The following is a 230686-nucleotide window of genomic DNA, read 5'->3' as shown; positions in this document are numbered from 1 at the left end:
AACGAATGGGATAAAATTACCGCCTGCATCGACGAGATCATCGGCAAGGTCTCTTACGTGAGCGTGACGCCGTCCGACCTGCAGTTCGTTTATTTGCAGTATTTATCCTGCCTGTCGGATACCTGCTTCGAATTCTCGCTGCAGCTGCAGGATGTCTTCGGGGAACGGTTCAGCATGGACCGCAGCCTCGCGCGCTTGTCGACGATGAAGGATCTGCACGCGCAGATGAACACGCTCGCCCGCAGTCTGTTCGAGAAGCTGGAGGAGAAGAAATCGCATGTCCATCAGGAGATGATCGAGAAGATTCTCGTCCATATTCACGACCATATCGATCAGAATCTGACGATCGAATCGATCGCGGAGAAAGTGTTCATGCATCCCGCGTACTTGAGCCGAATTTGCAAAACGATTACGGGACTGAGCCTCGGCGAACAGATCGTGCAGGCGAAGATCGGCAAAGCGAAGGAGCTGCTCACCGGTACGCAGGTGACCGTCGGCGATATCGCCGAACGGCTAGGCTACACGACGCCGCGGGCGTTTTATCGCATCTTCAAGGATTATACCGGTTATACGCCAAGCGATTACCGCAAGCAGGAGGGTCTGCGCAAAATTATCGAATAGCGATTACTAGGCCGGAACATCGAATAGCCAGCTGAGAAAAGTGACTTTTTTATACTTTCATGCGCTTGCGCGCAGAAGTGTAAAAAGGTCACTTCTTTTCTGTCCATGCGCGGGTTACGCTTCAGTCAAGTACATGTAACGGCATCATGCGAAGCACTCTCATACTTATTGTTGCGTGTCCAACACCACGTAAGATACGAAGAGGAGGCTAATCATGCCAAGAAATGCGACTCGAGGCGCGGCGGCCCTGATGGCGCTGTTTCTCACGTTCGGCAGTCTGATTCCGGGTTCGCCCCGGGCGAAAGCGGAGGCGGATGCGCTAGCGGCGCCTGCCGCGTCAACGGTTTCCTTTGCCGGGTATGACAAGGCGGCCAAGGGAGCTTGGAACGGCAAGTACGGGGAAGACGGCTATATCCTATTCGGCTACAAAGCCGTGCCGGGCGAGAGCGAGACGGAGATCGGCAAATACGATTTCGATGCGGTCAAGATGCCGTCTTATATCGAGCCGATCGACGGACATGCCTACAAGCTGAACGACGGCTCCCGCGTTAAAGTAGCGCCAGGTGTGCAGAATGACAATCCGGCTGTTCTGGACGTGCCGGCCGGCAGCGATCTGACGGCGAAGGTCGAGGCCTCCGTGAAGATCGGCGACGATGCGCCCGGCGGAGGAGGACGGCGTTCGTTCACGTTCCATTTGTCGGACGACCAAGAGCATCTGTTTACGTTCTATACGTCGAAGAGTCTGATTTACAAGTACTTCTCCTTCGTGGATTCGGAAGGCAACGACCTGTTTCCGAAGAAGCAGGGACGTGAGCTGTTTGCAGGCGATGACGGCGGCGCGGCGACATACGTCTCGTTCAAGGTCAAGGGGAGCTTCACGTTCCATTACGATAATGAGTGGGAAGACGGCCTGCAGGGCATGTTCTTCGATAGCTATGCACCTTACGGTCTCACCGCGCAAGGGCTGTCAGACGGTACGGTCGGCCTGCAATGGAGCAACCGGGGCGGCGACGGCGATATTGTCGTAGAACGCAGCACGGACGGTACGAGCTTCGAGCGGATCGGTGTTCTGCCGGCTGGAGCTGCGTCGTATACCGACAACGATCCCGGATTGGTCGTCGGCCAGACGTACGCATACCGGCTCAGTTACGACTCGGACGAAGCGGCTCCTAGCTATTCGGCGACAGCGAGCGTTATTGTCCAGACGACGCTGCAGACGGACGAACCGAGGGTCATTCTCGGATCGGATTCGTCCACGAGCGGCCATTGGCATGGCAAATACGGCGGCGACGGCTATATTCTTGTCGGCTATGACGAGAGCGTCGTTCCGCAGACGAATAACTGGTCGTCGCTTCAACAAGTGCCGGGCAACGACCGCGCCAGCCTGCCTGCCTATGTCGACAGCTACGCGTACGAGCCGGAAGCTCAGCTGGTGCTGCCGCCTTTGTCCGACTCGGATCGTTATTACGATTACGTCATCGACATGCCGGCGGATAATCCTCCGGGGCTGCCGGACACCGTGACCGCGGGGCAGCCGCGGAATAAATACATCGCCTACGCGAAGCTGAACAAGCCGGTGGGCGTCTATACGTTCAACCTGAAGGACGACGGGCCGCATGTCTTCTCGCTCTATTCCAAGCAGCGGCAAGGGGTAACCGTCCAGCTGCAGGATCTGTCCGGCGGCGTGATCGCGGAGCGGCAGCTGCCGATCGAAACGTTCCAGCCGAACGGCGGCTACGTGTCGTTCATGGTGAAAGGCAGCTTCAAATTGTCCATTGCGACGGCCGATCAGGACTTCGGCGCGGCGGCGTTCTTCTTCGATGCGCCGCTGCCCGACCTTGCATCGGGTCTGACGGCCGTCATGCAGCCGAAGCGCAAGGCGCTAATCAGCTGGATGAATGAAGGCTCGCCCGATCATATCGTGCTGGAACGGCAGACGGGCAACGGCAAATTCGAGAAGCTTGCCGTCCTGGACGGCGGTGCAGCATCGTATACGGATGAGAATCTGGCATCGAAGCAGCGCTATTCGTACCGCGTTCGTAACGTTCAAGGAACGGGATACGGTCCGGCAACGGAAGCCGCGTCGGTGACGGTGCCGGAGATGACGCCGACGGCATTGACGCTGACGAGCACGGCGGCGATCTCGGTCCTTGCCGGCGCATCGGTCAACGTGGCCGCCAAATTCGAGTCCGTCGCGGATAACGGCGACCGGACGCCGCTGGCGGGCAAGGCCGTCAGCTTCAAGCTGAAGGGCGCCCATGTCGGCGACGGCGTCACGCTCGGCCAGGAAATTCCGGCGCTTCTCGGCACTGGCGTCACGGATGCAAACGGCCTAGCCAGCTTTACGTTTGCTGCCGTCTATACAGGCAATTATTCGCTTGTCGCCGCCAGCGATCCGGACGACGAGGCGAATTTGGACGGGACGGAGTCGGAAGCGGCCCCGCTGTCCGTCACGGCCGCGGATGCTTCATCGGCGCCGGTTATTCTTAAGGTATCCGATGCCATCCAAGGCGGTCAGTTGATCAGCATCAACGGTTCCGGCTTCGATCCGAACGCCGTCGATATTGCCATCGCGCGCAATACGGACGGCAGATCCAAGACGGCGCCGCCGGCAAACGCGATTCATCCGGCGATCGTTCAGAAGGACCGGGGCGGCTATTTCATCGTTGCCGAGATGCCGGACAAAGCGGCGGCGGGCGTGTATGACGTGTGGGTCAAGAACGCGTTCGGCTGGAGCTTGCCTTACAAGATGAATGCTCCGCGGCCGCTGTTCATGTCCGATTACGAGGGCTACAAAGGAATTGAAATTACCGTGGCCGGCCGCAACTTCGATCAAGACGAATTCGGCGGCAAGGGGAAAACCAAGGCGCGCCTCAATAACGGCAGCGGCACGGTGTCCGAGGCCGACGTAAAGGACCTGTCACCGTATGGCCTTACCTTGAAGGTCGGCAATACGAAGCCCGGCACTTACTTCGTCGAAGTGTCCAACGATAACGGAGTGAACTGGTCCAGGCTCGACAACGGGCAGCGGCTGACGATCGTGCAGGAAGGGAAGGATCCGCTCGATCTCGGCGTGGCCTGGGCGAAGGATTTTAATTGGAAGAACGAGCTGGACGTCACTCGTTACGGCGCCGATGCGAAGGATAAGGCAGACGATACGGCAGCGGTGCAGGCGGCGGTCGATGCCGCGGGGGCATCGGCGGGTGGAGGCGTCGTCTACTTCCCGAAGGGATCGTACTACATTAGCACCATTAATCTTCCTTCCGGGGTCGTGCTGCTCGGGCAGGACGAGATGAAGACGAAGCTGTATTACACCGGCACGAGCAAGAACTTCATCGATACGATCGACGACGCGCCTTCGTTCCAGGGCGTACCGGAGCGGCAGGGCGTATCCAATCTGAGCCTGCTACTGTCGGACCCGCATCAACGGCCGGATGCTTTCATCTGGCTCGGCGAGGGCTGGGGCGATTCCGTGGCGGACCAGTCGCTGCGGACGGCGAACCGCTTGTTCGTCACGAACGTGAATATCGACTACCCGACGGCCTACGACCGGGATGCCGGCAGCGGGCGGGGCATCGGCATCGAATTTATCGCCAAGGAGCGCGTGCTGGTGAAGGATAATCATTTCGTCGGATGGCATGCGCAGCCGTTTATCACCTATGTCAGCCAGTACTACACGCTAACGAATAATTACTTTGAGTACACGGAGGGCTTCGTTGTCGGCGTCAGCACGTATGCGTTCTATGTCGATAATCACGTGAAAGCGGTGAATCTCGACGCCCGCAAGGAGACGCACGGACTGTTTGCCAGAAGCAACGCTTATATCGTCGGCAATACGGTCGAGAACATGGGCGATACCTCCGACGGCTTCAACGACGGGGAGGCCATCGCGCTCGAGGTGCCGGCCGGGCTGTTCAATTACGGGCAAGTGCTGAAGGCGGACGCGGGCTCCGTCACCGTGGCGCCGATCAAGGCGCTCGTCAATCCGAAGCTCGAATACGGCGCGCTCTCCGTGCTTATTACGGACGGGAAGGGCATTGGTCAGCTGCGCAAGGTGACATCGATGGACGGCTACACGCTGCATGTCGACAAGCCGTTCACGATTACGCCGGACAGCACGAGCAAATTCACGCTGATCGCGCCGAACGACAATGCCACGATCGTGGACAACAAGATTGCCAATAATGCCAAAGGCATCTGGCTGTTCGGCAATTCGTTCGACGGTTTGGTAGCGAACAACAAGAGCATCGACTCCGAGGGGATCTTCATCTGGTCGAACCGAAACACCAACGAAGGCATCGCGCCCGATTATTACACGCGCGTCGCCGGCAACGACGTGAAGGGCATCTCGCGCCGCAGCCAGCACGGCGGCATCGGCTTCAATACGGGCCGTTCGGACTCGAGCCACTACTACTCCATCGACGTGTACGCGACCGAATTTCGGAACAATACCGTGTCGGGGGATAGCAGCGCCGTGCCGCAGCGAGGCAGAACCGAAGCGCCTCCGTACGGCGGCATCTATGCCATTACGGCGACGTACAGCTCGCAATACGACGGCCAGGGCTCTGGCGATTCGACGAATACGCTGATCGAGAACAATAAGTTGTCCGATCTGGCCACTGGCGTCGATTTGACGCATGCCGCCTACGGGCAGGTCGTCAAGGGCAACCGTTACGACGATACGGTGCTCCAATTCTTGAACGACACGGGCAGCGAGAATACCGTGCTGGACGATAACCGGTTGGAGAAGAAGCACGGGCACTAAGCGCGGGACTTGAACGACGCGCGCAACGACAAACAACTCCCTCCCGGCAAGATGCGTGAGGGAGTTGTTTGATTGGCGCGTTTACAGGATGATCAGACCCGATGCAGGAACGTCAAACGCCTTCAGCCCCTGCAGGCCGCCAATCTCGTACGCGGACACCTCGCGGCCGCGGCAGTCCAGCACGCGCACGGAACGCGGTCCGATCTCCTCGATCGCTTCGACGACCAGCCGGCTGCCGCGCGTGCCGTTGACGAGCATGATCGTCTTCGGCATATTCCGCTCGAGCCGGATGACGGTGTCTTGATAAGCGGCGGCGATGAAGGCCGCCTCGCTGCGCGCCGTCACGAGCGGATAGTTCAGCTCCGGATGGTGCGGCTCCAGATAACCGTGCATGAGTGTGTCTCGGTTCTCGCGCCAGAAGCTCAGCCAGAACGCCAGCATCTCTCTGTGGTCCTGCGGCAGCGAATCCAAACGGACCGAAATTTGCGGAACGGCGAACAGCACGTTGATCAGCTGCTGCGCCGCGGCGTCCGCCGGTTCGTCGGCATGCCACATCACCATGTCCGAGTGCGCGGCCGTATTGCCGCACAGCAGACGGACGTCGACGGTGCGGACGCGGTTCTGCAGCGCGTCGTTCGGAACGTCCGCGGCACGGAACATATTCCCGTATTTCCGCATGAGCGGACTGATGTAGGATTGGCGGAATTCGATCATGATATCGGGCTTGATCGCGCTCAGGCGCGCGATGACGCCGCTCAGCAGCACGTCGACGGCCAACGCGACGGAATCCATGTCGCGTCCGGGGTCGGCCGTCTCGCTTTCCGCGGCCGGCTGCTGGAAGATATCGACGAAATCGAGCTTGAAGCCGTCCAAGTCCCACTCCAGCAGCGCTTTCTCGTACGTGCCGATGAGATACTCCCGCACCTCGGGATACCTGGGATCGACGACGCCGGTATTCAGCCGATCGATGCGCTCGAGCATTTTGTTCTCGAAGCGGCTCCAGGCCTCGCTGTGGATGCCGACGAAAGGCACGGAATACCACAGCAGATATTTCATGCCAAGCGCATGAACGCGATCGACATGCGCTCTCATATCGGGAATTTTGTCCTCGCATACTTTCCAGTCGCCGCAGTAGGCATAGCCTCTGGCGTTGTCGGCCGTCTGCCAGCCGTCGTCGACGATGACCGAATCGCAGCCAAGCTCGCGGGCCAGGCGGCATTCTTCTTCGACCTCGTCCGGCGTCACGTATTGATGGAAGCTGTACCAGGTCGAATACATCGGCTCGAGCGCCGCCGCAGGCACGTTCGCAGGCGTATTGGACGCATCGGCGGCCCACCAGCGGCTGACATCGTTCAAGCAATCGTAATAAGGGATCGCGCGCGTATCGATGCGAAGCTGGGCCTCGTAGCGGTCCAGCGGCGTCGTCGGCGTATCGAACATGGCGACGATGCAGCTGAACGTGGCGGATTCCTCGCTGACGCCGGCGTCGAATTTGATGACGTTAAGCACGTCCGAGAACGCGAACGTCAGCCGGTTGGTGCCGGAGCCGCCGAACAAGCTGATGACCGGCGCGGAATAGGTCGACTTGGCATCGAAATGATGCGACCAGTCTGCCCGCAGCCCTTTATTGAACACGGCCGTCGGATGCCACATCGCCTGCGCGTCGATAATAGGGGGACTCCAGCGAAGCGTGAAAGCGGGCGGAACCGACGGGGCGTCGGCCTCGATCCGAACATGGACGATTTCGATCCCCTCCGCTTCGCGTTCGACTCGCAAGCATGCCCGAAAAGGGGATTTTTCGCTTTCCAACTGATAGTCGTATACTCCTGCCGCTTCGATGCGCATAGGGCATCCTCCTTGGGAATCGATAATTGGATTTATTCTAACTATAGCGCCGGCGGCAATCGGAGTCATAGAGAGAAATGTGTGAGATACTCGTTAATTTGTGTCAAGCTTCGCGAATAGGGCTAGTAAGTCGGCTTCGATATCCGTCATAATGTGTCTTGAGTGGCATAGCATTCGCCTGATCGGAGGGGCATTTCAGTGGATCAAAACGACATGGCGTCGAACGAGCGGTATGCGGAGCATTTCATGATCGGCCGCATGGATACGGGCATCCGTCTGTACTATTGCGGCATGGAACGGTGCGCGCCCGGACATCTGTACGGTCCGGCGATGCGCGACCATTATTTGCTTCATTTCGTCGTCAGCGGATCCGGCGTATTCACGACGGACGGCTGCGACTATACGCTGCAGGCGGGCGACTGCTTCTGCATGCACCCGAACCGGCCGGCCTCGTACCGTGCAAGCGATACGGATCCGTGGACCTACTATTGGGTCGGCGTCGGCGGAAAGCTCGCCCCGGATATGGTGCAGGCGGCGGGGCTGACGAGCCATTCCCCGACCTGCGCGCACGGCGACCCTCTGCTGGCGGAGCAGCTGCTGACCGAGATGCTGCGGCGCTCCGTCGTCGACGAGCTGGCTTCCGAATTGCATTGCGGCGGGCTGCTGCTGCAGTGGTTCGGAACGTTCATGAACGGGCGGCCAGAAGCCCGGACGCCGTCGCATCGCAGAGGAGCGGACGGAAGCGAGCCCTATATCGCCCGGGCGGTCAAATTCATGGAAGAGCAATATCAGAGCAAGCTTACGATTTCGCTCATCGCGCGGCATGTGGGATTGGAGCGCGCTTACTTCACCAAGCTGTTCCACGCGCAGATGGGCGTGGCGCCTTACGAGTTTCTGCTCCGTTACCGCATGGAGAAGGCGCGTCTCCTGCTCAGCCAGACGAGCCTGCCGGTGCAGGTCATCGCAGGCAGCGCCGGCTTTGGCGACGCGGCCTACTTCGGCAAAGCCTTTACCCGCCAGCAGGGCATGTCGCCGACCGCGTTCCGCAATCGGGTTTGATTGACTTGCCGGCGCTTTGCGCCTCCTTCTAGCCTCGGCTCCGCGCGTTTTGCTGAAGCTGCCTGCACTCCTTCCTGGAGATAACGACAAGTAACCGTATCGCGCACTTATTTGCAAAATAGTCACTTCAGCAAGCCGCCTAAAATCTGCTACTTTAATGGCAGGCAGCGCAGCATGCGGGAAAGGAAGCGTTCAACTATGGTTCATGTCGTTAATAATGGCGTCATTCAATGCGAAAGCGGAATTCCGGAGGCGCCGAGATGGTTTGTGGACGGCCGCTTGTCTTTTCAATTCGACGGAACGGCCGTGACGCAGGTCGATTACCGGAATCCGGCGCAGTCGAAGGGCAACGATACCGTGTTTCTGCAGCGGCTCTGGAGCGGCATTCGTTATTTCGCGGAACGAGGCGGAGTCGTGTACAAGCCCGAGCACCGCAATACGGCGGTGTGGCCTTTCGGCTTGGAGGCCGAATGGGCGCTCGGAGGCGCAGGCATCGCGCATCGTCTGCTCGCAGCTTCTCAATCCATCGTCATTCAGATCGATACGCCTGCGGATCTGCCGCCGGATTATCGGCTGCAGCTGGAGTTTTACCAGGATTTCGCGCTCACGCCCGCTGATCGCCAGGATTTCCGTTACAGCGATAGCGGCGTTGACCGCCATTGGCAGGACTGGAGGTTCGATGCCGAAGCGAATGCGCTGATCGGTTCGTTCACGGAGACGGTCATCGCCTATCGTGGCGAGCATGAAGATATGAATATCAACAGCCTGGAGATCGCGCACGAGGGCGATGCGGATTCCGTGTCGCTGCATATCGCGGTCGGCGCCGATTTCGCCCTGCAGTACCGGAAGCGTCCGTTGAACACCAAATATATTCTATCCTCCGAAGAAGCGTTGGAGCCCGGCCGTACCTACAGCTTCATCGTCGCGTTTGGCGAGACGCCCGAGGCTGCGGCGGAGACGCTGGCCGATCTTGCCCTCGAGGCCGGAGCAAAGGTTGCGGCGCAGTTCGAGCGCTATCTGCATGTCGCGAACGGCAGTCCGGTGTTGGACAGTCCGTTCAAGGAGCTGAATGATTTTATCCGCCTCGCCCCGCTGTATCATGAATCTTGCAAAGTGACGGACCGTCCGGGCGCGATCCGCGCGAAGAATACGACCTACTGGGTGTGGGGCTGGGACGGGCTGACGAGCAATTACGCCTCCCTGTATTGGGGGGACCACGACTTCATCCGCGACATGCTGCGGTTCTACGAAGAGACAGCCGACCCGGAATGGGGCATCGGGCACTGCTTCCGGAACGATATGGGCTTGCACAGCGCCGCCGCCCTGCCATCGCAAGGGATGTACATTACGCTGCTGCAGCAGTATGCGGCCGTGACCGGTGATTTTCAGGAAGCCAAGGACCGTTTTGCATTTGCCAAAAGGGTGTTCGAACGCATTCTGCAGGAGGAAGTAGGAGATACCGGGTTATGCGCGGGCGCCTCGCTGTTTCCCGATTTTCCGATATACATGCACGAGACGGGCAGCGATATCAGCAGCCTGAACAATACGATTCTATATAGCGCGGCCAGATCAATGGAGGCCTTGTCCGAGCTAGCAGGCGACCAGGCCATGAAAGCGAAGGCAAGCGCCGTCATTGCCGGCATCGAGGCCCGTTTCCTGCCGCTATTCTTCGATGAGGACCGCGGGTTCATCGTCAGTTCCATCGATTCGGTAACGTTGGAGCGGCGAAATTCGTTCAACGCCAACGCCGTGAAGCTGGAAAATTTCTATGGCGCCGAGTTGATGGAGCGGGTCAAGGCGCAGAACCTCGCTTTCTTCGAGCAGCACATCGTCTGCAATGCGGGGCTGCGCGAAATTCCCGTCTGGTCCGACGCCTACGATATGGACGCGAACCAGCTGCATTGCTGGTGGCCGGTTACCGGCGAATATTACATGCAGCTCATTAATGGCATGAACCGTCCCGATTTGATCCGGCAGTGGATCGGCTGGGTGAGTTATTGGACGAAGAAGCTCACTTGTCCGGAGGGGATCTCCTGTTACGTCGATACGGAGGAACCCGAGCTGGACCGTTGGAATTCGGCTATGGGCACTTGGCATGCCTATTCCATGCGCGGTTGGTACCAGGCGGCTATTCACGGCGTCGTCGGGGTCGGCATCGAAGCGGGCGGCATGACGTTCTATCCGTATGCGGGCGAAGAGATGACTTTATCGGGGCTGCGTTTTCGAGACCGACTGTACGACATTGCGATGAAAGGGAGCGGGCCCTATATCGCATCGATTGAGGTAAACGGGCGGCGGTATAGCGGCACGAACAAGCTGCCGATGGACGTGGTGGACGGTGAGTCTGCGGATCGCAGGGGCATAGAGAGCGGGGAGCAAACAGATGCGGCGTCGGCGCTTCGTGGTCGAGTTGCCGTTACGGTGCATCGGACGGCCGCGAACGAGCATCCCGTCTATATCCGGCATGCCTACGGCTTGGAGCTCTATGAATACGCGTGCGAGCAGGGGGTCATCCGCGCAGCAGCGGAGGGTGCGGGAACTTGCCGGTTGAAGCTTGGCGCTTCGCGGAAGCCACACGTCCGCGTGGACGGTATGGCGCTGGGCGTCGAGTACGACGCTGCGGCAGAGGAAGCGACGATTAGCCTCGACATGTCGGCGGGCAAGCGCGTGAGGCTGGAGATCGAGTAGGTTTTGTTGCATAGGGAAGGGCCTGAAAAGCTGACCTACATAGGCGGAAATCCGGCGGGTTCGAACAAAGAGGTGCACCCCGTGCACTACATCGGCTGGAGCCCGGCGAGAGTCGAGCAAAAAGCGCTTCGTCGGAGCTACCTACTCCGAGCGAAGCTTTCTGCCACCGCATACGGCGGGGCCTAGCTTCTGTGCCCTACCCAAGCTGTCATCTCAGCCGGCCCCGAGCCGCCATCAATAACGTCCCCCGAGCCTGCGCCTTCAATAACCAACAATCCAAAAAGCGGCATTCTCTTATGGAGAATGCCGCTTTCATTATATTGCCTGAAACAAACTCACTCTATTCAACAGTTACGTTCGTGTACTTATTCGTGATCAACACGTCTTCGAGCTTCGCTTTCAGCTCCGCCTTGTTCGCGCTATCCGGCGAGATGACGATGCGGCGCAGCTTGTCCGTATTGAACGCAAGCGGGTAATGCTTCTTCTGCTGGCCGAATTGCTTCTTGTTCTGCGGCAGCAGCAGCGCGCGCACTTCGTTCTTCTGGCTGGACGCGCTGTCCTTGATCAGCAAGCTTCTGAGGTCCATCCAAGTCGATTTGGCCATATCCGGATTTTGGCTCAGAATTTGCTTGATTTCGTTCTTGGTCGGCAGCTTTTGGCCGGTTTCCTTGCGGAACGTGGTCGTGAAATCCTCCACGATGAAGCTGTGGATGAAGTTGACCATATCGACCGTATCCTTCTGGCTGTACAGGTCAAGCGGCGTATAAGCGTCTTCGCGGCCGCGGTTGTCTTCCATCAAGCCCGAAATCACGTCGTGGATCTCGTTGGTGTACGCCAGCTGCTGTTTCTCCAGCTTGCTGATGTACGCCGCCAAAATGTTCGTGAACGTCGTGTTTTCCTGCGCGATGCCGTCCATGAACTGCGTCATGTCGTCGTCGTTGTCGGCTTTCAGCTTCTTCACTTGATCGGAATCGGTGTAGTGCACTTTATTGAACAGCAGTTGGAAACCGCGCGGCGCCGTCAGCGGATTCGATTCGAATTCGAACGCGATCTCGCCGTTCGCGGCGCTCGGCGCTGCGGCTTCTTCTTCGCTGAAGGTGGTCAGGAAGCTATGTTGCTTGATCAGGTCGGACAGCGATCCGCCGAGGGAAACGCCGTTCTGATAAGCGACTTTCCGCAGCTGAGCGGCCAGGAACGTATGCGTGAAAAACTGCTTTTGGTTTAGGTTCGGCGTCGTGACCATCAATTTAAGCGCTTGCTTGAAGGTAGCGATCAGGTCTTGCGTATAATGCAGGCGATTGAATTCATTCATGAAGAATAAAATGTCTTCCTGTTCGCTTATGCTGCCGACGCGTGTCAGCCACAGCTCCTTGGAGCTTAAAATGCTGGCGGCGCTGTTGATATCTCTTGAGTAATGTACGATCATGTCAGGTGCTCCCTTTTCCCATATGAAAATAATCTAGTACTTCTTACATTATGCAGTAACTTACCGATTCTGTCCCCTATGAATTCATTGGATGACACGTCAGTATTCGACAGTTGTGGAAAATATCCTGCCATGCTGGTAGGCCGTCCAAATAAACCCATTCCATTCTACCATAAGAATGGCCTTGAACCAGCAGGAATAAGACAAGTTTACCGAAGAAATCGAGGCGTCGCAACTTTTTGGGTAGCGACCGGCGCCGAACGCTCGACATCCGCGTCATTCCTGGGAATTGTCATCGAGGAACGCGGGCCGCGATTAGGAATAAAGGATCTGATTACCGATAGGGGCTGAAGTCGGCGGCGCAGGAACATTTACCTGTTTTTATTGTTCGTGGGTCTTTATTACTAGCAGGATTTTCCTGATTATATGTCGAATGAACTAGTTACAAAGGTTCCCATAAAGGAAGGTGACGATCATGCGCTTGAAAGCGAGCCGGGCGGCGGATGAGCGCGGATTTACTTTGGTTGAGATTTTGGCGTCGTTGATCGTGCTCTCCATTGCCGGGCTGACGATGACGGCCTTCTTCACGCATGCGATGTCGAATGCGAAAGGAAACCAGAACAAGACGGTCATGGTGAATTTGGCGCGCAATACGCTGTTCTATATTCAGAAGCAATCCAATTTCGACAATCTCAAAGCGTATTACCAAGTCGGGGAGATACTCGATCAGGACCATAAGCGCAAGGTCATCAGCTCGGATAATTGTGCGGCCGATCAACTTTCCTGTTACACGGCCGATGAAATCGTAAAGGATCCGCAAACGATCGTCTCGATTCTGAATCCCGTCATTAACGGCATTCACTACGGGGTTAGAATCAGCTATCAGGATAAGCTGTCCAAGGATCTGAACGATCGCGGGACGCAAGCCGGAGAGGAGCAGACGGCTGCGCTCGGCAACTATCTGCTCCCGGTCAAAATCGAGATATCCGCGGCGCCCAAGGATGAAGACGGAGACGGAGTCATAGACGAGCCGTCGCGCAAGCGGGATTGGACGGAAGTGGAGGGTTATGTCACGGATGAGAGAATTCGCTAAGTTAACGATCGGCCGCAACAGCGGGTCGTATGACCATCGGAACGGGGAACGAGGGCTGACGCTGATCGAGTTGATCGCGTCGCTTTCCATTTTATCGGTCGTGCTCGGCGTTATCTATGCCTCCATTACCTTCGGCGTCAGCTCGTATCATAAGGTGAGCATCGAGAATGACCTCAGGGACGAGGGGGATCTCATCATGTCCTCCATTATCGCGGAGCTGTATCAAATGGGACCGGAGCGCATTACGCAGTCCACGACGAGCGATCACGCGATTACGCTGGTGATGCCGCAGACGGCCAGCGGCGGGACCCAGCCTGACGAAGATATTGCGATCAAGCCGAATGCGGAGGGCAAGAGCGCGTTGTTTATCGGCAGCCGCGCGGATCTGGACCACTTGAAATCCGAGGTGGCAACGAAGTCGGAGATCGTCGTGTCAAGCACGCTGCATGATTCGGACGCCAGCTCCGTAAGGCTCGTCTGCTCCGGCAGCCGGGTCAATGAAGGCTGCGATAGCGGCCTGATCGAGATTCGGTTGAAGCTGAGGCAGTCGTACGGCGGCAAAAACTATGATTTGGACTTAGAAAGCAAATTCGGATTCTAATGAGGGAAGGCGGGAAACGATGAAGTGGCACAGTGAACGAGGCTCGGCCTTTCTCCTTGTCGTGTTTATGATTCTGTTGTTCGCCATACTCGGCGTCGCCGTGCTTGGCGCCTCGATCGGCGGCGCGCAGCGCTCCCAGAAGTCGGAGGATAACGTGCAGACGGTTCACCTGGCGGATAAAGCCCTGAGCGAGGCGGTCGCCCAGATCATGGCCCGTTTCGACAACAAGGCAACGGATCCCGAGACGTTGAAAGCCGAATTGGAGGATTTCGTCGGGCGGTTTCACGTCTTGGCTAGAGGAGACACGGAGATCGACGAGGGCAAGTCGCCTACGTATCAGCTCAAGGGTGCTCCTTGCCTGATTGGCGCGCCTTCGAATCCGTCCAAGAGCAATCTCTATTGCCCGGATAACAACGTTGCGGCGGCAGCTTCCGACACATACATTAACAAGCTGCGCATTACGGCCGAAGCAGAAGTAAATCATGTGAAACGCGACATGACGCAAGAAATTACGCTGGACATGTTTCCGGATTTTCTCCAGTATGCCATGGGATCCGAAGGGGATGTCGTCATCAATGGGGCTCCGGTCATTAAGGGCAACCTGTATTCGGGTCAGCAGTTGAAGCTCCAAAACGCGGCGAGCTATACGTACCATGGAAGTGCGAACATGGAAGCGACGCAGTATTTCTTTCTCCAGCCAAGCAGCGTCAACCCGGGGGAAGAGAGCGCGCTCGGCAATGGGAAAATCTTCGTGCACGCGTATGATAAAGTCGTATACAGCATGAACAATGGCGTGACATACCAACCGTTGTTCAACGAAGCGTATAAACCGACGCCGTTTCCGAATTTGCAGAAGGAAGAAGCGGTCAGCCTCACGGAAACGAAGAAATTCATCTCGATCGACGTGGCAGAGTCCTTCGTGGACAAGGCTTATGCCAGCCTTGGTTCCGGTGTGCCTTCGCAGTACCGCGATAATTTGTGGGCTGCATATTCCGCCCCGACCTCCGATCGTTCAGATAAACTGTTGAACTTAATTCATACCGACTTGGCCGGTATCTATTCGGATTTTGCGAGCCGCTACGTGACGATACCATTTGCACCGGCTGAACCGGGCGCCGCGGCCTCCGACGAAGAGTGGGCAACCTACCAGAACAGCAAGGCGGATTACGATAATACGATGACAGCTATTAATGCGAAGCTGAGCCATATGTCCGGACCCGTGTTCGTCGACGGCAACCTGACGATCGGCAAGGAGCTGACGAAGCTTAATTACGATCAGAAGGGGACTAGCGACTGGCTTATCGTGAACGGAGACTTGACGATTCAGAACGATAACGCCGGCACGGAGCTCCCGATCCGGGCGAATATACTGGTGAAAGGCAAAGTAACGCTGGGCGGCAATCTGGGGATGGACGCGACCATCTTCTCACTCGATGGCGCCAATGAGAATGAAATCGTCGACGCACAAATCAGAGGTCTGACGCTGAACGGCTTGAAGCGGGGCCTAGTGTTGATCGCGAACGGGCCGATCAGCATCTATCGGGTCGACTCCTTCCAGCCCCTCGGCGGGGGATACAAGCAAGACAGTACGTATACGCTCGATGCGTTTTTCTACACCGACAAGCAGGCAGAGCTGTACGGCGTAGGCTCGCTCTTCTGGATCCACGGCGGCTTCTTCGCGAAGAAGAGCCTGACGATCAACGCCGTCCTCGGCGATACGAGCGAAGGCGGAACGAATCAGCTGAGCTTCGATGGGCAGGATGCGCTGAACGCTGCGAAGGCGCGGTTCGTCATCGACTATGACCAAAGCGTGTTCAACAGCCAATATGTCGGTCTGCCCCGCGTCAATCTGATCAAAGTCATCATCGGTCAGAAGAAGCTGGTGCCGGTAAGCGGGTAACGGAAAGACAGGCGGCGAAGGAATTGTCCTACGGCGCCACTTCGATGGCGCAGACACGGAAGCAAGCAAGGGGCATCTCCTGCGCGGAGATGCCCTTTGCTTGCTTCTTACGGGATGAGCGGTTCTCGGCGAGCCGGCGGCAGCGGCTCGGAGCGGCTTAAGGCCTGCAGCCCATCGTGCTTCTCGCGGCTGCGAGAGTTCTCGAAGCCGCGGCAACCAAATAAAACGGGACGGAGCAATCGCTCCGTCCCGTTTTATTATATCGAGCTAATATTTATCGGAATTAACAATCGTCACGACCGATTTGGCCGTGATGCCGAGCAGCGGGTACGTCACCGAGATCGTCACGGATCCTTTTCTCTTCGCGGTCAGTATACCCGTACTGGATACGGTCGCGATATTCGTGTTATCCGACGACCATACGAGCTGGCCGAGCAGGTCGCTGCGCAGATCCAACGGTTTGATCGTCAGGAAGCCGCTGCCGCTCGAATCGACTCTGGTCAAGTCGATCGTATTGCCTTGGACGACATCATTCAGCTTGTCGGCGAGCGCTAGATTAACGATTATGACCGGCAGCTGCGCGGTGAGTTTGACGCCTGCCGGCGTATCGATATCCACAGCCAACGTAATGCGGCCAGCGTCGGTTCTGCCCGTCGTCAGCTTGCCGCCCGTACCGCTGCCATCGAGCTTCGTCGCCGCGGACCCGCTGTTATTCAAGGACCATTTCGGCGTGAAAGCGAACTTCGGACTTCCCGCGTCGCCATGCCAGCCAAGCGCTAGATCATTAATCGATCCTCCGGCACGGACGCTGCGTACGCCGTTAATCGTAGGCGCCGAACTTAGAATGTCAGGCACGCGGTTCAAAATCGTAATCGGCAGTTCGTCCGTAATCGGCAGCGGAAGCGTCAAGCCGGGCAGCTGTATCGTCACGCCCGCCGTCACGGTACCGGGCGCCTTTGCTTGGAGCTGGTTGGTCAGCGATTTGCCCGTATTGCTCGATAACGTAGCGATCGTGCCCGTACCCGTGCCCGGAGTCAGCTTCCAGAGCACGCTTTGGATCAGATTCAGATTCGTAATCGGCAAGTTCGTCAATGGCGATATCGCGCTTGCCGTCAGATCGGTGACATCCCCGACTCCGATCGTCCGCTCGCCCGCAAGGCCGAGCTTCGGCTGGGCGATACTGATGCTCTTGGGAGGAGCATCGTATGTCATCGTGACGACCGAATGATCGATTGTGGACGTGAATGTCGTTTCTACGTGAAGGGATACGGTAACCGTTCCTGCCTTCTCGCCGGTCAGCGTCGTAGTCGAGCCGTTCGTGCTGCCGAGCGAAGCTTGGCCCTGCGAACCGTTCGCTCCATTAAAGACGCTCCAGGTGATGCTGCTGATCGTCTCGCGGTCGGGCTTGATCAGCGTCGAGGACAAGTCGATTGCCGAGCCGATGGTGACGGCATCCGAGCCGTTGATCGTCAGGCCGGACTCTTGCACCGTCACGGTCGCCGAGGCGGATTTACCGGTAATGGCATCGGTCACGGTGACAATAGCCGTGCCTTTGCTTATGCCGGTGACATAGCCGTATCCCGAATTCAATGTAATTACAGTGGCGACGCCCGGCTTATCCGAGCGCCAGCTGAAACTCGGCGTGGCATCTGCCGGCGAATACACGGGAGTGATCGTCGTGGTGTCTTGGATAACATTGCCGCTGCTGTCCTTCTTATTCACGAGCGTGACGTTGGCAATGCTGAGGCTCAGGCTATCGATCGGTACGATGGATTTGATCGTATAGGCATCGAAAGGAAGAGCGGTTGCTGCCGATTGTCCGATGTCCTTGAAGGACAGCGATGCGTTATTAAGCGGTAGAATGCCGGTGACCTTGGGTTGTACCGTTATGTTGAACGTGAGAGGGGAAGCCGTGTAACTAGTTCCGTCCGCCGAAAGCTTATAGGTGATGTTGCTGAACGAACCGCTCAGCGTATATCCGGTCGTCGAGCTGCCGCTCTTCGAGATGCCCGATGGCAGCGAGCCCGAGATTTCCAGGCCGGCAGGCAGCTTCTCATTGAATGTGATGCCGCTGATCGTCAGGTTGGAGCCGTCTCCTGCCAGCGATTTGGCGATCGGCTTCGGCGTTGCCGTATACGTCATGACGGCGGTCTTGTCCCTCTCGAGCGTAAGCTCGTGGCTGCCCGTTTCGAGGCCGGAGAGGGTGCGCGTCACGGTCAGGTTGGAAGAAATTTGTTTCACTTTGACCAAAATCGTCTTCGTTACTTTCGCGCCTGCTTTATCCGAGACCGTGACTTCGATCGTCAGGTCGCCGCCGGCAGGAAGCGGGTTGGCGATGGTCTTATTGACGGTATCGCCGGATATGGCGGCAATCGTCGGGAGCTTGTCGGTCTTGGTCACGGAACCGTTCTTATACGAGTAGGAAACGTCGACGGTCAAATTGCGGTCCTTGAAATCGTAATCCTCCGGCATGAAACTCAGATTGATATCCTGATAGCTCGGAAGGAAATTATCCTTGGCCGCATCGTACGCGAGCGGATTGTATACCGTCAGCATCGGCGCATGGTTGGAGCCCATGAACGCTCGGAACATCGTGTTGACGAAGAGCTTCTGCTCCCAATCCGGGAAGCCGCTGTTCGTATGCCCGGTACCTGAGTAGGTCACGTTGCCTTTGGAATAGGTGTAGTAATGGTTCCAGCTATCGTCGGGGTCGCGGTTCGAGCCGATGATGTTGTACCACGGCACGACGGTCTCGTCCTCCAGGTCGAGCGTGAAATATTGGTTATGCGTCGTCGCCACTTGCGGGCTGTCGCTCAAGATGTAAGGAAACTGGGTCAGCAAGCCGTCATTGACCTTCTTAACGGTTGAAGACGTATTCGGCGCGCTCAGACCGAGATCGGTCCATGGTTCGATCTGTCCGGTCGTCGGCTGGAACTTGGAGATCCAGGTGTTCTTCGTGGCGCCGTCGCTCGCGAACACCGTATCGTGGGTGAACATGACGCTTTGGCCGGTTCGAATGTAGGTGTTGACCGCGTCGGCCGTTTTGTCGGTGATACTCGCGTTCGCGTTGTATGAATCGGCGAAGCCGAACAGGAGCATATCGTACTTCCCGTTCAGAGCGCTCTTCTCTTGATCGGACAAGGCGTTGAAATCGTTGAACTTCATCGTCGTGATCGCGATGCTGTACTCGTCCTTCGAGATCAGGTAGCTCTGATTCATGTTGTTGCTCTTGAGCAGACTGCTGACATCCGAGTCGTTCGGCATGATCTGAAGCACGCGGACGTTGGTCACTTGGTCGCGGAAGCGGATGACGCCGGTCTCGTAGCTGCTCAGCTTCGAGTTGGCATCGACGACCTCCAGCTTCCAATAATAGAGACCGGAATAACCTTTAGGCAGCGTGTAGGCTAGCGTTCCGGTTCCGCCCTCCGGCACGGCGGCGGAAGCGACGATTTGGTCCGCGCCGAATTTGACGGCTTGGTCGAGACCCAGGTAGAGATTCGCGGTCAGCCTGCCGGCTCCGAAGCTGCTCTGATTCGGCACGGTGTAGCCGAACGACAGCCTGTCTCCGGCTCGATAGAGATTCGCGGAATTCGCGAGGTAGGACGTTGGCGCGCTGCTGAGCGCAAGCGTCGGACGCTGGTCGAGCAGCGGTTTGTAGGTCGCGATGAGGGAAGCGAGATTGGTCAAGCCGGCGGCGTCCAGGAAGATGACGTTCTCCCGCGGAGCGGTTTTATAGGGCGCGAAGGTGCTGTTGAGAATGCCGGGCACCAGCGTCAGGACGCCTTTGTCGCTCGTCGTTCCCTGATAGAGAAGACCGGTCTTCTCCGTGCTGTCGCTGTAGATGAACACGGGCTGGCCTTGGTTAATGAACTGATTCACGATTTCATTGGCTTTCAGATGCGTGATGTCGTCCTCAAGGTTCTGGGTATCATGCATGGCAGCCCGGTTGTCGGAAGTGGTATGCGGAACTTTCGCGGGACTGTAGCGGCCCTTGCCGATATAGATGGCGTCGTAACGGCCATCCAGCTCGCCGCGCAGAGCGACGAAGCGCTTCATGCTCATCGTCTCGATCACGACATTCGGTTGGGTGACGAGGACGGCCTTCAGATCGGACGCGCCGCTGTCCGTGATCTCGAGAATCTTGGCCTTGGCGAGGATCGGTGTAATAAGGAAGGTGGCGGCGCTGCTCGACTTGCTTTTGGCGTAGAGGATGCTGCTTTGCAAGCTGACGTAACCGCTGCTTCTGCCCGAAGCTTGCATGGAAGTGCTGCTATTGAGCGTAAGCTTGAATTTCTGACTTCCTGATGAAGAGGCCGATGCGGTTAGCGCGCTGCTTACCAGAGTAACGTACTTATCCTGTGACTTGGAACGAATGGAATAAGTACCGGAGCTTTGGGATGCAAGTTCGAACAATTCGGCTGACGTTCCCGGGGTGGCGACGCTTGCGGACAGCTTGCCGTCCGAGCCGACGGTAACGAAATTCTTGCTGGCCGTCTCTTGAATGGAATAGTAGACGGTGTCGTCGGCATGCGCGTGCCATGGACGCAATCCCGGAGACGAGATCAGCACGGCAATAATGCAGAGCACGAGCAGCCTGGCAATTCGCGATCGCCATATTTTTGTCATAGTAGGTCCCCCTTCTTAATTGCAATGCGTGTTCAGAGACTCGGAATCTATGAAACAGTTCTTTTGGCCTAGTTATGATTTCCATATTATACTACTAATTTCGTTCGGAATATAGCGTAAAGTTTGTGTAAACAGCATCGAAAATAATCGAATAAAGTCGAGATATAGCAAGGGTTCATCGCATTACGATAAATCTATGAAATTTGCGATTTCTCGTTGTAGTCGCAAGGTAATATGTGGTAGGATGATAGTCAAATAGTCCTGAGTACTATGAATCAGGTACGTATCGTAGCATTTAGATGCATTTCCGGTGAGAGGAAGGTGAGCTGGCATGAGCACCGTGAGGAAGAAACGGCTTGGCGACCTGCTCGTCGAAAGTACGGTCATCTCGGAGGAGCAGCTCCACCAAGCGCTGCGCGAACAGGGGAAGACGAAGCAGAAGCTGGGCGATCTGCTGATCTCGCAAGGCTACATCACCGAGCAGCAGCTGTTCGAAGTGCTGGAGGTCCAGCTGGGCATTCCCCACGTCAGCTTGTTCAAGTACCAGATCGACCCTTCCATTACGCAAATCATTCCGGAAAGCCTCGCAAGACGCTATCACGCCATTCCTTTACATAAAGAAGGCGGCAAGCTGCTGGTTGCCATGGCCGATCCGCTGGATTATTTCGCCATTGAAGAACTTCGCATGTCGACGGGCTTCCGAATCGAGCCGGCCATTTCCGGCAAGGACGAGCTGCAGCGGGCGATCGCGCGGCACTACGGCTTGCAGGATTCCATGTCGCAGCTTATGGGCGATCTGCCGACCGTCGACGAGATCCGCGAGAGGGAAATCACGGACGAGGATTCGCCGGTCGTTCGGCTCGTCAATCAGATGATTCAGCAAGCCGTTCAGCTGCAGGTATCCGACATCCACGTCGATCCCGGCGAGTCGAACGTCGCCATCCGCTATCGGCTGGATGGCGTTCTGCGGACGGAGCGCGTCATTCCGAAGCAAATGCAGGGCTTCATTACCGCCCGGCTGAAAATCATGGCCAAGCTGAATATCGCAGAACGGCGACTCCCCCAGGATGGCCGGCTGAAGATGCAGATCGACTACAAGACCGTCGATATTCGCGTCTCCTCGCTGCCGACCATTCACGGCGAGAAAATCGTTCTTCGGATTCTCGACCTCAGCGTCGGCGTGAAGGCGATCGACCAATTGGGCTTCAGCTCCCGCAACCATCGCGTGTTCAGGGAAATGATCGAGGTGCCGTACGGCATCGTGCTCATTACGGGACCGACGGGAAGCGGCAAGACGACGACGCTGTACTCCGCGCTTCAGCATTTGAACAAGGAAGACACGAATATCATCACGGTAGAAGACCCCGTGGAGTATCAGCTCGAAGGCATCAACCAGGTCCATGTCAATCCGCAGATCGGGCTGACGTTCGCCGCGGGTCTTCGCTCGATTCTCCGGCAGGATCCCAACATCGTCATGGTCGGGGAGATCCGGGACGCGGAAACGGCGGAGATCGCCATTCGGGCTTCGCTGACGGGCCATCTCGTACTGTCGACGCTGCATACCAACGATTCGGTCAGCTCGATTACGCGTTTCCGGGACATGGGCATTGCGCCGTATTTGATCGCATCCTCGCTTATCGGCGTCGTCGCGCAGCGGCTTGTCCGCCGCGTTTGCAACGATTGCCGGACGGAGCATGCGCCGACGGAACAGGAAGCGATCTTCCTTCGCAGCCACGGGCTTCATGCGGACAAGCTTTACAAGGGCAGCGGCTGCGGCACCTGCAATCAGACGGGCTACCGCGGCAGGGTGGCGATTCACGAGGTCATGATCGTCGACGATCGGCTCCGCCAGTTGATGGGTACGGAGAGCACGCTTCAGGATCTGCGCAAGGCGGCCGAGGAGGCCGGTCTCGTGCAGCTCATGGACGACGGGCTGGATAAAGCGGTCAGAGGCATTACCTCCCTGCAAGAGGTGTTGCGCGAAACGGTATTTCATTAAGGAGCGGATGAACATGGAAGATGCTTTGCCGAGGATCATCGGTCTGCTGCGGCAGGCGCATGAGCACCTTGCATCCGATCTTCATATTTCGGTCGGTTCTCCGCCTGTACTGCGGGTGAACGGCATCCTTCGGCCGCTGGGCGAAGAGGCCGTGACGGGCGGCGACTCGCAAGCGATGGCCGCGGCGCTGCTGACGACCGGGCAGCGGGAGCGCCTCGAAGCGAACGGAGAGGTTGATTTCTCCTATGAGCTGGAGGGCTGCGCGCGGTACCGGATCAATGCATACCGTCAACGGGGCAAGGTCAGCATCGCGATCCGCACGATCAAGGCGGCCGTTCCATCGTTGCGGGAGCTGCAGCTGCCGGCTGTCATCGAACAGCTGACGGGCAAGCATCAAGGGCTTGTGCTCGTGACCGGCCCGACGGGCAGCGGCAAGTCGTCGACGCTCGCGGCGATGATCGATCATATCAATCGCACGCAGAAGCGCCATATCGTGACGCTGGAGGATCCGATCGAGTTCCTGCACGAGCATCTCTCGTCTGTCATAGACCAGCGTGAAGTAGGTAGCGATACGAGGAGCTTCAGCGATGGCCTGCGGGCAGCGCTTCGGCAGGACCCCGATGTCATACTGGTCGGGGAAATGAGGGATTTGGAGACGATATCCGCTGCCGTAACGGCCGCGGAGACGGGACATCTTGTGTTCGCGACGCTGCATACGACGGATGCGCCGCAGACGGTCGACCGCATTATCGATGCGTTTCCCGCGCATCAGCAGGGTCAGATTCGGATGCAGCTGGCGGCTGTACTGCTCGCCGTCGTCTCACAGCGGTTGCTACCGCGGCCAGGTGGGCAAGGCCGGGCTTGCGCGACGGAGATTCTGATCAACACGCCGGCCGTTGCGAACCTGATTCGTACGGAGAAGGTGCATCAGATCAAGAGCATCATGCAGACGGGCCGAGCCCACGGGATGCACACGCTCGACGCGGCGCTTCGCGAGCTGATGGCCCAAGGCCAGGTCGATCCGGCTGCGGCCAGGCCGTACTTAAGCGAGGTGGCCGGCTAATGGCGCAATTCGCGTATCACGTCAAGACAAGCGGAGGCAAGCAGCTGCGCGGCAAGATGTCCGCGATGGACAAGTCCATGGCTGTCGAAGAGCTGCGTAAGCGGGGTCTTGTCGTCCTCTCGCTCGATGAGCAGCGAAACACGATTCTGTCGATGGACATTTACATCGGTAACCCGGTGAAGATGCAGCATTTTATTATCTTCTGCCGGCAGTTCGCGACGCTAATCCGCGCGGGCGTAACGATTCTCGATGCTACGGGCATCCTGGCCCAGCAGACGGAGAGCAAGCCGTTGAAGAAAGCGCTCGTCGACGTGCATTCGAGCCTGCTGCGGGGCAGCGCGTTCTCGCAGGCAGTGCAGGAGCATAAGCGGATTTTTCCTTCCATGTTCACGAGCATGATCCGAGCAGGCGAAGAATCCGGTGACATCGAAGGCACGTTGGAACGGTTGGCGGTGTTCTTCGAGAAGCAGCATATGACGAGGGAGAAGATCAAGTCGGCGTTGACGTATCCGGCGGTCGTCGGGATCTTGGCGCTCTTGGCCGTGGTGTACTTGCTGAAAGCAGTCGTGCCGCAATTCGTCGATATGTTTAAGTCGATGGATGCTAAGCTACCGGCGATTACGAGGATTGTTATGGCGGCCAGCTCGAGCATTCAGAACCAGTGGTATGTTTGGTTGTTAGCGGTTATCGCGCTGCTTGTTACGATCTTCGTCATGCGGCGATCGGAGAAAGGCTCGTACGTATTGGCTTATGTGATGCTGCGACTGCCGATATTCGGCAAACTTCAACAGAAGGGCATTATCGCTCAGATGTCGAGGACGCTGTCTTCACTCTATGCCAGCTCCGTACCGATGCTTCAGTCGCTCGCGATCGTGGAAGAGGTAGTCGGCAATAAAGTCGTCGGGCGAGTCGTTCGGCGTGCCGGGGACTCCTTGCGGCAGGGTAATCCGCTGTCGGATCCCTTGAAGAAATCTTGGGTGTTTCCGCCGTTGGTGACTCAAATGATTTCTATTGGCGAAGAGACCGGATCGCTTGACGTCATGCTAGCGAAAATCGCCGATTTCTACGAGATGGACGTCGAGAATACGGTGGATCGGTTGAAGTCGCTCATTGAACCACTGCTGCTGGTGTTCCTGGCCGGCATGGTGGGGACGATCGTGGCGGCGATCATGCTGCCGATGTTCAGCTTGTACACGCAGCTGGGATAATCATGAAAGAAGACCATAAGCAGGCTAAGCCTGATTTGGTATAGATCGAAAATATATATAGAGGAGATGGGTGCAATGTTTGCAACTGCTATGAAACGTTATAGAAAGAATGAGAAGGGTTTTACGCTGATTGAGTTGCTTGCGGTTATCGTTATCTTGGGTATTATTGCTGCGATTGCAGTGCCGATGATTCTTGGGGCGATTAATAAGTCGAAGACGGATTCGGATATCGCTACCGAACGGCAAATTTATGAGGCGGCGCGTCTCTATGTAACGACTGAATTGAACGGTGATTTTTCAAAAGCAGGAGCATCAACTCCAATCCAAATCATAAGTGATACGGCTAGTGATGTTACTTTAGTTAGTAAAAATTATTTACAAGAGGATTTGAAAATTCAAGATAAGGCATACAAGGGTGCAATCATATCAGGAACAGTCACATTCGATGACAAAGGTTCATTGGTATCCATGACAATTTCCACAGGAACTAAGGCTTCCCCAGTGAATGTTCCTGTTGATGTATCCAAATTAAAATAACCCTCCAAGGAACCGGACCCTAGTTCCGGTTCCTTTCTCTATCACCCCACAGAAAGTAGACCTGCCCTATGACGCTGGCCATCTCGCTCTACCTGTTCGTCGTCGGACTCGTCTGCGGCTCGTTCTTTAACGTGGTCGGCCTGCGGGTGCCGGCCAAGAAGTCGATCGTGCATCCGCCGTCCAGCTGTACGAGCTGCGGCACGCGGCTGGCGAAGCGGGACCTCGTCCCGGTCTTCAGCTGGCTGCTGGCCCGGGGGCAGTGCCGCCATTGCGGCGCGGGCGTCTCGATTGTGTACCCGCTCGGCGAGCTAGTAACAGGGCTGCTGTTCGCGGCCGCCTACCTGCGCTTCGGGCTGAGCTTAGAGTTAATAGCTAGCCTATTGCTCGTCAGCCTGGCGGTGATCATCACCGTATCCGACCTGGCCTACATGCTCATTCCGAACCGCGTGCTGCTCTTCTTCCTGCCGCTCCTCGCGGTGGCGAGATTGCTCCATCATGAGCAGCCATTATGGCATTATGCGCTTGGCGCGATGCTTGGCGGCGGCGTGCTGCTGCTGGTGCATATCGTGTCGCGCGGCGGCATGGGCATCGGCGACATCAAGCTGTTCGCCGTCTGCGGACTTGCCGTCGGCACCCTCGACATCGGCGTGGCGCTCCTGCTCGCCTGCTTCGCGGGGACGCTGGTTGGCGGCGCGCTGCTGCTGCTGCGTCTCGTACAACGCAAACAACCGATTCCGTTCGGGCCGTTCCTCGTCTCCGGCACGCTTGCCGCCTACTTCTTCGGCGATGCGCTCGTCAACGGATATTTGACTCTATTACCTTAGTCGGGATGTGATTAGCCGTGTTAACCTTGGGCACCAAAACGATCGGCCTGACCATCGACGGCACCGGCATCCGTTATGCTTCGCTGCGCAAGCGCAAGACGTGGGAACTTGAACGGTCCGGCTTCCTGCCGCTGGCGGAAGGCCTAATCATCGATGACGGCATCGCGAACTCGGCGGCGGTCGAAGCGGCGCTGCGACAATGGGTGCGAAGCGAGAAGCTGACGGGCGCGTCCGTGAACCTGGCTGTGCCGACCTCGCAGATCATCGTCCGCAAGCTGCGGATTCCGACGACGAGCGCGAAGGAGCTGAAGCCGCTCATCGAGCTGGAGGTCGAGACGACGCTGCATCTGCCGTTCGAGGATCCCGTCTTCGATTACGTGACGATCGGCCGGGACGAAGAGACGACGCAAGTGCTGATCTTCGCCGCGCCGCGCAAATGGATACGCACCTCCGTTCACGCACTGGAGGACGCAGGGCTGAAGGTCAAGAGCATCAGCCTGCCTGCGGCGGCGCTGGCCAAGACGATGTTTCCGCAGACGGAAAAGGCGAGCGAGACGATGCTCGTCCATATCGGCGACGCTACGCTGGAAATCTTCATGTTCCACGAAGGCAGTCCGATCTTTATGCGCGCCATCAATCTCGCGGAGATGGGTGAGCATGAAGCGGGCAACCTGAGCGATGGCCAGACGAACGAGCTGATCGCCGAGATTTCGCGGATTTTGAACTTTTATCAATTCGGTCTGCACGAAGGAGCGTCCCGCATCGTTCGGGCGGTCGTCGCCGGCGCGCCTGCGCCGCGCCGGAAGCTGATCGCGGCGCTCAGCGAAGCGCAGCCGGATATTGCGTTCAGCGAAGCGGCGGGCCGGCTGTTCAGCAGCGGCCGAGGGCTGACCGACGGCAATATCGGCTACCTGGTCCCGACGGGATTGGCGATGCCGAACGATCGAGCGGCTTTTCAAATCAATTTGCTGCCTAGAATAGACCGGGAGGCGAAGGTGTTTCCGGTCATCATTCTCGGCGCAGCGGCGCTGCTGCTCCTGCTTATCGTGTTGTCCGGCTACTTGTTTGCGACGGACCGAATTACGTTCTCGGACAACAAGCAGGTGCTGCAGAAGCTCGATGACAGCCTTGCGTTATTGCAAAACGATCTAAGCTCTAGCAAAGGCGAAGCGGGTCCCTCTGATCCATTGAAGGAAATCGAGGCGATCAAAGCGCAGCAGACCGACGTCGTGAAGATTCTGAAGGAACTGGATGCCAAGCTGCCGAATAACGCTCAGATTATGTCGGTCGGTTACGCTTCGGGAAGCCGCATCGAGATCGGCGCGGGCTTCGTGGCGATGAAGGATGCCTCTCGCTACTTGTTCGATCTTCGTAAAATGTCGTTTGCGGAAACGACGAGCCTGCGAAGCCTCTCCAAAATGGAGGTCACGGCGAAGGTGCAGAACAACGGCAGCATGCTGGTCAACAAGCCGTACTCGGCGGCCTTCTCGATCAAGATCAAGCACGCGCAGGAAGGAGAAAGCGATGGAGCAGCTCAATAAAAACCGTTCGGTTACCCTGCTCGTGCTGGCCATCCTGTTCCTCGTGCTGTTCGCCGTCTACGTCTATGCGGTCAAGCCTGCGTCGAGCGACCTGAACGACCAGGAAGAGCGCATCTCGACGTTGAACCAGCAGCGCACGCTGCTGCAGAAGAAGCTGAACGAGAAGCAGACGCAGACGGCCTCCTATTCCGAGAACGACATGCAGACTGCGCTCCCGCTCTGGGACAATACGGAGCAGCTGCTGCTGGACGTGCAAGGGATCGAGGAGACGACGGGCGCGGAGACGATGTCGCTGGCTTTTAACGGAGGGGACGATGACGCTTCGTCAGCCGACGGTGCTGCCGCGGCGGATAGCGGAGACGATCAGTCCGATGCTGCCAAAGCGCTCGACCCCAGCATCAAGCGGTTGAAAACGTCGGCCGTCGTCAAAGGAACCTACAAGGAAGTGCTGGATTACGTGGATGCCCTGCAGAAGCTGAAGCGGCTCATTACGGTCGATAATTTGGACATTTCCAGATCGGGCACGGATGCCTCCGCCGAGATCCAGATCAACCTTGCTTTTACGGCGTATTTCGACCCGTCGTACAAGCCGCTCGTGCAGGAAACCTTGCAGCCGTACAACGACTAAACGAAGACGTATTACAGAGGCCGGCTTCCAGAAGCTGGCCTTTTTTGTTACCTATGAATTGCGCGACGTCTGAACTTTCCCCCGTCGACCCGGCGGCGGGATTTTTGTATCTCCGATCCCCGTCCTAAGCAATCGAAGAGGCGCGAGAATCCCGCAAGCCAGGCAAGACAGTTACAGTGTGCACATTTCCAGTCGCACAATGGACACTTGCGCAAGAGGATCATGTTAGAATGCAACTATAAGAGAAAGCGCTATCATCTTGGTTGATCCAGAAAGGAGGCAAGGCAGCATGCCCAAGGCAAAACAGAATCTACTGTCCAACGCGGCCGTGCCTGTGCACGAGCAGTTACCCCCGGTATATGGGAAGCAGATGATGGAGCCGTATAAGCCGAAGCATGGTTTGAGGCACAGAATCCTGCAGCACAAAACGCTCTATCTGCTGTTTATTCCCGTATTCGCCTATTTCGTCCTCTTCAAATACTGGCCGATCGCGATGGCCTGGATTGTGGCATTCAAGGAGCTGCAGCTCGGCTCGGGCATCTTCGACAGTCCCTGGGTCGGCCTGCAAAATTTCCGCGACATCTTCGGTTCTCCCGATATTCCGAACGTCATCCGAAATACGATAGAGATCAGTTTGCTCCGGCTCCTATTCGGTTTCTTCCCGCCAATCCTGCTGGCGATCATGTTCCACGACATGGTGACGCGAAGGCTGAAGAAGTGGCTGCAAACGTTCGTATACATCCCGCATTTCTTCTCCTGGGTCATCGTGTTCGGCGTCGTCTTCGGATTCTTCTCCGTCGGTGCCGGCTTCGTCAATAACATACTCGACGCGCTGGGCTTCGCCCGGCACGAGTTCTTGCTTGACGCGGATTGGTTCCGGCCGATTCTGATCGGCTCCGCGCTCTGGAAAGAGGTGGGTTGGAGCACGATCATCTATCTGGCCGCGCTCGCGACCGTCGATGCCCAGCTCTACGAGGCCGCGGTGCTGGACGGCGCAGGACCGCTGAAGCGGATTCGCTATATTACGCTGCCAAGCATCATGCCGGTCGTGACGTTCGTGCTGTGCATCAATCTCGGCTTCCTTCTGAATGCCGGAGGCGAGCAGGTGCTGCTGTTCTACAATGACGCGGTCATGGATCGGGCGGATATCATCGATACATGGGTGTACCGCGAAGGGCTGGCCCGTCTGCAGTTCAGCATTGCCGCAGCCGTGGGGCTGTTCCAGTCCGTCATCGGGCTTGCGCTCGTCGTTATCTGCAACGCCTTCGCGAAGAAGATATCCGGCCGAGGAATTTGGTAAGGGAGGCAAGGAGCGTCTATGATTCATTCGAAAGCAGATCGTATCTACCAGATCGTCATTCATATCATCGTGATCGCGATCGTCGTTTCGGCGATCTTCCCCTTAATTTACGTGCTCGGCATGTCGCTGACAGGCCAAAGCGAGATGATGGAACGCAACTATTTCGTCATTATCCCGCATGAGCCGACGTTGTCCTCCTATGAGCGGATCCTCTCATCGCCGCTGATCTGGAAGTCCTTCGTCGTCTCGGTATTCCGAAGCGCCGCGGGCACGCTGCTGATGCTGGTGCTTACCGTCGTCGGCGCCTATGTCCTGTCCGTTCGGACGCTGCCGGGAAGAAGCGTCATGCTGTTCCTGGTGCTCGGCACCATCCTGTTCAATGCAGGCCTCATCCCGACGTACCTGGTCGTCAAGAAGCTGGGCTTCGTCGATTCGATCTGGGTGTTGATTCTCTTGTACCTGGTCGACAGCTTCGGCTTGCTCGTCATCAAGATTTTCATCGAAAATTTGCCGGACGGCCTGATCGAGGCCGGTAAAATCGACGGAGCCGGCGATATCCAAATGCTGCTTCGCGTCGTCGTTCCGCTGGCGGCCCCCGCGCTCGCCGCAATCGGCCTGTTCAGCATCGTCTTCCATTGGAACAGCTGGTTCGACGCGATGGTCTATCTGAACAATGCGTCGCTCTTCCCGATGCAGCTTATCCTGAAGAACATGCTGACTGCCGCATCCGGCGACATGATGTCGACTTTCCTCAGCAATACGGCCGGCGTGACGCCGGAATCGATGAAGATGGCAACGGTTATCGTAGGTACGCTGCCGATCTTGCTCGTCTACCCGTTCCTGCAAAAGCATTTCGTGAAAGGCGTCTATCTGGGCGCGGTGAAAGGGTAAACGAGACTCGCAAGCAATTCTCGCGAGTTGTGCTATAAGTGATACTAGAAGTGATGCTATAAGTGATGCTGGCAAGCGATTCTCTCAAGCGACTCTCGTAAATCGCAGGGCTTAAATTCGTTGCATAGGAAGCACCGCGGGCTTCTTGGCATAGCATGATCCATTTCATGAATGTAAAGGGGATGCCACATGATTCGAAAGACTTCGACTGCGGCCTTATCGCTGCTGCTCTTGTTATCCGTCGGGCTCGCCGCCTGCAGCAACAACGGCGGCAACGACAACAATACGACGAATAATAAGACGGATAACGCTGCTTCCGGAACCAACAATGATGGAACTAACGCAGGCGGAAACAACGCCGCGACAAACGATGGCGCCAAGCCGGCCGACCTCGCCTATCCGGAGAAATTCCCGGACGTGCCGAAGGCCGTCGACTACGACGCCAGCTATGCGTACGACGACATGAGCAAGCACTATAACGTGGATATCATGCTGAACGGCTTCGTCAACCAGCCGGCTACGCAGGATTTGATCAAGGATTTCTACGAGAAGACGTTCAATATCACGCTGACCTTCACGCACTTGGTTCGCGACGATCTCGTCAACAAGACGAATGTGCGATTCGCTTCCGGCTCCGCGCCTGACGTTGTCGCCTTCGGCAGCTCGGACGACCGTTCCGTGGCGCAGGCGCTGTTCAAGCAGAAGCAGCTGCTCGACGCAACGGAAATGCTGCCGTACATGCCGCAGATGATGACGTACGTCACGCAGGAATACAAGAACTGGGCTACTGATAACGGCAGCATGGTAGGCATTCCGCGCCTGCCGACGTTCCCGGACGTATGGGGCAACTTCATTCGCCAGGATTGGCTGAAGAAGCTCGGGATGGAGACGCCGAAGACGCCGGATGAATTGTTCGCCTATGCCAAAGCGGTCACGACGCAGGATCCGGACGGCAACGGCAAAGCCGACACGTATTTCATGGGTGCGGCAGGCGGAGGTCAAGGCTGGGGCATGCTCGGCGGCCTGATGGATATGTTCGGCCATCGCAGCTGGAACGTGAAGGACGGCAAAATCAACAATCCGATGCTGGACGGAACGACGAAGAACTACCTGACCTTCCTGAAGAAGCTGAACGACGAGAAGCTGCTGGCACCGGACTGGTACACCATCCAATGGGAACCGTTCAAGGCGTACACGATGCAGAACAAAATCGGCATGGTCAACTACCCGGGCTGGAACCTGCTTCAGGAACAATTCTCCGCATCGAAGGGCGACGCGGCGACGATCGAGAACTGGGCGCCGGTGCCTCCGATGAGCGCGACCGGCGAAGAAGGCAAGCTGGGACCCGGCGGAGCGCCCGGCGGCATCTACATCTTCTCCAAGAAGCTGGAAGACGACCAAGGCAAGCTGAAGCGGATCGCGCACTTCCTCGATGCCGTGCAATACCCGAACAAATACTACTGGGTCGGCAATCAAGGCGGCGGTCCGGAAATTTGGCCGGACTATACGAAGGTCGTCAAGGACGAAGCGGCTGGTACGTACTACTACGATTCCGATATGGTGAAGCTGCAGAACGACATGAAGCCCGAGCTTAAGGGCATGATGGATTGGCAGTCGGTCGCGTACACGCTGATCTGGGAGAAGCACAAGTACGCTCCCGAAGTGCCTTATAATGAACCGGGAGATAAGTACCAAGATATCGTCAGAGCGTATCCGCGGCAAACGAATTACGATATGCTGCTGAATCTGCCCGGCGCAACCGTCAACAAGCTGAGCGACTTCACCAAGAAGAACGAGATCGCCTTCGTGCTCGGCAATCGCGATTTCGCGGATTGGGATAAGTACGTCGAGGAGTGGAAAAAAGCCGGCGGCCAAGAGCTGATCGACGCTGCTGCCGAGCAACTGAAGGTAGAGAAGCCTTAACCGGCAGAACCGCACTTGGCTCGACCCCGTATTCTCGAGTGAGCTTGGCCATTCGTTTCCCTATGCACCTCATTCTTCGTCGTGGCAGATGAAGGATGGGGTGTATAATGATGTCAGGCACTCGAGGAGACAAGGGGGGAGAACCGGAATGTTAAGCGAGCGCATCGGCGCGAGGACGAAGCTGCTGGTATGGTTGATTTTGCCGAGCATCGTGCTGCAGGCGGTCATGATCCTTCTGACCCAGCATAATACGGCCAATTACTTGCGCGACACCCAGGATACGGCGCTCAGAGGAATGGTCGCGCAGTCCGTCAAGCTGATGGAGAACCAGATGAACGATCTGGTGCTTAACGTTCTCGGCATCGAGGACGACATCAAGAGCGAGGACAGGACGCCGGCTAATCTGATCAACACGATGGAAGCCGTGGCGCATACGAGACCCGAGGTGATTCGCGGACTTGTGTACGTGCCGAATGACGAAGCGATCGTCGGCTACCCTGAATATTTCTGGAACAGCTTCGGGCAGAAGGAGCTGGCCATTATCAAGGCGCAAACGAATCGCTCCCAGAATGAGGTCGTCTGGTCGGAGCCGTTTCGCTCGACTCTGGCGTCGACGGGAACGAACAGCCTCGTCAGCATCGTCACGAAGCAGCTGTTCGACGATGACGGCAGGCCGCGCGGCGTATTGGCGTTCGTTACCGACGTCATGAACATCGTGGAGCGAAGCGCGGCGTTCGCCGGCAGCTACGATACGAGCACGCTGCTGTATGATCGGAAGGATGCCCTGATCTACTCCATGACGATCGTCGCGCAAAACAATATGGAAATGGTATCTTACCAGCAGCAAGAGTTGAAAACGCTGTCTTCGGCTGAAAAGCATTTCGAACGCAATCATCAATATTACGTCGTATCCGCCATGAGCCAGGTGCCGTATTGGCGCGTCGTCGTCGTCGGGGACGTGAAGAAGCTCGAGGATAATTATCGTCCTGTCGTCCGTTTCGCCATGATCGCGCTGATGATCGGGCTGATCGGCTTGATCGGGATTTACGTCGGCGTATCTTGGTGGTTCACGCGTCCGATCATGGCATTGACCCGAGGCATCCGCAAAGTGGCCCGCGGTCATCTGAACCACAGCTTCGAGGTTACCCGGAGGGACGAATTCGGCGAGATGGCCCGGGAAATCAACCGGATGCTGCGAACGATCCAGGAGCTGATCGCTTCGCTGGAAGAGAAGGAACAGCAGAAGCGGAAGGCCGATTTTCAGGCGCTGCTCTCGCAGATCAACCCGCACTTTCTGTACAATACGCTGAATACGATCGATATTATGGTGGATATCAGCAGCAAGCCGGATATTCATAGGGTCATGAGCGTGCTCATCAGGCTGCTCAAATACGGGCTCGACCGAACGATGGATTTACGGCCGCTCAAGCAGGAAATCAATTACGTGAACGATTATTTGACGATCCAATCCGTCCGCTACGAGGGTCAGTTCCTCTTCTCGGTCGACGTGCCCGCCGAAGAGCTCGGACGCATTCCCGTACTGAAGCTGGTGCTGCAGCCGTTGGTCGAGAATGCCGTCTTCCACGGCCTCCGTCCCTTGACCGACCGCCAAGGCATGCTCAGCGTCGCATCGAGGCGCGAAGGCGAAGATCTTCTTATCGCCATTACGGACAACGGCGTAGGCATGTCGGAAGAGCGAATCGCGCAGCTCATGAAAGGCAAGCTCGAGGAGAATGACACGGAGGATCAAGGCGCTTACCATATCGGATTCCGCAACGTACATGAGCGCATCCAGTTGTATTACGGGCCTGGATACGGCTTGCAGGTGCAAAGCCGCCCAGGATACGGGACGACGATTACGGTGAGATTGCGAATCGTGCAGGAGGAGGAAGCATATGTCGGAGGCACTTAAGCTGCTGCTGGTCGATGACGAGCCGCTTGCGCTTCGCAGGATCAAGAGCTTCAATCTTCGCAGCCACGGCTTCGAGATCGTGGGCGAGGCATCGAACGGCCAGCAGGCATTGGCTTGCTTGGAGCGGCAAAACGTCGATATCGTCATCACGGACATCGGCATGCCGGTCATGAACGGGCTGGAGCTGTTGAAATGCCTGCAGACGCAGGCGGCGCCGCCCAAGGTCGTGCTGCTTACCTGTTACGAGGATTTCGAGAAGGTGCAAACGGCGCTCCGCTACGGCGCGCAGGATTATGTCACCAAGGTGCTGCTCAGCGAGCAGGAGCTGGTCGACGTATTGATGCGCGCGGCCGACTCGCTGCGCGGCGACGAACCGCAATCGGAGGCGGCCGAAACGCCGGCGCCGCAGACGGATCCGCCGGTGGCGGCTGGCGTGAAGAGAAGCGAGATCAAGGAAGCGCTTCTTGTCATCGAACAGAACTTCGCGACGATCGACCTCGTCGAAACGGCCAGGCGCGTCAATCTCAGTCCGAGCTGGTTTGCGTCGTTGTTTCGCTGCGAGACCGGAGAGAGCTTCCACGGTTATGTCACGGCGACTCGTCTTCGGGAAGCCATGCGGCTGCTTCGGACGACCGACTACAAGGTGTATGAGGTGGCGGAGCATGTAGGGATTCCGAATTACCGCTATTTCTCCCGCTTGTTTGCGGAGCATACGGGCGTGACGCCGTTGGTTTATAGGAAGAACGGGCAGGAATAATGACGGAATTGGTTAGGCTGGAAAGGCGGCAAACGTGCGAGGAACAAGCCGGAACAGGTAGGGCAATCCTATCCGTTCCGGCTTGTTTTTATTTATATATAGATTGTATACATTGTGCATATTATCTTATAGACAGCGCTTTCTTGCCGTGCTATATTGCGGAGTGAAGCGAATGCCTTTGTCTGGCAAGATAAAATAATAGCGTCATAGCATCAATGTATTTTCGGATCAAAGCGTATGGGAATCATCGCTATTCGGCTTGCTACTATAATTCGTGCGGAGGGAATAACATGTCGATCAAGACTTCTTTGCCATGGCTGAGCGTCAGCGAGAATCGCCGTTATTTGGTGACGGAGGACGGGGCGCCGTTCTTCTGGCTTGGCGACACGGCCTGGGAATTGTTTCACCGTTCGACGCGGGAGGATGCGGACCACTATCTGGCCAATCGCGCGGAACGAGGCTATACGGTCATTCAGGCGGTCGGCCTTGCGGAATACGGCGGCTTGACGCTGCCGAATCCGTACGGCAGATGTCCGCTGCACAAGGTCCAAGGCGTCTATGATCCGGCATCTCCGGACGTCGATGCGGAACCGGGCGGGTATACCTACTGGGATCATGTCGATTATATCGTGGACAAAGCGGCCGAGATGGGTTTGTACATCGCGCTGCTGCCGACATGGGGCGACAAATACCATATTGCCTGGGGCGAGGGACCGGATATCTTCACCCCGGAGAATGCGAGAGCCTACGGCCGCTGGCTGGGCGAACGCTACCGCGACCGTTCCAATATCATTTGGGTGCTGGGCGGCGACCGGGCGCTCGTGGAGCACCGGCATTTTCAAATCGTCGGCGCGATGGCCGAGGGGCTTGCGGATGGGGATGGCGGACGCCATCTGCGCGGCTTCCATCCGCAGGGCGGACAGTCGTCCTCCAAGCATGTGCATGACGAGGCATGGCTGGATTTCAACATGATTCAATCCAGCCACGGCCATGCCGAGCGGGATAATTACAAGCTGGTCGCCGCCGATTACGCGCGCACGCCGATCAAGCCGACGCTGGAATCCGAGCCTTGTTACGAGGACCACCCGCGGGGGATGAATCCGGCCAACGGTTATTTCGACCAGGCGGACGTGCGCAAATCCGCGTATTACGGCGTGTTGTCCGGCGGCTTCGGCATTACGTACGGGCATCACTGCGTCTGGTCGATGAACGCGGAATCGAACCGCACGTTCATTATGTCGTGGCGCAATGCCATCTTGCGTCCCGGCGCGGCGCAAATGCAGCATGTCCGCGCGCTGGCGGAATCGCGTCCGATGCTGGAGCGCGTGCCGGATCAAGAACTCATCGCGTCCAACGAGGACGGCTCCAACTATGCGGTCGCGGCCAAGGGCGAGCGGCATGCGTTCCTCTATTCCCCGAACGGACTGGCGCTGTCGGTAGCCATGGGCCGTATCGCGGGCAGCGAAGTGGCGGCGTCCTGGTTCGATCCGCGGACAGGGGAGACGACGGCGATCGGTACGTTCCCGAACGAAGGCAAGACGACGTTCCTGCCTCCTATCGCCGGCAGGGGCAACGACTGGGTGCTCGTGCTGGATTCGATCTAGGGGCAGCCGAAGAACGAAGAACGAAGAACGAAGAACGAAGAACGAAGAACGAAGAACGAAGGTTGGGAAACGAAAGCATGCTGCGATCGCGCGAAGCGAGGATTGAACATGCGGCTTCGTTGAGTCAGGTCGACATAAAGGAGTCATGGAAACGATGAGGGTGCTCATTATCGGAGGAACCGGCACGATCAGCACGGCGATGACGGAGCAGCTGCTTGCGCGCGGAGATATGGACGTATGGCATTATAACCGCGGAAGCCGGCAGGCGCCGGAAGGGGTGCGGACCTTGACCGGGGACAGGCGGGATTTCGCGCGGTTCGAGGCGCAGATGGCGGAAGCGGGACGGTTCGACTGCGTCATCGACATGGTCGGCTTCCGGCCGGACGAAGCGGAAAGCGCGGTTCGCGCGTTCGCGGGACGTGCCGGTCAGTATATCTACTGCAGCACGGTTGACGTTTACACGAAGCGGGCGGAGCGTTATCCGGTCGCCGAGGACGGGGAACGTGACGCGCTGCCTTCGTTCCCGTATGCCTATAACAAGGTGCTGAGCGAAAATATTTTGCTGCAGGCTCATCATCCGCGGCATTTCCCGGTCACGATTTTCCGTCCGGCGCAAACCTACGGCGGAAGCGGGTCCGCCGTCGCTTCCCTTGGCGACGGCGTCAGCCATATGAAGCGGCTGCGGGAAGGACGTCCCGTCATCGTCCACGGCGACGGGATGTCGATCTGGTCGGCCTGCCACCGCGACGATGTCGCGCGGGCGTTCGTCCAGGCAATCGGCAACGAGGCGACGTTCGGTCAGGCGTATAACGTGACCGGCGAGGAATGGATGCGCTACGACTTCTATTGGGAGACGGTTGCCCGGGCGCTTGGGGCGCCTGCGCCTGTGCTCGTGCACATCCCGACGGACCTGCTGAGCGCGCTGCTGCCGAAGCGGGCGGAATGGTGCGCGGAGAACTTCCGGTATAACAATATCTTCGATAACTCCGCAGCCAGGCGCGATTTGGATTTTCGGTATACGGTCACGTGGGACCAGGGCATCCGCGGCGTCATCGCGGAGCTGGACCGTACCGGCGCGATCGAGGCGGCAGCCGAACAGCCGTGGTACGACGAGCTGCTGGCCGCATGGGCCGAGGCGGGACGGGGCATGGCCGAACGGATGGCCGGCTTGGACGGATAGGCGGAGAAATTCGGGATGGCCGGCAAAATAACGGGATGAACAACCGGCGAAATTCGAATGAACTTCGAACAATCTCGGATGGACAATCGAACAAGTTGGGATGAACAATCGAACAATCTCGGATGAACAATTGAACAAATTGGGATGAACAATCGAACAAGTTAGGATGAACAACCGAAGAAATCCCGGAAGCGGCGAACGCTTTCGGGTTTTTGTATGGGAAAACCATCTCAATTTGCCCCGGATGTCATGGTATAATTTAGGCAAAAAGTTGAGGGGTCTCTATGGCGAACTTTAATCGGCTGATCGTCCCGTTCCTGCTTATCCTCTTGTTGGCAGCATGCCGCGATTCGTCCGCGCCGCAGTCCGAGACGGAGCAGCCGTCGGCTTCTCGGAAGGTCATTGATGAGGGATCCGCGGCGTTACCGACTTCGATCGATCCACCACCTTCATCGAACGGAACGGGTCAGCAAGACATACCGGCCGATGCCATCGCTCCCGCAAATGCCGCCGCGCCGGATGAGCTTCAAGTGATTACCGACATCGCCGGCTGGGACCACCCGACCAAGGCAATGCTGCAGGACGAGCCGTTCTATCTTTCCCGAGTCGAGCTGTCGCAGGACGCGACCTACCCGGCTTTCTATGTTCAATATCCCGCCGCATCGGATTTAAAGGATCATGCGCTCTTGTGGCATGCGCTCTCGCAGCTTGCCGAGGCGAACGGGTATTGGGATTACAAGTTGGTCAACGACCGGGATGGCGTCACGGTCGAGGTCGCATGCGATCGAACAGCGAAAACCGTCTCCGCGGTGAAGGTCAACGGAGTTAATTATCCGCCGGACGGCTCATCCCCGGAACAGGCCGGACCGAAGGTGCCGCAGCCCTTCTTGGATTTCATGGCGGAGCAGCATCCGCTGTCCGGGTCGAGCATGATCGGATTTTTCCAGCAGGCCGACCTGAACGGGGATGGGGAGCAGGAAGCGGTACTGGGCGTTCGCACCGAAGAGGGGGAGTACGGCACGTATGACGGGATTTATTTTCTTAAGCAGGTTAAAAATCGCGTCGTTCAACTCGGCGAGCCGCTGTCCGGGTCCGGCTACGGCGTGTACGAGATTCAGCTGGTGCATCTGTCGGATCGGGAAGAGCCCGTCGTGGAGACGAAACTGACGAACGGCGTCTCGCTGGAAGGATTTGCGCTGACGGCGCTGAAGGGCAATGAACCCGTTCAACTGACCGACAGTGCTTCGCCAACCGGCGTCGGCGAGGATGCCTTGGTCGATGCGGATCAGGACGGGGCTTATGACGGGTACGTCCAGCATCGAACCAGCTACGATGTATTGTATTACGACGTGACGCGCATGTTCGCGCTCCACGAGGGAGTGTTCGTGCAGACGGCCGTGAAGGTGGAGATACCGGACTACCCTGCGGATGCCAAGGATGTGGTGACGGACTATTTCACGCTGAAGGCGCTCGTCCAGTACGATGATGCGCCGGAGGTGCGGCAGCGGCTCAAGGAGCTTTGTCCGGCGTGCACGGCGGAGCAGACGAAGCTGGTTAGCGGCGTTTGGAACGATGCCTTTCACGGGTCGAGCGGGATCGCGGAGGATCTGTTCGATATCGACGTAATGGAAACGGCGGCATCCAAGGAAGCAGCGGGCTCGGCGACTGTCCGCATGACCTATCAGGCGGACGGATCTCCGACGTACCGGCTGGACATTCACCTGACCAAGTCGGACGGCAAGTGGGTGATGGACAGCATCAAGAAGCCGGCGTCCAAGTGACGGCAGGCGGGCTGGCGCTTATGGTATAATGACGCAGAGAAAACAAGCAAAGGCGGTCATTCGCAATGTTAATTCCTATCGCATCCCGGCTGGACGAAGCCGAGATTCAAGAGCTGCTGGGCTGGTCGGTCTTTCCCGAGCCGGAGAAACTTCAACAGGCGGTCGACTTATACAAGAACGGCACGACGCATACGCTGCTCGGGTACGAATCCGAAGGCGAGATCATCGGCTTGATCGGCTATCATCGCCCCAGCGAAGCCGTAATCGAGATCGCGCATATTGCCGTTGCGCCCGAGGAACGGTTCAAAGGCTACGGCAGAGGGCTGATTCTCGAGCTGCTGGCGCTGGAAAATCCGAAGGTGCTCGTGGCGGAGACCGATGAAGACTCCGTTAATTTCTATCGGAGCAGCAGGTTTACGGTGGTAAGCCTTGGCGAGCTGTACCCGGGCGTGGAGCGGTACAAATGCACGTACGATCCGGAGGCATTCGAGGACGAGGAAGAGGACTAGGAACAAGACAGGGAAGCTTAGGAAGAGGACTCGGAACAGGACTCGGAATCGAAGAAGATAACCGGGAAGACGAAGGCGCCGCGCCGATGCGGCGCCTTTTTTGTGCGAGTGTGAGTACGGGTGCGGCTGCCGCGAGTTCTCACCCTTCTTGCTTGGACTGCTCCCGGTACGCGTTCGGCGGCATGCCGACCAGCTTCTTGAACGCCTTGGAAAACGTGAATATATCCGGATAGCCCACGGATTGGGCGATCTCGGCAACCTTGTAGCCCGTCTGCGCCAGCAGCAGTCGGGCTTCTTCCATGCGCAGCCGCTGCAGGAACTGCATCGGCGACACGCCGTATGCCTTGCGGAAGCGTTTGGTAAAATGCGTCCGGTCCACGCCGGCGTATTCCGCGACGCGTTCGACCGAAATCCCTTCCGCATAGTGGATTTCCATGTATTCCACGCTCTTCTGCAGCCAGCCCGCGGATTGCTCCTCGTCGGGCTGAGCCGGGATGCCGGAAGCTGCCAGCGCATCGAAGATCCGCAGGAACCAGCCCATTCGCGTCAGGTCGGACGATTCGCGCTCCGCGTCCTCCGCCGCTTGGACGCTGTCCATGAACGCCGCCATCAGTTCCGCGGCTTCCGTCGTAAGCGCGCCGGCGGCATGCGGGCAGTGCGGCCGGAGGCCGGCTCGTTCGAGCAGCTGCAGCGCGAGCTTGCCGTCGAAGGCGAAGAAGATTTTGCGAAGGAGACGATCTTCATCGGTGAAATATTCATGCGTTACCTGCGGAAAGAGGCAGAAGATGTCGTTCGGTCGAAGCGAGTAGGTTTTGCCGTTCTGGATGAACGTGCCTTCTCCTTCCAGCACGGCGATCAAATAATAATAGGGCGTCGTCCGCGGCCCGATATGGTAATTCGGTTTGGCGCGGTTGCGGCCAAGCCGGATCGGCCAGGCGGCGCTGGCTTTCTCGAACGGGGAAGGCGTAAAGAAGTGAATTTCCAAGTACTCATGGTGATCCTCGCGAATTCTTCTCTCCAATAGACCCACCTCATTTTGCCATAAGTAGGAAAGCTTCCGTTGCTGGTATTTCCAGTCTACATAAGAAGATCAGGCGTCGCAATAGCTCGGCCTGTTTCATGACGCCACAAAATGACAAAACGAACTGGCCACGAATTGACATTGACGATGTCAGCGCCGGATTGTTATGATTCAAAAGAAATTAAACCTAGTAGAATAATCGGATATCTACCGGACGACTGGGGATGCCATCCTGATGGATCTCGCGTTTGGGGGAGGACGATGAACATATACAACGAGCGAGGAGATTGAAGAACATGGAAAACAATCAGAACGAGATCAGCTTTGGATGGTTTTTACCGACGGCGGGGGACGGCAAATACGTGGGCGTTGCACCGGAGCGCGAGCCTTCGCTGCCCTACTTGATCGACGTCGCGCAGACGGCGGAACGGTCCGGCTTCGAATACGTGCTGATTCCGACGGGAGGCGCTTGCCTGGATGCTTGGGTCGTCGGTTCGGCCGTCATGAGCCATACGACGACGTTGCGGCCGCTGGTGGCCGTCAGACCGGGCCTTGTCGCTCCGGTGCTTGCCGCGAGAATGGGCGCCGCGCTCGACGTGCTCTCGAACGGACGGGCGATGATCAACGTCGTAACGGGCAGCTCGGTACAGGATCTGGAGGAGCTGGGCGATCCGTTGGCGCACGCTCATGATGAGCGTTATGTCCGGGCGCAGGAGTATCTGGAAGTAATGCAGCAGGCCTGGACGCAGTCGGACGGACCGGCAGCGACGGAATTCCGGGTGCGGGATGACGGCAATGCCGACGGAATGAAGGAACAGAAGCCGTTTCAAGGCACGTACTACAACTTCACTCGCGCGGCCAGCACGCCGAAGACGGTTCAGAAGCCGCATCCGCCGTTCTACCTCGGAGGAAGCTCGCCGATCGCCAAGCGCGTCGCGGTGGAATATGCCGATACGTATCTGATGTGGGGCGAACCGCATGACTGGATCGAGCAGCAGATCGAAGAGATCGAAGGCATCCGCGAGCAGGTAGAAGCGGAGAGAGGGTACAAGAAGACGATGAACTACGGGCTGCGTGCCCAAGTGCTCGTTCGCGATACGGAAGAAGAAGCATGGGCCGCGGCTTGGGAGATCATCAGCAAAGTGTCTCCGGAAGCGATCAAGCGTGCCGAAGAGGCGTTTGCCAAGACGGACGCGACGAACCAGCAGCGGCAAAACGAGCTTCGCCAGCAATCCAAGGAGCAGAATTTCGTCGTCGGCCCGAACCTGTGGACCGGACTGTCGCTCGTCCGCTCCGGCGGCGCTATCCTCATCGTCGGCACGGCGGAGCAAGTGGCGGATCGCTTGGTGGAATACGCGGAGCTCGGCATCTCGACCTTCATTCTATCCGGTTACCCGCATTTGGAAGAAGCCGAGATCTTCGGCACCAAGGCGCTGCCGGTATTCAGAGACAAATGGAAGCAGAAACAAGAGCAGCGGCAGGCTGCCTCTAACCCGATATAAATTGGAGGTTTTCTACTTATGAAACAGTTCAAATTCGGCGCAATACTGCTGATTCTCAGCATGATGATCGCGGTGCTGTCCGCTTGCGGCAGCTCGAACGGCAATAATAACGGCGCATCGAACGGCGCAGCCAACGGGAATGAACAGGTCGGCGCAGCGGACAACGGCGCATCGTCTTCCGATCCGGTGACGATCAGCTTCCTCCATTGGCGCGGCGAGGACGTGGAAGTGCTGAACGGCATCATCAAGAAATTCGAAGACGCCAATCCAGGCATCAAGGTCGAAATGCAGACAATGCCTTCCGACCAATATCAGTCCACCGCGCAGGCGAAGCTGGCGGACGGTTCCGTCGGCGACGTGTTTACCTCGTTCCCGGGCGCGCAGTTCGGCGCGCTGGCCAAGGCCGGTCTGTTCGCGGACTTGTCCGGGGAGTCGTTCTTGTCCGGCTACAATCCGGCGCTGATCGAAGCCGGCAAGCAGGACGGCAAACAGTTGGCGGTACCTTACCAGCTCGTATACAACGATCCGATCTATAACGTGAAGCTGTTCGAGAAATACGGCCTGACGCCGCCGAAGGATTGGGACGGGTTCCTCGCGCTTTGCGAGAAGCTGAAGTCCGAGGGCATCATTCCGATCGCATTCGCGGGCGCCGACATCGGTCCTGGTCAATTGATGAACAGCATGGTCATGAACAACGAGCCGAGCGAGGATATTTTCACGAAAGTGGAAGCCGGCGAAGCGAAGCTGACCGACGAATTTTGGGTGAAGACGCTGACCCAGTTCAAGGAACTGAACGACAAAGGCTACTTCCAGAAAGACGCGCTCGGCACGAAGGACGCGGCGGCAGGCGCGCTCTTCATTCAAGAGAAAGCCGCGATTCTCGCGAGCGGTTCCTTCCAATTGGCGCAGAACAAGAAGCAAAATCCGAACCTGGAGCAGCAGTTGCTGGCGCCGATCACGGTGGGGGCGGGCGAAGCGAAGTATGAGGGCATTCATACGACGACGTTCATGCTGGCGGTCAACAGCAAGTCCAAGCACCCGGAGGAAGCGAAGAAGTTCATCGCCTTCCTGAGCGGCAAAGACATTGCGGGCGAATATGCGAACGGAACCGGGCAAAACGTAACGGTAAAAGACGTGCAGTACACGTCCCCCGAGCTGCAGGTCGCGACGGCATGGGCAACGAAGAAGACGCTCTTCCAGCCTCGCTTTACGATCACGAACGCGGACAACCAGAAGGCCGTCACCAACTCCATCCAAGCCGTGCTGAGCGGCAAATCGCCGGAAGACGCCGCCAAAGAGGCGCAGGCGATCGTCGACCAGCACTTGACGAAATAAGCCATGCGCAACCGGAAACTGTTATGGATGTTCCTGCTGCCGGGTTTGCTGCTCTATCTCGCGCTCTTCGTCTATCCGACAGTCTCCGGATTATTCTACTCCTTCACCGATTGGGACGGCGTCTCGCCGTCCTATCATCTCGTTGGATGGGACAATTACGGGACGACGCTGGAGAGCATCGTGTTTCGCAAAGCCTTATTCAATAACGTAAAGTTCATGCTGGCCGTCGTGCTCGCCCAGACGTTCGTCGCGCTGGGGCTTGCGCTGCTGCTGGTCAAGAACCGCCGCATCCACGTGGTGCTGCGGGCATTGTATTTTTTCCCGACGGTCTTATCCTCGGTATCGGTCGGCTTGATCTGGGCGTTCGCCTTCGACCCTACCCTCGGAATCGTTAACGTCGGCCTGGACCGGCTCGGTGCCGGCGGACTGACGCAGAACTGGACGGGCAGCCCGCATCTGGCGCTGTACAGCATCGCGTTCGTGCAGGTTTGGGCGCATGCCGGGCAGATGATGATCATCTTCATCGCCGGCCTGCATACGATTCCCGAAGAGCTGAACGAAGCCGCCCGAATCGACGGAGCGGGCAAATGGCAGATTTTCCGCAAGGTCACTTGGCCGCTGCTGGCGCCATCTGCCACCATTGTGGTCGCGTACACGACGATCCAGTCGTTCAAGGCGTTCGATTTGATCTTCACGATGACCGACGGCGGTCCCAATTACGCGACCGAAATCCTGACGACGTACATTTACCATACGGCGTTCGCCAGCTATTCGTTCGGCCTTGCTTCGGCCGGATCCATGCTGTTCCTGGTCTTGCTTTCCGTGCTGACGGTGCTGCAGTTCAAGGCGCTGCGCGGAAACCGGATTTCTTATTAATCAGATGAAGGATGCCATCCCTATGCGAATGAAAATAATGAAATGGGCGGTGCTGGTCCTCTATGCCGGATTGATCGCGGCTCCGCTCTATATCGTGTTCATCTCGGTATTCAAGTCGACGCAGACGTTCTTCGCGCATCCGCTCGGCTGGCCGAAGCCTTTCACGCTGGATAATCCCATCTCGATGTTCCGGGACCAACCGATCCTGCGCTATTTTCTGAACAGCGTGAAAGTGACGCTCAGCACCGTGGCGCTGGAGCTGCTGCTGAGCACCTTGATTGCCTTTGCCATCTACCGATTCGGCGGGCGGATCAGCGCGGCCGTGTTCGGTCTGTTCACGGTCGGGCTCATCGTGCCATCGCAGGTGAACATGCTTCCGATCTATTCGCTCAGCCACAAGCTGGGCTGGACGGACCATCATTACGGTCTGATCCTCGTATCGGTCGCGATGCTCATGCCGGTGTCCGTATTCATGATCGCGGGCTTCATGAAACTGCTGAGCCACGAGATCCTGGAGGCGGCCAGCATCGACGGGGCGGGAGAGTGGTCGCTTTACACGCGATTCGCGCTTCCGCTGTCCGCGCCGTCCATCGCGGCGGCCGCGACGTTCCTGTTCGTCATGGTGTGGAATGACATGCTGATTCCGATGCTCATGCTGAACGGCAAGTCCAAGCTTACGCTGCCCCTTGCCATGCTGCAGTTCCGCGGCGAGTTCGTCACGAACTACCCGATGCTGCTGACCGGCGTCGTCGTCACGGCGCTGCCGATGGTCGTCATGTTCCTGGTGCTGCAGCGGTATTTTGTGGCGGGAATGATGGCGGGTTCGTTGAAGGGGTAACTGGTTTTTGGAGGCGGAGCGTGGGGCTGGGGCTGAAAAGCTGCCGTAGCGCAGCTTTTCAAGCTCTTCGCGGGCGTATACGCACTGAAAAGCTGCTAAAGCGCAGCTTTTCAAGCTCGCCGGAGTGTATACGCACCGAAAAGCTGCTGTAACGCAGCTTTTCAAACTCGTCGTGGCGTATACGCACTGAAAAGCTGCTAAAACGCAGCTTTCCAAACTTGCCGGGGCGCATACGCACCGAAAAGCTGCTAAAGCGCAGCTTTTCAAGCTCTTCGTGGCGTATTCGCACCGAAAAGCTGCTAAAGCGCAGCATTTCAAGCTCTTCGTGGCGTATACGCAACGAAAAGCTGATGCAGCGCAGCATTTCAAGCTCTTCGTGGCGTATACGCACCGAAAAGCTGCTGTAACGCAGCTTTCCAAACTTGCCGTGGCGTATACGCATCGAAAAGCTGCTAAAACGCAGCTTTTCAAGCTTGCCCGGGCATATACGCACCGAAAAGCTGCTGTAGCGCAGCTTTTCAAGCTCTTCGTGGCGTATACGCACTGAAAAGCTGCTGTAGAGCAGCTTTTCAAGCTCTTCGTGGCGCATACGCACTGAAAAGCTGCTGTAGAGCAGCTTTTCAAGCTCTTCGTGGCGCATACGCACTGAAAAGCTGCTAAAGCGCAGTATTTCAAGCTAGCCTGGGCGTATACGCACTTAAAAGCTGCTGTAACGCAGCAATTTACGCTCCACATGGCAGCGGCGGAAGAGCACCGGTTCTAAAAACATTGACTTCCCGACCAAAGAGGAGCTGCCGCGGCAGCTCCTCTTTGGCATTTTGCGGGTCGGAATTGCGACTGTTAATGCTGCTGATCAATCCGATCGTAATTGCACAGCGTCTTAAGCACGTCAATCGTTAAGATGCTTCTCCAATTCCGGAGGCTTTCTTCGGTGTCGGACCAGTGGGGGGAGAAGAATCCGTCCTCTGCTTGGTGCTGAATTTCATGGGTGAGGTTTCGGAAGACGTCCTGCTCGATAAGGTCGATAACGGGGCTGTCGGGAGACATGGCGAACCAATAAGGCTTGATGGACCAGTCGGACCACTTGGCGGGATCGGTCTCGATTACGCGCGGAACATCCTCTCGGAGCCTTTGCAGTATCGACGCCTGCAAGTCATCCGGTGCAAACTTCGCGAGCCGCATGTAACAGAGAAGCGCGAACGTATCCATCGGCCGTTTAACCTTCATCAGGTTGGCCGCCGCGAGTTCGAGCAGACGATTCGCGAAAGCGTCCGGGACAAGCTCGCGATAGTGCAGCAAGTACCCCAGAAGTTCCGCGCTCGGATTGCCCCAGCATTCGACGCGCCGAGCTTCCTCGAAATGCCAGTCTGGCGCGGGCTGCCACAGCTCCGAATCCCGGTCAAAGGTAGCGACGATATACTTCACGCCGTTTACGACCATGGGGTCGGTGATCGGTACGTTTAATTCCGTTAATAGATGGAAGGCGACGCTCGTTCCGATCGGGGAGGACATCTCCCGCGGGCCTTCGCCCATATTCTGAAATCCGCCATCGGCATTTTGATGCGTTCGCAGCACCTTTAGTAGTTCTTCTTTGTCGCCGTTATGAAAATAAAATTGAAATCGGGCCCGATCGAGCATCCGGCCGTGATTCATGATAAAGGATTCGGCTTTTGCGAAGCTTGCTTGGGATAACATCGTTGTCATTTCTTACCTCCATAAATGGAATCGTACAAGTCCGTGTCGATTACGCACCTAGTCTCGAGCGTTATTTAACCGACTTCACGATTAACGCCCCAGCATCCAGCTCCGCCCCGCCGTAGATCGTAATCGTGCGCTTCTCGCCCGGCAGCAGGTCGAAGTAATGGTCGCTCAGGCGGATGTCATCCGGCAGTTCGAAATGTATCGCATGCGCATAGACGTCTGATGTCAGCGTGAGATGCAGATCCCCGTCTTCGGCTGCACTGTGCGCGATCGTCACTTTCGCTTCGGGCAGCGCAAGCGTGCGGACATCTCCGGGACGCAGCACGCCAGGCTGCATGCGCTCCGGATCTACGGTCGGGATCGCCGCGAAGAAGCCGTCTTTGCGATCCGCACAAGCAAAACGATGGACGACGCCGCGGGAGCGAGCCGGGATGACCACGTCGACCGTTTCCGTCTGCCGCTCACTTCCGTTGAAGGCGAGGAAGCCGCATGCCAGCGTTTCGCGAATGGCCGCGCTCGTCTCGTTCACGGCCGTCACCTCGATCGTTCCGGCTTGCTCCCGAAGAATCAGCTTCGCGGGCGAAAAGGCGCGGCGGACGCCGTAGTAGGACAGCTTGCGTTTCAAATAGTAATCGACGATCGTCCAGCCGACCTCTCCCCAGCAGTCGTTGTACATCCAGAACAGCGCGCCGGAGCAGAAGCTTTTGCTGCGGATGGATTCGAGCGAATACTGGTACATCAGGCTCTGGCATAGTCCCGCGTAATGCAGGTATTCGTCCAGGCTGAAGTCTTCCTTGTCCGCGTAGTGCTTGCGTATGCCGGCTACGACGGTGTCCGCCTCGAACGTATTGGTGTGCAGCCGCCACACGTTGCTCGATGTATCGATCGCAGCCCCGTCGAAATACGTTTCGATGGACGACCGCCGGCAAGGCCCGATATAACCGTACTCCGACACGAACTTCGCCTGAACCTCGTCGTAAATTTCCGGCGTAATCCGCCTCGCCATCTCCGGATTCATCGTGCCGTCATGCCAATGATGCCGGTCGCCCATCGCGTTGCCGTTCGGGTGAACGCCGCCGTACGGCGAACTGTTCCAATACGGGATATGCGGGCTGTTGCGGCGGATCCACGCCGGCGCGATTTCGTTGTACAGCGCCGCCCCGCCGTAGAAGGCGGGATGCCGCGAGTCGTTCCACCATTCGTCGAAGCCCCAGTGGTTCTCGTTGTTGCCGCACCAGAGCGCCATGGCCGGATGGTTGCGCAGCCGCCGCGTCTGGTAGTCGATCTCCCGCGACACTTCTTCCTTGAACCAGTCCAGGTGGTCGGGATATTTGCCGCAGGAGAACATGAAATCATGCCAGATCAGGATGCCCCGCGCATTGCATGCCTCGTAGAAAATATCCCGTTCGTAGATGCCGCCGCCCCATATGCGCAGCATGTTGAAATTCGCCTCTGCCGCTTCGCGAATCAAAGCCGTATATTTCTCGTCGCTGACGCGCGCGATAATGGCGTCCGCGGGAATCCAGTTGCCGCCCTTGCAGAAGACGGGAACGCCGTTCACCTCCAGCGTGAATTGGCGCTCCGGCTCTTCTCCCGCCGCCGCGACGGGCTCCGTATTGATGCCCACCGTGCGAATGCCGATCCGAAACGGCGGATACGCCACGACATCGTCTCCGCAGGTTATCGAGGCTTCGACGGTGTACAGCGGCTGCGCGCCCATGCCGTTCGGCCACCACAGCTTCGCGTCCGGCACGTCGGCTTCGTAGGTGAGGAAGTTGAGGCCAGAACGCAGGCATAGCTGTTCGCGAATCGCCGCCGCTTCGCCGCCATCCGGGCGAAGCAGCCGGAGCGAGAGCTCGGCCTCCCGCGTCCGGAACGGATGCAGCTGCTCCGCTTCCACCTCGAAAGCGATGCGCGCCGCATTCGCCTGCGCAGCGGCAGGTGCGTCACCCGCGCTTCCGCTCCCTGCGCCATGCGCCGCGGCAGGCGCGTCATCCGCACTTCCGCTCCCGGCGCCATGCGTCGAGTCAGGCGCGGCGCCTGCGCTTCCGGCCCTCGCGCCATTCGCCGGGTCGGACGCACCGTCCGTCTGCGACGGCACGCGGACCGTCACCGCGCTGACGGCGCGGATGGCCACGGCGCGCTGCGCTTCCAGCCACACGCCGCCGACGATGCCGGTTGTGGCTATGCGCGGACCCCAGTCCCAGCCGTAGACGAACTGGGCCTTGCGCACATTGGCGCGGCGCTGGTCGCCGCGATGGCCGACGGCGTCGTTTTTCATCTCGGCGAGCGTACCGTCGGTCATGACGATATCGCCTTCCGAGACATGCTCCAAGCCGGAGGTCACCCGGACGAGCAGCTCGTTATTCCCTTCGGTCAGCAGGACACGCGCATCTCGGCGGAACGGATAGAAGGCGCTACTATGATGGCCCAGATGGATGCCGTTCAGCCAAATATCCGCTTCGGCGTCCAGCGCTTCCAGATGAAGTACGAGGCGGTCGCTCGCGAGCAGCTCCTGCGTGACCGGGAAGCTTTTGGCGAACCACCATGACCGTTTCTCCGTCCATTCGGCCGCGAAACAATAGTCGGCGAGCACGGGATCCTTGATCCTGCCCTCCGCGATGAGCGGCATATGAATATCGCACGGAAGCGAGGCCACGGGCAGCCAGCCGTCCGTTTTGCGCTGGATGCGGTAGGCTTCCTCCGGTCCGCAGGATAGATCCTCATCCGTTAAACGCCAGTCTTCGTTCAGTTGCAACCGCATGTGCAGCCCTCATTTCGCCAAATTACGTTATGCTGACAGCGTAGCATTGTAAACGGTTGATTTCTTCATTTCCACTGACGATTCATTGCTCTCTGCTGATATAATGGGAGGCAAAGGAGCGTGCCGAACATGCTGCATTTGAAAGCCGACGAGCTGATCGATCCCGAGCTGGAAACGATGTTCTACTATCACCGCAAGCTCAACTATTGGACGATCGTGCATGACCATGATTTCTTCGAATGTTTCCTGATCACGGACGGCCGGGTGCATCATATCGTGAACGGCGTCAAACAGCTGCTGACGGAAGGGATGCTGCTGTTCATTCGTCCGCATGACACGCACAGCTACGAGCGGGTGGGGGATGAAGAAGCGGAGCTGCTGAACATCAACTTTCGCGCCTCGATGATGGAGCAGGCGTTGGCGTACCTAGGCGAAGGCTTCGCGGCGGAGCGGCTGACCGGGGCAGAGCTGCCGCCGCAATGCGTGCTGTCGAGGGAGGACGCGGCTTGGCTGATTCGGCAGTACGAGCGCATTCAGGCGGGGGCGGCCGAGGGCAAAAGGCAGGTTCGGAGCGCGGCGCGGGGCATGCTGATCGAGCTGCTGGACCGATTCTTCGGACCGCCCGGGGCAAGCAGCCGGCCGGATGCGCCCGCTTGGTTGAACCAACTGCTGGAGCATATGAAGGACAAGTCCCTGCTCGCCGAAGGGGTGGAGGCGTTCTACCGACTTACCTCCTATTCCCCGGAGCATGCGTGCCGGGTGATGAAGAAGCACTACGGCGTCTCGCCGACCGAATGGATCAACGAACAGCGGCTCACCTATGCCGCGCTGCTGCTGACGCATGGCGAAGCGTCCATCCTGGCCATTTCCCTGGAATGCGGCTACGGCAGCCTTAGTTATTTCTACAAAATGTTCGCGGACCGCTTCAAGCAGACGCCGGCCCGCTATCGCAGCACGCACCGCAAAACGGCGATTCCCGTGCAGGCTTCTGCTTGGCAGTAACGGGCTGTTCTGGCGCCAGTTGCAAGCCACTTGCATGCCAGTTGCCAGCCCAGCCCTTGCTAGACAATATCTGTCGCTGCATGGTATAAGGGAATCGAATGATTTTTTGGAAGGATATGACTGGAGCTAGAGGTTGGGTCAGCCGCGGCAGGCACGAAGAAACTAGAGACTTCCAAGGTCAGGCCAACTGCTGCAACCTGTTTTTGCATCGTTTTCGACTGCTCCGCGGCAGTTATAAAATCGTCCTCGCCGTTGACGATCGCATGGCAGAGTGGCAGGTATATTACCGCGAGGGCTGCATTCTTTAGGCTTGCAATCTTCAGGTAAATTCATAGGGAGGCGATAGGCGATGATTTATTTTGAAACGGAGAGACTCCGATTTCGCGATTGGAAGGCGGAGGATCTCGCGCCGTTCCGGAAAATGAACGCGGACGAGACGGTCATGCGGTATTTTCTCAAAAGGCTGACCACGGAAGAGACGGACGCGTTCCACAAATCGATTTTGGACGAACATGAGGCCTGCGGCTTCGGGCTCTATGCCGTGGAAGCGAAGGCGACGGGCGAGTTTATCGGGTTCATCGGCTTCCATCGGGCGGCGTTCGAGTCGGATTTTACGCCGTGCATCGAGATCGGCTGGCGACTGCGGGAGGAGGCTTGGGGGCAGGGGTTTGCGACGGAAGGCGCGGCGGCGTGCTTGCGGTACGGCTTCGACTCGCTGGGCTTGACGGAGGTGTACAGCTTCACGGCCGAGCTGAACGCGCCTTCCCGCAGCGTCATGATCAAGACCGGCATGCAGTACGTGAAATCGTTCGATCACCCGAAGGTCGAGCCGGGTCATCCGCTAGTGCGACATGTACTCTACCGAATCACGAAGCCCTAATACGCGACGGCCTGACGACCAGGCTGCCCAACAAATCATCGATTACCTCTCCTGCGGTTCTTTAACGGTATCAGCACTGGTACCTGGATTGCCGGCCGGCTCCTAACGCTCACGGCGCTCCAGCCGCTCCAGCACTACCCGAACCCGCGGAACACCGTCCGCCGCAGCTCCGGCCATTCCGACTTGATGATGCTGAAATACGCATCGTCCCGGCACTCGCCCCGCGCGTTCTCGTAATTGCAGCGGAACAGCCCTTCCTGCTTGGCCCCGAGCTTGAGCACGGCTCGCAGGGAGCGGACGTTCTCGGCGTCCACGCTGAATTGCACGCGGTTGAAGCCAAGCGTCTCGAACGCGTAGCGAAGCAGCTCGAACTTGACGGCGCGGTTCAGGCCGGTGCCGCGGTAAGCTTTCCCATACCAGGTCCAGCCGATCTCCAAACGTTTGGCCCCGAACTGGATATGGCCGAATCGCGTCGCGCCCGCGACTTCGCCTGTTTGCCGGTCCATAACGATAAACGGGTAGTGCGTGCATGCATCCCGGCTGGCCAACGCCTCTGCGATATAGGCCTGCAAGTCATTCTCGCCCTGCACGACGATGCCGGCGAATGCATGCAGCTCCGGGTCCGTAATAATCCGGCGAAGCCCCTCCGCATGGACGTCGCTGAACGGCACCAGCTTGACGCGTTCATTCTCCAGTACGATCTCGCTTCCATACCAATCCTTCATGCCCATTCCCCTTCCCGATCCAACTCTGGCAGACTCGTTTGCGTACTGGCTTAAACATACAACAAATCCCCCATTCCCAAGAATGGAGGATTTGACGAGTCATTGGCACTATTGCGCAACTGGCGACGATTTCGCGGATGACGGTTTGTCAGCCGGTATCGGCAGCGTATAGGTTAACAGCTGGTCGTTCTTGGCCAGCGGGCTGTCATCGGCAAAATACAGCACCTCGCCGGCGCGCTTCACGAAATGCAGCCTGTCGCCGTAATAAGGCGTGTCGTTCGTCGTGGCGTATTCGGCGCCTTCCGCGTCCAGCAGCTTCTCGTACAGCTTGACGGTTCCGCCCGAATGGCGGTCGACGAGCGTGAGCAGCCCGGAGCTGTTGGGACGAATGAGCAGGAAATCGTCATCGATGCCTTCGACGAAATAGTCGTCGTCCTCGCCGCCAAGCTTGACGAGATCGATCGTTTGCTCCACTTTGCCCGTACCGTCCTCGATGATCCGCAGCGTTCGGCCGTCCGTGAGCAGCAGGTGATTGCCATAGGACTTCACGTTCTCTTCGTACCGCAGCCAGTAGCCGACGCTGGCCTTCCGGATGACGGCGCCATTCTTAAGAACGAGCGTGAAAACATGATTATTGATATGCGGTTCGCCATAGTTATCGAGAATGGTCAGATAAAGCAGTCCGCCCTTGGTGGGCTGAAACTTCATGGTTACGCCGTCGAACAGCTGCGAGCCGAGATCGGCAAGCTTCACCGGGGCGGCGTTCTTGCCGCTGTTCACGAACAATTCGCCCGTGCCCTTGATAATGCTGTACGTGCGGCCGTTGTACGTCTGGCTGACGCCCGCGTAGGTATGCAGGTTCTTGGCGCTGAAGACATGATTCTTCGCGTCCCAGGCGATCGAGTTCCCTTCGAGCGTCATGACCAGGTAGCGGGCGCTGATGTACAGCTTTCCTTGACTCATGAAGGGAGCCGGCATCCCTCGTACCGGGTCGCCGTCCAAGACGGCGGAGGTACTTCCGATCCGTACGGCCGTACTTCGGCCGTAACCGATAAAGTCGGCGCGTTGGTGCGTTTTGTCCCACTGCATCCGCATGCCTGCCATTTCGAAGGTATCGGCCGGGACGTAGATCGTTCCGTTCTTGTTGATGGCGCTCCCCGTCGAGACGCCCCCGCTATCCCAGGTCAGCCGGACATACGCCGGCGCGCTCGCGTGAGCCGCGGCGGGGGCCGCGACTATCGGAGCCGCGAGCGAGGCGGCGAGCACCGCCGTTGTCAGCCATTTGTTTCTCAATGAAACCATCGCCTCTCTTGTGCATCATTTCCAACATTTCTCTTGTCGTAGACGACGCGATTCGACAGAAAGTTGCGAGCCTCGGAAGCAGACCCTGTCGGAACTTCAGCCTCGGACAGCATGAAATCCGTGACTTTTAACGCAGTTGGCGTTATCGGTTTGTTCGTCTTCCTGTCCCTGCTGCCGCTATCGCTCTTCATATTTGACGCATTCGGCGCCGCATAGTTGCTTACACCGCGCTTCGGGTCCCCGAGGAGGCGTCCGAAGCAGCTTTTTTAACTATACAAAAGTAAGTAACTTATTGTATGATGAGCGTATACGAAAGCCGCCCGCGTCGGGTTAACGAACCGTACGGAGCTTATTACCCGCGCAGCTTTTGTTTACAATAGAAAATAGCACCGAACCATACAGAGGAGTTGGAACGAGCAATGTTGCCATCGTTGTTTATTTGCCACGGTTCGCCGATGATGGCCGTGGAAGAGTCGGCCTATACCGAATTTCTGAGGGAGACCGGGAAGCGGTTCCGGCCCAAAGCCATCGTGATTTTCAGCGCCCATTGGGAGGAGCGATCGGTAACGGTATCGTTCGCGGAGGGGCCGCTGCCGACGATCTACGATTTCGGCGGATTCCCGGATGAGCTGTACCGCATGACGTATCCGGCGCCGGGTTCGCCCGAGATTGCCGCCAAGGTGGAAGAAAAATTCCGCGCGCACGGCATCGAGACGCAGCGGGATAACGAGCGCGGCCTGGACCACGGGTCATGGGTGTTTCTCCGTCATATGTATCCGAACGCGGATATTCCGGTCGTGACGATTTCCGTCAATCCGTTCCTGCCGGCAGCGCAGCAGATCGTCATTGGCGAAGCGCTGCGAGGCCTGGGGGCAGAGGGCATTCTCGTCATCGGCAGCGGCACGACGGTGCACAATTTCAACGAAATCAAATGGAAGCAGGAGCATGCCGAGCCGTGGGCGGTCGAATTCGACCAGTGGATCACGGACAAGGTCGTGAACCGCGATGCCGAGGCGCTCGCGAATTACGAACGGCTCGCGCCGCATGCGAGACGCGCCGTGCCGCGGGCGGAGCATTTCATCCCGCTGCTGCTTGCTTACGGCAGTTCCTCGGGAGAGGCGAAACCGCGCGCGCTGTTCGAGGGGTTTCAAATGGGCACGTTCAGCCTGCTGTGCATGGAGATGTAACACGGACGCTCCGTGACAATAAAGTTTTGGCCTTAGCCGGTTTCCTCCGTCGTTATGGTGGGGACCGGTTTTTTTGCGCGGAAACGGGAGCGATGAACGAACGGGAGCGGCAGACAACGTTGTATCGCTGCGCGGCTGCCCAACTGCCTAGCCTTTCTCTGCTCGAATCCATCCGCCATGCAGGAAAAGGATACCGCTTCGCGAATCCTATAACCTATCAATATCGACAAAGGCCGACAATCGGCATGGGGAGGATTCGGATATGGCAGCGGCACTCGAATCATCGTATTTGAATGACATTACGGCAGCGCTCCAGCAGCATTGGCCGAACAATCGGGCGGTTAATATCGTGTGCCACGGGCACAGCGTGCCGTCGGGCTATTTTGCGACGCCGGTCGTGGATGCCATGAACGCGTATCCGCACTTGCTGCGGGCGAAGCTGGCGGAACGGTTTCCTTTTGCCGTCGTGAACGTGATCGTCACCGCCATCGGCGGCGAGCAAGCCGAGCAGGGAGCGGAACGCTTCGGCCGCGAAGTGCTGACGCACAGGCCCGACGTGCTGACGATCGATTATGCGCTGAACGATCGCGGACTCGGCCTCGAACGGGCCGGCGCGGCATGGCGCTCCATGATCGAGGCGGCGCTCGCGCAAGGGACGAAAGTGATTCTGATGACGCCGACCTGGGAGAGCAGCTACGCCGATCCGCAGTCCGAAGGCTGGCTGCAGCTGTGCGCGCATCGGGATCAAGTCGTGGCGCTGGCCGCGGAATACGGCGTCGGGCTGATGGACAGCTTCGGGCTGTTCGACGACTACGCCGCGCGCGGCGGAGAAGGCTCCGACCTGCTGTCGTGGGTGAATCACCCGAACCGCAAAGGGCATGAGCTGGTGGCGGAGGGCTTGCTGCGGTGGTTCAATTATTTGAACTGGCGGCCATGATGCGGATCTCAGAAAAAGGTGGAAAAAGTACAACGAACCCGCGGAGATAAGCTATTGAGCGAATCGCATGCATGGAGGAAAATGAAAGCGTGAAGCATTATCGCAAACGCCCCATGTTCCGCAGCTTCGTTCCGTTCGCGGTTCGGCATGGCAGGCGCTATCCACGGAGGAGAGATGAGCATGCTTAAGCTGACCGAAGAGCAATTGAAGCAGTATGACGAACTGGGGTATATCGTGTTTGATCGGTTGTTCAGCGAGGCGGAGATCGACGTCATCCGCGAGCCGATCGACCGGCTGGACGAAGAGTCCGCGCGCCGCTTGGCGTCGGGCCGGGATTTCATCAGCGCGGCGAATCAGATCAATTTCACCAGCCATTTGAATTACCAGCATCCCGATATTCAGAAGTTCATCGCGGATCAGCGTTTCGTGGATATTACGACAACGATTCTCGGCCCGGATACGCGGCTCTATTGGGACCAGTCCGTCTATAAGCGTCCCGAAGCGAACCGGGATTTTCCTTGGCATCAAGATAACGGCTACGTGCCGACGGAACCGATTCATTATTTGACCTGCTGGCTGGCGCTCGAGGACTCCACGATCGAGAACGGGTGTATTTACGTCCAGCCCGGCTCGCATAAGCAAGGCTTCGTCGAGCACGTGTACTCGGAAATCGGCTACGTCTGCTATCAAGGCGAGGATCCGGGCATTCCGGTCGAGCTGAAGAAAGGCAGCATGGTTGCCTTCCATTCCCTGCTCTTCCACCGCAGCACGCCGAACCAAAGCCAGACGAACCGCAAAGGCTACGTCATTCAGTACTCCGTCGTCGGTTCCTTCAATCCGGATACGGGCAAGGAATTTTTGAACGGACCGATTATCGCGCGTGACGGCAAGAGCGTATATACCGGCTTCGTCACGCAGGCGGAAGTCGAGCAGAGCACGGGTACTCGTGTCTAAGGCGATTCGCTGCTGCGCGAACAACCTCCGGCAGTTTCAATATGGCTCGGTGCTGCAGGCGCTTGCGGATGCCGGCGGGGACGTCGAGCTGGAGCGCTGCCTCAGCTTCTGCATCGGGTGCCGCCAGCAGCGGCAAGCCAGCATCGACGGGAAGCTCATGTACGCGGCGGACGAGGCGGAGTTTGAACGGAAGCTGCAGGGTGAATAATGGCTAGCAACTGATGACTGCGAACCGATAGCTGGAATCGTATCGCGTACGCCGGAGGCATGGCTTCCGGCGTATCTTGCGTATTCCGCCTATTCTTGGCTATCGGAAAATGAAAGGGGCGGCGGCATGACAGGAAACTTCTTCGAGGGCGGCTGGCGGGTTCGGCCGTCCGTGGTAGCCCATGCGTTCTACTCGTCGCTGGATCTCCAAAATATCGTGTATCCGCATTGGGTCGTGAGCTTCGTAACGGAAGGCGAGGTGGAATTGCAGGCCGGCAACGTGACGCGGTTGGCCTCCTCGGGACAAGTCATGCTGCATGCCCCGCATCTTCCGTTCTCGGAGCGATCTGATCGAGGCGGCAATCACCGCTGGTTCGTGGTCGAAGCGGCCAATGATCACGGGATGGAGCTGCTCCGGCTGTTTCCCGTCGGCGAAGTGACGACGATCATGGATACCGGGAAATATATAGAGGTATTCGATCAGATGCTCGCGGCATGGGGAGACAAGGAAGGGGCGTTCCGGGAAATGGAAATCGCCAGCCTGTGCCAGCTGCTTCTCTTCTATCTGCTGCAGAGCTGGGAACAAGGCGGCAGAACGCCGCGTTCGCTGCCGGCCTCGAAGAACGATAAGCGGTTTCAGGTGCTGATTACGCATATCAACGCCAAGCTGGACGAGAAAATAAGCCGCGAGCAGCTCGCCGAGCTCGTGCACATGAATCCGAACTATCTGGACCGCATCTTCGCCGAGAAGTTCCGGCTTACCCCCATGCAGCTGCTCCGCGAGCTTCGACTGCGCAAGGCAAGGCGGCTGCTGGAGCAGACGGAGCTGCCGCTCTCCCAAATCGCCGTCCAATGCGGGATGGGCGATGCGGCTTACCTCAGCCGCCAGTTCGCCAAGAGCTGCAGCGTGACGCCCGGTGCATACCGGGAGCGGGCGCGGCTCGCGAACCAGAATTATTACGGGGGATAGCCGGGGCGGCAGTGGTACGGCCGTTGCCAAACAGGAACGCAGAGGAAGCGCATGGCGCGGCTTTTGCGTTTTTTTTGCTTCGCATAATCATGATTGCCGCTCTTCGCTTGTATCACCTTCATGTCGAACGCCTTTACTTGCCCGGAACGTTGTCCAACCGGAATTGATTAATCTCGGGATTCAGCTTGTAGTTGTTTTCCTCGACGATTTGCATGAAAGCTTGAAGAAGACGCAGGTAAGCGCTGGATTTCGGATCGTTCCATTGTAACGACAAGTTGTAGCCTTTCTGCGCGTTCGGCTGCATAAGTTTGGTGCCAAAGTTGAACAAGGGCGTATTATCGGAGCCATAGAAGGTTAATGTACGGTAGCTTGCGTATAAAACTCCGATCTGGCTGGCGCGATTGGAATGGGGATACTTCGATAAGAATCGTCCTTGGTTTAATGTCCGGTTAACCAGCTGCTGATAACCGATCGCGAGCGACGCATCCTTGAGAGGAGGCTGTTCCGACTCTTCCGCCATGATGGCGATATAGGCCGCGATATCCGCGTTTACCCCGTCTTCAAACACCGTAAAGGCCGTATAATCGACGACCGGGAAGAACATTCCTTCGGCGGTTTGCAGTTTATAGCCGCTGTCGCGCGCCGACAGGAGCAAAGCCTTAAGTGCTTTGTCTTTCGTCCGGCTCATTACGTGGTCGAAGTTGTCCCCATGTTGATAAACGTTCCCGATCCCCTTCTGCACGGACGGCGCCTCGAAGCGCTTCTGCAGTGCCGGCAGTTGTTTCTGAACAGCATTTTCCAAGCGGAGGACCATCAGGGCAGCCTGCCATTTGTTGACTTCGGCGAGATGGGCCTTCAAGTAGGAGGACGCCCGAGATAGCTGGCCTTGTTTCAGAATAACCTCGAATTGATTGACGACCGGGGTTGGAGACACGGCAACGATTGTGCTCCCCTGGCTTGAATTGGAGGCAGGCAAGCTTGTGGCCGATACTTGAGCCGCTTGAAGGGCGAAAGCAAGAGCGGCGATCGCGGCAATCGTTCCGGTCTTCGTTCTGCGAGTCTGTCTGCGCATCATCATTCTCCTTTCGGGCGTTAGCGGTTATCGCTTATTAACGCTTATTAAGGAAGACGAAAACAAAAAGGGATTGTTGCACGAATCTGATCGCGTCAACAGTATAAAGGGCCTCGGCGAAACGCCAAGGCCCTTTATTGATTGGGGGAGAATAGTTCGCGTGCCTAATTGTTGACGAGCTTCAATATCGCCACGCCGTACGGCTCCAGCGCAAGCTTGCCGTCCACCGGTCCGTCGCCAAGCAGGTTGACGACCTCCTTGCGGACCGCGACCGTTGCCGGCGTGCTGCCGTAGTTCAGCAGGAAGGCGAGCAGCTCGCCGTTCTTGTCGCGCAGGCCGAGCTCCACTTGCCGCGGCGCATCGATCCAGTCGACGGGCGTTGCGATCGGCAGCTTCGCCAGCACCGCGTCCGCGGCTTCATCGTTGAACGCCGCGCCGTAGTACCAAACTTCGCCTTCGCCGTAAGGGCGCCGCGTCATAGCCGGCTTGCCGGCATAATAGTCGCCGGCGTACACGGCGACCGTCTCGACCGACGGATCTTCCGGGCGAAGGATTTCATTGAACAGGAGCGCCGTATATTGCGCGTCCGCTTGCCCGTAGCCTTCGGCGAACGCGATGTCGGGCGGCGTGCCGCTGTCCGCGATGACGGTGAAATCCTCCACCGTGATACCGCACAACGACGCGACCGGACCCGGGAACGGCATCATTCGGCATTGGCCCGTCTCGTCCTTGAAGCCGGTGCGGCTGCCGAGTATGAGCGTACCGCCTCCGGCGACGTAAGCTTCCAGCAGCGCGGCCGTGTCATCCGACAGGATCGCGGCATGCGGGTAGACCAGCACCTTGTACTTCGCCAAGTCGGCGAGCGTTGTTTTGCGGCGCATATACATAATGTCCACCGGGATATGGCGGAATTGGAAGGCTTTGAACCAGGCGTTGCCGCTTTGTCCGCTGAGCGGCCCTTGCCAGTGGTCGAATTCGCCGTCCCACTCGTTCTCGTAATCGCGAATAATGGCTGCTTCCGCAAGGAATGAGGCACCTGTCAGTTGGCGTCCGACCGCGGCAAGCTCATGGCCTACGCGCGTCGCTTCTGCCACGCGGCGGTTGTCTTGGTTGTGGTAATCATTGATGCCGTGCCAGTAAATCTCGGTGCCCATCGTCGCCGTCCGCCAGCGGAAGTAGAGGATCATATCCGCGCCATGAAGAATCGATTGGTACGTCCACAAGCGCATTTGACCCGGCTTCGGCGCAGGGAGCTTCATGCGGTTCACCCAGCCGCCGGGACCCGATTGCTGCTCCATGATGCAGAAGAGCGGGGAGATGGAGCGAATGGCGCTGAGGCTGGACGACCAGCGGCGATCGAGCAGCGGATTGTCCCCGCCGTCCGGATACGCCACCGCGAACAGCGGATACGAATCGTACGAGAAGAAATCGAGCAGCTCATCCGTCAGCTGGTGGCTGTCCAAATGGCCGAACAGGCCGTTCGTCGTCACCCAGTGGTTCGGGCACAGCTCGCGCAGCACGTCGGCCTGCACCTTCGCGAACGAAATCACGCTGTCGGAGATAAACCGCTTCTCGTCGAGCGCATGATGCGGGTTCGGCGAGTCGTTGACGGTCGCGCGCGGCAGATACACCTGGCTCCAGTCGGTATATGTCTGGCTCCAAACGACGGTTCCCCAAGCCTTGTTCAGGCGGTCGAGCGTCTCGTACTTGGCTTTCGCCCATTCCCGGAACGCGACATGATCGGCGTCGGAATAGAAGACGGACGTCTCGCAGTTGAACTCGTTGTCGAGCTGCCAGCCGATCACGGCCGGATGATCCGCGAAGCGCTCCGCCATTTTGCGGGTGATGCGTTCGCAGAGGGCGCGGTATACTTGGCTATTGTAGTTATAGTGTCTGCGCATGCCGTGCCGGTAGGTGACGCCCTTCTGCGAAACGTTCAGCACCTCGGGGTATTTCTCCGTCAGCCAAGCCGGGGGCGTTGCCGTCGGCGTACCCATGATGACCTGCAGTCCGTAACGATGAGCGGCGTCCAGCGCGCGTTCGAACAGGTCGAATCGGAACTCGCCTTCGACGGGCTCGAAGATCGTCCAAGCGAACTCCCCGATGCGGATGACGGACATATCCATCTCGCGCATCCGTCGAAAATCATCCTCCCACAGCGATTCTTCCCAGTGCTCCGGATAATAACAGACGCCGAGCATGTACTCGTCCGTACGGAAACTTTTGCTCATGGTTGCATGTACCTCCCGATATCCTATAAACTAGTTACTAAACTTAGTTTAGAACGAAAAGGAAACGATTTCAACCGTTAATTTTGACTGAATTCAGTCGGTGCCGGGTGTTGCTCTTCCTACAGGAACGGTTCACGCATTCTGATATAATGGACGAAAATAGAACCAAAGAGGGGCATGCGCGCATGAACGAGCAGACACGCAAAGCAACGATCAAGGACGTCGCGCGCCATGCCGGCGTATCTCCGACGACGGTGTCTTTTGTGCTGAACGGCAAAGAGGATCAGATCAGCGAGGAGACCCGGGAACGCGTGCAGGCGGCGATTCGAACGCTCGATTATACGCCGAACGCGCTCATCCGATCGCTGCAGGCGAGGGAGACGCGAACGATCGGGTATTATTTTGGCGCGAACGTGCTGGCCAATCCGTACATCAACGAGTTTTTCGTCGGCTTGCATGAGGCGGCATCGGACTTGGGTTACGACTTGCTCGTCTATCGCAGGCCGCGCGAGGAACTGGAACGGACGACGTTTGCGGACGGCCGGGTCGACGGCGTCGTATGCTGGCCGAACACGGAGGAGGAGCTGCGGCTGTTCGCGACGGACGGATTGCGGACGCCGGCCGTTTTGTTCGCGGATACGGATCAGGAGGAGCCGTGCAGCGTCGCGGCCGATGATGCGCAAGGCATTGCCGAGCTGGTGGAGCATCTGGTTGCGAGGAACTGCGGACGGTTCTTTTTCGTCGGCAATTATCATGCGGGCCTGCATCTGAGACGCCGGCTGGGCCGATTTCAAGAGGTGCTTGCCGATAAAGGGCTGCGATTCGAGGAATGCCTGACGACGCTGCTCGATTGGCAGGAAGGGATGCTGCGGGAATTCGCGCATCGGTTGAAGGAAATCGCGGAGACTTCAGAGACGCGAATTGCCGTGTGCTGCAGTCACGACCTTGCGGCTGAACAGTTGATGTCCGAGCTGCTGGCGGCCGGGCTGCGCGTTCCGGAGGACATCAGCCTGACCGGCTACGAAGCGACGAACCGCTTGGGCATCACGACGGTGAAGCAGCCGGTTCGGGAGCTCGGCCGTGCGGCGGCCGAGCTGGCCGTCGCTCGGATCGCTGGCGGGAAGACCGTAGGCAGCTTGCGTATGGGGACGATGTTTATCGCCGGGACGACGAGCTGATTAGCTACAGCAGGAAGGAATAGGTATAAGGAATTCAGGGCTGCGAAGCATCTTCGCGGCCTATTTTCGTTTCGGTTCCGTAGGCTGCATGCCGGAATCTGTGTCCCGCAAGCCGCAAGCCGCAAGCCGCAAGCCGCAAGCCGCAAGCCGCAAGCCGCAAGCCGCAAGCCGCAAGCCGCAAGCCGCAAGCCGCAAGCCGCAAGCCGCAAGCCGCAAACGTGTATTTCGGCAAAACGGCTGCTTACACGCCTCGGCTTAAGAAAACAGCGGGGTCAGCTCCGATTGGCGGCCGCGGGCGATATACTCCGCAGGAGTCATGGCGCTGTACTTTTTGAAAATCCGAAAGAAATAGGACGAGTCGTAATAGCCCAAATACTGCGAGATGCCGGCGATGGTCATGTCGGAGTCGAGCAGCAGGTTGCAGGCCTCGAGCACCCGAAGCTGGTGCATGTACCGGATCGGCGGCTGTCCGAAGACTTCCTTGAACAAGGCGGTCGTGTAATTCGGCGATCGTTGGATCAGTCTGGCCAGCTGCTCGATCTCGATCGGCTCGCGGTAATGCTCCAGCACGTAATGCCTCACGATCTGCGCATATTGCATCTTGATCGGCGTCATTTCCGGTTTCTCCAGCTCTCGCGAGAGAATGCCGATGAGCTCCTGCGCGATGCCGAGGCAGATGAAGGACCGGAAGCTCTCGCTGCCGCGCATCTCTTCGTAGAGGCGCTCGAACCGCCGCTGGGCGTATTGGAAGTTCGCGAGCCGGAAGCGGAGGAATCGCTTCTGGTCAAGGAACGGGATGCCCGTGCCGCTGCCGGGGTCAAGGGTGAACAGGAAGGTATACTTCTTATGCGGACAGCCGGGAAGCGTTTCGCCGCAGCGTAGCGTCGATTTGGGGATGAACAGAAAGTCCCCTCTCTCCGCGATAATCTCTTCCCCATTGATCCGATAACGCATTTTTCCTTCCGTGACGAGGACGAGAACGTTGTAACCGATCACTTCAAGCTGCGTCCGCCAATTGGGGATGTAATTATCGAAATGTACACTCATGATCTGAATCATCCTACCGCACCCCTTGTTCCGAAGTCGATAAAATCCTATCACGACATGGAGATGCGGACAATCTCTTTTTCTAATTCCGTCCAAAAAGATAGGAATAGAAATGTACAAGATAGAATCGAAATGTACGTGACTCCCCGCAAAAGCAAAATCTATAATACACCTAACCACGAAGACTCCAATCATGACCCAAAAAGGAGCAGATGACGAATGAGAGTATTATTGTTGGATTTGGATTCGACGCGGCCCGATCATTTGGGCTGCTACGGCTACGGCCGGAACACGTCCCCGAACATCGACCGGATCGCCGCCGAGGGCGTGCGCTTCGAAAACTATTACACGTCGGATGCGCCTTGTTTTCCGTCCCGTACGGCGATGATGACCGGCCATTTCGGCATCCATAATGGCGTTGTCGGCCATGGAGGTACGGCTGCGGACGTTCGGCACGAAGGGGAGGAGCGGCAGTTTCGCTCGCGTCTGGCGTCCGAGAGCTTCCCGTCGCTCTTCCGGCAGGCCGGCATGAAGACGGCGCTCGTCAGCCCGTTCGGCGAGCGGCACGCGGCGTGGACGTTCTACGCGGGCTTCAATGAAATCCACAACACGGGGCAGGGCGGCCAAGAATCGGCGGAGACGGTCACGCCCGTCGTGCTGGACTGGATCGAGCGCAACGCGGAGCAGGACAATTGGATGCTCTACGTGAACTATTGGGATCCGCATACGCCTTACCGGGCACCGGCTTCCTTCGGCAATCCGTTCGAGAAGGAGCCGCTGCCGGCTTGGATCACCGAGGACGTATTGGAGGGTCATATACGCAAGGTCGGACCGCACAGCGCGAGCGAAATCAACATGTACAACAGCGAGATATCGCCTGCTTTTCCGCGGCATCCCGGGGAAATTCGTTCCATGGATGGCTTGCGCGCCATGATTGACGGTTACGATTGCGGCATCCGTTACATGGACGAGAACATCGGCGCGATTTTCGACCTGCTGGAGCGCAAAGGGGTGATGGAGGAAATGATCATCATCATTACGGCGGATCACGGCGAGAATATGGGCGAGCTCGGCATCTATGGCGAGCATGCAACCGCGGATCAAGGCACGTGCCGCATTCCGATGATTATCCGCTGGCGGGGCTTGCAGCAGGGAACCGTCGACCGCAGCCTCCATTATCATCTCGATCTTCCGCCGACGGTCGCCGAGCTGCTCGGCCGGGCTCCGGCACCGAGCTGGGACGGAAGCAGCTACGCCAGCGTGCTGAAGACGGGCGAGGAGAGCGGGCGGGATTATCTCGTCGTCTCGCAATGCGCGCACGTCTGCCAGCGCAGCGTGCGGTTCGGGGATTGGTTGTATATCCGAACCTATCACGACGGCTATCATTTGTTCGATAAGGAAATGCTGTACAATCTGGCCGAGGATCCGCATGAGCAGCATAACGTGGCGAAGGATCGGCCGGACCTGTGCCGCGAGGCCGTCTATCTGCTGAACGAGTGGCATGACGACATGATGTCGACGATGCCGCATGACGTCGATCCGCTCTGGACGGTCATCAAGGAAGGCGGGCCGTATCATGCCAAAGGCTTCCTGCCGCAGTACGCCGAACGTCTCCGCCAGACCGGGCGCGGGGATGCGGTCGAGGAATTGATTCGCCGGCATCCGCGAGAGATGGAGAAGGCGCGTTCGTAGGGTGAGCGGATTGTGTGGAGCAGCATGTGGATAATGGGAAGTTAATATCGTTAATGGGGATGCCGTGGCGGCATCCCTGTTTGCTAATCACAGCTTTGGATGCTGTAATTAGTGTCTTATCCAACTTGCTGCTGGCCCTCGTAGTCCTCGGCAAGAATCCTCACAAAGGCCCAGGCTGTGGGGAATACCGGCTACCAGAGGAGCAGCGTTTCTGTAGGGCGGACGGAACTCATCCACAGTTATACACAGGGTTATCCCCATCATGCACAGGGTCCAAAATGGTTAATGGCATAAGTATTTAGAACTAATAAACATATCCACAGAACGAGTTATCCACAGTGGGATAGATGTGTGGGGCGAGATTTGAGCGACATTCGGGAAGCATTTCTCGGCTGCGGGACCGCAGCTTGAGTGCTCTCTCTGCTCGCTGCGGCCTGCGGATCCGCCACGAACCAAGCTTGCCGGCGGCACGATGCGCGGCTCCCATGTCTTGACAACCACGCCCGCTGTAGCTTTGAATTGCGCTGCTGTCCACGGCTCCCGTACAAACCAAAGTAACCAGTTTGATGCATGCCGCTGTGCAGAACCCAGTACAACCACACTCTATGCAGCTCAAATCGCGCCGCTGTGCATGATTCCCGTACAACCAAAGTAAGCAGTTCGTTGCACGCCGCTGTGCTCGCCCCCGTACAACCACGCTCTACGCAGCTCGAATCGTGCCGCTGCGCATGGCCCCATACAACCAAAGTAACCAGTTTAATGCCCGCCGCTGCGCTCGACCCCGTACAACCACGCTCTACGCAGCTCGAATCGCGCCGCTGTACATGGCCCCATACAACCAAAGTAACCAGTTTAATGCACGCCGCTGTGCTCGCCCCCGTACAACCACGCTCTACGCAGCTCGAATCGCGCCGCTGCGCATGGCCCCATACAACCAAAGTAACCAGTTTAATGCACGCCGCTGTGCTCGCCCCCGTACAACCACGCTCTACGCAGCTCGAATCGCGCCGCTGCGCATGGCCCCATTTAACCAAACTAACCAGTTTGCTGCCCGCCGTTTGCTCGTCGCCCCTAAACTTGAGGGCAGCTAACACATTATCACCATGCATACTCATGGCGCTACTTCTGCTATCGCTCGGAATAACTGCATATCTGCACTTATTTTGAATACATAACAGCATTGGAAGGAAATAACTGCATATCTGCACTTATTTTGAATACATAACAGCATTGGAAGGAAATAACTGCAATTATGCAGTTATTTCACCTGTTTATCGCCGAAAATGCCCGAAGTCGGCTAAATAGATGTAGATTTGCAGTTATTTCTGTTTTCAGGGGTTTTACTGGCGAAAATAGCTGCAGATTTGCAGTTATTTCTTAGCCTCGTCTCTATTTCAATCTATCAGACTCTATAGCTGCCCTATCAACTAACCTATCGGTCGGTCACTTCTCGGTCTATCAGCTAACCAAACCATTCACCTATCAACTAACCTATCTGCACTCGATCAACTAACCTATCGGCACTCGATCACCCGCCCTTTGGCACTGTGTTACTCGGTCACTAGGTTACTCGGTCTATCAGCTAACCAATCCATTCACCTATTTGCCAACCTATCGGCTGTCCCAACCCACCATCCGACCCTACTAACCATCCGACGCAACCCTGCCAATCATCCATCTACTCTATTCATCCTCTCAGCCAAACGATCAACGCTCCACCAACCGGCCCATCTATAGCAGCTTGACCGCATTGCGTTGAAGCTCATATCGAACGACGCGTCTACCGTCTGCCCCTTTAACAGGCAGGAGCATCCCGCGATCACACAGCTGTGTCAGCGAGTGAACGGCAGTACGATGGTTGAAGCGAAGGTGTTTGGTAACGTCGATCGGGCGCAGCGGTCTAGCGAGCGTGTAAGCGAGGCGGATGATCTCTTTCTCGTGCATGTCGGCAGCGTCAATCGGCAACGTTTGGGTCTGGTAACGTCCGAGCAGCATTCGCAGCAAAGTTACGCACAGTTCAGGTCTATGCGCGACATCGTCGTATGCGAAGGAAACGACTTGATACCCCATCGCGGTCAGAAAGGTCTCCCGGTTCAGCTCGTTGCAGTATTTTTGCCTATCCATGTCGCGCACGTGAGGCACGAAGCCTTTGATCTCGATAATGACTTTCGCCGCCGGAGTGAGCCACGCAAAATCGCAGAAATACGCCAGTCCGCGCCAATCCAGCACTTCGAACTCCGGATGCAAATCGTCGAAATGGCCGAACATCGGCCACCACACGTGACGGCAAAAGAGCTTCTCCGCTTCCCGATGTCCGCGTTCCAGCCTGCCTTTGCGCTCACCGCTGCGCCGCTCCAAATGATGTTCAACAAATGCGTCATGCGCCTGTTCGAATGCCATTTCCGCTTACCTCCCCCAAATAAAAAAACGCCCCGGCCCCATGCATGGCATGGAGCGGGACGTTCTTCGTCTCGTTGACGTAAGTATAGCGCAAGTGAAGAGGAGGCGGCTAGCCTTAACTTAATTCTGGTTCACTAAAACAGCATCTAAACTAAGGAGGGGGGGTCAGACATGGATTAAAGTGGTAGGCTGCCAAACCACGCCCCTAATCCGCGTACCTAATAAACGACAGCACCAAGTCCTGCCGATAATCCCCGAAGTCCGATCCGAACAGATTCAAACCGCGGCAGTTCTCCGCATCCTCGCTCACTTCCAGCCGCACCCGAATCGGCTTATTATACTGCAGTCCGAGCGAAGCGATGGTTGCTTCCGTCGACGCTTTCCCGTTGACGAGGCTGCCGTCCTTCGTCACGCGCCATTCCGTCAACTGGCCGTATTCCGTGCCGCTGCGCCATTTGTCAGGAGTCAGCTTGCCCTTGCGGTCGCCGAGATCCCCCGGGCTCGTAAACGTGCCGATCCGCACATCATTGATGTAGAGCGCGATGTCGGAGGGCCAGTCCATCTGGAAGGAGGACGCCTCGGCGCAAATCTCCGCGCTGAAGCCGAGCTCGTCGATCGTGACGCCGGGCGGCATCGGATTGGCAAAATAATATTCCACGTACCCCGCGCCGGAGAACCATAGCAGCGAGGCTTCGAACCGCTCCGGCATGTAGAAGGACCGCGGATCGTCGACGGAGCCGACATGCGCGCATTCCTTTGTGACGATGCCGCAGGTCGGCTGGACGGAGCAGTGAGAGAACATCCCGATCGGCATATGCAGCTCTTCCGTGCGGTGAAGTCCCTCCCCGGGCTTCGCCGGCAGGTCGAGCTGGATGGAACGGCAGGTAGCGGTGCAAATTTTCTCCCGGTTGGCCCCAAGCGTCGAGGAGACCAATTCCACGCCTTCGAGAATCTGCACGTTAATGGAAACGGTTGGCTGCGCCACGCCAAGCGCCTCGGCCAGCTGGCTGATGCTCATCGGTTTCTCTCCGAGCGCCTCCAGAATCCGTACTCTCACGTCGCCGGACAACGCTTTGGCCACGTCGACAATACGGGAAGAGGGGTAACGCATCAGATCTTGTTTCGGTTCGCTCATTGCTCGTAATCAGCCCTTCGTCGGTCGTTATCGTTACAAGTAGTGTACAAGAAAATTAGTATATTGTAAAAATATAATACATATTGATTTAAATATATACCGATGCTAGAATGAGGGAAAATCCACCCCATCCGAAAGGTTGTGCACAAATCATGGCAGCACAAGCATTGCAAACGGCGGCAGCGACTTTACCGCGTCCCGAATATCCGCGTCCGGACTGGCAGCGCCAAGACTGGCTGAATCTCAACGGAGCTTGGTCGTTCCGTCTTGAAACCGAAGCAAATGACAGCGGTTCCACGCAGTCCGCGAACGACTTCGACAGCGAAATCATCGTCCCTTTTTCTTGGGCCAGCCCATTGTCCGGCATCGGTCGCAGCGAAAGCGGGATCGGCTGGTACAAACGAGAAATCACGTGGTCGCCCGAGACGAGCGGCTCGCTCGTAATTCTGCGTTTCGGCGCGGTAGACTATCGCTGCGACGTATGGATCAACGGCGCGCATGTCGGTTCCCACAGCGGCGGCTATGGCACGTTCGAATTCGATGTCACGTCAGTATGGAAGCTGGGCGAGGCTAACCTGGTCGTGGTGCGGGCGGAGGATTTCGACGTCAAATCGCAAACTCGCGGCAAGCAGGGCTATGGCGAAATCCGTGGCATTTGGCAGCCGGTGTGGCTGGAAGCGCGTCCGCAGGCGCATATACAGTCGGCCAAATTCATCACGAAGATCGACGGCAGCATTCAAGTGGAAGCGGCCGTAAAGGCAAGCGCGCCAGGAGAGGCGGAATTGCGCTTTGATTTTGACGGAGGGGCTGTATCGCATACGGAGCGCGTCACCTTGGCGCCGGGCGTGAACAGCATCAGCGCTTCGTTCCAGGTCGAGGATCCACAGCTGTGGAGTCCGGAGACGCCTTTCCTGTACGAAGGCGAGATCACGCTGGCGAGCGGCGGAAGCACGGACCGCATCGCGACGTATTTCGGTATCCGCGAGATCGGCACGGCGCTGTTCGGCGACCGCAAGTACCGCTGGATTACGTTGAACGGCAAGCCGGTGTACCTGAACGGAACGCTGGATCAAGCTTTCCACGAGACGGGATTCTTCACGTATCCGACGGACGAGGAAATGCGGGACGAGATTTATTTGGCGAAGCGCCTCGGATTGAACTTCATCCGCATTCATATTAAGCCGGAAGAACCGCGCAAGCTGTACTGGGCGGATAAGCTCGGCATGATGGTCATGGAAGATATGCCTTGTTTCTGGGGCAACCCTGACGAGACGGCCCGCCCTGCATACGAGCGCGAAGCGAAAGAAATCATCGACCGGGACTTCAACCATCCGTCGATCTTCTCGTGGATCATGTTCAACGAGACTTGGGGTCTGCGCACCGATGCCGAGACGCTCAGCTTGACCAGCGGAAACAGCAAGGCCGAGGCAACGTATTTGCCTGAAACGCAGGAATGGGTCCGCTCCGTGTACCACTGGGCGAAGAGCGTCGATCCGACGCGGATCGTCGAAGAGAACTCGCCATGCAACTGGGATAAAGTGGAGTCGGACATCAACACGTGGCATTTCTACATTAACGGTTACGAAGAGGTTCGCGCCCACGTGACGGAGGTTGTCGAGAATACGTATCCGGGTTCGTCCTTCAACTGCATCGGGGGCAACGTACAATCCGACGCGCCGCTGATGAACAGCGAATGCGGCAACGTTTGGGGCTTCAAGAACGGAGCGGGCGACAGCGATCTCGCATGGCACTACCGCTACATGATGAACGAGTTCCGCCGCCATGACAAAATGTGCGGGTTCGTCTTCACCGAGCTGCGCGACGTCACCAATGAGTTCAACGGCTACTACCGCCTGGACGGCCGCGAGAAATTCTTCGGCTACGAAGGCTTCGTGCCGGGCATGTCGCTGGCGGACCTGCATGCGGCAGACTTTATCGTCATCGACGCACCGCCGTCCCAAACGGTTCAAGCTGGCGCAACGGTCTCGATTCCGCTGCTGGCATCGAGCTATTCCGACCGTTATCACGGCCAACAGCTGCAGCTGGGCTGGGAGCTGTGGCATGACAACCTCGGTACCCGCGTAACGGGCGACCGCGGTACGGTCGCGCTGGATTGGAACGGCTACGGCGTAACGCCGATCAGCGAACCGCTGACGTTCAGCCTGCCGAAGCAGGATGCGGTCGCGGTGCTGGCGCTGACGCTTCGCGCCGCGGACGGCACCGTCGTGACGCGCAATTTCATTACGTTCGACGTGCGCGGCGCAAGCGCGGACGGCACGCCGGTATATGACGCGGAAGGCCGATTCATCGCCGTGCCGGTAACGGATTTCGCGGAGCAAACGTTCGCGCATCAATGGAACGCCATTCAAGAGGGCAAGACGAACGGCGGCAAGTCGGGCCAATTCGTCTATGACATCGCATTGCCGAATGCAGGCGAGCAAGCGCTGATCGGACATGTCGAGCTGGCGTTCGAAGCGAGCTCGAAGCGGCTGCTGGCCCGCAATATCGAGGGAGCGCGCGACCGCAATCATACGATCAGCATGATGCACGGCGCGGATGCGGCGGTCGAGTACAATTCCAACACGTACTACATGACCGATAACGAGCGCCATGAATCGTTGATCCACGTTCTCGTGGACGGGGAGAAGGTCGCGTCGTTCCTGCTGCCGGACAATCCGGCCGACAGCCAAGGCGTATTGTCGTACCAGTACCAGCAGGTCCAAGACAAGCTGGACGAGGCAGGCTCCTACGGTTACCTGTGCAAAGTGACGCTGCCGAGCAGCATCACGGCGAAGCTCGACCGCAGCCGCGGCTTCAAGCTGACGCTCGAAGCCGGCGAAGGCGGACTCGCGCTGTACGGCCGGAATGCGGGACGTTATCCGATCGATCTGCTTGTTCAGGTAAAATAATGCTTCATGCGCCGAGGCCGCTTATGTAGAGCGAGCGAAAAAGAGAAACCCGCGTCACTGACGTCGGGTTTCTCTTTTTGTTGTTTACGGGGTTTAAATCTTCGGCTGCCGCCACCCCGAGCAACCGCCTAATTATTTCATATGCCATTCCCGCTTGAAACTAGGTTGACCGCGGGTAAACAGGAATAACAACGATCCGGCTGCGACGTAAAATCCTAAAGAGAAGTCGCCGCTGGATAAATGCGACGAAATCATGAATGGTTAGCTAACAGAGGGGTGCAAGTATGGAACGGAATACGCCAATACCAGAAGGAAAATCATATGAAACGCCATCCTTCGAATCCGCCTCTGCCGTGGCGGACAAACCGATCCGCGAAGCGCTTTTTCAGCTGCTGTTTCCCTTCTCGCTCAATGCGAACTGCCATCAGCCCATGAAAGAAACGCTGCTGCAGGCCGGGTTCGCGCCGTTTCGGCTCGGCGACAAGGAGGCGGAGAAGGCCTATTACGGCCCGCGGCACCGCGTCTCGCACCGGGATATGGAGCGCTACTATTTGCCGTTTACGAATCATGTGCTGTTCCCGGCAGAAGCCAACGAAGAGAGCTTCCAGCGCTACAGCAAACGGCTGGATCTGCGGGCCGTGCTGCATACGCGTTTCTTCGATGCGCCTTTCGTCATTCATTCGGTCGACGTGATTCTGTGTCCGTTCGATACGGGCTTCATCACTCTGCGGGTGGAGATGACCAAGCCGGATGCCACGTTCACCGAGGCGATCGAATTCGTGGAACGGCTGCGCGCGCTGCAGGATGCCCATGCGGAGGACCGGGCCTCTTGGGTGGAGCATGAAGGCGATCGCTATGAGGAAGTGCAGGATTTTATATTCCAGGCCATCGTGCCCCATACGGTGAACTACCTGGACCGCTCGCCGATGGATGGCGCTTATTTCGAGGAGCTGCCTTATCTGATCGATGAGCGGATGTATGTCATTGCGTTCTATTCTTTTCCCGAGGACGAGGAGATTACGTTGTCCGATCGTTACCGGGCCGCAAGGCTCGACGGCTTCGGGGAGAACGGCAAGCCGTTCATCAGCGCGACCCATTTGCCCTATATCGAGGCGTATTGCCAACATACCGGCCTCGACCGATGGGCGCCGTATGCGTATTATTTTACGGATGAGACCTGCTTCTGCAACTTGAATCGGCTGCCCTCGGCACATGCGGACGACATTGCCAACAAGCTGTACGGCGAGTATTATTACGGCCTGCTGCTGAATCTATTCCACCGCATCGTGCTCCTGAAGCTGTCGAATGCTTACTCCCGCGTGCAGTTGGAGCGTTCCCCCGAGCAGACCGAGGTGCTCATTCGCGACATAACGGCCTTCTCGGCCAAATACGATTTCCTGGAAGTCGTGTCCCAGTCGCAGGGCAGGGAGATCTTCATCCAGATCCGCCGCGTGTACGGCAACGACGAACTCTTCCAGGACGTGAAGCAGACGCTGAACGATCTTTACAAGTATCAGGAGAACTCCACCTCGAAACGCTCGAGCTACTTGCTGACCGTTCTGACCATCTATACGGTTATCAGCGGCATCTACGGCATGAACCAAGTCATCGAGGATCTGAAGGGGCCGATCAACTGGGATAGCATGAATGGATATTCGCCGTTCGAGTGGCTGGCGCTCGTCGTGACGGTTACGGGATTGATCGTCGCGTTCCTGCTGTCGGGCAATGTGCTGTGGAAATGGGGACGCGACCTCGTGAAGCGATTCTCGCGATAAAGGTAAAGAATAGGCTGTCTGACGTCGAAATTGACGGTCAGATAGCCTATTTGGTTTAACCGGCCATCGTCCGTGGCCATGCTGATCGTACTGGGTGCCGGCCGCAGTGATGGCCGCCGCCGAAACGAGGTGAATGCTCGCGTGCTGTTCACGCCGATCAAACCGATGATCGCCTCCATGGGGAAGGAGGCGTTCGATGACGAGCAGTATCTATTCGAGCCCAAATGGGACGGCTGGCGCCTATTGCTTCACAAACAGGGCAGCCGCCTTGAAGCGTACACGCGGAACGGGCTCCATGTCACCGAGAAGTTCCCGGAGCTGCGGGAAGCCGTCTCTGCCATCCGGCTCCCGGAAGCGATTTTGGACGGGGAGGGGGTCTGCCTGCGCGGGGACCGGACAGTGTTCGACGATTTCGCATACCGCGGGCGCCTTAGCGACTCGCAGCGCATCGCGTCTGCCGTGCGGACGCATCCGGCGACGTTCATCCTGTTCGACGTATTGCAGACGAACCAATCTCATCTGCGGGAACCTCTGATGACGCGGAAGGCGCGATTGCAGGAAGCCGTCGCTTCTACAGGCGTGCTGGCGCTCACGGCTTATGTCGAAGGACAAGGCAAGGCGCTGCAGAACTGGACCGTGGAGCGGAAGTTGGAGGGCACCGTAGCCAAGCGCCGGGATTCCGTCTATCGCCTGGGCGCCGTTTCGCGGGAGTGGATCAAAATCAAGAATGCCCAAACGATCGACGCCATCATTCTCGGGTACCGGTCGGAGCCGCGGTTCGGGCTCGTCTTGGGGCTGCATTTCCGGACGATCCGCAATAAGCCGGTCGGTCTTGTGGAGCTCGGTATCACGGACGAGGAGAGGCAGGCATTCCTCAAGACCGCGCAGCAGCTGCGGACGACGAACGACGGGAGGACGCAGTGGATCGAGCCGAGGCTCTGCTGCCGCATCGAATATCTCGATAGGACAGACCGCCACCAGCTGCTCGAGACGGTGTTCAAAGGGTTTCTTTTTGATAAGCGGGCGGAGGATTGTTACTGGACGTATTAGCGAATAGCGTGCCTTAGCTTACAAGTGCTAGGTGAAAGGCTTGCAGCGGAAGTTCGGCAAAACGGAAAAGACTCGGGCCTTGGTCGGAGTCTTTTCTCATTGTCGTTCGGGTACTATGCGAGCAGTTGAAATCAAATAGCTGAAAACGCAGCAACCGCTCTATGCGCAAAAGCATACCAAGGTGTACGGTTGATACTAGTCTGCAAATTGTATTATGGTAACATCAACCTTATCATGGCTAATTTTGAAGGAGACTACCCATGTCGAAGCAACTGTTGATTGTAGATGACGATTCGAATATCCGCTCGCTGCTGAAGCTCGTGCTGGTGCGCGAAGGCTATCAGGTGGCGGAAGCGCAGGATGGCGTGGAGGCCATAAAGCTTCTGAAGGAATCATCGATCGCGATGGCGATCATCGACGTGATGATGCCGAGACTCGATGGTTTAGCATTGTGCGAGCATATTCGCCAAAATTACGATATCCCCATTATTATGCTTACGGCCCGCGAGCAGCTGACCGATAAGGAACAAGCCTATTTGCGCGGTACCGACGATTATATGACGAAGCCCTTCGAGCCGATGGAGCTCATATTCCGCATCAAGGCGCTGTTCCGCAGATATTCGCGCATATCCACGGATCTGATTCGTCTCAACCGCATCACGATCGATAACAAAAACCACGAAATCGCCATCGGGGATGAAGTGCTGCTGCTCCCGCTCAAAGAATTCGAGCTGCTTGCCCAGCTGGCCCAGTATCCGGGTCGTTTATTCTCCCGCGAAGAGTTAATCACCCTCGTGTGGGCCGCGGATTACACCGGAGACAACCGTACCGTAGACGTTCATATTAAACGGCTGCGGGAACGGTTTGCCGGTTATCAGCAGGAGTTCACCATTCAGACCGTGCGCGGGATCGGATACAAGCTGGAGGTGACTTCGCCTTGAAGTCGCTGTATACCCGCGTCTTTATCATTACGATCATGGCGGTACTCGTCAGCAGTCTGCTTGGATTCTTGGCATCGAATTACTATTATCACCTCAAGCTGAAACCGTATAACGACGAGAAGCTCATCGGCATCGCTAACCAGATGAAGCTATTCACGGAGCAGCATCCGGAACTGATGGATTCCTATTTGAACAGCGTTGCCCAGACCGGTTATGAGCTCTATGTGACGGACAAGACGGGCGATGACCGCTATTATGGCCATGCCTTTCGTAAGCTGGATTTGAAGGCGGAAGACCGCAAGCGCGTGCTCGCAGGCGGCGAGTATCATGGCGTCGCGCAATTTCCTAACAAGCCGTTTATTACAGGTTTTTTTGAAAATCGCTCGAGCAATACGGTCGGCATTCCGCTGCGAATGCCGGACAAGCAATACGCCTTGTTCTTGAGGCCGGACGTCGAGCTGCAGTTCGGCGAGCTTCGCAGCTTCTTTGCGATGATCGCCCTTCTTGCGGTCCTGTTCAGCGTGTTGATTTTCTTGATCAGCACGCGATATTTGGTCAAGCCGATTGTCCGTTTAACGGATGCAACCAAGCGCATTGCCCTTGGGCAGTACGAGTTAACCCTGCCCGAGAAGCGGCGGGACGAGATCGGCCAGCTGGCTGCCCATTTCAGAAGCATGAGCCGGGAATTAGAGCGGGCCGAGCAAGCCCGCAAACAATTCGTATCCAATGTGTCGCATGAGATTCAGTCTCCGCTGACTTCGATTAAAGGCTTCGCCCAATCGCTCTCCGATCCGGATTTGGACGTTGACGAAAGAGTGCGCTACGCGACGATTATCGCGGAAGAGAGCGATCATTTGTCCCGGCTAAGCAAACAATTGCTGACGTTATCCGCATTGGAAGAATCGACGGTCGTCCTCCATAAGAAGCCGATCCAACTGCGCGCGCAGCTCCGGCAGATCGTCCAAGTGCTGGAATGGCAGCTAACGAACAAGGCGGTGGCTCTTTCTATCGCGGTATCGGACGAGGTGATCTTGCAAGGCGATGAACTGCTTCTCTCCCAAGTGTGGACGAATCTGCTCGTCAATGCCGTGAAACACACGCCTGCCGGCGGTACGATCGGCATTCGCGCGGAATCAGCCGGCGATGGAGTTGAAATCAAGTTTTCCGATTCGGGGTCCGGTATAGCGGAAGAAAATTTGCCGTTCCTGTTCGATCGTTTCTATCGGGTCGATTCGGCGCGGGGCCGCGACACCGGCGGGACCGGTTTGGGTTTGTCGATCGTGAAGAAGATCGTGAGCTTGCATGGCGGTTCGATCGAGGTCGCCAGTCGGATGGGGACCGGTTCCGTGTTCGTGGTCAAGCTGCCGCAATTGTAACGTGGTATTCATCCGCCGTTCATTTTCGAATCCTACATTGGTTGCAGAACCGAGGAGGGATGAACGATGTATCTGGCGCTAAGGGAAATGAGATTTGCAAAAACCCGCTATGCGATGATCATAACGATTATGCTGCTCGTCTCGTTTTTGGTCTTATTCGTGACGGGCTTGGCCAACGGATTGGCTTATGCGAATGCGTCATCGATCAAAAACATGCCCGCGAGCCATTTCGTGCTGGAAAAGCATTCGGATCAACGTTTTGGGCGGTCGCGGTTGACGGAGCGGGATTTAGCTGCAGCAAGCTCGGTTGTAGGAGAAAACAACGCAACCCCGTTAAGTATTCGTATGGCAACGATAACGGAGCAGGGGGTAAAGTCAAAATCGGACGTGACGCTGTTCGCCATCGATATGGCCAGCTGGCTTGCTCCGAAGGTGGTCGAAGGTCAGCGCGTCACGAACGATATGCAAGGCCAAGTGCTGGCGGACCGCAAGCTCAAAGACAGCGGAACGAAGCTCGGCAGCATCCTGATCGACCAGATGACCGGGATGAGTTGGACGGTAATCGGGTTCGTCGACAACGAGTCATATAGCCATACGCCAAGCGTATTTATGAACGAAACGGATTGGCTGAAGCTCCAGGCGGTTGCTTCCGTCGGAGGAAAAGCGGACCCGGTCCACGCTTATAATGCGATTGCCTTGAAGGCTGCAGGAAGTCAAGTGACCCAGCTAAGCAGCCAGCTGGCGGATGCGGAAATCATCACCAAGGGCGATGCCGTATCCGCCGTCCCAGGCTATAAAGAGGAGCAAAGCTCGCTGCTGATGATGATTGTCTTTCTGTACGTCATCTCCGCCATGGTGCTTGCCGTCTTTTTCTATGTGATCACCATACAGAAAACGAGCCAATTCGGTATTCTTAAAGCCATCGGCGCGAGAACGGGATATCTTGCGCGCAATGTCGTCGGTCAAGTGCTTCTATTAACTGCCGGAAGCTTAGCGATTAGTTTAATCCTGATTCGCGTCGTTTATTCGGCGCTTCCGTCATCGATGCCCTTTCAGCTTCATCCGTCGACGCTGATGCTTTCGTGCGGCTTGTTTATTCTTACGGCTTTGACAGGGTCGCTGTTATCGGTGGTCAAGGTCGCCCGGACGGATGCTTTGGATGCGATAGGGAGGGCTGCCGCATGAAGACGATGCTGGAGTTAAACGAAGTGTCGCATGCCTTTCATGACGGAGACTCCGAATTGACGGTGCTCAACCAACTCTCTCTTCGCGTGCAGGCAGGCGAGCTTATCGCCGTAATGGGGCCGTCGGGATCAGGGAAGAGCACGTTCCTCTCCATCGCCGGGGCCTTGCTGACTCCGACGAGCGGCGAAGTCATCATTGACGGGAAATCGCTCTCGGGGATGGAAGCGCCGGCGCTTGCGGAGCTCAGGCTCAAGCGGATCGGATTTATCTTCCAGAGCGCGAATCTGGTCCCCTACCTTAAAGTCGAGGAACAACTGCTGCTCGTTGCCAAGCTGGCGGGGACGGACGCGGGAGCTGCAGGCAAGCGTGCGGCCGGATTGCTTGCATCGATGGGAATGAAGCACCGGCAAAATTACTATCCGGATAAGCTGTCCGGCGGCGAGAAGCAGCGCGTCGCCATTGCGCGCGCGTGGATGAACAGCCCTTCCGTCTTGTTGGCGGACGAACCGACGGCAAGCTTGGATGCCAAGCGCGGGCAGGACGTGGTGCAAATGATAGCCGATGAAGTCAAGTCGGAGGGCAGGGCCGCCGTCATGGTCACGCATGACGAACGGGTGCTGCCGCTATGCGATCGCGTACTTTATTTGAACAACGGCTTTTTGGCGGAAGACGGATAAACAGTGTCCGCGAGATTGTCTCTGTTTCTGCGCCGTTAACTGCGAAACTGCGAACTGCACATAGAAAAAGCGAGTTAGGCTTGCAGGATAATTTAACCAATTATTGAATGCTTTAATAGGGTTATTCTCTCGGCCGGCAGTGGCCGTCTTCTTGAAGACGGCGAGGAAAAGAGCATTAGACAGAGAAGGAGAACACCTATGCATACAAGTATTCACATTCGACCCATGACCCATGATGATGTCAAGACGGTCTATCAAGCACTGGATGAATTCGAGATCAGGAAGCCGCTCGACTATATCGAATGGTGCTGGGAGGAGAACGTATCCGGCGGGCGGGTGACGCTGATCGCGGAGTACGAGAATCGGTTTGCCGGATGGCTGCATCTGCTGTTTCGATCGAACTATGCGTATTTCGCCGAGCAACGTATTCCCGAGATTAATAATTTGGACGTTCTCCCGCCTATGCGCCGTCTGGGGATTGCCAGTGCGTTAATGGAAGCCGTCGAACAAATCGCATTCGACCGATTCGGCATCGTCGGCGTAGGGGTGGGCCTCTATTCGGATTATGGAAATGCACAGCGGCTCTATGCGAAGCGCGGCTATATCCCGGACGGCAGAGGCTTATCGTATCTGGGGGAGCTGGCCAAGCCCGGCGATTATGTGCAAGTCGGTCACGACTTGGCCCTGCATTTGATTAAAGAGCGAGCATGACACGCTTAGAAAGCCGGAGCCAAGACTACATTCGATCAAGGAGTGAATCCGTCATGAGTGAACAAGCTGTGGAAAAGAACGGCGGCTCGCGCGTGAAGCTTGGAAAACCGATCCAGGTTCGTCTCGTATCCGATTTGCAGAAATCGCTGGCCTATTACCGCGATTGTCTGGGATGCCAAGTGGATGATTGGGGACATGCGGAGCGCGATGATCTGACTTTCATCCTTCAGCAGGCATCCGCAAGCGAAGATGTGAGGCCGAATGCCGTCTCGGCGAAACGCCCGACGTATCCGTCGGAGTGGGAAGGTCCGGATAACGGTTGGGATACGTTCGTGCATATCGGCTGGGAGGAGTTGGACCAATTCGTCGAAGAGGTGCGCGCAAACGGCGGCGTCATCGGTATCGAGCCTTTCATGGGCGTACATGGCGGTTGGGAGTTCAAGAATGCGCATCTGCTTGATCCGGACGGCTACAATATTGTTTTGGGTGCAATGCGCGCGCAAAATAGCTAGTAGCGAATCGGCAGGCTGCATGTATTCGTACCAGTCGTTTGTTCCAGTCGTTGATGCAGGTGCAATAGATAAGAAGCAAGGCAGTCGAGCTCTGTGCCCGGCTGCCTTATTTTGCGGACATCCGCCCAAATCGATCGGCCATCGGCAAGAGGAATTGCGCCTTCAATCGCGAAAAGGTTACTTTAGCAGGGAAGAGCGGGTTGAGCCATGTTCCGCCCCCGAGCACGTGATGTTCAGCATTGCCGTAAGCGCTCTCTTGCCTGCGGCCGCGCATGGCGGACGAGCCGGATACCCGGCATTCTCGGTTGCCTGATCCTTATCCATATGAACCATTCGGCGGCGCTTCGCCTGTATGCGGGGCCGTCATTCCGAACCACCATTAACGGGAAGAGGTGCTTGCAGATGGCAAAAATAACGGGCATCAAATGCATTCGCACGCGGAAGAACGGAACGTGGACCATCGTGAAAGTGCTGACGGACCAAGACGGCCTGTACGGTATCGGCTCGGCAAACGACTATTACAATCCGGAGGCGGTCGTGCAAGTCATCGAGCAATTGCTCGCACCGCAGCTGATCGGGCGCGAGACCGGAAACATCGAGGACATGTGGCAGACGATGCAGCTCAGCTCTTACTGGCGCAACGGATCGATCCTGCAAACGGCCATCGGCGGTATCGACGTGGCGTTGTGGGATATTAAAGGCAAAGAAGCGGGCCTGCCGATCTACCAATTGCTCGGCGGAGCTTGCCGCGCTGCGGTTCCCTGCTATGGACACGCCGGCGGCCGCGATGTATCAGAGCTGATCGAGGACGTTCACCGCTACAAGGAGCAGGGCTACACCGTCATTCGTGCGCAGCTCGGCGGCTATGGCGGCGGAGGCTTCATTCCGCGCGGCCAAGCCAACGTTCCCGCGAATTCGTGGGCGAAAGAAGCCGTCTTCGACGAGCAGGCGTACGTGCAGGCGATTCCCGCCATGTTCGAGCAGCTGCGCCTGGCCTTCGGCGCGGACACGCAGTTCACGCACGACGTTCACGAGCATCTCTCGCCGATCAACGCGGTCAAGCTGGCGAAGCGCCTCGAGCCGTACGACCTGTTCTTCCTCGAGGATGCGCTGCCTCCGGAGCAGCTGGGCTGGTACCGCCAGCTGCGGCAGCAGAGCGCGACGCCGCAGGCTGTCGGCGAGCTGTTCACGAATCCGCAGGAGTGGACGCCGCTCATCACGGAGCGTCTGATCGATTTTATCCGCGTGCGCGTATCCAAGGCCGGCGGCATCAGCGCCTGCCGCAAGCTCGCCGCGCTCGCGGAAGCGTTCGGCGTCCGCACCGCTTGGCAGGAGGGCGGGGAGAACGATCCGGTCAATCAGGCGGCAGCCGTTCATTTGGACATGGCCGTATGGAATTTCGGCATTCAGGAGATCAATCACTTCAGCGCCGCAGAAGAAGAAGTGTTCCCGGGACTCGTGGAACGAAGAGGCGGGTATCTGTACGTATCCGGCAAGCCGGGGCTCGGCATCGACTTCGACGAAGAGAAGGCCATGCTGCTGACGGGCGAGGATTGGGACCGCCGAAGCTACCATCAGCCCTATAAGCTGGACCGCAAGGCGGACGGCACGCTGGTTAGACCATAACGAATGGAACGAATGGAACGAATGGAACGAATGGAACGAACAACATGTTCACCACAAGGAGGAAGAACATCATGCAAACGATCGCCGTAACCGGAGGGTCCGGCAAGCTCGGGAAGTATGTCGTGCAAGAGCTCATTCGCCAAAATTATCGCGTCATCTCGCTCGACCAGAAGCGTTCCGCCGACTTGCGCTGTAAGCAATTAATCGTGGATCTGAACGATCTCGGCCAGGTTGCCAGCGCGCTGCAGGACGCGGACGCGGTCATTCATCTCGCGGCCATTCCGTCGCCGACGGGCTTTCCGATTCCGCTCATCTTCGCGAACAACGTCATGGGCAGCTACAACGTACTGGAGGCGGCGTCCATGCTTCGCATGAAGCGGGTCGTCATGGGTTCCAGCACGTCCTGCTATGGCTTCGCCTGGGCGGTAAAGCCGTTCTCGCCGCAGTATTTGCCGATCGACGAAGCGCATCCGCAGCTGTCGCAGGAGGGGTATGGACTCTCCAAGACGATAGGCGAGCTGACGGCGGAGATGTTCAACCGCCGGAACGGCTTGAACGTCATCAACCTGCGATTCTCGTTGATCGCGGCACCCGAGGAATACGAGCATATGCGGAAAAGCATCGGCAAGCCGGAAGACGGTGCGACGATTCTATGGAGCTACGTCGATATCCGCGATGCCGCCAAAGCGTGCGTTGCTTCGCTGCGTCCCAAGACGGACGGTGCCATCGCATTGAATATTACGGGCGACGATACGCTTTCCTCGATCGATACGTTGGAGCTGCTGCGCGAATGTTATCCGGACGTGACGGATTTGCGGAACGGCTTCGCGGGCAGGGAACCGTTGTTCAGCAACCAATTGGCGAAGGAAACGCTGGATTGGCAGCCGCAATATTGCTGGAGCGATGCGCTGTCTTAATGGTGCCCGGCACATGGCGCAGACACAACAAAAAAATCACCTTCTCCGCATAGCCGGGGAAGGTGATTTTTGCATTGGCAGAGGTGGATGGCAGGCAGCAATCTCGCGTTGGGCATGCTTTAGGGAATGCTATTGACCGCAGTATTTCCTCCGCCTATAATTGGGATAATTTATAAGAAAAGGCGAGTGGTCCTCATGCAAATACATTCCGCAAACCCATCCTTCAAGCAAGTGCAGAAGGGATAAGAATACCGTCCCTTCTGTGATATCCAACTCACGGAGGGAAGCCCTATATGTCTTTTAGTTATTATGGCGAACTATGTACGGAGGTCTACGACCTCACGAAGAAAGTCGGCCAATCCTTCGGCGGAGACGTCGAATATTATCGCGACAGGCTGCAAGGCTGCACGGGTCCGATCTTGGAAGCGATGGTCGGCTCCGGACGCGTCATCATTCCGCTGCTCGAATCCGGTCTGAAGGTGGACGGCGTCGATTATTCGCCCGACATGCTGGCTGCTTGCCGCAAGCGCTGCGACGAGCGGCACCTGGCCCCTCGATTGTACGTAGCCGATCTTCAGGAATTATCCTTGCCGCAGCAATATGAAGCGATTATTATTCCGGGCGGTTCATTCCTGCTGATTGAGCAGCGAGCGGAGTCGATTGCCGCGCTGAGACGGCTGTATGACCATTTACTTCCTGGCGGGCGGCTTATGCTCGACCTGTTCCTGCCGGATACCGATTTCGACACGGGGCCTTTCGGTGGCGGTTCCACGTTCCATTTGCCGAATGACGATATCATCACGATGGAAGGCAAGCTCGTGGAGGCGGATCTATTCCGCCAGTACAAAGTCTCTTATCTCAAGTACGAGAAATGGCGGAGGGGCGCGCTGATCCAAACCGAATTGCAGCGCATTGCCATCCGTTGGTACGGCATGGAAGAATTCAAGCTGGTTTTGGAAAGCGTCGGTTTTGCGGATGTCGTGGTTTCGGCGGATTTTGAACATGGCGTTGCGCCGACGAACGGCAAACAGAAACTGGTGTACGAAGCGGTGCGCGGCTAGCCGCTCGCTTGCGAAAGGAACAAAGGCATGCCGGATTTGTCCGGCATGCCTTTGTCTGTCCATTTGGTATTCCGAAGTTTTCGATCGATCCCGATTCCAATGAATGCCCGGCAGTTGCTGCCATCTCAAATATAAGTCAACAACTGATCGGCATTCCGTCTCATATCCTCCGTGCGTCCCCTAAAGGCGCAGTAGGCGATATGATCAAGCCCGATGTGGATGAGGCAGCAGAGAAGGCGTTCCTTCATCTGCGCGGGAGTGCCTCCGTGTTGGTCCCAATGCCTGTCCAGCAGTTCCTGCAGGTCTATCCCCTGCCATTGCGGATACCAGGACCACCAATACAGAAACCACGCTTGATCATAGAGAGGGTCGCCATAGAACGCATTTCCCCAATCGAATACGCCCGTCAGTTTCCCGTTGTCCACCAGCACGTTCCGGTTCAAGAGATCGTTATGGACGATTCCTCGGCATTCCGGTAGATGAGGCACGAGAAGGCGCAGCCTCGCTATTCCGGCATCGAAGATTCCCGCCTCTCTCGGCGAGGCGTCAAGCCGTTCGCGCCAGCCGGCGAGCCTGTCTCTGGGCTCGCTCACCGATAGAAGCTCTGCGCCCCAGCTCGGTCCCGTCCCCGCTGGACGCCAAATGCCCACTTCCTGCGTGTCCCTCAGATCGAGCTTCTGAAGCTCGTGGAGCGCGTCGAATAATTGCGGGAGGACCATCCTTAGCTCCGGCTCGTCAAGCTCGTCGAGATGCTTGGTTCCCCGAACGCGCTCGGATACGGCGAAGAATCCGTTCTCCGTCTCGCCAACCTCGATCACTTTCGGAATCGGCAGGACCGACATGGCGTGAGCTCCCATTGCGCGATCCTTCTCGAAGTCTGCCCGATGGGCGCCGAATCGAATGACCATCTCGCGTTCATCCAGCGTGAACGAATAGGCGCTCGACCAATCGCCGGATGCAAGGGGCGCAAGCTCCCGGGCACGATCGCCGAAGTGCTCCTTCACGAAACGGCTCGCTGTTTGATTGATATCTTCCATGGCAATCCCTCCCGATCTATTCGCTTCTATCCCGTTAAGGTGATTTTAATGCTTCGGTGATAAGATAACGACAGGAAGTTGATGAAGAAGGTGATGTTTTTTTTGAAAAGGCTGCTCAAACTAGCTCCGCTCCTGTGGCTGTTAGCCATTCCGCTAATCGGCACGTTGTACGCCCTGCAGGACCATGCCAGGCCAAGCATGCATATTCTGGCGACGGAGGCGGACCGCGCTACCCCGTTTATTCCGATTTTTTCACTGTTTTATATGGTGTGGTACCCGTTCTTATTCGTGACGCTCGTCTTGATTCTTCGAGAGCGCCGCGCCGCGTATTACCGGACGCTCTTTGCCGTATGCTTGGGTATTTTGGCAGCCAATTTGGCGTTCCTCTTATTCCCCACCTACGTCCCTCGTCCTCAGCTCGGAACCGGTTGGAACTTTCTCGTGCCGCTCACCTACAGGCTGGATGAACCTTATAATGGCTTCCCGAGCATTCATGTGCTGACGTGTTATTTAATGCTGCGCGGTTCGTGGGTTTTGTCGGGGAGGGCGCGCCGGGCGGTCATTGTCATGGCGGTGTTGATCATTTTGTCCACGCTGTTCATCAAGCAGCATGTCCTTGCGGATGCCGCCGGCGGCATCGCGGTAGGCGAAGTCATGTTCCGAATCGCCGGACGATTGTTCAAAACGAAGCCCCATGCTTTGCCGTATCGTGATGCCGCCGCGACGGAATCCGTATAACTGCACAGCGATGATGCTGAATTTCAAATCATGCGCCGGAAGGCTGCCGCTTACTGAAGCGGCAGCTTTATTCATTTTCTCTAGAGGATTGCGAAGGCGTTTCCCGAATATCCAATAACAGGAATTTTATGGAGGGGATAAGAAGTGACGATCGAGCAATTTCATGCACTTATGGCGTCTCTGTTCGGGGACCTCCTGCAGCAATTCGATGATGGCGAGGAGTTCGCGTTCTACGGCTACGGCCCTGACGAGATTAACCGAATCGGCTACGCGACCAATATAACGCCCGAGTTGATCGAGCAAGCAGCTCGCAAGCAAGCGGATCTGATCGTCACGCATCACGATGCATGGGATTTTGTCTTCGGGATGAAGGACGACTGCCATCGGCTACTGAAGAAATAAGGCATCCATCATTTCTTCGTGCATTTGCCGCTCGATTATGCGGAATTCGGCACCTGCTCTTCGCTCTTCCGGGCGCTTGGCATCCCTGACGTCACCCGATCATCGACGCATCATGAGGGCAGAAGTCTGCCGGGCATCGGGGAGCTGGAGCATCCGATCAGCTTCGAGGAGCTGCGGGGACGGGTTCGCCGTACGCTGAATGAAGAGATCAAGTCCTGGCAGCATGCGGACAAAACCATCCAACGCGTGGGGATCATTACCGGAGCCGGCGACGGGACAAGAAGCGTGCGCGATGCGCATCATGCAGGCTGCGATGTGTATATAACCGGGGAAAAGACGCTCTACACTATCCAGTATGCCCGCCACATCAAGATGAACTTGATCGTAGGCAGCCACACGTTCACTGAAATCTTCGGCGTGAGGGCGCTGGCTGAACGAATCGCGGAAGCGTTCAACGCCGTCGAGATCGTGGAGCTGGAAGAAGCGCATGTGGAGTAGCCGAGGATCGTGATTTGGGGGCGTTGAACATACAGCCATCGAGTAGCTGAAGAATACTGATGCGAGATCGTTGGTGCACACGGAAAATAGATGGCTGAAATGGGAGGCGCGAGATATGGAGAAATCGGTTTCCAGGGGAACGGCTATCGGTGCCGTGGATTGGTTCGAGAAGAAGGCAGCGCTGGATGATTTACTCGATCAAGCAGACGCGTTGTCCGTTCAACACATGGATCAGGGGTTCGAAGCCGAAGTGAGGATGATCCGTTCGGACAGGGGAAGCTTCGTCTTGAAGGTGTGGAACAGAAGCTCCAAGCCGGATGTTCGATTTCAATACCGCTTGCTGGATGTCCTTTCCGGAAGGGGCTTGTCCGTCTCCGCGCCGTTGGGCTGGGGAGTCGATGAAGACGGCAATCAGGTGCTGCTGACGACTTATGGCGGAACGCCGATCCGCAAGGCGAATGAGCAGAAGATGGATGACCTGGCCGGAATTCTATCAAGCATTCATCGCGTTCGGGCGGAAGAGCTGGAGGACCTTGGTCTTCAGCTTCCGAAGCACGATGCGATCGATTATTTCTTTCCCGGTATCAGCGAGCATCCGGATCTCGCTCATACAGCAGCGACGCTCGTGCAGCGAATTCCGATGCGGCAGGATCGAATCATTCATGGCGATTTTCATTTGCTCAACCTGCTGGAAGATAACGGCCGATATACCGTCATCGATTGGACGAACGGGCAGCTTGGGGATTCCCGCTATGATTTTGCCTGGGCGCTGACATTGCTGAGCATTTACGTCTCGGATCGCAATGCCAAACGGTTCCGTGCCGCCTATTTGCAAGGCAACGAGGTTTCGCGCGAAGAGCTTGAGGTTTTTGGCGCGCTGGCCTGCCTCAGATGGCTGCTATTGCATCGAGGCGGCGGCGTGCCTGTAGGGCCGACGACCATGAAACGCGTGAAAAGCATCCTAGCCGGAAATCCATATCTTACGGAGCTGGCATGATTAGATTCGGCATGCCTACATTGGTTGAATATACGACGCTGGATGAGAATGTGGAGCTATGCCTCGCGCTTGGCTTGGATTTTATCGAATTAAATATGAACCTTCCTAAATGTCTGCCGGAGCGGCTGAGCAGTGCGGCATTGAGAGGTTATACCGAACGATACGGCATCGGTTTCTCCGTGCATCTCCCGGAGGAGCTGGATTTGTCCTCGTACCATCCCTCGATGCGGAGAGGCCATGTGGAACGCTGCCGGCAAACGATGGAATGGGCGGCTTCGGCGGGGATCCGGAGATTGAATATGCACCTGAACAACGGGATTTATTTTACGCTGCCTGATCGCAAGGTGTGGATCAATGAACAGTATGAATCGCTGTTCTTAGAGCTGCTCCATGAATCCTGTTCCGAGTTGTACAGCTTGGCAGACGCCTGCGGAATTGATTTATGCATCGAGAACACAGGTAACTTTCACATGCCGTATATTCGGCGAGCGCTCGATCGGTTGGCGGGGTTCCGCAACTTCTGCCTCACTTGGGATGTGGGACATGATGCGAAGGCTGGTTTCGTGGAGGAGCCGATCTTCGTTCAATATCGGCAGCGGATGAAGCACATGCATCTGCATGATTATAATGAGAAGTCGGATCATCAGTCCCTGTATACGGGAATCGTACCGATCAACGAGAGGCTGGAAGTCGCGCGGCAGCTGGATGCAACGGTCGTCGTGGAGGTGAAGACGAGCGAGTCGTTGGCGCAATCGGTGGATGGGCTAAGGAGGAACGGGTTTTTGGGGTGAGGGGTAGGGAAGCGAGGCTTAGGCAGAAGGCGTGAGGAGCAGTCGTCGCCTCTTTTATACAGCAAACAGCCCCGGCTTCACAACGAAGCTGGGGCTGTGCGTTTAAACCAGGTCTGCGTATTCAACTAGCCTGCACGGATGAGGCGGGACTGTACTTGTTAAGCAAGCCGCTACGATTTGGAGGCGTATTTCCGATCTAGCAGCACGCAGGCAATACCGACAAGAAGTGCCGATCCGACGAGCGTGGCACCTACCGCGGGGAGGGCCTTCAAGGACAGATGCGTGATGATGGATCCGCCGATGAACGCGCCTACTGCATTGCCGAGGTTGCCGGCCGAATGACTCGTGGTGGAGGCGAGTGCGGGAGCCGACTTGGCAAGGCTCATAATCCGTACCTGCATCCCCGGGAATACGGCGAAGGTAGCGGTGCCCCACAGGATGATGGTTGCGACAGCCGCGATTTGATTGTGCACGGTGAACGCGAAGACCGTCAAAATGATGCAGATGACGAGGTATAAACCGAGTATCGTGGGCATCAGTTTCCAGTCAGCCAGCTTGCCGCCGACGATGTTGCCGACCGTAACGCCGCATCCGAAGAGGATGAGAATCCAGGTGACGCTATGCTCGGCAAACCCGGTCACCTGCACGAGCAGCGGCGTAATGTAGGTGAATACCGCAAACAAGCCGGCATTGCCCAGAACCGCGATGACCAGGAACAGCTGCAGCCGCGGATTGGCCAGGGCGGTAATTTGTTTCACGATGCTTACGGGCTTCTCCGGCTTGAGCTTGGGAATGAGGAGCATGATGCCGATAAGCGTGATAACGCCCATCAGCGCGATCGTCGCAAACGAGGCGCGCCAGCCCATATGCTGGCCAATAAAGGTACCGAGAGGTACCCCGATAATATTGGCGATCGTCAGTCCTGCCATCATCATCGACACGGCACCGGCTCTCTTGTCCGGCGTCACGAGGCTGGAGGCGATGACGGCTCCGACGCCGAAGAACGTGCCATGGGTCAGTGCCGTGAGCATCCGGGCACCCATGAGCACGGCGTAATTCGGCGCGATGACGGAGATCGCGTTGCCTAGAATGAAGAGTCCCATCAAGAAGCATAACAGCTGCTTTTGGGGGATTTTGTGAGTCAGCACCGTCAGTATCGGAGCGCCGACCGCAACGCCCAAGGCGTACATCGTAATGAGCTGTCCCGCAGCGGATATGCTGACATTCAAGTCTTCGGCGACGTTCGGCAAAATGCCCATAATGACGAATTCCGTCATGCCGATCGCGAAAGCGCCGACGGTTAAGGAGAGCAGCGGAAGCGAGGAAGATTGTTTCTTGACAGCTGCCTTCCTGCTGGCAGCATGCGATAACTCCATGTTGTTCGAATCACCTTTCACATTGTGGCATACATCTCCCTATTGTGTGACGTTCCGCGCGTGGAAGCAAGACTTTTCGGTGAAACGATCCGTAATTAATCGACGTGGAACGGCGTGCAAGCGAGTGGCCAGTTCACGCGGGGTTGACGAATGTATTTGGATGTAACTATAATAGTTACAACGAAAGGGTGTTGAGCATGCAGATCAGCAGCAGGTTTTCCATCGGGGTTCACATCTTGTCCTTGCTGGCCGTTAATTCGGGCGTACTCCAGACATCGGAATGGATCGCCGGCAGCGTCGGAACGAATCCGGTTGTCATCCGCCGCGTGACGGGACAGTTGAAGAAGGCAGGGTTTGTAGAGGTCCGTGCCGGCAGCGGCGGAGCAACGCTTGCGCGAGAGTTGGACTCCATCACCTTGCTGGACGTCTATCGCGCGGTCGATGCGGTGGAAGAAGGGAAACTGTTCCATATGCACGAGCAGCCGAATCCGAATTGCGAGGTCGGCGCCAATATCGAGAACGTGCTGCGATTGCTGATGCTCAAAGCGCAGGACGCGATGGAGGGCGTGCTGGCAGCAGTGACGATGCGGGAACTGGTTGACGTGTTGGCGGTTGAGATCAAGAGAAGCGCGGTGAAGTGAGGGCGCTTTTCTTTTTGGACGCGTTGTAACTGCGGTGGTTACATCTGCGGACAGGGAACAGAAGGATAGCAGCTGCAGGCCGCCCCTTTCGAAGGCAGACGTCATTATCAATCCAATTACAGGAGGGTATCAATTATGAAAATCGCAATCATTGGAGCAAACGGCAAAGCAGGCAGTCTCATGGCAAGAGAAGCGGCTGAGAGAGGGCATGAAGTAACGGCAATCGTCCGGAACGCGGCCAAGGCAGCGGGAACGGGACTGGCCGTCCTGGAGAAAGACCTGTTCGATCTTACCGCGCAGGACCTTGGCGCCTTCGACGTCGTCGTGAACGCCTTCAGCCCGGCTCCCGGTCAAGAGCATCTGCACGTGGAAGCGGGACGCGCGCTGATTGCCGCGCTGCAAGGCGCGCCGCATACCCGCCTGATCGTCGTCGGCGGAGCGGGCAGTCTCTACGCGGATGAAGCGAAGACGGTGCGCGTCGTCGATACGCCGGAGTTCCCGGAAATCTACAAGGCAACGGCGCTGAGCTCCGCCGCCAGCCTGGAAGATCTGAAGGTTTCGTCCGGTATCCGCTGGACTTTCGTGAGCCCGTCGGCGTTCTTCAATCCGGAAGGCAAGCGCACGGGCGCTTATCGATTGGGATTGGATCATCTGCTGGTTAACGCGAAGGGCGACAGCTACGTCAGCTACGCCGACTATGCAATCGCCATCGTCGACGAGATCGAGCAGCCGCGGCACGAGAATGCGCGGTTTACCGTTGTATCCGAGGCCGAGTAAGCCGGCTGCGGAGGAATGAAGAGGGGGTGTACCTAAGCCGTTGGCTTAGGTACACCCCCTCTTTTTATTATGAGTGCCATAAAAGTTAGCCAACTGGCGGAATTCCGGCAAAGAGGTGTACTGGGTGCACTACATTGTCCTGCGGGCTGGAATTCCGGCGAAGGGGTGCACTGGGTGCAATACATGCGGCCTGGAGATCCGTCTCGGCTAGCCCGCTCTGCCTCTGGGCCAGCGTAGCGACCGGTACGGGCCTTATCTCCCTACGCTTAGAGGAAGCTGCACCAAGAACGTCGTAGACTCCTGCGGCACGCTTTTCGCGCTGATCCGCCCTTTATGCTGCTCCACGATCGACTTGGCGATCGCGAGTCCGAGGCCGTAGCCGCCTTTCTTGCGGGAGCGGGACGCATCGATGCGGTAGAAGCGGTCGAAGATCCGCTCCAGATGCTCCGCCGCAATGCCTTCGCCGGTATTGGCGACGGCAAGCTGAACGTCGTGATGGCGCCTGCTCAGCACGAGCGAGATGGAGCCTCCCGCATTGGCGTATTTGATGGCGTTGTCCAAGAGAATCATGACAACCTGCTTGATTTGCTCGCTGCTGCCGCGCACGGTCAGGCCCGGTTCGATCTCGTAGCTAAGCGAAATCTGTTTCTCGAAGATGACGGCTTCCATCGTCAGAATGACGCTCTCGACCGCTTCGCTTGCATCGAACGGGGCGTAGATCATGCGCTCCCGGGAGTCGTCCATTTCGGTCAAATACAAAAGGTCGCCCGTCAGCGTCTTCATGCGCTCCGTCTCCGACTTGATATGGTGCAGCCATTTGGCTTGCTCGCGGATCGGATCGTCGCTGTTGGCCAAGAGGACGTCCGCGTTGGTATTAATGACGGCCAGCGGCGTCTTCAATTCATGGGAGGCGTCGGCGATGAACCGTTTCTGCTTATCGAAGGCATCCTTGACGGGCGCGATCGATCGGTTCGCGAAGTACCGGCTCGTGAAGAAAATGACGATGAGCATCGCGAGTCCGACGACGAGGAACGTATAGACGAGATTCCGCAAAATCGTCTGCTGCGCGGTGACGTCGAGGTAGACGATGAAATGACCGTTATCGTTGTTCAAGGTCATATACGCCCATCGATTCCCGTCGAGAGTGAAGCGGCCGGTGTTCGCGCTGCCGGAGGCGGCTTTCTTCGCGGCCAAAGCATAGAAATCCGCATCCATGTCGAACCGGGAGTTCGTCCCCGTGATCGTCCAATTCTCGTCGGTCTGCAGGGAAAACGAAACCGACCGCTCCGGCGGCGGATAACCGTTGCCTCCGACATCCATCGGCGGATGGTCTCCGTCGCCGCCCATGCCGGGATTGCCGCCCTTATGCGAATCGCCGGGACCGCCGCCGCCCGGCTTATGGTAGAATTCCGCCACCCGCTGCAGCTCCATGTCGGTATCGTGACGCACGTTCTGATAGGTGATCGTGTAGATGGCGGCGAACGCCACGAGCATCATGCAAGAGATAATGACCATGTTCAAGATCAGGAAGCGATTCCGAAGCTTGCTGAACATCAGTCGGTCGCCTCCAATACATAGCCGACGCTGCGGATCGTGTTGATGCGGACGGAAGCCTGCAGGAACGTTAGCTTTTTCCGCAAGAAAGAAATATACACTTCCACGTTATTATGCTCCACTTCCGTATCGTATCCCCACAGCTTCTCGATGATTTGTTCCTTCGACGTCACCGCGCTTTTGCGGGACAGCAGCAACTCCAGCAGCTCGCTTTCTTTGAGAATCAGCTTGAGCTCCTTGCCGCCGCAGGCCAGCTTGAGCGTCGATGTATTCAATTCGATATCCCCGAATTTAAGCGTATCGTCAGGCAGCACTTCGCCTTTGCGCCTCAGGGCTGCCCTGATTCTCGCGAGCAGCTCGCCCGTCGAGAACGGCTTGGCGACATAGTCGTCCGCGCCATGGTCAAGCCCCGTGATTTTATCGTCGGTTTCTCCCTTGGCGGTCAGCAGAATCACTGGCGTCGCGATGCCTTGAGCCCGCAGCGCCTTCAATACGGAGATGCCGTCCAGCTCCGGCAGCATGATGTCGAGCAGCAGCAGATCATAGATGCCGCTCAGCGCGTGATCGAGTCCGGATTGGCCGTCATGCGCGACGTCGACCGAATAATGATGTTTCTTCAGGATTTGGGTCAGCGCTTCCGCCAGATGTACCTCGTCCTCTACGATTAACAGTCTCATACGCTTGTTCCCCTTTGCGTCCTTCATCGTGAAGCTGATTACACGCTTCATTATAGGTACCGAACCTTTAATCAACCTTAATCGCTGCCGGGTCGGCGCGCAAATGAAAATTCGTCCGCCTTTACAAACATTTAAGATTCGTTAAAGGTTCGGGTTCTAAGATACAGTCATGGAACGGCGAACGGCGCCGGCATGAAAGGAGCGAAAGCATACGATGGCGATCGAAGTATTCAATCGTTACGAGAATAAATACCTGATGGATACGAACGCCTTCCATCATATCCATACCCGTTTGTTGGCGTATATGGAGCCGGATGAATACAACCGGGACGATAAATTTTATGCCATTAGCAATCTGTATTACGATACGGAGCATGATTCCTTGATTCGTACCAGCCTGGCCAAGCCGAAATATCGGGAGAAGCTGCGCATTCGGGCTTACGGCATCCCGGAGCAGGACGCGAAGGTGTACCTGGAGCTGAAGAAAAAGGTGTTCGGTTTGGTGAACAAACGCAGGACGGCGTTGAAGCTGCACGAGGCGTACGATTTTGTCTCATCCGGGCACGCGCCGGCATTTCGAACGGGCATGAACAAGCAGGTCATGCAGGAAATCGGTTACTTCCTGTCGCGTTACGAGCTGGAGCCGAAGCTTTATCTGGCCTATGACCGAATCGCGCTCTTCAGCAAGGAGAACCGGGATCTGCGCATCACGTTCGATACCAATATCCGGTCGAGGCGGTACGAGGTCCAGCTCGAGAACGGCGATTACGGCGAGCAGTTGATGGAGCCGGGGCAGTGGCTGATGGAAGTAAAGGCGGAGAAGACCGTTCCGGTCTGGCTGTCGCGGCTGCTGTCGGAGCTCGGCATGTTCCGGACGAGCTTCTCCAAATACGGCAACGAATATAAGAAACTGAAGCGGAACGAGAAGAACGGCATCCTCGTTGCCGGGACCGAAAACATCGAAAGGGAGAGCGTACTTATATGATCGATTCTATTCTAACGACGGCGGCGGAGGGCCAGGCGCTCACGCTGACCGATGCCTTATTGACGATCTTCATATCCATTGCGCTGGGTGCGCTAATCAGCTGGACGTATATGCGTACGCAGGCGACCTATACTCAAAATTTCGCGCTCACCATGATCGTCCTCCCCGCGATCGTAGCCATCATCATTCTGTTGATCGGAAGCAACATCGCAAGAGCGTTCAGCTTGGCAGGGGCCTTCTCCATTATCCGGTTCCGCAGCGCGCCGGGCGATCCGAAGGATATCGCATTCGTCCTGTTCACGATGGCGGCCGGTCTCGCCTGCGGCGTCGGCTCGCTCGACTATGGCATTTTGTTCACGATCGTGCTCTGCGCGCTGATGTTCGTTCTGCGTGCCATGAACTTCGGGGCCAAGCGGGCCGCGCAAAAGCTGCTCAAGGTGACGATTCCGGAAAACTTAGGCTACGAAGAAGCGTTCGACGAGGTATTTAACCAATTCGGCATCGCCTACGAGCTTCGCAAAGTGAGAACGACGGAGCTTGGCAGTCTGTATGAAGTGGTCTATGCGGTTACGATCGGCGAGCGCACGAACCAGAAGGATTTTCTCGACGCTATTCGGTGCAGGAACGGCAATTTGGATATTACCTTAACGATGAGTCCTACGACGGCTGAATATTGAATGTCATGCATGTATGTATTTAAGTATTTAGGTTGTTAAATGTTTAGCGAAAGATAGGCGCAGCGCAGCACCGGCAATTTCGAGCGAGAGTGACTTTGGTGCGAAGCACTACGGGAACGATCGCCGAAATAGACGGTACGAAGCGGAGCACTTACTGAGCAATCGGAGAGGAATGATGAATGATGAACCATTCGCACACGGCGAAGAAATTAAGCGCTCTTTTATTATGCGCCGTTCTATTGTCCGCATGCAGCGATAATAACTCCGCGACTACCAATGCTAATGCCGACGCGGCCAATACCGCCGATGCCGCGCAGACCGGCACTTCCGCTTCGACACCCGTGACGCTAGCAAGCCTCAATCTAGCGGAGGATGTCGAGTATGAGGAAGACGACGCGTATACCGACTGGACGACGGGAGAATCGACGAAAATCCAATTGAACGGTTCTGGGGCGGTCATCGACGGCTCCGGTGCCGCGGCCAAGGATGGAACGATTACGATCACGGCCGCCGGAACCTATGTGGTGAGCGGGAAGCTGGATAACGGCCAGATTGCCGTCGATGTGAAGGACAAAGGCACGGTGCGCCTTGTGCTGAACGGGGCAGAAATTCACAGCACGACCACATCTGCGATTTATGTCGCGGAAGCAGGCAAGCTGATCCTTTCGCTGCAGGAGGGAACGGAGAATTCGGTAGCGGACGGCACCAAGTATGTCAATCCGGATGCGTCTACGGACGAGCCGAATGCGGCGATCTTCAGCAAGGACGATATGACGATCAACGGCAGCGGGAAGCTGGTTGTTCAAGGCAATTACAATAACGGCATTACGAGCAAGGATAAGCTGAAAATCACGGGCGGCCGGCTTGAGGTTCATGCCGTCGACGACGCGGTCATGGGACGCGACCTGGTTGCCGTGCAAGCAGGCGAATTCAAGATCGAAGCCGGCGGTCACGGCATCAAATCGACGAATGACAACGAAGGCGAACAAGGCGTGATCGCCATCGGAGGCGGCAATTTCAACATCGCGTCGGGCGAGGATGCTTTGCACAGCAGCGGCGGCCTTCTCATCGGAGGCGGCAATATTCAGATCAACGCCGGGGATGACGGCGTTCATGCCGAGACCGGGCTTGCGGTGACGGGCGGCACGGTCAATGTCGCGAAGAGCAATGAAGGACTCGAAGCCCCGTCCATCCTGATTGCGGATGGCACGATCGCCGTCGTCGCCAGCGATGACGGCGTGAATGCGGCATCCGGCGACAGCGAGACGGCAGGCGAAGGCGGGCCTGGAGGCGGCGGATTTGGCGGAGGTGACGGATTCGACGGCAATCCGCCGGACGGTGCGGCACCTGGTGGAACAACTGGTGGCGCCGGCGACGGCGTGGATGCAACGGATGGCACGGCATCTGGCGCCGCGGCCGATGGTGCAGCGCCAAGCGGGGATGCCGCAGGCGGAACCGATGCCGGAGGAGCAGGTTCAGACGGGGCAGATGCTGGCATTCCGCCCGGCGGTTTTGACGGCGGCTCCCCGCCGGATGGAGAAAGACCGGGCAATCCGCCTAGCGGAGCCCCGGGCGGGATGCCGGGCAGCGGCGGCAGCAGCATGCTGACCATCAGCGGCGGTTCGTTGACCGTGAATGCCCAGGGCGATGGGCTGGACGCAAACGGTTCGATCTCGATGTCCGGCGGCACCGTCATCGTTAACGGTCCGACGATGAACGGCAACGGCGCGTTGGATTACGACGGCAGCTTCGTGATGACGGGCGGATTCCTCGTCGCCGCCGGAAGCTCCGGCATGGTGCAGGCGACGTCCGACCAATCGACGCAATCGGGCATTCTGATGACGTACTCGCAGGCGCAGCAAGCAGGGACGCTCGTTCGCCTGGCCGATAGCGCAGGAAGCGACATGCTTACATTCGCACCGCTTAAGGATTATCAGGCCGTGTTCGTGAGCTCGCCGAAGCTGAAGACCAATAGTTCGTACGTCCTCTACTCGGGAGGGAAGTCGAGTGGCAGCGCGGCGAACGGCCTCTATGAAGGCGGCACCTACGAAGGCGGAACGAAGGTCGTGGAGTTCAAGGCGGCCACGCTCATCACTTGGGTGAACGAATCGGGCGTCACCGAAGCGCAGATCGGGATGGGCGGTCCCGGTGGAGGCGGCGGTTTTGGCGGACGGGGCGGCGGAAGAGGCCAGCGGCAAGGCGGGAGCGGGACAACGACCGCGACCGACGGAGAATCGTCGTAAGAGAAGCAACGTAAGAGAATTGAAGAAGAAAAGCAACGTAAGAGAAGCAACATAAGAGAAGCAACGTAAGAGACGTAAACCGGCAAGCAAGGCGCAAGCGCCTGCTGCCGGTTTGTTTATTTCCTAGGCGGGTGTCACGGTCTGCGAGGCGGGAATAGGATAACTTAGGTGACATCCTATTATCGGAGGAACAGCTCATGACGATTGATTTCAAGCAGGTGCCCGCAACAAACGGGCAGCAGCGAGGCTTTCCGGGTGGTGGTGCCTTAGGCGGCATGCTTGGGGGCGGCGCTTTGGGCAGTATGCTGAAAGGCGGGTACCCCAAGGGCGGACTCTTCGGCAGCATGATGGGCGGCGGATCCAAAGGAGGCTTGCTCGGCAGCATGCTTGGGGGTGGCGACGCCAAAGGCGGATTATTAGGCAGCATGTTAAAAGGCGGCATGCCCGGGAAAGGGTTCCCCGGGGGCGGCTTTTCTGGAGTAGGCTTTTCTGGAGTGAGCTTTTCTGGAGGAGGCTTTCCGGGAGGCGGCTTCCCCGGAGGCGGCTTTCAAGGCGGTGGCTTCCAAGGTGGTGGTTTTCCTGGCGGGGGCTTTCCTGGTGGAGGCTTTCCGGGAGGCGGCTTTCAAGGCGGTGGCTTCCAAGGTGGTGGTTTTCCTGGCGGGGGCTTTCCTGGAGGAGGTTTCCCCGGAGGAGGCTTTCCGGGAGGCGGCTTCCCCGGCGGAGGTTTCCCTGGAGGAGGTTTCCCCGGAGGCGGCTTTCCTGGAGGTGGCTTCCCAAGCGGAGGTTTTCCTGGAGGTGGCTTCCCTGGAGGTGGCTTCCCCGGAGGCGGCTTCCCAGGCGGAGGTTTTCCTGGAGGTGGCTTCCCTGGAGGTGGCTTCCCCGGAGGCGGCTTCCCAGGCGGAGGTTTCCCTGGGGGAGGTTTCCCAGGTAGGGCCTTCCCCGGAGGAGGCTTCCCCGGAGGCGGCTTTCCCGGAGGAGGCTTTCCTGGAGGCGGCTTTCCCGGAGGCGGTTTCCCTGGAGGAGGCTTCCCCGGAGGAGGCTTTCCTGGAGGAGGCTTCCCCGGAGGCGGCTTCCCCGGAGGCGGCTTTCCCGGAGGAGGTTTCCCTGGAGGCGGCTTTCCCGGAGGCGGTTTCCCTGGAGGCGGCTTCCCCGGAGGCGGGTTTCCTGGAGGCGGCTTTCCCGGAGGCGGCTTTCCCGGAGGCGGGTTTCCTGGAGGCGGCTTCCCCGGAGGCGGGTTTCCTGGAGGCGGCTTTCCCGGAGGAGGTTTCCCGGGTGGAGGTTTTCCCGGAACAGGCTTCCCTAGAGTGGCTCTTCCTGAAGAGGCATCACTCCAAGCGGAGCTCTGAATGTCCGCAACGATTGCATCGTCAAAAAGGTCCGCCGATATGGCGGACCTCAGGGTCGCGAGAAAATCAAAATCGCAGAACGCTATCGGGTTGCTGAGCGCCGATGCATGCAAATAGTCATGCTTGCGAAAATGAACCTAGCCATCCTACGGCTAACGGTTGTGCGGATGGCTAATCACCTCAAATTGCTCTATTTAGTTAACCAAGGGTTGTCAGGAGGCTTATTGCGAGAATTTACCTTGCAAATCAGCTCTTCTACACCTAATAACGTCAGTCAGAACCGTTAGCATTTATTTAGCCGTATATTTGGTGAATTAGCAACGCTGAACACCGTTACGCGTCAGCACGTGTTCACGTTGTATGATCCGCAGCTTTTGTCGCTTACAGAACTCCCCTAATATGGAGCGGCTTTTCTCTGCAACCTGAAAGCTTGGAGAGTTGGTTGTAGAGTTAGTTGTAAAGAGGTTGCAGAGAAGCGATCGCTTACCCGAATCGAGCATAATTGTGCGATTTAGCAGCATTTTCGGCCTGCACTGCCGCATAATTACCGAAAAGCTGCTATGCAGCATCTTTTCAGCATGCACCACCGCACGTGATAACGAAAAAGCTGCCGATTGGCAGCTTTTGATCGTATGTTGGCGGAATCGGGCTTGGAAAGCTGCTATTTTGCAGCTTTTCGGTCCGCTTTTCGGTCTGTGCGAGCAAGCTGTCAATCGACAGCCTGGTCGGGCTGGTTTAGGACAACTCCCGCTGCTCGAACAGACGCGCGATCTCGACGATGACTTCGGTCGCTTTCTGCATCGTATCGAGGGAGACGTACTCGAATTTGCCGTGGAAATTCTCGCCGCCGGCGAAGATGTTCGGCGTCGGCAGTCCCATGTACGACAGCTGGGAGCCGTCCGTACCGCCGCGGATCGGCGCTACGATCGGCTCGATGCCGAGATTCGTCATTGCTTCGTGGGCGATGTCGACGATGTATTTGACCGGCTCGATCTTCTCGCCCATGTTGTAGTACTGGTCCTTCAGCTCGAGCACGATGCGATCGGCCCCGTACGTTTGGCGGAATTCTTCCACGATTGCCGTGATGGTCGCCTTGCGGTGCGCGAAGATTTCCTTGTCATGGTCGCGGATGATGTAGACGAGCTTCGTCTGCTCCGTGTTCCCCTGGATCGAGATCAGATGATAGAATCCCTCGTATTCCTCGGTAAACTCGGGCGCTTCGCCCGCGGGCAGGCGGTGATGCAGCGCCATGGCGATTTTGGAGGAATGGATCATTTTGTTCTTGGCGGTGCCGGGGTGAACGTTCACGCCCTTAACCGTAACGACCGCCTGGGCGGCGTTGAAGCTCTCGTACTGCAGCTCGCCGAGCGGTCCGCCGTCCATCGTGTAGGCGAAGTCCGCGCCGAAGGCCGGGACGTCGAACTTATGCGCGCCGCGTCCGATTTCTTCGTCCGGCGTGAAAGCGACGCGAATGCGTCCGTGCTTGATCTCGGGATGCTTCACGAGGTAAGCCATGGCGGTAACGATCTCCGTGATGCCGGCTTTGTCGTCGGCGCCGAGCAGCGTCGTGCCGTCCGTCGTGATCAGCGTGTGTCCTTTATAGCCGGACAGCTCCGGAAACTTGCGCGGCGAGAGCACAATGCCGAGCTCGCGGTTCAGCTCGATATCTCCGCCGTCGTAGTTCTCGACGACCTGGCGCTTAACGCCGTCGCCCGTGAAGTCCGTCGCGGTATCCATGTGCGAGATGAAGCCGATGGTCGGTACATCATCGCGGTCCGAATTGGCCGGCAGCGTCGCCATGACATAACCGTTCGCATCCAACGTGACCTCCGTAAGGCCGATCTCGCGGAGCTCGCGCTCCAGCAGGCGCGCCAAGGTCCATTGTCCTTCCGTGGAGGGGCAAGTGTCGCTTTCGTCGTCCGATTGCGTGTTGATCTCTATGTAGGAGGTAAAACGGTTCAACAATTCTTCTTTCATCGGGTCCATCGAGGCACGCTCCTTAACGCTGAAATTTCCAACTATTCATTCCTATCGTACCACAAGTTATAATGGGATGTATAAGGGCGGCACAGGGACGTTTTTCCAGGAGGGGGCCTGGCGAATCGGTGTAGACAACCTGCAGCGGCCGCTCAAGACGCGCCATCGTACCGACTATTCTATCTGGCAAGGGAGTCCTGTAATTGAATTACTTGAAGCCTTATTTTCGCCGCTTCGGCAAACCCTTCTTGGTGGCGATCCTGTTTCTGACGCTTGAAGCGATGTGCGATCTGCTCCAGCCGACGCTGATGTCGCGCATCATCGACGTGGGAGTCCAAAACAAGGACCTGGACTACGTCGTCCGCTTCGGCGGGTACATGCTGATGGTGACGGCGTTCGGCGCCGCCGCGGCGACCGCGCGCAACATTATCTCGAGCCATGTGTCGCTCAACTTCGGCACGAAGCTGCGCTCGGATTTGTTTCGCCAGATCCAGACGCTTGGAGCCGGCAGCATCGACAAGTTCGACCGCGCTTCGCTCGTTACCCGTCTTACCAACGACGTTACGCAGATGCAGAACTTCACGAACGGACTCATGCGTATTTTCGTCAAATCGCCGCTGGTCTGCATCGGGAGCCTGATCATGGCCGTTCGGCTCAATCCGCCGCTGTCCCTGGTGCTGGCCGTCGTCGTCCCGATGGTGGCCGTGCTCATCGTCATCAACATGCGCGTAGGCTTTCCGCTCTTCGGCAAGGTTCAGAAGGCGCTCGATCGACTCAACGGCGTATCGCGGGAATATCTCTCCGGCGTGCGCGTCGTCAAGGCGTTCAATCGCTTTCCGTACGAGACCGGCAAGTTCGCGGGCGTGAACGATTCGTACCAAGAGGTGTCGTCGCGCGCCATGCGGATGATGTCGATCTTCGGTCCCGGCATCATGCTGACGGTCAATTTCGGCATCGCGGCAGTCATCTGGATCGGCGGGCAGCGGGTCGATAACGGGCACATGCAAGTCGGGCATATTATCGCATTCATCAACTATATGACGCAGATTCTGTTCTCGCTGCTCATGATTTCCAACGTCTTCAACATGTTCGTCCGGGCCAAAGCTTCTTCGGATCGCATCGGCGAGGTGTTCGCGGAGCAGGACGCGATGACATGGAGCGACCGGGAGCCGCAGTTGTCTGAAGTGCCGGGAAGCATCGCGTTCAACAATGTATCGTTCGCGTATAACGGGACGGAATCCGTGCTGCGCGGCATCACGCTCGATTGCCGGCCGGGCGAGACGATCGGCATCATCGGATCTACAGGCTCGGGCAAAAGCACGCTGGTCAGCTTGATTCCGCGGTTCTACGATGCCGACTCGGGCAGCGTGGCCGTAGACGGCACGGATGTCCGCGAGGTCGATCCGAAGAGGCTGCGGGAGCGAATAGCCATCGTGCCGCAGAAGACGGTGCTGTTCACCGGCACGATTCGGGAAAATCTCCTCTGGGGCAAGGAAGACGCCACCGAGGAAGAGATGCGGCATGCGGCCAAAATGGCGCAGGCCGAAGAATTCATCGAAGCCTGTCCGGAAGGCTACGAGACGAAGCTCGGACAGGGCGGCGTGAATCTGTCGGGCGGCCAGAAGCAGCGTCTCTCGATCGCGCGGGCACTCGTGCGGCAGCCGTCCATCTTGATTTTGGACGACTGCACGAGCGCGGTCGACGCCGCCACGGAGTCGCGCATTAAGGCGGCGCTGCGCGAATACGCCAAAGGGCTGACCTGTCTGCTGATCGCCCAGCGCATTACGTCCGTCATGGACGCCGAACGGATCGTCGTGCTCGACAACGGAGAGATCGTCGGTTCGGGAACCCACGACGAGCTGCTGCGGGATTGCCGCGCGTATCAGGAAATCTACCGGTCGCAGACCGGCAAGGAGGCGAAGGCCAATGTCTGAGCGCGACGCGAATGCCGTGAATAAGACAGGCCGTTCATCCGCCGGGGCGACAGAAGCTCCGGTACCGCCGCCGATGAACATGCCGGGTCGGGGCGGACCGATGGGACGCGGCGGACCGGCTGCGAAGCCTAAGAACTTGAAGGCAACGCTCTTGCGGTTATGGTCGTATTTCGGCGGCGAGCGTAAACTGCTCACGATCATCTTCCTCATCGTGCTGGTGGACTCAATCATCATGCTCGCAGCGCCTTACCTGATCGGCGTGTCGATCGACGCCATGACGAAGGATGGCGGCAACGTGGATTTTGGCTCGCTTCAGGTTGCCTTGATCGCGCTCGTCGTCTCCTACATTGCGGACGGCGGCTTGACCTTCATGCAGGGCTGGCTGATGGCGGGAACGTCGCAGCGCATCGTGGGCCGGCTTCGGGCGGCTCTGTTCGAGAAGCTGCATCGGCTGCCGGTCCGCTTCTTCGACTCGCGGACGCACGGCGACCTCATGAGCCGCATGTCCAATGACATTGATAACGTGAGCAACACGGTTGCGCAATCGGCAGCGCAAGTGATGACCGGCTCGATCTCCATCGTGGGCGCGCTCGTCATGATGCTGATTCTGAGCCCAGTGCTGACCTTGGCGAGCCTTATTACCGTGCCTGCCGTCTATTGGCTTGCCCGGGCGATCGCGCGCTCGACGGCGCCGCTCTTCAAGCAGCAACAGAGCAAGCTCGGCAAGCTGAACGGCCACGTCGAGGAAACCATCTCCGGCATTCAGATCGTCAAAGCGTTCAACCGCGAGGAGAAGGCGATCGCCGAGTTCGACGCGGTCAACGCCGAGCTGTGCGAGGTCGGCATTAAGGCGCAGATCCGTTCGGGCTTCCTGATGCCGATCATGAACGTCATTAACAACCTCGGCTTCGCGGCCGTGGCCATCGTCGGCGGCCTGCTGGCGGTTAACGGCCATATTACGGTCGGCGTCATTGCGAGCTTCCTCAGCTATTCCCGGCAATTCGTACGGCCGCTCATCGACCTGGCCAATCTATTCAACGTGCTGCAGTCCGGCGTGGCCGGCGCGGAGCGGGTGTTCGAGGTGCTCGACGAGCAGGAAGAACCGGACGATCCGCCGGGTGCGGCGGCGCTCGTCAATCCGCGCGGCCGCGTCGTCTTCGACCATGTATCGTTCGGCTACCGGGCGGATGTGCCGATTCTGAATGACGTCAGCTTCGATTCGGCGGAAGGCACGATGACGGCCTTGATCGGCCCGACCGGGGCAGGCAAGACGACGATCGTCAACCTGCTGACGCGGTTTTACGACGTGACGGCCGGCTCGATCACCATTGACGGCCGGGATATCCGCAGCTATACGAAGGACAGCCTGCGCCAGGCGTTCGGCATCGTGCTGCAGGATACGTATTTGTTCGCCGGCTCGATCCGCGACAACATCAAGTACGGCAAGCCGGACGCCACGGACGAGGAAATGGAGCGCGCGGCCGCGCTCGCGAACGCGGCATCCTTCATTCGCCGCCTGCCGCAGCGGTACGATACCGCGCTGGCCGAGAACGGAAGCAACCTGAGCCAAGGGCAGCGGCAGCTGCTCGCCATCGCGCGGGTGATTCTGGCCGATCCGTCCATCCTCATCCTCGACGAGGCGACGAGCAGCATCGATACGCGGACGGAGCTGCACATTCAGGACGCGCTGAAAGGCGTGCTCCGCGGACGTACGAGCTTCGTCATCGCCCACCGACTGAACACGATCCGAGACGCCGATACGATTATGGTCATCGATCATGGCAGCATCGTGGAGCGCGGTTCGCATGAAGAGCTGATGGCCCGCAGGGGCGTCTACTACGAGATGTTCACGAACCAGTTTGGAGCGGTGCTGAGCGGGTAGCGCAGCGGAAGAATCGTAGGTGGAGTAGGAAGAAGCAGCAGAGAATGAATCGACGGAAGACATAGATGCGGCAGATCGGGAGGAACGACAATGGGCGTGAGACTGAAGCCAGTCACGATCGACAATTGGTACGCTTGTACGCAGCTTCAAGTCAAGGAAGAACAGCAGTCCGTCTTTCCGGCACCGGTCGTCTATTGGATCGCCGAATCGAAGTACATCGCCGATTTCGAATTGCGCGCGGTGTACGCGGACGATGACGGAGCGGAACGAGTCGTCGGATTTATCGTGTTTTGCGGGAAGCCGGACAAGGACGGGAACTGGTGGATACCAGCGTTGTTGATCGACGGCCGGCATCAGGGCAAAGGTTACGGGAGAGCGGCGATGGAGCAGCTGATTGCGTGCATGACGGAGCTGAAATGCAAGAGGCTCATGATCGGCCACAGGCCGAATAACGACATCGCCGGCAATTTGTATGCGTCGCTGGGCTTCGAGAAGGTCAGCGACGCCGAGATCGACGGTGAAATCGTGCGGCTGCTGCTAATTGGCTAGGCGTACACGACCGCAGGAATTCAGGGATCGCAAGCGGCCACAACAACGGGAGGGATTCATTTTGTTGAACGAAACCTCGAGCCTCGCACTCGATGCCGGGCTGTCGGCATTCATCGAACGCATGACGGCCGGTTCGATCGGCCGGATACAGCCAGCGACGGAAATAACGCGCCTGGACGCCAATCGGGTGAAAGTAACGCTTTCCTTTGTTTTGGACGAGACGGTACGGCAGGACGACTGGCAGCTCCATCTTACGCCTGCGTTTAGCCCGACCTTCCATTGGTCGCCGCATTTGACGCCGACAGACAATCATATCGTCGATCAGCATAGCTTCCGCTCGCCGGCGCTCATCGCGCATGACGCGGACCGGTGGCTGGCCGTCGTTCCCGATCTGGACATTCTGCAAGGCGGAACGCCCGTACGTTGGTACATGGACATGAATGCGCGGGACAATCGGCTGACGTTAGGCATGAGCCGTTATAAGGTGACCGAGCATGTGCTTTATGAGAAGGATGCAGGGGCGGCGTATCCGACAGGGACTGTCGTGGTCGGCTTTTACGTGCTTACGGGGGAAGGACCGGCCTATACGCAAAATCCTTGGCGTCCCGTGCTTGACCTGCTCTGGGACAAGTGGGGCAGCCATCGGTTTCAACGCGGAGAGCCGATCGGTCGGCCGCTTGAACCCTATGTCGACCATGCGTACGAGTGGGCGTTCCATTCGTGGAAGGACGCCGTGTGGCAGCAGTTCGAGCTGGACGGCAAGACGGTGGGCGCGCCGGTATTCATCGTGAACGTGACGCAGAGTCCGAACTATCCCGGCATAGTCGACGAGCGCGAATTCCGTTCCGTATGGAACCAAGCCTGGTTCAGCTCCCTCCGCTCGGCCCAGGGCTTGTACCGCTACGGTCAGGCAAAAGGCAGCCTGGAAGATCTCGAGCGCGCGCGGATGATGAAGGAACTGGCGCTGTCGGCACCGCAGCGCGAAGGCTTCTTCCCCGCCGTCATCGCGACCGAGATGGAGCAGGTCGTGATCGAAGGACAGACGGTGAATCGCTCCAAAGGCTGGGGCACCGCGTTCTGGGGCAACTCCAACCGCAACCCCGTCACCCGCTCTTCCCGCGAGGCGCCCTATCACGTGCTCGATATGAGCTTTACGGCGCTGCTTATGCTGAGCTGGTACGAGGAGCTGGAGCAGGACGAGCGATTGCTGGCATACGCGGTTCGCTATGGGGACGCGCTTCTCGGCTTGCAGGATGACAAGGGGTATTTCCCGGCCTGGCTGGATCAGGCGACGCTGCAGCCGCTGCGCGAGCTGGCGGACTCGCCCGAAACGTCCATGTCGGTTACCTTCCTGCTGAAGCTGCATGCACGAACCGGCAACGAGGCTTACAAGGAGGCCGCTTTGAAAGCGATGGACATCGTTGCCGAGGAGATCATCCCCGTCGGTCGGTGGGAGGACTTCGAAACGTATTGGTCCTGCAGCGGATACGGCAGCGGCCATCTGGTTCACGACAAGGTCGAGCGCAACAACATGTTTAAGCAGTGCAACTTCTCCATGTATTGGACCGCGGAAGCGCTTCTGGCCAGCTATAGGCAAACCGGAGATTCCCTCTACTTGCAGCTCGGGCAGCGCTGTCTGGACGAGCTGCTGATGACCCAAGCGTCCTGGCAGCCGCCTTATATTTACGTCCGCGCGCTCGGCGGCTTCGGCGTCATGAACGGCGACGGGGAATGGAACGATGCGCGGCAAAGCTTGTTCGCCGAGCTGATCATCGAATACGGGCAGCAGACGGGCAGCCGCGAATATATCGAACGGGGCCTTGCCGCGCTGCGATGCGCGTTCGTCATGATGTACTGTCCGGAAAATCCGACCACGCAGGCGCAGTGGGAGAAAGCGCATCCGTTCTTCAACGAGAAGGATTACGGGTTCATGATGGAAAATTACGGCCATGAAGGCGTCGTGAACGACAACGGGCTCGGTATCGGAGAGTTCACGATTTTCGATTGGGGCAACGGAGCGGCGGCCGAGAGCTTCCTGCGCATGCGGGATCATCACCGCGAGCTGCTGCAGCAGCACGGGATGATCGAATAGCCCTCGGAGCGGCATGCGGATTCGGTGCGCGGATTTACATTGGACCAGTTCATGACGATACGAAGGAAGCGGGACGGGGCGGATGCCTTGTCCCGTTTTTATTGGATGAACGCGCTGATTGAATGATCGCGAATTTGGGTTAATGAATAGTCTTGTGCGAAGGTCGGGCAGGAAATGCAACCATTTTTAGCCAACATTATGGTTTTTGGGAGGTATCGTGCATGAAGCCTATGTTTTCAAGCAGACCTGGAAGAATGAGATGGGTTTACGTGATGGTAGTCGCTATCCTCTGTACGGCTCTGAGCATGCCGATCACGGCAAGCGCAGCCTATTACAACACCTACAGCACCGCCGCCAAGCTCAACAATGCCAATGGCTGTTACGCCGCGCAGGGATTCGCCGTGGGATCCAGTTACGTCTATTCCGTCAAAGTAAACAGCAGCAATAATAAAGCCGTCATCTATCGGACGAAGATGAGCGACGGGACCACTGCCCTCATGAAAAACGGCGATAACGGGACAACGTACGCAACCTACCTCGGCCATGCGAACGACGTGGTGCTCAGCTCCATCGGGGGAAAATTTTATATGTTCGTCGTCACCATGAACGCCGGCAGCATGAGTCTCGTGAAGCTGCAATACGTAGGCACGACCTATTACAAAGTCGGACAATACACCATCAAATACAAGAATGCGAACAAAGCGATGTCGGGCGTGAAAATCACGAGCAAAGACCCTTCCCGCATCCATTTTCTCTTCAAATCCGGACTGAGCCTGTACAGAGGATCGCTTCCATTGACCGCCAACAGCGGTACCATTAATGTCACGAGCAGCTTTAACCTCAATACGAAAGACGCAAAGGTCAACGGCAGTACAATAGCGAACATTGCCTCGTATGCATCCCAGGGATTCGGTTACAGCAACGATACCCTCTATGTTCCGCTGACTTATAAAAACGTCAGTGTCGTCCTTGTGTACCGTCATCCCTCTACCGCTTCGGGTACCCTAAAGGCAGATGCCAATCTATCCTTCCGCATTACGTCCGCTGCATACGCTGACCTTTTCGAGATCGAGGGCGTAGGAATCGGCAGCGGGGGCAAACTGTGGTTCAGCACCAATCGCAGAACGAAAGCGGGCGATACCGCCCACGACGGCGTGCATTATTTCAACAATTTCAAGGCTTCCTAACTCATTAGCCGCCTCGGCATTCGCCGAGGCGGTTTTGCGAGATTCTTCGCCGCGTTGGTCCTCGATTGAAATCTTTCGTCTCCGCATGCACCGATCCTCCAAAAATGGCGCTCTCTCGAATAATTCAGCATCCTCACTCAGACGCGCATGCATTGCCGGTCTTATAATGATATAGCTTTTCATTTCAACGCTTCCCATACGGAAAAGAAACAACTAAGCATAAAGAATTATGTTAGTTTTTATTACATTTATTAAAGAAGAATGAATTGTTTCTACTAAATATTCATGATTCACTTAGTATTTTGCGTAATTATTAAAAACATATGATATATAAATTGACATATACAAATTATTTAAATAGGATATGTTATGTAATCTAACATTAAAGAGAGATCATACTGGAGGATTGGAAATGAACATCAAGAACAGAAGTGGCTGCAGAAACGACAAGATCAGAAGGCCGCGCATGAATCGACGAATCGTCCAAACGCTGCTCGCCGGAAGTCTGCTTTTGCAGCTCCCCGTTCTCGCAAATGCGCAATCCGCGCCTACCGGTACGGTAACAGGAAACGCGCTGCTCGCCATGCTGAAGCAAGCCGCGCCCAACGAGCCGACCATTACGATTCCGAACGGCGACGTTCCCGTCGCCAGGGAAACCGCGGCGCAAATCATCCAAACATTCATTCATCTAAACGATTATTCGGCTGCCTACTCCGATGTGTCGGCTGGCAGCCCGTACGCGGCTGCCGTCGGTGCCGTAACGAACGCCGGCATTATGAACGGCATCGGCAGCGGCAAGTTCGGACTAGGCGAGAAGCTGACCGAGGCGGGCGCGAAGCTGATCGGCGAGCGCGTTGCGGAATATTTGCGCCTTGCTGGCATCGATGCGAACACGGTCGAAGGGCTGACGATTTCGCAGATCGAACAGGGGATCAAGACGGGGGCTTTCTCCTGCGGGGAGCTGGTTTCCGCCTACGCGGCGCGTATCGAAGCCTATGATCAACAGGGACCGAAGCTGAATGCCATCATCAATATGAATAAGCAGGCCATGTCCCAAGCTCAGGCGCTCGACGAGAAGCAGCGGTCCGGTCAGCAGCTTGCCCCGGCGCATTGCGTTCCCGTCGTCGTGAAGGACGTCATCAATACAACCGATATGCCGACTACCAACGGCTCCGAGCTGTTCAAAGACTGGGTGCCGGACTCCGATGCCACCGTTATTAAACGTTTGGAAGCGCAAGGCGCTATCATTCTGGCTAAGACGAACCTGGATGATTTCGCGGCGGCCGTGTACGGCATTTCAAGCCTCCAAGGCGCAATGCGTAACCCATACGATCTCGAACGCACCGTCGGCGGCTCATCGGGCGGCAGCGCGGTGGCGGCTGCCGCGCAGTACGCGCCGCTTGCGATCGGTACGGATACCGGCGGCTCGCTGCGCATTCCGGCCGCGTTGACGGGCGTGGTCACGATTCGTCCGACGATGGGGCTCGTGAGCCAGCATGGCATTTTTCCGCGCGCAGCGTCGCAGGATGCGGCCGGTCCGCTTGCCGCGGACGTTCAGGATGCGGCTATCGGATTGGACCTTATCGCGGGCTATGATCCGGCGGATCCGCTTACCGCGCGCAGTTTAGGCATGGTACCGCAATCGGGCTATGCATCTTTCGCCAAAGGCGGCAACTTGAAAGGCGTCAAAATCGGCCTCGTAACGGGCGGCCTCGCTATTTGGGGCGACCAGCCGAACGGTCCGGTCGTCGCGCTGCTGCGCAAGGCTGCGCAAGACATTAAGGCGCTTGGCGGACAAGTCGTCGAAATCGGCGGACCGAACAAAGACCTGCTCGGCCCCTCGTCCGTCATTACGTTCGAGTCCCAACGGGACGTAAACAAGTTCCTCCTGGAACAGGGCAGCGGCGTTCCCGTCCGATCGTTCAAGGAGCTCTTCGACTCCGGGAAGTACAGCAAGTTTGCCAAGGAATCCTATGACCGCGAGATCAAGGTGGATCCGACGGGCTTGGACAAGAACCTCGACTACCAACGTGCGCTTTCCACGCGTACCGCATTGCAGGATTGGACGTTGAATGAGATGGCGAAGAACGGATTCGCGGCCATTGCCTACCCATCATCCGCTCAATTGGCGGATCTGATCGGCAACGAGCAGGCGGGGCTGTTCAGTCGCTGGAGCGAGAATACGGGCTTCCCGGCGATCAGCGTGCCGATGGGCTACGCTGCATCCAAGACGGGTACGTCCATGCCGGCAAACATCGAATTTCTCGGACGCGCATTCGACGAGTCCGGCCTCATCCGCATCGCCAGCGCGTATGAGCAGTCGACGAAGTTGCGGGTAGCCCCGCCATTGCCTAAGATTTCCGTCGCTGCAGCGAAATAGATTTACCCGAAGAGAGCGCAATGACGAAGGGGGATGCCCAAGCCAATCGGCTTAGGGGCATCCCTTTTTTTGGGCGAATGGCTTGGCAAGGAGAGTCGTTTGAGGAACGGCCGGCAGACGGCAAGCCATAGAGCGATCGACTCTTTAAAGTCGGTCTGCATGAGACGGTTGCGAGTTCCGAAGATGAAAAAGTTGGTTTGCAAAGAACCGCCCGGTGTAATACTAAGGACACTCTCTATCGAAAGGTGGAATACACGATGAATGCAACCTCCAACAAACAAGAAGCGGTCGAGAAGGTTCGGGAATTGATCAAGGACATTAAAACGGCGATGCTCACGACGGTGTCGGAAGAAGGATTGGTGTCGCGTCCCATGAAAACCCAAGACGTCGAGTTCGACGGCGACCTGTGGTTCCTGACGAAGAAGGATACGAGCAAGTTCCATGAGCTGCTTCGCAACCGGCAGGTCAACGTGGCGTACGCGGGCAAATCGTTCGTCTCGATCCGCGGCGAAGCGGAGCTCGTGGAGAGTCCCGAGAAGGTCAAGGAATTTTGGAATCCGCTCTACGAGGAATTGCTCGAAACGACCTATGACGATCCGAATCTCGTTCTCATCAAGGTCAATGCCGATACGGCCGAGTATTGGGATGCCGGAAACAAGTTCAAGATGGTGAAATACTTGTTCGGCAGGCTCATGGGGAAGGAATCGGAAGGAACGGAGATAAACCGGATCGTGGAATTGAATTAAGCCTTCGCTAAGCTAACGCATAACGCAAAAATTCCGCTCAGCGCGGAATTTTTGCGTTAGACGGGTAACGGGGCAAGTTACGTTCTTCCCCTTGTTTCGTCGACGGAATAGTAGCGGATGCAATACAAGCCGCTGAGTCCAACTAAAATATACACAATGCGGCTGGCCCAGGAGGATTCCCGGTGAATATCGCCCCCGAGAATCGCGGTGACCAGATCCCATTCAAACAGACCGACAAGCAGCCAATTCAGTGCCCCGATAATGACGAGCGTGAGCGCAACCTTGCCCATAGTTGACCATCCTTTTAGGTTCAAAGTGCTTACATCTGAAATATGCGTTATTTACGCAGAATTCATACGTGTGGCACGATTAGAATCGGTTGTGAACGGTTCCCTTTCGGGTCACTTCGCACTAATTCACTTGTTTGGTCTAGCTCTGCAGTCTGGCCGCGGCGTTGCCGTTAAGCCACCTCGTTCGCCGTCCTGGGCCGACGGGCTGCTACTCTGCTGCGGATGACGATGACGCTGAGCAGGCTGAGCCCGATCATGGCCGCGCCGGCGAACAAAGCCGGCACGATGTGATCGCCGAAGTCGGCGGGCGACTGGACGGCGGCTCCGGACTGGAACACGAGTCCGCCGATGGCGATGCCGAACACGCCGCCGAGCTCCCGCATCGCGTTGCTCATGCCGCTCGCCTCGCCTTCGGCCGATTCCGGCACGGAGGAGAGCAGGCCGTGCGAGATGGGCGTGAAGCTGAGTCCCATGCCTGCGCCGGCCATCATCATGAGAGGCATCATGTAGCCGAAGGAGAAATCGACGCCCATCGAGAGGATCTCGAAGGCGAAGCCGAGCAAGGCTCCGACCTGCAGCAGAAGTCCGGTCGTGAGGACGGCCCGGGTTCCGAACTTGCCGACCGCAAGACCCGCGAGAGGCGCGGCGATCATGGTGCAGCCGGTCCAAGCCATTTCGCGCACGCCGGCTTCAAGGGCGGAATAGCCTTGCGCTTGCTGCAGGAACAGCGTGAGCAGGAAGATGGCGCAGAAGATGCCGGCGTTCATCCAAAATCCGGCGAGCACCAAGCTGGTATAATTCGATTTGCGGAAGAGATCGAAGCGGATGAACGGCTGTTTGCGACGGCGTTCCCAGAGGTAGAATAGCGCGAGCAGCGCTGCGCCGCCGGCCAGCAGGCCGATGACGGTCGCGGAGCCCCATCCGTCCGTATTGCCGCGTTCCAATCCGAATACGATGCCGAACAGTCCGGAGCCGAGAAGCAGAATGCCCAGGAGATCGATCGGTTTGCGCACGCCGCGCGCTTCTTGGAGCCATTTCGTGCCGAGCGCGAAGGCGGCGATGCCTACAGGAACATTTACCCAGAAGATGAGCTGCCACGGTGCGCCGTTTACGATCAAGCCGCCGACAAGGGGGCCGATCGACAAGCCGAGCCCGGAGATGCCGGACCAAATGCCGAGCGCCGCCGCCCGTTTATCCGGGGGAAATGCGGAGTTGACGAGCGTTAGGCTGATCGGAACGATCGCGGCGCCGCCGACGCCCTGCAAGGCGCGGGACAGGATAAGCTGGATGGAACTTTCGCTGATACCCGAGAGGGCGGAGCCGATCGTGAAGATCACGATGCCGGCGAGGAACATGCGCTTGCGGCCGAATCGTTCCCCCAGCACGCTGAAGGGGATGAGCAGCACGGCGAACGCGAGCGTATAGGCGTTCATGAACCATTCCAGATCGGACATGCTGGCGTGGAAGGATTCCTGAATGGACGGAAGCGCGACGCCGATGACGAGATTGTCGAGCATGGCCATGAAGAGCGCGGCGCACGTGACGACGAGCAGTTTGACGCGGGATGCAGTAAACATGTGAACACTCCTTTTTAAAAATATTTAGTGGTGAATAAATAATAATCCGTGCATCTGGAGGAATATTATTTATTGATAAATAAATGAAAGTTCAAAAAAAGCGAAGTTTAAGCTAGATAACGGAAGTGGCTGCTAGTCGTAGGTGAGGTGAGCGCTGCTGGACCCTGCAAATGCAAATGGTTCATCGGAGCGAAAATGGCGGCGGGTATCGATAGATGACAGATAAGGTGGGGGACGCCTGTGTGTATGCTTTGTATAATCGCTCACTTAATTATTTATTAATAAATAAATGAGTGGGCCGATAAAAAGCAACGGGACCGTCGGTCGGCGCTGCCTTATCGTTAGGGTCGATTATTGCAGGGGTTCTGCCTTATCCGCACCGGATTTCGTTGGAGGCTTCTCCCGCCAGCGGCACAAATGCGGAAGATCGAGCGTCTCCGACATGGCGATCAGCAGGCCATGGCCGATGAAGACGCTGGCTTTGTCGTCCGCATCCGGAAGGCCGGCTTGCTCGAATCGATTCTTGACGCGTTCGTAGATGATATCGAATTCGCGGCGCGTATGCTCTCTGATCGCGGGCTCCGGCGTGGTGTAGGACATCATGACGAGCAGAATCTCATCGCGATGGCTCAGGAGCAGATCGACGAAAGCTTTGCCCATGAATTCCGCAAGATGCTCGGGCGGTGCCTGCACGGTGGTGAAAGCATGCAGGATGCGCAGATGCGCGCGCTCCAGTACGGCGAGATAGAGCGATTCCTTGGATTTGAAGAAATGAAACACGTAAGGCTGGGTTACGCCCACGCTGTGCGCTACTTCCGCGGTCGTCGTCTTGTAATAGCCTTTCTCCGCGAACAGCGTGGCAGCGGCATCGAGAATCTGTTCTTTACGATTAAGGGATGCGTCGTCTTTGGATGTCATGGGATGCGGCTCCTCACGCGTTATTTATTGACTAATAAATAAATATCATATTCGCCAAGCTGCTGTCAATCTTTTCTTTTTATCCGAACGGAAATTGGGCCGCCGTCCATTTGGCGTTTGAGGGCTGCATGCGCTACACTGTTTGTATGGGCAACCCTATCGATAAGGAGGATTTTTACATATGAGTAACTTGCAAGGCAAGGTATATACGGGCGATTCCAAGGTGCTGCAGTTGTTCGAGGTGCTGTCGCAAATTCCGCGGGGCTCCAGCAATGAGAAGGCCGTCAGCGATTTCGTGGCGGATTTCGCGCGGGAGCGGGGCTGTACGGTGCTGCAGGACGACAAGCTCAACCTGATCATCCGCAAGCCGGCAGCGTCCGGATACGAGCAGGCGCCGATCGTTATTTTCCAAGGCCACTTGGATATGGTCTGCGAGAAAAACAAAACGACGGTGCATGATTTCACCAAAGACCCGATTCGCTTCCGGATCGAAGGCGACATGATCTATGCGGAAGGCACGACGCTCGGAGCGGACAACGGCATTGCCGTGGCGACGGCGATGGCGATCATCGATTCGCCGGACATGGCGCATCCCGAGCTGGAGATTCTGCTGACGACGGAGGAAGAGACGAGCATGGGCGGCGCGTTCCATTTGGATGCCTCCCCGCTAAAGGGCCGCATGATGATCAATTTCGATTCCGACCGCGAAGGCATTCTGTTCGTGAGCAGCGCCGGCGGTATCAATGCGTACCACTCGGTGCCTCTTGCTTGGAAAGAAGCGGGATCTGCGGCCGGGGAGCCGTACACGATCAGCGTGCAAGGATTAATGGGCGGCCATTCCGGCGACGACATCATTCATGAGCGCGGCAACGCGAACAAGCTGTTGGGCCGGGTGCTGGACGATCTGCGCTGCCATGCGGCATTCGATCTAGCCGGCGTCAGCGGCGGCATGAAGGTCAATGCCATTCCGCGCGAAGCGGAGGCCGCGGTCTATATGAGCGGGGACAACAAATCGGCGGCTGAAGCCCGAATCGCCGAGTTGAATCGCATCCTAAAGGACGAGTTCCAAGCGAGCGACAAGGGCGTCTCCGTCGTGCTGCAGGCCGGATTCGACGAGAAAGGCGGAGCAGGGGCCACGGCTGCGGCCGCTGCCGGCAAGGCGTTCGCGGATGAAGTGAAAACCTTGGTTATCCGCCTCCTGACGCTCATCCCGAACGGCGTGCTCAGCATGGACAAAGCGATCGGCAACCTCGTGCGCACGTCGTCCAATCTCGGCGTCGTCTCGGTAAATGACACGCATGTCGTCATGCAAAGCCTGTCGCGCAGCTCGGTGCGTTCGCAAACCGACGAAGTCATGCGCGTGATGGAGACGCTTGGCGAGACGGCGGGCTGCGAGTTCAGGACCGATCATTATTTCCCGGGCTGGCCGTACCGTGCGGATTCCAAGCTGCGGCCGGTCATCGAAGCGGCGTACGAGAAACGCTTCGGCAAGCCGATCGAGATCAAGGCGATCCATGCCGGCCTCGAGTGCGGCGTGCTGATCGAGAAGATGCCGGACCTCGATGCCGTTTCGTTCGGCCCGAACATGTACGAGATCCACACCCCGGACGAGCATCTGTCGATCTCGTCGGTGGAGCGGACATGGCCGTTCATCGAGGACGTGCTTCGGTCGCTGAAAGGATAGGAACGTGCTAGCCCGCTTTGGAGTAGGAATTGTTGCACGTCATACACAAAACAGCCAGGCCTCTTAGGGGCTTGGCTGTTTTTATTGCTATAGGATAGCGGGACACAGCTGCTATATTAGCTGCCTTGTCCTGTGGCTTGTCCCGCGCCTACAATTTTGCCCGCAAGGGCAGCGAGCTGCGAGCGCTCCGTCTCCGTAAGACCTTCAACGGCGGCATGCAGCTGCCGCTCGATCTCGGCGCCGCCCACTTGCACTAACTGCTGCCCGGCACTAGTGATGCGCACGTTGAATCCGCGCTTATCGCTCGGAGAGGCTACGCGTTGGACGAGTCCACGGCGTTCGGCGCGATCGACGAGGCCGGTAATGCTCGACTTGTCGAGGCCCAGATGCTGGGCCAGCTGTAGCATGCTTGGCTCTCTGTCGCGCACGATGCCAAGGAGGCGCGTTTGAATAATCGAGAGCTCATGCTCGGCTCCGACGCGGCCAAGTATGGATTGGACCAAGAAGGACAGCTGCACTAAGCCGTCCACGATCGACAGCTTATTTGGATCATGAGCGGGTTCCGTGATCGTGTCAACGATCATGTCTAGGCGCTTGTCTATGCTTTGGTCTATGCTCTTGTCTATGTTCTTGTCTACGTTCTTGTCTATGCTCTTGTCTATGTTCTTGATTTCGCTCTTCTCTTTGTTCTTGGTCTTGTCTTTGATCTTGTCTTTAATTTTGTCCTTACTCTTGCTCTTGTCCTTGTTCTTACTCTTCATTTTGGTCTTTTCTTTGCTCTGGTCTTTTTCCTTGTCTTTGTCCTTATCCATTAGTCTCACTCCGGGTATGCCATATTTCAAAGCAAGCGACCCACGGGCACGCAAAGAAGCAGAATACGCTCAATCTAAACTTCTAATTCAAAACTCAACTTTTCCTTCAATCAATTCAAGCAAAGTTTGCCTCAAGTATACGCCTCTTCCGAGCAAAGCGCCTTCTCCTTCTATTATACCATAGGTATTGACTTTGTACGTATAACAAACTATATTTGTTTGTGAAACAAACTAAAGTCGATCATTCGATTGGAGGCCCTTATCCTTATGATACATGCTGCCGTTGTACATTCGTTCGATGCAGCTCCGAAATACGAAGCGTTCAATACGCCTGCTCCTGTCGGCAAGCATGACGTTCTTGTAGACGTTCTTGCCGCGGGATTACATCCCCGCGTGCGTTCGCAAGCGAACGGCTCGCACTACACGAGCACGGAACAACTGCCATTGATTCCCGGGATCGACGGCGTTGGACGGCTGCCGGATGGTCAGCTGGTCTATTTTGTTGCCCCCGACACTGCACTGGGGACGTTCGCGGACAAAGCGGTCATCGACGTCCGACGAAGCGTGCCCTTGCCGGGCGGAGCTGATCCGGTTCGAATCGCCGCGGCCATGAATCCGGCCATGTCGGCATGGGTCGCGCTGCGCCGCCGGGTGGAGTGGCAGCCGGGATGCAAGGTGCTGGTCCTTGGCGCGACCGGTAATTCCGGACAAATGGCCGTGCAGATCGCCAAGCTCCTGGGCGCCAGTCAGGTGATTGGAGCCGGTCGGGATCAGCGGCGTCTTGACTCCCTGCCGGCGCTCGGTGCGGATAGGGTCGTATCGCTGGCAGGCGATCCGGAGGCAGCCGCAGAGCGTGTCGGAGAGGCAGCATGCGACGTGGACATCGTAATTGATTACCTCTGGGGCAAGCCTGCCGAGCTGACGATGGTTCCCATGCTGACACGAAGAGCCGATCGAAGCCAGGCGCTGACTTGGATCCAAATCGGTTCCGTCGCCGGCCCGACGGCTGGGGTACCTTCAGCCGCGCTGCGATCGGCCAACTTCACCCTGCTTGGCAGCGGCCAAGGCTCGGTTACGGCGGCGGGGTATTTGGCCGAATTCCCGGCGCTGATCGACGCGATTGCAAGCGGAAGCCTTCACGCGAACGCGGTACCTTATCCGCTTGCCCGCGTGGAGGAAATTTGGTCGGCGCCTGCAGTTGCAGGGGAGAGGGTTGTTTTCGTCCCGTCGACATCGTGAGGACTGCTTGCTGTACTGATTGCTCTTCGGCGAACAGCGAGCAGCGAGTAGCGTGGAAGTTGCTTGGTGTCATCTTTCGTTTTTTGGCTCTTGCTTTATTTGCAATTTTCAGACTATAATCGAGGTGATTTCTGTTATGTGTGACTGGCGTAACGTGGAGACCCACGGGGGAGCACATATTTCATAGCGCCGTACGCCTGGGCAGAGGTAAGGGGATTTCCCCTTGCCTCTTCGTGCTTTTATAGCGTTCGGAGGACATTGACGAGGAGGGGTTTGAATGAGAATCGCGTTTATTTTGTTTGATGGAGTTACGTTCTTGGACTTTGTCGGGTTTTACGATGTGATTAACCGGTTGACACATTTTGAAGCAATCAAGGATACGACCTGGGATATTTGCGGCATGAGCGATACCGTTACCGACGAGCTTGGCATGACGATCAACGTGAATCGAGTAAAGCCGGATTTATCCGAATACGATATGATTTTTGTTCCTGGGGGAATGGGGACGAGAGCGTTGCGGTTTGACGAATCGTTCATATCCTGGCTGCAAGGCGCGATCGACGCCCGTTATATCGTCTCGGTGTGCACCGGAGCTTTATTACTCGGAGCGGCCGGGTATCTGCAGCAATCGAAGGCTACGACACACCCTTTCACATATGAGCTGCTGGAGCCCTATGCCCAAGAAGTCGTCCGCACCCGAATCGTGCATCACGGTAATGTGATTACGGCCGGAGGAGTCGCGACGTCCATAGACTTGGGCTTATACGTGGTTGGACTCTTCCTGAATGCGAGCGAAGTCGACAGCATTAAGAAGCAAATGGATTATCCCTATACGCCGACTGGGATTGTGATCGTATAAACGAAGGAGATGTTACCTTTGCAGGTCGTAAAATACTTCATGCTATGGATTTCGTTTATCTTCTTATTCACGGCTGCCGTGTTGGGCCTGGAACTCACGGAGGGATTCAAAATCACGACAACGGAATATTACGGCTTTCATAATATCGGCCTTATTTTTGTCGCGGCGATGTTTCTGCTGGCTTGCGTCGTTTATCCGATCGTTCTGCTGCCGTTGTCTATCGTGATGAGGAGGCTCGTGAAGGCTGCGATTGGCAAAGTGCTGCTATTTTGTTGCATTGGCGGGATCGGCGGGGCTTATATGTTCCACTTCTTGTACAATGACAGTTTTGTTCAAGAATATGATTTGAGCAGCGGCACCGCAGTGCTGCTCTTCGGCGCTGTGGGCGTCGTCTATGCCTTGATTGATCATAATTTGCAGCGTCGAACAGCTCGCTAATACAATGTCGGGGGATTGGAAAAAGCGCCTGGACATTGTCGGGGCGCTTTTGCTTATTGGCTATGAATTAGATCTTCGTATATGCGATCGAATGCATATAGTAGGGATCGCCCTCATCGGCGTCTAGATTGTTCAGATGGATGGTGACTGAGAACGCGGTGGATTTATATGTGGCTTCAAGTTCGAGACCGCCATACAAGAGCGCGGTTGCGAGTAAACCATAGTCGTCGTCCGCGAACTCTTCGGCGTATTGCGCTTGCGTATCCTCGTCTACATACCAAACGACGTCATCGGCAACGGCGCCTTTATTGTAAACCTTCTCGAGGTAGGTCTTATCTTTCTCGTAAGCTGCTAATGCCCCGTCAAAATCATCGGTGCTGTCGTCGAACATGTAGTAGACTTCTGTTAGTTTCCCGCCCTTGAAATCGTAAACGATACTGCCTGTCACGCCGTTCGGAAGCGTGGCGTCATAGTAGGTCAGGGAGGCATTGCCATCCGCGTCTTTATCGGAGTCGGTCAGCTCGTTCTTCTCGATCTTCTTCACTTGCTCGACCGTTAGACCGAAGCTCAGCTGGAAGAAATGATCGACGGCAGCCGGCTTGCCGATTTGAACGACTTGAAGCGTTTTGTCGTAAACGGTAGGTATCTTGAGCGTCTCGGTCATGAACTTCACCGGTACGTAAACGGTGCTGCCGATTACTTTGGGCGCAGCGGTCAATAATTTCTTCTGTCCGTTGACGAATGCGCTTTTGCCGCCGACGGCGAATGTGATTTTGACATTGGCGCGCTTTAAAGTATACAGTTTCGCCTTCGAGTCGTAGGAAGCTGTATAGCCCAGCGCTGCGAACACGGACTTGTAAGGCAAGTAGACGCCGGTCTTGTCCACGGCAGGAGCACTGTCAGCCATCATACGCTGTCCGTTGACGAACAGAATGGGGCTTGCGTTGTCAGTCGCGGCAGCCGGAAGCGCGAAGGCAATCACGAGAATGAAGGCAAGCAGGGTGGAAACGAATTTCTTCTTCATTAGTACAAGCAACCTCCTAGTGTGGGAAAAACTTTCTCTATCGTAAGATAATAGCAGAACTAGAAACCGTCCTTTATCATACTACGGAATTCGCTTTGGAGTCATTAGTTGGTTGGCATACACCGATTGCAAGCCGTATCAGATCCTTTCTGATGCGGCTTTTTTAGGTAGAGAATTCTTCTTAACGAATCACTGCCTATAATCACGTCCTCCCGGTTGTTACAATAACTCTCAGCATCAGGTTGTGCATCCAAATGAAATTAGAGAGAGAGGAATTCGTATGACCGTACCCAAACAAAGCTATACGATCTGGTTCTCGCAGCGAACCGGAAGCACCTTATTGAATCGAGCGCTGGCCTCCACCGGAGTGGCTGGCGACCCGAGCGAATGGCTCCACCTGGACCACGCGAGCCCAGAAGCTTTCACGCGCGAAGACCTTGAAGAACGATGGAGGTGCGGCACAACGCCGAACGGCGTGTTCGGATTGAAGAATAGCTTCAAGCAACGGTGGATTGACGCCTTTCGCGTGATGTTCGAGCTTCCGCCGAATGCTAAGCGGGCTGAGGTGTGGAGCACGGCGTTCCCGAACTGCAACAAGCATATTTACATGACGCGCCGCAACAAAGTGAGGCTGGCTGTCTCGTGGTGGCGTGCCATCGTCTCCGGAGAGTGGCATCGCGAGTTTGGCCAAGAACCGCAGGAGCAGGATATCGCCGGTCAGTATAAATATGAGGCCATCAATCATCTGCTCTTTGAATGCTCCATCCGCGAAGCAGCCATAGAAGACTTCTTCTCCGAGTCCAACATCGTGCCGCTGACGATCGTTTACGAAGATTTCATTCAGGACTATGAGGGAACCGTCAGACGCGTCCTGGAATTCCTGGAAATTCCCGCTGATGACGTGACGATCGCCCCGCCGTCGTTGGACAAACTAGCGGATGAGGTTGCGGAGGAATGGGTCCAGCGGTTTCGCGGAGAAAGCCAGAAGGACTGGGAGGTTAAACATTGGTAGGCATTCTCGTCCTCGTCGGATTGCAGCTTAGCAATTATCGTCTTAGATTCTATGATTCTACTTAGCATAAGCAAAGTGCGAGGTTGAAGCGCCATTGTCTTCATGAGGCAGTCGATTGTATTGGCTGTCTTTTTTCCATTTTCAGGATGGATTTGCGTAACTTTTCCTGACCGGATGCAGTCTATAAAACAGGGGGGAGTTTATGCGAAAAGTTGTGGCAATCGGCGTATTGTTGATTTTGGTGTTCGGCATGGTAGTCCTGTATTCCATTCAAAAACAACATTTCTCGGCTAAACGGACCTTCGATGAAATTGCCCCGGGAGAAGTGGTACGGATTGCATACCGGGACGGGGGAAACGGCATGCTGTACGAATCAGCGAACGAGACGGACATCGAGCGTCTGATCCAAGCCTTGCGCGCGACCGATTATCGCGAGATCGAGCCGGATCCATGGACGGGAGGCGACGGATTACGGCTCTATTCGAAAGGCGGCGGGGAGGTCGCCGGTCTGTCTTTCGGTCCGGGTCGGCAGATCGCGATTAACGGCGTTTATTATAAAATGACCCGCGCTATCCATGAACGGCTGGCAGTCTTTTTTCGTGATTTTAAGGTAGACCGCAATGTAAGCGGGGGCGCATCGGCGGCGCCAAATATTTTTCTGCCCTCTCCTATCCAAGGGACGAGGGCTGTTTTATGATGAAGACAAGGAGATGATGACATGTCGAATTGGTTCCTGCAAAGCCGTTTTGGTATCTTCTCGCATTATACGTGCTTTAAACCCGAATTCCGTCAAACGATATTCCCCGATGGCAGCTTTCCGGTCGATCTCGACCATCTGGCCGAGCAATTCAATGCCGCCGGCTTCGCGGCCGACGCCCATCGGTTCGGCGTGGATTACGTGACCATCACGGTCTGGCATGCGGCGATGAACGTGCTGTACCCAAGCGCCGCCAGCGACCGCTGGAGGCCTGGACATGCGGCGAAGCGCGATGTCATCCGGGATCTGATCGATGCGCTGCGACCGTATGGCATTCGGCTTATGCTGTACATTCATGTCACGGACGGACACGACTTTACGCCCGAGGAGCAGCTTGCGACGGGATGGAACGATCCGTCGGACGGGTACCTGAACTGGAACAACTTTGTAAACGCTGTCTTGGAGGAGATGGGCGAGCGTTACGGTACGGGAATCGATGGCTACTGGCTCGATATGGTGTTCGACGCCGATAACTTCCATCGGATCGACAAAGCGAGGCTTCGGCAGAGCCTGCTCGCAGGAAATCCGGATCGCGTCATCGTGGGCAACGGCGGCTATGGCGACGGGGCGATCGCCTCGGACGGCGTCGTCACCGACTACGGCTCGAAGGAAATGTTCAATATTCCGCAGGATAACGGCTCGTGGCTGGCCACGGAGAACCAAATCGCGACGGTCGCGACGATCAAGGGAAACGCGCCCCATTACATATGGTGGGCATCCATTCCGCAAGGGACGAACGCGCTGATGTATGCGCCCGAGGATATGTATCGCTTCACGGTTCTCCAAGCCGGCGTAAACCGCAACGGAGGAGGGATGCTCTGGAGCGCCGGCAATTATGCCGGATTCGGAGCGCTTTGGGAGGATGGCGTGGAAGAGGGGTTCGCGGCGCTCGGCTCGTATATCAAAGCCGCGGGAGAATCGCTGCGCGGCTCGATGCCGAGCACGTCCTACGTCAGAGCCAGCGGCACGACGCTGAACGATTTGGCGGATGGCATCGTCGCCACCAAATCAATTAACGATGAAGTCGAGTATATCCATGTCCTATCTCCGCCGCAGGGCAATGTATTGGTCTTGCCGGCGCCGCGCGATGGCAAGCGGTTTGCCGATGGCATAATTGCAGGCACCGGCAGCGCGGTCGCCGTCTCGCAGGACGAGTCCGGCGTGACGATCGTCAAATCCGGCGCGGACGAGTGGGATCGATTGAACACGATTATTCGGTTGACCGTAAGCGAGCGACCATGATCGGCTGCGGGCCACGCGCAATACGGGAGGCGGAGCATTGAAAGCTATGGGCATTACTCTTCTTCTTGCCGTGTTTTTCCTGCTGGAGCTTGCCGCCATGGCGGCGTTCGGGTATTGGGGCTATCGGCTCGATGCGGCAGCGGCCTTGAAAGTCTTAGCCGCCATAGCGGTGCCGCTGGCGGTCATCGTACTCTGGGGGATATTTCTCGCCCCGAAAGCGGCGCTGTCCGTCCTCTCTTATCCCGTGCGGACGGCGCTGAAGTTCGTCGTCTTCGCGGCGGCTTCGGCCGCGCTCTATGCTGCCGGACGGCACGCGTTCGGAATCGTGTTCCTGGCGGCTTCGATCCTGGTCGTAGCCGCCGTGTTTATGTTGAATTTGCATGAGGCGAAGTCGGGCTGAATACGCCTGACCTGACCTGCAGACAGCCGTCGAGCGGCTGTCTTTTTACGTTGTTAGAGCCATATGCGCAGTTGTTAGCCATGGCTATGTGCATTTGGCATTCGTCGATTCAATCGAGTTGTATTAAAATGGTAACAATGGAAAAGAGCAACGACGTCTGCCGACGAGAGGACAATATCGCCGCATGAATGAACACGATAATGAAGCTTGGGATCGGGAAATCAGTGAGGATCTGAAGACTCGGTTCGGGCGATCCGTGAGCAAAGCGGAGCGAATCGACAAAGGCTGGCTCAACGTGAAATGGAAAATGGTCACGGACCAAGGACCGATATTCGTGAAGCACTATCACCCGGACCGCTACAAGCTGCATGCGAACCCGGAACGAAGAAGCGCGATGGAGCAGAATCTTCGGTTCCAACACCGGCTGAGCTTGGCTGGCATACCGTGCCCGAATGTTCGCAGCTGCAACGGGAGTTTTATACATGAAACCCCCTCGGGCTTGCTATATACGGTGCTCGATTGGGTGGAGGGAGATACTTCTCAAGCCGGATACTTAAACGCTGCGCAGATGTTTGCATTAGGCGAAGCGACGGGACGGATGCATCGATGGCTTCGGGCAGAAGCGCCGGCAGGCAAGCTTTCCTGGCAACCGGACAAGGACGCTTATTGGCGAGAGTGGCAAAGCAATTGGAACAAGGCGGAGGAGGCAGCGGATGAGACGGTCATGGAGTGGCTGAGGCGCTCGCGGGCCACGATCGAATCGCTGGACTTCGGCAGGTTCGAGCATTGCCCGACTGGCTGGCTGCATTGGGACTTGTGGGTCGACAATATTTTGCTGCATGCAAGCGGCGTGGCGAGCATCGTGGATTTTGACCGGATGGCCTTCGCCTACCCTGAAATCGATATCGCTCGAGCTGTTTTGTCGGGGGCGTTACGTGACGGGCAGATGAAGCTGATTGAAGCGCAGGCATTCTTGGAAGGATACCGCGGACAGAGCGAGGCTCCCCGGGGTATTCTCAGCCGATCACTGCGTTTGTTATATGTCATTGAATCCGGTTGGTGGCTGCGTACGGAAGTACGCCTCGATAGCGAGCTTACGGGGCTGCTTGCTCGGTTTATCGAAGAGATGCATTGGATTGAGGATCATTGGGATAGGTTGGCGGAGTTGGATGCGTTGTGAAGGATTGGACTTTCTCGGTGGACAACAATTCAACCATGGGGGATGGAACGGATGAAGATACGAGAAGCGTATGCGGAAGATGCGGAAGAGATCGCGAGGGTCCATGTGAAGAGTTGGTTATCCACGTACAAAGGAATCATTTCCGACTCGTATTTATCCACGCTAACCGTTGAGAGCAGGAAGAACAGCTGGATGTGGACGTTTCAGAACCCCAATAAACATGAACGACTATTCGTTGCTGAAGATCAGGAAGGGAACATCGTCGGATTTTCTAATGGCGGCCAGAGTCGAAGTCATGAATATACGCATGAAGGCGAGCTGTATGCCATCTATCTATTGCGGGATTATCAGCGATTAGAAATAGGGAAAATGTTGATCGATGCCGTCATGGATTCGCTAAGGGAGAATGGGTACTCGTCGATGATGGCGTGGGTTCTGAAAGACAATCCTTCCGTGGCCTTCTATCAGTCGCAAGGCGGCCGAATATTGGGCGAGAAGACGATTGTGATCGGTGGGGAGCGATTGACGGAGATAGCCATAGGCTGGGATCGCATATGAAAATGGCGCGAAACATGAGTTTCTATACAGGCTTGACTGCTTCGATCGGCTGTATCCTTTTATGCGCGATCCTGCTTTATTGGAATCCATATTCTGATGCACGGCCGGGCCGCGATACGATTTGGATCCTTTCCGTAATGGTGATCTTTCCGGCCTGCTTAGGCCTAGCAGCTGCTATTTATAAATTCCGACTGTTAATGATGATCGCCTTTATTTGGTCCTTCCCTTATTGTTCGTATCTCGCAATTGCTTCGATACCGAGTATTTTCAACCTCTTTGGCGTCGTGCTTCTGGGCTATCTCGGTTCCGCAATTGCAATGAAGAAGGCCTACCCGATTCGTTGGCGCTGAGCGCGTGCGAATCGGATAGGCTTGTTTTCGGTTGCAGAGAAAGTTGGCAGGACGCTTACTGCGCCAGCTCGCCAAGTCGGGCGAAGATCGCGAGCGCCGGGTCGATCGGCACGTCGGCGCGCCTCACGTCCTGCGGGATCTGGATCGTCGGCGTCGGGCGCGGACGGCGGTTGCCGAACTGCGGCAGCCATTCGCTCTCGGCGTCCAGCATCTCCGTCACCATGTCGCGGATTTCCTTCAGTGTCAGCACCGAGGACGTCAGCGGGTCGAGCGCGATCGCCTGCACGACCGTCTCCGGATCGCCGGACTTCGCCGCCATGACGGCCAGCCGTTGGACGTTGATGTTCGTCATGTTCAAGGCCGCGCACTGCGCCGGCAGCTCGCCGACGATCGTCCGGTGGATGCCGGTGCGGTCCGCGTATACGAGGCCTTCCGCGCAGCAGTCGTCCGGCAGGTTCTTGATCATGCCGTTGTTGCGCAGGTTGCCGCTGAACTTGAACGGCTTGCCGGTCTCCAGCGCCTCGATGATGTAGGCGCAGTATTCGATGCTGCGGGGCGGCAGGTCGGCGGATTCGTCCGTCAGCAGGTCGGCCTCGGTGTATTTATTCGCCACGTACACGCACCAGTTGTAGTACGCGCCGGATTCGCCGCCGAACGCGGGCTCGTCGCAGTAGAGGTCGAGCGCTTTCTTGCTGTGACGGAACCACGGCACGTATTCGGAGAGGTGGCCCGTCGACTCCGTCATGAAGTAGCCGAAGTGGCGGAATACTTCGCCGCGCACCTTCTCGTTGACGTAAAATTCCGGCTCCTCGAACTTCTCGCGCAGCTGCGGGTAGAGATCCTTGCCCTCGTGCTCAATCTTCAGGAACCAGCCCATGTGGTTGATGCCGCCGGTGATGAAGTCGATCTCCTGCTTCGGCACGCCGGTATAGCCGGAGATGAGGTCGAGCGTCGTCTGCACGCCGTGGCAGAGGCCGACGTACTGGATATTCGTCTCGCCGAGCGCCCAGCAGATCATGGCCATCGGGTTGACGTAGTTGAGCAGGATCGCTTTCGGACACAGCTCTTCCATGTCGCGCGCCACGTCCAGAATGACGGGGATGCTGCGCAGGGCGCGGAAGACGCCGCCGGGTCCGAGCGTGTCGCCGATGCATTGGTCGACGCCGTATTTGAGCGGGATCTTGTAATCCAGCTCGAAAGCGGTCAGGCCGCCGATTTGAAACGAGCAGATGACGTAGTTCGCGCCCGCGAGCGCTTCGCGGCGGTCGGTCGTGATGGAGACGCGGGCCTTGAGGTTGTTTTGCGCGATGACGCGGTCGATGTAGGCTTTGACATGCGTTGTCTTGGTCGTCGACGGCGCCATGAGGACGAACTCGGTTTCTTCCAGCACTTCCGTGGCCATGATGTCCAGGATCAGCGTTTTGCAGAATACGACGCTGCCGGCTCCGATGATGGCGACTCTTCTCATAAGGACACCCCGTTCTTTGGAATGGATGAAAAAGCGGATGGTGGAAGGCGTGGGGGCCCTGCGGCGGTACGGGTCTGCGTTCGCTGTTGTAGTTCGGAATTCTCTCATCTGATTAGACATTTAGAGGTGGAATTCCGACTACAAAGGCGATCTCCGACTCCGTACCTCCTCCGGGCCCCTGCTTCCACCGGGGCTTTTTAAGGCATGGCCTGCAGAACTTCCCCCAGCAGGGGGGCGTTGCAGGGTAGGGCAAGGATGATTGCGCTGCTTTAGGCAGCGCTTTGGCTTGGTCGGCCGGAGTTCACTCGCGTATTGAATGCTCGACCTGGATGGACTGCTGCGCCCGAGGCTGACCTTGCCTTGCGGCTTGGCTGCCGCCGTAACAGAGCCGGAGACTTTGCTGCGCTGCATTCTCTACGACCTGCTCTTGGTAACGCAATGAAGCCAAGCAAATAAGTGCAAATATGCACTTATTAATCAAGGGAAAGACCCTGCAAGAACAAATAGATGCAAATGTGCACTTATTTCTGGAATTTTCCCCCGAAAGTCACGTTTGCGTCTTAAATAGATGCATGTTTGCAGTTATTTCTTGATTTCAGGAATGAGAGCGCTGAATAAGTGCATATTTGCACTTATTTCTTTGCGGACGAGTGGCTTATCGCGATCGAACCCCGTGCCGAGCAGCTAACGTGGCGGCCAACGGTGCCGTGCAGTTAATGTACCGTGCAGCGAACGTGCCGTGCAGCTAATGTACCGTGCAGCTAACGTGGCGGCCAACGGTGCCGTGCAGCTAATGTACCGTGCAGCTAGCATGACGCGCGGCTTCCTTTGGTCGCGGATCACCGAGGCAGCGCGCATCCAGCGCGCGCGGGTGTCGTTTGTCGGACCTGGCGGCCTTGGACAGCGACCGTTCGGGGCAGCGCGCTTACAGCGTGCACAGTCCCAAATAAACCCTCAAAGGAGCAGGAATCCCTGCTCCTTATCGCTCTGCTCCTTAACCCCCAGCTTCTAAATCCTCGCTCCTTAACCCCTAAACCTTTGCCAAACCATTACCGTACGTCTTCGACATGAAGTCGATATAGGAACGCGCGAAGATGAGATCCTCGAGCGCTTCCTTCGACGCGCACGGCGCCGGACGTTCGCCGCGCACGGCCGCGAGGAAATTGCGCGCTTGGTTGCGCATCGCCGAGACGTTCGGCATGATCGGCTGGATGATTTCCGGCGCGCCGGCTTTGGCGCTGTCCTTGTAGATCGTCACTTTGCCCGCTTGCTGGCGAACCAGCGGCGCCGGAAGATCGACGCGGACGAAGCCGTTGTCGAACGCGACGTTGATATGCTCGTGCCATTCGATCGACGTGAGGTACGGCGCCATTTCTAAGCTGACCGTGACGCCGCTGTCGCTTTCGCCGACGAGCAGGACCCCTGCGCGGTCGCCGAACGTCAGCTTGTAGTTCTCGCCGAGGAAGAAACGGATCGCGTTCACTTGGTGGATATAGTAGTTGACGAAGATATCCAGCTCGCGCGTTTGGTCATCCGTGTAATCCGCCGGCCCCGGCTCTGGCGTCAAGGACGGATACGGATCGCCCGCGTTCAGCGGCTGGTCGGCCGCAGCCGTCCAATCGCCCGGAGGCATCGTCACGCGGATGCTCCGCAGCTTGCCGAAGTCGCCGCTCGCCTTCCAGGCATCGACTTCCTTCTTGGCGCGCTCCATCGCAGGGTCGGAGCGCTTGTGGTAGCCGACCATATGAAGCGTGCCGGTCTCCTCGCTGACGCGTACCAGCTCGCGGCCGGCTTCGACCGTCAGGCTGAGCGGCTTCTCGGTGAACACCGGAATGCCTGCGCGCAGGATGTCCGGAATCAGGGCGGCATGGTTGCGGTACTGCTGCGGCGCGACGATCGCGTCGACTTTCGCGTTTGCAATTAGATCATGGTGATTGCTGTACACCTCGGGAATGCCGTAACGCTGCGCGACGAGCGCGGCGGACTGCGGACGAATCTCGGCCAGCGCCACGATCTCGCATTCATCCTTCAATACCGCATAGTTGCTTAGGTGAGCCATCTGCCCCATACCGCCGCCGCCTACAAAACCAATCCGTACTTTGCTCATCGTTCGTTAACCCTCGCTTTGTCCTAAATTTTCGAATAGATAAAGGCCGTCTTTGCCCGGCGCGACGATATCGGGATAGCCGTTGCCGCTCAAATCCTGCACCCAGAAATAAATTCCGGCACCGGAAGCTTCGCCCGCCGGACCGTAGTCGATCACATGCTTCTCGAACTTGCCGCCGTCGATCTTGTAATAGTAGATGCCGATGTCGTCGAAAGCCCCGGGATCGCCGTCGTTATGCGCCCGGTACCTCTTGCCCGTAATCAGCTCGAGCTCGCCGTCGAGGTCGAGATCGACCAGCCACAGGTCGTGGAACTGGGAGCCGGACATGTCGATTTCGTGCTTCGTCCATGTGCGGGAGCCATCCTCGGCACGACCCTGCTCATACCAGTGGAGACCGTAATCATGCGCTTGGCCGACGATGAGGTCGATCAGTCCGTTGCCCGTCACGTCATGGCCGAGCACCGGCACGCTGGCGCTGCCGAGCTGGAATTCGGGATGGAACGTCCATAATCCGGCAAAAGGATCCTCGGGCTGCTCCAGCCAGCCGTTCGCCAGCACGACATCCATCCGGCCGTTTCCGTCGATATCGACGAAGCCCATGCCATGGCCGCTCGCGCCTTCGCTGATGACGAACTTCTTAAACTCGCCAGTGCCCCGGCCATCGGCATCGCGTACAAGCTTATAAAACGCCTGCGGTGCACCCGGCGTGTTCGGGAAAATCTCGGGCACGCCGCATCCGTCGATGTCAAAGTATCGGATCGTCTCGATGCTTCCGCAGCGATCGATGTCGAAGGTTTCCCAGGCCGTTCCCGTCTTGCCGGGATTTCTGCGCCAGCGAAGCGTCTCGCCCCACCATGCGCCGGTGATGATGTCGAGCCGTCCATCGCCGTCGACATCCATCGGATAGTCGGAGAAATCGTCATGGTATTCCGAGATGGCAAGCACATCGCTAATAAAATGCTTATTCGCGTAGTCCGGCCCTTCGTACCAGTACGCGCCGCTGACGATATCCGGCACGCCGTCGCCGTTCACGTCGAAGACCGCGCAGGCCTCGTACTTCTCTTCGGACAACAGCCTTTTCTTGAATTGCAGCACGGTTGGTTACACTCCTTGAATTATTTAATGTTGTAAGGTATTGCAGAAATGCGTTATTCTGAAGATAGATTATGCAAGCGCTCTCTATACTAGGTTATGCCAATAGCGGCGGCTGCACAATAAGTGAACTTGTGAGAAAAATTATCCATTCTTGCGATATAGGAGGGAAGCCGATGAGCGAGACATCGCTGTTTCGAAGCCAGCCGGTCTACTTGTCCGGCGCGACCTTCAGCATCGACGGCAATTCGGGCCGCTTCAATCTGGAGCTGCATAAGCATGACGCGAACAGCGAAATGCTGCTGATCGAGGAGGGCGAGGGCGAGTTCGAGATCGACGGGCGGAGTTATACGGCAGGAGCGGGCACGCTGCTTTTCTACCAGCGGGGGCTGTGGCATAAGGAATTGTCCACGAAGCATCCTTTTCGCGCCACCTATATTGGGTTCACGGGACTGCAGATGGGCGAGCAGCAGGCGGATTGTTTTCTTGGACAAGGCCAGGATCCCGTGATCGAGCTGCATGAGCATATGCCGGCGATCGGCAAGCTGATGCGGGATTGCATCGCGGAACAGGACCGCATGGAGCCGGAGTCGCAGCTGGCGGCCAACCACTACTTGGGCGTGCTGTTCGTCAAGCTGGCGCGGATCGTGCATTACAGGGATGCGGTCTCGGAGCGTACGCGGTCGACGGCCAAAGAAGCGGTATGGAAGGCCAAGCGCATGATGGAAGAGAACTACGGCGCGCCGCTGACGCTGGAGCTGCTGGCCGCGGAAACGTACTTGAACAAATACCATTTGGCGCATTTGTTCAAAGAGACGGTAGGGGTGAGTCCGATCCAGTTTCTGATCTACTGCCGAATGGAAGCGGCGAAGCGGTACTTGCGCACGACCGGCCTGCAGGTGAAAGAAATCGCGGAGATCGTCGGCTACCAGAGCGAGCCTTCCTTCTATAGCGTGTTCATGAAGACGATCGGCACGACGCCGCGCAAATACAGGGAAGGCTGCGGCTGAGGCAAGCGGCATCCTTTAGCGGATGACAGGGAGAAAGCGGCCCGACTCGGCTTCCGGCAGTCGGATTCGGCTGCTTAACGCCGGCTACACCTAGAATCACTTCGTTCCGATCCTAGAAGGAGGCAGGAGTCATGAAGAACAAACTCATTCTCTTTGCGATATTCGGAAGCGGCGCCCTCATGCTGGGAGCGCTGATCTGGCTGCTGTGGATCATTCAGCGGATTTAACGGGAAACGGCTATTCATGCAGGGTTTTATGCATTTTATATGGAATAAAGTGATATATTAAGTTTTTACATCTGAGCACAAGGGACTTTATGGCGTTCGAGTCGAAATAAGGGCCGGCCGAGCCGGGCAAGGAGCGATCCCATGAACTTGGCGAACAAAATCACAGTCGTTAGAATACTGATGATTCCTCTATTTATCCTGTTGTTCCCCATCTATCCGGCATGGCTGACGAGTCATTCCGCCTTGCTGCAGCATTTGGACGGATACGGCATGTATTACGCGGCGGCCGTGTTCCTGCTGGCATCGGCGACGGATAAGCTTGACGGCTACATTGCGCGCAAATACAATCTGGTGACGAACCTCGGCAAACTGCTGGACCCGCTGGCCGACAAGCTGTTGATCTCCGCCGCGCTGATCTTGATGGTCAGCCAGCATCTCACGTACGCATGGGTAGCCTTCGCCATCGTCGCGCGGGAATTTATGATTACGGGACTTCGCATGGTCGCGGCATCCCGCCGAATCGCTCTCCAGGCCGACAACACCGGCAAAATCAAAATGGTATTTCAAGTCGTAGGAATCACCGCCGTTCTGCTCCGCAATCGGCCGTTCGCCTTCTTCACCTCCATCCCCGTCGATCAGGTGCTGCTGTATGCCGCGCTCGCATTGACCGTGTACTCGGGCGTTCATTATATAAGAAACAATTACCGGCGGCTGGAGCTGTTCTAGACGAAAGCGTCCAAGGCCGCCGCGCTAAGCATACGTGATGACAGGACAGGGCTGCCGGCCGATAAGACTCGGCGGCCTTTGTTGTGTTTACGGGCAGTACGAATTTTATAGTAAAGGCAGGGATCGCGCATGAACGAAGATTTCAATCGAGAATGGCTCCTCCGTAAATTCGAAGAAATCCGCCGAAGAATGCTGCTTGCGATCGACCAGCTCGACGATGAGCAGCTGAATTGGAAGCCCGATCCGGCCAGCCACAGCATTGCGGCCTTGATCAAGCATATCGAAGGCAATGTCCAGGAGCGCATTATGAAAGGCATCCTGCAGCAGGACGTGCAGCGCAATCGCGAAGATGAATGGAGCCTTGCGCCAATTACGAAATCCGAATTGCAAGCGATTGTCCAAACCAAGCTGCAGATCATTCTTGATGTACTGGCTGCGATCTCGAACGAGCAATTGGCAGAGACGCAGCAGGTAAGGAAACGGGAACGCACGCACCTGGACATGCTGCATCAGTGCGCCGCCCATTATTCCGAGCATATGGGGCAGCTATTTTATATCGCCAAGCTTTGTCTAAAGGATACGTATACGTCCACTTCGATCTGAACGCGCTGAAACTTTCTTACATATTTTGGCGTTGTATGTGGTGTAAACCACTACATAACAGGGGGACGCATGAATGTCCAAGTTAATCGGCGCCGCGGCAGTCATCATGGATGCGGAAGGACGTATTTTATTGGTCAAGCATAGTTACGGCAAGAACAACTGGGATCTTCCGGGCGGCAAATCGGAAGCGAATGAATCGGCGCAGCAAACGGCGGCGAGAGAGGTTTTGGAGGAGACGGGCCTGAACGTCGAGGTAGGCCGATTAACGGGCGTCTACTATGAAGCCGGGCGTGACCATGACATGCATCATTTCGTCTTCCTCGCGACTCACGCGGAGGGTGAGGTGCCGGTGCCCAGCTCGCCTGAAATTCTGGAATGCCGTTATTGCTCGATCGATGAATGGCCGAGGCCGATTAGCGATTTCACGCGCAAACGGATCGTGGACGCGTTGGTTGCTAATCGCGAGCGTCTCTTTCATACGGTTGGGCCGCGGGTATGGCTGGAATAGGCGTACCTGTACCGGATGCTGCGTCCATCGTCTCGCCGTTCCCCGCCTTCGCAACAATTGGCGTTTTCACTTCGTTATGGATATATAAGGAAGTTAGCCGTAACGGGAGAGGGAGAATGGGCTATGAAAAGAAGACTACTGACAGCAGTCGGCAGCATCGGACTCGCATGGGGCACCCTAGCGGCGCCTGCAGCATCAGCAGCTGCATCACCGGTAGCAGTGGAGCCGGTCGCAGCTGTCGATACAGGGAGCAAAAAGCCGCTTAACGAAGCGATCGACCGGCTTGTTGTCGTTCCGTATGTGTTCAAACACAAGCTATACGTCAACGGGAGAATGACGGACTGGATGGCCGATTATTCGATCGTGCAGCGGAACGGACGCGTGCTGGTCCCGATCCGCATGATGAGCGATCTGGCGACGCAATCCGAGAACGGCAAGAGCTATTGGGAAGCGATCTGGCAGCAGCAGAAGCCGGACGAGGTCCTGTTGAACAATTACGGGCTGCACAAGAAAATCGTGTTCACCCTCGGCAGCAAGACGATGCTCGTCAACAACGTGCCGCAAACCATCGAGACCGCGCCGCAGAAGGTTGACGGGCGCATCGTGCTTCCGCTCCGCGAGGCATCGGAAGCGCTGGGCAAGCATATCGACTGGTTAGACGGGCTGATTCTGATCGGCGATGAGCAAGTCGATCTGAAGGCGCCGCAGACGCTGACGTTCAAGGAGCAGCTTAAAGCCAGGCTGGTCGATCCACGGCAGCGCGTCGAGGATGCGAAGACGGATTATTTGATTGCGGCATCGGGCGATACCGTATATTCCTACAGGTTTAACTATACGGACAAAGGCGGCTTTCAGACGCTGTACAGCCGAACCGGCAAGGGGAAGGAAGTCCGTGTGCCGCTGCAAGGCAATCCGAGCGTGAATTCGGCCAAGCTCATCGACGGAGAGTTGTACTACGTGACTTCGATCGGCAGCAAAGTTGAATTGGATGCGTACCGGCTCTCGAATCACGCTAACCGCACCGTGGGCGTCATTACCGATTGGAAGCCCGAGGACGGCTGGGTCTCGGATATTCGGATGATCGAGAAGGAGCTGTACGTGATTCTGCACAGCGGAGATAACACGATGGGCGGCGAAACGCTGTACAAGCTCGATCAGAGTAAGGGAACGCTGGCGACCGTGACGAATGCCAAGTCGTTTATCCAATACGTGAAGGATGGAAACCGGCTGTATTATTCCGATTTTTCCCCGATGTTCAGCTCGGGCAGCAATAATCTGATGCGGATCGACCTGGCTGACGGGAAGACTTCGCCGGTCGGGCAACCGGAATTTTCATACGGGGTCAACGTGTCGGTCACGGCTGCATACGTCAGTTACGGCACGAACAGCACCATGTATGTTCAGGACGGATACCTCTATACGCTCGGCTTTAACGGAAATGCGCAGGGAGACGAGAGCAAGTCGGCGGTGTACAAAATCCATCTGACGGACATGAAGCAGACGAAGCTGAGCGGTCCGGCGAAAGGGTTTTGGCTGAAAAACAACCGGATCTACTATGTGGAGGATGGCACCGGGTATTTGAAATCGACCGATTTGAACGGTGCCGGCGAGCAGACGCTCGTGGGCCGGACCTTGAATCAGTCACAGCTGTATAACGGCAGCTTCTACTATACGCTGGACTCGGCAGGCGGGAACGCCGCTAACGGAGCGGGCGTGCTTTATCGTTACGACATTGCTGGAGGCAAGGAGGTCAAGCTGAGCGACCGTGCCGTCAGCTCGTTCTACATCGGGGCGGCGGGCGTCTATTATGTAACGGAAGGCCTTGACTGGGGACTGTATCAGGTGGCGGCCGATGGCAGCAATGTCTGGCTGGTGAAGGACCGAATCGGATCGGCGCTGCTGACCGATGCGGGCATCGTATATACGCTGACGTATCAGGAAGGGACCTACTCGGTAAAGTGATCGAGCACCAACCAAAACACCCCTCGTGCCAATTGGCGCGAGGGGTGTTTGCTAACTCAACTATGCCTAGTATGTTCCAGGCTCGTCGATGACCTTGCGTACGACCTGCCAGCCCGTCGCGGGCGGCTGGCATACGTAGCGGTGCATCTTGCTATCCTGTTCGATCGCGATCAGAATGCCATCCTCCACGGGAAGGATATGATGGAGCTCGCCGTCCGGGAGCAGCCGGGATGCAAGCTCTCTGACAGCAGGGAGGAGCGCCTCCTCGAGCCACATCCGTTCCCGGTACCAGCGGGGAACCGGAATCGGCGGCGGGTAGCCATCCGGCGACGCGCCGAGCGCTGCCGCCAGTTCATCCGCGTAAGCCGGCAGCTCGCGGCCCTCGCCGACCGCGGCGACGAACCGCAGGCACAGCTCGGCCGTTCGCACGATCTCGTCGTAATCCAAGCTGCCGTTGGCGTAGCGAATTTCCACGGTGCCGATATCATACCAGGCCGCGGCGTTGATGCCGCAGCGATGGGATTGCGGCCGGCCTTCGCGTTCAAGCGCTTCCTGGCGCGGGTTCGCCGCATAATCGGCGCGCATGGCTTCCGTGACGGGCGGGCAGTAGAATAGCCGCTCCTCGCTCGTCTTCAAGAGCGCTCGCAGCGCATCCTGCGTCCGCAGCGCAGCATCCAGAAGCGGGCGTACCATCGCTTCGCCCCATGGCTCGATGCCGACATGCACGTGCAGCCCGCAGCTCCAGTTCATGCCGGCGCCTTGCTCTTGCAGTCTGTCCAGCATGAGACGGATCTGTTCCCGTTCCGCCCATCGCAGGGGAGGCGGCTTCAGCTCGCTCCCGGACTCCATGCCGGCGTCGTCCACCTGCAGTTCGTCCAGCGACATCACCCAGCCGGGCAGCAGCGCGGTCTCCTCCGGCTTCCCGCCGACAAATTCGATTTCGATTCCGAATCTCAGGTCATTCCAATTCACTCTTTTCGGCCACATACTCCATGCACCCTCTCAATGGTTTGGATTGTCGTAGGTCATCGCAGCCAATGAGAGGGGGAGCTCGGGCTTAACGGGGGATTTTCATTCTTGGCATGGCCGTTTCCTCCAGTTCGTATGTTCCATACTATTTCATTCGCAATGGCTGCTTGAAATTCCTTTTTTTTACTGCATGGGGTGCAACTATTGGGCGCAGGACTCGTTTAGACAATAGGATGAACGAAGGATAAGGCAGCAGTACCATGATTGAAACCCCTATGAGCGGCCCGATCGGGCGAAAGGAGCAGATGGAACATGCGGATATTGCTGTACCTCGCGATCTTGGTGCTGTCGGCATGCGGCGTTACCCAAGGAGACAGTCCGGAGGGAGCATCGCCAAGCGATACTGCGCGCATCGAAGCAAACAAGGCGGTCATGGAGAAAATGGTTAGCCCGAAGCCGTCTTATCGGGACGACAAGTTCGAGCTGAAGCTGAACATGGATCGGACGACGTATAAGAAAGGCGAGCCGATCGAAGCTTCCGCCAGTCTGACCTACGTGGGCGATCAGCCGAAAATAACCGTTTACGGTTCGGCGGGATTTCTAGGCTTCGTTATCCACGACGGCAAGGATTTTAATATGGATGGCGCCTCAACGGCTGAACGCGCGCCGACCGAATTGATACAAGGCAAGACGATTACGAAGCCTTTCTATAAAAGCGGCGGGTTCAGCGATGACGATCCCGATGCGGACTATTGGCGCGCCTTTTACAACGAGAAGGAATTGATTCTGTCGCCTGGCCGGTACGTGCTCGAAGCGATCGTCTCGTTCGATCTGAGCGAAGATGTCACCAAGCGTTCGCCTTACTACGGCTCGGTGTATACGACGGTTACGGTCGAGAAGTAAGGAAGAGGGAGCACGGGCAGCAGGCATGCTCGGCTAAGCAGAGCGGAGGGGAGGTCCATTTCATGCGTAAAAGCGTTGGCATGCTTCTCGTCGTCTCGATTATCGTCGCGTTGTTATGGGGCTGCAGCAGCGATGCCGACGAAGAAGCCGCGGCCGAGGCTGCGAAAGCCTATTTTACTCACCTCTATGGAGTGAGCGATTATCTTCAAAGTTCCGTGAATGCATCGTCCCTGCAGGAGCGGCAAGAACAGTTGCAACCGTACGCAACGGATGAATGCTTGGAAAGCCTGCTCGCCAACCGCGTGCTTGGCCTGCCATTCATGATTGCGCAGCACGAACAATCAACTATAGCGGCGCAGGACATTCAATTGAGCGGTTCGAGCGAAGACGAGGATGTTATTGCGTATGCCTATCGGATGAAGGTCAAGCTGCAAAACGATGCGAAAGAGACGAAAAGCGTCCCCGTGGCAGGCAGCATAACGCTCGTGAAAACGGACGGGAAATGGAAAGTGAAGAAGGATATCAACCGTAACTTAAACGATCTGCTCGTATTGTCAGGCAGTACGCAGGCGCCAGCCGGCCCAAGCCCAGGCTCCGATTCCGGCTCCGGCAATGCCGCGGACACCGTCTCTGCAAGGAAGAGGGTCGGTGCAAGCGCGCCTGCCAGACCGGAGGAATTGAAATACGCGCTCGCGTATAAACCGGCAGATGCGGACCAGCCGCTCGTACGGACGGATCCGCCCGAACGGAAGAGCGTCCTTGCGCGCAAGGAGATCGGCGGCGAGATCGTTGAACTTTATCGCGGCGGCGACGACCAAGAGGGAATATACGCCGTCCTGCAAGCGGGCGGCTCGACGTATGACCTGGGACAGATCGGCTATTCCGCCGAACAAGCCGCGGAGATCGCGATCGAGGAGACGGATGCGTTGTTCGGCCGAATGGTCAAGCTAACCGGCTACTGCGGCGCGAATTGCGCCATAACGGACTATGTGCGCGTCGACGCGCAGCCGGCATTCTACCGGATCGAGGCGCATGCCCTTGAAGCCGATGTGGACGGCGACGGCGCAAAGGAAATCGTGGCCACCTTCGGAACGATGGCGCAGACCACGATATACCGGTTAAAGGATGGTCAACTCTCGGCAGCCGATTTGAATGCGATTATGGAAGGCGCGATCGTCGTCGCGTACGATCCAGAGCGGAGCGTATTTCAAGCACAGATCGGTCACGGGCCGATGTCCGAGTGGGCCATACGCGGTGGCTGGATCGCGATGCGGCGAGCCGGCGCGGAATACGCGGAATAGAAGAGCCTTTGCCGCTTTCTGGCAAAGGCTCTTTCTGTTTGGCTAGCTATGGCGTTAACGGCCGCTGGAGCAGTAGCACAAAGAATCTAGAACGCCACCCGCGAGGCCACATAAGCGCGCAGCTCCGCGATCGGCAGCCGTACCTGCGCCATCGTGTCGCGGTCGCGGACGGTGACGCAGCCGTCGGTCTCGGAATCGAAATCGTACGTGATGCAGAGCGGCGTGCCGATCTCGTCGTGGCGGCGATAGCGTTTGCCGATCGAGCCGGCTTCGTCGTAGTCGACCATGAAGTCGGCGGCCAGGTCGGCGTATACCTGCTGCGCGCCGTCCGCGAGCTTCTTCGACAGCGGGAAGACCGCTGCTTTGATCGGCGCGAGCGCCGGGTGCAGCCGCAGCACGACGCGGCTGTCATCCGCCTCGAGCTGCTCTTCCTCGTACGCGTCGACGAGGAAGGCGAGCGTCACCCGGTCGGCGCCGAGCGAAGGCTCGATGCAGTACGGAACGTACCGCTCGTTCGTGTCCGGATCGACGACATGGAAGTCCTCGCCCGCATGCGCCATATGCTGCTTCAGGTCGAAGTCCGTGCGGTCCGCGATGCCCCACAGCTCGCCCCAGCCGAACGGGAAGCGGTACTCGATATCCGTCGTCGCGCTGCTGTAGTGCGACAGCTCGTCGTCGGCGTGATCCCGCAGCCGGATGCTCGATTCCCGCATGCCGAGGCCGAGCAGCCAATCCCGGCAGAAGCCGCGCCAGTACCGGAACCATTCCAGGTCCTCGCCGGGCTTGCAGAAGAATTCCAGCTCCATCTGCTCGAACTCGCGCGTCCGGAACGTGAAGTTGCCGGGCGTGATTTCGTTGCGGAAGCTTTTGCCGATTTGGCCGATGCCGAAGGGCAGCTTCTTGCGCATGGCGCGCTGCACGTTCTTGAAGTTGACGAAGATGCCTTGGGCGGTCTCCGGCCGAAGATAGACCGCGTTCGCGCTCGATTCCGTCACGCCCTGGAACGTCTTGAACATGAGATTGAACTGGCGGATGTCCGTGAAATCCCGGCTGCCGCAATCCGGGCAGGCGATGCCGTGCTGCTCGATCAACGCTTTCATGTCGTCGAACGTCATGCCGTCGACGATGACCTCGATGCCTTTGTCGCCGAGGGCGTTCTCGATGATTTTGTCCGCGCGGTGGCGGGCCTTGCATGCTTTGCAGTCGATCATGGGATCGTTGAAATTGCCGACGTGGCCGGAGGCGACCCAGGCTTGCGGATTCATCAGAATCGCGGCGTCGAGGCCGACGTTATGCGGCGACTGCTGGATGAATTTCTTCCACCAGGCGCGCTTGATATTGTTCTTCAGCTCAACGCCGAGCGGGCCGTAATCCCACGTATTCGCCAGGCCGCCGTAGATTTCGGACCCCGGGAAAATAAAACCCCGCTGCTTCGCCAGCGAGACGACTCGGTCCATCGGTTTCGATTCGTTGCTCATCGTCAGACACTCCTTCGGCCGTCATTGCGGCATTATGGTCGGCTGGCACCGTCACGGTGGCAGCGCGGCGCGATCCGTGCCGGAGAAGGGAATCAAAAAAAGCCCCCGCCTCCGGACATCGCGACAACGCGATATCCGGGGACGAGAGCTTGCGCGCCCGCGGTTCCACCCCAGTTGACGGCCTGAAGAGCCGCCCTCTTTTGCTGAATTTCCCATGCTCCGGACTGCCGATTCCCTGATTGCTTCTCCGGGCTTGCACGATCCCCGGCTCGCTGCGTGGAAGACTCCTCAGGTACTATGGTCCATCATCGCAATTTTACATGTTTTGGCTATCGTACCGCGGAGCGGGGGAAAAAGCAACAGGCGCTTAGCGGCTCAGGGAGCGGATTGTCGGTGCTTCCATCGCTTTTCACGCCCTAGCCGTGCCCGTCATCCCAGTCCGGAACGCCCTCGGAGACAGGCCGGTCTGCCGCTTGAACGCCTTGGATAGATGCGAATCGTTGGCGAAACCGCAGTAGGCCGCGATTTGCTCCAGCTTCAGCGTTGTCGTGCCGAGCAGCTCCTGTGCCTTCTGCAGGCGAAGCTGCAGCAAATACTGATGCGGCGTCGTACCGAAGCGCTGCGCGAACACGGTCGTAAAATGCGATTCCGAATAGCCCGCATGCCTCGCCATCGCTTCGACCGACAAAGGGGCGGACAAGCTGAAGGACAGGAAGGCGTTCATCTTGTGGACGAACTGCTGCCCTTCGAAATCATACGAGGCCGCATTGCCGCCGCCGCTGCCAAGCAGCAGCTGGAGCAGCTCAAGCGCCAGCTGCTGTACCTTCAGCGTGCTCGGAATATCGTTGCTTTTGAAATGTTCGATCATCTGCAGCAGCGTATCCCGATACAATTGGGGCTGCTTGGCCTGCAGCAGAACCGGAATGTCCACCTCGGGAAAATCGTTCAGGCGAGGCTGGAGCAACTGTGCGTACGGCTCGATATTAGCTTGGCCCGGCGTCGTCACGAAGCTCTGCGCCCGAGCGGGGTTATAGAAGAAATCCAGATGGGCATTCGGCACGACGCATTCCCCGTAGCCGCGGGTCGTAAACAAAAGTCCGGGCTGGATCAGCGCGAACTCGCCCTCGTTCAGCTCGTAGTCGACGCCTTCTACGGTGAGGATATATCGGCCTTTCTCCATATACAGGAACAGGTAGTCGAGCAGCCGGCGCTCGCCCTGGAAGAAGGGCTGGCTGACGAAGCGGTAACAGAGCCTCACGTAAGGCAGGATGGGGTTATCGTTCCAGCTATGCTCGCGGCGCAGCATGTTCGCCAACTCCTCGGGGGAAGGATAGGGTTTCGTTAAGGACCAGTATAGACCGTAGTTTTTGACAAGTAAATCGAAGCTTTAAACAAGGACATTACTCAGCATCCATGTAAAATATAAGCAGATCCCGTGTAGGATACTGCTAGCTTTTTGACAAGTTGATTCGAGGAGATGAACGTTTATGCAACCGATTGCAATTCCAGCTCAAATGCTTTCTCCCGTCTTCACCGGCAACGGCCAGGTCGCATACGTGACCAAGGACGTGCCCCGTCCGGGTCCGGGTCAGCTGCTGATCCGCTCCAAGGCGAACGCCCTCTGCGGCTCGGACAAAGGCTATTACTTGAACGGCTCCGGCCAGCATACGCCGGGTCATGAGATCGCCGGCGTGGTCGTCGATGCCGGACCGGATACCCATGCGAAGCCGGGGACGCCGGGCGTCGTCTTCCTGATGGATTTCTGCGGCGCTTGCCGAAGCTGCAAACTGGGCTATACGAACCAATGCTTCAACAAACGCGCGGACATGGGCTTCTCGCATGATGGCGGGTATGGCGAATACGTGCTGATTAACGAAAATATTTTCTTCCCGATCGATGCGGATCTATCGTTCTCCGATGCAACGCTGCTGCTGGATATTATGGGCACCGGCGGTCATGCGACCCGCAGGGCGACGCTCGTACGCGAAGATATCGAATCGGTGCTGATTGCTGGCGCGGGTCCGATCGGGCTGGGCATACTCGGCATGGTCAAAATCATGCTGGGACAGGATGTGCCGGTCTACGTGACGGACATGAACGAATACCGGCTGGAGCTCGCGGCGAAGCTCGGCGGCATCCCGGTGCATGCGGGCAGCGAGGACCTGGCCGCGCGCCTTGCCGCCGACGGCTTGGGGGACGGCGTCGATGCCGCGTTCGATTCCAGCGGACAGACCGCCGCCCGTCAGCAGTGCGTGCAGCGGCTCGGCAAACGCGGCGTGCTCGTCTGCGTCGGGCACGGCGGCGAAGTGTCGCTCGACGTGTCGTTGAATCTGATCGCGCCGGAGCGGACGATATTGGGCAGCGAATATTTCACGTACGGGGAGCTGGAAGCCAACGCAGCGTATTTGCGGCAGCATCGCGCGTATTTGTCGCAGATCATCACGCATCGCTTCCCGGCTTCGCGGCTGCAGGAGGCAAGTGAGCTGTTCTTCGGCGGCCAGTGCGGGAAAGTCGTGGTGGAGCCGTGACGGGAGCGCAACGGAATGCCGCGGGGCACTCGGAACGGAACAGTGAAAGGGAGGCGGAGTCATGACGGCTTCAGGACGTAAAACGAAGGTCGCGCTCGTCGGCACCGGCGGGTGGGGCGAACAGCATGCCCGCGTGTTGTCGGCGCATCCCGAAGTGGAGCTGTGCGCTATCGCCGGACGCGATCCCGAGCGGACGCGGAAGCGGGCGGAGCATTACAGGACGAACGCCTATACGAATATCGGAGAGATGCTGGAGCGCGAGCAGCCGGATTTGGTTAGTTTGTGCCTGCCGAACGAAGGACATTTCGAGGCGACGCTTGCCGTCATTCAGGCCGGGTTTCCGCTGCTCGTGGAGAAGCCGCTCGTGTTCGACTTGCGGGAAGCGGACCGGCTGCTGGACGAGGCGGCGAAGCGGAATTCGTTCTTCGCGATCAACTTCAACCATCGCTTCGCAAAGCCGATGCAGCTGGCGAAGAGCCGGATCGGCGAGGGCAGCCTCGGCGACTTGGTCTTCGGCACATGGCGGTTCGGCGGAGAGGGCGGAAGCGCCGAGTCGCCTTATGGGAATTTGATCGAAACGCAATGCCACGGGTTCGATTCACTGGAGTATCTGATGGGGCCGATCGCGTCCGTATCCGCGGAGATGACCGACATCACGGGGAAAGGCTTCAGCACGATGTCGATCGGTCTGCGCTTCGCGAGCGGAGCCGTCGGCAATCTGCTCGGTACCTACGACTCCTCGTACGCGTATGCGGATACGCAGCGCCTGGAGGTCAACGGCACGAAGGGCCGCGTCCTGATCGAGGACACGGTGCGCCGGTTCTCGTTCCAAGCGGCGGGCAGCGAGACGGCGGAGGTGTGGCAGGCGGGTTACTTCAACGATCGCGACCGCGAATTCCACCGCACGTTCGACGCGCATCTGAACGCCATCGTGGCGGCGTTCCGCAGCGGCGGCGAGCCGCCTGTTCACGCGGCGGCGGGCATGCGCGCGCTGCAGCTGGCCCATGCGGCGATCCGTTCGCATGAGAGTGGCAGGCGGGAACGCGTGGAGTAGGGCAAGAGGCTGCCTCGCGCGGCGCTAAAGCTAAAACAGCCAGGCCAATAAGCGGCCCGGCTGTTTTTTTCATGACGTTTTTCATGAAGTTTTGCATAAAGGTTTGCATAAAGCGCAACAGGCGGCAGGTCACTCATACGTCACGGTAACTTCAATCTCCTGATCGTAGTTGCCGAAATGCCTGCCGAACAGGCTGATGCCGCCGGCGTGCGGACCGGTATCCGGGCAGGCGATACGGAAGCGCATCTCGTCATTCGGCTTGATGTCCAGGTCCGCGGCGGTCAGCGACGACAGCTGAATGCCGTCGAGGAAGGTGCCGTCCTTGCGGATCGTGATCGTCTTCATCAGACCATGCTGCGTGCCGTGGGGCCACCAATCCGGCGTGTAGATGCCTTTTTGCGCGCCGAAATCACCTGGGCTGGTCCACGTGCCGAGCAGCGTGCCGTTCATGTGGAACGAGATGTCGGAGGGCCAATTTTCGTTAAAGCCAGGCGCTTCCGAGCAAATCTCAAGCGATATCGTGATGCTCGTCGCCGTCTGCCCGCCCATGAGGTAATTGGGAATGCGGTATTCCAGGAAGCCGCTGGCGAACCAAATGATTTTGGCTTTCACATGGTCGGGCGCCCAGAAATACCGGGGATCGTCGACCAAGCCGATCATGGACTGCTCGGAGGAGAGACCGCAGGTCGGTTTGACTTTGAAATCGGTGTACTGGCCGATCGGCAGGGAGACGGTGTAGACGTTCGCGTTCGGCGCGGTTGGCGTGCGCAGCTGCAGCGTCACGAACTCCGGCAGCAGCCGGCACATCTTCAGCCTTCCCCGCGCGCCGGAGATGCTCTCCGTGCCGATGATGCCGGCGGACTCCAGCTTCTGGACATGCTTGGTCACGATGGCGGAGGAGACGCCGAGCTCCGCGGCAAGCTCCTTGATGCTCATCGGCGAACGGTCGAGCAGCTCGATCATCCGCACGCGCGTCTCGGACGAGAAGCATTCCAGCAGTGCCATATTGGCGGTATTCACTTGGATAATCATCGATTGACTGCCTCGTTTCGGATCGAAATCGTGGCCTCATTATATAACCTGTAGGTTAATTAATCAACTTATAGTTGACGTTTTCGAGGAATTGGAGGCATAATGTGTTCATAATGACTCAAATGGTTATTTAGTTAACTTTTAAATTAATTTAATTGGAGGCATACCCAACATGACAGAGCAGCTTCGCGCGGAACATCCGTACCCGCAATTTATGCGTAACGAATGGGTGAATTTGAACGGAGAATGGGAATTCGAATTCGATGACGACAATGCCGGCGTTCAGGCAGGCTGGCATGCGGGAACGCAGGCGTTCTCGAAGCGCATCCAAGTGCCTTTCGCGTATCAGAGCAAGCTGAGCGGCATCGGTGATCCGGGCTTCCACGACACGGTATGGTACCGCACCGAGCTCCGCATCCCGGCGGACTTCGGAGGCAAGCGGGTGCTGCTGCACTTCGGCGCCGTCGACTACGAGGCTTCCGTATGGGTGAACGGCGCGCTCGTCGCTTCGCACGAAGGCGGCCACACGCCTTTCCGGGCCGATATCACGGATGCGCTGCAAGCCAAAGGCAACGTGCTCGTCGTGAAAGCCGTCGATTACGGCAAGGACGTCACGCTTCCGCGCGGCAAGCAATATTGGGAAGAACAGTCCGCGAGCATCTTCTACACGCGGACGACGGGGATTTGGCAGACGGTCTGGATGGAAGCCGTGTCGAACGTGCATCTGGACAAAATCAAGCTGACGCCGGACATCGACCGCAAGGAGATTCGCGTGACGGCGTTCGTCAAAGGCGCCGCGGCCGGGTCGCAAATTCGCGTGAAAGCGGAAATCACGTTCAACGGGAAGCCGGTATCGGAGGACGTCTTCGCGCTTCGGAGCGGCAGCCCGTCCGTTACCCGCGCCATCCGCATCGACGATTTCAACGACCACGGCCTTGGCGGCTGGTGGAGCCCGGAGAACCCGAACCTGTACGACGTGACGTTCACGCTGCTCGAAGGCGAAGAGGTCCGCGACGTGGTCGGCAGCTATTTCGGCATGCGCAAAGTTTCAATTGAAGGCGGCAAGCTGTGCTTGAACAATCGGCCGTACTACTTGCGCATGGTGCTGGATCAGGGGTATTTCCCGGACGGCAACCTGACGCCTCCAAGCGACGAGGCGATCAAGCGGGACGTCGAGCTGACGAAGGCGATGGGCTTCAACGGCGCGCGCAAGCATCAGAAGCTGGAGGATCCTCGCTACTTGTACTGGTGCGATAAGCTGGGCTTAGCCGTGTGGAGCGAAGCGGCCAACGCGTACGAGTACTCGGAGGAATACGTGCGCCGGTTCACGAACGAATGGCTGGAATCCGTCGAGCGCGACTACAACCATCCGTCGATCATCGCTTGGGTGCCGATCAACGAGAGCTGGGGCGTGCCGGACATTCAGATCAACAAGCTGCAGCAGCAGCACGCGCTGGCCATGTACCACATGACCAAGTCGCTGGACGAGATGCGTCCGGTCATCTCCAATGACGGCTGGGAGCTGGTCACGACGGATCTGTTCAACATCCACGATTACGAAGGACGGCGCGAGGTGCTGATGGATCGTTACAGCACGGCCGAGAAAGCCGTGAGCGCGATGCCGGCTAACCGCGTGCTGGCGGTGGAAGGCTTCCCGTACGCGGGCCAGCCGATTCTGATCTCCGAGTTCGGCGGCATCTCCTACAAGAAGAGCGACTGGGAAGGCTGGGGCTACACCAGCGCCAGCGACGACGAGGATTTCATCAAGCGTCTGCGCGACGTCGTGCAGCCGATGTATCTGGCGGGCGTCGTGCAAGGCTTCTGCTATACGCAGCTCACCGACGTCGAGCAGGAGATCAACGGCCTGCTGACGTACGACCGCGTGCCGAAGCTGCCGCTCGAGACGATCAAGGCAATTATCGAAGGCAAGTAATAGCGCAGCCAATTCAAAAGGGCAGTCCATGCAAAAGGGCAGTCGACTTCATGTCGGCTGCCCTTTGTTTTATGCCCGTAAGACCGCTTATCCTCGGTATATCCCGTTAATCCGATTTCTGGTTTTTCTCATTTCCATGTTTGAAATTCCCGGTGACCTTCGCCATGACGAGCTGGGTTTCTTTATGATCTTTATTCGAAATACGTTGTAGAAATTTATCGCTTTCCTTCCCCGATAATATGGTGACTTGCTTACCCATCCAGTAAATAAATACTTTATTGTCTTTCGTGATCCTGTACGTGAAGACTTCCTCGCTTAGTCGATTTCGTTTATCGATGTTGCTCATAGAAATACACGTCCAATCGCATGAAATGGTAGCACGAACCAGAGAGCTCCAACGCTGCATTACTAAATATTCTAGGAAAGGATAAAGTGATCCTCCCTCTGCGAGAAAACCCGTTGCTCCTCATTGCTGAACCGTTGCAACGCTAATCAAACGGCAATTTAATGGCGAATCTATTTGTCATTGACAGAGTTGCAAACCTAGCAGTATATTCTTTTGGTAAAATATCTCAAATTTACTAATTCGGTCTCTGCCGGAGGGAGGAGGCAACATGAATTCTTACTTGGCGCTGACATGGATGAGCTTCAAGAACAGGAAAGTCTACAAGCTGAACGTCTTCTTCCGCGTCTGCAGCTCGGTGCTGCTCATCGTCGTGCTGCGGGAAATTTGGACGGCTGTCTACGGCAGCGGCGCCTCCGGCCTGACCGTGTCGCTCGAGGACATGCTCACCTACGCCGTCATCGCCAGCATCATCCGAACGCTGATTCCGTCCGATTTTCATTACGACATCTCGCAGCGGGTGCAGACCGGGGATATCGTGCTGGATATGCAGAAGCCGTGGAATTATCTGGCGATGACCTTCTTTCGAACGCTGGCCGACCTGTTGTTCGGCTTGGTCTATGTCGTCGTCCCGATCGCTGCCGCCTCGCTGCTGCTGTTCCCGATCGGCCTACCGACAGGGGCGCAGGCAGCTTGGTTCGTGCTAAGCGGCTTGCTCGGCTATTGCATCGCGTTCTCGCTGACGTTTCTCGTCGGGCTGTTGGCGTTTCTGTTCACGGAGGTCGGCGGGTTCGGAATGATCAAGCAAACGATTCTCGAGATCTGCTCGGGCGCGATGATTCCGCTCTGGCTGTTCCCGGCCGGCGCCGCGAAGGTGCTGGAGCTGCTCCCGTTCCAAGGGGTGTTCAGCATCCCGATCTCCATCTACATCGGCAAGCTGCAGGGGGCGGCGCTATGGCACGGCCTTGAGCTGCAGCTGATATGGGCCGCGGCGCTGCTCGCCTTGTCGCAGATGCTGTTAGTGGTATTCAATCGACTATTAGTGACGACGGGCGGGTGACGACACGATGTTCGCGCATATGAAAATTTACTTGCAGCTGCAGGCGGCCAACCTTCGCGCTCGGGCGATGTATCCGCTCAATTTTACGCTTATTCTCGTCTCGGTCGCGTTCTTCGGCATGACCAACATCATTCTGACCTGGGTGCTGACGCAAAAGGTACCGATCATTGCGGGCTGGGATCTGTATCAGATCGTGTTCGTCATGTCGCTCTGGCGATTCAGTCACGGCTTCTTCATTACCTTCTCCCAGCAAATCTGGAATCTCGAGTACCTCGTCCGCGAAGGCGTCATGGACCGCTTCCTCGTCCGGCCGCTGAATCCGCTGTTCCAATTCTTCGCCATGCGCATCCAAATCTACGGTTTCGGCGATCTGTTGGCGGGGATCGGAGGGCTCCTCTACGCTGCTCCGCATATCGGCCACTGGAATGCACAGAAGCTTCTGCTATTGGTCGTTGTCGTGCTTAGTGGAGCCGTTATCGAATGGGCGCTCATGACGCTGCTCGGCGTCTCCGCCTTCTGGACGCTGCAGTCGGGCGGCTTGATGGGACTGCTGGATACGCTGCTCGACCAATTCTCACGCTTCCCGCTGTCCGTCTACGGCAGACCGGTCCAAATCGTGCTGTCGTTCGTGCTGCCGATCTCCTTCATGGCGTTCTATCCGTCGTACATCTTCATGGACGGGATGGAGGGACCGCCGTTCTCGTCCGTGCTCGTGTACGCGTCGCCGGTAGTCGCTGCCGGGCTAGCCTGGCTGGCTTACTTCGTATGGCGCAAAGGATTAAATGCGTATCAGGGGGCGGGATCGTAATGGCTATCATTGAAGTGAACCATCTCATGCGCGATTTCAAAGTCGGCGGCGGAGGGGGAGGCTCGCTGCGCCTGCTCCATCGGCTGCTGGGCGGATCCAAAACCTTGAAACGGGTCGTCGACGACATCAGCTTTACGATCGAAGAGGGCGATTTCGTCGGTTATCTCGGACCGAACGGGGCAGGCAAGTCGACGACGATCAAAATGCTCTCCGGCGTGCTCGTGCCGACGGCCGGCACCGTCCGGGTGCTGGGGCTGGAGCCGTTCAAGCATCGCAAGGCCAACGCCAGATCGATCGGCGTGGTGTTCGGTCAGCGTACGCAGCTGTGGTGGGACCTGCCTTTGCGCGATTCGTTCAAGCTGCTCGGCGCGGTGTACCGGGTGGAACCCGAGCGGCTGCAGCGCAATATCGCCTTGTTCACGGACCTGCTGGATATGGGCCATTTTCTCGATACGCCTGTTCGCCAACTCAGTCTCGGGCAGCGGATGCGCGGGGATATCGCGGCGGCGCTGCTGCATGATCCGAAGATTCTGTTTCTCGACGAGCCGACGATCGGGCTGGACATCGTGGCCAAGGAGAACATTCAGCAGTTCCTGAAGCAGATCAACCGCGAGAAGAAAGTGACGGTCATTCTGACGACGCATAACCTGGACGATATTGAACGGCTGTGCAAACGGGTCATCTTCATCGATAAGGGTCGGGTGCTGTTCGATGGCAGCGCCGAGGGGATGACGGAGCGATTCGGCGGGCAGCGGTACCTGGTGCTGGAGACGGAGCATTTCGACGAACGCATCTGGGATGGACCGCCGATCGCCCGCCGCGAGGAGAACCAGCTGTGGTTCCCGATCCACGACGACAAGGAGATCGCCTCCATGGTCGCCGCCACGAGCGACCGCGTTGCGGTGCATAACCTGACGGTCAAGGAGCCGCGGATCGAGGATATTATTAAGCAGCTGTATGCGCTTGGGGAAAAGTGAGGGCAGGATGCGGCTTCCCAGTAAAGCTTGTGAGCGGACCGTTGTGGACGAATAGCTACGGGTGAAGACCGCAGGGCAAATGCCTGCGGTCTTTTGTGTGTTGCAGCGCCGTATGCCGGGTTCCGCTAAGCGTGTCGGGCTTGACGAGACGAGTGTATTTTAGGTAAACTTAAACTAAGTTTAAATTAAGACTTAACGGTTGCCAGCGCTGCTAATTCACGATTAAGGATGCTGATGAAGCTCTAACGGTTCTGACAGACGCTATTGGGCGTAGACGAACTGATTTTACGCCGAAAATCTCGCAATAAGCCTCCCGGTAACCGTTAGCTGATCATAATGGGCATTTTGAGCCGATTAGCCATCCGCACAACCGTTAGCTGCTGGGAGTTTAGGGTAATTCTCGCAAGCATGACCTTATTGGAAGTCAGCAATTATTTGAAGCGTTGAAATAAATGTCATTTCTATAGAAGGAGGATCATTATGTCCCGTCATAGTTTAACGGCGCCAAGAAAGATGATTCTCGATATCGTAACGGAATCTCACGATCATCCGACCGCATCGGACATCATCGACCGTTTGAAGGAACAGGGAAGCAGCGTTGCTTACGCCACGGTCTACAACTCGCTGCGCTATCTCACCGAACAAGGGCTCATTCGCGAGCTGAAGCTGGAGAAGGATGCCAGCCGCTACGACTCGCGCACGGAGGAGCATCAGCATATCGTCTGTACCTCCTGCGGGAAGGTGAGCGAGGTCATGACGGCTTCGCCGAAGGAGTGGCTGCGTCATATCGAGGAAGAGACGGGCTATACGATCACGGAAGAACAAATGTTGTTCAAAGGAGTGTGCGCGGCATGTCGGACGTCGAAAACCTAAACCATGCTCCGAATGGGCAGGCGCCGCTATTTCCGGATGGGGCGTTCTGCGATACGACGAGAAGAATCGTGATCGTCAGTCCGTTTCCGGCACGGCTGCAGGAGCTAACGGCGGCGCTCATGGCCCGCTGCTACGACGTGTTGACGTTCCATAACGCGAAGGAGCCGATCCTGCCGCTGCTGGAGAACGACTTGTTCGTCATCGACCGGACGTGGGGCACGGACGAAGCGGTGGACGGAGAAAAGGTGCGAGCTTCGGATTGCTTGTACTTGGTCGGAGAAGCGACGGCTATGCCTAAGCCCGAAGGACATACGCTGCTCTGGCCGTCCCCGATCGACATGGCGGTCGCGACGATCGAAGCGCTCGCGGGCCAAAGCAAGCCGGTATCGGCGGAAGCCTCCGCCGATCGGCTACGTTTCAAGGACGTGGAGATGGATCCGAAGCGCATGACCGTTCAGCGCGGCGGCGCGAAGATCGAGCTCACGAAGACGGAATTCGATCTGCTTCGCGTTCTTCTGTCGTCCGACGGCAGCGTGCTTACGCGCCAGGACATCATGGCGGCCATTTGGGGCGATGCGTATTTCGGCGGCAGCAATTCGGTGGACGTGCATGTAAAAAGCCTGCGGCAGAAGCTCGGCGACGATCCGAAGCGGCCGGTCTACATCGCGACCGTTCGCGGCGTCGGCTACCGTCTGGGCGAATAAGAACGGGGCATCCTGCTTGGTCGCACGGGTCCGTACTTGGTCGGCCGGCGCGACCGAAAGGCGGCTTCATGAAACCTTTATCATCTCTTCATCAACCCTTTATGAACCCTTCATCATACCTTCATGCAAGCAGTACGCATGGATGGTATGATTTTTTTATCGCTAATATTTAAACTAAATCTAAATATAAAACGGAGGAAATCATCATGCGCAAAACGATTATCGTAGGAACCGGCCCCGCGGGGTTGACGGCGGCTATCTACCTGGCCCGCGCGAACCTGAACCCGCTTATTATCGAAGGACCCGAGCCCGGCGGGCAATTGACGACGACGACGGAGGTCGAGAATTTCCCGGGCTTCCCGGACGGTATCCTCGGCCCGGATTTGATGGACAACATGCGCAAGCAAGCCGAACGGTTCGGCGCCGAGTTCAAGTCGGGCTGGGTGACCGGGATCGACACCTCCAAACGTCCGTTCACGCTTCAAGTCGAAGGACTGGGCGAGCTGCAAGCCGAGACGCTGATCATCTCGACGGGGGCATCCGCCAAATACTTAGGCATTCCGGGCGAGCGCGAGAACGTCGGACGGGGCGTCAGCACTTGCGCCACCTGCGACGGCTTCTTCTATCGCGGGAAGAAGATCATCGTGGTCGGCGGCGGCGACTCCGCGATGGAGGAAGCGAACTTCCTCACCCGTTTCGCCTCGGAGGTCGTCGTCGTTAACCGCCGTGCCGAGCTTCGCGCCTCCAAAATCATGCAAAATCGGGCACGGGAGAACGGCAAGATCAGCTGGGCGCTTAACCGCACGCCGCTTGAAGTTGTCGCGGACGATGCCGGCCTGAAAGGATTGCGCGTGCTCAACAACGACACCGGCGAAGAAGAACTGCTGGAGACGGACGGCATCTTCATCGCGATCGGCCACTCGCCGAACACGCGATTCCTCGGCGGCCAATTGACGACGGACGATCACGGTTATCTGGCCGTGACACCGGGCACGACCGAGACGAATATTCCGGGCATCTTCGCCTGCGGCGACGTGCAGGACAGCCGCTACCGTCAAGCGATCAGCGCCGCGGGAACGGGCTGCATGGCCGCGCTCGACTGCGAACGTTTCCTCGAAGCCAACGAAATTCATGAAGCTTCGGAAGCCCAAGCGGCATCCGTTTAACATACAAAACAACCCAAGGAGGCAACGAACATGTCCAACACCAACCCCGTTATTATATACACGAGCACGCATTGCAATTATTGCAAGCAAGTCAAATCGTTCCTGAGCGACCGCGGCGTGGCCTACGAAGAGCGCAATATCGACCTGAACGACCAGTACGGCGAAGAGCTGTGGAACACGGGCCTGCGTTCCGTGCCCGTGACGGTCGTCGGGGACCGCAACATTCTCGGCTTTAATCAGATCGAGCTGAATCGCGCGCTCGCCGAATGGCAATCCTAATCGTTGATTGTCTGCCAGTTCACCGAATCAGGGGAATCCAGCAACCCGCCCAAACATCAATAATTCGTCAACATGTCAATAAGTCATAACATCAATCATCCCATACACACATTCAGGAGGACTCCATTAACCATGACTACATCCCAAACGATTGCTTACCCTTTCGCCAAAGTCGGCTTGCCCGCGCCGGATTTCAAGCTGCCCTCGACTAAAAATTTGGACACCCTTGACGAGACCGTCGCGCTCTCCGATTACCGCGGCAAGTGGCTCGTGCTGTTCTTCTGGCCGTACGACTTCACGTTCGTCTGCCCGACGGAAATCATGGGCTTCAGCAGCAGCAGCGAGCAGTTCAAGGCATTGAACTGCGACATCGTCGGCGCGTCCGTCGACAGCGTGTACACGCATAAAGCCTGGATCGAGACGCCGATCGAACAGAACGGCATCGGTCCGATCCAATTCCCGATCGCGTCCGACTTCACCAAGGAGACGGCGCAGGCCTACGGCGTTTTGAACGAGGAGGGCGCTGCCAATCGCGGCTTGTTCATCATCGATCCGGAAGGCATCCTGCGTTACCAAGTGGTCACGGACATGAACGTCGGCCGCAGCGTCGACGAGACGATCCGCGTGCTCCAAGCGCTTCAATCCGGCGGACTGTGCCCGGTCAACTGGAAGCCGGGAGACAAGACGCTGGGATAACGCGTTAAAAAGCTGCCGAAACGCACAAATGCAGCGCAGATGAGCTGCATGAGTCGCGAAAAGCTGCCAAAACGCACAAATGCAGCGCAGATGAGCTGCATGAGTCGCGAAAAGCTGCCAAACAGCACAAATGCAGCGTGAATGAGCTGTATGAGTCGCGAAAAGCTGCCGAATCGCAGAAATGCAGCACGGATGAGCTGTATGGGAGGCGAAAAGCTGCGAAACAGCACAAATACAGCGTGAATGAGCTGCATGAAGCGTGAAAAGCTGCCGAAACGCACAAATGCAGCGCAGATGAGCTACATGGGACGCGAAAAGCTGCCAAAACCCACAAATACAGCTCGAACGAGCTGCATGAGTCGCGAAAAGCTGCCAAATAGCACAAATACAAAATAGAAACGGGATGGAGCAGATTAACCTGCGCCATCCCGTTTTTATTTTGCTCTAACCCACGCGGCCCGCGTCACTTGCCTCTCGGAATCAGAAAAGCATTCTCTGCTTTCTTAAAACCGATTCGCGGATAGTACTCCATCGCGGCGGGCGCAGAGAGCAATACCAGTGAAACTTCGTCCCCTAGGTGCTCGCGCATACGAGCAATCAGTTCGGTTCCGATGCCGGACTTCTGGTAGTCCTTGCTGACCGCCAGATCCGATAAGTAGCAGCAGTACGAGAAATCCGTAACGGCTCGCGCGATGCCGATGAGTTGTTCGTCGTCCCACGCAGAGACGGTCGCATCCGCATGATCGATCATGCGCTGGATTCGCTCCAAGTCATCGACGGGGCGTTTCATCCCGGCGCTTCGAAATACATCCGACACGTCTTGGGCACGAAGCGGAGCGTTCACTTTGTATACGATTGTCATCGACGCCCCCCCATGAAATTGGTTTAAACTATCATATACATAAAGTGGCAGGATTGGAAGACGCAGATGGCAAGCTGGCGTCCCGCGGACATATCGCACGATGGATACATTTATGCGGATCGTATCCTCATCTCCCGAAAGAAGATAGAATCCCCTCTATAAAAGCCAAGATCTACTCCTTGTGCAGGGCCGCGCCGCGTTATATGATGGCGGAAACAAAAGGGAAAAGGCGGGGGCGCGATGCTGGTTCTGATCGTTGACGATGAATGGGAGATCCGCGAAGGGCTGCGCCGGAATTTTTCTTGGGGAGATTACGGGATCACCGAGGTCATCACCGCCGACGACGGCGACACGGCGCTGGAATTGGCCAGGCTGCGCCGGCCCGATCTGATCCTGACGGATATCCGCATGAAGCGGATGTCCGGACTCGAGCTGGTCGAGCAGTATGCGGCCGAACGGGAGGGCGGCTGGAAAGCGATCGTGATCAGCGGCTACGACGATTTCGAGATGGTGCGCAGCGCGATGAAGCTCGGCGCATTGGATTACCTGCTCAAGCCGATTAATACGGCGGAGCTCGGCGATATTTTGACGAGAACGATCGACCAGCTGCAGAAGGAGAAGCGCGACCGCGACAATGAGATGCTCCTCCAATCGCATGTGCAGAACGCGCTGCCGAAGATGCGCGAGGAAGTGCTGCGCGAGCTGGTCGAATTCAAATACAATGCTTACCGCGAGACGAGAATCGCGCACCGGCTCCGTACGCTGGAGCTGGACTGGCTGCTTGAAGAACGCTTGGCGCTCCTGTTGATCGAGGTCGACGACCTGAAGGCGGTCGAGAACCGCAATGAACGCAGCCTCATCCTGTTCGGAATCGGCAACGTCGTGCGCCAGACGCTGGAGGAAGACTGCGTGTATCGTTCCGTGCTCTACGCCGATGCCAAGAACCGCTGGGTGCTGCTGCTGGACTGCCCGGACGCAGCCAGGCTGGAGGCGTACAAAGAGCTCGGCCAGCTGAGCATTCGCCGGATCAATCAATTCGTCAAGGTGAACGTCAGCGCGGCGCTCTGTTCGACGACGGATTGTGCAAGCGGTCTCAATGCGATGTACACGGAAACCGAGGAGATTTTGGAGCAGAAAGCCGTCTACGGGGGCAACCGCCTGCTAACGGGAATTGGCTGGGAGAGCGAAGCGGAGCAGGAAAACCCTTCGATCCGGCAGCCGGCGGAGGTGCTCGACCTGATTCGCTACGGTACCGACGACGAGATCAGGGCGGCGATGGAGCCGTTCGTCGAGATGGTCCAATGCTGGTCGTTCACGCAGATTCGGGACATTCAGCAGCGGATTTTCGAATGGCTCCTCGACGTGTTCAAGAAAGCGTGGCAGCACGGCTGGACGGACCGGACGTGGGAACGGAACCCGATGGCGGTGTGGGAGCGGCTGGAGCAATACGACACGCTGGAGTCGCTGAAGGAGCAGGCGGAGCAGTTTCTGCTGACCGTCGCCGCGGGCTTTCGCACGCAGAGCGTCTCGCCGTGTCAGATCATCCAAGGGGCGGAGAAGTTCATTCGAATCCGCTATGCGGACGGGCTGACGCTGCAAAGCGTGGCGGAAGAGGTACACGTGACGCCGGTGTGGCTGAGCAAGCTGTTCAAGAAAGAAACCGGCAAGACGTTCCTCGAATACTTGACCGACATTCGAATGGAGAGGGCGAAACGGATGCTCGAAGAAGTGCAGTTCAAAATATACGAAGTGTCCTCGGAGGTCGGCTACAAGGACCCGGTTCATTTTACGAAGCTGTTCAAGAAACAAACGGGCCATACGCCGAAGGAGTACCGCAGGCTGAGGGGGATCGCGGGCAATGAGTAGCCCCGTCTCGCTGCGCCTCGCGCCCTCGCTTCGGAACCGGATGATATTGATCTTCTTCATGATCATTATCGTCCCTTTTTTATTGTTCGCGTATTATGCGCACATCAAAGCCATTGAAGGCATCTCGAACGCCAACATGACCGCGTCCGTCAATTATTTGCAGCAGTCGCGGGGGAATTTCGAGAACTACCTGGAGACGCTGAACGATCAGATTAACGATCTGATCGGCAACAAGCAGCTGCAGAGCCTGCTCTCCCGCCCGCCGGCGAGCGCCGCGGAGGAAGATGCATTCACGCTTAGCCTAATCAGTCTTATTTATCAGAAGACGGCGTCCGTCGATGCGTTTCGTATTCACGTGTACCCGATCGACCCGTCCAAATACGCGGATTACATGAGCACGATCGGCGAGCATGTCGGCGTCGAGTACGAAGCCTGGTTTCGCAAATCGCTCGTGACGGTCAGTCCGACCTGGCGGCTGTCGATGCCGGAGGAAGGGAATTACCAGCGGCCGCTGCTGACGTATATCAAGCGCTTCTCCGGCCTATACGATCAGGTTCCCCGCGGCATCATCGCCACGGATCTGTCGGAGGACCAGCTCAAGCGATTCTTCTCCCCAAGCGGGAAAATGACCGATCAGAAGGTGCTGCTGCTCGACGAGGAAGGGAAAGTCATCTACGATTCGCACGCGAACGCCTGGACGGGCAACCCGTTTCCGTCCGGCAAGTTTATTCGGCAAACGGCTTCGGGGGCGCAGGGCTCACAGACCGTCACAATCGAAGGAAATAAATATTTGGCGACCTACGTGCGGATGGACAGCTATCCGTGGACGATCGCGAGCTTGACGCCGCTGAACGAACTGACGGGCACGATCGCGGAGATCAACCGGCTGCTCGTCATCTTCCTGATCGTTTATTTGGTTTGCTGCATCGGCGTGGTGTTCTACATTACCACGTATTTCACCCAGCCGATCGTTCGGCTCGTCCGGTACATGCGGCGGCTGGAAGAGGGCAATCTGCAGCAGGTCATTCCGCATTCGTCGCGGAAGGACGAGGTCGGCTGGCTTTACCGGGGCTATGGCAGCCTGATCCGCAGAATCGAAGGGCTGATCGCCGACGCCTCGCGAGCGGAGCGGCAGAAGAAAGAGCTGGAGTTCCAAGTGCTGAGCCACCAGATCAATCCGCATTTCCTGTACAATACGCTGGAGTCGATTCGTTGGAAGGCGGAGAACCACGGCCGGAGCGAGATCAGCGAAATGGTATCCGCCCTCGGCAATCTGCTGCGGCTCAGCCTGAACCAAGGCAAGGAGGTCACGACGCTGGGCCGCGAGATCGAGCAGGTCAAGGCGTACGTGCAAATCGAACAGGCACGGATGGGCCGCACGATTCGGATTCTGTATTCGGTCGACAGCGAGCTGAAGGACGTGCCGTTCCTGCGCCTGCTGCTGCAGCCGCTCGTCGAGAACGCGATCCAGCACAGCATCCGGGACAATTTCGACCAGGGCAAAATCCTGCTGAGCGCCCGCCGGGAAGGCAGCGAGCTTATCGTCGACCTCGTCGACAACGGCAGCGGCATCCCGATGGACGTGATCGAGAAGCTGGAGCAGAATTCGGACCCGAACGGCAAATCGGCCGAAGGCGCCAAAGGCGTCGGCCTGCGCAACGTCAACGACCGGCTGAAGCTGTATTTCGGCGACAACTGCAAGCTGCGCATCGAGACATCAAGCGAAGGAACACGCATCTCGCTGCGGCATCCGATCCTGAAGGACGGGGAGCTGGGGCAGGGGGAGTGAGGCGTGACGGGATTGGGGACGGATCTTAGAGGCGGCGCATTCGTAAATTAAGGCGTATGGCAGACGGCCGAGCTGGACAAATTAGGATGAAAACGACAATGGGAATCCGCGCCATCCATGCACGAGTCATAAGCGAAATCGAGCAGCTTTCGGCGCATATCGCGGCCAAATCGCAAGATTTTTCGACAAATTGTCGATTGATCTTGGAAATTCGCGGGCGGACAAGTTGACGGAGAACGTCAAATGCGAGATGATAAGCTGTATGGGTCGGCACGCAGTTGCATGGCTATAGAAAATCAATTAGGTGTAGGAGGCTGTACTGATGGCATTGGAATCGATGAAAGGCATGCTGGATAAAGCTCTTAAAGAAGGTTACGCGGTAGGCCAGTTCAACATCAACAACTTGGAGTGGACGCAAGCGATCCTGGCTGCGGCTGAATCCGAGAAATCCCCGGTCATCCTGGGCGTATCCGAAGGCGCGGCTCGTTACATGGGCGGCTTCAAAGTCGTTACGGCTATCGTTAGCTCCCTGATCGAAGAAATGAAAGTGACCGTACCGGTCGCAATCCACCTCGACCACGGCTCCAGCGTAGCGAAATGCAAAGAAGCGATCGACGCCGGCTTCACGTCCGTCATGATCGATGCTTCGCACGGTCCTTTCGAAGAAAACATCAAGATCACGAGCGAAGTCGTCGCTTACGCGCACGAGCGCGGCATTTCCGTTGAAGCCGAGCTGGGAACAGTCGGCGGACAAGAAGACGACGTTGTCGCAGACGGCGTTATCTATGCGGATCCGAAAGAATGCAAAGAACTCGTTGACCGTACGGGCATCGATTGCTTGGCACCGGCTCTGGGCTCCGTTCACGGTCCTTACAAAGGCCTGCCGAACCTGGGCTTCAAAGAAATGGAAGAAATTTGCCAAACTGCAGGCGTACCGCTCGTTCTTCACGGCGGCACAGGTATCCCTACGGAGCAAATCAAAAAATCCATCTCCCTCGGCACGGCGAAAATCAACGTCAACACCGAGAACCAAATCGAGTTCACGAAAGCCGTTCGCGCCGTACTGGCCAAGAACGACGAAGTATACGATCCGCGTAAATTCCTCACGCCAGGCCGCGATGCCATCAAAGCGACTGTCGTAGGCAAAATCCGCGAGTTCGGTTCTTCGAACAAAGCGTAATAACAGCGCGCGCCGCATCAGTGGCGAGTCGCCTAATATAAACAGCCCGGCGTCATGGAAGATGACGCCGGGCTGTTTTGCATGCGCCTGGAAGCGCAGCTGACGGAGGCGAGGCGGATGCGTTGCCCCGCCGGTCCGATTCTCGCGAACCTTATAGCGCCCGTCCATCGCCGTCTCGACATGACGCGAAGGGCGGGCTTTTTGCATGCCGAGACCGAACGGAGCGGGCGCCGGGTGAGCTAGATCGAACTACGCCAATCCTGACCTGCAAAGGATAAGATTCGCTCATAGAAGCGGATAAGCCGCTCCTTTATCATAAAACTATCACCGAAAGAGAAGGGGTAAGGGCCCATGAAACGAAACGGAGTCATCCGCGAGCTCGTCCGCAACCGACAGCTGCTGCTTATGTTTCTTCCCGTCGCGACGCTGCTATTCCTGTTCAATTACTTGCCGTTGTCGGGGCTGATCATTCCGTTCAAGAACTTCGACTTCAGCAAAGGCATCTGGGGAAGCGACTGGATGCATCCGCTGCTGAACAACTTCGATTATATTTTGTCCTCGGACGCGGCGTTCCGGGCCGTGCGCAACACGATCCTGCTGAACGCGCTGTTCATCGGCGTCGGCCTCGTGTTCGAAGTCGGCTTCGCGCTCATGCTGAACGAACTGAGGAACAAATATTTCAAGCGCATCACCCAATCGCTGACCTTCCTGCCGTTCTTCATCTCCTGGATCGTCGTCGGCGTGTTCACGTACAACCTGCTGAACTTCGAGAACGGCGCGCTGAACCGCGTACTGGAATGGTTCGGCCTGCAGAGCGTGGACTTCTACAGCAAAGCAAGCTGGTGGCCGCTCATTCTGACGATCGCGGTGCGCTGGAAGGTAACGGGGTACGGCACGATCGTCTATCTGGCCGCGCTCACGTCGGTCGACAATTCCTATTACGAGGCTGCTTCCATCGACGGCGCCACCCGCTGGCAGCAAATGCGCTTCATCAGCATCCCGATGCTGAAGCCGACGATCATGATCCTGACGCTGCTCGCGATCGGACGCATCATGAACGCGGACTTCGGGATGTTCTACGCGATGGTCGGCGATGCCTCGCTGCTGTTCCCGACGACGGACGTCATCGACACGCTCGTGTACCGAAGCCTTCGCAAATCCGGCGATATCGGCATGGCCTCCGCGGCCGGCTTCCTGCAGTCGGTGGTCGCGTTCGTGCTCATCCTGGCCAGCAACTACGCAGCCCGCAAGGTGGATCGGGATTCGGCCATATTCTAGGCTTGAGGGCAGCCGGTGGATCGCGAAACAACGGTGGAGGTCGACCAAGCATCGCAGCCACGATAATTAGATGCAAATATGCATTTATTCTTCCGCTTTTCGGTCCGCCATCGATAAATAGATGCAAAAGTGCATTTAATTCCAAAGTTTCACTCTGAATCTAGCGATTATCCCGAAAATAGATGCAGATTTGCACTTATTTCGCTTACAGTGCGATTTGAAGCCAAAAATAGATGCAGATTTGCACTTATTCTCCCGCTAGGAGGACGCAGAGGACATCCAGAGGATGGTCCGAGCAGTGAAATCCTTGCACCCGCCTCATGCCGAAGCCTGGCGAAGAACCGTCCGGAGAGTCGGCGGGAGTTGGAGTAGGTGAATGGTTTGCCGGGCTGCGAAGCGCGTGAAGAAGTGACCGGAGAGTCGGTGTGGAGTTGGAAAAGCGATAGCGTTCGCCTTTGTAGTCGGATAACAACCTATAAATCTCTTATTGAATTAAGTTATCCGACTACAACAGCGATTGGAGACCCACACCGACCGCAGGTCATGCCTTACCACTAACTCTATCACCAGCTTTCCCATTACAACGAAGGAGGTTGCCCGCAATGGTTGCCAAACGATTTTCCCTCGCCCAAGGCGTCATCATGCTCGTCATCTCGCTGTTCAGCCTGGCCTGCCTGTTCCCGTTCCTCATGGTCATCTCGGGCTCGCTCAGCACGGAGAACGACATCGTGAATTACGGCTACGGGCTCATTCCGAAGCATATTACGTTTGATTCGTACCGCATCCTGTTCCTCGGCTCCAACCGGATCGTGGACGCGTACGGCATCAGCATCCTTGTCACGGCAGTCGGTACCGTCCTGTCGCTGATCGTCAACAGCATGGGCGCGTACGTCATGGCGAGGCGCTCGTTCAAGTATCGCAACATCCTCTCGATCTACGTCATCCTCACGATGCTGTTCAGCGGCGGCCTCGTGCCGTGGTACATCATCTGCGTCCGCTACCTGGAGCTGAAGGACACGATCTGGGCGATGATCCTGCCGCCGATGGCGAACGCCTTCAACATGTTCCTCATGCGAAACTTCATGCAGTCGATTCCGGAGGAGATTTACGAATCCGCGAAGATCGACGGAGCGAGCGAGATCCGCATTTTCTCCCGGCTCATCATCCCGCTGTCCGTTCCCGTGCTCGCGACCATCGGTTTGTTCGTGGCGCTGTCGTATTGGAACGATTGGTTCCTCGGCCTCATGTTCATCGACAAACAAGAGCTCCAGCCGCTTCAGCTGCTCCTCAGAACGCTCATCTCGAACGTCGATTTCCTGCGCAACTCCAGCAATGCCGCGGCGATGCAGCGCATCATGCCGCAGATTCCGTCCGAATCGATGAAGATGGCGCTGACCGTCGTCACGATCGGCCCGATCGTCTTCCTGTACCCTTTTCTGCAGCGGTATTTCGTCAAGGGGCTCATGGTGGGCGCGGTCAAAGGCTGACTATACCGGCTTCGGCCGTATAGCGATATAATCAAACAATTAGGGGAGAGGATTACATGATCAAGCGAAAGGTAAGCATCCCGATTATGCTCGCCGGAGCCATGCTGTTCGGCACCATGCTGACGGCGTGCGGCGGCAACGGCAACAACGCCAATAACGGGAACGCAAGCAATAACGGCAACGCCGGAACCAACAACGGCGGGGCGGCACCCGCGAACGCGACGAACGGCAACGCCGTTAAAGAAGAGGACGAAGTGACGCTGAAGTTTTATTTTGGCGGCGACAAGAAATCGGCTACGGACGAGGTCTGGACCGCGATCAGCGACTACGTCAAGGACAAAGGCCTGAACGTCAAATTCAACATCAACTTCATTCCGTTCACCGACTTCAAAGACAAGATGCTGGTCATGGCCGCGTCCGGCGACAGCTGGGACATGAACTTCGACGGCGACTGGCTGTCCTATAAACAAATGGCGGCGAAAGGCTCGTACATGGCCATTAACGACCTGCTGCCCAAATACGCACCGAACCTGTATAAGAAATACCAAGAGCAAGGCACGCTGTCCGCCGCAACGGTGAACGGGCAGATCGTCGGCCTGCCGTGGACGATGAAGATGAACCAACGTCTCTTCGCCGGCTGGCGCTCCGACTTGGCGGACAAAGCGAACATTACCGTCGCGCCGGACTCCATCAAGACGATCGAGGACGTCGACAGCCTGCTCCGCCAATTGAAGAAAGCGTATCCGAACGAGAAGCTGTCCCGTTCCACGCCGCTCGCCATCTACATGATCCGCGACGAGTGGGTCGACCTCAACTTCCATGGCCTCGGTTACTACCTGAGCGATCCGAAGGTGACCGTGCAGCCGGTCGAGCAGCAGCCGTTCTACCTCGAAGCCGTGAAGAAGGCGAAGGTGTGGTACGACGACAAGCTGATCAACCGCGACGCGATGATCGACAAGGAAGACGGCGCCGCCGAATGGCGCAACGGCAAGACGCTCCTGACGCTGACCTCGCATGAATGGGCGAATGCGGACCCGGGCTTCTCCGATCCGTCGTTCAAGCAGCAGATGTCCCTGCTCTACCCGGACAAGAAGCAAGTTAACCGCACGGCGCTGGCGAACGTGGTCGCGATCAACCGCAATTCCAAGCATGCCGACCGCGTCCTGCGTTTCCTCGACATGATCGAGACGGACCAGAAGCTGTACGATCTCGTGCAATACGGCATCGAAGGCAAGACGTACAAGCTGGACGGCGACACGGCCGTCTATCCGGACGGCATGAACACGACGACGAGCAACTACATGGAATGGGGCGGCCAATGGGCGTTCTGGAAGCCGCAATTCATGCGTCCGACGTCGACGTATCCGAAGGATTTCTGGGTGCACGAAGCCGAGTTCGCCGCCGAGCCGGAGAACGTGAATTCCCCGATCGACGGACTGTTCATTGCGGAAGACACGATGAAGAACGAGCTGGCCAAGCGCGACCAAGCGTCCGACGAGGGCAGCAAGCCGCTGGAATTCGGTATCGTGAAGGATGCCGACAAGGAAGTCGCGGCCTACATCGAGAAGCAAAAAGGCAACGGCTTGGACAAAATCCTGACCGAAACGCAAAAGCAAATCGACGCTTATCTGGCTTCGAACGCGAAGTAAGAAGACGGCCGAACGCAAGCCGCCAAATGTAAGCAAGAAGCAGTACTGGCTAGAAGCAACGCGACAGCAACAAGCCACTCTAGCAATAAGCAACAAGCCACTCTAGCAATAAGCAATAAGCCAATCTAGCAGCAGCAACAAGCCAAGCAATAAGCCAATCAACAAGCACAAGCCTAGCATCCAGAGAGCAAGCCGCCCCTGCCGACAGCATGATTCGGTCCAGCCGACGAGGGGCGGCTTTGCTGTCTCATTTTCCGACAACGAGGAGGACGAATAATTGGTTTCCAATCGCATAAGGAAGCGGATTCGTACGTGGGTAGCCTGTACGGTTGCTTTGTCATTGCTGGTAATGGGTTTACAGTGGGCGCCGAACCGGGCTGCGGCAGCGACGGGAAATCCGGAGAGCGTCAGCATTGAGCTAGGAGCGACTCCGGTCGAGAGCGGCATCACGGCAAAGGCGGGGGACGGAACGTCCGGCCTGCGGACGGGCGAGCAGGACGGCCGCGCGTACTGGAAGACGAACAAGGCGGAGGATGAAACCTCGCGGATCATCTATTTCTACTTCGACGTGGACGACAGCTTCACCGAGAACATCGCGAACTATGACGTGAACGTCGCCGTCGATTATTACGACGCGGGCAGCGGCAAAATGGTGCTGCAGTACGACGCCCAAGGCGCGAACAACAGCTTCAAGGACGCGCCGCTGTTCACCTACGGCAACACGGGCGCTTGGCAGACGCACTCGTTTGCGCTCGGCGACGCGAACTTCGCGAACCGCACGGGCGGCGGGGATTTCCGCCTCGGCATCGAGGGCGGCGGCGCCAGCTGGGCGAGCAATGCCGACCTGTCGCTCGCGAAGGTGACCGTAACCAAGACGCTGAAGGCCGCGCCTGCGGACCAAGCGAGCATCGCGTTCGGCGAGTCGCCGATCGAGCAGGGCATCACGGCGCATGCCGGGGACAACCCGGACGGGCTCGTGAAGGGCTCGCTGGCCGGCAAAGGCTATTGGAAGACGAATAAGTCGGCGCCCGGAGACCGCACCTTGTATCTCTACTTGAACGTCGATGACAGCTATATCTTCGATAGCGAGAATCAGGACGTCTACGTGACGGTGGAGTACCTGGACCAAGGCAACGGCAGCTTCGTGCTGCAATACGATGCCTTGTCCGCCGCGTTCAAGGACAGCCCGCTCTTCACCTATAAGGACTCGGGCCAGTGGAAGACGCATACGTTCAAGCTGAGCGACGCCAAGTTCGCCAACCGCGCGAACGGGGCGGACTTCCGCATCGGCATCAGCGGCGGCGGCAATCCCGAGAACAATCCGGACTTGACGGTTGCATCCGTCACAGTGAGCAAGACGGAGCGGCATGAAACGGATTCGCAGCCGAAGGTGTATACGACGGAGAATGCGACGTCCGACATCGTCATCGCGGATTTTAGCGTCGCGGACTTCGGCGCCAAGGCGGACGGAACGACGGACGACACGGCGGCCATTCAATCCGCGTTGACGGCGGCAGGCAACAATGGCGGCGGCGTCGTATTCGCGCCGGCCGGGCACTACAAGCTGAACGGCAGCTTGACCATACCGACCGGCGTTACCTTGCGGGGCGATTGGGCAAGCCCGGACGACAAGGACGGCGCGGTAACGGGCACGGTGCTGGAATCGTTCGGGGGCCGCGGGCAAGCGGAAGGCACAAGCTTCATTCAGCTCTCCCCTGTCAGCGGCGTAACGAACCTGTCCGTGTGGTACCCGGAGCAGTCCCTGACGGATCCGGTTGCGTATCCATGGACATTCGAGCAATTGTCCGGGGACAGCGCGACGATGGAGAACATCACGCTCGTCAATGCCTATAACGGCATCAAGATCGGACCGGTATGGAACGAGCTGCATTACGTGAAGAACCTGTACGGCACGGTCCTGCACACGGGGATTTTCCTCGACTACACGACCGATATCGGCCGTCTGGAAGGCATTCATCTCGCCCCTTCGTATTGGTCCGGCTCCGGACTTGCCGGTGCCCCAGCGGCTGACGCCTTGTTCGCTTACACGACTGCGAACGCGGAAGGCATCGTCATGGGACGCTCGGACTGGGAGTATATGTCGAACATCTGGATATCGGGATACAAAACGGGCATGCGCGTCACGACGCGGACCGATTCGCTGGAGACGGCGAACGCCCAGATGTACCGCGTGCATATCGAGAATTGCAACGTGGCGCTGAAGATCGAGGGAGTCAACGATTTCGGGTTGCTCATCACGGACAGCAGCTTCAAGGCGAGCGCGGGCGAAGCGCCGGTCGCGATCTACGCGACGCCGGGCTTCCATTCGATCGTGCAATTCAACACGGTCACGGTCGGCGGCACGCCGCTTACCGCGGTCAAGAGCGAAGGCAGCGGCGTGCTGTCCTTCGAGAACAGCAAGTTCGAGAATTGGAACGCGGCAGCCGGAGGCTATGCCATCGACATGTCCAGCGGTTCGCTGACGCTGGGGCAGTCCGAATTCGCCTCGGCGGCGAATCAAGTGAAGCTGAGCGGCGCGGTGCAGACGGTCAATGCCGTGAACTCCGGTTACCAAGGCAGCCTGCAAGTGAAGGACGACAGCGACGGCGCGGAAGTGAACGTCACGCAGGATGAGCGTTACGCGATCGAGGCGCTGCCGAATGTCGGCGGCACGGATGCGGCGGTCGAACCGAAACCGGCGGCTAATGGCCTGTTCGACGTCACCGCAGCGCCGTACGGCGCAGACCGAAACGGCGGAAGCGATGCTTCGGCCGCCATTCAGCTGGCGCTTGACGCGGCATCGGCCGCCGGCGGCGGAACGGTCTATTTGCCGGCAGGCACGTATCGCGTGGATTCGCCGATCAGCGTGCCGTCCGGCGTCGAGCTGAGAGGCTCGTGGGATGTGCCGCATCATACGATCGGCGGCGGTACCGTGTTGTTCACGACGTATGGCGAGAATCCGGGCGCGGATACGCCGGCGCTCATTACGCTGAAGGCCAATGCCGGAACGCGCGGTTTGTCCGTCTATTACGACGAGCAGGACTGGTACGACGTGAAGCCTTACGCCTGGACGATCCAAGGCCAGGGGCACGGCGTCTACGCGATCGACACGACGCTGATCAATTCGTACCAAGGCATCGATTTCGGCACGTTCGATACGAGCGGCCATTATATCGATTACGTAGCGGGCTCACCGCTTAAGGAAGGGATTTTCCTCGGCGGCGGCGCTTCGGGCGGCTTCATGCGGAACGTGCAGTTCAATCCGCATTATTACGGGCGCAACAACTACATCAATCACCCTTCTACGGACGCGGATTTCAATCAGGTATGGAGCTACCAGAAAGACCATCTGGATGCGTTCCGCATCGGCGACGTCCATAACGAAACGGTGTTCAACACGTTCGTGTACGGCTCCCAGTACGGCATTCATTTCGTCAAACAGGGAGAAGGCGGACCGGAAGCGATCGTCATCGGACACGGCACCGACGGCAGCAAGAAGGGAGCTTACCTGGAAGGCGCAGGCCCGGCGGGCGTATCGATGATCAACACCGAGCTCGTCTCGCTCAGCACGACGGACAAAGTTTACGTCACGCTCGGCGAAGAATTCGACTCCAAGGCAACGATGTACAACAGTTCGATGTGGGGCGATACGACACGCTCGTTCGATATTTACGGTGGCAAGCTGAACATTCAGCAGACCAATCTGACCAATGTCGGGGAAAAAGGCATCAACGCCCTCGGCGGCGACATCGCGCTCTACGATTCCTACTTCCAGCAGCCTCGGACGACGCATGTGTATGCGGCGGAGGGGATCGACAAATTGGTGCTGACGAACAATCTGTTCAAAGGCGGCCTGCAGCTCGTGAACGAAGCGGGCATCAAAGTGAGCGGAACGAATCTGGTACCGATTGCGCTTCAGCTGGAACGTCTCCCGCTGGATCCGGCGCATCCGGACAGAGCGGGCGCGAAGCTGACGCTGACCAACGTCTCGGATTCGCAGCCGCTTGGCGGCAAGATCGAACTGCAGCAGCCGGCACCTTATGCGGCTAGGATGGTTCCTGTTCGTTTTGCAGGCATCGCATACGGCGAGTCGACGGTGATCGATCTGCCGAGCATAGCAGCGGATTCGCTTAAGTATCAAGTCACGCTCGACAACGGCGCTTCCTACTTGGCGTCGGTGAAGCTCGGGCAGTCGTTCGCGAGCCGCGCGGACGCGGAAGCAGGAGAGGCCGACGTGCCAGATATCGACATCTCCGCATTGGATGAATTTGCGGGCGGCGTCTGGGGCGGGCCCGAAGGCTTGAGCGCCAAGGCGAAGGTCACGTGGGACGACGAGAAGCTGTACGTGAACGTCGATGTCACCGACGACGTGCAGGAGCAAAGCTTCTCCGGCGTGGACATCTGGCAGGGCGACAGCATTCAGATCGGCCTCGATTTGTCCCGGGGAGACGGGGCGGCCAGTACGAACGTCAGCGAGCTGGGCTTCGCGCTGAAGAACGACGGCTCCATCACCAAATGGCGCTGGAAAGCGCCTGCCGGCCTCGCAACCGGTGCGCTTGACGCATCGGAGGCGGAGATTACGCGTGACGAAGAGCATCATGTCACGCACTATGCCATCGCGCTTCCGTTCGATCTGCTGCACGGCGAAGGGGCGGAATTTACGCCTGGCGTAGATCCGCTTGGCTTCTCGCTCTTGATGAACGAGAACGATGGAGCGGGACGCGCAGGGTTCATGGAATACAATCAAGGCATCGGCACGAGCAAGGATTTCACGCTGTACGGGGACTTGTATTTGCTGAATGCGCCATTCTCCGACTGGTCGCTCCCTGCTGCGACGGCAGCGGTGAATAAAGCGAAGACGAAGAAGGATGTCACGTCGATCGACGCGGCGCGCAACTTCGTCAATCTGCTGCCGGAAGGCGCCGATCGGACTGCGCTGAAGGGGCAGTTGGATGCAATCGGCTCTGGCAGCGGCAACGAAGGCAATAACGGGAACACCGGCGGCAACGGCGGTGCCGGCTCTGGCAGCGGCGGATCCGGGACGACGAGCGACAACGGCACTCTCGTTCTTCCGTTCGTCCCCGTGCTCGACACGGCAAGCCATCTGGCTCGCGCGGTCGTCGATCCGACTCTCCTTAAGCAGGCATTCGCGGATGCGAAGCCGGGCCAGGACGGCAAGACGCATGTTCGCGCCGTCGTGTCGGCACTGCCGAACGCGGCGGGTTATACGATTGAATGGCCAAGTCCGGCATTCAACGGCGATCCGAAGCGCATACTCGAGATCGAGACGCCGAAAGGAACGATTCGCGTATCCGGCGATATGTTCGCCGGTTCGCAGAAGCCGGAGGGCGACACGATTACGTTCGTTATTCAAGATGCGGACGGCAGCAAATGGAGCAAAGAGATCGCCAATGCGATCGGCAACCGTCCGGCGGTCGAATTGTCCGTCTTATCCGGCGGGAAGCTGATCTCGTGGTCCAATGGCAACGCACCGGCGGAAGTCTCCATCCCGTATGCGGCGACCGTGCAAGAGGCGGCGAACCCAGAATCGCTGACCGTCTGGTATATCGACGGAAAAGGGCAGGCTGCGCCGGTCGACAGCGGCAAGTACGATGCGACGGCGAAGCAAATGTCCTTCGCGACGACGCACTTCAGCACGTATGCGGTCGCCTATACCAAAGCCGCTTTCAGTGACCTGAAGAACGTGCCGTGGGCTCGCGAGGCGATTGAAGCCTTATCGGCAAAAGGCATTATTCAAGGGATTACCAAAGAAACATTCGCGCCCGGCAAGCCGGTCTCGCGGGCGGATTTCCTGCTGCTCCTCGTCCGGACGCTTAGTCTTCAAGCAGCTGCCGGTGCGGCCGGCACCGGAACGGATGCCGCCTCGTTCCCTGACGTGCCAGCCGGCGCGTATTACGGGGACGCGATTCGAATCGCGCAATCGCTGGGCATCGCGCAAGGCTCGGGCGACGGCCGCTTCCACCCCGAAGCGCAGATTAGCAGACAAGACGCCGCAGTCCTGATCGAGCGGGCTTATCGCGCAGCGGGCAAGGAGCTTCCGGCTGGAACGGAGGCCTCGCTCTCCGGCTTCTCCGATGCCGCGAATCTAGCCGGCTATGCCCGTTCCGGCGTCGAAGCGCTCGTGGCGGCAGGGTTGCTGCAAGGAAGCGGCGGACAGCTTCGCCCGCTGGGAAGCCTGACCCGCGCGGAGAGCGCCGTGCTGCTCTATCGTCTCTATGAACGCTTTTCCGAATAATCGTATTTTCGTAGCCTAACACTTCAATCGCCCCCCATCGCTAAGGATGGGGGGCGATTTCTGTTTGTCGAGAAATCAGCAAGTTGCCGCTTGGCTGCTTTCTAGCTGTTCGCCGTACGATTCCTAGTTATTAAAAGATACAAAAAAGAACAAAAAGATTTATCTAAGCAAAATTAACAATAGATTAAATCAATTTTGATCTGGATTTAACAGAGTAATCTTATGATTCCAATGTACACATGAACTTCCAAAACAGTTTTGCGAAGAAGAAGGAGTGTGAAGGATGGCTGGCATTCAGCTGAAAGAAGTCAAGAAAACCTATTCGAACGGAAAAACGGTCATCGAGAACTTGGAACTCGAAGTGAAGGATCGTTCGTTTACCGTGCTTTTAGGCCCGTCGGGCTGCGGGAAGACGACCGCCTTGCGAATGATCGCTGGACTGGAGGAGGTTAGCGCCGGGCAAATTTACATCGGCGACCGTAATGTCACGAAGGCGGAACCCGGAGAGCGGGGCATCGCCATGGTCTTTCAAAACTATGCCATCTATCCGCATATGACGGTACGCAAAAATATCGAATTCGGCTTGAAAAATATAAAGGTTCTTAAAGAAGAGATTGCAAAGCGCGTCGCGCAAGTGGTGAACTTGGTCGGATTGCGAGATTACGTGCATGCGAAGCCCTCCACGCTATCGGGTGGACAGCGGCAGCGAATCGCGCTGGCGCGGGCGATTTCGAAGAAACCGGACGTGTTTCTGATGGATGAACCGTTATCCAATCTGGACGCCAAATTGCGCAACCAAATGCGAGGCGAGCTCATCGAGCTGCACCGGGATTTGAAATCCACCTTCGTATTCGTCACGCACGATCAAATCGAGGCGATGACGATGGCGACGGACATCGTGATCTTCAATCACGGGCGGATCATGCAGCAGGGGACGCCGAAGGAAGTGTACGAGAATCCGGCCAACCTGTTCGTGGCTACCTTTATCGGCGATCCGGGCATGAATACGATTCCTTTGCCGAACATGGGAACGATCGGGTTTCGTCCTCAGAAGGCGAGGCTGATCAAACAAGCCGATTTTCAAGGCATACAGGCTGTCGGGATGGTCGTGACCAAGGAAATGCTCGGCATGGATCACTTATATCATGTTGCATCGGGCTTGGGCACGATCATTATGAAGACCGAAGACGACCTAAACGTCGGCGAAACCGTCCAACTCTACATTGCCGATCATGACTTGTACTATTTCGATCGCAACGAGCAGCGAACGAGAGAGGCGGAGCTGATCGAATCTGCGCTGAACAAGGTCGCAACGATGGAGGGCGTCATTGTGACTCGCAAGCAATTGGCCGGCAACGCGCATGGTTAACCGCCTCCTTCGCAACCCGTATGTGCTTATCGCGCCGGCAGTCATTCTCGTATGCGTATTTTCGCTGTATCCGGCCTTCTTCGCGGTACGGGTCAGCTTTCTTAACTGGGATACCGTGCTAGGAACGAAGACCTTTGTCGGGTTCAAAAATTACATCAACATTTTTAATGATCCCGTGTTCTGGAAGGTCATGAGAAACACGCTTTATTACAGCTTCTTTACCGTCGTGATCGGTATGGTGCTGGCCTTCCTGCTGGGGATCTTCTTTCAAGAGAACAAGTGGGTGGACAACCTCGTGCAGAGCATTATCTTTACGCCGCATATCCTGTCGAGCGTCTCCATCACCGTCATGTGGATGTGGCTGATGGATCCGGGCAGGGGCATTCTCAACTATGTGCTGCATGAAATCGGCCTGCCGACCCTCAAGTGGATGATGAGTCCCGATACGGCGCTGATGTCCATCATCGTCGTCACGATTTGGAAAGGGCTCGGCTACAGCGTCATGATCGTGATCGCCGGCCTGCAGTCCATACCCGGCTACATCTACGAGGCCGCCAAGCTCGACAATGCCGGAAGATGGACAAGGCTGTTCCGCATCACGCTGCCGCTATTGTCGCCGACGCTGTTCTTCATGTTCATTACGGCCACTATCGCTTCCTTCAGCTCATTCGATATCGTGAGCTTGATGACCAAGGGCGGGCCGGAGAATTCGACCAACTTGGTCGTGTACTGGATCTACCAGATCGGATTCTTGCAGTTCAATATCGGCAAAGCAAGCGCGGGGTCGGTCCTGTTCATGCTGTTCGTGAGTATCGTAGCCGTCGCCAACTATTACTTCTTCGCCAAGAAAGTCCACTATCAATAGAGGAGGATGAAGTAACGATGCGATATACGGTCAAAGTCATGCGCGTCCTTATGCTCCTTGCATTAGTCCTCGCGTTTGCGTTTCCGTTCGCCTGGGTCGTGAGCACGTCGCTGAAAACGTACGTGGAGTCCATCCGCTTCCCGCCGGACTTGATTCCCAGCGTCCCGCAATTAATCAACTACAAGACGGCGTGGGTTCATATTCATTTCTTCCATTACGCGAAGAATTCAGTCATCATCACGCTCTCGGTTGCGTTCGGACAGTTGCTCGTCTGCGTGCCGGCAGCATATGCCTTTGCCAAGAAGAAGTTCAGGTTTTCCGGCTTTCTCTTCGCGCTCGTCCTGGTCGACCTGGTGCTGCCCACCCAAGTGAGCTTCGTGCCGATGTACGTGCTGATCAGCGACTTGCACTGGCTAGACACCTACTGGGGCCTGATCGTCCCGTTTGTTTTCTCGTCCTTTACGATCTTCTTCCTGACGCAGGCCTTCAAGCAAATTCCCGAAGAGCTGCTGGATGCCGCCAAGCTCGATCAAGCCTCGGAGCTGCAGATCATTACCCGGCTTATGGTGCCGATCTCGAAGCCGTTCCTGCTGACCACGATTTTGTTTACCTGCATCGGCAAATGGAACGACTACTTCTGGCCGCTCGTCTTAACGAATTCGGAAACGGTGCGAACGTTGCCGATGACGGTCAAAAGCTTGGTTGCCGACACCCGGGGCGTCACCCATTGGAATGAAGTCATGGCGGGGAACATGATGTTGATCCTCCCGGTTCTCATTCTCTATCTGGCGGCGAACCGCTTCATCAAGAGCGCTTTTGTATACGGTATTAAGTAACCCTTAATATAAAAAACGAGTGGAGGCTGGCGAACAAATGAAACGGAATGTGAAGTACGCGGCAATGATGGGTATCTTGGCTTCGGCCATCGCCGTAACGGGCTGCTCCAGCGGCACGTCGAACGAATCGGACAATGCGCAAGCCGGAACGAATGCCAATGCGACTGCAGCAGACGCGGGCAAAGAGAAAGTGAAAGTCGATTTCTGGTCGATCTGGGATCCGACGAACGGCAACGGCAAGCTGATCGCGGACGAAATCGTGAAATTCAACGAACAAAACCCGGATATCGAAATCGTCATGTCGGGTCAAGGCGGCTATGACGGCGTAGCGGAGAAATTGGAAGCCGCGCTCGTGGCCAAAAACACGCCGGTCATCGTCCAAATCGAAGAGTCCTTCCTGGCTCGCTATAATCCGATCGCGGCGGATTTAGGCAAATATATGTCGCCGGCTACGATTGCCAACTATAACGAAGGCTTGACTCGATCCAGCTATGTGGACGGCGCGTTCAAGGCGGCGCCGATGAACCGCAGCACGCCGATTTTGTACATGAACGCCGATTTGTTGAAGAAGGCCGGACTGGATCCGAAAGGCCCCAAAACATGGACGGAGCTTCATGAATACGCCAAAAAATTGAGCGATCCCGCGAAAGGAATCTATGGATTCTCGGGGTATTGGGATTCCGATGCCTGGTACTGGGAGTCTGCCGTTTACTCCTATGGCGGCGAGATGGTCAACGAGGACGGCACGCAGGTCGCGTTCGATAACGACAAGGGAACCGGCATCATCAAGCTGTTCCAAGATATGGTCAATGACAAATCGATGCTCAACGCCTACAGCGCGCAAGACAATCAGTCCGATCTGATCAAACAAAACTTCTTCGACGGCAAGGTAGCCATGGATCTGGATTCGATCGGTTCGATGGGCGAGCTGACCAAGAATGCCAAGTTCAATGTCGCGGTCGCTTTCCAGCCGCAAGAAGGCGGCAAGAACGTGGTCGTAACCGGCGGCGCGAACATGATCGTTCTCGACAGAGCGACGGAAGAGCAGAAGAAGGCGGCAGGCAAATTCCTCGACTTCTTGGCGAACGACGAGAACGTGACGAACTTCTTCCAAACCACGGGGTACCTGCCGACGACGAAATCCGCGCTGGAGACGCCGGAAATGAAGCAATGGCTGCAAGAAAAACCGCAATATCAAGTCGCGATCGACCAGCTGCAATTCGCGCATAGCCGCCCTTGGCAGAAAAACTGGAAAGCCATGTACACGACCATCCTCGAGGATCTTAAAAGCGCCATGATCGACACCTCGAAGGATCCGAAAGAAGTCGTTCATCATGCGGCAGTAGCGGCGCAGCAAATCATCGACGAAAACAAATAACCGAAGCGAAGGGAGTTTCGACATGGTGACGAAAAGCGGTTTTATGGATGGCGGCAATTGGTATAAAGGCAACTTGCACGGACATTCCACCTTATCCGACGGCAAGCTGGCGCCCGAGCAGCTGCGCGAGGCCTATAAGCAGCGAGGGTATCAGTTCATCGCGCATTCCGAGCATGATTTCTTCTCCAACTTCGAAGAGGAGAACGAACCGAATTTTATTCTGCTGCCGGCCAGCGAAGTGGGAATCCGCATGCCTGCGGGAGATGTCCGGATCTTCCATCTTCACGTCATCATGGGGACGGACAAGCACCTGGCTGCGGCGACCAAAGAGCCGCTCAAGCATATGGAACCGATCATTTGGCCGGATTTCGTCGGCTTCGAGACGGCGCAGGCGTTCATCGACGACATGGTGGCAAGGGGCAATATCGTCATGTTCAATCACCCGCATTGGTCCACGGTGGAATGGGAAGATGTCTACGCGCTGGACAACCTGTTCGCGCTGGAAGTGTACAATCACTGTTCGGAGTGGATGGAGAACATGGGGAATTCCCGCGTAATGTGGGAAACGCTGCTGCGCAAAGGCAAGAAGCTGTGGGGGACGGCGACGGACGATAACCACAACAATTATCCGTTCGACTCGATGTACTGCGACTCCTTCGGCGGCTGGGTCGTCGTCAAGGCTCCGGCGTTGACGCGCAGCGACGTCGTTCAAGCTTTGGTGGAGGGCAGCTTCTACTCCTCGACGGGGCCGGAAATTTACGACTTCCGCATCGAGAACGACGAAGTCATCTTCGAATGCTCGCCGGTGGAGCGCATCTATATGAACGGCGATCTTCGTCAGTATCAAATCGAGCTGGGCGAGAATCTGACCTCGCTGCGTAAAAAGTTGCGCGGCGACGAAACATTCATTCGAATCGAATGTTATGATAAATACGGAAAATTCGCGTTTACAAACCCGATTTATTTGGATTAATCGATCGATCCGCAGATCAACCCGGAATGCCGATCGTTCGTATTCCGGGTTGATTACAAGAATGGAGTAGGTGAAGCATTGTGCTGCAGGTGGAACGAATAAGCATGATCATGGCGGAGTTGAATGCCAAGGGCAGAGTGATGGTCAACGAACTTGCCGAACAATTGAACGTATCCAAGGTCACGATTCGCCGGGATTTGGATGTGTTAAGCAGGGAAAATAAGCTGCTGATCGTGCACGGAGGAGGGATTAAGCCGAATTTCACCTTGTACGAGGCGCCCTACAGCCAGCGCAACTCGATTTCGATTGAAGAGAAGCAGCGCGTCGGTACGAAAGCGGTTGAATTGATCAACGATTACGATGTGATTGCATTGGGCGTCGGCACGACGACGATCCAAATCGCCAACCACTTATTTAATAAAAAGAATCTGACGATCATCTGCGGATGCGTCCAGGTGCTGAACAGTCTCATCGAACGAAAAAAATCCGGTTATTTTACGGGAAAGCTTATTTTTCTCGGCGGCGAAATCGACACGGACCAAATGTTCGCTTCGGGCTCGATGACCATCGAGCTGTTGGAGAAATTTCATATCGACAAAGCCTTTATAGGCGCGAACGGTTATTCGATCGCCGGCGGCATCACCACCTATGACATCGATGAAGGCAACTTCCTGAGAAAGATGCTGCAGCGATCGAATAAAGTGCATGTCGTGATCGACCATTCGAAGATCGACGCCAAATCCATGTACAAATACGCGGACTATCACGAGATCGATTGCGTCATCTGCAACGAAGATCCGCCTAACGATTGGAAAGATAAACTTGCCTCCGCAAACATAGAATGGGTAAAGGCTTAAGGCTTCATTGAAGCTATCATCGCGAAGGAAGGTTTGCATTTATGCACGTGCACAAAACGATCGTGGACCAGCACGTCCACTCCGCTTATTCGCCGGATTCGAAAGAAAGCTTGCAAGGCATCGTGGCTCATGCCGCCGGCTTGGGCAAGCAGGCCGTCGTGACGACGGATCATTTCGATTACGACTGCAAGTATTTCAAGAAAGACGTCCTGATCGATATGGACAGCTATGAACGCGAGGTTGCCGAGTTGCGCCGGCAGTACGATATCGAGATCCGGAAGGGCATCGAGGTTGGCTACCGCAGCGATTACCATGAAGAAATCAATCGTTATCTGGAGCGCTATTCCTTCGATCTGGTCCTGCTTTCCGCTCACAATAACGGCGTCCTCGATTTCGCGGAGGAGGCGTTCCACGCGCAGCCGATGGAGCTTATTTTGGCGGATTATTTCACGCATGTACGCGATGCCGTGGATCGGATGGACAATTACGATGTGGTCGCGCATCTCGATTACGTAGCTCGTTATACCAAAACGGTTGTCAGTGTCGAGGACTACAGGCGCTGCAGCTCGATTCTCTATGATTTATTGAAGACCATCGTGCGCAAGGAAAAAGTGTTGGAGCTGAATACGACCGGGCTGTTCCGGCAAGGGTGGATTCATCCGCATGCCTACCTGATTGAGATGTATTTGGATTTGGGCGGGAAATGGTTCTCGCTGGGCTCCGACGCGCATCGGATCGGCAGCATCGAACAAGGCTTCGGCCAAGCGATCGAATTGTTGAAATCTTACGGCATTCATGAAGTCGTGCAGTTCCGTAACCGGGTTCCGCAGCTCGTGACCATCTAGGCCGAACTGCGAGCCAACTTGAAGGAAGGAAGGTCCATGATGCCACAGAAGAAGCGTCTCGCATTCAGGAATGACGGTACGTTCAAGATCGTTCAGTTCACCGACCTTCATTGGTCAAGCGGCAGATTGTTGGATGTGCGGACACAATCGTTGATGCAGGACGTATTGCGCGAAGAGGAGCCCGATCTAGTCGTCTTTACGGGCGATATCGTATATGCGAACTATAGCGACGATCCCAAGCGCTCCTTTCTTGAGGCGGTATCCTGCGTTGAAAACGCCGGAATTCCTTGGGCTGCGGTGTACGGCAATCACGACACGGAGAAAGGCGTCACGCGCGAGGAGCTTATGGAGCTTCAGACGAACAGCGCCTATTGCTATTCCGAACCGGGTCCGGAAGAAATCTTCGGGGTCGGGAATTATATCCTTCCCGTACACGGGGCTGACGGTCGGACCGCCTTTGCCTTGTATTTTCTCGATTCGGGCAGCAACGCACCTGCTTCGGTGGGAGGCTACGATTGGATTCGCCCCAGTCAGATCAGTTGGTATATCCAACGCTCCGATGCACTTGCCGCCGAATTCGGGGAACCGGTACCTGCCCTCTCTTTCTTTCATATTCCGATCCCCGAATACAAGCAGGTATGGGACGAGCAGATCTGCTATGGAGTCAAGCACGAAGCGTTTATGCCTCCGAAGATCAACTCCGGGTTCGGCGCGGCGATGCTGGAGCAGCAGGACATGCTTGGAACTTTCGCCGGGCATGATCATATCAATGATTTTTGCGGGGACTGGCATGGCATCCGCCTATGCTATGGCAGGGGAACGGGATATAACGCCTACGGCATGGTTGGATTTAAACGGGGGGCTAGAGTCATTCTTCTTCGCGAAGGAGTCCGAGACTTCGAGACTTGGATTCGTCTCGAAGGCCATATCGTGGAACGGGAACAGCCTGTTCACGTCCCCGAGAAGGATCGGTCCGAGCAAGTCGCTTCTCCGCAATCGGGCGATGACTCCGAGTGGTGGCTCTCCGAGCTGAGAAGCAAGTACCCCTACGAGCCGGCAACGGATGATGTAAAGGAGCTGCCGGTTTCGCCAGCTATGATCGAGTTGGCCAGACAACTTGCGCCGGAGCTGCGCGTAGCGGAAAACGAGCCGTATACGCTTCGCGATTGCGTAGCCGTATTCCACCCGGAGGAGCCGCTTATCGCGTACCATCTGTTCTGGGACAGAGAGACGGAGCAAGGGGAGGCGGATCATCAGCTGATTTGGGTCGGCTATCATCCGCAGACGAAGGAATTGACGGAGATCAAGACCTATTTTCACGAGAATATCGTGAGCGCTCCGGAAGCGCTGGCCGAAGCCCGGGCGGCTCATGGCCGACCCCAAGCCTATGTGCAATGGGGGATTCACGGAACGTTCCTGACCGAAGGCATTCGCGACGTAACGGTCTCTCGAAGGGCCAATGGCATTGTGATTACGAATACGGGCGTGGATTCGCTGCAGTGCATGTATGACGATGCAAGAAGAGGACGGGTTAGGGGAGTCGCCTTGAGAGAATGGGATACATTGAAACCATTCACCGGGGAGTTTGCGGCCTATATGAATTTCTGCAATCGCGTAGATACGCGACATTATTTGAGTAAGGAAAATCATGTCTTACGCTCCAGGTCGGCGAATGCCGCCATCAGCCAGCATGCGTTGAAATATCGGTTTATTCCGATGCCGGAATGGCCTGAAGATTCTCAAGGGTGACAACAGCGAAAAGAATAAGATCGTTTAAGGGCCGTTTAATTGCGGCCTTTTTTCTTTTGTGAAGCGTGTTGAATAGAGTAAGGCAGATGCCCTCTCTGGCAAGCGACAGCACGGCTTCTTGCCAAAAGAAGTTAAAGCGCTTGCAGGAATCGAGGGGGAGGCGGGCGAAACTTTCAACCATGAAGGAATGGCGTACAACCTGCTGACTCAAAGCGAATATTCGGGGTTTGCAGGAGCTCGCATGGTTTGAACATCGATTGCGCTGGGGGCGGAGTAATGGAGACGAATACGGAACAGCCGGGAAGTCTGACGAAGGAACAGCTGGAACAGTATAACCGGGAAGGGTACTTGGTGCTGGAGGATTTGCTGAACGACCAGGATATGGAGGCACCTCGCCAGGCGATGTCGGAGAAGGTGTCGATGATCGCGAACGAGCTGTACGAAGGCGGGTTAATCTCGGACAAGCTGGAAGAGGAACCGTTCCAATACCGATTGGCGAAGTTGTTCGCCGATTTGACGGATAAGGACTTCCTGAAATACGGCCGCGGCTGGCGGGACCGGATTGACGGCTATTACCATTTGATGAGCAATCCGAAGATTCTCGATGCGGTGGAGTCGCTGATCGGCGATGAAATCTTCTCCAGCCCCGTCTACAACGTGCGCCCGAAGGTGCCCGGAGTCGCGGCCGGCGCGGTGCCTTGGCATCAGGACAAGTCCTATTGGCCGGACGCGAACGCGAATCCCGTCATCACGGTGTGGATCTCCTTCGTGGATGCGACCTTGGAGAACGGCTGCCTGCATATCAAGCCGCGTTCGCAGAACAAGAAGCTGCTGGAATGGCACGCCGAGACGTACAGCGGCACGGGCTATACGGCGCTGCACGAGAGCCAACTGGGCAAGCGGCCGACGGTCGCGCTGCCCGTGAAGGCCGGGACGGCCATCCTCTTCAACGATCGGCTGCTCCATATGTCGACGCCGAACAACTCCGATCACGTCCGCTGGAGCGTCGATCTTCGTTATCAGCCGACGGATCAAGATCCGATGCCGCAGCACGGGATCGGCTTCCTGGCGCGCAGCAGCAAGTTCCCGGGACGCGTGGCGACGCTTGAGGATTGGTTGGCCGAACGGCCGGAGCACGAGGGGTAACCATGTTGGGGAATAACGATTTTAATAGAGACCATCCTGCTAGACAGGGCGGTCTCTATTATTTTTGCGAGAATTGAGTCCTCCGGAAGTTACATATTTTGGTACAATGGAAAACGGACAGGATCGCCAATTTGGTCCAAGACTTCCGACGAGATGATACGTAAAGCGAGGTAAGCGTGATGCCGGTTTGGTTAGGTGGAAAGCTCTTCAAAATGATAGTACTAGTGGCCTAGGAAAACCGAGCGAAATTGAATCGGTTGATTTTAAAGGCTTTGCTTACGGTACAATTTCCACTGTAAAGGTGGGCTATTTGAACGGCAGAGCAGCCTCCATCTACGCGACAGGCTATGACATTTCTTTAAACGGTCAGTTCAAGTTCGGTACCCCGTGGCAGAAGGTATTCAATAAGCTCGGACAACCTTCCAAAAAGACGAACGGGAGCAATGATTACGTCTTTCAGTTGGCAAACGGTAAACTAAAGCAGCTTTACGGAAGTGCTGTTCTAACCGTAAAAGGCAGCCGGACGGATATTTATACATTAAGCCTTTTCACTAGTTCGGCAGGCAATGTCTCTGGATTTAAAGTCGTGCAAGCTGCGTATACGCAAGCTATGGAGGACCGGTTAACTAAACCCGATCCGACCAGGCCGACTTTTTCCGAGGAGGAGATAACCGGAATTGTAAGCGGAGACGATAACCGGATTTCCTTGGGCATGACGCGTGAAGAGGTGGAAAAAAGTTACGGAAAACCGGATGGGCACCTGTACTACTCCTCTGTTGTTATGGACGCTTACGATAGCATTTCCGTCTATTATCGCAAGGATGTCGTAGCGGCTATCGTAGTCGACCCTTCAACGCATTTGCAGATTGCGACCAATAAAGGACTGAGCATGCCGGCGAACCGGGAAGAAGTGCTTCGCGTTTATGGCCAGCCCACCTCTACTGAATCGTCGGGGCTGGATTACAATTTCGAGTGGATTGGCGGGGGGCTTCGAGCGATGAATATGGTTAAAGCATTTGACAGCAAGTATTGGTTCAACGAGAAGTATTCGCTCAGCTTCGTAGCATACGAATCCAACCCGAATCGGATCGAATACTTCATCCTGAGCGATGCTGATTTTCGTTATGATGAGTACAATATTCCCAAACCCGGCAGTTGAGGGAGTACGAAAACTGCCGCAGTTTTTTTAATAGATAATCGTCCGATGGTTTGCATGTGGATATGACCCACCTCTCTCAAGACGGGTACAGGATGCCGTGTTCTGGGTAAAGGAGAAGAGGAGGTGTTGCAAAATGGAAAGAACCTATCCGCCTGAAGTGACTCCCAGCCTGATATTCGAAGTGAAGAAGAACGAGGCGAACGAGATCCTGCCGCCGGAGATCGGCCCTAATCGCATACCGCCGGAGATCGTGCCCGACGTGCGTCCGGAGATCGCCCCGAACGTGCAACCAGAGATGAAGCCTGACGTCATTCCGGAGTTCACGCCCGACGTAACGCCTGAGATCAAACCGGACCGAATACCGCCGGAGATTACCCCTGACGCGCAGCCGTAGGCGTTGGTCACCAATTCGAGCTCAGCTTCGCTTAGCGCTCGAACGGGTAATGATTGTATAACTTCAAAGAAGGAGTTGTTGAACATGAATGACCACAACGGACTCAGCGACAAAATCAAAGGCACCGTATCCAAGGTCAAGGGTGAAGTCAAGGACCAGGTCGGAAACGCCACGGACAACCATCGCCTTCAAGCGGAAGGAAAGAAGGATAAGCTGAAGGGCGAGGTCCAAGAAAAAATCGGCGAACTGAAAAGCCGCTAACGGATAGCGACACATGCACCCGCAGGGCGATAGCCTTGCGGGTGTTTTTGCATGCAAGGTGGATCGCACGTTAAAGGCGAAATCGAGCTGCACCTAAATGATGGTCATGGCTTGAAGCCTATACAGTTAATTGAGGTCGTTATTCTTATTGCTCATTGTTTGTTCGATAAGAAGACCGTCTTTCCTCAGTGCAGCTTCAACGGCTTCTTTCGAATAATCCCTCTTGGGCAGCTTGGCGTTTATAAATACAAGCTGAATAATGATGACGATTAGTAAGATCACCACGATCGTAATAGGAGTACCCCCTTTTTGCTGATGTGCCTCGCAAGGCAAGAATCCGCAGTAATTCCCATGAATTGTAACATATTTTTTACTTATAATTCGATTACCGATCTGACCAATTATTTGTTTCTCGCTAAATAACAGCCGGAGCGCATCCAGTGCCAATTCAAAGAACCGCAGAGGTTTCCCGGCGGTTCTTTGTTCATCGTTCCAATAGGACGGAAAAGGACGTAAACCCACGCTTTTGCGCCTCATCTCTCATAAACTGATCATGTGCATGACTCTCTTTCTATGACCTTCAATCAGGGGGTCCTTTTTTTTGCCTGCGAATGAAGAGCCTTCCGGCTTTTTGGGACAGCGGGGCATTACATTCCTCCAAAACGAATCCCTCCTATACGCCTATACATGCATGCTTGGATCATAGATTCGCTTTAAAACAGCCAGGCCACCCAGCAGCAGAGCAAGATCAAGGAGACGAGAACGGTGACCGGGATGACGATGACGGTTACCCTCAAATACTGCCCCCAGCTGATTTTCACGCCGCCCTTCCTTATCAGGTGCATCCACATGATGGTGGCCAGCGTGCCGATGGGCAGCAGAAGCGAACCGACGTCACTGCCGATGACGCTGGCCAGGTAGGAAATTTTCAGCGTCAGCGGGTCGAGCCCCATGTTGGTTAATGTCAGCGTGCCGACCATCAAGGCAGGGTGATTGTTGAATAAATTCGAGAGCACGCTCAGCAGCAGGCCCATCAGCAGGCTTGCATGCAGCAGGCTGCCGGCGATAATCGGCTGCAGGACGTGGATGAGCCACTCCGTAAGCCCAAGGTTACGCAGACCATAGATGATGACGTACATGCCGAAAGCGAAGACGAGAATATACCACGGTGTTTTCTTCACCATATCGACAGGTGGAATCTTTAAGAATATCCAGCGCCAAGCCAGCAGAAAAGCGGACCCGATCACAGCCATGAGCGAAACCGGGAAGTGAAGATAAGAGGCTGCGAACAAGCTGAGGCGCACGCAGAATACGAAGATCAACACATTGCGCATGAACTTCGTATTTCTGGCTGGGGGCATGTCCCCTTGTAGCGGATGTCCGCCGGGCGTTAAACCCCATTGCGCCGTTTGAGGCAGTTTCTTCGGAAGCGTCTTGTAGAAGAGCGCAAACAAGAGCAGCGACATCAACACCAGCCCGAGCGATGCGGGGACGAACATCATCGCGGTGTGCATATAGAGACTCATGTGGACGATTTTGAGCGCAATCAGATTCACGATGTTGCTTACGCCGATCGGAGCGCTGGAAGCCGTCGCGATAAGAGCGCCAGAAAGTAAATACGGTATTTTTTGATGGTTTTTAAGCCCCATGCTTTTGAGCAGCATCAATAGAATGGGTGTCGTAATGAGAATGCTGCCGTCGTTGTTGACGAAGAGCGTCATGAGAAAACAAAATAAGTTGGTCAGCCAGAACAACCGGATCCCTGACCCACGTGCTTTCCTCGTTAAAATTTCGGCGGCCCAGTTAAAGAACCCGAAGCTTTCCAGCACGATCGCCATCACGATGGTGGCCATGATCGTAATCGCCGCTCCGCTGATCGTTTCCGTAATCGCCCCCAGATCTGCCATGGAGACGGTGCCTGTCAATAGCACGATGACCGCACCGACGGAGGCCGGTACCGCCTCGTTGATGTTAGGTTTCCAAAAGATGAAGCCGACGGTAAGGAAGAAGGTGCAAATGGTGATGATCGCCATTAAATCGTGCATGCTTTAGCCTCTCTTCAAGATCGATTCTGACTCGTTCTCATTCTCCTTTCACCAGCTAGATCAATGCCCCGAACCGAACGCTTATTTGATAGATTCGCCTCCTTCTGCTTGCTGGAGCAAGGACGTATTGTATTTATATGTACAAGATAAATAGCTCGTACTGGACAATATCCCCAACTCTATGAAAACCATCTCCTATCGATTACATATAATTGCCCCGTATCGACACGAGCAGGAAATCGGTAATTGCCTATCGCCCAGGGGGCGGGAATGACAAAAAACAGCCGGGCAGGCCGTGCCGTGCGCGATGCGGCTTGCCGCAAATCTCCCCGAATTGCGATACAAATCCCGGAATTGCATGGTTTAAGCGGTGTTCGGCGGGTGCTACGATGAAAGCAGTTTACTGTAGAAGGAGGCTGCACCGAATGAATATTCACGGCTATTTGCAAGTTGCGCCTAACAAGAGAAGCTTCCAGACGCGGGAGGGCAAGCCGATATTTTGGCTCGGAGACACGGCTTGGTCGTGCCCCGGTCGCGCGAATTGGGAGGAATGGACGGATTACGTGGACGAGCGAGCACGTCAAGGGTTCAACGTCATCCAAATGAACTCGCTGCCCCAGCATGACGCGTATCAGCCGATTTTCCGGGACCGCAAGCCTTTCGCGCTATTGAACGACGAGAGCATCGACGGCAAAATCTTCAACTGGGATTACGATGCGATCGACGAATGTTATTTCGATTTCTTGGTTCGCATGATCGATTACGCCAACGGTAGAGGCATGCTCATTGCCCTCGTCGTCGTGTGGTTCGAGCACGTACCGCATTCGAGGCTGAACGTCATACCTTCTCATCCGGGGATGACCGTGGAGCAAGGGAAGCGCTACGGCGCTTATCTAGCCGGTAAGCTCCGGGACAAAAACCTGGTCTGGATTGTTAGCGGAGACGACGAGTTCCAGGGCGCGGGGGTAGCAAATTTCTATGATGCCGTGGCCCGCGCCGTACGAGCCGCCGATCCGAATGGAAGGCTGATGACGGCTCACCCGGTGCATCGGTCGGGGGATACATATCATCAGGCCGACTGGCTCGACTTCAATATGGTGCAGACAGGACACGCCAAGAACTTGGAAAAGACGTTCAGGCTCGTTCGCGACGAATGGGAGAGGGAGCCGGCCAAGCCGGTATTGAACGCCGAGCCATGCTATGAGAAGCACCCGGTTCGCGATACGGACGCATGCGACAGGTATGACGTTCGCATGGCGTGTTGGCGCAGCGTGCTCGAAGGTTCCCTGACCGGCATCACGTACGGAGCGGCTGGTCTATGGAACTGGGCGAAGCCGGGCGATACGCTCGTCGGAGCCGAGCCTTCGCCTACCCTTCCTTCCTCGTGGAAGGAAGCCTTGATGCTGCCGGGGGCGGAGGATGTCGCCCGCATGAAGGCGCTGCTGATTACGCTGCCTTGGCAGGAGCTTGAGCCGATGCCAGAGCTGCTGCTTAGCCGGCATGCAATGTACGTGTCGGTGTCCGCCGTTCCCCGGGGAGATCTGTTGATTGCCTACATGCCCGAAGGCGGGACGATTCGAATGAACATCGCATTCCTGCCGGCGTTGGCCGAGGCCTACTGGTGGAACCCCGCCAGCGGGGAGCGCGCGGCATGCGGTCCCGTCCGTGGAGCCGAATGGCTCGGCACCGCCCCCTTCGCGAGGGATGCCTTGCTGGTTATCGCTGCTGCCGAGGCCGATTAAGTGCTACCGGGTTTGTATTTTTGCGTGCGCGCGTCCTTTCCCCCGCGGGCTTTCGTGCGAGAAGCAGATCCCTGCAGAAATCCTCAATGTCCGTTACATTTCCCGGGATATTAGGGTATGAACGGGCCCGGAGCGGCGCTACGATTAACGTAAGCAAGGTTAGGATACGAATTTTTCATATTCAGATCGTTAAGGGAGCGTATGGAGAATGACGGTTTTTCAATTGTCCGGACCGGGGCTGGTGCTTTCGTTCGAGCATGAGCGGGAGCGCGTGCGCCTGATCGGCATGAGCACCGAAGAGAACGGGGAACTGCTGGAATCGACGGAAGGCCTGCCGGGAAATCCGTTGACCGTCGTGGTCCCCAAGGGCAAGCATGCCGGACGGTACGGAACGGAATCGTTCCGTGTTCGGCAACTGGAGCATGATGAACGGCGGATGAGCATGGCGTTGACGCATGATCGATTGCCGCTTGAGCTCTATCTGATCATCGAAGCGGAAGGCCATGTGGCGACGTGGAGGGGGCAGGCAGCATGGCTGGGCGGCGAATCCATTGAGCTGGATATTTATTTTCCGCTGTTGTCGAAGTTCAGCTTTGGACAGGCAAGCGGAGCCAGAGCCATCCTCCCGCACATTGCGGGCGCGGTATTGAGTCCGCTTAACGAAGCGAACTACAAGAACGCTTATGTAGGCACGCTGACGTCCCCGTCTTTTTTGGTAGAAGGCGGCGGACGGGGGATTGTGTTTTTGGACGACAACCGCGCCGATTTGACGGCGGATCCCGGCGCTTGCGTCCGGCGGGAATACGCGGTAGGCAACGACTTCGGCAGCGTATCCGCCTATTCGACGCATCATGATTTTTGGATCAACGATTATTTCGACGGAGGCGGGGGCGGCGATGGCCCGTTCGCCGGCGTTTGCCATTCCCGGGTCTTTGCCGGCACGCATCCGGACGGATTGGAGAACAAGAGCGAAATCAACGGCGACGAAGGCGCAATCTCCTACTCGGATCACGGCATGGCGGTCGAATACATCGATCTCGGTCCGGTGCGGACATACGCGTACGCGGGAAATTGGAAGTCCGGGGCGCAATGGGTGCGTTCGCGCCGTGCCCACATTCCGATCCGGAAGTCGCCTGCCGAATGGTACCGGCGCACGACCTTCCTGGCCGAGCATATGGGCGATCAGATGGTGCAGGAGGGCCAATCCTTCTACGATTATCCGAAGCTGGCCGCGCACAAAGAAACGCTCGGCGCCAATATGTTTCATGTCATGGGCTTCCATGACGCGGAAATGGCTTCGACCTCCAAAAACTGGCTGAACCGCGGGGACTACTATTTCGCCGCCCAAAATCTCGGAGGCTTCGAAGCGGTGAAGAAAGGCGTGGAAGCCGTTCACCGCCGCGGCGGGCGCATCCTTTATTACATCGAAGGCCTCATTATGTGGAAGCAATCCCGCATCGGGCTCAGCAAGGGCAAGCGGTGGGCGTTACAGGAAGCGGACGGCACCTATACGGAGCATTACCGCGATTTCTGGCATATGGATCTGGCGAACGAGGAGTACCAGAATTGGCTGGCCGAGACTTGCGCGGACATCGTGCGGACGACCGGCGTCGACGGCTTCTTCCTCGACTCCTCCTGCGCGACCTATAACCACCGCAATTACGATCCGAATCATCCGCACGGCCATCCCGATTATTGGAATTGGGGGCTGCGCCGGCTGCTTCGGAAAATACGGGAAAAGCTCGACAACGTAAACCCGGGTGCGGTTCTTATTATCGAAGGGTTCTCCGACTTGGCGGCCGAATTCGCCGACGGCTTCCTGTCGCACACGCATGACTGGGCCCGGTACCACTTCGATATCCCTTATGTTCGCTTCCTGCACTCGGATTTGAAAATCTTCGAAAGCTACGCCCATGCCGACTCTTCGCCCGAGGACATTCGCAAGAACCACCTCTTTAACGCCGTCAACGGGATGCACATTTATACGCATGCTTCGTCCAACGAGCTCATGGCTCCGTATGGGAGAAACACGAGGGACTATTACGACGCTTATCCCGAAATTAGCGAAAATCCGATGTCGTCGCTCGAGGTCGAGGCGGAGCACTGCATGGCGAATCTATTCGAAGGCATCGAGCATGTGCTGACCGTCGGCAATCCGACGGACGCGGCGGTGACGGCCGTACTCGGTATACCCGTCCCTTCCGGCATATTATTCGACCGCGTGACGGGCGAGCGCGTGCCGGTTACGCGGAATCGGACTGAACTTCGGCTGGAACCGTGGGCGTACCGGGCATTCGAAGTACGTGTCTGAGGTTTGCAGGACGGCGATTGCTATATTTGCAAACGTTTACAACCTATTTATTGGAGGAGAGAAAATGCCTAGTGCATGGGTACCGCAAGGCCACGCGAGAAAGCTAGTCGTTGTCGTTACGTTAGCAGCATTGCTCCTGTCGTTATTCCAGCTGCCGAATCGGGTTCATGCCGACACCGGCAGCGTTTATTACGTCGGGGGAGCAGGCGCTTCCGACAGCAATCTGGGTACCGGGTCCGAGCCGTTCGCGACAATTCAGCGAGCCGCCGATATCGCGGCCGCGGGAGACACGGTCAAAATCCGCGAGGGCGTCTATCGCGAGACCGTCGTGCCGGCGAATTCCGGTTCAGTAGGACAGCCGATCGTATTCGAGCCCGACGGAAACGCCGAGGTTACGGTCAGCGGTACGGACGCTGCGGACGGCGGCTGGAGCGTGTATGAAGGCAATATCTATAAGAAGCAGATCGTGCTTCCCGTTACCGGCTACAACGCGCACATCACGGGCAACGAATCGCTGCTGGCCAACCAAGTGTTCGTCAATCGCAAGATGATGATCGAAGCGCGCTGGCCGAACGTAGCTGATTCGGATGATTTGTTGAACCGGACGGACTACAGGGACGGCAAAGCCGCAACGTGGTCCGGGAGCAACGGCGACCTGAAACTCTCGGACGCGCAAATTCCGGCCATCGAGGGCGGCTGGGCCGGAGGGACGCTATGGGCCAACGGCTGGTTCATCTCCCAGACGCGCAGTATTACTGCCGACTCGGGGACGCAGCTGACGATGTCTGGCGGTCCGATCGACGCCGATTTCCGGGATTATTACTATTTGACCGGCAAGCTCGGCGCGTTGGACACAGCCAAAGAATGGTTCTACGACGGAACCGACCTCTATCTATGGATGCCGAACGGCGAAAATCCTTCCGGCGTCGAAGTCAAAATGCGCAATTACGCTTTCGATTTGAGCGGCAGGTCCAATATTACGTTGCAGGGCATCGGCGTGTTCGCGGCAACGATCACGACGGACGAAAGCAGCTCGGGCATTACGCTTGACGGACTGATGGCTCGATATATCAGCCATGGCGTTACGTTGACCGACCAGGACGTGATCTACACGCATACCGGCGAGACCGGCATTCGTCTGATCGGCCCGGGCAGCGTAATCAAGAACAGCATCATTACTTACAGCTCCAACCAGGGCATCGTGCTCGGAACGGGCAATACCGCAGCGAACAACGTGGTCCGCGAAATCGCCTACGACGGCACGTACGCGAGCGGCATTAGTCCCGTACCTAATAGCTCCGATCAGAAAATCATCCATAATACGATTTACGATACGGGACGGGCGGGCATTGACCTGCAGCCGGCGAAGAACGTCGAAATCGGTTATAACGACCTGTATCAGTACGGCATGATCAATACCGATACGGGGGCGATTTATTCCGCTCGTAATGCGGACTTGGACGGGACCCGCATTCACCATAACTGGATTCACGATACGAAAGCCGACTCCGAAGGGGACGGCCTCATTGCGGGCATCTACTATGACCAAGGCGCGGGACCCACGCAGGTCGATCACAACGTGCTATGGGGCAACGTGGACGTGGACTTGTACGTTCAGCACGAGAGCGCGGAAGAGCAAGTGCACCGCGTCTACAACAACACCTTCGCGACGAACGGAACCGCATCGTATTTGAATTACACGACGACGCCGGCGGATTCGCTCATCAACAACATTTATCGCGACCAAGTCATCGGCAGCACGCCAACGTCGATGTCTCTGACGATGAACAAGACGCCGAAGTTTCTGAACGAAGGGGATGGCGGATTGCGGTTCCGGCTGCAGGCGAGCTCGCAGGCGGTCGATGCCGGCACGGAAATTTCCGGCGTGACGGACGGAACCGTCGGCGGCAATCCGGATATCGGCGCTTACGAGTTCGGCGGCGAAGATTGGGTTGCGGGCTACATCGGGCCGTATTGGTCGCCGGATTACGAGAATCCGGATGCCGTGACGCCGGGCGAGGATTCCGCTGCCGGCGGCGCTTCGAACGGGAAGCTGACCGTCAATGACGCCGACGCAGGAGAAGGAGAGAACCTGTTTCATTACGCCGGCACTTGGGGCACAAGCTCCGAGGCGGGGGCGTACAAGGACAATGAGCATGTATCGAACGAAACCGACGCTTACTACGAAGTGAAGTTCACCGGCACGCAAGTGAAAGTGTACGCCCAGAAGAGCAGCTCCTTCGGCATCGCGGCCATCTCGATCGACGGCGGAACGGAGAAGCTCGTGGATGGCTATAGTGAAGCCAAGCTCCTGGATACGCTGCTCTATTCCAGTCAGCGCCTGCCTCTCGGCACGCATGTGCTCAAGGTACGGGTAACGGGGACGAAGAACGCGAACGCGGACGATTATAATCTCGTGGCCGACCGCGTCGTCGTTACGACGGGTACGCTCGATATCAACGACGCGGACGTCGGCGGCGGAGCGAACCAGTTCGAGTTCATCGGCAATTGGGGAGCAAGTCCGGAAACGGGCGCGTTTCAGGATAACGAGCACTACTCGAACGAAACCGACGCCTACTACCAAGTGAGGTTCGTCGGTACGCAGGCCAAGCTGTTCGTTCAGAAGTACAAATCTCTCGGAATTGTGGCCGTATCCGTGGACGGCGGAGACGAAACCTTGGTCGATTGCTACAGTCCGGACAAGGTGCATAACACGCTCGTATACGAAAGTCCCGTCTTGGCGTACGGCGGCCATATCATGAAGGTGCGGATTACCGGGCAGAAGAATGAAGCTTCGGATAACACCTATCACAGCGCCGACCGGGTGCAGGTCGTAACGGGCTTCGTTCCGTATACGTCCTCCGTCACGATTAACGACATGGACATGGGCACGGGAACGAACCAGTACGAGTTCGTCGGAACGTGGGGACAGAGTCCCGAAGCGGGCGCGTACATGGACAACGAGCATTATTCGAACACGACCGACGCCTCCTACAACGTCAGGTTCGTCGGCACCCAGGTGAGACTATACGCGCAGAAGTACAAGTCGCTCGGCATCATCGCCGTGTCGATCGACGGCGGCGAAGAAACGCTTGTCGACACCTACAACCCGGTCAAAATTCATAATACGCTCGTGTATACGAGCCCTGTTTTGGCGAATGGGGATCATGTGATGAAGGTTCGCGTGACGGGAACGAAAAATCCGGCATCGGACAACTTCTATCACAGCGCCGACCGGGTCGTCGTGAGCACGATGCCGATCTACGAGGCGGAGGAAGCTTATACGTCGGACGGCGCAGTTATCGGGTCCGGACAGACCGGCTATTCCGGCAGCGGCTACCTTACCGATTTTGGCACTGTCCATGCTTCGGCCGCGTTTACGGTGAATGCCGGAACCGCCGGGGACAAGACGATGACGCTGAAATACGCGAACGGGAACGTGACGGACGCCGGCCTAAGCCTGTACGTGAACGGCGTCAAGGTGAGGACGCTCGCGCTGCCGGGCACGACGGGCTGGAGCCTATGGCAGGTGCTGACCGACACCGTGGCTCTGAATGCGGGGGAGAACGAGATTGCGTTCAAGACAGACGCGGAAGATAAGGGGAACGTGCTGCTCGATGCGATCTACGTGCCTTACGAGGAGCCGGCCGTACTGCCTCCGACCGTAATCACGCCGCCGGATCCGGGAACGCCGCCGCCAACGCCGAATACGCAGGATCCGGCTGCGGGCATGAAATACGAGGCGGAGGGTGCGGCGCTTGATGGAGGAGCATCGACTAATACCGATCATCCGGGCTATTCCGGCGAGGGGTTTGTCGACCACTTCGGCGATCAGGGCGCATCGGCAACGTTTACGGTTGATGCCGCGAGCGCAGGGGCGAGCGACGTCACCCTTCGTTACGCGAACGGGGGCGCCAACTCAAGCTTGACGATCTACGTGAACGGCGTGAAGTTCAGGCAAACGTTGATGCCGGGCTTCGCCGATTGGGATACGTGGGGCTTCATCACCGATTCGCTCATGCTGAACGAAGGCGTAAATATCATTACGTATAAGTTCGATTCGGGCGACATCGCGCACGTCAACCTCGACTACATTAGCTTGGCCCTGCCAGCGGTGACCTATGAAGCCGAGACCGCGGCTCACGCAGGGAATATCGCGGCGGATACGAACCATACCGGCTATTCCGGCACGGGCTTCGCATCCAATTATTGGGGGACGGGAGATGCCGTATCCTTCACGGTGGATGCCGTGAGCGCCGGCGATCAGGACGTCACGTTCCGCTATGCCAACAGCATGGGGGATGCCAGAACGCTCAGCATCTACGTGAACGGAACGAAGATTAAACAGACCAGCCTGCCGAATCTGGCGAACTGGGATACGTGGGGCAACAAGGTCGAAACGCTGCCTCTCAACGCCGGCACGAACACGATCGTCTTGAAGTTCGACGAGGGAGATACCGGCATCGTGAATCTCGACTATCTGTCCCTCCCGGTACCGCCGCCGACCAAGTACGAGGCTGAAAGCGCACTCTATGCCGGCAATATCGCCACGGATACGAATCATGCTGGCTATTCGGGAACGGGCTTCGCGGCCAATTACTGGGGAGCGGGAGATGGCGTAACCTTCACGGTGGATGCCGCGATTGCAGGCAGCAAGGACGTCACGTTCCGCTATGCCAACAGCATGGGATCGGATAGAACGCTCAGCATTTACGTGAACGGAACGAAGATCAAGCAAACCAGCCTGCCGAATCTGGCAAATTGGGACACGTGGGGCAGCAAGGTCGAGACGCTCGACCTGAACGCCGGCACGAACACGATCGCGCTGCGTTTCGACGAAGGGGATACGGGCATCGTAAATCTCGATTATCTGTCGCTGCCGGCCAAGTCAGAGGCAACGCCAACGACGCCGACGACACCCACGACACCGACTACGTCAACGACACCGGCAACGCCGGCTGCGGTTATCGGTTACGGAACGATCGTCAAGGAAGCGGACGGCGGCATGGCATGGATCTTCAAGATGAACGCAGCGGAGCTGCTAGCCGCGCTGAATGGCGCCGGCGACGGCTTGCGCATCGATGCAGCTCCGTCGCAAGCCGTCGATAAGGTGGTCGTCGAATTGCCGGCGGAAGGAATCGTCCGCGCGAACGCCCTCGGCAAACCGATCGTGATCGCAAGCGGCGGCGTGCAACTGCAGTTGAACCCTGGCACGCTGAACGTCCGGGCCGAAGACGGCATCGCCCGCCTAAGCTGGTCGATGAAAGATGGCGGCCAGCTTCCGAAAGGCCTTGCATTCGCGAGCGCCGTCTACGATTTCGGTTTATCGGTAGGCGATACGGAGGTTCATGGCTTCGATAAGCCGATTGCTGCAAGCTTCGTTATTGATTTGGCTAAGGTGAACCATTTGAACAAGGTCGGCGTGTACGGTTTCAACGAATCGACCCACGATTGGGAATACGTCGGAGGTGCCATGAGCGCGGACGGAACCGTGACCGCTCAGCTGGCGCACTTCTCCTTGTATGCCGTCTTAGAAAGCAGCATAACCTTTGCAGATATTCAAGGTCACTGGGCGCAAGCGGCCATAGAAGCGCTCGCAGCCAAGCAAATCGTCGTCGGAACGGCGAACGGGCGTTTCGGGCCGAATGGCCAAGTGACCCGCGCCGAGTTCGTTGCGATGATCGCGAGAGCGATCGGCCTGCCGGACGCGAAGGGAAGTCCGGCTTTCGCTGACGTAGCGAACGGCGCATGGTACGCGGATGCCGTCTATGCCGCGGCCGATGCGAAGATCATCGACGGGGTCGGCGAAGGCAGGTTTGCTCCGAACGACAAGCTGTCCCGGGAACAGATGATCGTGATTCTGCTCCGCGCATACGCTTATGCATCGGGACTTGCGCTGCCGGATGCTTCCGAGGTGGAAGATCCAGCTTTCTCCGATCAATCCGCCGTCAGCGGATGGGCTGCCGATGCGATCAAAATCGCGGTCAGCCTTGGGCTGGCTAACGGTCTAGGCGACGGTTCGTTCGGACCGCAGGCTGAAGGCACGAGAGCGCAAGCGGCAGCGGTATTGTTGCGTTTGCTGGATGGCTTAAGCAACTAATCATACGCATTCCCCGGCCTTGCAAGGAGCTGCTTGCTTGCGAGGCCGGGGAATTTCTTTACGGCCAGTCGACAATATCGGAATAGGAGGAGTAGGGGGTGGGCTATTCTGCAGGACTTCGAATTGAAGGCGAGAAGCGATAGTGCGTTTCCCGCAAACAAAGCCGTCTGGCGGGTCGAGTGGCTCGATCCTTCGGACGGCTTGGTCTATTGTAGGACGTTTGGAAGGGGGCGGAGACGGGGAGATTTGAAGTACCCCCCTTGCGTGCGAAGCGATTGTTCCTGGAGAGAAGGAGTTCATAAGCCTAATGGAAGAGAGAGGGGCCGCCTCATCCCGCCTCTCTCTTGGTCAGTCGGTCAAGATCGATGCGAAGGGTCACGACGGTTCCTTGCTCGCTCCTGCTCGCAATCGTTAGACCGCCGGGCCTGCCGTTCAAATTGTTCAACCGCCGAATGGCGTTTTTAATGCCGTAGCCGCCGTATTCGGGCTGGTATTCCATATTTTGCAGCTGCTCGATCTTGTCGGCATCGATGCCGTGGCCGTTATCCTCGATCGTAAAGACGAGCTCGTTCGCTTCGATATACCCGCGAATGTGCAGTTTACCTTCTTCCCCTTTGCCGTTCAGGCCGTGCATCAGGCTGTTTTCCACGATGGGCTGCAGCAAATTCAGCGGAATGCACCGGGTCATCGTGTCCTCTTCGATATGCGCCTCGTACTTATAGTGGCAGCCATGCGTGTACCGGATGATGTCGACGTAGAGTCCGATCATCTTCAGCTCCTTGGCGACCGGGATTTGGCCGCTTCCTTTGTTCAGGGCGATCCGGTAATAGCTGGTCATTAGATCGATCGTATGCGCCCCGGGACGGTCGCCCTGCTTGAGCAGCGCCCACTTGATGACCGACAGCGTATTGTAGAGCAGGTGAGGATTGATCCGGGCTTGCAGCAGTTCCATTTCCAGCTTGATGTTGTCGGTTCGGCTGTGGGCCAGCGCGGAGTAGGATTCGTTAAGCTTGCGCAGCACGTTGATCAGCCGGTTCTTGATGACGTCCATATCGTCGTTGCGATTAGACATCTTCCATATTTCGTTATCGTCCAGCGAATGGTCATGCGTTTTCAAATACGTGACGAACTCGTTGAACGAGCGGGTAATTTTATTCGCCGTGACCGAAGAGGTGTATACGACAGCCAGAACGAGCAGCAGCAGGCAAGCGGTTATCCAGCCGATGATTTGCAGCCGTCGCCATTCGAATACGGAGTCGGGAGCGTAAGCGATCAGCCGGCTTCCGTCTTTCAGCTCCGTCTCCGCGAGCATGGACATGCCGCCGGCAAGCGGGTTATCGGGCGACAAGGCTCCGTTCCAATAATAGCTCGAGCCTTTGCGCATCACGATCTGGACGTTCTTCTGCATGTTCATGTCGCTCAAATAGTAATTGTACGACGGCAGTGGAATATTGACGGCCAGTGCGCCCTTAAAGGCAGAAAGCGTGACCAAATTCCTGTAAAAGGTGATGTAGGGCTTGTTGTTGATGACCGTCCATTCCGGCGCCCATACGAATCCCGTCGGATTTCCCTTGATGACCTTCTGCTCGACGAAGGCGATCTCGGATTTATCCCGATCGTTCAGATCCTCGATGAAGCTTCCCCGCAAGCCGGTATAGTTTTTTAAGTAGAACTGGTATTGATAGATGTCCAATTCGGTGAAGGTCGCCTCGAACAGCCGCTGGAATTCCGTCATGAGCGCGATATTCTTAATGCTCTCTTTGTTGTTCAACAGCGGAATATAATAGGGGCCGGACAAAATGATGTTACTCCGATCCATGTATCGGGCGAAATCGTGGTTGATCGGTTCGGCCGCGCGGTCGAGCGATACCTCGACCTTGCGGATGTAGGACGCTTTGTAGTCGTGGTACAAATACATGCCGATCAGGACGGATATGATGACGAATGGAATCGTCGTGAACAGGATGAGGTTGAGCAGCACGTTGAATTTGACGCTGCCCACGGGGTAGTTGAACCGCATTCTCAGGCGCATCTCATTGCCCCCGTATGCTGTGTTTCTCCATGAACTGCCGGGGGGTCATTCCCGTATAGTCCTTGAACACAAGGGAGAAGTAGGATTTGCTTCGATACCCGACGTGCTGGGCCACTTCGTATACTTTAATGTACGGATCCAGCAGCATGCTTTTGGCGACTTCGATTTTTTTGCCGATGAGATAGTCGAAAATCGTTTGGCCCGTTTGCTGCTTGAAGATCGCGTTGGCATGGGCGGCGCTGAGATAGAGCGGTTGCACGATTTGCTCGATATTGGCGTAATTGCCGTAATCGCGGTCGACCAGTTCTTTGATGTCCTCGATGATTTTAACGTATTTACCCGTATGCGCACGGGACAGCTGCATGCAGGAGGAGAGAATCATTTCGCCGAGCCAGGCGCGGATCGCGTCCACGTTATCCATGTGCTCAAGCGCCCGCCAGATGCCTTCCACGTCTTCCATGACGCTGAGGAGGCTTGCGTTCTTCTCTAGCAGCTGGCTCTGCAGCGTCGTTACGATCGCGAGGGACAAGCCTTTATAATAATAGGACGGATAGCGGTGCAGGCTCGAGAAATACGCGTCCAGGAAAGCATCGACGTCTTCCGGCCCGGTATCCTCGCGGTCCAGCAGCTCGGCCAGCCGAAGCTTCAGCTTCTTGTAATCGTACTCGGGCGGGGCATCCGGTGCCTTCACTTCGGACACGAGGATGATCCGGTTGACCCCGGAGTAGTATTTGGAGCCGGCTGCCAGCAGGACTTGCTCGTAACGATGGTTGGCTTCCGTCAATAGCTGCGAGAAATCGCCGATGACGATGAACAGCGGCATGCCGAATTTATTTGTAACCGCTTCCTTAAATTCGCCGACGAGGTCCAATAACCGGCTTACGCTGTCTTCTTCTTCCCAGGGATCGATGAACAGCAGGAATCTGATCGTCGTCAGGTCCTGCATGATGACGTAGCCGTCGTAGCGTCCGGCGATGAGCGCCTCGAATTCTCTTCTGAGCGAAAAGCCTGCCATGTATAACCGGTCCATGGACACTTCGCGGGCGTCCTCTCTCGTTTCCAAGCCGAGATGCACGATCGTATACGTCTTGCCTTCCGGAATGCAGAGGAAACGCAGGCGATCGGATAAGGTTTCCTGGTCGACCAAATGGGGCTGTATAACCAACTCTTGAACGAACCGCTCCCGGAGAACAGGCAAGCTCTGCTCCACTTGCTCCCGCAGCTCGACGATCCGGTTGGATTGATCCCGCTCGTGCAAAATGTCCGCGACCGCTTTGCCCGCAACCTCCATCAATTCGTCGATGTTGATCGGCTTCAGCACGTAGCCGTAAGCATCATTCTTGAGCGCGCCTTTCACGTAATCGAATTCATCGAAACAGCTCATGAACAAGAGACCGGTGTTCGGCATCGCCCGGCGGATGGCGCCGGCCATCTGTATGCCGTCCATGATCGGCATCGAGACGTCGGTAATGACGAGATCGGGATGTAGCTCGATGCATTTCTGCAATCCTTCTTCGCCGTTCGCGGCGCTGCCCACGACCCGAATGCCCAGTTCATGCCACGGAACGAGGTGATGGATGCCGTTCCGGTCCATCGGATTGTCATCGACGATGAGCAACGTTAACATGGTGTGCCTCCCTCGGAAACCGCATGAATGCAACCCCCTTGTCGAACAAGAAGGGTTGCATTCATTTTAGCGTCCTTTATTTGACTTTGTCTATTTCCGGTTTGATGAATTGATCGTAGATGGATTTATACTTCGTTTGCACGTCGGCGAAAGCGGCTTTCCAATCTTTGCTGTACGTGCCGAGGTAGGCGTCGTAGTTTTTGTCGAAGTCTTCAGGTTTGCCGACGATGGCTTTAACGATCGTGGTTCTGCCCGAATCGCTTTCCCAACCGTTCGATTTGCTCAGATTGCCGAGCGTGCTGTCCGGATCGAGCTGTGCTTCATTCCAGCCGGATTTGCGGTAATACGTAACGTTCGAAGCGAAATGCTGGCGGTTGACGACTTGCGTCACCATGTCGATATTGACGTTGTTCGCGTCCGCGACTTTCGGATACGTGTAGATCGGTCCTTCCGCATAGGGCATGCCCGTAATTTGGTACGTTTCCGCATTCCAGGCAGCATGCGTATTGTTTTGCAAATAGAGACCGTAGTGCGGACCGTCCTTTTCGCCCTCTTTTTGATAGAGAATCCATTGCTCGATGTCTTTGAACTCGGGCTTGAATCTGCGGTCTTTGCCGGTGCCGGTGGACCATTCTGGCAGACCCCATTCGCGCAGCTCGTTCGCTTCCTTCGATTGGTTCCAGTCGATCCAGTTCAGGATTTGCGGCATTTCTTCATCTTTGATCTTCGAGCTGATGCCGATCCCCATGCCCGAGCCATCCAGGCTGCTCGGAGCAAGCACGGCGTTCTGGTAATCGCCCGTCATCGGTGATTGCGGGAACAAGATCAATCTGCGGAAACCGTATCCGCGCTTCTCTTTCTCGGACAGGGCGCGCGCGTCGGCTACCGGGCCCCAGGCGTTGAAGACGGCGTATTCGCCGTTAATGATCTTCGCGTTCATTTGCTCGTCTTTTTGAATGAAGTTTTCTTTGTCGATCAACTGTTCGTTGTAGAGCGTATTGTAGAATTTAATGTAGTCTTTCCAGTTCGACGTGAGCGGCGCGTAATTGATCTGCTCTCCGTTCGCCACGTTCATGCCGAAGTTCGTCCACCAGAAGCCGGCCGTCGTGAAGCTGGACCAGAGCAGCGAATCCACGGTGTTGTTGAAGCTTAAGTGGGCGGGAATGACTTCCTTGTTGCCGACTTTAAGATTCAAGCTTTTGACTTTCTCCAAGAAAGCCAGCATGTCGGCCTGGCTGTTGATCGGAATGTCGTTCGCTTCTTCGAAGCTGAGCTTGCCGCCGTTGCTGACGTACAGATCCTTCAATTCTTTCTCGGTCTTCGCTTGCGGGAAGATCTTCTTCACGATATCGTCGCGGAGATAAACCGCGTAAGGCTCCGTCGGCGGCGGGTTCACTTCGCTGACGGTTTGCCGGATGTTCGGGAAGGCCATCGGATCGAAGCTGGTCGTATCATTGCCGCTCGGAATGAACCATAGCTTGCCGTCGATCAGGTTGTCCTCGTAGTATTGATCTACCGAAACGCCAAGTTCCTTCAGGTATTCGACGGTACGAGGCATGTATTTGATGATATCGTCCTTCGTGATTTCTCGGACGTGCTTGCCTTCGACCAGCATGCTGCGAAGCTGGGTGACGCTGAAAATTCCGTTGATCGCCAGGATATCAGGCAGCGTGTCGCCGACGATCTGATTCTGGAACCATTGCGCGCGATCCATGCCAGGCGGAATCTGAACGATTTCCGGAATGACTTTCGTCTTGGCCCGCCAGATCGGCGTCAGCACGTCCTCGGTCGGTATCGATGTTCCGGTCTGCACGTTTCCGAGCATCGTGATCTTCAAATCCTTGAAGCCGGCCACGGGATCTTTCGAGGTCTCTTGTGTCGTCTCCTGCGAATTCGCCGTCGACGCATTGTCGGACTTGTTCGCGGTGGAATCGGACGGCGCATCGGAACCGCCGTTATCCTTGGCGCAGCCCGCCAGCATCGTCATGACCATCAAGGACGCAACTGCGAGTTTCGTTCCTTTTTTATTTCCCCATTGCATACTTCGTTCACGCTCCCCTTGTTCTGATTATAGCTCTATGATTAAGCCTTTACGGCCCCAACCATCATGCCTTTGACGAAATATTTTTGAAAGAACGGGTAAACGAAGAGCAGAGGCAGCGTCACGACGACCAGCGTGCTCATCTTCAATACCTCCGGCGTCGGGAGCTCCGTCGCCACGTTCGTGGGCATTTTGCCCGTAGAAGCCATAAGCTGGATCATCTCGTTGCTCTGACTCGACAATACCGTCATGTAAAGCACGTATTGCAGCACGTAGAGGCTTCGCTTCGTGATGTAGAGGAGGTTCGTTCCGAAATCGAGCCAAGCGCCGACGATCGCGAAGAACAGCATGGCCGCCAAGATCGGCTTGGATAACGGAACGATAATGCTGACGAGCGTCCTGAGCTTGCCGGCTCCGTCGATCATGGCCGATTCCTGCATCTCGGGCGGAATTTGCTCGATGAACGTTCGCATGATAATCATATTGAAGAAGACGAAAGCGCCGGGAAGCACATAGACCCAGAAGCTATTGATCAGGCCGAGCTTCGCCATTACGACGTAGTTCGATACGACGCTTCCGCCGATGAACATCGGCATCATGTAATAGAACAGCATCGCTTTGCGGCCCGGAAGGCCGCGGTGGGACAGCGAGAAGGCCGCCAGGAAAGTCACGACGACGGTAATCAGGGCGCCGATAATCGCCCGCGCGATCGTGACGACGAACGCATCCATGATGTAAGGGTTTCGGATGACGTATCGATAGTTGTCCAGCGTGAACTCTCTCGGCCAAAGCCAGATCGGTCCGAGCGAGGCATCTTTGCCTTCATTTAATGAAAGCACGACAATGTACCAGAAAGGGTAGAGCGTTGCCGCGCACAGGAGCAGAATGATTACGATGTTCGCGTTGTCGAACCAATTTTTCTCGCGTAGGGCTAATCCGTTCAAGCATATTCACCTCTTTCGTTGCTCCGTTAAATGATCGATGTGTCGTTGACTTTCTTGCCCATGTAGTTGGCTCCCATCAGCAAGAGGAAGCTGACCAAGCCCGAGAATAGACCGACGGCGGTTGCAAGCGAGAATTGCTGCTCGCGTACCCCTTTATAGAAGGTGAAGGTCTGGATGATATTCGTGTCTTCTTGGATGACGATGTTCTGGAAGTTGAAGATTTGATCGAAATTGCCGCCGACCATGCCGCCCAGGGCGAAGATCAACAGGATGAGCGTCGTCGGAATCATGGCGGGCAGCGTAATCCGAAGCATCTGCTGCCAGCGTCCCGCGCCGTCCACTTTCGCGGCCTCGTAGAGGTGAGGGTCGATCATCGTCATCGCCGCCAGGTAGAGAATGCTGCCCCAGCCGATTTCTTTCCAGGTTTGCGAGAGGATCAGCAGCGGCAGGAACAGATGCGAGTCTTGCATGAACACCGTGCGTTCGCCGCCAAACAGCGCTACCTTGATGTTGTTCACGAATCCGGAAGGATCCACGCTAAGAAAAATGTAGAAGAGTCCGGCCACCGTTACCCAAGATACGAAATGCGGAACATACGTGATGGACTGGACGACTTTCTTGAACTTGGCGTTACGAAACTCGTTGATCAGCAAGGCCAGGAAGAGCGGGGCCGGGAAACAGAAGATCAAGCCCACGACGTTGTAATATACCGTTCGCCAGAGCAATTCGTGAAACCACGATTCGCCGATGAAGGAGAAGTGCTTGAAGCCGACCCAGGGGCTGTGCAGTCCCATCCAGCCGTCGAACAGGTCGTAATCCATAAAAGCGATAATATTGCTGAACATCGGCAAGTACTGAAAAATAAATGTCAGCAGTAAGCCGGGTATTAACAGCGCATAGAGTATCGCGTAATCCGAGCGCAATCTGCTTTTGTGCGTCTTCATTGCCGCATCCTTCCTTTCCTTGAATTCGCTGCGCGGTCGGAGGCGAGACCGCTTACAGTCCGTTTGTCTATGCCTATCTTAGCATCCGGATTCGGGGCGATATACCACACAATTCACTGAAAAGTAACGGGATTTGAAGGATGTCGAACGCGGATTCCGCATTAAAAAAAGAGCAAGGGAACCGGCTCGCGGTCCCTTGCTCCCTCATCTCAGTTCGTCACGGTTATATAGTCCAGATTCACGACGCCGGTATCGCCGCTGTCGAACTTTAGTGCGATCGTATTGCTTCCGGCGTTCAAACTCAAGCTTTCGATTTTGTCCGCCCACGTGTCCCAGTTCGCCAGGATCGGCAGACTCGTCTGCCTGATTTTCGTCCCGTTCACGTAGATGCTGAGCGTTCGCGCCGTCGATTGGGCGTTCGCGTAGCGGAACGTGACGTCCTTGCTGCCCGCGGTCGCGGCATTGACCGTAAAGGTAATGGCGTCGCCGGCTCCCCAATAGTTAGCCGCGAAGGCCGAACCGGAATACCCCGTGTGGTTCGTGGCCGTCGCGATATTGCCCGAGAACGCCGCGCTTTCGGCCTCGTATTTCACCGGTGCGGGGGAAGAGGCGCCGCTGAATTCGAACCAGTCGAAGTTGCCGTTGCCGGATGAGCCGGCCGGAAACACGATGAAGACGTCATGCGTGCCGCTCGCTCCGGTCAAGCTTGCCGTTCCCGTCGCGAACGTGCCCCAACTGCCCGTATTGATCGTCGCGAGCGTACCGACGAGGGTTCCCGCCGTGCTGTCCAAGCGGATTTGGGCGCTGCCGGTGCCCGTGTTCCCGCGGGAGTACCTGGCGGTGAATGTCGTATAGCCGCTGCCCAGGTTAACGCCGTTATAGCGGACGTAGTCGCCTCCGTCGGTGCTCTCCACGGTTGCTCCCGCGTTCGTGATGCCGCTCATGGCATTATAGCTCTCGGCTTCGATATGGATCGGACTTGTTCCGCCGCTCGTAGGCGCCGCGTAACCTGCAGTCCAATCGGTTCCGCCGTATTCGTAAGCGCCGATATCCGGCGCGCTGCCGGCGTAGCCGTCCGTCACGCCCGATATGGATGCCCCGGTATCCTTGGCCGGAGATCCGCTCTGCAGGCGGAAGGCAAGGCTGCCTGATCCGGACCCGGCGAACAAAGGATCCGTCGTTCGATAGAGCGAGTTCGTGCCAGAAGGCGTGTACTCGATATAGGTATAGTGGAACACGTTGCGGAAAATATTGTTTTTCATGACGTCGAAGGTCGTCGGAGATGCCGAGTTCTCGTTCTTGTACGATGTGTAGCCGCCGAGCGTGGCGAACGTATTATTGTAGATTTCGTGCGAGAAGGTTCGTTCGGCCGTGTGCTGCACGTAGAGGTCGCCGACGCCGGGCCCGCTGCTTGCGAAATAGACGACGTTATGGTCGATTCGGGACGGGCCAGCGTTCTGATCGAAATAAATGCCCGTTTGCAAACCATAGCCGTTCACGGGAGCCTTCAGGTCATGAATCCAGTTATGATGAATGTGAAGGCCGGTCGTATCGGCGTTTCGCGCGGAATAGATCGCGCCCAAGTCGATATTGTTCATGCCGAAGTCGTACAAATTGTTGTATGCGATCGTAACGTTCTTGCTGTTCAGCAAATCCACGCTCGACCGGCCGGTCCGGTAAATCGTGTTGTTCGTAATCGTCTGCTCATCCGTGCCGTTGACCGGCGAGATCCCGCTCGTATACGAGCCCTCATAGTCAATGTCGTGGATGATATTGTTATTCGCGGTCGAATTCGGTCCAAGGTAGACGCCGTGCCCCGAGCTGAAAGAAATTTCGCTGTCTTCAATTCTGCTGTTCGCGCCCATGAGGCGGATGCCGGTGGAGCCGGCCGCGGCGTCAATTTGGCCTGTATGGGTGTAAATGACGTCGGAATCTGTCAGCGTCACGCTGTGATTGATGTACTTCGCATTCAATTCATCCAGCGTAATGTTCGTGCTGGACGTATTCGTGTTGATCGTCGCCGCGAACAGCTTCAGCTTGCGAATCGTGATATAGGATTTGCCGCTCAGCTCGAACGCATAATTTCGCTTCTTCACTTCGACGTTCGCCGGACTGCCGCCGGCGGGGGCCCAAAGGTACAACTGGGAGCCGTCATAGAAGAACTCCTTTGCCGAGTCCAGAGCACCGAGCTTGCCGGTCAAGTAATAATACTTCCGGAAGTCCGTGCCGATGAGGTCGCCGGACAACGTGACCGTCGAGCCGGATTGCGCGGTAATGGACCGGGTCTGGGAGATGAACCAGCCGTTCACCCAAATCGTGCCGCCCGTCCAGCCGCCGGAGATGCTCGGAATGCCCGAATCGTTCAGCGTCTGCGCGCCCGAAGTCGACCAGGTGCCGAGCGTGCCGTTCCGATAGTCGTTGCGGTTCAGCAAGTCGTTCGAGTCGGGAAGGTTCGGCCAGCGGGCCTCGATCATCATTTGCCCGTTCACGAACACCTGGTTGGCCATGAGCGTCGTATTGTTCGTCATGTTGGCGTTAAAGCCGTTCGTCATGGAGATCGTTTTCTTATAAATGCTGCCGCTGTGCACCGACCAGCCTCCGTCGGCGGTATCCGCCCCGCTCACCGTAACGACGGCGTCCCCGTCCGGCTCGTACACGATCGGATTGCCGGCCGTTCCGGAGTTAGTCGGGGTAATCGTCTCGCGGTAAGTGCCGCTGCGAATCTTGACAGTGTCCCCAGCCGTCGCCACGGTCGAGGCCTTCTGAATCGTCGCGAACGGCTGCGACGAAGAGCCGGGATTGCCGTCCGACGCGCCGGACCCGCCGACGTAATACACTGCGCCGGCTGCCGATGCGGTGCGCACCGAAGAATTCGGTACGAACGCGGCGGACAGGGTACCGATCAAGAGCGCGAGCATCGTGAACCAAAGAAGGTGTCTGTCTGTTCTTGCGTGAATGAACTTCATAGTTAAATCCCTCCTTAAAATTGGACAACGGCTGAACAGGGAGAAAAGAGTGGTCACCTGCCTTTTCTGGAATGTATGCGCATACATTGTGCGCTCGTCTTCATACTAGCACCCTGAATTTGGCGGCTAATACCCTAGTATCCGCGGAATAGTAACGCAATTTGAGGGAGTTGCACTCGGAAGACGCAAAAATGACAGCCGGTATACCGGCTGTCATTCATTCAAGAACTTTATTTTTCTTCAAACTTACATCGAGCTGAACGCAAACATGATCTCGGCCTCGCAAACCAATTCGCCGTTGACGGTGGCGACGCCTCGTCCCTTGACGATCTGCCCTTTGGCGCGCGTGACGTCGAATGCAAGCAGGAGCCGGTCGCCCGGTTTGACTTGTCGTTCGAACCGGCAGCCGTCAATGCCGGTCAGCAGCCCGATTCGCGGATGGTCGCTCGCGGCGCCGGACATTGCGATTCCGCCGACCTGTGCCAATGCCTCTACAAGGAGGACGCCGGGCATAACGGGATCGTCAGGGAAATGACCGGGAAAATAAGGTTCGTTTAACGTCACGTTCTTCATGCCAACCGCGCGCTTTCCTTCATGAAGCTCTACGATACGGTCGACCAGCAGAAAGGGGTAGCGATGCGGGATTAGCGATTTGATGGCTTCACTGTCGAGCATGGGCGGCCTCCTTGCATTCAACGATACTCGATTAACTTTCGATCAATTTCCGCGATTGCCCCGATATCGGAAGCACCGTCCCAGAAAATAATGTCTTCTGCTTCGTCGTTCTCGATGAAGTCAACGACATGGTCCAGCTTGCAAGAATATAACGCCCCGTACTCCGTTCGCTTAGGGCCGTGATAACTGGGCTGGAGATCAAATTTCATCACCCCTTTAAACGTCACGTCATCGGCAGTCTGGTTGGTTTCTTCGAATAGTTCCCGTATCGCGCATGCTCTGGGCGTTTCCCCGTGTTCGATAACGCCTCCTGGTAATTCCCATGTCTTGCGCCATTTATTGAGCATGAGAAGATAGTTGCCTTGATAGGAGACCACGATTAAGGCATGCGTTAACGGCGCGTCTAACACGATCGTATCCAGTTCTTGCTCTTGAATGGGGTAAAACGCCAAAAATCGATTTCCTTTCGCGTCCGTAACAATGGCCATTGTCGTTTCGCCTCTAATCCTTAAGGAATATGTTAACGCCGGGGATGAACCTCGAACAGATGCGTACTCATCTTCACTTGCTCCATCATATGCCCGATGTTGCCTTCGCCCGCGAACAAGGCCATATCGAAGAAATCTTGATTCAAATCCGACCAATAGAGTTCGTTCTCGTCGCCCGATACCGCGATATCCTCCGTCAATTGGCCGAAATAAACCTCCACGTAACAACGTTGCAGATAGTACTTAAAATCCATCAGGTGATGCAGCTTGATCTGTTCGCTGGATATGCTGGTCTCTTCAAAAAGCTCTCTGTAAGCAGCTTCCATGCCCGTTTCGCCAAGCTCGATTTTGCCGCCGACCAGATTGCTTAATCCGAGATAGGGGTCCTTTAGTCGTTTGCACATGAGCAAGCGGTCCATGTCTTTATTGAAAATCATCAGCACGTTATATCCTTGCATGTGGACCTCCTTGCTATTGAGATAGTCGCCATTCGCGTGCTGCAGCCTCTAGAGGAGTTCTTCCATTCTAAATAAAGAGTAGAAATGCAAACCGTCTTTCTCCAGGTTCGTTCTTCCTTGCGGTTCACGTTCGATGACGCATAGGACGCTGACGACATCGGCACCGGCATTGCGCAGATCGGCCGCGCTCGATAGAATTTGCCCGCCGGTGGTGACGACATCCTCGATGATGCAGACCTTTTTCCCTCTCACATCGATACCCTCGGCAAGCTTGCAGGTGCCGTATTCCTTGGCCTTCTTCCGCACGAATGCAGCGGGTATGCCGGACTGCAGGGATAATGCCGTTGCGACCGGAATGCCGCCCATCTCGAGGCCTGCCAGCACTTCCGTACCGGGAGGAATTAATGGCAGCAACTGCGCTGCGATTTCGCGTAATAAGGCGGGATTGGACTCGAACAGGTATTTATCGAAATAGTCATTGGATACTTTCCCGGATCGCAACGTGAAGCTCCCCGTCAAATGCGCGGTTTCATAGATTTGCTTCGCCAACCATTCTCTTTCCACGACGTCACCAGCCTTACAAATTTTCTTTATTTTACCACAGCGGGATTCGGTGGAAGTAGACAAATTAATAGGTTGGCAGACGGGATGACCATGCATTCCAATAGGCTGTGGCTCCTCGGTTAACACGCTTAGATCGTCTAAAGTAATTGGTGCATCCGAGGGTTGCAATGCTGCGATTTAGTACGAAGGCCGCATAAACCAAGCCATTACGAGCGTATGGGAATAAAGTCCAGTTTTTTGCGATCTATGCCATTCCGTGATTCAATGAGACGGATTATCGAGTATGATTTGGGAAGAGAACGTGCCGGCTTTCATGGAGAGGCTAGGTAAGGAGGGATGAATACGGAACCGATCTGGCGGATCCGAAGCGGGCTCAGAGACTCCGCGGAAGCGATTTACCGTTTCGCGCAAGCCATACCGAAGCGTTATCCGCGGCTCAAAACCGTTTATGCGATCTGGTGCTGGCTTTCGCTGCTGCTGTTCATCGTTGGCTTGTTCCTGTATCGTGATTCGCGAACCATGCTGGTGCAGTATCTGTGGTCGTTCTACGTGATGCTGCAGTTCTGGCTGTTATGCCGGAGCAAAACCTTCACTTGGAAGCAGACCGCCATGTTCATGCTGCTCGGCATTGTGCTCGTAATTCCGATTACGGCATGGACGCTGATGGCGGCGCATGGCTTGTTCGGCGGCCGGACGTCGGACACCTGGTCGACAGCGGTCGTTACGCCTATCGCGGAGGAGGTTTGGAAGCTGCTTCCCCTCGGTCTGTTTCTATTCTTCTCGCGCCGGGCATCGTCGATGAGCCTGGGCGACTATACGCTGGCAGGAGCGGCCTCGGGCGTCGGATTTCAGCTCATGGAGGAGCTGAGCCGCAGATGGTTGAACTCCGGGATCCTCGGCCGAACGTACGGCTACAGCACGACGATGCTGGGAGGAGAGACGATCCATTGGGATTTCTGGACGCTGTTTCCCGGGCGGTTCGAGGAAAGCTTCTTCCCGACGCTCATGACCGTCAGTCATCCCGTGCATACGGCGATGATCGCGCTGGGCATTGGGATGGCCGTGCGCTATCGCAAGCGTCTGATGAATGCGGTCTATGTCCTGCCTGCGCTGCTGCTTGCCTGGGCAATACTAGATCATGCCGCTTACAATGGACAGAATACGCTGCCAGACTGGGTCATGACGATTCATGACTGGACCGGGAGCGGTTATCAGACGAAGGATGCTTTCTTGCTGATGCTCGTCTTGGGGCTGGTGCTGGATTACGTCGCGCTCAATAGGATTCGAAATCGACTCCCCCGCATGAAAGGCGAACAGTACATAGATCCGCTGACCGAGCTGCGGCATATGGCGGCAGCGTTCTTCGGTCGGAGGGAGAGCTTCGCCAGCGTGATGACCTGGACGCGGGAACGCCGGGAAATGGGATTTTCCTTGCTTTACGGCAATGCCGAGGCGATCTCCGTCCAAGAAAATCTGCGGAGCCGGATGCAGCTGCATTACCGGATCGCCGCAGGCTTGACCGCGCTCTTGATCGTAGCGGGAATGCTAGCGGGCATCGCGGCGTATTGGCAGGCGCATGTGCAGCCGGACGCCTCCGCCTGCTTCGCCTGCATGTTCGATTCGCTGCAAAATTGGTGGGATCGCCTCAGCTTCTCGGAGAAAGGCGCCATCATTCTGGGGGCGTTCGCCCTCGCCCTGCTGTTCGTCAGCTTCTGGCCGGCGCTCGGCTTCGCGCTGACCGTGGCGAGCATCCCGGGCAGCGGCCACGAGATCGCGCAGGATATTCGGGATCCGAAGCGGCTGCTTACGCCGGAGAATGCCGCCTCGGCATTGATCGCGCTCGCGCTCAGCCGCGTGCCGTTCGGCCGTCTGGCCAAGAAGGGCGGGGGACGGTTCAAGGACTGGCTGGAGAAGCTGCTCAAACGCCGAACCAAGCCCAAGCCGGACATTCCCCGCAAACCGGACGTTCCCAATAAGCCGGACGCGGATGGGCCTGGCAAGAAAACGGAACCCGATGATCGCGAGCAAGCCAAGCCGAAAGACTCGGATGATTACGTGCACTGGAGCAAGGCGAAGTATAGAGGCGTTGAGCTGCACGATAGTCGGGGCGGTGCCATTGGCGAATTCGACGGCATAGACGTCGAGAACGGGATATTCTATGAAGCCAAGTCTGCGGAGGGGCTCAATAAAATCCATCCGAAGACCGGCAAGCCGCAGCAGACGCCGCAGCAGTTTACGGATAAACAGCTTTATCAGAAGACGCGGACGCGTATTAACAACCTGATGGAAAAGGCAGTCGGAACGCGCAGAACGCCGGACGGCACTTCCGATATTCCGACCTTGGATGAAATCAAGGGGATCCGCAACTTCCAGTTCCAGCTTGACGGCGACTCGCCGGAGCTGCGCGCCGCGGCGGAGAACAGCCTGAACAAGCTGCGCCAGGATTTTCCGGATTACACATTCTCGATTAGATTTGGAGTGAAGTAAAGATGTCGATCAGCGCCATTATCATCGATCCCGAAGATGAATTCGAACGCTCGTTCATGCTGCCTGTAGCGACCGAGGAGTTTTATACGAAGTACTGGGGGCCGGCAGCAGAGGAGCTGGGTCTGCAGTGGACCTCCTTGTTCCAAGGTGGCACGGATGTGGAGCGCGAGGATGTACCCGCGATTGTGGGGGAAATCTCTTTGCTGAAAGACTGGGCAGCCGCTAAGATGAGCGGCGACGCGCTGGAGCATATGCTGAACAGATTGCAGCAGCTGGAGACAGAGCTGCCGGCTGCGTTTCGGCGCGGAGGCGCGGTTGTCTATATCGGGTAAGGAGCGGCAGCTCGTCGAGTGGAACTGTAAGTGTGCAAGGAATTCCATGTACGTTCAAACGGTGACCGCTCAGCGCAATTTATGGCTGCGTGGAGCTTGAAAAGCTGCTGTTGGGCAGCTTTTCGGGTCTCGCCAGCGAATAAAATGGAAAAAATGTGCGATTCTGCAGCTTTTTAGCGCATTTTGTCCGTTTGAAGCCTGAAAGCTGCTGTACAGCAGCTTTTCGCCTCTTATTAACGTGAAAATGAAGAAAAAGCTGCCAATCAGCATCTTTTCGGTGCATTTGGTCCGTATAGAGCTTGGAAAGCTGCGATATCGCAGTTTTTCAGTTCAAGTAACCAAATCCAATTGAAGGAAGAATTCAAGCGGATGCTTCCTCAATAGCCTGACAGTCCAATTCGCCGAGTTGGACTGTTTTGTGCTGTTTTTTATGTGTCTCTGACGGGTTTATTAAAGCCTGCCGAGTTTAATCGGCATGATGCTTGTTGCGAAATTCAAAGCCAATCTCTTGATCACGAACGCGGACGAACTTGACCAGCAACGATATTTTATTATCGGGATGGAGCTGTTCCCAATAGAAGTCTGCCGTTTCACGAAGGGAATCGAATATTGGCACTTCGAGCGGCTCACCTTCGAACGGTTTAAGCACTCCGTTCTGCTCTGTTCGGTACGTGTGAATGCAATGACCGATCCCGTTCTTGAACGCCGCATAGGAGTAAACATTCCGCACGCAGACCGAAGGATCGTTATTGTGCGTTTTTAATATCGACAGGTTGTACTGTTGAAGGCGCGTATCCATCACGGCCGATATTCGCGGCGTAAAGTGCGGCGCGTCAGGTTCAAACTCGCGAAGCATTAACGATTGCTCGAAGGACCGGTTATGCTGCAAGCCCTCATAGATCGTCTCTGTCTGATCGCCGTTCGAGACGATGTGCATGTCACCCCAGTGCCGGATCGGATTATAAATGATCAGGGACGGATCTTCCAACAGAGCTGGATCGAATGCAGTGTTCCTTACGCGGGTACCTTCGAGTTCGAAGACACGGTTGCGGCTGTTCGGACTTCTCCCCATAATCCAATACACCTGAACGTAATGCGATCCGGACGGGGTCATGCCTACGATTAGCGTTCTTCCGGGATAAGGATTGTCGAACAAGTGCTGAACGGTTTCCATCCTTCATGCGCCTCCCCATATAAACATAAAGAGGCAAGGGGAAATTCCCCTTACCTCTGCCCAGGCGTACGGCTCCAGCTTATATGCTCCCTCATGGATCTCCATGTTCGCCAGTCACATATAAGTTTTTAATTACTTCCAATAGTAGCAAGGGGTAGGGAGTTCTATCAAGTCCTAATCGCGGCAAACTCCCCAGTACAGCCCCAATTTATTGCAGATCGTACGAAGTTGCATATAGCATGCAACGATTTCACAAGATGGCTTTAATAAAGCCAGTGCCCTTGGCCGTAAAGCCGAGCCGTTGATAGAAGAGGTGAGCGTCTTCCCGCTCTGCGCGATTGCCGCTATTGAGTGACATGGAGCCGGCACCTTGGTTCTTCGCCCAATTCTCAGCCGCTGCAATCAACAATCTTCCAATACCTTGACCTCTAAATGCATGGTGTACCACCAGGGCAATGATACGTACATGCTGGCCGGATTTTTCGTACATATAGGTTTTTTGCAGACCAACCAAGCCGACGGCTTCGCCATTCGTTTCGGCAATCAAGGTGCAATAGCTGGGATCGGACGAAATCGTTTTGAAGCGTTCGTTCATCTCCTCATAGCTTGTGGGGTAGCCTAATTCGCTCATCAAGATCATGACCTCTCCAACGTCCTCCATGGTGCAGGCTCTTATCACGACATCCATCGCAAATCCTCATTTCTACCGTCCATTGGCTTTTTTAAATCCTGGTAGATAGATTCTTGCTCAGGCGGAAATTCCCTTTATTACCCAACCCACGAGGCACAAGCTTAACGTCTTCATTCCCTACGCCTGCGGCTTTCTTGACAGCGTTTTCGCCGTGCGCTTCCAGCTCCTTCATCAGAATCTTGAATATTCCAATTGGTTTTTTCTATTATACATCCCCCTGCGTATCATCTATATTATTGATAACCTACTTTCCGCATAGGAATTATAAATAATAAATAAGGGGATCTGTGAATCGATAGAACCGCACTTATTCCTCGGAGAAAGGTGGAAGAAAGGTATGGGAGCATTAAACGAGTATTTACGGCAAAAGCGCATCGCGCTGTTTGCCCGCAGGGAGAAGGCGGAATCGCAACCCGAACAGGCGAGCGCGAAGCTTCGAGCCAAAGCAAGGGTGCTGGGACGCAGCGGCGTCCGCGAGATCCGCATCCGGGAATTTCAGGTCATCAGCGACAGCCCGCCGGATTTCGCCGGTTACGATCTCGGTCCTTCGTCGCCGGAGCTGCAGCTTGGCGTGCTCGGCAGCTGTTTGACGCATATCGCCTTGATTCAAGCTGCCGAACTTCAGGTTTCCCTTCACGCCATCGATGTGGAGGTGGAAGGCGAGATGCATCCGCTTGCCGGCCGTCCCGGCTACGAGGAAATCCCCGTCTATCCCCATAACCTGCGCTACAAGCTGGTGATCGAATCCGATGAATCCGAGGAAACGCTGAAGGCGCTGCATGAAGCGATCGAACGGGTCTGTCCGATTTTCAACCTGCTTCGCCAGCCTCAGAACATTGAAGGACAGCTGGTCATCCATCGCCCCGAGGCATCCAATGCGTAATGTATCGACGAACGGCAACGGACGACATCCTGCTTATGAACGGGGGATGTGAACGTTGCCCGACTGGAAGCGCAACTTGTATATCCTATGGCTCGGATTGTTCCTAAACTTCGTGGCCTACACGCTGTCCGTCCCGTTCTTCCCGCTGTTCCTGCAGCAGGAGCTGGGCGTTCAAAGCGGGCTGGAAGCCTGGTCCGGCGTGTCGATCGCGATCAGTTTTCTGATCAGCGGCATATGCGCGCCCTTCTGGGGATCGCTCGGCGACAAGTACGGCAGCAAACTGATGCTGGTCCGTTCCGGCATCGGGCTCGGGATCGCGCATTTGGCCAACTATTTCGTCCATGATCCGTATACGTTCATTCTCGTGCGGGTCTTTCAGGGGCTCATGGCCGGCTTCGGTCCCACGTCCATGGCGCTGGTCGGCACGAATACGCCGGAGAAGCATGTCGGTTACGCGCTAGGCGTGATTTCCACCTCGACCGCGGCGGGAGGGATTATCGGACCGCTGGCCGGCGGGGTATTGAGCCACTGGGTCGGGCTGCGAGGCTGCTTCATCGCGTCGGGCGTCATTACGCTCTTCTCCGCCATGATCGTCCTGGGGGTGAAAGAAGTTCACGAGCGCCGCACGGCGAAGCGTCCGAGCGTATGGCAAGACATGAAAAGGGCGGCGGCCAATTCCAGCCTGCTGCGTGCTTACGGACTGATTCTGCTCGTGTCGACGTCGGTCATGATCCTCGATCCATTGTTAACGATCTATGTCGTTCAAATCGGCGGCAGCGCCGATAACGCTACGCTCAGCTCAGGCATCGTATTTTCGGCGGTCGGCGTGGCGACGGTCATTATGGGACCGCGCTGGGGACGGATCGGAGAACGGGTCGGCTACGGCAAGACGCTGTTCATCGGCCTCATCGGCGGCGGAATCGGGAATTTGCTGCAGGTGGTCGTTCAAAACCTGTTTGGCTTCGGTATCTTGCGCTTCGGCTACGGCTTGTTCTTCGCCGCCGTATATCCGGCATTGAACGCGCTGATCATCCAATACGCGGGCGCCGATTTTCGGGGCAGGGCCGTCAGTCTTAGCCAATCGGCCAGTCAATTCGGCATCGTATTGGGACCGCTGATCGGCGGCTTTCTTGGCGGGTGGATCGGCATTCCGTATGTTTTTCTCCTAACGGGTCTTGCGCTATTGGGAGCCGCTTGGGGAGTCCGGGCCATTCGGTTAGGCAAGAGAAGCGACCGGGAGGCGGTTCAAACCGCGGAGCTTCACTCTTCGTCGCCTTAAATCCGATCAAACACATACGAATAATTAGTTTATGGATAGGAGGCCAACCAACCATGTCACAGCGACAATTGAAATTGGGTGCCAATTTAAATGGCGTCGGCAACAGCATTTCCTTCTGGCGGCATCCCGACGTGCCGATCAACGCGAGCGTAAGCCTTGCATTCTACAAGGAGCAAGCGCGCATAGCGGAAAAGGGGAAATTCGATCTGCTGTTTATCGCGGACGGCTTGTTCATTAACGAGAAGTCCAATCCGCATTTTCTGAATCGATTCGAGCCGTTGACGCTGCTCTCCGCTCTGGCAGCCTCAACCGAGCATATCGGGCTCGTCGCGACGTTGTCCACTTCCTACAGCGAGCCGTTCACGACGGCGCGGCAGTTCGCTTCGATCGATCACTTAAGCGGAGGAAGAGCAGGGTGGAACGTCGTCACCTCGCCGCTCGAAGGGTCCTCGCTCAATTTCGGCAAAGGCGCGCATCCGAATCACGCGCTGCGCTACGAAATCGCGGAAGAGCATTTGGAGGTCGTCAAAGGGCTGTGGGATTCCTGGGAGGATGACGCGTTCGTCGGGGATAAAGCGGCAGGCGTCTTCTTCGAACCGGCCAAGATGCACGCATTGAACCACAAAGGCACCCATTTCTCCGTGCAAGGGCCGCTCAATGTAGCGCGATCCAAACAAGGCTATCCGGTCGTGTTCCAAGCCGGTTCCTCGGAATCGGGCAAGGAGCTTGCAGCCAAATCGGCGGATGCGATCTATTCGGCGCACGAAACGTTCGAAGAAGCGCGGGCGTTCTACGCGGACGTGAAGTCAAGGGCGAAGGCGTACGGAAGAGCGCCCGAAGAGATCTTGATCTTCCCGGGCATCGGTCCCATCGTCGGCCGAACCGAAGAAGAAGCGGAGCGCAAATACCGGGAAATCGTGGAATTGGTGTCGATCGAACAGGCGTTGAATTATTTGGGCCGCTATTTCGAGCACTTCGACTTTTCCCTGTTCCCGCTCGACGAACCTTTTCCCGATATCGGCGATCTGGGCAGCAACAGCTTCCGCAGCGGGACGGACAAAATCAAGCAGGAGGCCAAGGAGCAAGGCCTCACGCTTCGTCAAGTAGCCTTGCGGGCATCCACTCCGCGCTCCCCGTTTATCGGCACGCCGGAGAAGGTGGCCGACCTCATTCAGCAATGGTTCGAAGGGGGCGCAGCGGACGGGTTCAACGTTCGCACGGTCGTGCCGAACGGTTTGGCCGATTTCGTCGATCTGGTCGTGCCGATCTTGCAGGAACGGGGCTTGTACCGGACGGAATACGAAAGCGATACGCTTCGCGGCAATTTGGGACTGCAGATTCCGACCAATCGCTATGCGCCGAGAGCTGAACCGGCTGCAAGCATCGAAGACAGCGCGAGAGTCGGAGCAACTGCCGGAGCAACTGCCGATCATGAATAGAAACCTGCGGTACAACCAATAAAGACGAGTTGAACAGGAGGCCAACCGTGGCACAACGACAATTAAAACTGGGCGCGGAATTGAGCGGCGTCGGCAATAGCATCTCGTTCTGGCGTCACCCGGATGTGCCGATCAACGCGAGCGTCAGCCTTAAATTCTATCAAGAACAGGCGCGCATAGCGGAAGAAGGGAAATTCGACCTGCTGTTTATCGCGGACGGCTTGTTCATTAACGAGAAATCGAATCCCCATTTCCTGAACCGATTCGAGCCGTTGACGCTGCTCTCCGCTCTGGCAGCCTCAACCGAACATATCGGGCTCGTCGCGACGTTGTCTACTTCCTACAGCGAACCGTTCACGGCGGCGAGACAGTTCGCTTCGGTCGATCACTTAAGCGGCGGGAGAACAGGTTGGAACGTCGTCACCTCGCCGCTGGAAGGCTCCGCGCTGAACTTCGGCAAAGGCGAGCATCCGAACCATGCGCTTCGCTACGAAATCGCCGAAGAGCATCTGAACGTCGTCAAAGGGCTATGGGATTCCTGGGAGGACGATGCTTTCGTCGGGGATAAAGCAGCAGGCGTCTTCTTCGATCCGTCCAAGCTGCACACGTTGAACCACAAAGGTACGCATTTCTCCGTGCAGGGCCCCCTCAACGTGGCGCGATCCAAGCAAGGCTATCCGGTCGTGTTTCAAGCCGGTTCCTCGGAGCCCGGCAAGGAGCTGGCGGCCAAGTCGGCGGATGCAATCTATACGGTGCATGGATCGTTCGAAGAAGCGCGGGCATTTTACGCAGACGTGAAGACTAGAGCAGCTGCGTATGGAAGGAAGCCTGAGGAGCTCTTGATCTTCCCGGGCATAAGTCCGATCGTTGGCAGAACGGAAGAGGAAGCCGAGCGCAAATACCAGGAGCATGCGGAATTGGTATCGATTGAGCAAGCGTTGAACTACTTGGGCCGCTATTTCGACCATTTCGACTTTTCTCGGTTCCCGCTTGACGAGCCGTTTCCCGATATCGGCGATATCGGCAGCAACAGCTTCCGCAGCACGACGGACAAAATCAAACAAGAGGCCAAAGCAAACGGACTCACGCTGCGCCAAGCAGCGCTGCGGGCATCAGCGCCGCGCTCCCCGTTCTTCGGCACGGCGGAGAAGGTGGCCGATCTGATTCAGCAATGGTTTGAAGGGGGCGCGGCGGACGGGTTCAATGTTCATACGGGCGTTCCGAATGGCTTGGCCGATTTCGTGGAACTGGTCGTGCCGATCTTGCAGGAGCGAGGCTTGTACCGGACGGAATACGAAAGCGATACGCTTCGCGGCAATTTGGGACTGCAGGTCCCGACCAATCGATATACGGCAAGAGCCGAAGAAACGGCATGCGTTCAAAATCAGGTATCCAATCAGGAGGAATTACGATATGAGAAGAGGGTTAGCAGTTAAATTCAGCGTGTTGCTGGTCATCGCGGCCATGGTTTTATCGGCCTGCGATTCCGGGGCGAAGAACAACGGGGGCTCGGCTAACGCCGCCGGGGAAGCGAACGGCGCGACCAAGGCGGATGCCGCAGGCAATAAGAATAGCGATGTGAAAGCCTCTGACGGCGGCAATCTGACCTATGCGCTGGCCACTTCGCCGGACTCGCTCGATCCGGCCCGCAGCGGCCTGGCCGTATCCGTGCGGGTATTCCGCACCATCTATGACAGCCTCGTCGTGCAATTGCCCGACAACACGATCAAGCCATGGCTGGCTACGGAATGGACGATTTCGCCGGACGGCAAAAGCTATACGTTCAAGCTCCGCCAGGATGTCAAATTCCAAGACGGCACGCCTTTCAACGCGGAAGCGGTCAAATACAGCTTCGACCGCATTCTCGACCCGGCGACCAAGGCGGCCAACGCTTCGGCGCTGCTGCGGCCTTATCAATCGTCCGAGGTCATTGACGACTATACGGTCAAGCTGAATCTCGAGACGCCATCCGTCGCGTTCCTCGGCAATCTCAGCCAAGCGATGCTCGGTATCGTATCGCCGACGGCGGCGAAGCAATACGGCGACCAATTCGGCAAGAACCCGGTCGGCACCGGCCCGTTCTCCTTCGTGAAGTGGGAAGACAACACGGACATCCAGGTCAAGCGCAATCCGGATTATGCGTGGGCGCCGGAGCTGGTCGAGAACAAAGGGGCCGCGCATCTGGACACCATCGATTTCAAAATCATTCCGGAAGAAGCGACGCGCATCGGCAGCGTCCAAAGCGGTCAAGTGAACGCCATCGAAACGGTGCCGCCGCAGAACGCCGTGTCGCTCAAGAGCGACAGCAAGCTCCAGGTGCTTCAAGTCAACACGGCCGGCCTGCCGTATACCTTGTTCTTCAATCGGGAGCATGCGCCATGGGATGAGCTCAAGGCAAGGCAGGCGGTACAGTATGCCGTGGATATCGATTCCATCGTCAAGAGCCTGTACCTCGGCACCTATCAACGCGCTTGGTCGCCTATCGCGCCAACGACGTTCGGCTACGACCCTGCGCTGGAGAACGGCATCAAGCCCGACCTCGACAAAGCCAACCAGCTCTTAGATGAACTGGGCTGGACCAAAGGGGCGGACGGCATTCGCGAGAAAGACGGCAAGAAGCTTACGCTGCACTACGTCGACGGCTCGCCGAACCGGGAGAAACGCAATGACATCGCCGCCATTATTCAGCAGCAGTTGAAGAAGGTCGGCATCGAAGTCGAGGTGGAGATCACCAAGGACATCGCGACCGTCGTGTATACGAACCAAGCTTACGATCTGTACGGCAACAGCCAAGTCAATTCGGATCCGGCAGCGCTCAACTCGTTCTATCACACGACGGCTCCGGGAGCCCGTCCGTCGCTCAGCAAGCTTGCCGATCCGGAGCTCGACAAGCTGCTGGAGCAAGGCGTCGTCGAGGCGGATGAAGCCAAGCGCAAAGAAATTTACGTGAAGGTGCAGCATGCGATTATCGACAATGCCGCGATCCTTCCGATCTACGTGTTCCCTTATACGGTAGCGGCCACGAAAGACTTGTCCGGCCTGAAATTCGATTCCCTGGGGTACCCGCTGTTTAACGACGCTTCGCTCGCGCAGAAATAAGGAGGTCGGAGAATGGCCAGAATCATAGCGGTTCGATTGCTCAGCTCCGTGGGCGTCGTGGCCGGCTCGTCTATCTTGGTGTTCTGTATTCTGTACGTGCTGCCCGGCGACGTGGTGATGAACATGATCGACCCGAGCGCGATGAGTCCGGAGGCGATCGCCAACCTCCGCCACCAGCTTGGCGTCGATCAGCCCTTCTACGAACAGCTGCTGAACTATTTTAATGCAATGCTGCAAGGCGACTTTGGACATTCGCTCGTGAATTCGGAGCCTGTCCTGCCGAAAATCCTGGCTCATTTTCCGGCTACGCTGGAGCTGGCTGGCGCGGCTTCGGCCATTGCCATTATCATCGGCGTCGTGCTCGGCGTGCTGTCGGCTATTCACCGGAACGGACCGATTGATATTCTTGCCAGAATCATCGGCCTGTTCGGCATCTCGATGCCGACCTTCTGGTCGGGCATCCTGATGATTCTCATCTTCTCCGTCTCGCTCGGCTGGCTGCCCGCGATGGGCTCCGACGGATGGAAAACGCTGGTGCTGCCTGCGCTTACGCTCGGTCTGCTCGGCGCGGGGTTCATCGTGCGCATGGTGCGCAACTCGATGCTCGAGGTGCTGGGCGAGCCGTTCATCACGACGCTGCGCGCCAAAGGATTGCTGGAGCGGTCCGTCATGTACCGTCATGCGCTGCGCAATGCGCTTATCCCGGCGGTTACGATGATGGGAATACTCGTCGGCGAGATGCTGGCGGGCACGGTCGTCATCGAAACGGTGTTCTCGCGGCAGGGCATCGGACGCATCATCTCCGATGCGATCATGTCGAAGGATTTGCCGGTCGTGCAGGGCGTTGTTTTGTTCACGGCCATCGTCTACGTCGCGATTAACGCCTTGGTCGACATCTCGTATTCGTATATCGATCCGCGGGTTAGGCGGCTGCAGCATTAAGAGGGGGAATGAAAGATGAGGGAAGCTGCATCGGTTAAACCGGTATGGCGAACGAAAGCGGCCTCCTCGGCCCTTCGGCGCTCGATTCCGAGGGTGCCCGTATCGCGGCTGATGGTGTACGCCGCGGGTCTGGTCGTCTTGTTTCTGATCGTATGCGCGCTCGTGCCGCAGTGGATCGCGCCTTATTCGCCGACGGATATGCAGGCGGATCGGATACTGCAGCCGCCCGGCGCCGCCCATTTGTTCGGAACCGATTATTTCGGACGCGACATCTTCAGCGTCGTGGTGCACGGAACCCGGGAATCGTTGTTCATCGGCTTCGCTTCGGTCATCGTCGGCGGCTTGGCCGGCACGTTGATCGGCGCGCTGGCCGGCTATTTCGGCGGATGGGTGGAAGGCGTGCTGATGCGCATCATCGACGTGTTCATGACGATTCCGGGCGTCCTGCTGGCGCTCGCGGTCGCCGCGGTGCTTGGTCCGGGTCTATGGAACTTGATATTGGCGGTTGCGCTGGCTTCGATTCCGAACTACGCCAGAATCATGCGCGGGCAAATTCTCAGCGTCAAGAACCGGCCGTTCATTCTGGCGTCCCGTTCCATCGGCGCTTCGGAGCTGCCGATCTTCTTCAAGCATGTGCTGCCCAATTCGTTGTCGCCGCTGCTCGTTATGGCCTGCATCGGCGTCGGCACTTCGATTCTCACCGGCTCCGGACTTAGCTTTCTCGGGCTTGGCGTAATCAAGGAAATTCCGGATTGGGGCGCGCTGCTGTCTCAGGGGAGAGGTTACTTGACGGTCGCTTGGTGGATCTGCACGTTTCCCGGCCTTGCCATTACGCTGTTCGTCTTGTCCGTCAACGTGATCGGCGACGAGCTGCGCGATACGCTCGATCCGAGGAAACGTCGTGTTTAGGAGGGGAAGCATGTGAGTCAATTGCTGGACATAGAGCGCGTAAGCGTGGAATTCGCGGGTGGACGGGGCGTGCTGCAGGCGATCAGCGACGTGAGCTTCTCGATCAAAGCCGGCGAGACCGTATGCCTGGTCGGCGAGTCGGGGAGCGGGAAGACGGTCACCTCCAAAGCCGTCATGCGTCTAATTGACGACGAGAACGGCACGATCAGCGCGGGCAAAATTCATCTCGACGGCGTCGATATCGCCGCGCTTCCGAAGCAGGCGCTCCGGTCGCTGCGCGGGAAGAAGATGGCGATGGTCTTCCAGGAGCCGATGTCGGCGTTCGACCCGGTGTTTACGATCGGCCGGCAGATCGTCGAAACCATTCGGCGGCACGACCGGAACAAGACGCCGAACGACGCTAAGCAGCGGGCGGTGGAGCTGCTGCGGCGCGTCGGCATCCCCGAGCCCGAGCTGCGGATGAAGCAGTACCCGAACGAGTTATCGGGCGGCATGCTGCAGCGGGCGATGATCGCCATGGCCTTAAGCTGCCAGCCCGAGCTGCTCATTGCCGACGAACCGACGACGGCGCTCGATGTCACGATACAGGCGCAGATTCTGCAACTGCTGCAGGAATTGAAGAACGAGTTCAACATGGCCATATTGCTCATCACGCATGACTTAGGGGTCGCGGCTGCAATCGCCGATCGCATCGTGGTCATGTACGCCGGGCAGGTGGTCGAGCAGGCCGCTGCCGCGGAATTGTTCGCCGAGCCCCATCATCCGTACACGATGGGCTTGCTGCGATCGATCACGACGATGGACAGCGACCGCTCGCAGAAGCTCTTTACGATTCCGGGGTCGATTCCGAGCCTTGCCGACTTGCCGGCCGGCTGCCGTTTCCATCCCCGCTGTTCGTTCGCGACGGAGCAATGCAAGAGCGAAGCGCCGCCGCTGCTCGATCGGGCAGGCCGGCAGGCCGCTTGCTGGCACGTGGAGCAGCTTGCCGCCGATCCGAGCGATCGGCCGCCGGCGCCGGCGGTCGAGGATGTTTTCCGCGCGGAATGGTCCGGGGAAACGCCTCCTGCGTTGGCTTCGCCGGCGGAGCTGCCTGCGGAATCGGCAGTCGCTTCAGCCAAGGTGACAACTGCTGCATCGATAGCGGCTGCGACCACGGCTGCGGCCACAGCTACAGGATCGATAGCGGCTGCGGTCACGGCTGGGGAAGCTGGCTTGTCCGAAGCGCCGGACTCTGCGCTCGTGACGTCTCACGAAGACGCCTTATTCGAGCTCCGGCATGTGACGAAGCATTATCCGTTTGACCGTTCGATCTTCTCCTGGTCGAAGAAGGCGGTTCAAGCCGTCGACGACGTATCGTTCGCGATTCGCAAGGGCGAGACGTTCGGGCTGGTAGGCGAGTCGGGCAGCGGCAAATCGACGCTCGGCCGGGTACTGCTGCAGCTCGAGAAGCCGACTTCCGGGTCCGTCGTGTTCGAAGGTCAGGACTTAGGGGCGCTGTCCTCGGCCCGCTTGCGGGAGGAACGGAAGCATATGCAGATGATCTTCCAGGATCCGTACGGTTCCGTTGACCCAAGGTGGAAGGTCGGCGATATTATCGGCGAACCGTTCGCCGTCCACGGTGGACTGAGCGCCGCCGAGAAGCGGGAGTCCGTACAGGAGCTGCTGCAGCTCGTCGGCTTGAGCTCGTCCGCTTACGATCGCTATCCCCATGAATTCTCGGGCGGGCAGCGGCAGCGGATCGGCATTGCGAGAGCGATCGCGCTCCGTCCGAAGTTTCTGCTGGCGGACGAGGCGGTATCGGCGCTCGACGTCTCGGTTCAGGCGCAGATCGTCAATCTGCTTCAGGATCTCCGGCAGCGGCTGAATTTGACCTCCATGTTCATCGGTCACGGGCTGAATATCGTGCGGTACGTCTCGGATCGGATCGGCGTCATGTATTTGGGCAAATTGGTTGAAATCGCGCCGAGCGAGGAGCTGTTCAGGCGGCCGGCCCACCATTATACGAGAGCGCTCATCGCCTCGATTCCGGTCCCTGTTCCGGATCGGCACCGCGAATTGGCCGCCCTTCAGGGAGAGATACCGTCGCCGGCCAATCCGCCGTCCGGCTGCCGTTTCCGCACCCGATGCCCGGCTGCGACCGCCAGATGCGCGGTGGAACAGCCCGAAATGCGCGCGATCGACCGCGACCATTTCGTTGCCTGCCACGACCCGTTGGATAGGGAACTGAGCATACAGGCCGGCCGGCGACCTGTTTCCGTGGATTGGCGGATCTAAAGGATTACTGTTCTGTTCCGGACGTTCAACGTCCCTGGACCGGGCGAGCTTCAATTACGAAGGATAGTTAAGGGAGGAAATGATCATGGGAACGAAGAGACAGATCAAGCTTGGCGCGATTTTGCACGGCGTCGGAGGCAACATCTCCGGATGGCGGCACCGGGACGCGATTACGGATGCGAGCGTCAATTTCGAGCTTTATAAGAAGTGGACGCAGAAGGCGGAGGAAGGGAAATTCGACTTCGTCTTCATCGCCGACGGACTATACATTACGGAGAAATCGATTCCGCATTTCCTGAACCGCTTCGAGCCGTTGACGATCCTGAGCGCGCTGGCCGGCGTCAGTTCCAAGATCGGACTGGTCGGCACGTTGTCGACCTCCTACAGCGAGCCGTTCACGGTGTCCCGCCAGTTCGCGTCCCTCGATATGATCAGCCATGGCAGAGCGGGCTGGAACGTGGTGACTTCGCCGCTGGAAGGCTCCGCGCTTAACTTCGGCAAGACGGAGCAGCAGCATCCGGCTCATTCCGAGCGCTACCGGATCGCGGACGAATACCTGGAGGTCGCGACCGGCCTGTGGAATTCGTGGGAAGAAGGCGCGTTCGTGCGGGATAAGGAGTCCGGCGTTTTCTTCGACCCGGAGAAGATGCATACGCTCGACCATAAGGGGAACTATTTCTCGGTCAAAGGACCGCTGAATATCGCAAGATCCAAGCAAGGCGAAACGGTTATTTTCCAAGCGGGAGCGTCCGAATCCGGGAAGCAGTTCGCGGCCAAATGGGCGAACGCCATCTTCACGGGACAAGAGTCGATCGAGGAGGCAAAGCTGTATTACGACGACGTGAAAGGCCGTGCGGCGGCGCTGGGCCGGAATCCCGAGGAAATCGTCATCTTGCCGGGTATCGGGCCGATCATCGGCAGCACGCAGGAGGAAGTGGAGCGCAAGTACGAAGCAGTGGCCAATCTGGTCTCGATCGACAAGGCGCTGGATTTCCTCGGACGCTTCTACGAGCATCACGATTTCTCCCAATATCCGCTTGACGAGCCGTTCCCGGATCTGGGCGAGCTTGGACGCAACAGCTTCCGGAGCGCGACGGACCGCATGAAAGAACGGGCGAGGGAAGAAGGGCTGACGCTTCGCCAGGTCGCGCTGCAGGTAGCGACGCCGAAGCCGACGTTCCTCGGCACGCCGGAAGCGGTCGCCGACAAGCTGCAGGCTTGGTTCGAGGCGGGAGCAGCCGACGGCTTCATCGTCGGTTCGTCCGCGCCGAACGGGCTGGAGGAGTTCGTCGATCACGTGGTGCCGATCTTGCAGGCGCGCGGATTATTCCGCGACGACTACGAAGCCGATACGCTGCGCGGGAATTTGGGTCTGCCGATTCCGATCAACCGCCATGCGGCGGCGGTGCCGAATCGTTAATGGCAGCAGGCAAGGCGGGAGGATAGGGAAGACGGTAGAGGTGGGGGTAGAAGCAGAAGAAGTGAAGTGGAAGGTAGAAGGTAGAAGGAAGTAAGTAGTAGTAGAAGGAAGTAAGTGAGTAGAAGGAAGTAAGTAGAAGGAAGCAAGCTGAGATAAAAAGTAGAAGCATAAGCATAAGCAGAAGTAGAAGCATAAGCAGAAGCAGAAGCAGAAGCAGAAGCAGAAGTAGAAGTAGAAGTAGAAGTAGAAGTAAGTTGAGATAGAAAGTTGAATTAAAGCAGAACGAAGAACGAAGAACGCAGAACGCAGAATGCAGAATGCAGAACGCAAAAGGTAGTAAGCAGTGAGTAGAATATTGCAAGTATTAGACAAGAAGGCAAAAGGCAACGTCAGAAGGAAAAGAGAATAATACAGCCTGAGAAGGGGCGACCGATTCCGATCGGACGCCCCTTCTCAGGCTGTCGCGAGAGCTGCCCTTGTCCTACGACCATGGCAGCGATCAATGACCAATCCGCGCATAGGTGCTGAGTGGCTGCAAAACGGCGTAGATGCACCTTTTCCTGCGCTTTGCATTCAGCGGGTGGAATAAGTATCTCCACGACTCTACATGTATTCGAACCGTTCGCTTGAAGTAATTGAAATAACTGCAAATCTGCACTTATATCTGCACTTTTGTCTGAATTAAAAGAAATAACTGCAAATCTACACTTATTTCCCGGAGAACTGGGCTATAGGCGCTGAAAAACAAAAAATAAGTGCATATTTGCATCTATTTCTCCGAATCTGCTCAAATAGCCGAAAATAATTGTATTTTTGCATTTATTTCTCCCGGAGGACGCGGTTTGGTTGTCAGGAAACGCAATATTCCCCCGGAGGCGGGAGTCAATTGTCAGGAACGCAATATTCCCCCCGAGGCGGGAGTCGATCGTCAGGGAACGCAACGTTCTCCCGGTGGACGGTGTTTGGTTGTCAGGAAACGCAATATTCCCCCGGAGGCGGGAGTCGATCGTCAGGGAACGCAACATTCTCCCGGTGGATGCGGTTTGGTTGTCAGGGAACGCAACATTCTCCGGAAGTGGGAGTCAATCGTCATGAACGCAACGATCTCGCAGAAGGGCGAGAGTTTGACCGAGTAAGCTAAAACGAAGAGAATTCCGCAGCCGTAAACTACGGGAGTTTCTCTACGCTGAGAAGAGGCGTCCGTTTCCGATCGGATGCCTCTTCTTTCGCATGTCTTCTCGTAAGCCGGCTTCGAGACCGTCGAGATCGCGGCATACTGGAAGCTTTTATATAATAAATAGACAGCATTCTACAAGTTTCGCTTGAATATCCCACGCTTTATAGCATAATGAAATCACAACCTCCTCTCTCAGACGAAGCGCCCTACTAACCGAACAGGAGACCCTTCCCTATGACATGGCTGACCGCAAACGTGCTGGATCCCATTCGCTCCCGTTTGTTTTACAAGATGCTCATCATCTACTCCCTCCTTACGTTGATTCCGCTCATTATCGTGAGCTCCACCTTCTATATCCGATCGAGTCTCGTGATCGAGAAGAAAGCCGCCGAAGAGGCGCAGCAGCGGTTGTCCGGCACCGCCGACAAGTTCGATGAAGTGCTCTATGCGGTGAAGAGCCAGATGACGCCGATCAGCGAGAACGTGTTTCTGCAATCGCTGCTCCGCAGCGCGAACAAGGGCAGGACGGACGAGAGCTTGAAAGCTTCCGTCAATGTGATGCTCCAGTCCGAGCTCGCGACCGCCAAGTTGAAGATCGGCCCGTTCGTCAGCGGCATCTACGTGCTGGACAAGAAAGGCCTGCTCTATAGCACGGACTCTCGAAAGCGCTTGCTTTATCCGGAGGCGTTCTGGAAAATGCCATTCGAATTCGATCGGCTGCCGGAATGGGCGTTCTTCAACGACGACCGGCGCATCGCCTGCGTGGTGAAGATATTCGAAGAGGGACAGCGGCCTTCGCTTGATTCCGAGACGGGGCGTCTTATCGTCACGCTGGACACCGCGTCGCTGCAATCCATGTTCGCCTCGTTCGAGCCGAACATGTTCTATATTACCAATTCCGACAATCAGATCATGAGCGCCTCCGATGCCAATAAGATCGGCCATCTGCTGGATATCCGGGAACCGCTGAAAGAGATCGTCATCCGGCAAAAATCCCGCTATTCCGAGTTTCGGTACGTTCTCCTTGCAAGCCCCGGTACCGGCGGTCTCGTGAAGCAGCAGGCGCTGTTCACCGTCGGGGTGACGCTGGCCGCGTGGCTGGCCATCACGATCGTCACCTACGTGGTTCTCCGCCGGATCACGATTCCGATTCAGCGGCTGACCCGACTCATGCGGGCGGCGGAGCGGGAGGAGTACCAGCCGATTACCGGCATTACGACCAAGGACGAAATCGCCATGCTTTGCAACGGCTTCAACAGTCTCGTCGAGCGGACGAGCCATCTCATCGAGACCAATTACAAGAACGAGCTGCTCATTCGCGAGGCCGAGCTGAAGGCGATCCGGATGTACATCAATCCGCATTTTCTCTACAACACGATGGAATACATCAGCATCATGTCGCACTCGCCGGAGAAGGCCAAGCATATTCCGCAGATGATTCATCACTTGTCCGGGATTTTCAGGTTCTCGATTACGCCGGGCAACGCCTTCGTCGAGCTGGGCACGGAGATGGAGTTCGTCCGCAAGTATTTGGAGATTCATCGTTATCGCTACGGCGACCGATTGTCTTACTCGATCGACCTGCCCGATATGTATCACAAAATCGCCATTCCGAAGCTGCTGCTCCAGCCGCTGGTCGAGAATGCGGTCGTGCATGGCATCGACCGTCTCCCTGAGGGAGGGACGATCGCCATTACGGTCAAGGAAGTGCAGTACGAGCTTGTCATCGAGATCGAGAACAGCTCATCGAACGAGGAGAGCGACGGGGAGAGCGGGAATCTCGCCCTGCGGCGCTCCAGAGGGCTCGGTTCAGGCCTTGAGAACGTCAATGCAAGACTGCGGCTGCACTACGGCAATACTTACGGCGCGAGCCTGCTTCGCCAAGAGGGGACGACGCTGATCCGGGTCGTCATGCCCATACAGATGCTGCAAGACAACGAGGGGAGCTGACCGCATGCGCATCATGATTGTGGACGATGAACGCGAAATCGTAACGTTTCTGGCCTCCATGGCCGGCTGGAAGGAAATCGGCTGCGAGGTAGCCTGGACGGCGTCCAACGGGCAAGAAGCGCTGGATCTGCTGGCGGCCTCCGGGCAGCTGCCGGATGTCGTCATTACGGATATTCGCATGCCGGTCATGGACGGCATTACGTTCGCCGAGGAGCTGCGCGGGCGGTATCCGGCGATTCCGATCGTCTTCCTGACGGCTTATCACGAGTTCGATTACGCGCGCAAGGCGATCAAGCTCGGCGTGGCGGATTTCGTGACCAAGCCGTTCCTGCCGGAGGAACTGATCCGCACGGTGGCCTCGCTGCGTTCCCAGGAGCCGCTGCTTGCGGACTGGCAGGAGCATGATCGGTTCTTCGAGCTGCTGGCGGGAGAGTATGGCGACGACTACAAGCGGCATTGGCTGGCGGAGAACGGGCTGCTGGACAACGGCTTCCTGCTGCTGTACGCCGAGCTGGACGCGCCGCGGGACGACGAGGGCGAGCATTTTCCGTTTGCGGCGGCGCATCTGCGCGGCCAGCTCGCCCAAACGGCCGGCGCCGCGGGATTGAAGGGCTGGACGTCCTCCTCCGCAAGCGGCATCTACTTGTGCCTGCCGCTTACGGGAGCGCAGGGAGAGCGGGATCGGCTGATGGCATTCGCCAACGAGATCGCCGCAGGCGGCGATACGACGCGCGGATTATCGTTGTCCGTCGGCATCAGCCAATCGTTCCAGACCTACTGCCAGCTGCCGGAAGCCTTGCGTCAGGTGAAGAAATGCATGGAATACCGGATGCTGCTCGGCAAAAATTCCGTCATCGCTTACGATGCGATGGAGTCGTTCCTGACCGAGAAGGAGCAGGAGACGGGCGCCTCGCTCGGCCGGATCGCGGACGCGCTGCGCGGGGGCGACGCCGAGGAAATCCGCGCGCTGCTCAAGGACTCGTACCGCAGCATGCTCTCCGTCGGCGCAAGCAAGAAGGACATGCAGCACTATGCATTGCAGCTCATCGAGAAGGCGGAGGCGGCGCTGGCGGACTTCGGTCTTAAGCCTTCGCACGGCATGTCCGTCGATATTCGCGGGAAGCTGATTCGCGCCGTGCTGCTGACGGACATCATGAAGGAGTTGGAGAAGCAGCTGCTCGCCTATCAGGAGCTGATGCGCGCGGAGCTGTCCGATTCGCCGCTCAAGGTGATTTCCGGCGTTCGCCAGCTCATCCGCGAGCAGTACATGGAGGAGCTGACGCTGCAGTCGGTCGCCCAGAAGCTGAACGTCAACTATTCCTATCTCAGCCGGCTGATCAAGAAGGAGACGGGCACGAATTTCACCGACCTGCTGTGGGACTTCCGAATCGAAGCGGCCAAGAACAAGCTGCTGCGCGAAGACATGAAGTCCTACGAGGTCGCGTATGCCGTCGGCTTCAAGGATACGGCGCATTTCAGCTTTATGTTCAAGAAGAAGGTCGGGCTGTCGCCGAGCGCATACCGCGCGCAAGTCCGGGGCGGACATGGGGCGTCGGACGAGGCGTAAGACGGCTGCGGACGAACGAAAAAGCAACCCGCGTTTATAACGACGGGTTGCTTTTTCGTTTCTCTTTTTTTTGCATCTATGGCTAAGAAAGCTTCGGTTAAGATAGCTTCGTATTTCCGTCATTTTGAATGATCGATTTGATTTTATAATTGATTTTGAGTTTCGGGAAATACAAGTTTCGCCAGTCGCGCAATTGCGCCCTGGACATTTTGTTTCTGAAGTATTGCCCTAACCCGAGGATGTCGGCTTCGCGCATTTGCGATTTGCGGAACATCCCGTTGAACCTCTTCGTAAGAATGTCTTCCAGCTCTTGGTTGATCATCTGCGAGGTCACGGCTCCTTTCGTTTCCACGATCGATACCTTCATCGTGATTTGAACGTCCAGATACGGCGTGCCTTGAAGGAATTTGCTGCGATGACGCATGGAGCTTCGCAGGACCAGAACGCTGGCGTGGTCCATGACTTCTATTTTCCCTTGCGCGCTATGCCCGTTAAAGGAATTGAAAAGCAGCGTTTCCTCGGGAGAAATTTGATCCACCATCTTGCCGTTCTTGATGATGGCGGAGCCTAGGTAATCGATCGTTCCGTTACGCCCCGATTTAATCATGGGAATCGCTACGTCGCGCGTGTACGAATGGATGCTTCGGTAGACTTCCCAGATGCGCGTCAGGGACATCTGAGGATTCCAGCCCGCGTTCTTCTCGAAACAATCGTAGAGCGTCGTGCCTCTTGGCGTCATGGATCTTTTCACGAATTGGAAAAAAGGATCCAGTTTCTCGTCGCATATGGCAATGATCGTTTTCGGAGATATATCCCGGGACCTCATGAAACTGGAAATACTGTCTTGAAGGCCTTGCTGCGCATAGCCTTTTTCGACCAGGATCACTTTCAGATGAAGAAGGTCGACGCTGCTCTCCATTCGCTCGCTGATTTTATCCACGGCCTGGTTGATGGTTTTGCCCTTTTGGTTCAATATTCGGATGTTGATTCCCTTCTCGCTGGTCTCCGGAATTTGCAGCACAACCTCGTACATGTCTTTATGCATGGACACGCCCATCACGACGGGCAAGGAGCGGTGATCGATGTCTCTATTGTCCCAACACCCGCCGAGAAGGGATGCGAGTCCGAGGACGGCCGCCAATCCGACTGCGCGTTTCAAGGGTTGCTTCATTGCCCGACCATCCTTTTTCTGTAGCGGCTTGCGAAGAAATAAGTCGATAGCGGTATGGCTGCCATGACATAAAACCTTAATACGGTATCCCACCAAAACAACCCCACGATGTCTTTCCAGCTCGGAATCGCCAAGCAAACGATATAAACAAGCAGAGGAACCGTCGCAAGCGAATAACGAGGTTTTATGGCAGGGAAGCTTTTGCTCACGATTCGCATCGTCGTCCACATGGAAAGGGATAAGAAAAGCATCATAAAGGATATCAGGCTAAGCAGCAAGAAGATGGTGATTCGGTCGAACATCAGCCACGTGATCGAAATGGTATCGAGCGAGACGACGAACGGAAAGTTGAACGTCGATGCCGTAGCCTGGCCGAAGGTCAGCAGCGGGATGTAGACCGAGAAAATATAGAAGGGCAGCAGCGCAAAGGCGCCAATCAATATATAACGCTTCCGAAAGGCAACCTGAGGCTGGACAAAACCAAGAAACAGAAAGCCGCCGGCGAACACGAAAAAACTTTGCAGGTAGCTTGGTTCGGTCAAGAACGAAGCATTGCCGATCAGGGGGAAAACATACCGCCAGTCGACATTCTGGAAGGAAAACGAGAAAAAGAACAAAATGATGGGCACGTTCATCATTCCGATCAGCACCCCCGTGCGAAAGATGGATGTGATGCCTTTGAAAGCAAAATAGGTCGGAATCAGCAGAAACGTAAGCATAATCGCCCAAAGCGGCGTGTTGGACAGCAACACGATCGTCATGATTTCCGACGTACATCGAACGATGATGATGCATGCCATTAGACAATAAACAACTAGCGGCAGCAAGAACAGAAGCGCGATTCCTTTGCCGGCTTTCAAATACAGGCTGATAACGTCCTTGTTTCCCCAGCGGTCGAGACCTTTGAGATATATGGCGAGCGCCGTAATATGCATGGCAAAGCCTAAGACGATGGGGATCCAATGCCCGTCCTCCGTGCTGGCGATAATATCTCCGGGGTACATAAAGAAGATCAGACCGAGATGAACAATAAAATACATCAGCGCGGCTTGCCACGACTTATCCACGATTCATCTCATCCTTCGCGTTCGGGAACCCGACATACGGAATTCCGTAGGCAGTTAAACTTGCCAAATACCCGCATAT

The 230686-nt window shown here is 56.8% G+C and carries 178 protein-coding genes, 3 pseudogenes and 2 riboswitches (2 of these 183 only partly in view); of the genes and pseudogenes, 129 read left to right on the top strand and 52 right to left on the bottom strand.

The genetic code is table 11. The features are described from left to right. Window positions 1-621 carry the final stretch of a helix-turn-helix domain-containing protein gene (locus tag AC0YNU_RS18995; RefSeq protein ID WP_475759439.1) on the top strand. The gene continues 1638 nt to the left of window position 1, outside the view, so the window shows 621 of its 2259 coding nt (coding positions 1639-2259); the start codon falls outside the window, past its left edge; the stop codon is at window positions 619-621. Between the two features lie 214 nt (window positions 622-835). After that, window positions 836-5386: a glycosyl hydrolase family 28-related protein gene (locus AC0YNU_RS18990; protein WP_475759437.1), complete on the top strand. Its 4551-nt coding sequence runs from the start codon at window positions 836-838 to the stop codon at window positions 5384-5386. Window positions 5387-5467: 81 nt separating this feature from the next. Here AC0YNU_RS18990 and AC0YNU_RS18985 read toward each other — a convergent pair whose 3' ends face one another. Then, window positions 5468-7231: a glycoside hydrolase family 36 protein gene (locus AC0YNU_RS18985; protein WP_475759435.1), complete on the bottom strand. Its 1764-nt coding sequence runs from the start codon at window positions 7229-7231 to the stop codon at window positions 5468-5470. Between the two features lie 198 nt (window positions 7232-7429). Here AC0YNU_RS18985 and AC0YNU_RS18980 point away from each other — a divergent pair, with 198 nt between their 5' ends. Next, window positions 7430-8290: an AraC family transcriptional regulator gene (locus tag AC0YNU_RS18980; RefSeq protein ID WP_475759433.1), complete on the top strand. Its 861-nt coding sequence runs from the start codon at window positions 7430-7432 to the stop codon at window positions 8288-8290. A 198-nt stretch (window positions 8291-8488) separates the two neighbouring features. Further along, the gene (locus AC0YNU_RS18975; RefSeq protein WP_475759431.1) at window positions 8489-10978 is read left to right on the top strand and encodes a glucosidase family protein; all 2490 of its coding nucleotides are present in this window, start codon (window positions 8489-8491) and stop codon (window positions 10976-10978) included. A 340-nt stretch (window positions 10979-11318) separates the two neighbouring features. On the opposite strand, the gene AC0YNU_RS18970 is transcribed toward AC0YNU_RS18975, so the two are convergent. After that, window positions 11319-12404 carry a hypothetical protein gene (locus AC0YNU_RS18970; RefSeq protein ID WP_475759429.1) on the bottom strand — a complete coding sequence of 362 codons (1086 nt, stop codon included), beginning with the start codon at window positions 12402-12404 and terminating at the stop codon, window positions 11319-11321. 475 nt (window positions 12405-12879) lie between these two features. On the opposite strand from AC0YNU_RS18970, the gene AC0YNU_RS18965 reads away from it, so the two are divergent. Genes AC0YNU_RS18965 through AC0YNU_RS18955 form a run of 3 tightly spaced genes read left to right on the top strand, consistent with a single transcriptional unit; the run spans window position 12880 to window position 15998 of the window. Beyond that, entirely contained in the window at window positions 12880-13497 is a 618-nt protein-coding gene (locus AC0YNU_RS18965; protein ID WP_475759427.1) for a prepilin-type N-terminal cleavage/methylation domain-containing protein, read from the top strand. Then, window positions 13481-14098: a PilW family protein gene (locus AC0YNU_RS18960; RefSeq protein ID WP_475759425.1), complete on the top strand. Its 618-nt coding sequence runs from the start codon at window positions 13481-13483 to the stop codon at window positions 14096-14098. Before AC0YNU_RS18965 ends, AC0YNU_RS18960 begins: the two co-directional genes overlap by 17 nt. A gap of 19 nt (window positions 14099-14117) precedes the next feature. Continuing rightward, window positions 14118-15998: a hypothetical protein gene (locus tag AC0YNU_RS18955; protein ID WP_475759423.1), complete on the top strand. Its 1881-nt coding sequence runs from the start codon at window positions 14118-14120 to the stop codon at window positions 15996-15998. A gap of 267 nt (window positions 15999-16265) precedes the next feature. Here the strand turns inward: AC0YNU_RS18955 and AC0YNU_RS18950 are convergent, their stop codons facing one another. Beyond that, entirely contained in the window at window positions 16266-20624 is a 4359-nt protein-coding gene (locus AC0YNU_RS18950; RefSeq protein WP_475759421.1) for a DUF5057 domain-containing protein, read from the bottom strand. Window positions 20625-20955: 331 nt separating this feature from the next. On the opposite strand from AC0YNU_RS18950, the gene AC0YNU_RS18945 reads away from it, so the two are divergent. The 16 genes from AC0YNU_RS18945 (at window position 20956) to AC0YNU_RS18870 (ending at window position 40281) form a co-directional block, all read left to right on the top strand. Then, the gene (locus AC0YNU_RS18945; protein WP_475759418.1) at window positions 20956-22623 is read left to right on the top strand and encodes a GspE/PulE family protein; all 1668 of its coding nucleotides are present in this window, start codon (window positions 20956-20958) and stop codon (window positions 22621-22623) included. A gap of 13 nt (window positions 22624-22636) precedes the next feature. Further along, window positions 22637-23686: a type IV pilus twitching motility protein PilT gene (locus tag AC0YNU_RS18940; protein ID WP_475759416.1), complete on the top strand. Its 1050-nt coding sequence runs from the start codon at window positions 22637-22639 to the stop codon at window positions 23684-23686. Further along, window positions 23686-24894, top strand: a complete 1209-nt coding sequence (locus AC0YNU_RS18935) for a type II secretion system F family protein (RefSeq protein ID WP_475759414.1) — start codon at window positions 23686-23688, stop codon at window positions 24892-24894. Before AC0YNU_RS18940 ends, AC0YNU_RS18935 begins: the two co-directional genes overlap by 1 nt. Window positions 24895-24969: 75 nt before the next feature. Next, complete coding sequence (locus tag AC0YNU_RS18930) at window positions 24970-25431, top strand: type II secretion system protein (RefSeq protein ID WP_475759412.1); 462 nt, start codon at window positions 24970-24972, stop codon at window positions 25429-25431. 68 nt (window positions 25432-25499) lie between these two features. After that, window positions 25500-26255, top strand: a complete 756-nt coding sequence (locus tag AC0YNU_RS18925; protein ID WP_475759410.1) for a prepilin peptidase — start codon at window positions 25500-25502, stop codon at window positions 26253-26255. A gap of 17 nt (window positions 26256-26272) precedes the next feature. Next, window positions 26273-27796, top strand: a complete 1524-nt coding sequence (gene pilM, locus AC0YNU_RS18920) for a type IV pilus biogenesis protein PilM (protein ID WP_475759408.1) — start codon at window positions 26273-26275, stop codon at window positions 27794-27796. After that, a complete protein-coding gene (gene pilO, locus AC0YNU_RS18915) occupies window positions 27780-28424 on the top strand; it encodes a type 4a pilus biogenesis protein PilO (protein ID WP_475759406.1) in 645 nt (214 codons plus the stop codon). Before pilM ends, pilO begins: the two co-directional genes overlap by 17 nt. A 289-nt stretch (window positions 28425-28713) precedes the next feature. Beyond that, window positions 28714-29724, top strand: coding sequence for an ABC transporter permease (locus AC0YNU_RS18910; protein WP_475759403.1), 1011 nt, complete (start codon window positions 28714-28716; stop codon window positions 29722-29724). Window positions 29725-29742: 18 nt separating this feature from the next. Next, window positions 29743-30615 carry a carbohydrate ABC transporter permease gene (locus AC0YNU_RS18905; RefSeq protein WP_475759401.1) on the top strand — a complete coding sequence of 291 codons (873 nt, stop codon included), beginning with the start codon at window positions 29743-29745 and terminating at the stop codon, window positions 30613-30615. Between the two features lie 189 nt (window positions 30616-30804). Next, the gene (locus AC0YNU_RS18900; protein ID WP_475759399.1) at window positions 30805-32538 is read left to right on the top strand and encodes a type 2 periplasmic-binding domain-containing protein; all 1734 of its coding nucleotides are present in this window, start codon (window positions 30805-30807) and stop codon (window positions 32536-32538) included. A 148-nt stretch (window positions 32539-32686) separates the two neighbouring features. After that, complete coding sequence (locus tag AC0YNU_RS18895; protein ID WP_475759397.1) at window positions 32687-34450, top strand: cache domain-containing sensor histidine kinase; 1764 nt, start codon at window positions 32687-32689, stop codon at window positions 34448-34450. Further along, window positions 34434-35207, top strand: coding sequence for a response regulator transcription factor (locus tag AC0YNU_RS18890; protein WP_475759395.1), 774 nt, complete (start codon window positions 34434-34436; stop codon window positions 35205-35207). The genes AC0YNU_RS18895 and AC0YNU_RS18890 overlap by 17 nt, the downstream gene beginning before the upstream one ends. Before the next feature lie 290 nt (window positions 35208-35497). Beyond that, window positions 35498-36811, top strand: coding sequence for a glycoside hydrolase family 140 protein (locus AC0YNU_RS18885; protein WP_475759393.1), 1314 nt, complete (start codon window positions 35498-35500; stop codon window positions 36809-36811). Window positions 36812-36965: 154 nt separating this feature from the next. Beyond that, entirely contained in the window at window positions 36966-37991 is a 1026-nt protein-coding gene (locus AC0YNU_RS18880; protein ID WP_475759391.1) for an NAD-dependent epimerase/dehydratase family protein, read from the top strand. Between the two features lie 284 nt (window positions 37992-38275). After that, window positions 38276-39772 carry a hypothetical protein gene (locus AC0YNU_RS18875; protein WP_475759389.1) on the top strand — a complete coding sequence of 499 codons (1497 nt, stop codon included), beginning with the start codon at window positions 38276-38278 and terminating at the stop codon, window positions 39770-39772. Window positions 39773-39837: 65 nt separating this feature from the next. Beyond that, window positions 39838-40281 (top strand): GNAT family N-acetyltransferase, encoded by a 444-nt coding sequence (locus AC0YNU_RS18870; RefSeq protein ID WP_475759386.1) that lies wholly within the window; start codon window positions 39838-39840, stop codon window positions 40279-40281. Window positions 40282-40420: 139 nt separating this feature from the next. On the opposite strand, the gene AC0YNU_RS18865 is transcribed toward AC0YNU_RS18870, so the two are convergent. After that, a complete protein-coding gene (locus AC0YNU_RS18865; protein ID WP_475759384.1) occupies window positions 40421-41302 on the bottom strand; it encodes an AraC family transcriptional regulator in 882 nt (293 codons plus the stop codon). Window positions 41303-41598: 296 nt separating this feature from the next. On the opposite strand from AC0YNU_RS18865, the gene AC0YNU_RS18860 reads away from it, so the two are divergent. Genes AC0YNU_RS18860 through AC0YNU_RS18845 form a run of 4 tightly spaced genes read left to right on the top strand, consistent with a single transcriptional unit; the run spans window position 41599 to window position 45853 of the window. Beyond that, on the top strand, window positions 41599-42804 hold the full coding sequence (locus tag AC0YNU_RS18860; RefSeq protein ID WP_475759381.1) for an LLM class flavin-dependent oxidoreductase: 1206 nt from the start codon (window positions 41599-41601) through the stop codon (window positions 42802-42804). Between the two features lie 18 nt (window positions 42805-42822). Then, a complete protein-coding gene (locus AC0YNU_RS18855; RefSeq protein WP_475759379.1) occupies window positions 42823-44139 on the top strand; it encodes an ABC transporter substrate-binding protein in 1317 nt (438 codons plus the stop codon). 3 nt (window positions 44140-44142) lie between these two features. Then, on the top strand, window positions 44143-45015 hold the full coding sequence (locus AC0YNU_RS18850; RefSeq protein ID WP_475759377.1) for a carbohydrate ABC transporter permease: 873 nt from the start codon (window positions 44143-44145) through the stop codon (window positions 45013-45015). A 22-nt stretch (window positions 45016-45037) separates the two neighbouring features. After that, window positions 45038-45853, top strand: a complete 816-nt coding sequence (locus AC0YNU_RS18845; RefSeq protein WP_475759374.1) for a carbohydrate ABC transporter permease — start codon at window positions 45038-45040, stop codon at window positions 45851-45853. 58 nt (window positions 45854-45911) lie between these two features. Here AC0YNU_RS18845 and AC0YNU_RS18840 read toward each other — a convergent pair whose 3' ends face one another. The 3 genes from AC0YNU_RS18840 to AC0YNU_RS18830 all read right to left on the bottom strand — a co-directional run bounded on the left by AC0YNU_RS18840 (window position 45912) and on the right by AC0YNU_RS18830 (window position 50318). Continuing rightward, window positions 45912-46493 (bottom strand): hypothetical protein, encoded by a 582-nt coding sequence (locus AC0YNU_RS18840; protein ID WP_475759372.1) that lies wholly within the window; start codon window positions 46491-46493, stop codon window positions 45912-45914. Between the two features lie 200 nt (window positions 46494-46693). Further along, the gene (locus AC0YNU_RS18835; RefSeq protein ID WP_475759370.1) at window positions 46694-47557 is read right to left on the bottom strand and encodes a hypothetical protein; all 864 of its coding nucleotides are present in this window, start codon (window positions 47555-47557) and stop codon (window positions 46694-46696) included. Window positions 47558-47618: 61 nt separating this feature from the next. Continuing rightward, window positions 47619-50318: a beta-mannosidase gene (locus AC0YNU_RS18830; protein ID WP_475759368.1), complete on the bottom strand. Its 2700-nt coding sequence runs from the start codon at window positions 50316-50318 to the stop codon at window positions 47619-47621. 129 nt (window positions 50319-50447) lie between these two features. On the opposite strand from AC0YNU_RS18830, the gene AC0YNU_RS18825 reads away from it, so the two are divergent. Continuing rightward, the gene (locus AC0YNU_RS18825) at window positions 50448-51320 is read left to right on the top strand and encodes a helix-turn-helix transcriptional regulator (RefSeq protein WP_475759366.1); all 873 of its coding nucleotides are present in this window, start codon (window positions 50448-50450) and stop codon (window positions 51318-51320) included. A gap of 349 nt (window positions 51321-51669) precedes the next feature. After that, window positions 51670-52200 (top strand): GNAT family N-acetyltransferase, encoded by a 531-nt coding sequence (locus AC0YNU_RS18820; protein ID WP_475759364.1) that lies wholly within the window; start codon window positions 51670-51672, stop codon window positions 52198-52200. A 134-nt stretch (window positions 52201-52334) separates the two neighbouring features. Here AC0YNU_RS18820 and AC0YNU_RS18815 read toward each other — a convergent pair whose 3' ends face one another. Together AC0YNU_RS18815 and AC0YNU_RS18810 are read right to left on the bottom strand one after the other, a co-directional pair. Further along, window positions 52335-52925 (bottom strand): GNAT family N-acetyltransferase, encoded by a 591-nt coding sequence (locus AC0YNU_RS18815; RefSeq protein WP_475759362.1) that lies wholly within the window; start codon window positions 52923-52925, stop codon window positions 52335-52337. A gap of 108 nt (window positions 52926-53033) precedes the next feature. Further along, entirely contained in the window at window positions 53034-54218 is a 1185-nt protein-coding gene (locus tag AC0YNU_RS18810) for a stalk domain-containing protein (protein WP_475759360.1), read from the bottom strand. Between the two features lie 428 nt (window positions 54219-54646). Between AC0YNU_RS18810 and AC0YNU_RS18805 the strand changes: the two genes are divergently transcribed. From AC0YNU_RS18805 to AC0YNU_RS18785, 5 genes are all read left to right on the top strand, one after another. Continuing rightward, window positions 54647-55414 carry a DODA-type extradiol aromatic ring-opening family dioxygenase gene (locus AC0YNU_RS18805; RefSeq protein WP_475759358.1) on the top strand — a complete coding sequence of 256 codons (768 nt, stop codon included), beginning with the start codon at window positions 54647-54649 and terminating at the stop codon, window positions 55412-55414. Window positions 55415-55676: 262 nt separating this feature from the next. Further along, window positions 55677-56351, top strand: a complete 675-nt coding sequence (locus AC0YNU_RS18800; protein WP_475759356.1) for an SGNH/GDSL hydrolase family protein — start codon at window positions 55677-55679, stop codon at window positions 56349-56351. Window positions 56352-56531: 180 nt separating this feature from the next. Further along, window positions 56532-57305: a phytanoyl-CoA dioxygenase family protein gene (locus AC0YNU_RS18795; RefSeq protein WP_475759354.1), complete on the top strand. Its 774-nt coding sequence runs from the start codon at window positions 56532-56534 to the stop codon at window positions 57303-57305. Beyond that, a complete protein-coding gene (locus AC0YNU_RS18790) occupies window positions 57298-57513 on the top strand; it encodes a hypothetical protein (RefSeq protein ID WP_475759352.1) in 216 nt (71 codons plus the stop codon). Before AC0YNU_RS18795 ends, AC0YNU_RS18790 begins: the two co-directional genes overlap by 8 nt. A 126-nt stretch (window positions 57514-57639) precedes the next feature. After that, window positions 57640-58482, top strand: coding sequence for a helix-turn-helix domain-containing protein (locus tag AC0YNU_RS18785; protein ID WP_475759350.1), 843 nt, complete (start codon window positions 57640-57642; stop codon window positions 58480-58482). A 133-nt stretch (window positions 58483-58615) separates the two neighbouring features. On the opposite strand, the gene AC0YNU_RS18780 is transcribed toward AC0YNU_RS18785, so the two are convergent. Next, window positions 58616-59554 carry a hypothetical protein gene (locus tag AC0YNU_RS18780; RefSeq protein ID WP_475759348.1) on the bottom strand — a complete coding sequence of 313 codons (939 nt, stop codon included), beginning with the start codon at window positions 59552-59554 and terminating at the stop codon, window positions 58616-58618. Between the two features lie 164 nt (window positions 59555-59718). Further along, the gene (locus AC0YNU_RS18775) at window positions 59719-61785 is read right to left on the bottom strand and encodes a beta-galactosidase (protein ID WP_475759346.1); all 2067 of its coding nucleotides are present in this window, start codon (window positions 61783-61785) and stop codon (window positions 59719-59721) included. Between the two features lie 185 nt (window positions 61786-61970). Between AC0YNU_RS18775 and AC0YNU_RS18770 the strand changes: the two genes are divergently transcribed. Together AC0YNU_RS18770 and AC0YNU_RS18765 are read left to right on the top strand one after the other, a co-directional pair. After that, entirely contained in the window at window positions 61971-62963 is a 993-nt protein-coding gene (locus AC0YNU_RS18770; protein ID WP_475759344.1) for a LacI family DNA-binding transcriptional regulator, read from the top strand. 88 nt (window positions 62964-63051) lie between these two features. Beyond that, window positions 63052-63222 (top strand): hypothetical protein, encoded by a 171-nt coding sequence (locus AC0YNU_RS18765; RefSeq protein WP_475759342.1) that lies wholly within the window; start codon window positions 63052-63054, stop codon window positions 63220-63222. Here AC0YNU_RS18765 and AC0YNU_RS18760 read toward each other — a convergent pair. Next, the gene (locus tag AC0YNU_RS18760; protein ID WP_475759340.1) at window positions 63219-64010 is read right to left on the bottom strand and encodes a helix-turn-helix domain-containing protein; all 792 of its coding nucleotides are present in this window, start codon (window positions 64008-64010) and stop codon (window positions 63219-63221) included. The genes AC0YNU_RS18765 and AC0YNU_RS18760 overlap by 4 nt on opposite strands. A 219-nt stretch (window positions 64011-64229) precedes the next feature. Here AC0YNU_RS18760 and AC0YNU_RS18755 point away from each other — a divergent pair, with 219 nt between their 5' ends. Continuing rightward, entirely contained in the window at window positions 64230-65702 is a 1473-nt protein-coding gene (locus AC0YNU_RS18755; protein ID WP_475759337.1) for a sulfatase family protein, read from the top strand. Between the two features lie 1731 nt (window positions 65703-67433). On the opposite strand, the gene AC0YNU_RS18750 is transcribed toward AC0YNU_RS18755, so the two are convergent. Together AC0YNU_RS18750 and AC0YNU_RS18745 are read right to left on the bottom strand one after the other, a co-directional pair. Then, complete coding sequence (locus AC0YNU_RS18750; RefSeq protein WP_475759335.1) at window positions 67434-68102, bottom strand: DUF559 domain-containing protein; 669 nt, start codon at window positions 68100-68102, stop codon at window positions 67434-67436. Window positions 68103-68307: 205 nt separating this feature from the next. Then, complete coding sequence (locus tag AC0YNU_RS18745) at window positions 68308-69237, bottom strand: ArsR/SmtB family transcription factor (protein ID WP_475759333.1); 930 nt, start codon at window positions 69235-69237, stop codon at window positions 68308-68310. Between the two features lie 152 nt (window positions 69238-69389). On the opposite strand from AC0YNU_RS18745, the gene AC0YNU_RS18740 reads away from it, so the two are divergent. The 12 genes from AC0YNU_RS18740 (at window position 69390) to AC0YNU_RS18685 (ending at window position 83977) form a co-directional block, all read left to right on the top strand. Next, a complete protein-coding gene (locus tag AC0YNU_RS18740; RefSeq protein WP_475759330.1) occupies window positions 69390-72146 on the top strand; it encodes a glycoside hydrolase family 2 protein in 2757 nt (918 codons plus the stop codon). A 284-nt stretch (window positions 72147-72430) separates the two neighbouring features. Next, a complete protein-coding gene (locus AC0YNU_RS18735; RefSeq protein WP_475759328.1) occupies window positions 72431-73921 on the top strand; it encodes a hypothetical protein in 1491 nt (496 codons plus the stop codon). Window positions 73922-73999: 78 nt separating this feature from the next. Then, a complete protein-coding gene (locus tag AC0YNU_RS18730; RefSeq protein WP_475759565.1) occupies window positions 74000-74971 on the top strand; it encodes an ATP-dependent DNA ligase in 972 nt (323 codons plus the stop codon). A gap of 260 nt (window positions 74972-75231) precedes the next feature. Next, window positions 75232-75912 (top strand): response regulator transcription factor, encoded by a 681-nt coding sequence (locus AC0YNU_RS18725; RefSeq protein WP_475759326.1) that lies wholly within the window; start codon window positions 75232-75234, stop codon window positions 75910-75912. Continuing rightward, entirely contained in the window at window positions 75909-77288 is a 1380-nt protein-coding gene (locus AC0YNU_RS18720; RefSeq protein WP_475759324.1) for a sensor histidine kinase, read from the top strand. The genes AC0YNU_RS18725 and AC0YNU_RS18720 overlap by 4 nt, the downstream gene beginning before the upstream one ends. 66 nt (window positions 77289-77354) lie before the next feature. Then, entirely contained in the window at window positions 77355-78473 is a 1119-nt protein-coding gene (locus AC0YNU_RS18715) for an ABC transporter permease (protein WP_475759322.1), read from the top strand. Then, window positions 78470-79150: an ABC transporter ATP-binding protein gene (locus AC0YNU_RS18710; protein ID WP_475759320.1), complete on the top strand. Its 681-nt coding sequence runs from the start codon at window positions 78470-78472 to the stop codon at window positions 79148-79150. Before AC0YNU_RS18715 ends, AC0YNU_RS18710 begins: the two co-directional genes overlap by 4 nt. Before the next feature lie 198 nt (window positions 79151-79348). Next, window positions 79349-79861: a GNAT family N-acetyltransferase gene (locus tag AC0YNU_RS18705; protein WP_475759317.1), complete on the top strand. Its 513-nt coding sequence runs from the start codon at window positions 79349-79351 to the stop codon at window positions 79859-79861. 53 nt (window positions 79862-79914) lie between these two features. Beyond that, window positions 79915-80373 (top strand): VOC family protein, encoded by a 459-nt coding sequence (locus AC0YNU_RS18700; protein ID WP_475759315.1) that lies wholly within the window; start codon window positions 79915-79917, stop codon window positions 80371-80373. A 402-nt stretch (window positions 80374-80775) separates the two neighbouring features. Beyond that, a complete protein-coding gene (locus tag AC0YNU_RS18695; RefSeq protein ID WP_475759313.1) occupies window positions 80776-81999 on the top strand; it encodes an enolase C-terminal domain-like protein in 1224 nt (407 codons plus the stop codon). A 71-nt stretch (window positions 82000-82070) separates the two neighbouring features. Next, complete coding sequence (locus AC0YNU_RS18690) at window positions 82071-82916, top strand: NAD-dependent epimerase/dehydratase family protein (protein ID WP_475759311.1); 846 nt, start codon at window positions 82071-82073, stop codon at window positions 82914-82916. A 293-nt stretch (window positions 82917-83209) separates the two neighbouring features. Continuing rightward, window positions 83210-83977, top strand: a complete 768-nt coding sequence (locus AC0YNU_RS18685; RefSeq protein WP_475759309.1) for a class I SAM-dependent methyltransferase — start codon at window positions 83210-83212, stop codon at window positions 83975-83977. Window positions 83978-84102: 125 nt separating this feature from the next. On the opposite strand, the gene AC0YNU_RS18680 is transcribed toward AC0YNU_RS18685, so the two are convergent. Beyond that, the gene (locus AC0YNU_RS18680) at window positions 84103-85014 is read right to left on the bottom strand and encodes a phosphotransferase family protein (protein ID WP_475759307.1); all 912 of its coding nucleotides are present in this window, start codon (window positions 85012-85014) and stop codon (window positions 84103-84105) included. A 102-nt stretch (window positions 85015-85116) separates the two neighbouring features. Between AC0YNU_RS18680 and AC0YNU_RS18675 the strand changes: the two genes are divergently transcribed. The 4 genes and pseudogenes from AC0YNU_RS18675 to AC0YNU_RS18660 all read left to right on the top strand — a co-directional run bounded on the left by AC0YNU_RS18675 (window position 85117) and on the right by AC0YNU_RS18660 (window position 88440). Beyond that, window positions 85117-85752, top strand: a complete 636-nt coding sequence (locus AC0YNU_RS18675; RefSeq protein WP_475759305.1) for a phosphatase PAP2 family protein — start codon at window positions 85117-85119, stop codon at window positions 85750-85752. Between the two features lie 171 nt (window positions 85753-85923). Continuing rightward, window positions 85924-86652, top strand: a pseudogene (locus AC0YNU_RS18670) (Nif3-like dinuclear metal center hexameric protein). 115 nt (window positions 86653-86767) lie between these two features. Further along, window positions 86768-87649 (top strand): aminoglycoside phosphotransferase family protein, encoded by an 882-nt coding sequence (locus AC0YNU_RS18665; protein WP_475759303.1) that lies wholly within the window; start codon window positions 86768-86770, stop codon window positions 87647-87649. An 11-nt stretch (window positions 87650-87660) separates the two neighbouring features. Beyond that, the gene (locus AC0YNU_RS18660; RefSeq protein ID WP_475759301.1) at window positions 87661-88440 is read left to right on the top strand and encodes a sugar phosphate isomerase/epimerase family protein; all 780 of its coding nucleotides are present in this window, start codon (window positions 87661-87663) and stop codon (window positions 88438-88440) included. Between the two features lie 170 nt (window positions 88441-88610). Here the strand turns inward: AC0YNU_RS18660 and AC0YNU_RS18655 are convergent, their stop codons facing one another. Continuing rightward, window positions 88611-89816 (bottom strand): MFS transporter, encoded by a 1206-nt coding sequence (locus AC0YNU_RS18655; protein WP_475759299.1) that lies wholly within the window; start codon window positions 89814-89816, stop codon window positions 88611-88613. Between the two features lie 197 nt (window positions 89817-90013). Between AC0YNU_RS18655 and AC0YNU_RS18650 the strand changes: the two genes are divergently transcribed. Together AC0YNU_RS18650 and AC0YNU_RS18645 are read left to right on the top strand one after the other, a co-directional pair. Continuing rightward, on the top strand, window positions 90014-90457 hold the full coding sequence (locus tag AC0YNU_RS18650) for an Rrf2 family transcriptional regulator (protein WP_475759297.1): 444 nt from the start codon (window positions 90014-90016) through the stop codon (window positions 90455-90457). A gap of 135 nt (window positions 90458-90592) precedes the next feature. Beyond that, window positions 90593-91234: an NAD(P)-dependent oxidoreductase gene (locus tag AC0YNU_RS18645; protein WP_475759295.1), complete on the top strand. Its 642-nt coding sequence runs from the start codon at window positions 90593-90595 to the stop codon at window positions 91232-91234. Between the two features lie 252 nt (window positions 91235-91486). Here the strand turns inward: AC0YNU_RS18645 and AC0YNU_RS18640 are convergent, their stop codons facing one another. Then, window positions 91487-92788 (bottom strand): sensor histidine kinase, encoded by a 1302-nt coding sequence (locus AC0YNU_RS18640; RefSeq protein WP_475759293.1) that lies wholly within the window; start codon window positions 92786-92788, stop codon window positions 91487-91489. Beyond that, window positions 92788-93465, bottom strand: coding sequence for a response regulator transcription factor (locus tag AC0YNU_RS18635; RefSeq protein ID WP_475759291.1), 678 nt, complete (start codon window positions 93463-93465; stop codon window positions 92788-92790). The genes AC0YNU_RS18640 and AC0YNU_RS18635 overlap by 1 nt, the downstream gene beginning before the upstream one ends. A gap of 214 nt (window positions 93466-93679) precedes the next feature. On the opposite strand from AC0YNU_RS18635, the gene AC0YNU_RS18630 reads away from it, so the two are divergent. From AC0YNU_RS18630 to AC0YNU_RS18620, 3 genes are all read left to right on the top strand, one after another. Next, complete coding sequence (locus AC0YNU_RS18630) at window positions 93680-94450, top strand: VTC domain-containing protein (protein ID WP_475759289.1); 771 nt, start codon at window positions 93680-93682, stop codon at window positions 94448-94450. Further along, window positions 94447-95127: a DUF4956 domain-containing protein gene (locus AC0YNU_RS18625; protein WP_475759287.1), complete on the top strand. Its 681-nt coding sequence runs from the start codon at window positions 94447-94449 to the stop codon at window positions 95125-95127. The genes AC0YNU_RS18630 and AC0YNU_RS18625 overlap by 4 nt, the downstream gene beginning before the upstream one ends. A 182-nt stretch (window positions 95128-95309) precedes the next feature. After that, window positions 95310-97370, top strand: a complete 2061-nt coding sequence (locus tag AC0YNU_RS18620; RefSeq protein ID WP_475759563.1) for a carbohydrate-binding domain-containing protein — start codon at window positions 95310-95312, stop codon at window positions 97368-97370. A gap of 428 nt (window positions 97371-97798) precedes the next feature. Here AC0YNU_RS18620 and AC0YNU_RS18615 read toward each other — a convergent pair. From AC0YNU_RS18615 to pepT, 3 genes and pseudogenes are all read right to left on the bottom strand, one after another. After that, window positions 97799-98182, bottom strand: a pseudogene (locus AC0YNU_RS18615) (histone H1-like repetitive region-containing protein); the annotation flags it as partial. A gap of 376 nt (window positions 98183-98558) precedes the next feature. Next, window positions 98559-98663 (bottom strand): annotated as a pseudogene (locus AC0YNU_RS18610) (hypothetical protein); the annotation flags it as partial. A gap of 788 nt (window positions 98664-99451) precedes the next feature. Further along, window positions 99452-100693, bottom strand: a complete 1242-nt coding sequence (pepT, locus tag AC0YNU_RS18605; RefSeq protein WP_475759561.1) for a peptidase T — start codon at window positions 100691-100693, stop codon at window positions 99452-99454. 203 nt (window positions 100694-100896) lie between these two features. Here pepT and AC0YNU_RS18600 point away from each other — a divergent pair, with 203 nt between their 5' ends. The 7 genes from AC0YNU_RS18600 (at window position 100897) to AC0YNU_RS18570 (ending at window position 111463) form a co-directional block, all read left to right on the top strand. After that, window positions 100897-102627 carry an ABC transporter ATP-binding protein gene (locus tag AC0YNU_RS18600; RefSeq protein ID WP_475759285.1) on the top strand — a complete coding sequence of 577 codons (1731 nt, stop codon included), beginning with the start codon at window positions 100897-100899 and terminating at the stop codon, window positions 102625-102627. Window positions 102628-102700: 73 nt separating this feature from the next. Beyond that, window positions 102701-104509: an ABC transporter ATP-binding protein gene (locus AC0YNU_RS18595; RefSeq protein ID WP_475759559.1), complete on the top strand. Its 1809-nt coding sequence runs from the start codon at window positions 102701-102703 to the stop codon at window positions 104507-104509. Window positions 104510-104599: 90 nt separating this feature from the next. After that, entirely contained in the window at window positions 104600-105058 is a 459-nt protein-coding gene (locus AC0YNU_RS18590; protein ID WP_475759283.1) for a GNAT family N-acetyltransferase, read from the top strand. A 61-nt stretch (window positions 105059-105119) separates the two neighbouring features. Beyond that, window positions 105120-107150 (top strand): hypothetical protein, encoded by a 2031-nt coding sequence (locus tag AC0YNU_RS18585; protein WP_475759281.1) that lies wholly within the window; start codon window positions 105120-105122, stop codon window positions 107148-107150. Window positions 107151-107422: 272 nt separating this feature from the next. Continuing rightward, a complete protein-coding gene (locus AC0YNU_RS18580; RefSeq protein ID WP_475759557.1) occupies window positions 107423-108337 on the top strand; it encodes a hypothetical protein in 915 nt (304 codons plus the stop codon). 466 nt (window positions 108338-108803) lie between these two features. After that, window positions 108804-110717 carry an amidase family protein gene (locus tag AC0YNU_RS18575; RefSeq protein WP_475759279.1) on the top strand — a complete coding sequence of 638 codons (1914 nt, stop codon included), beginning with the start codon at window positions 108804-108806 and terminating at the stop codon, window positions 110715-110717. Between the two features lie 257 nt (window positions 110718-110974). Then, complete coding sequence (locus AC0YNU_RS18570) at window positions 110975-111463, top strand: pyridoxamine 5'-phosphate oxidase family protein (RefSeq protein WP_475759277.1); 489 nt, start codon at window positions 110975-110977, stop codon at window positions 111461-111463. A gap of 77 nt (window positions 111464-111540) precedes the next feature. Here AC0YNU_RS18570 and AC0YNU_RS18565 read toward each other — a convergent pair whose 3' ends face one another. The 3 genes from AC0YNU_RS18565 to AC0YNU_RS18555 form a co-directional block, all read right to left on the bottom strand. After that, entirely contained in the window at window positions 111541-111753 is a 213-nt protein-coding gene (locus tag AC0YNU_RS18565) for a DUF378 domain-containing protein (protein ID WP_475759275.1), read from the bottom strand. Window positions 111754-111923: 170 nt separating this feature from the next. Then, window positions 111924-113330: an MFS transporter gene (locus AC0YNU_RS18560; protein ID WP_475759273.1), complete on the bottom strand. Its 1407-nt coding sequence runs from the start codon at window positions 113328-113330 to the stop codon at window positions 111924-111926. A gap of 351 nt (window positions 113331-113681) precedes the next feature. Further along, a complete protein-coding gene (locus AC0YNU_RS18555) occupies window positions 113682-114248 on the bottom strand; it encodes a TetR/AcrR family transcriptional regulator (protein ID WP_475759271.1) in 567 nt (188 codons plus the stop codon). A 181-nt stretch (window positions 114249-114429) separates the two neighbouring features. Here AC0YNU_RS18555 and AC0YNU_RS18550 point away from each other — a divergent pair, with 181 nt between their 5' ends. Continuing rightward, window positions 114430-115932 (top strand): aminoacyl-histidine dipeptidase, encoded by a 1503-nt coding sequence (locus tag AC0YNU_RS18550; RefSeq protein WP_475759269.1) that lies wholly within the window; start codon window positions 114430-114432, stop codon window positions 115930-115932. 116 nt (window positions 115933-116048) lie between these two features. Here AC0YNU_RS18550 and AC0YNU_RS18545 read toward each other — a convergent pair whose 3' ends face one another. After that, entirely contained in the window at window positions 116049-116744 is a 696-nt protein-coding gene (locus AC0YNU_RS18545) for a MarR family winged helix-turn-helix transcriptional regulator (protein WP_475759267.1), read from the bottom strand. A gap of 267 nt (window positions 116745-117011) precedes the next feature. On the opposite strand from AC0YNU_RS18545, the gene AC0YNU_RS18540 reads away from it, so the two are divergent. The 3 genes from AC0YNU_RS18540 (at window position 117012) to AC0YNU_RS18530 (ending at window position 119280) form a co-directional block, all read left to right on the top strand. Next, entirely contained in the window at window positions 117012-117983 is a 972-nt protein-coding gene (locus tag AC0YNU_RS18540; RefSeq protein ID WP_475759264.1) for a quinone oxidoreductase family protein, read from the top strand. A gap of 130 nt (window positions 117984-118113) precedes the next feature. Beyond that, window positions 118114-118193: riboswitch (ZMP/ZTP riboswitch) on the top strand. A gap of 67 nt (window positions 118194-118260) precedes the next feature. Next, window positions 118261-118842: a DJ-1/PfpI family protein gene (locus AC0YNU_RS18535; RefSeq protein ID WP_475759262.1), complete on the top strand. Its 582-nt coding sequence runs from the start codon at window positions 118261-118263 to the stop codon at window positions 118840-118842. Window positions 118843-118860: 18 nt separating this feature from the next. Next, window positions 118861-119280: a hypothetical protein gene (locus AC0YNU_RS18530; RefSeq protein ID WP_475759260.1), complete on the top strand. Its 420-nt coding sequence runs from the start codon at window positions 118861-118863 to the stop codon at window positions 119278-119280. A 67-nt stretch (window positions 119281-119347) separates the two neighbouring features. Here AC0YNU_RS18530 and AC0YNU_RS18525 read toward each other — a convergent pair whose 3' ends face one another. Next, on the bottom strand, window positions 119348-120304 hold the full coding sequence (locus AC0YNU_RS18525) for a copper amine oxidase N-terminal domain-containing protein (protein ID WP_475759258.1): 957 nt from the start codon (window positions 120302-120304) through the stop codon (window positions 119348-119350). 280 nt (window positions 120305-120584) lie between these two features. Between AC0YNU_RS18525 and AC0YNU_RS18520 the strand changes: the two genes are divergently transcribed. The 7 genes from AC0YNU_RS18520 to AC0YNU_RS18490 all read left to right on the top strand — a co-directional run bounded on the left by AC0YNU_RS18520 (window position 120585) and on the right by AC0YNU_RS18490 (window position 125803). Next, the gene (locus AC0YNU_RS18520) at window positions 120585-121316 is read left to right on the top strand and encodes a Stf0 family sulfotransferase (RefSeq protein ID WP_475759256.1); all 732 of its coding nucleotides are present in this window, start codon (window positions 120585-120587) and stop codon (window positions 121314-121316) included. A 202-nt stretch (window positions 121317-121518) separates the two neighbouring features. Next, entirely contained in the window at window positions 121519-122013 is a 495-nt protein-coding gene (locus tag AC0YNU_RS18515; RefSeq protein ID WP_475759254.1) for a hypothetical protein, read from the top strand. Window positions 122014-122034: 21 nt separating this feature from the next. Next, window positions 122035-123315: an alpha-L-fucosidase gene (locus AC0YNU_RS18510; protein WP_475759252.1), complete on the top strand. Its 1281-nt coding sequence runs from the start codon at window positions 122035-122037 to the stop codon at window positions 123313-123315. Window positions 123316-123361: 46 nt separating this feature from the next. Beyond that, a complete protein-coding gene (locus AC0YNU_RS18505; protein ID WP_475759555.1) occupies window positions 123362-123715 on the top strand; it encodes a YrdB family protein in 354 nt (117 codons plus the stop codon). Window positions 123716-123899: 184 nt separating this feature from the next. Beyond that, the gene (locus AC0YNU_RS18500) at window positions 123900-124895 is read left to right on the top strand and encodes a phosphotransferase enzyme family protein (protein WP_475759250.1); all 996 of its coding nucleotides are present in this window, start codon (window positions 123900-123902) and stop codon (window positions 124893-124895) included. A 51-nt stretch (window positions 124896-124946) separates the two neighbouring features. Beyond that, window positions 124947-125453 carry an N-acetyltransferase family protein gene (locus AC0YNU_RS18495; protein ID WP_475759248.1) on the top strand — a complete coding sequence of 169 codons (507 nt, stop codon included), beginning with the start codon at window positions 124947-124949 and terminating at the stop codon, window positions 125451-125453. Further along, a complete protein-coding gene (locus AC0YNU_RS18490) occupies window positions 125450-125803 on the top strand; it encodes a hypothetical protein (protein WP_475759246.1) in 354 nt (117 codons plus the stop codon). Before AC0YNU_RS18495 ends, AC0YNU_RS18490 begins: the two co-directional genes overlap by 4 nt. Before the next feature lie 55 nt (window positions 125804-125858). Here the strand turns inward: AC0YNU_RS18490 and melA are convergent, their stop codons facing one another. The 3 genes from melA to AC0YNU_RS18475 form a co-directional block, all read right to left on the bottom strand. Further along, complete coding sequence (gene melA, locus AC0YNU_RS18485; protein ID WP_475759244.1) at window positions 125859-127271, bottom strand: alpha-galactosidase; 1413 nt, start codon at window positions 127269-127271, stop codon at window positions 125859-125861. Between the two features lie 1030 nt (window positions 127272-128301). Beyond that, window positions 128302-129378: a Gfo/Idh/MocA family protein gene (locus AC0YNU_RS18480; protein WP_475759243.1), complete on the bottom strand. Its 1077-nt coding sequence runs from the start codon at window positions 129376-129378 to the stop codon at window positions 128302-128304. Between the two features lie 6 nt (window positions 129379-129384). Next, entirely contained in the window at window positions 129385-130473 is a 1089-nt protein-coding gene (locus AC0YNU_RS18475; RefSeq protein ID WP_475759240.1) for an FG-GAP repeat domain-containing protein, read from the bottom strand. Between the two features lie 173 nt (window positions 130474-130646). Between AC0YNU_RS18475 and AC0YNU_RS18470 the strand changes: the two genes are divergently transcribed. The 5 genes from AC0YNU_RS18470 (at window position 130647) to AC0YNU_RS18450 (ending at window position 135506) form a co-directional block, all read left to right on the top strand. After that, the gene (locus AC0YNU_RS18470; protein WP_475759238.1) at window positions 130647-131480 is read left to right on the top strand and encodes a helix-turn-helix transcriptional regulator; all 834 of its coding nucleotides are present in this window, start codon (window positions 130647-130649) and stop codon (window positions 131478-131480) included. Between the two features lie 368 nt (window positions 131481-131848). Next, on the top strand, window positions 131849-132433 hold the full coding sequence (gene pgsA / locus AC0YNU_RS18465; protein WP_475759236.1) for a CDP-diacylglycerol--glycerol-3-phosphate 3-phosphatidyltransferase: 585 nt from the start codon (window positions 131849-131851) through the stop codon (window positions 132431-132433). 129 nt (window positions 132434-132562) lie between these two features. Beyond that, entirely contained in the window at window positions 132563-133036 is a 474-nt protein-coding gene (locus AC0YNU_RS18460; RefSeq protein WP_475759234.1) for a DinB family protein, read from the top strand. A 73-nt stretch (window positions 133037-133109) separates the two neighbouring features. Further along, window positions 133110-133544, top strand: a complete 435-nt coding sequence (locus AC0YNU_RS18455; protein WP_475759232.1) for an NUDIX hydrolase — start codon at window positions 133110-133112, stop codon at window positions 133542-133544. A 123-nt stretch (window positions 133545-133667) separates the two neighbouring features. Beyond that, window positions 133668-135506, top strand: a complete 1839-nt coding sequence (locus tag AC0YNU_RS18450) for a stalk domain-containing protein (protein ID WP_475759230.1) — start codon at window positions 133668-133670, stop codon at window positions 135504-135506. Window positions 135507-135572: 66 nt separating this feature from the next. Here the strand turns inward: AC0YNU_RS18450 and AC0YNU_RS18445 are convergent, their stop codons facing one another. Continuing rightward, on the bottom strand, window positions 135573-136493 hold the full coding sequence (locus AC0YNU_RS18445) for an amidoligase family protein (protein WP_475759228.1): 921 nt from the start codon (window positions 136491-136493) through the stop codon (window positions 135573-135575). A 294-nt stretch (window positions 136494-136787) separates the two neighbouring features. Between AC0YNU_RS18445 and AC0YNU_RS18440 the strand changes: the two genes are divergently transcribed. Further along, window positions 136788-137378, top strand: coding sequence for a hypothetical protein (locus tag AC0YNU_RS18440; protein WP_475759226.1), 591 nt, complete (start codon window positions 136788-136790; stop codon window positions 137376-137378). Between the two features lie 62 nt (window positions 137379-137440). Further along, complete coding sequence (locus AC0YNU_RS18435; protein ID WP_475759224.1) at window positions 137441-138679, top strand: hypothetical protein; 1239 nt, start codon at window positions 137441-137443, stop codon at window positions 138677-138679. A gap of 86 nt (window positions 138680-138765) precedes the next feature. Here the strand turns inward: AC0YNU_RS18435 and AC0YNU_RS18430 are convergent, their stop codons facing one another. Together AC0YNU_RS18430 and AC0YNU_RS18425 are read right to left on the bottom strand one after the other, a co-directional pair. Continuing rightward, entirely contained in the window at window positions 138766-140136 is a 1371-nt protein-coding gene (locus AC0YNU_RS18430) for a glycine--tRNA ligase (protein ID WP_475759554.1), read from the bottom strand. A gap of 430 nt (window positions 140137-140566) precedes the next feature. Next, the gene (locus AC0YNU_RS18425) at window positions 140567-141463 is read right to left on the bottom strand and encodes a helix-turn-helix domain-containing protein (RefSeq protein ID WP_475759221.1); all 897 of its coding nucleotides are present in this window, start codon (window positions 141461-141463) and stop codon (window positions 140567-140569) included. 181 nt (window positions 141464-141644) lie between these two features. Here AC0YNU_RS18425 and AC0YNU_RS18420 point away from each other — a divergent pair, with 181 nt between their 5' ends. Beyond that, entirely contained in the window at window positions 141645-142685 is a 1041-nt protein-coding gene (locus AC0YNU_RS18420; protein WP_475759219.1) for an alcohol dehydrogenase catalytic domain-containing protein, read from the top strand. A 61-nt stretch (window positions 142686-142746) separates the two neighbouring features. Then, complete coding sequence (locus tag AC0YNU_RS18415; RefSeq protein WP_475759217.1) at window positions 142747-143739, top strand: Gfo/Idh/MocA family protein; 993 nt, start codon at window positions 142747-142749, stop codon at window positions 143737-143739. Window positions 143740-143868: 129 nt separating this feature from the next. Here AC0YNU_RS18415 and AC0YNU_RS18410 read toward each other — a convergent pair whose 3' ends face one another. Beyond that, window positions 143869-144771, bottom strand: coding sequence for an ArsR/SmtB family transcription factor (locus AC0YNU_RS18410; RefSeq protein WP_475759214.1), 903 nt, complete (start codon window positions 144769-144771; stop codon window positions 143869-143871). 172 nt (window positions 144772-144943) lie between these two features. On the opposite strand from AC0YNU_RS18410, the gene AC0YNU_RS18405 reads away from it, so the two are divergent. After that, on the top strand, window positions 144944-146704 hold the full coding sequence (locus tag AC0YNU_RS18405; protein ID WP_475759212.1) for a glycoside hydrolase family 2 protein: 1761 nt from the start codon (window positions 144944-144946) through the stop codon (window positions 146702-146704). A gap of 106 nt (window positions 146705-146810) precedes the next feature. Here AC0YNU_RS18405 and AC0YNU_RS18400 read toward each other — a convergent pair whose 3' ends face one another. After that, window positions 146811-147050: a hypothetical protein gene (locus AC0YNU_RS18400; RefSeq protein ID WP_475759210.1), complete on the bottom strand. Its 240-nt coding sequence runs from the start codon at window positions 147048-147050 to the stop codon at window positions 146811-146813. 268 nt (window positions 147051-147318) lie between these two features. On the opposite strand from AC0YNU_RS18400, the gene AC0YNU_RS18395 reads away from it, so the two are divergent. The 8 genes from AC0YNU_RS18395 (at window position 147319) to AC0YNU_RS18360 (ending at window position 153610) form a co-directional block, all read left to right on the top strand. Beyond that, window positions 147319-148107, top strand: coding sequence for an ABC transporter permease (locus tag AC0YNU_RS18395; RefSeq protein ID WP_475759208.1), 789 nt, complete (start codon window positions 147319-147321; stop codon window positions 148105-148107). Window positions 148108-148126: 19 nt separating this feature from the next. Further along, window positions 148127-148915, top strand: a complete 789-nt coding sequence (locus AC0YNU_RS18390) for an ABC transporter permease (protein WP_475759206.1) — start codon at window positions 148127-148129, stop codon at window positions 148913-148915. Beyond that, window positions 148915-149892, top strand: a complete 978-nt coding sequence (locus tag AC0YNU_RS18385) for an ABC transporter ATP-binding protein (RefSeq protein ID WP_475759204.1) — start codon at window positions 148915-148917, stop codon at window positions 149890-149892. Before AC0YNU_RS18390 ends, AC0YNU_RS18385 begins: the two co-directional genes overlap by 1 nt. Before the next feature lie 480 nt (window positions 149893-150372). Continuing rightward, the gene (locus tag AC0YNU_RS18380; RefSeq protein ID WP_475759202.1) at window positions 150373-150765 is read left to right on the top strand and encodes a Fur family transcriptional regulator; all 393 of its coding nucleotides are present in this window, start codon (window positions 150373-150375) and stop codon (window positions 150763-150765) included. Continuing rightward, complete coding sequence (locus tag AC0YNU_RS18375) at window positions 150744-151469, top strand: winged helix-turn-helix transcriptional regulator (RefSeq protein WP_475759200.1); 726 nt, start codon at window positions 150744-150746, stop codon at window positions 151467-151469. Before AC0YNU_RS18380 ends, AC0YNU_RS18375 begins: the two co-directional genes overlap by 22 nt. 206 nt (window positions 151470-151675) lie before the next feature. After that, the gene (gene trxB, locus AC0YNU_RS18370) at window positions 151676-152635 is read left to right on the top strand and encodes a thioredoxin-disulfide reductase (RefSeq protein WP_475759198.1); all 960 of its coding nucleotides are present in this window, start codon (window positions 151676-151678) and stop codon (window positions 152633-152635) included. A 30-nt stretch (window positions 152636-152665) separates the two neighbouring features. Beyond that, on the top strand, window positions 152666-152914 hold the full coding sequence (locus AC0YNU_RS18365) for a glutaredoxin family protein (RefSeq protein ID WP_475759196.1): 249 nt from the start codon (window positions 152666-152668) through the stop codon (window positions 152912-152914). 132 nt (window positions 152915-153046) lie between these two features. Continuing rightward, window positions 153047-153610, top strand: a complete 564-nt coding sequence (locus tag AC0YNU_RS18360; RefSeq protein WP_475759194.1) for a peroxiredoxin — start codon at window positions 153047-153049, stop codon at window positions 153608-153610. Window positions 153611-154073: 463 nt separating this feature from the next. Here the strand turns inward: AC0YNU_RS18360 and AC0YNU_RS18355 are convergent, their stop codons facing one another. Beyond that, entirely contained in the window at window positions 154074-154472 is a 399-nt protein-coding gene (locus tag AC0YNU_RS18355) for a GNAT family N-acetyltransferase (protein ID WP_475759192.1), read from the bottom strand. 240 nt (window positions 154473-154712) lie between these two features. Between AC0YNU_RS18355 and AC0YNU_RS18350 the strand changes: the two genes are divergently transcribed. The 19 genes from AC0YNU_RS18350 to AC0YNU_RS18260 all read left to right on the top strand — a co-directional run bounded on the left by AC0YNU_RS18350 (window position 154713) and on the right by AC0YNU_RS18260 (window position 181809). Further along, window positions 154713-156338, top strand: a complete 1626-nt coding sequence (locus AC0YNU_RS18350) for a response regulator transcription factor (RefSeq protein WP_475759189.1) — start codon at window positions 154713-154715, stop codon at window positions 156336-156338. Next, entirely contained in the window at window positions 156331-158127 is a 1797-nt protein-coding gene (locus AC0YNU_RS18345; RefSeq protein ID WP_475759187.1) for a cache domain-containing sensor histidine kinase, read from the top strand. Before AC0YNU_RS18350 ends, AC0YNU_RS18345 begins: the two co-directional genes overlap by 8 nt. Before the next feature lie 322 nt (window positions 158128-158449). Next, on the top strand, window positions 158450-159307 hold the full coding sequence (locus AC0YNU_RS18340) for a class II fructose-bisphosphate aldolase (RefSeq protein ID WP_475759185.1): 858 nt from the start codon (window positions 158450-158452) through the stop codon (window positions 159305-159307). Window positions 159308-159658: 351 nt separating this feature from the next. Further along, the gene (locus AC0YNU_RS18335; protein ID WP_161699002.1) at window positions 159659-160585 is read left to right on the top strand and encodes an ABC transporter permease; all 927 of its coding nucleotides are present in this window, start codon (window positions 159659-159661) and stop codon (window positions 160583-160585) included. A 602-nt stretch (window positions 160586-161187) separates the two neighbouring features. Next, on the top strand, window positions 161188-162072 hold the full coding sequence (locus AC0YNU_RS18330; RefSeq protein ID WP_475759182.1) for a carbohydrate ABC transporter permease: 885 nt from the start codon (window positions 161188-161190) through the stop codon (window positions 162070-162072). A gap of 56 nt (window positions 162073-162128) precedes the next feature. Continuing rightward, window positions 162129-163721, top strand: coding sequence for a DUF3502 domain-containing protein (locus AC0YNU_RS18325; RefSeq protein ID WP_475759180.1), 1593 nt, complete (start codon window positions 162129-162131; stop codon window positions 163719-163721). Window positions 163722-163998: 277 nt separating this feature from the next. Further along, entirely contained in the window at window positions 163999-169977 is a 5979-nt protein-coding gene (locus tag AC0YNU_RS18320) for an S-layer homology domain-containing protein (protein WP_475759178.1), read from the top strand. Window positions 169978-170260: 283 nt separating this feature from the next. Beyond that, window positions 170261-171346 carry an ABC transporter ATP-binding protein gene (locus tag AC0YNU_RS18315; protein ID WP_475759176.1) on the top strand — a complete coding sequence of 362 codons (1086 nt, stop codon included), beginning with the start codon at window positions 170261-170263 and terminating at the stop codon, window positions 171344-171346. Then, the gene (locus tag AC0YNU_RS18310; protein WP_475759174.1) at window positions 171339-172211 is read left to right on the top strand and encodes a carbohydrate ABC transporter permease; all 873 of its coding nucleotides are present in this window, start codon (window positions 171339-171341) and stop codon (window positions 172209-172211) included. The genes AC0YNU_RS18315 and AC0YNU_RS18310 overlap by 8 nt, the downstream gene beginning before the upstream one ends. A gap of 17 nt (window positions 172212-172228) precedes the next feature. Then, on the top strand, window positions 172229-173047 hold the full coding sequence (locus AC0YNU_RS18305) for a carbohydrate ABC transporter permease (RefSeq protein WP_475759172.1): 819 nt from the start codon (window positions 172229-172231) through the stop codon (window positions 173045-173047). Window positions 173048-173084: 37 nt separating this feature from the next. Beyond that, window positions 173085-174425 carry an ABC transporter substrate-binding protein gene (locus AC0YNU_RS18300; protein ID WP_475759170.1) on the top strand — a complete coding sequence of 447 codons (1341 nt, stop codon included), beginning with the start codon at window positions 173085-173087 and terminating at the stop codon, window positions 174423-174425. A gap of 22 nt (window positions 174426-174447) precedes the next feature. Next, the gene (locus AC0YNU_RS18295; protein WP_475759168.1) at window positions 174448-175398 is read left to right on the top strand and encodes a CehA/McbA family metallohydrolase domain-containing protein; all 951 of its coding nucleotides are present in this window, start codon (window positions 174448-174450) and stop codon (window positions 175396-175398) included. Between the two features lie 104 nt (window positions 175399-175502). Next, window positions 175503-176255, top strand: a complete 753-nt coding sequence (locus tag AC0YNU_RS18290; protein WP_475759166.1) for a DeoR/GlpR family DNA-binding transcription regulator — start codon at window positions 175503-175505, stop codon at window positions 176253-176255. A gap of 41 nt (window positions 176256-176296) precedes the next feature. Beyond that, complete coding sequence (locus AC0YNU_RS18285; protein ID WP_475759164.1) at window positions 176297-177100, top strand: histidinol-phosphatase HisJ family protein; 804 nt, start codon at window positions 176297-176299, stop codon at window positions 177098-177100. Between the two features lie 36 nt (window positions 177101-177136). Continuing rightward, window positions 177137-178849: a metallophosphoesterase family protein gene (locus tag AC0YNU_RS18280; protein ID WP_475759162.1), complete on the top strand. Its 1713-nt coding sequence runs from the start codon at window positions 177137-177139 to the stop codon at window positions 178847-178849. 276 nt (window positions 178850-179125) lie between these two features. Then, window positions 179126-179995, top strand: coding sequence for a phytanoyl-CoA dioxygenase family protein (locus AC0YNU_RS18275; protein WP_475759160.1), 870 nt, complete (start codon window positions 179126-179128; stop codon window positions 179993-179995). A gap of 310 nt (window positions 179996-180305) precedes the next feature. After that, entirely contained in the window at window positions 180306-181154 is an 849-nt protein-coding gene (locus AC0YNU_RS18270; protein WP_475759158.1) for a hypothetical protein, read from the top strand. Window positions 181155-181287: 133 nt separating this feature from the next. Then, entirely contained in the window at window positions 181288-181548 is a 261-nt protein-coding gene (locus AC0YNU_RS18265; protein ID WP_475759156.1) for a hypothetical protein, read from the top strand. Window positions 181549-181632: 84 nt separating this feature from the next. After that, window positions 181633-181809: a CsbD family protein gene (locus AC0YNU_RS18260; protein ID WP_475759154.1), complete on the top strand. Its 177-nt coding sequence runs from the start codon at window positions 181633-181635 to the stop codon at window positions 181807-181809. Between the two features lie 126 nt (window positions 181810-181935). Here the strand turns inward: AC0YNU_RS18260 and AC0YNU_RS18255 are convergent, their stop codons facing one another. After that, the gene (locus AC0YNU_RS18255; RefSeq protein ID WP_475759151.1) at window positions 181936-182331 is read right to left on the bottom strand and encodes a hypothetical protein; all 396 of its coding nucleotides are present in this window, start codon (window positions 182329-182331) and stop codon (window positions 181936-181938) included. Window positions 182332-182522: 191 nt separating this feature from the next. Next, window positions 182523-183854 carry an ArsB/NhaD family transporter gene (locus tag AC0YNU_RS18250; RefSeq protein ID WP_475759149.1) on the bottom strand — a complete coding sequence of 444 codons (1332 nt, stop codon included), beginning with the start codon at window positions 183852-183854 and terminating at the stop codon, window positions 182523-182525. Between the two features lie 425 nt (window positions 183855-184279). On the opposite strand from AC0YNU_RS18250, the gene AC0YNU_RS18245 reads away from it, so the two are divergent. The 3 genes from AC0YNU_RS18245 to AC0YNU_RS18235 all read left to right on the top strand — a co-directional run bounded on the left by AC0YNU_RS18245 (window position 184280) and on the right by AC0YNU_RS18235 (window position 194007). Then, the gene (locus AC0YNU_RS18245) at window positions 184280-185596 is read left to right on the top strand and encodes a glycoside hydrolase family 140 protein (RefSeq protein ID WP_475759147.1); all 1317 of its coding nucleotides are present in this window, start codon (window positions 184280-184282) and stop codon (window positions 185594-185596) included. Window positions 185597-185804: 208 nt separating this feature from the next. Next, window positions 185805-187907, top strand: coding sequence for a DUF6259 domain-containing protein (locus AC0YNU_RS18240; protein WP_475759145.1), 2103 nt, complete (start codon window positions 185805-185807; stop codon window positions 187905-187907). A 64-nt stretch (window positions 187908-187971) separates the two neighbouring features. Beyond that, window positions 187972-194007, top strand: a complete 6036-nt coding sequence (locus AC0YNU_RS18235; protein ID WP_475759143.1) for a CBM35 domain-containing protein — start codon at window positions 187972-187974, stop codon at window positions 194005-194007. A 328-nt stretch (window positions 194008-194335) separates the two neighbouring features. Here AC0YNU_RS18235 and AC0YNU_RS18230 read toward each other — a convergent pair whose 3' ends face one another. From AC0YNU_RS18230 to pyrE, 10 genes are all read right to left on the bottom strand, one after another. Then, window positions 194336-196039: a sensor histidine kinase gene (locus AC0YNU_RS18230; protein ID WP_475759141.1), complete on the bottom strand. Its 1704-nt coding sequence runs from the start codon at window positions 196037-196039 to the stop codon at window positions 194336-194338. A 1-nt stretch (window position 196040) separates the two neighbouring features. Then, a complete protein-coding gene (locus AC0YNU_RS18225; protein ID WP_475759139.1) occupies window positions 196041-197666 on the bottom strand; it encodes a response regulator transcription factor in 1626 nt (541 codons plus the stop codon). A gap of 76 nt (window positions 197667-197742) precedes the next feature. Continuing rightward, complete coding sequence (locus AC0YNU_RS18220; RefSeq protein ID WP_475759137.1) at window positions 197743-199707, bottom strand: hypothetical protein; 1965 nt, start codon at window positions 199705-199707, stop codon at window positions 197743-197745. Window positions 199708-199748: 41 nt separating this feature from the next. Continuing rightward, window positions 199749-200651, bottom strand: coding sequence for a carbohydrate ABC transporter permease (locus AC0YNU_RS18215; RefSeq protein WP_475759134.1), 903 nt, complete (start codon window positions 200649-200651; stop codon window positions 199749-199751). Window positions 200652-200677: 26 nt separating this feature from the next. Next, window positions 200678-201595, bottom strand: a complete 918-nt coding sequence (locus AC0YNU_RS18210; protein WP_475759132.1) for an ABC transporter permease — start codon at window positions 201593-201595, stop codon at window positions 200678-200680. Between the two features lie 209 nt (window positions 201596-201804). Continuing rightward, the gene (locus tag AC0YNU_RS18205) at window positions 201805-204561 is read right to left on the bottom strand and encodes a carbohydrate-binding protein (protein ID WP_475759130.1); all 2757 of its coding nucleotides are present in this window, start codon (window positions 204559-204561) and stop codon (window positions 201805-201807) included. Between the two features lie 246 nt (window positions 204562-204807). Then, window positions 204808-205236 (bottom strand): 3-hydroxyacyl-ACP dehydratase FabZ, encoded by a 429-nt coding sequence (gene fabZ / locus AC0YNU_RS18200; protein ID WP_475759128.1) that lies wholly within the window; start codon window positions 205234-205236, stop codon window positions 204808-204810. Window positions 205237-205253: 17 nt separating this feature from the next. Next, window positions 205254-205724, bottom strand: coding sequence for an NUDIX domain-containing protein (locus AC0YNU_RS18195; protein WP_475759126.1), 471 nt, complete (start codon window positions 205722-205724; stop codon window positions 205254-205256). Window positions 205725-205756: 32 nt separating this feature from the next. Next, the gene (locus AC0YNU_RS18190) at window positions 205757-206182 is read right to left on the bottom strand and encodes an NUDIX hydrolase (protein ID WP_475759124.1); all 426 of its coding nucleotides are present in this window, start codon (window positions 206180-206182) and stop codon (window positions 205757-205759) included. A 48-nt stretch (window positions 206183-206230) separates the two neighbouring features. Next, window positions 206231-206746: an orotate phosphoribosyltransferase gene (gene pyrE, locus AC0YNU_RS18185; RefSeq protein WP_475759122.1), complete on the bottom strand. Its 516-nt coding sequence runs from the start codon at window positions 206744-206746 to the stop codon at window positions 206231-206233. 336 nt (window positions 206747-207082) lie between these two features. Here pyrE and AC0YNU_RS18180 point away from each other — a divergent pair, with 336 nt between their 5' ends. Together AC0YNU_RS18180 and AC0YNU_RS18175 are read left to right on the top strand one after the other, a co-directional pair. Continuing rightward, window positions 207083-209233: a PrsW family glutamic-type intramembrane protease gene (locus AC0YNU_RS18180; protein ID WP_475759120.1), complete on the top strand. Its 2151-nt coding sequence runs from the start codon at window positions 207083-207085 to the stop codon at window positions 209231-209233. Between the two features lie 2 nt (window positions 209234-209235). Next, on the top strand, window positions 209236-209565 hold the full coding sequence (locus AC0YNU_RS18175) for a hypothetical protein (RefSeq protein ID WP_475759118.1): 330 nt from the start codon (window positions 209236-209238) through the stop codon (window positions 209563-209565). A 466-nt stretch (window positions 209566-210031) separates the two neighbouring features. Here AC0YNU_RS18175 and AC0YNU_RS18170 read toward each other — a convergent pair whose 3' ends face one another. Both AC0YNU_RS18170 and AC0YNU_RS18165 read right to left on the bottom strand, forming a co-directional pair. Continuing rightward, complete coding sequence (locus AC0YNU_RS18170) at window positions 210032-210739, bottom strand: IMP cyclohydrolase (RefSeq protein WP_475759116.1); 708 nt, start codon at window positions 210737-210739, stop codon at window positions 210032-210034. A 51-nt stretch (window positions 210740-210790) separates the two neighbouring features. Then, window positions 210791-210867, bottom strand: a riboswitch (ZMP/ZTP riboswitch). A 122-nt stretch (window positions 210868-210989) separates the two neighbouring features. Continuing rightward, window positions 210990-211427, bottom strand: coding sequence for a GNAT family N-acetyltransferase (locus tag AC0YNU_RS18165; RefSeq protein ID WP_475759114.1), 438 nt, complete (start codon window positions 211425-211427; stop codon window positions 210990-210992). Window positions 211428-211767: 340 nt separating this feature from the next. Here AC0YNU_RS18165 and AC0YNU_RS18160 point away from each other — a divergent pair, with 340 nt between their 5' ends. The 11 genes from AC0YNU_RS18160 to AC0YNU_RS18110 all read left to right on the top strand — a co-directional run bounded on the left by AC0YNU_RS18160 (window position 211768) and on the right by AC0YNU_RS18110 (window position 228369). Beyond that, window positions 211768-212313, top strand: a complete 546-nt coding sequence (locus tag AC0YNU_RS18160) for an OsmC family protein (RefSeq protein WP_475759112.1) — start codon at window positions 211768-211770, stop codon at window positions 212311-212313. A gap of 55 nt (window positions 212314-212368) precedes the next feature. Continuing rightward, a complete protein-coding gene (locus tag AC0YNU_RS18155; RefSeq protein WP_475759110.1) occupies window positions 212369-213592 on the top strand; it encodes an MFS transporter in 1224 nt (407 codons plus the stop codon). 53 nt (window positions 213593-213645) lie between these two features. Beyond that, complete coding sequence (locus tag AC0YNU_RS18150) at window positions 213646-215031, top strand: LLM class flavin-dependent oxidoreductase (protein ID WP_475759107.1); 1386 nt, start codon at window positions 213646-213648, stop codon at window positions 215029-215031. Window positions 215032-215078: 47 nt separating this feature from the next. After that, complete coding sequence (locus AC0YNU_RS18145) at window positions 215079-216467, top strand: LLM class flavin-dependent oxidoreductase (RefSeq protein ID WP_475759105.1); 1389 nt, start codon at window positions 215079-215081, stop codon at window positions 216465-216467. Then, window positions 216445-218130, top strand: coding sequence for an ABC transporter substrate-binding protein (locus tag AC0YNU_RS18140; RefSeq protein ID WP_475759103.1), 1686 nt, complete (start codon window positions 216445-216447; stop codon window positions 218128-218130). Before AC0YNU_RS18145 ends, AC0YNU_RS18140 begins: the two co-directional genes overlap by 23 nt. A gap of 12 nt (window positions 218131-218142) precedes the next feature. After that, a complete protein-coding gene (locus tag AC0YNU_RS18135; RefSeq protein WP_475759101.1) occupies window positions 218143-219072 on the top strand; it encodes an ABC transporter permease in 930 nt (309 codons plus the stop codon). 15 nt (window positions 219073-219087) lie between these two features. Then, window positions 219088-219981: an ABC transporter permease gene (locus tag AC0YNU_RS18130; protein WP_475759099.1), complete on the top strand. Its 894-nt coding sequence runs from the start codon at window positions 219088-219090 to the stop codon at window positions 219979-219981. A gap of 12 nt (window positions 219982-219993) precedes the next feature. Beyond that, window positions 219994-222255, top strand: coding sequence for an ABC transporter ATP-binding protein (locus AC0YNU_RS18125; protein WP_475759097.1), 2262 nt, complete (start codon window positions 219994-219996; stop codon window positions 222253-222255). Between the two features lie 85 nt (window positions 222256-222340). Beyond that, window positions 222341-223675: an LLM class flavin-dependent oxidoreductase gene (locus AC0YNU_RS18120; protein WP_475759095.1), complete on the top strand. Its 1335-nt coding sequence runs from the start codon at window positions 222341-222343 to the stop codon at window positions 223673-223675. Window positions 223676-225086: 1411 nt separating this feature from the next. Then, entirely contained in the window at window positions 225087-226802 is a 1716-nt protein-coding gene (locus tag AC0YNU_RS18115) for a cache domain-containing sensor histidine kinase (RefSeq protein WP_475759093.1), read from the top strand. A gap of 4 nt (window positions 226803-226806) precedes the next feature. Further along, window positions 226807-228369, top strand: coding sequence for a response regulator transcription factor (locus AC0YNU_RS18110; RefSeq protein ID WP_475759091.1), 1563 nt, complete (start codon window positions 226807-226809; stop codon window positions 228367-228369). A gap of 97 nt (window positions 228370-228466) precedes the next feature. Here the strand turns inward: AC0YNU_RS18110 and AC0YNU_RS18105 are convergent, their stop codons facing one another. The 3 genes in view from AC0YNU_RS18105 to AC0YNU_RS18095 are tightly spaced (each overlapping or abutting the next) and all read right to left on the bottom strand, a layout consistent with a single transcriptional unit that may run on beyond the window. After that, window positions 228467-229540, bottom strand: coding sequence for a Ger(x)C family spore germination protein (locus AC0YNU_RS18105; RefSeq protein ID WP_475759090.1), 1074 nt, complete (start codon window positions 229538-229540; stop codon window positions 228467-228469). After that, complete coding sequence (locus tag AC0YNU_RS18100) at window positions 229537-230607, bottom strand: GerAB/ArcD/ProY family transporter (protein ID WP_475759088.1); 1071 nt, start codon at window positions 230605-230607, stop codon at window positions 229537-229539. Before AC0YNU_RS18100 ends, AC0YNU_RS18105 begins: the two co-directional genes overlap by 4 nt. Next, window positions 230600-230686 carry the 3' end of a spore germination protein gene (locus AC0YNU_RS18095; protein WP_475759086.1) on the bottom strand. 1254 nt of this gene lie beyond the right edge of the window, so 87 of the gene's 1341 nt are visible here — the last part of the coding sequence; its start codon lies off the right edge, out of view; the stop codon is at window positions 230600-230602. Before AC0YNU_RS18095 ends, AC0YNU_RS18100 begins: the two co-directional genes overlap by 8 nt.

Source organism: Paenibacillus sp. J31P316 (genome assembly GCF_056269105.1).
Note: the sequence above shows the minus strand (reverse complement) of the source record. Positions and strands in the feature narration are given on the sequence as shown.

Excerpts from the sequence above, each read along its gene's own strand:
- pgsA (WP_475759236.1), top strand. The coding sequence starts at position 131,849 with ATGAACTTGGCGAACAAAATCACAGTCGTTAGAATACTGATGATTCCT.
- AC0YNU_RS18150 (WP_475759107.1), top strand. The coding sequence starts at position 213,646 with ATGTCACAGCGACAATTGAAATTGGGTGCCAATTTAAATGGCGTCGGC.
- AC0YNU_RS18925 (WP_475759410.1), top strand. The coding sequence starts at position 25,500 with ATGACGCTGGCCATCTCGCTCTACCTGTTCGTCGTCGGACTCGTCTGC.
- AC0YNU_RS18785 (WP_475759350.1), top strand. The coding sequence starts at position 57,640 with ATGACAGGAAACTTCTTCGAGGGCGGCTGGCGGGTTCGGCCGTCCGTG.
- AC0YNU_RS18160 (WP_475759112.1), top strand. The coding sequence starts at position 211,768 with ATGGGAGCATTAAACGAGTATTTACGGCAAAAGCGCATCGCGCTGTTT.
- AC0YNU_RS18305 (WP_475759172.1), top strand. The coding sequence starts at position 172,229 with ATGCGATATACGGTCAAAGTCATGCGCGTCCTTATGCTCCTTGCATTA.
- AC0YNU_RS18245 (WP_475759147.1), top strand. The coding sequence starts at position 184,280 with ATGAATATTCACGGCTATTTGCAAGTTGCGCCTAACAAGAGAAGCTTC.
- AC0YNU_RS18140 (WP_475759103.1), top strand. The coding sequence starts at position 216,445 with ATGAGAAGAGGGTTAGCAGTTAAATTCAGCGTGTTGCTGGTCATCGCG.
- AC0YNU_RS18435 (WP_475759224.1), top strand. The coding sequence starts at position 137,441 with ATGCGTAAAAGCGTTGGCATGCTTCTCGTCGTCTCGATTATCGTCGCG.
- AC0YNU_RS18635 (WP_475759291.1), bottom strand. The coding sequence starts at position 93,465 with ATGAGACTGTTAATCGTAGAGGACGAGGTACATCTGGCGGAAGCGCTG.
- AC0YNU_RS18310 (WP_475759174.1), top strand. The coding sequence starts at position 171,339 with ATGGTTAACCGCCTCCTTCGCAACCCGTATGTGCTTATCGCGCCGGCA.
- AC0YNU_RS18805 (WP_475759358.1), top strand. The coding sequence starts at position 54,647 with ATGTTGCCATCGTTGTTTATTTGCCACGGTTCGCCGATGATGGCCGTG.
- AC0YNU_RS18390 (WP_475759206.1), top strand. The coding sequence starts at position 148,127 with ATGAAAATTTACTTGCAGCTGCAGGCGGCCAACCTTCGCGCTCGGGCG.
- AC0YNU_RS18500 (WP_475759250.1), top strand. The coding sequence starts at position 123,900 with ATGAATGAACACGATAATGAAGCTTGGGATCGGGAAATCAGTGAGGAT.
- AC0YNU_RS18940 (WP_475759416.1), top strand. The coding sequence starts at position 22,637 with ATGGAAGATGCTTTGCCGAGGATCATCGGTCTGCTGCGGCAGGCGCAT.
- AC0YNU_RS18415 (WP_475759217.1), top strand. The coding sequence starts at position 142,747 with ATGACGGCTTCAGGACGTAAAACGAAGGTCGCGCTCGTCGGCACCGGC.
- AC0YNU_RS18570 (WP_475759277.1), top strand. The coding sequence starts at position 110,975 with ATGAATGCAACCTCCAACAAACAAGAAGCGGTCGAGAAGGTTCGGGAA.
- AC0YNU_RS18295 (WP_475759168.1), top strand. The coding sequence starts at position 174,448 with ATGGTGACGAAAAGCGGTTTTATGGATGGCGGCAATTGGTATAAAGGC.
- AC0YNU_RS18280 (WP_475759162.1), top strand. The coding sequence starts at position 177,137 with ATGATGCCACAGAAGAAGCGTCTCGCATTCAGGAATGACGGTACGTTC.
- AC0YNU_RS18445 (WP_475759228.1), bottom strand. The coding sequence starts at position 136,493 with ATGTGGCCGAAAAGAGTGAATTGGAATGACCTGAGATTCGGAATCGAA.
- AC0YNU_RS18315 (WP_475759176.1), top strand. The coding sequence starts at position 170,261 with ATGGCTGGCATTCAGCTGAAAGAAGTCAAGAAAACCTATTCGAACGGA.
- AC0YNU_RS18365 (WP_475759196.1), top strand. The coding sequence starts at position 152,666 with ATGTCCAACACCAACCCCGTTATTATATACACGAGCACGCATTGCAAT.
- trxB (WP_475759198.1), top strand. The coding sequence starts at position 151,676 with ATGCGCAAAACGATTATCGTAGGAACCGGCCCCGCGGGGTTGACGGCG.
- AC0YNU_RS18525 (WP_475759258.1), bottom strand. The coding sequence starts at position 120,304 with ATGAAGAAGAAATTCGTTTCCACCCTGCTTGCCTTCATTCTCGTGATT.
- pepT (WP_475759561.1), bottom strand. The coding sequence starts at position 100,693 with ATGAAAGAAGAATTGTTGAACCGTTTTACCTCCTACATAGAGATCAAC.
- AC0YNU_RS18555 (WP_475759271.1), bottom strand. The coding sequence starts at position 114,248 with ATGACATCCAAAGACGACGCATCCCTTAATCGTAAAGAACAGATTCTC.
- AC0YNU_RS18970 (WP_475759429.1), bottom strand. The coding sequence starts at position 12,404 with ATGATCGTACATTACTCAAGAGATATCAACAGCGCCGCCAGCATTTTA.
- AC0YNU_RS18680 (WP_475759307.1), bottom strand. The coding sequence starts at position 85,014 with ATGGAAGATATCAATCAAACAGCGAGCCGTTTCGTGAAGGAGCACTTC.
- AC0YNU_RS18595 (WP_475759559.1), top strand. The coding sequence starts at position 102,701 with ATGAACATGCCGGGTCGGGGCGGACCGATGGGACGCGGCGGACCGGCT.
- AC0YNU_RS18870 (WP_475759386.1), top strand. The coding sequence starts at position 39,838 with ATGTTAATTCCTATCGCATCCCGGCTGGACGAAGCCGAGATTCAAGAG.
- AC0YNU_RS18890 (WP_475759395.1), top strand. The coding sequence starts at position 34,434 with ATGTCGGAGGCACTTAAGCTGCTGCTGGTCGATGACGAGCCGCTTGCG.
- fabZ (WP_475759128.1), bottom strand. The coding sequence starts at position 205,236 with ATGCTCGACAGTGAAGCCATCAAATCGCTAATCCCGCATCGCTACCCC.
- AC0YNU_RS18705 (WP_475759317.1), top strand. The coding sequence starts at position 79,349 with ATGCATACAAGTATTCACATTCGACCCATGACCCATGATGATGTCAAG.
- AC0YNU_RS18210 (WP_475759132.1), bottom strand. The coding sequence starts at position 201,595 with ATGAAGACGCACAAAAGCAGATTGCGCTCGGATTACGCGATACTCTAT.
- AC0YNU_RS18420 (WP_475759219.1), top strand. The coding sequence starts at position 141,645 with ATGCAACCGATTGCAATTCCAGCTCAAATGCTTTCTCCCGTCTTCACC.
- AC0YNU_RS18205 (WP_475759130.1), bottom strand. The coding sequence starts at position 204,561 with ATGAAGTTCATTCACGCAAGAACAGACAGACACCTTCTTTGGTTCACG.
- AC0YNU_RS18345 (WP_475759187.1), top strand. The coding sequence starts at position 156,331 with ATGAGTAGCCCCGTCTCGCTGCGCCTCGCGCCCTCGCTTCGGAACCGG.
- AC0YNU_RS18815 (WP_475759362.1), bottom strand. The coding sequence starts at position 52,925 with ATGAAGGATTGGTATGGAAGCGAGATCGTACTGGAGAATGAACGCGTC.
- AC0YNU_RS18735 (WP_475759328.1), top strand. The coding sequence starts at position 72,431 with ATGGAACGGAATACGCCAATACCAGAAGGAAAATCATATGAAACGCCA.
- AC0YNU_RS18225 (WP_475759139.1), bottom strand. The coding sequence starts at position 197,666 with ATGTTAACGTTGCTCATCGTCGATGACAATCCGATGGACCGGAACGGC.
- AC0YNU_RS18505 (WP_475759555.1), top strand. The coding sequence starts at position 123,362 with ATGGGCATTACTCTTCTTCTTGCCGTGTTTTTCCTGCTGGAGCTTGCC.
- AC0YNU_RS18115 (WP_475759093.1), top strand. The coding sequence starts at position 225,087 with ATGACATGGCTGACCGCAAACGTGCTGGATCCCATTCGCTCCCGTTTG.
- AC0YNU_RS18825 (WP_475759366.1), top strand. The coding sequence starts at position 50,448 with ATGCTGCATTTGAAAGCCGACGAGCTGATCGATCCCGAGCTGGAAACG.
- AC0YNU_RS18645 (WP_475759295.1), top strand. The coding sequence starts at position 90,593 with ATGAAAATCGCAATCATTGGAGCAAACGGCAAAGCAGGCAGTCTCATG.
- AC0YNU_RS18105 (WP_475759090.1), bottom strand. The coding sequence starts at position 229,540 with ATGAAGCAACCCTTGAAACGCGCAGTCGGATTGGCGGCCGTCCTCGGA.
- AC0YNU_RS18460 (WP_475759234.1), top strand. The coding sequence starts at position 132,563 with ATGAACGAAGATTTCAATCGAGAATGGCTCCTCCGTAAATTCGAAGAA.
- AC0YNU_RS18265 (WP_475759156.1), top strand. The coding sequence starts at position 181,288 with ATGGAAAGAACCTATCCGCCTGAAGTGACTCCCAGCCTGATATTCGAA.
- AC0YNU_RS18490 (WP_475759246.1), top strand. The coding sequence starts at position 125,450 with ATGAAAATGGCGCGAAACATGAGTTTCTATACAGGCTTGACTGCTTCG.
- AC0YNU_RS18620 (WP_475759563.1), top strand. The coding sequence starts at position 95,310 with ATGAACCATTCGCACACGGCGAAGAAATTAAGCGCTCTTTTATTATGC.
- AC0YNU_RS18935 (WP_475759414.1), top strand. The coding sequence starts at position 23,686 with ATGGCGCAATTCGCGTATCACGTCAAGACAAGCGGAGGCAAGCAGCTG.
- AC0YNU_RS18945 (WP_475759418.1), top strand. The coding sequence starts at position 20,956 with ATGAGCACCGTGAGGAAGAAACGGCTTGGCGACCTGCTCGTCGAAAGT.
- AC0YNU_RS18710 (WP_475759320.1), top strand. The coding sequence starts at position 78,470 with ATGAAGACGATGCTGGAGTTAAACGAAGTGTCGCATGCCTTTCATGAC.
- AC0YNU_RS18750 (WP_475759335.1), bottom strand. The coding sequence starts at position 68,102 with ATGGCATTCGAACAGGCGCATGACGCATTTGTTGAACATCATTTGGAG.
- AC0YNU_RS18330 (WP_475759182.1), top strand. The coding sequence starts at position 161,188 with ATGGTTGCCAAACGATTTTCCCTCGCCCAAGGCGTCATCATGCTCGTC.
- AC0YNU_RS18965 (WP_475759427.1), top strand. The coding sequence starts at position 12,880 with ATGCGCTTGAAAGCGAGCCGGGCGGCGGATGAGCGCGGATTTACTTTG.
- AC0YNU_RS18515 (WP_475759254.1), top strand. The coding sequence starts at position 121,519 with ATGCGAAAAGTTGTGGCAATCGGCGTATTGTTGATTTTGGTGTTCGGC.
- AC0YNU_RS18170 (WP_475759116.1), bottom strand. The coding sequence starts at position 210,739 with ATGGAAACCGTTCAGCACTTGTTCGACAATCCTTATCCCGGAAGAACG.
- AC0YNU_RS18450 (WP_475759230.1), top strand. The coding sequence starts at position 133,668 with ATGAAAAGAAGACTACTGACAGCAGTCGGCAGCATCGGACTCGCATGG.
- AC0YNU_RS18350 (WP_475759189.1), top strand. The coding sequence starts at position 154,713 with ATGCTGGTTCTGATCGTTGACGATGAATGGGAGATCCGCGAAGGGCTG.
- AC0YNU_RS18955 (WP_475759423.1), top strand. The coding sequence starts at position 14,118 with ATGAAGTGGCACAGTGAACGAGGCTCGGCCTTTCTCCTTGTCGTGTTT.
- AC0YNU_RS18180 (WP_475759120.1), top strand. The coding sequence starts at position 207,083 with ATGAATACGGAACCGATCTGGCGGATCCGAAGCGGGCTCAGAGACTCC.
- AC0YNU_RS18835 (WP_475759370.1), bottom strand. The coding sequence starts at position 47,557 with ATGACAACGATGTTATCCCAAGCAAGCTTCGCAAAAGCCGAATCCTTT.
- AC0YNU_RS18930 (WP_475759412.1), top strand. The coding sequence starts at position 24,970 with ATGTTTGCAACTGCTATGAAACGTTATAGAAAGAATGAGAAGGGTTTT.
- AC0YNU_RS18480 (WP_475759243.1), bottom strand. The coding sequence starts at position 129,378 with ATGAGCAAAGTACGGATTGGTTTTGTAGGCGGCGGCGGTATGGGGCAG.
- AC0YNU_RS18220 (WP_475759137.1), bottom strand. The coding sequence starts at position 199,707 with ATGCAATGGGGAAATAAAAAAGGAACGAAACTCGCAGTTGCGTCCTTG.
- AC0YNU_RS18110 (WP_475759091.1), top strand. The coding sequence starts at position 226,807 with ATGCGCATCATGATTGTGGACGATGAACGCGAAATCGTAACGTTTCTG.
- AC0YNU_RS18510 (WP_475759252.1), top strand. The coding sequence starts at position 122,035 with ATGTCGAATTGGTTCCTGCAAAGCCGTTTTGGTATCTTCTCGCATTAT.
- AC0YNU_RS18260 (WP_475759154.1), top strand. The coding sequence starts at position 181,633 with ATGAATGACCACAACGGACTCAGCGACAAAATCAAAGGCACCGTATCC.
- AC0YNU_RS18300 (WP_475759170.1), top strand. The coding sequence starts at position 173,085 with ATGAAACGGAATGTGAAGTACGCGGCAATGATGGGTATCTTGGCTTCG.
- AC0YNU_RS18655 (WP_475759299.1), bottom strand. The coding sequence starts at position 89,816 with ATGGAGTTATCGCATGCTGCCAGCAGGAAGGCAGCTGTCAAGAAACAA.
- AC0YNU_RS18395 (WP_475759208.1), top strand. The coding sequence starts at position 147,319 with ATGAATTCTTACTTGGCGCTGACATGGATGAGCTTCAAGAACAGGAAA.
- AC0YNU_RS18380 (WP_475759202.1), top strand. The coding sequence starts at position 150,373 with ATGTCCCGTCATAGTTTAACGGCGCCAAGAAAGATGATTCTCGATATC.
- AC0YNU_RS18360 (WP_475759194.1), top strand. The coding sequence starts at position 153,047 with ATGACTACATCCCAAACGATTGCTTACCCTTTCGCCAAAGTCGGCTTG.
- AC0YNU_RS18385 (WP_475759204.1), top strand. The coding sequence starts at position 148,915 with ATGGCTATCATTGAAGTGAACCATCTCATGCGCGATTTCAAAGTCGGC.
- AC0YNU_RS18130 (WP_475759099.1), top strand. The coding sequence starts at position 219,088 with ATGAGGGAAGCTGCATCGGTTAAACCGGTATGGCGAACGAAAGCGGCC.
- AC0YNU_RS18375 (WP_475759200.1), top strand. The coding sequence starts at position 150,744 with ATGTCGGACGTCGAAAACCTAAACCATGCTCCGAATGGGCAGGCGCCG.
- AC0YNU_RS18905 (WP_475759401.1), top strand. The coding sequence starts at position 29,743 with ATGATTCATTCGAAAGCAGATCGTATCTACCAGATCGTCATTCATATC.
- AC0YNU_RS18985 (WP_475759435.1), bottom strand. The coding sequence starts at position 7,231 with ATGCGCATCGAAGCGGCAGGAGTATACGACTATCAGTTGGAAAGCGAA.
- AC0YNU_RS18860 (WP_475759381.1), top strand. The coding sequence starts at position 41,599 with ATGGAAAACAATCAGAACGAGATCAGCTTTGGATGGTTTTTACCGACG.
- AC0YNU_RS18535 (WP_475759262.1), top strand. The coding sequence starts at position 118,261 with ATGAGAATCGCGTTTATTTTGTTTGATGGAGTTACGTTCTTGGACTTT.
- AC0YNU_RS18740 (WP_475759330.1), top strand. The coding sequence starts at position 69,390 with ATGGCAGCACAAGCATTGCAAACGGCGGCAGCGACTTTACCGCGTCCC.
- AC0YNU_RS18335 (WP_161699002.1), top strand. The coding sequence starts at position 159,659 with ATGAAACGAAACGGAGTCATCCGCGAGCTCGTCCGCAACCGACAGCTG.
- AC0YNU_RS18355 (WP_475759192.1), bottom strand. The coding sequence starts at position 154,472 with ATGACAATCGTATACAAAGTGAACGCTCCGCTTCGTGCCCAAGACGTG.
- AC0YNU_RS18190 (WP_475759124.1), bottom strand. The coding sequence starts at position 206,182 with ATGCAAGGATATAACGTGCTGATGATTTTCAATAAAGACATGGACCGC.
- AC0YNU_RS18780 (WP_475759348.1), bottom strand. The coding sequence starts at position 59,554 with ATGCGCAGACAGACTCGCAGAACGAAGACCGGAACGATTGCCGCGATC.
- AC0YNU_RS18250 (WP_475759149.1), bottom strand. The coding sequence starts at position 183,854 with ATGCACGATTTAATGGCGATCATCACCATTTGCACCTTCTTCCTTACC.
- AC0YNU_RS18455 (WP_475759232.1), top strand. The coding sequence starts at position 133,110 with ATGTCCAAGTTAATCGGCGCCGCGGCAGTCATCATGGATGCGGAAGGA.
- AC0YNU_RS18765 (WP_475759342.1), top strand. The coding sequence starts at position 63,052 with ATGCCGGAATCTGTGTCCCGCAAGCCGCAAGCCGCAAGCCGCAAGCCG.
- AC0YNU_RS18885 (WP_475759393.1), top strand. The coding sequence starts at position 35,498 with ATGTCGATCAAGACTTCTTTGCCATGGCTGAGCGTCAGCGAGAATCGC.
- AC0YNU_RS18580 (WP_475759557.1), top strand. The coding sequence starts at position 107,423 with ATGGTAGTCGCTATCCTCTGTACGGCTCTGAGCATGCCGATCACGGCA.
- AC0YNU_RS18855 (WP_475759379.1), top strand. The coding sequence starts at position 42,823 with ATGAAACAGTTCAAATTCGGCGCAATACTGCTGATTCTCAGCATGATG.
- AC0YNU_RS18760 (WP_475759340.1), bottom strand. The coding sequence starts at position 64,010 with ATGAGTGTACATTTCGATAATTACATCCCCAATTGGCGGACGCAGCTT.
- AC0YNU_RS18960 (WP_475759425.1), top strand. The coding sequence starts at position 13,481 with ATGAGAGAATTCGCTAAGTTAACGATCGGCCGCAACAGCGGGTCGTAT.
- AC0YNU_RS18565 (WP_475759275.1), bottom strand. The coding sequence starts at position 111,753 with ATGGGCAAGGTTGCGCTCACGCTCGTCATTATCGGGGCACTGAATTGG.
- AC0YNU_RS18850 (WP_475759377.1), top strand. The coding sequence starts at position 44,143 with ATGCGCAACCGGAAACTGTTATGGATGTTCCTGCTGCCGGGTTTGCTG.
- pilO (WP_475759406.1), top strand. The coding sequence starts at position 27,780 with ATGGAGCAGCTCAATAAAAACCGTTCGGTTACCCTGCTCGTGCTGGCC.
- AC0YNU_RS18275 (WP_475759160.1), top strand. The coding sequence starts at position 179,126 with ATGGAGACGAATACGGAACAGCCGGGAAGTCTGACGAAGGAACAGCTG.
- AC0YNU_RS18875 (WP_475759389.1), top strand. The coding sequence starts at position 38,276 with ATGGCGAACTTTAATCGGCTGATCGTCCCGTTCCTGCTTATCCTCTTG.
- AC0YNU_RS18950 (WP_475759421.1), bottom strand. The coding sequence starts at position 20,624 with ATGACAAAAATATGGCGATCGCGAATTGCCAGGCTGCTCGTGCTCTGC.
- AC0YNU_RS18660 (WP_475759301.1), top strand. The coding sequence starts at position 87,661 with ATGCCTACATTGGTTGAATATACGACGCTGGATGAGAATGTGGAGCTA.
- AC0YNU_RS18975 (WP_475759431.1), top strand. The coding sequence starts at position 8,489 with ATGGTTCATGTCGTTAATAATGGCGTCATTCAATGCGAAAGCGGAATT.
- AC0YNU_RS18775 (WP_475759346.1), bottom strand. The coding sequence starts at position 61,785 with ATGAGCAAAAGTTTCCGTACGGACGAGTACATGCTCGGCGTCTGTTAT.
- AC0YNU_RS18630 (WP_475759289.1), top strand. The coding sequence starts at position 93,680 with ATGGCGATCGAAGTATTCAATCGTTACGAGAATAAATACCTGATGGAT.
- AC0YNU_RS18405 (WP_475759212.1), top strand. The coding sequence starts at position 144,944 with ATGACAGAGCAGCTTCGCGCGGAACATCCGTACCCGCAATTTATGCGT.
- AC0YNU_RS18235 (WP_475759143.1), top strand. The coding sequence starts at position 187,972 with ATGCCTAGTGCATGGGTACCGCAAGGCCACGCGAGAAAGCTAGTCGTT.
- AC0YNU_RS18230 (WP_475759141.1), bottom strand. The coding sequence starts at position 196,039 with ATGCGCCTGAGAATGCGGTTCAACTACCCCGTGGGCAGCGTCAAATTC.
- AC0YNU_RS18745 (WP_475759333.1), bottom strand. The coding sequence starts at position 69,237 with ATGAGCGAACCGAAACAAGATCTGATGCGTTACCCCTCTTCCCGTATT.
- AC0YNU_RS18340 (WP_475759185.1), top strand. The coding sequence starts at position 158,450 with ATGGCATTGGAATCGATGAAAGGCATGCTGGATAAAGCTCTTAAAGAA.
- AC0YNU_RS18820 (WP_475759364.1), top strand. The coding sequence starts at position 51,670 with ATGATTTATTTTGAAACGGAGAGACTCCGATTTCGCGATTGGAAGGCG.
- AC0YNU_RS18520 (WP_475759256.1), top strand. The coding sequence starts at position 120,585 with ATGACCGTACCCAAACAAAGCTATACGATCTGGTTCTCGCAGCGAACC.
- AC0YNU_RS18900 (WP_475759399.1), top strand. The coding sequence starts at position 30,805 with ATGATTCGAAAGACTTCGACTGCGGCCTTATCGCTGCTGCTCTTGTTA.
- AC0YNU_RS18990 (WP_475759437.1), top strand. The coding sequence starts at position 836 with ATGCCAAGAAATGCGACTCGAGGCGCGGCGGCCCTGATGGCGCTGTTT.
- AC0YNU_RS18430 (WP_475759554.1), bottom strand. The coding sequence starts at position 140,136 with ATGGACCGAGTCGTCTCGCTGGCGAAGCAGCGGGGTTTTATTTTCCCG.
- AC0YNU_RS18550 (WP_475759269.1), top strand. The coding sequence starts at position 114,430 with ATGAGTAACTTGCAAGGCAAGGTATATACGGGCGATTCCAAGGTGCTG.
- AC0YNU_RS18700 (WP_475759315.1), top strand. The coding sequence starts at position 79,915 with ATGAGTGAACAAGCTGTGGAAAAGAACGGCGGCTCGCGCGTGAAGCTT.
- AC0YNU_RS18895 (WP_475759397.1), top strand. The coding sequence starts at position 32,687 with ATGTTAAGCGAGCGCATCGGCGCGAGGACGAAGCTGCTGGTATGGTTG.
- AC0YNU_RS18325 (WP_475759180.1), top strand. The coding sequence starts at position 162,129 with ATGATCAAGCGAAAGGTAAGCATCCCGATTATGCTCGCCGGAGCCATG.
- AC0YNU_RS18665 (WP_475759303.1), top strand. The coding sequence starts at position 86,768 with ATGGAGAAATCGGTTTCCAGGGGAACGGCTATCGGTGCCGTGGATTGG.
- AC0YNU_RS18730 (WP_475759565.1), top strand. The coding sequence starts at position 74,000 with ATGCTGATCGTACTGGGTGCCGGCCGCAGTGATGGCCGCCGCCGAAAC.
- AC0YNU_RS18800 (WP_475759356.1), top strand. The coding sequence starts at position 55,677 with ATGGCAGCGGCACTCGAATCATCGTATTTGAATGACATTACGGCAGCG.
- AC0YNU_RS18770 (WP_475759344.1), top strand. The coding sequence starts at position 61,971 with ATGAACGAGCAGACACGCAAAGCAACGATCAAGGACGTCGCGCGCCAT.
- AC0YNU_RS18165 (WP_475759114.1), bottom strand. The coding sequence starts at position 211,427 with ATGGATGTCGTGATAAGAGCCTGCACCATGGAGGACGTTGGAGAGGTC.
- AC0YNU_RS18440 (WP_475759226.1), top strand. The coding sequence starts at position 136,788 with ATGCGGATATTGCTGTACCTCGCGATCTTGGTGCTGTCGGCATGCGGC.
- AC0YNU_RS18575 (WP_475759279.1), top strand. The coding sequence starts at position 108,804 with ATGAATCGACGAATCGTCCAAACGCTGCTCGCCGGAAGTCTGCTTTTG.
- AC0YNU_RS18755 (WP_475759337.1), top strand. The coding sequence starts at position 64,230 with ATGAGAGTATTATTGTTGGATTTGGATTCGACGCGGCCCGATCATTTG.
- AC0YNU_RS18120 (WP_475759095.1), top strand. The coding sequence starts at position 222,341 with ATGGGAACGAAGAGACAGATCAAGCTTGGCGCGATTTTGCACGGCGTC.
- AC0YNU_RS18290 (WP_475759166.1), top strand. The coding sequence starts at position 175,503 with ATGATCATGGCGGAGTTGAATGCCAAGGGCAGAGTGATGGTCAACGAA.
- AC0YNU_RS18195 (WP_475759126.1), bottom strand. The coding sequence starts at position 205,724 with ATGGCCATTGTTACGGACGCGAAAGGAAATCGATTTTTGGCGTTTTAC.
- AC0YNU_RS18400 (WP_475759210.1), bottom strand. The coding sequence starts at position 147,050 with ATGAGCAACATCGATAAACGAAATCGACTAAGCGAGGAAGTCTTCACG.
- AC0YNU_RS18690 (WP_475759311.1), top strand. The coding sequence starts at position 82,071 with ATGCAAACGATCGCCGTAACCGGAGGGTCCGGCAAGCTCGGGAAGTAT.
- AC0YNU_RS18425 (WP_475759221.1), bottom strand. The coding sequence starts at position 141,463 with ATGCTGCGCCGCGAGCATAGCTGGAACGATAACCCCATCCTGCCTTAC.
- AC0YNU_RS18135 (WP_475759101.1), top strand. The coding sequence starts at position 218,143 with ATGGCCAGAATCATAGCGGTTCGATTGCTCAGCTCCGTGGGCGTCGTG.
- AC0YNU_RS18840 (WP_475759372.1), bottom strand. The coding sequence starts at position 46,493 with ATGCGCCACGAAGAGCTTGAAAAGCTGCTCTACAGCAGCTTTTCAGTG.
- AC0YNU_RS18285 (WP_475759164.1), top strand. The coding sequence starts at position 176,297 with ATGCACGTGCACAAAACGATCGTGGACCAGCACGTCCACTCCGCTTAT.
- AC0YNU_RS18495 (WP_475759248.1), top strand. The coding sequence starts at position 124,947 with ATGAAGATACGAGAAGCGTATGCGGAAGATGCGGAAGAGATCGCGAGG.
- AC0YNU_RS18540 (WP_475759264.1), top strand. The coding sequence starts at position 117,012 with ATGATACATGCTGCCGTTGTACATTCGTTCGATGCAGCTCCGAAATAC.
- AC0YNU_RS18175 (WP_475759118.1), top strand. The coding sequence starts at position 209,236 with ATGTCGATCAGCGCCATTATCATCGATCCCGAAGATGAATTCGAACGC.
- AC0YNU_RS18410 (WP_475759214.1), bottom strand. The coding sequence starts at position 144,771 with ATGATTATCCAAGTGAATACCGCCAATATGGCACTGCTGGAATGCTTC.
- AC0YNU_RS18640 (WP_475759293.1), bottom strand. The coding sequence starts at position 92,788 with ATGTTCAGCAAGCTTCGGAATCGCTTCCTGATCTTGAACATGGTCATT.
- AC0YNU_RS18695 (WP_475759313.1), top strand. The coding sequence starts at position 80,776 with ATGGCAAAAATAACGGGCATCAAATGCATTCGCACGCGGAAGAACGGA.
- AC0YNU_RS18240 (WP_475759145.1), top strand. The coding sequence starts at position 185,805 with ATGACGGTTTTTCAATTGTCCGGACCGGGGCTGGTGCTTTCGTTCGAG.
- AC0YNU_RS18470 (WP_475759238.1), top strand. The coding sequence starts at position 130,647 with ATGAGCGAGACATCGCTGTTTCGAAGCCAGCCGGTCTACTTGTCCGGC.
- AC0YNU_RS18910 (WP_475759403.1), top strand. The coding sequence starts at position 28,714 with ATGCCCAAGGCAAAACAGAATCTACTGTCCAACGCGGCCGTGCCTGTG.
- AC0YNU_RS18650 (WP_475759297.1), top strand. The coding sequence starts at position 90,014 with ATGCAGATCAGCAGCAGGTTTTCCATCGGGGTTCACATCTTGTCCTTG.
- AC0YNU_RS18845 (WP_475759374.1), top strand. The coding sequence starts at position 45,038 with ATGCGAATGAAAATAATGAAATGGGCGGTGCTGGTCCTCTATGCCGGA.
- AC0YNU_RS18685 (WP_475759309.1), top strand. The coding sequence starts at position 83,210 with ATGTCTTTTAGTTATTATGGCGAACTATGTACGGAGGTCTACGACCTC.
- melA (WP_475759244.1), bottom strand. The coding sequence starts at position 127,271 with ATGAGAAGAGTCGCCATCATCGGAGCCGGCAGCGTCGTATTCTGCAAA.
- AC0YNU_RS18545 (WP_475759267.1), bottom strand. The coding sequence starts at position 116,744 with ATGGATAAGGACAAAGACAAGGAAAAAGACCAGAGCAAAGAAAAGACC.
- AC0YNU_RS18715 (WP_475759322.1), top strand. The coding sequence starts at position 77,355 with ATGTATCTGGCGCTAAGGGAAATGAGATTTGCAAAAACCCGCTATGCG.
- AC0YNU_RS18590 (WP_475759283.1), top strand. The coding sequence starts at position 104,600 with ATGGGCGTGAGACTGAAGCCAGTCACGATCGACAATTGGTACGCTTGT.
- AC0YNU_RS18795 (WP_475759354.1), top strand. The coding sequence starts at position 56,532 with ATGCTTAAGCTGACCGAAGAGCAATTGAAGCAGTATGACGAACTGGGG.
- AC0YNU_RS18725 (WP_475759326.1), top strand. The coding sequence starts at position 75,232 with ATGTCGAAGCAACTGTTGATTGTAGATGACGATTCGAATATCCGCTCG.
- AC0YNU_RS18880 (WP_475759391.1), top strand. The coding sequence starts at position 36,966 with ATGAGGGTGCTCATTATCGGAGGAACCGGCACGATCAGCACGGCGATG.
- AC0YNU_RS18625 (WP_475759287.1), top strand. The coding sequence starts at position 94,447 with ATGATCGATTCTATTCTAACGACGGCGGCGGAGGGCCAGGCGCTCACG.
- AC0YNU_RS18830 (WP_475759368.1), bottom strand. The coding sequence starts at position 50,318 with ATGCGGTTGCAACTGAACGAAGACTGGCGTTTAACGGATGAGGATCTA.
- AC0YNU_RS18560 (WP_475759273.1), bottom strand. The coding sequence starts at position 113,330 with ATGTTTACTGCATCCCGCGTCAAACTGCTCGTCGTCACGTGCGCCGCG.